Genomic DNA, 230,686 nt, shown 5'->3' on the forward strand with positions numbered 1-230,686 from the left:
GAAATCGAACATTTTTTAGTGACAACAAATATTGAAAATGCAATCCAAACACAAATTATTTTTTCAGACATTTTAACTGATCAAAAAAAGGCGACAACTCCACCGCTTGTTTAATTTATTAAAATAAAATACTTTTAAATAACAAATAATTACCTAACAATAAAAAAATAATATAAAAATTAAAATAATGTTTTTGTAATAAACATTTATAGATAACAATTATTTTTATAATTATTTTTTTCTATACAAAAATTAAATTTAATAAATTAAACAGGAGAAAAAAACATGAAAAAATTAATAACACTATTGGGAGCTCTAGCAGTTACTGCTAGTGCTTCATCAACTGTAATTGCTTGTGGAAACCCAGGTGATACAGGAGGTAACGGAGGAGGAAATGAAAATCTTCCTGATAAAAAATTTGAATTAGAAAAAACAAGTATTGATATTGATACAGTTAATCCAGGATACATTAATATTACAAATTATGATGTATTAAATTCAAATTCAATGCCTTCGGAATTTGAAATCAGTGATCCTGAAGCACTTCAAGTTACTGTTTCATCAATTGATAAAGCATTAATAATTGCTCCATTAACAAATGAAACAATTAATGGTATTAAAGTTACTGTAAAATCTAAAATACATTCAGTTACACTTACAGTAAATGTAAAAAAAGCAGATAAGCAAGATCAAATGAAATTATCTGAAAAAGAAATAATAATGAATACTTCAAAAGAAGCAAGAATTAAAATTACCAATTTTGATTATTTAGTGCCAGAAGCAAAACCAAATAATGAATTTGAATTTAGTGAGTCTAATTACGCAACAGCAGAATATGATGATTCAAACCATGATATTGTAATTAAATCATTATCTAAGGAGATTAGTGATTTAAAACTTACAATTAAAACTAACAATAAAAAAGATGTAACAATCTCAATTAATATCAAAGCTGAGGTAATAGATTTATCTCAAGGAGAATATATTAAAAACATTATTGCTGGAAATATGGATGAATATGGAAATATCGATTCATCAATAGCTGTTGGTGATAAAGGATTTCAAATTACAGAAAAATCAGTTTTAACAAGCTTTAATGTTATGAATGGTGTCAATATTTCTGCAGATGATGTTGTTATTGAATCTGAAGAAGGAAGTGGAGATAATGGAATTGGTGCAACTTATTATATTTCAAGTAATGGTAATTCAGAGAATATTATTGGTGAAATAGAATTAACTTTAAACCAAGGAATTGATCCAAATGAATACTTTAGAAATAAGAATCTAGGAGAAATAAGATTATTTGAAGGTGCATTTAATAAATTAAATGAAGTTTTAAATTCAAAAGATGTAATAAGTTTAGGAGCAATGGTTTTTGAAGTTGTTGGAGATAGAAATAAACAATTAGAATATGTTAAAGCAAATTTTGTTAAAAATATGGGTGCAGCTGGACAAGCAATTATGAAAAATGCAGTTACAACTGCAACAACATTCCAAATTACAAATATGCCAGATTTAGGTGGAATTTTTGTAAAAGATCAAAATATAGAGTTCACATTTAAATTTGTAAAAGAAGATAGAATCACCTTTTATGAAGGATTACCAGAAAATAAAATGATAAATATTGAACCTGGTTCAAGTTATGAGACAGATAGAACTCCAGAGGGTCAAATTGCTTTAAAAACATATGTATATAATAGTTTAAATTCTAATTTCAAAGAAAAAATTACTTTAGATCATTTCTTAAGATTTAGTAAGGTTTTGTATGATCAACAATGAGTAAAATCAATAGATTGATTGGGATTTCCAACTTTCTATGAAGGAACATATACTAAAATAGATATTTTACCTGGTTCACCATTACTTTATGGTCATGATGGAGCAGCATATATTGGATATATCAATAATCCTGGAGGTCTTGCAGGAGCTTCTGGTGGAGGAAATCTAGAGAAATATGAAGAATCAGGTTCTTTAGATATAAAATATACAGCAGGAATGGGAGCATTTACAACAACAGGTTCAATGTCTGGTAATTTTTACCAAGGACATCCTGTAATAAATGTTTATGATTATGAAACTTCAGTAGGAACAATTAATCCAATTGATGATATTGAAATGTATGTTGGAGATTCTAAAACAATAGATATTTCAGGAACAAACTTAGAGTATAAAGATATTGAAGTTATTTCAAATACTAATTTTGTAACAGCTCAAATTGAAGACAAAAAATTAAAACTTACTTCTAATGAAGTGGGAAATGGTAATGTAACGCTAGCTGTAAAAGATAAAAGTAATAATAAAATAGATTTAAAAATAAACGTAATAGCAAAACCAATAATAAATACAGAATTAAATAATTTTACATTGACCAAAACAGAAGCAACAAAAACAATTTCATTCGAAATTGAGAATTTAAGAGATAGTGATAAAATAACTGTTGAATCTTCTAATACAAAAAGTAGTACAGTTAGTGAAATAACAAAAAATGATATTATGCAATATCAATTTGATGTAGTTTATGTCAATGCACCATTTTTAAATTCTAACTCAACTATTTCAATTAAAGTCAATGGAACAGAAATAAAATCATTTGTAGTAACAAGTTCAAATAAATAAAATAAATGAATAATCAAAAGCCTTTTTTCAAAAATTCTTTTAAGAATTTAATTAAAAACAAAATTCAGTTAATTACAATCATTATTTTGGTTTTTTTAACGTCTTTTGTTTTTACTCTTTCGTACTCTTCAATGAGTCGAATTGAAAATTCTTATAATGACTTTATTTCAGAACAATATAGTAACCAACATGACTTTGTAATTGATCTATCAAATACTTCATATAAAAACAATTATAATGAAGATAAATTTAAAACAATAACAGATGTTGATGTAAGAGATAACTTAGTGATGAGTTATCTTCAAGATAAATTAAAAGATAGCGAATATGAATTTAATATTGATAGAGTTGAGTCAAGATTATCAACTTTATCAAGTGAAAAAACATTAAAAGTTTTTGCATTGAACCCTGATCAAAAAGTTGATAAATTTGCTGTGAGTAAGGGAATGCAAATTGATTTGTGAAAGAAATATACACAAGCTACAAATAACTACACAGTTAGATGAGCCTATGTAAATGAACAGTTTGCTAAACAAAACAATATTCAAATTAATGATATTATTAGAATTCAAGATGATGAATATGGTTCAACTGTTTTAGTAAAAGATAGTGAAAAAAAATCAGTTGATATGTCAATTTATGATGGAATTGATATCAACTTATGAATAGATAGAACAGAATATAGTAATCAAAATTGATTTCAAGTTGTTGGTTATGGTTCAACTGCAGATTTTTCAACTCCAATTGTGGATGCAACAAAACCTTTACCAGATACTAAAAATGAAGGTTTAGTTTATGTAAATCCAATTTCATTTGGTTTACAAAATGTGTATTATAATTCTATTTATCCAGATAATGAATTTGACTTTAACAATACTGATTCAAGAAGAATTTGATATACAGATAGTGAATTAAAAACTAATGAAGTTTTAAAAGTCACTTCTGCCTCTGATAAAGAAATTAACTTTGTTGGAAAATTTATAAATAATACTAATATTAATGAAAAAATTGAAGTTTTAAATAAATATTTAACTAGTTTAGATAATCAAGGACACGGTATAAATTTATATACTAGTTACGAAAATAAAGTAAATAAAAATTTACCAATTGTAACTGGCCTTGGAGATAGTAACTATAATTATGCAAATAGAACAACAATGCTTCATTTAACAATTGTAATGTACAAAACATTTAGTTTTGCTGTAATGGGAGTTACTTTATCAATTGCAATTGTAATGTTGATTACAATGTTGAATAACCAAATTAAAAAAACTTTTGGACAATCAGGAGTATTAATGTCTCTTGGTTATAAAAAATCTTCATTAATTTGGTCAAATAGTTTATATCCATTATTCATATCAGTTACTGGAGGACTAATTGGATACATTGTTGGAATGTCTAGTCAAGATTTAATAATTAATATTTTTAACAATTACTTTGCAATTAATATGCAACCATTTAGTCTTTCGTGACAATCACTTTTAGTGACACTGTTGGGAATATTTACTCTTTTAGAAACGATTACATTAATTACATATTTTTACACATTTTCAAAATTTACACCTTTAGAAATGATAAATTTTGAAAGTAGAAGTGCAACAAATAAATTTAAATTAGGACTAAAAAAAATCTTAACTACAAGAAAAAAATTTGATTCAAGATTTAAGGGTGCAATTTTATCAAACTCAATTGCTAAATTAATGGCTGTATTTTCAGTTATGTTTGTCTCTTCTACATTAATTTCAATTGGAACAATCATGCCCCAAGTTTTAAGTGATAATAAAGTTAAAACTTATGAACAAAATAGTTTTGATAATATTATTGAATATCAATCACCAATATATAATAGTCCAACTAGTTTTTATAAAACTTATAATCCAAGTACTAGCTTGAAAGATTTTGATATTGATAATAGTGAAAACATTTTAGATATGTATATTCAAAACAATATCAATCAAAAAGTATATAATCCTTCAACTGATGTTGGAGCATTAAACGATATGACTTATAAAACAATTGATCTAGATTATTTAAAAAATCTTGATTTAACTATTGAATTACCAAGTGGTACTTCTTTAGAACAAAAAAATACTTTTTATAAAACAGTTATATTAAATTTATGAAGTGATTTAAAAAATTTCTCAATTGACAAATATTGAAATAAAGAAGATTTAAAAGAAATATTATTTAGTGATACTAAATCAAAAGAACACATTAATGATTTAGAAAAACTTAGACAATTTTATATTAAATATCGCTATACTTTAGGATTAGAAAAAGATCAACGAAGAGATGGTTATTTTACAAGAACTAAAACAAGTATTGTTCAAACTGAGGGCCCTGAAGAAGATGGAGGTCCATTAATATCAAATGAAGAATTTAAAGAAGGTACAGGTCTTAGACTAACAAAAGTAGATTTAAAAGAAGACGGTAGCATCTTAAATGATCAAACTTTTGATAGAAGTTTGTATGAATTTGTAAATACAGATGAATGAACAACAAGAAGACTTGATACTATAACACCAATTTATAATTGAATTATTGCTTTTTTCTATAACAATATTCAACAAGCTTTTTTACAAGGAATTTATAGTGAATTGCCTTCAATGATTAGAGATATTGTAAAAGAAGAATATGGAAAAGAAAATGGTAACTACAATATTACATTTGGAGTTGTTCCATATGATAATTCTCAAGAAGATATTGGTATTTATTTAAATGGATATGTAGGAAACGAAAGTATTAAAATTTATGGAATTAAAGAAGATAACAAAACTTTTAACTTATTTGATGAAAAACATCAGGTTTTAGAAGAAAAATTATTTAAGACAAAAAACTCAATTATTATTAATCAATCTTTTGCTAAAAGATTAAATTTAAAAGTTGGAGATAAGATTTCTATTAATCATATTATTGAGGCTTTAAATTATCAACAAGAAGAAGTTTCTTTAGATTCATGAGATACATCAAAAATTGATGCAACAAATACTCAGGGAAATACTAATTCATCAAATATTTATTCACACACAATGTTTGATTCAACACAAAGTGGATGAACAAATAGTTTAATTGGTGATCAAGATAGTGGTTTAGTTTATAAATCAAATGTTGATTTAACTTCAGAAAGTATGGTTGGTCCAACAAGTATGGTTGAAAATGTGGCTACTGGTAATGTTGCAATTGCAAATTACAGTTCATTATTTGAATACCAAGTTGTAGGAATAGCAGATCAATATGGAAATAATCAAGCATGAATTAATAATGATTTAGCAAAAACCATTTCAAAATATGAACAAACTGAAACAAAATTATTTGAAGTGTTTATGAAAGAATGATCAAATCCAGCCAATGCTGGTGAAAATGTGACAAAATTGAAACAATTTATTAATAGCGTTGATTCAAATAACGCATTTGAAGAATTCAAAAAGTTTACTCAAATCGAGGGCAATGAAATTTATTGAACTTTATTTGAAAATGAATATCCTTTATTTAACTATAAAACTTCTTTAGATAATTCACTAACAGATGTAACAAAGGGTTCTGCAACAACTCAAAGTTATGGTGATTATTCAATGTTTGGATTAAATGGAGGAAAAGCTGGAAATAATACATATACTGGAAACTCAGTCGCTTCAATTAGTAATTTAGTAAAAATTGATGAAGCTATTAAAGTAATGAATAGAATTAATGAAACAATTGATGCATTGATTTACTTTGTAATTGCTGTTGCCATTGTTTTAAGTATTATCATTATTTTATTAACAATTAATTTAGTAATATTTGAAAATTCAAAAATAATTGCAGTTATGAAAATTCTTGGTTACAAACCAAGCTACATTTCTAAACTATTTATTGGAATTTATGTTCCAGTTGCAATCTTTAGTTCATTTGTAGGATTTGGCTTCTCGTGATTAATTGTTTTATTAACAATAAAATCAATGACAGCAACAATTGTATTGCCTTTAATTTTCCAAGTTTGATATATTATCCCAGGAATATTGGGAACATGATTAATCTATGCAATTAGTACAGCAATTAGCTGAGGTTCATTAAAACGTGTAAGTATGTTGTTGGCTGTTCAAGGAGGATAGAAATATGAATAATTTAATGAAAAAATATTTAACAATATTTTCAACAATTGCTATAACATCTACAAGTGCATCAGCTGTTGTTTCTTGTACAAATAATGATACTGAAGATATTTATAGACCAGCTCCAATTATGCCAATTGCTAAAACTGGTTTTGAAAATGTTAATATTGAAGTCATTGATATGGAAAAAATAAATTATACTAATGAACTATTAACCGAGATTAATCAGCAATTAGAACTTGCAGGATATGATTTAAATAATATTGATTATCAAGTTTATAAAAATGAATCACAAATTAGTATTAAAGATGATTTATATAGAAATGGAAATTATCAATTTATAATTACTAATAAAAATAATGAAAATGATTCAATTACAGCAAGTATTTCAATTACAAATTCATTGCATTTAATGGATAATTTTAAAATTACTTCAATTGGTTCAATTTATGATCAACGTCCAAAATCTATTATGATGGCTTTAATGTTTTATAATTTAGATATGGTAAATGAATTGACAAATGTTGCTGTGCAATTGACAAATTCTTCAAATTATCAATATACAAACACAGGGGCCACATTATCAATAAATAATGAAGTACCAACAAGTAGGCCTACTCAATTTTATGGACAACTTGAATTAAAATACAATGTTGTTCCATTTGATAAGGACTCTGTTAATACTGAATGGCCTGTTACAATTGCTCAAATGGTTAAACTAGCTGTTAATAAAGATACTTTAGTAACAAATTTTGGAAGAGTTAATGGTAAAGACCCATATACTATTTTGATGTTATTTATTATGGAAAATTTAGCAAATCCTATGTATTGGGGATTATTCATTAATGATTTAGACTTAGATAATTTTACTGCTCAATTAATTGATGAACAAACTAGTACATATGAAATGAAATTTTATTCAAAATCTTATAATGATCAAGAATTACCTGAAAACCCAGATGATCAAAATGGAGAATATGATAAATTTGCTCATTATTTGAATGATGAACAAGGTATAATTTTAACATTTAGATATTTTGAATAAAGCGATTATCAAAGTGATGATTTTAATAAAAATATTAAAATTTCAAATATAATATTTTAGATAATAGTTATTAATTATTAACCTAATAATTCTTTAATATTTTGAAATATTTGCAAAAAAATCGTTGCAAAACAATATTTATTAGAATATAATAAATATTGTTTTCGGAGTATAGCTCAGTTGGTTAGAGCGCACCCCTGATAAGGGTGAGGTCGGTGGTTCAAGTCCACTTATTCCGACCATTAAAGAATTTACAGGCACTTTCATTTATGGAAGTGTCTTTTCTATATTTTAAGTAAAAAATGGAGGTGTAAACATGGATATAACAGAAAAATTTGTGGATCATGAATTTGATACTAATAATGTAACAAAAAATGGTAAAACTAAACGTCGTTTTTTTGCAACCGGACAATGATATAAAATTGCTTTAACATTGATTTTGTGATCTGTTTTACAAGAAATTGTTATGGCTTCAACAGATTTAATTGATAATATCTTTGTAAACTCTTTAAGAGATGTACATATTGGTGGTTATCAAGATTTTATAAATTACATTGATAATAGTGGTTGATCTAAAATTAGTAATGATTTACTTATTGAAATGGGATTGGCAAATTTCATTGGAGAAGGAATTTATTATTCTGCTGGACAAATAGCTGTTAATGGTGTTTCTGCAAGTAACCAATTATTTATCATAATGTTTGCAATGGTAACTGGTTTTTGTTATGGTGCTGGAATATTTGGGGCTCAATACTTTGGAGCAAATGAATTTCAAAAATTAAAACAAATAAATGCTTTAAAGATGTACTTAGTATTTGGAATTACTATGGTTTTTGCTTTATTTGCACTTCCTGGAATAACTCATCACTTAATTGGTTTTACGACACATCCCAACTATGATATGGTAGTTGATCCTTTAACAGAAACAACTGCTACAGATAAAGATAAAGTTTGAGAAATGTATAAATCAATTCAAAATGAAATGGCCAAATTAGCAACTCAAGAAGGAACAAATTATTATCGTATAGTTTCATTGAGTTATCCATTATTGACAATTAACCAAGTGGCTATTACAGCTTTAAGAGAAACAAGAAGACCATTTTACTCATTTTTTATGTCTGCAATTAGTTTAGTTGCTAATTTAACTTGTAATATCTTCTTAACTGCACCAACTTTCTTGGGTGATTTTCAAGGATTTGGAATTGAAGGAGCTGCTTTTGGGACAGTTGCTTCAAGAATTTTGCAGACTTTCTTTGTAATTGGTTTATTATCAATTAAAAGATTTGAATTTATTCCAAGTATTAGACACTTTAAAATTCAAAATGATATTTTAAGAAGATCACTTTCAAAAAGTTTACCAATTTTAATGAGTGAAACATTATTTGCCTTTGGAATGGTAATGCAAGTTAAATTAAGAGCACAATATTCAGTTGATTCTCTCTCTGCAAATGCAATGTATGAAACAATGCTAATGGCATTTTTCTCACCCATGTATCATGGACTTAATGCAGGAATTTCAACGTTAGTAGGAAATGAATTAGGGGCTGAAAAATTTGATCGAGCAAAATACAATGCTAAACATTTAATGAGATTAAGCTTTATAATTGGAATTGTATTTATGACAATTTTTTCTGGATTATCATTTGTTATTCCAAAATTAATTTTTCCACATACAACAGCTGAAGGATTACACATTGGAGAATGAATGATTTTCATGTATACAATGGTTTATCCAATTATTATGATTAATAACTGTGTTTATTCAATTTTAAGAGCTGGAGGTAATGTCTTTAGTGCATTTTCAATGGACTCTGGATATAACTGAGTTGTTCAAATTCCAATTTTAGCTTTATTAGTGTTGGCAAATTCTAATCAAGGTGGATTTATTAACATTAGTATTATTCATATCCATTTAATTTATTGTGCATTTGAAGTTTTAAAAATAATTCCTGCAATTATTTACTATAAACGTGAAAAATGAGTTACAAGTATAATTAGTGAAAAAATTGAGACTAAAAAAGTGAAACAAAAAAGAGAAAATACTTCAAAATAAAAGTATTTTCTCTTTTTTTCTAAACTTTTAAGTTGATTTAAGGTTATAATATGAAAGATTAAGAAAGAGGTGATAATCTATGAGTATTCCTTCCGTCATCGGTTGAAAATTAAATAAAGTTGAAATAATTAACGAGAGTGCCATGGTTATTGCCATTTCTATTTGTTAATTTAATCATGATCGCTCTCATAGAAGGAGAGACATGAAAAGAACTAAAACTAATTTTAAAGATAATAAATCAAATCAAATTAAAAATAATGTTTCACAGTTTTCTACTTATTCACAAAAAGATGTATTAAAGAAATTTAGTATTAACTCTTTTGGTTTAAATCAAAAACAAGTTGGTGAATTTAGAGAAAAATATGGATCAAATAAATTAAATGTTAAAAAATTTAATTTTCCTTTAGCATTTTTAAAATCATTTTTTAGTCCTTTCAATCTAATCTTAATAATTATTGATTCTTTTAGCTTTTATACTTACTTTAGTGCAGAAGACCAAACTGTTTTTGATTTGGTAGGAGCATTAATAGTTTTAACAATGATTCTTTTAAGTGGATTTATTACTTTTTTTCAAGAAATAAAATCACATATTGTAATTAAAAGAATGGCTTTTGATAATAAAAAAACTTGTAAAGTAATAAGAGATACAGAATTTTTAATCGATAATATTGATAATGCAAATTCTGTAAAACTTATTAAAATTGCACAAACACTTGATACAGAAGAAATTGTACCTGGAGATTTAATTTACTTATCAAATGGAGATTTAATTCCAGCAGATTTAAAAGTTCTGTGATCAAATAATTTATATGTAAATCAATCTGCTTTAACAGGAGAAGCTTTTCCTGTGCAAAAACAAGCAAATAATGGAAATAAAGAATATTTAGAATTTGAAAATATTTGTTACACTGGGACTAATGTCGTATCTGGTTCTGCTGTTGCTGTTGTTGTGGCAACTGCAAAACATACATACTTTTCAACAATTAATGATAAAGTTACAACAAAAAGACCAAAATCATCATTTGATCAAGGTATTAAAAAAATTACATTATTATTAATTTCATTTATGTTAGCAGTTACACCACTTGTATTTTTAGTATTTGGAATTCGCCCAGTGGGTGAAGATAAATGAGCAACAGCTGCAATGTTTTCAATTTCTATTGCAGTTGGTTTAACTCCAGAAATGTTGCCAATTATTGTGACAGCAAATTTATCAAGAGGTTATACAAAAATTAAGCAAAATGATGTTTTAATTAAAAACCTTGGTGCTGTGCAAAATATGGGAGCGATTGATATTTTATGTACTGACAAAACAGGAACAATCACAAGTGGAGAAATTAAACTTGATGATGTTTTTGATTTAACAAATTCTAAAAATCAATTTTTAAAAGAAATATTATATCTAAATAGTTATTTTCAAACTGGATTTACCAATCCAATTGATAATGCAGTTTTATTATCAAATAAAATTCAAAAGCCCCAAGTTGATACATATATTAAAGAATGAGAAGTTCCTTTTGATTTTAATCGCAAGATTTTATCTGTAATTTTGTCAAAAGCAGATCAAAAAGAGATTTTTACTAAGGGAGCAGTTGATGAAGTCTTAAATATATGTAATCGAGTTTATATTAATGGTGAAATTAAACCTTTAGATGAACAATTTATACAAAAAATAAAACTAAAAGCTGAAGAAATGAATAAAGATGGACATAGAGTAATTGCAATTGCGCACAATACTCTTGAAGATGAAGATATTGAAGAGGACTTAATTTTTTATGGGTTTGCAACATTCTTTGATGAACCCAAATCTACATCAAAACAAATTATAAAAACTCTATTAAATAGAGGTATTTCAACTAAAATTTTAACTGGAGATAGTGAAGTGATCACAAGAGCAATTTGTAAAAAAGTTGATTTTAAAATCACAAAACTATACACTGGAAAAGAAATAGAAGCAATGAATGAAACACAATTAACAAGAGCTGTTGAAAATGCAAATGTTTTTGTGAAGTTAAGTCCATTGCATAAATCTTTAATTATTAAAAAACTAAAAGAATTGGGTCATGTTGTTGGCTTTATGGGAGATGGAATTAATGATGCTCCTGTTCTAAGAGAATCAGATGTAGCAATCTCATTTAGTGATGCTTCAAACATTGCCCAAGATGCAGCAGATATTATTTTAATGAATGATTCATTAATGGTCTTAGAAACAGCAGTTCATGAAGGAAGAGTTAGTTTGGCCAATATCTTAAAATATATTAAAGTTACAATTGCATCTAACTTTGGTAACGTTTTAAGCGTATTAGTGGCATTATTTATTACTCTTGTAGAACCAATGCAACCAATTCATCTATTGTTACAAAATTTACTATATGATATTGTGATGTTTGCCTTTATCTTTGATAAAGTTGATGCTAAATTTACACAATCACCAAGACCTTTAAAAACAAAAAATATTATTTGGTTTACTATTATTAATGGACCTATAAGTTCTATTTTTGATATTGCAACCTTCTTAGTATTGTTATTTGCATTTAGAAGTCAAGTGGGTGTACCCCCAGGAATTACAGTTGATCCTGAATTAATTCCAGAACATGCCAAAGAAATGTTTAATGCTTCATGATTTGTTGTGGGATTAATGACTCAAACTGCTGTTATGCAAATGTATCGTACTGAAAAAATACCATTTATTCAGTCAAATGCTTCATGACAAGTAATTTGTTCAACAATTTTTGTTTGTGCAATGGCTATCGTTATTCCTTATTCACCAATTAATCATTATGTGGGTATGGAAACTCCACCATTAGCATTTTTACCAATTGCTTTAAGCTTTGTAATTGCATACATTGCTTTAGCACAACTTGTTAAAATGGGCTACATTCGCAGATTTAAAGAATGATTATAAAATTAATGGTTAAAATGATGATTAGTTTCACTAATCATCATTTTTTTATGTATAAAAAAATCGCATTTATTAATGCGATCAAAATATTAAAATTTACATTTATTTAATATTATCTTTTTGTTGAATAATTTTAGATTTCATTTTTTTAGCCAATAATTCTTCAACTCTAAGTTTTAATTTTTCAATTTCTTTACCATTTTCTTCAGAAATTTTTAATTGCTCATAACAAAGTTTTGCACAATTACTTGTAGATCGTGACATAATTCTCCTTTACTAATATTGTAAATTTTTGTAAGAAGTATTATTTTGATATAAGTTCAAAATTTATTTTACTTCTAAGGGCATTATAACAATTGAATGAAAAATATCTATTAATTATTCTCTAATTCTTTAATTTTTAATTTCAAAATATTAATTTCTTGAGTTTGAGCTTCATTAATTTGTATTTGTTTTGCATAATATTTTTCACATTTTCTGGTAAGTTTTGGTATAAATTTTTCCTTATTTATAATAATAAAATTATTATAAGCAGATACAAATTTATTAAATTCTTGAATCTCAGTTAGATTCATTTTCATTAATTGTTCACTTTTAATAAGTCATTTTTTATTTATTTCATCATAAACTACTTTAAACTTTTTCTCCATAAATTTTATAAATAATTGTGAATCATGATTAACATTATAATTTTCTTTAACTAATCATTCTAAAATATATTTATTTGCAATACTTTCAAAAGTTACAAAAATAATTTTACTTTCAAGAATTTCTAAGTGATTATTATTTTTAAACATTATTTCAACTCCTTTTTAGTTTAAAAAATAGAGATATTATTTATCTCTATTATCTTTATCGTCAAAAAAAATAGATTTTTGCCATTTTTTTAAATTTTTATATAATCCTAATCTTAATTGGTTTTTTGATTTTCAAATATTTAATGTAAAATTATCTAAGTATAAGAGGTGTAACAAAATGGAATTTTCACATAAAAAAATAGAAAAGAAATGACAAAAATTTTGAGAAGAAAATCATACTTTTAAAACAACAGACATTCATGATAAAAAAGCCTATATTTTAGATATGTTTCCTTATCCAAGTGGTGCTGGATTACATGTTGGCCATCCCAAAGGATATACTGCAACTGATGTTTTTGCAAGAATGAGAAGAATGCAACAATATGATGTCTTACACCCAATTGGTTGAGATGCTTTTGGGCTTCCTGCAGAACAATATGCTTTAAAAACAGGAAATGATCCAAGAGAATTTACTGCTAAAAATATTGTCACATTTAGAAATCAGTTAAAAACATTGGGATTTAGTTATGATTACAACAAGGAAGTTAATACAAGTGATCCAAATTACTACAAAATTACACAATGAATTTTTCAACAACTTTACAAAAAGGGATTGGCAGAAATAAGAGAAGCCAATGTTAATTGATGTGAAGGTTTAGGAACAGTACTTGCAAATGAAGAAGTAATTTCTGAAAATGGTAAAATGGTTTCTGAAGTTGGTGGTTTTGAAGTTATCAAAAAACCAATGAAACAATGAGTATTAAAAATTACTAAGTATGCTGATCGTTTACTTGAAGGATTAGAAACACTTGATTGACCTCATTCAGTGAAAGAATTACAAAAAAACTGAATTGGAAAATCAACAGGTCTAACAATTGATTTTAAAGTAGAAGATTCAAATGAAAATATTTCAGTTTTTACAACAAGAGCAGATACTATTTTTGGAGTATCTTATATTGTACTTGCACCTGAAAATGACTTAGTATTAAAAATTGCTAATAAAAATAATTTAGTTGAAGTGCAAAATTATGTTACACTTGCAAAAACTAAAACTGATGTTGAAAGACAAGATGATTCCAAAGAAAAAACGGGAGTCTTTACAGGAACTTATGCAATCAATCCATTTACAAATGAAAGTGTCCCAGTTTGAGTGGCAGATTATGTTTTAAATGATTATGCAACTGGAGCTGTAATGGCAGTACCAGCTCATGATGAAAGAGATTGAAAATTTGCAACTAAATATGATTTACCAATTAAATTTGTAATTGAAACGAAGGATGAATCAAAAGCATTTATTGGAGAAGGAAAACATATTAACTCTGATTTTTTAGATGGTTTAGATCGTATTGAAGCCTTAGAACTAATGACCAAAAAAGCTCAAGAAATGAATGTGGGACAAGTTAAAGTTAACTATAAATTAAGAGATTGATTATTTTCAAGACAAAGATTTTATGGTGAACCTTTCCCAGTATTATTTTTAGAAGATGGAGAAATTGCTTTAATTGATGAAAAGGATTTACCATTATTGCTTCCTCAAACAGATTATATTAAACCTTCAGGAACTGGAGAATCACCTCTAGCAAACTTAACAGATTGAGTAAATATTGAATATAATGGCCAAAAAGCAAAAAGAGAAACAAATACAATGCCTCAATGAGCTGGATCATGTTGATATTACTTGGCCTATATTTTAACAACTAGTCCAAATAATTTAATTGATATTAATTCTAAAGAAGCTATGCAATTATTTAAAAAATGATTGCCAGTTGATTTATATATTGGTGGTCAAGAACATGCGGTTTTACATTTAATGTATGCTAGATTTTGACATCAAGTGTTATTTGATTTAAATGTTGTGCCAACTGCAGAACCATTTCAAAAATTAATTAATCAAGGAATGATTTTGGCAGATAATGGTGAAAAAATGTCTAAATCAAAAGGTAATGTTATTAATCCTGATGAAATCATTGAATCACATGGAGCAGATACTTTAAGATTATATGAAGTATTTATGGGACCCCTTGAAGCATCATTACCTTGAAGTTACAAAGGATTGGATGGCGCACGAAAATGACTTGATCGTGTCTATCGTATGATTGAAAACATTGAATTAACTGAAAATAATAATAAAAATCTTGATTTTGTTTTCAATGATGTTGTTAAAAAAGTGACAAATATGATTGAAGATTGCAAATTTAATACAGCAGTTTCACAATTAATGGTATTTGTAAATGCAGTTTATAAAGAAGAGGGACCAATATATAGACCTTATATTGAAAATTTCTTAAAAATGCTTTCAGTTTATGCACCACATTTAGCAGAAGAATTATGAGAAAAAATTGGAAACCAAGCAAGTGTATGTCTTGAAGAGTGACCAAATTATGATGAAACAAAATTAGTTCTAGACACAGTAACAATTGCAGTCCAAATTAATGGTAAATTAAGAGCTACTTTTGAAGCAAGTAAAGGAATGTCTAAAGAAGAAATGCTTATAAAAGCAAAAGAAATTAGCAATGTTCAAGAATTTTTAGCAGGAAAAGAAATTATTAAGGAAATTGCAGTTCCAGATAAAATTGTTAACTTTGCAGTTAAATAGCACATAAGTGTTATTTTTTTTTATACACTTTAATTATGGGTAAATATATGAGTAATTATCCGGGTGTATTGTTTATAAAAACTTTAATTAAGAAAGGAAAAAAAGATGAAAAAATTATTAAGTTTATTAGGAGTTGTATTAATTTCAGCAACTGGTATTTCAAATATTGTAGGAAATGAGTAACTTAATATTAAAATCTAAATTAGTAAAAAAATCAAAAACTAATAATAGTTTGAATATTCAGACTAACAATTTAACTGAAAAAACTAGTCAAAAATTAAATAGTGAGAATTCAATGTTAATTAATGAAATATTAAATGAAAAATGAAGGAGATTTATCTCCACAAGAATCAAAGAAATACTCTGAAGTATTTTCTCTAGATATTTTAGAAAAATATAATAAAGTAAATTTTGATATTTTTAAGGATGCATATGCATCTTTAGAATTGAGCTATGATTATAAATTAAATGCAGATTCTAAAGAAACTTCAACAGATTCTGATAATGCAATTGGTAAAAACGTTGGTCTAACATTTAGTTTTAATACTATAGCAAGTCAATGAACTACAATAGCTGATATTGCAGAACTTAATACAAAACATATAACTAATTGAACTAAACTCGTTGTAAAATTAGAGGCCAAAAAAATTATGAAGCTAGAACAATAAGGTTTAGATTAACATTTAATGGAAATATAAATATCAAAAGATTTTTTGCATATCATTCATAATAAGGAGATATAAAAATGGTAAAAATTGAAAATTTATCAAAAAAATATGGAGTAGGTGCAGGTAATTTAAAAATAAATCTTTCAATTAAAGAGGGAGAAGTATATGGACTTGTTGGTCCAAATGGCGCTGGTAAAACTACTTTAATTAGACAAATAATGGGTTTTGTAAAACCTGATGAAGGAGCTATTACAATTAATGATTTAGTTCCTTGAACACAAAGGGATACTATTATGGCATTTACTGGATATGTTGCTGGCGAAATTGCACTGGCAGAACACATGAAGGGAATAACTTTTTTAAAACTTTGTGCAAGTCTAAAGGATAATGTTGATTGAGATTTTGTTGAACGCTTAATTATCTTTTTTGAACTTGAAGTTGATAAAAAAATTAAAAAAATGTCAAAAGGAATGAAGCAAAAGTTAGCAATTATTGCAGCAACAATGAATAAACCAAAATTTTTAGTACTCGATGAACCTACATCAGGTCTAGATCCAATCATGCAAGAAAAATTTAATTCTTTAATAGAAGAATTGTTAAAGAAAAATACAACAATTTTAATCTGTTCACATATTTTTTCTGAAATTGCACTTTTAGCAAATAGAGTTGGAATTATAAATCATGGAAAACTTATTGATGAATTTGATATGAAAGATAATGATTTAAATTATTTAAATGAAAGATTTAAAACTTTATTTAAAGAGGTGATTAAAATATAATGAAATACTTGTTTATTAAAAATACAATGGTAAAAAGCCAGATGCGTTCAAATCTTTGATTAATTGTATTTTTTGCTACTATATGGCTTATTTATACTTCTATTATTTTAATAGTACTTAATTCTGCAAACGGAGGAGAAAAAGTTGCTTTTCGAAATTATTGAATTGGGGAAGTAGCTAATTTAGGAGTTTATGATATTGATAGTGGTGGAATTGCTAATATACTTGGATATACAATAGTTGGAGCACCAACTATTGTATATGGCTCAATTGTATCTATTTTTTTTATTGCCAATGGAATTAACAAAGAAATAAAAACAGGGCAAATTTATGTATGAATGACAGCTCAAAGAACAAGAACAAATATTTTTTATTCAAAATTATTTTCAATATGGGCTTCAATAGTCATTATATTGCTTCCTTCAATTTTGGCAACTTTAATTTTTGGAGCAACAGCTAAAGATGCAAATAAATACTTTATATTATTAATAGTTGATTGCTTAGGAATTATTATTTTTACTTTTATGATGTCAACAGTATTTTCAATAATTGCGATTGCATTTATTAATGCAAATTATTGAGGTAATTTAATAAATTCTTTAATAATTTCTTATATGATAGTTACAGAAATAGTAGTAACAATTTTTCACAATGGTTTATTATCAGAAAATTGACAATGAGTTGAGTATATAACTATTCAATCTTTATTTGTAAAGTCCTTAATATTTAGTTCAGTTGAAATACCAAGTGACATATCGGATTGAGAGTTAGGAGTTTATGAATTTTATGGTAAATTCAATATTTTTGGACAATCTTGGGGGTGACAATATATATCTCCAATTGTAAATATTGGATTAATTTGTATTATAAGTTATGGAAATAATGAAATTTTCAAACAAAAAGATCTTCATATTTAAAATTTTTAATTAATAAAGAGCAACTTTAATAAAGTTGCTCTTTATTTTTCCAATTTTATGATAATAAAATAAAAATATTTTCCATTTATTGTATACAATATGTACATTATTGTATACAATAAAGTTGTTTCTTATAAAAGAAATGCTAGGAGAGAAAAGATGAAACTTGTTTTAACTGAGGATGAAATTAACAGGTTTGACCTTAGAAAGGCTAGGGGGCAAACTAAAGTTGATAAGACAAAAGAAAAACTGAGAAAATATGAAGAACGTCAAATGCTTTTATTAGAAAAGCAGATCGGTAAAGCTAAAATTTCTCATGAAAAATCAATGATTAAATTGAATGAAAAAAGAAGTCAACAAATCATTAAATTAAATAATAAAAATGCCAGTGAGCAAATGATTGCAGGTATTAATGCCTATTTTGATAATCGTATTAAGGATAAAGAAGAAGATTTTGATATTCTAAATCAAAACTTTTCATTAGCCAAAGAAGATTTGATTAATGGGGTTGCGGATACAAACTCAAATAATATTAGAATTTATGTTGAATCTGTTGAGACTAAAATTGAAAAAATTACATTTAAACGTAATTGGAAACAAATTAAAGCAGAATTGGAAGAATCAATTCAAGACAAAAAAATATTAAAAGAAGAAAAAAGAATTAGATTTGAACAATTAAGTCATGAAACTAAACTTTATACACCACTTAGTATTAAATGAAAAAATTACTGAGAAAGTGTTGGGGTAAAATGATCTTTATGAAAAATGAATACTAAATTATCTTTAATAAAATGTAAGAATTATTCATTTAAAGAATGAATTACTATTAAAATTTGAACAATTCCTATGTGAATGTACTTAACATTTGCAGGTATTCTAACTGCCTCTATTCTAACAGATACAGTAGAAGCAAATATGATTTATGGTCCTGCAATTTTGTTAATTATTGCAATTATATCAGGAGCCATATTTAGCAAAATTCCAATTTGAAAAAAATACTTTGGGGGAGCAGTTATGGGATCAATGTTTGTTGGTGCTTTTCTAGTATACTTTGGAGTATTTTATAAAGGAGATAATGGAGTATATGACTCTGTTGCAATGTGATTTAAAAATCAAGATTTCTTAAGTCTATATATTTCTGTATTACTAGTTGGTGCAGTTTTATTAATTCCAAGAAAAATGATTATTAAAGCAACTGGAGGATTCTTTATTTTAATTATTGCAGGTACTGCATTGGGATTATTATTTGGACTTTTAGGATCATTAATTACTGGAATGGATATGAAAGAATTAATTTTATACTATGCATTACCAATTTTAGCTGATGGTAATGGGGGAGGTATTCAACCAATTGGTGCAATTGCTGGAAAATTTGGTTATTCAGAAGAATTATGAATTTCAAGAGCACTAGCTATTTCAACATTAGCTTCAATTATGTCAGTAGTTGCTGCAGCTATTGTTAATGGAATTGGAAAATCAAAACCTTCTCTATCTGGAGATGGAAAATTAATGTTAAGAGATATTCACACAGTGGATAGAACTTCAAAAGCAAATGACAGAAACATTGCAGCGTCATTGTTAATGATATTTATGATTTATATTCTTTCTGATTTATTTGAAAAAGCAATTTTTACAGAAGATAGAATTGGACTTTTAATTCCTAACTTTGCTTGAATGATCGTTATTTGTTTAGTATTAAACTTATGTAATATTGTTCCTAGAGAAATGAAATTAGGAGCAGAAAAAATTAATAAATTTATTTCAAAACAAACAACTTGATTATTAATGGTTGGTGTTGGTATTATTTACATCAACTTAGAAGAATTTATTAAAGCATTAAATGGTGAAGCTATATTTATTACAATGCTATTTGTTATTGGAGCAACTATTGGGCCAATGTTATTGGCAAAACCATTGAAATTTAATGCAGTTGAATCTGCTGTATCTGCTGGATTATGTATGACAGCACAAGGTGGAAGTGGAGCTATTGCTGTTCTTGGAACATCAGAAAGAATGGAACTAATGCCATTTGGTCAAATTACTTGTAGAATTGCAGGTAGTGTTGTGCTAATTTTTGCAGCCATTGCATTTGCGCAATATCCACCAGTAGACTCAGAAATGCCACAATTCCTTGTATATTAGAAAAAGGTGAAAGAATGAACAAAATTATTGTAGGAAGTATTGAGTCAGGAGATCTAATGATAACTCTGAGTCAAAATAGTGATATTAAAAAGAATGAGATAAAACTAACATCAAGATTTCTTCAACAATATGGTGAAGAAATTAAAGAAATTATAAATAATATATGTTTAGAAAAAGGAATTGAAGGATTATTAATTGAAGTAAATGATCAAGGTGCAATTCCAGCTGTAATTAGAGCTAGAACAAAAACTGCTCTTGAAAGATTTAAAGAACAAAATGGCTAATTTTGTGCAAAAAAATCAAAGAAAACATATGTTGTTTATTCCAGCTGACAAACCAGCAATGTATCGTGATGCTATTTTATATAAAGCTGATACATTAATGTTTGATTTAGAAGATGCTGTTGCATATCAAGAAAAAGATGCTGCAAGACAGTTATTAATTGAAGTATTAAATGATATTGATTACAATGCACATGGGATTGAAACTTGTGTAAGAATTAATGGAGTTGATACAGAATTTTATGAAAAAGATATTGAAGCTTGTGTTAAAGCAAAAGTAAATATGATTCGTATTCCAAAAGCAGAAACAATTGAAGAAATTGAAGAAATTGAAAATGTACTTAAAAAATATGAACAAAAGTATGAATTAAATTATGAAATTAAATTCTTTATTGCAATCGAAAGTGCAAAAGGAGTTTTAAATGCATATGAAATTGGATCAAGTTCTAAAAGAATTGTGGGTATTGCACTTGGAGGAGTAGATTATTTATTAGATATGAAAGCCAATAAATTACCAAATAGAGAAGAATTATTATATGCGCGTCAGCATTTAGTACATGTTGCAAGAGCTTTAAAAATTGATGCTTTTGATGTAATTTATCCAAATACTGCAGATGCTGAAGGCTTTATCAAAGAATTTAAATTTATCAAATCATTAGGATTCAATGGTAAATCTGTTATTCATCCAAATCAAATTACTTTAATTAATGAAATATATAAACCAAGTCAAGCCGAACTTGAATTTGCATTAGAAATGAAAGAAGCATTTGATGAAAATATTAAGCAAGGGAAAGGAGTATTTCTTTTCAAAGGTCAAATGGTTGATAAACCTGTTGTTGATAAACAACTAGAAATTATTGCATTGGCTAAAGAATTTGAAATGTTAAGTGATAAGTAATATGAATAAACCACAAATTACAAAAGAATATTTGGATAATATTAAAAAGGATATTAACTATGATTTAATTCCTTATGATAAAAATAAAGCAAAAACTTCAAATTTTAGTACTAATAAAACACAATTACCAAATAATGGAGTTAATAGAACTAAATTAGCTACAATTAAAGATGCAATTCTTGGTTCGGGTTTAAAAAGTGGAATGACTATATCATTTCACCACCACTTTAGAAATGGGGATAAAACTGTAAAGTTAGTTTTAGAAGTAATAAAAGAACTTGGGATTAAAGATTTGACTATTGCAAGTAGTAGTTTTACAGATGCACATAACTTTTTAGTTGATTATATTAATGAAGGATATGTGAAAGCTTTACAATCATCTGGTTGTAGAGATACTCTTGGAAAATTTATTTCAGGGGGTGGTTGTGATACACCGTTATTAATTAGAAGTCATGGTGGGCGTGCAAGAGCAATTGAATCAGGTGATCTAAAAATTGATGTAGCATTTATTGCTGCAAGTGCAGCTGATGAGATGGGAAATGCAAATGGGATGATGGGAAAATCTAAATGTGGTAGTTTGGGATATGCTATTGTAGATGCACAATATGCAAATAAAACCATAATTATTACAGATAACATTGTGCCATATCCAAATGAAATTATTTCAATTCCTCAAACCAATGTTGATTATGTTGTTGAGGTTGAAGAAATTGGAGATCCAAAAGGAATTATGAGTGGAGCTATCAGATTAACTACTAATCCAAAAGAAGAATTGATAGCACATAATGTTACTAAAATAATTACAAACAGCCAATTATTTAAAAATGGATTTTCAATTCAAATGGGAACTGGGGGAGCTTCTTTATCAGTTGTCAAATATCTGAAAAAACATATGATTGAAAGAGAAATTAAAGCTAGTTTTTGTCTTGGGGGAATAACTTCACACCAAGTTGATTTATACAAAGAAGGATTAGTAGATGTTTTATTAGATACTCAATGTTTTGATTTGCCTTCTGTTGAATCAATATATGAAAATAAAAACCACATTGAAATCTCTGCATCAATGTATGCAAATCCTCATAATAAATCACCATATGTTAATAAATTAGATTTTGTAATTTTGAGTGCTTTAGAAGCAGATGTAAATTTCAATGTTAATGTTATGACTGGAAGTGATGGAATTATTAGAGGAGCTTCAGGAGGACATTCAGATACTGCTGAAGGTGCCAAAGTTTCTATAGTGTGTATGCCCACAATTAGAGGAAGATTGAGTTGTATTGTAGATAAAGTTAATACTATTATCACTCCAGGTAATACTGTTGATATAATAGTTACAGATTATGGTATAGCTGTTAATCCATTAAGAAAAGACTTACTTGATGAATTAACTCAAGCTGGAATTAAACTTGTAACTTTAGAAAAAATAAAACAATTTGCAGAAGGTATTGTTGGAAAAGCAAAAGAAATAGAATGAGATTATAGTAAACCAGTTGCTATTATTGAAGCTAGAGACGGATCAATTTTAGATATAATTTATAAAGTAAAGGATTAAATGTATGTTAAATGATATTTTAGAGGCTCGTGAGAAGAGAACATTATTTTTGAAAAGTAAACTTGAAAATCATGAATTTGTAATAACTTTTTCTTTAAATATTCCTGGAGATAATAAAAATGGAAGAAACAAGAAGAATTTTATTATTAAATATTTTCATGAATATATAAGTCAATTAAATAAAAAATATAATGCAATTGATTATGAATTTTTAAGTGATGCAGCAGGTTATGCTTACTATTTAATGGTTGCTGATGGTGACCCTTATGAAATTAAAAAAATGTCTTTACAATTTGAAGAGTCTCTAGGAGAAATAGGATACTTAATTGATATAGATATATACGAAAGCAATTTCAAAAAAATTTCACGACAAGATTTAGCGGAATTTCCACGAAAATGCTTTTTGTGTGAAAAACCAGCAAAGGTATGTGCGTTTAAACAAACTCATACATATGAACAATTGAATAATTTTATTGATAAAAAATTATTAGAAAAAACAATGTTTGTACTTTCTAATAAATATATTTATGAAGATATTGTTAATAAAGTTACTAAAGGAAAAATTAAAGCTGGAGATAGATTAAAAGAAAATAATTTAGCACAAGAATATGGAGTATCTAGAACTAAGATCAGAGAAGTTTTAAAAGAACTTGAAGATGTTGGTTTAGTTGTCCAAAAGAAAGATGTAGGAGCTGAAATTAAAACTTTTAGTCAAATGGAAATTATAGAAATTACAGATATTAGTATCAGTATTTATAAAATATTATTTGAAGATGTATTTTTGAATTTAACAGATTATGATTATCATATTATTAAAGGTATATCTGATAATTTAATTAAAATTGATATTTTAAATTACGATTTAATTTTAAGATGAGCAAAAAAATTTAAGAATCTATTATTTTCATTATCAAATAAACAGTTTACAAAAAAGCAATATGTTAAAATGGAATGTATCTTGAGTCCAATTTATTACAAAGTATATGTTCAAATCTCAAAAGGTAAAACTAATTTAAAAGAAGAGCAATTAGACATATGTAATGCCTTAATGCAAAAAGATTATCATAAATATATTGAAAAAGTTAATGAGTATTGTAATAAACTAAAGAAAATATTTTTGGAGATGTAATTGTGAATGAAATAAGTTTTGATTTTATAAATTTAAAAAATGAAAAAACTAAATTAGAAGTTGAAGATTTCTTAAATCATTTTGATCTTAAATATACAAAAGTAGATTGTACTATTGTTGCAAGAGTTAAAAATAAAATTATTGGTGTTTGTAGCAAATTAAATAATTTAATTAAAAATGTTGCAGTAGCAGATGAATATAAAGGAATGAATTTATTAAATTCTTTATTAACATTAATAATTAAAAAAATTAATGAACAAAATTTTAAAAATGTTTTTGTAATTACAAAATTTATAAATAAAAAAATATTTTTAGAGATGAATTTTAAATTAATTTATGAAAATGAAAATATTTCTTTTTTAACAACAGATGATAGTGAATTTAAAAAATATAAATTGTACATTGAAAGTTTTAACTTAAAAGGAACAATTGGTGTAATAATTATGAATGCAAATCCTATGACAAAAGGCCATTTAAGCTTAATTGAAACTGCAAGTTTACAAAATGATCATGTAATTATTATTCCAGTTAAAGAAGAAGGATCTTTATTTACATATAAAGAAAGAGTTAATATCATTCAAAAAAATATTGTACAGTTTAATAATGTTATTTTAATTGAAGGAACAGAATTTTTAGTTTCAAAAAACTTCTTTCCAAGTTATTTTATAAAATCAGATGAACAAACAATTATTGAACAATGTAAACTTGATGTAAATATATTTTGTAGTTTATTTTCAAAATTTCTAAATCAAGTTACAAGATATGTAGGAGAAGAACCATATTCACAAACAACAAAAAATTATAATGAAGTTATAAAAGAAATTTTAAATCAAAAGGATATTGGAATTAAAATAATTAAACGAAGTGAATTTAATGGTCAAGCTATTAGTGCATCGAAGGTAAGAGAATTAATTTATAAACAAGATTTTGAATCTCTAAAAAATTATGTAACTAAATTAACATATGAATTTATTACAAGTAAAGAAATTATAATTCGTGCAAAAGAAAATCCGGACATGGTTTTTAAAAAACATTAATAATTAATATTTTTTAAAAATAAGACAAGGACAAGTAAATCAGCTGCACCTCCAGGAGAAATATTTTGCAAAATATAATTTTGATTAATTTTAAGTATTTCTTTTTTTGATAATTTCTTTTCTAAAATATTATTTAATAAATAATTAAAATCTTCTTTAACCAAAAGATATTTTTCATAACCTATCTTTTGAATTAAAGTTGTATCATCAATTTTTTTTGAAATGTATAAAAGTAAAGCCAGTAACTTATAATTATTATTTAAATTTTTAAAAAAAGAATATGATTCAAAAACAACTTGATAACCATCAATTGCATTATCAATTGCATGTTTTAAATTATATCTTTTAGTTAATTTATATGAATTTGAATTTAATTGTAACTTTTTCAGTGGTTGACAAAAATCTATTATTGTTGTTTTTAAATCTACTTGATTAATTTTGTGAATTAAAAAACAATAATAAAATATTCCTATACAAAAAATTAAACCTTTATGAGTATTGACATTATTTGTTTTAATAAACATTTGATTTTCAAAATTATAACCAATTGTTTTTAAATCATTAAAGCTATTAATTTTGTCAATTGAAGATTCTATTTCAATTAAATATGGTTTAAAAATTGTAAAACTCTTTTTAAAGGTTTTATAATTCATATCATTATGAGAACCTGAATTAACTTTTGAAACTAAACCTAATGAAGGAAAAAAAGAATATTCTTTCTTAATTGCCTTTAAAAGTTGAGAACGATATTTTTTGAACATAATAAACCCATCCATTAATCATATTAATAATTATATTATATAAGGAGAGAACATTTATGAATAATATAGAAAAACACATTCAAACATTAGAACAACACAAATTATCAACAATTGTTAGAACAAATGATTTTGATCATGCTTATAAAATTATAAAAGCAAGTCATGATGCTGGAATTAAATTTATTGAAATTACTTTAACAACACCAAACGCTTTAGAATTAATAAAAAAATGTAGAGAAGATTTTCCTGATTTATTAATTGGAGCTGGAACAGTATTAACTATTGAAGATGCAAAGAAAAGTTTAGAGTATGGTGCACAATATTTTGTATCACCAATTGCTGCAGTTGAATTAGTTAAATTTTCAAATGAACAAAATATTTTATGCATTGCAGGTGCAATTACACCAACAGAAATGTATAGTTTGTGATCTGCAGGTGCTCAAATTATTAAATTTTTCCCTGCCAATTCAATGCCAAAAGATTATATTAAATTAGTTCATAATCCTCATCCAGAGTTTAAGTTTATTGCAACCGGGGGAATTGATAGTACAAATATCTTAGATTATCTTGAAGCTGGTTGTGTTGCAGCTGGAGTAACTGCTGACCTTGGTGGAGCAGATATTTCTAAAAGCTATGAAGAAATACTTGAAATTGCAAAAAAATATATAAAAATTGTTGCTAATGCAAAATAAATTATTATTACAATTAAAAGATGTTGAACATGTAAACAAACATGGACTGCAATTACAAAAAATAAATTTAAAAATTCATGAACGAGATGTTATTTCATTGGTAGGTTCTAATAATCAAGGAAAAGATATTTTAGCAAAAATAATTATTCATGATTTATTTCCAACTGCTGGTTTTGTTAAATATGGATTTGATGACAAAGAAATATATAAATATCTTGGTTATCAATTTAGACATAATACATGACCAAATGGTTTTAAAACAAAAGATGTTCTTGATTTGTATAAGATTATGAATAATATTACAGATGATGAATGGTTAAATCAGTTAATTGAATTACTTCAAATTAATACATTTATGAATAGAGAATTATCTAGTTGTAGTTATGTTAAGTTAGAGTCATTTTCTTTATTTTTAGCTTTAATAAAAAAACCAAAAATTTTATTAATTGATACTTTATCATCTGCACATGACATTGTTGAAAAAACAAATATAATTAATTTTTTAAGAAATTATTCTATTGAAAACAATGCTTCAATTATATTTATTAATTCTGATGAACAACTTGTAAGTGAGATATGTAATCGTATTATTACAATTGATCATAGTACAATTATTGATGATTTTAAAATTAAGCCTGATTTTAATTTTCACGAATATCATTTTAAAATTTATAGGCAATTAAATGATCCAAAATATTTAAATAAGAGAGAAGATATTAATAATGATATCTTGAATGAGTTTAATAATTTTGAGGATTCTTTTAAAGAATCAGAGTTACATTTTCTTAATTTATTAATTAAGAATAAAAATACTGAAATACAAATCAATTTTAAAAATTTAATATTTCACAAAGAACAATTAAAATTACTTATTAAAAATCTGATAACTAGTCAAATTAATAATAAGGAAATAAAAAGAATTAAAGAAGAAGTCAAAAGAATTAATCATTATGACAAAAATGTTTGAAAATTAGTTAAACATAATTCAAACTTATTATTACCATATAATGAATTACATGTTAATTATTTAGAATTTTTAAGAAACACTTTTAAGAAACATTTAAAAAGAAATACATTGATCATCAATGGCAATAAAATAAAAATTCTAAATAAAGATAAAAGCAAAGAATTTAAACAAATGAAAAAAAGAATCATAAAAGAAGAACTATTAAAATTTAAAAACTATTAGGTTAAAAGATGAAATTTTTTAACCAATTAATTTATATGCAATGAAAAAAATATTGAAAACAAACTTTCAATATTTTTTCAGGAACATTATTATCAATTATAATAGTTTTTCTATGGATGGTTGTTAGAATTCAAACACTATCCCTTTATGATCCATATATATTTGCTTCCTCAATTGCTGTAATTTCAATTAGAAATGGAACTCAAACTTTTGTAACAATGGTTGATGAAATTGATAGATTTATTAATATTAAAACTTCATATTTAACTTTAAAAAATAGATTTATATCATTATTTAGTATTATTATATTTAATCAGATAATAAATTTAATAAATATATTAATATTGCTAATTATTTTTTTACCTTTTAAAGAAATTAGATCTTCTTTTAATAATATTAACTGGTCAATGACTATTGGGGGATATGTTTTACTAATTATGACAGCAAACGTAATTTCTTATTTATTAATAATGATTATTAAAAAGAATGAATTTGTAAGAATAATAATTGAAATAAATTACTTCTTGGGAGTATATTTGGTAGGGTTAGTTGTTCCATATGAATTGGTTTATAATCATAAAACATTAGTTGTCATGAGTTATTTTGTATGATATCGTTATGCTACAAATATCTTTTGTTCAGGTTATATTAATGCAACAAATTTTGATTTTGAAGGTAATAATATTCATGTAGATTTTGGATATAATAATGACAACAAAATTGCTTGAGTAGTTGCTGCATTAATTTTAGTTTTGATCATTATTATGATTGTTATTATTAAAATAATTAAACATAATAAAATAAAAAGTGTAAATAAAAGAAACTATAAATATATGAAAAAACAATTGTTTGATTTTTACAATTCTTTTAATACAAAAAAGGAACTAGAAGCGTTCTTAAAAAAACAGGCTGGTGATAAAAATGAATAAAAGAAGTTTTAAGAAGTTACTTTTACTTGAATTAAAAATGTTTCTTTATAATCCTTTGTATGTTTTCATGTCTTTAATTTTGTCGCCCTTACTAGCAATTATTTGATTTATTTTAAAGGATGCAGATCCATTTGTGGTGCCTTCTACAATTGCAGGCCTTATTACAACAAATGCAACTCTAGTTTTTTTCAATTCACTTGTAAATAAAAAGAAATATCAATTTGAACGTAGATTAATTAATAAAGTTTCATTAAATTATATTTATTTTTTTGCTTCATTAACATTTAATTTATTTTTAAATATTGTAGGAATTATTATTATTTTTGTAATTGCATGTTGCAATACTAATCAAATTCTCCATATTATAAATATTAATTGAATAATATTTATTTATAGTTTATTAATATTTTGATTAACAACTATTTTAATTACATATATTGTTTATTGTTTAATTGAAAGTGAACAATTAGCTATGGCTATAATCACAATGTTTTATGTAGTTACTTATAATTTAATGGGGTGTACTTTTCCATTTTATGCAATTGTTGATATAAATTGAATTAATGCTATTTTATATATATTTTTAAACAGATATTCTTTAAATCTTATTCAAGTAGGTTATGTAAATGCTCTAGATTTAAATTATATTGACCAACTAAATAAGGGTAAATATAATTTAAATTGACAAATTGGCTCATCATTATGAATAATGATAGCAATTACAGCCATTATAGTTTCATGTTTATTAATAATAGTTATTATTCATAAAGCAATTAAACGTTCGTATATAAGAAATATTAATAAAATTACATATATCAAAAGTCTAAAAAAGGCAAAAAATATTGAAGAATTAACAGAAATTAGACAAAATTCTAAAAATTTTATTTATAAAGAGCAAAAATAAGTAATATTTTTATATTGTTTTTTTGCTTTTGAGTACTAAAATAAATTCAATTAGAAAACATAATTTGTTACAATGAAAGGAAAAAACTATGAAAAAGATATTAACAATAATTGGTGGTTTTTCATTAATTGCAATTCCAACTGCTTTTACAATAAGTTGTTTTTCCGGCGATATGGGTTTTAAGTCAACTATGAGCGATCATTTGTCAGAAATTTTTATGGAAGGTACACCTGAGACTATAACAAAAGATGAAATATTGACCGAAATCTATAAAAAATATGCTCTTAATACAGATGAAACTAGAAAAGGAATAATTTTAGGAGAAATTATAAAGGTTGATAATACTACAGCAAAAGTAGATATAACAATTACTATTGAAAGTCCTATCTTTTATGCAGAACAATTTACTATGACAATTAAGTTTTTAGATGAATAATATTTTTAAAATACAGATCCTTTAAAGATCTGTATTTTTTATCTAAAAACAAATAATAATCAAGAAACATAATAAATGGACTATATTTTTATCAATGTTATAATAAAATGGACTTAAGCATAGGGGGATATAATAATGGGTAAAATCATAGAAAATGATGGAACAAAAGAATTATTCTTTGATTTTTCTTATATTCAAAATGTTATGTTTAAAGATAATTTAAATCAACTTGATTTAATTATTGAGAAATTAGGCATTGAAGGTATTAATTCCTATCAAGAATTTCAAAATTTTTTAAGAAATTCAAGAATCAAACAAGCGTTTATTTGTTTAGTAGATGATAAAACAAGAAACATTGGAAAAAAAGATAATAATTCAATATATGATGCAATTATTAGACTTGAATTAAATTCAACTAGTCAATTTAAACTTCCAAAAGAGACATATTTGGGCTTTTTTGTAAATATTAATCCAAGAACTCCTTATTTAACAATTACTTCTATTTTTGAAACTCGCTTAAAACCAATTGTTCAAGAATTTGAAAGTACAATTAAAGAATCTGGAATTCAAATAATTAAGTATCAAGGTCAAATTCAACCAGATGAAATTTTAAGAAGAAATGTTTTAAATTCATCAAATATTGGCGATATTGGTAAATTGGTATCAACCTTTGAAGAAGAAAAAAATAAATGACTAAGCTATTTGGATTTTTCAACTGAACTTTTAAATATTCAAAGAAAAAACTCGCTTCCATATTTAGGATGTGAAATTGTAGAAGCAATTAAAGTAGATAAAAAAGTTCTAGATAAAAGTCTATTGGAAAAATCATATGAAAATTTTAAAACAAAAACATATGTTTATTTTCCAATTAATTTAGAAGCCCAATTAAAAAGTAAAAACATTGATTATGATTTAGTAAATGTAGTTGGTTTAGATATTTTAGTTGATGATATTCAAAAACTTGAAAGAATCAAAAAAATTAGTGAACTAGCATTAGTCCCTTTTAGAATGAATAAAGCTTTACCCCCAATTTATAGTCTTCAAAAAGATATTGAAGAAATTTTTAATTTTGAATTTGAAAAAGTTCAAGATACAAGTTCAATTGTTAATTTAAATTTAATGTTAGGTGTTCAAAACAATTCAACTAGTTTACTAAATTATTGACAAGAAAAAAGAGAAATTATTTTTGGTGGACAAAAAGATTTTGAAAGTATTCAAAAAGATTTTTCAAAAGAATTAAATGAATGAAGTATAGTTCGTCTAAATTATGAGATTGAACAAACAATTGAACTAGACTTATTTAAAGTTAAAAACAATATTGATTATTTATCTTCAGGTTATCTTGCTTTTGTTGGAATTGGAGAAGATGTTTTAATTGATAGAAGTCGTCAAGTTTTAAAAAGAATTGCAGAGGGAAATACTAAAAATCCATATCTTGTAAATTATTTATTTAATACTAAACTAGTGCAGTTAAGTGAAACAACAAACGAAAATCAAATTAGTGATGAAGATTTTAATTTCTCACTTAATTTAGAACAAAAAGAAGCAGTTAAAAAAGCATTGAATTCTAAAGATATGTTTATTTTACAAGGACCTCCTGGAACAGGAAAAACTCAAGTTATTTGTGAAATTATTTATCAGCTTGCAAAATTAAATCGCAAAGTTTTAATTTCAAGTCAAAACCATGAAGCAATTAAAAATGTAGTTGATCGTTTACCTTTTGAACCAAATATTAATCGAATTAGATTAACAAATCAATTAAATACAAAATCAAGAAGTGCAAATAATTTTTCACCTGAAAGAACAACATATAATTATTACAAATCAATTGCAAAATCAATGTTTGATGATATGGCAGTTGGTGAACAAACTATTAATGAATTTAAAATTATTGAATCAAAGTTAGAAGGTTTAATTAATAGCAGTAAAGGTTTTCATCAAAGCAATACTCAAATGAGAGATGTGCAAACTCAAATTGATGATTTAAATAATAAAATAAGTGAATTAAAAAATAATGAAATAAATACAATTCAAATTAAAAATGATTTAAAAGATGAATTACTTTATATTGATAATTTAATTGAAGTTTTAAATACATTTGATTTTAATGTTTCAATTAATATTTCAAAAAGAATTAAAGCAGCTTATGAAACAGAAATCAAATTTGATTTTGATCAGTTTATTTTAAATAACATTGATCAAAATATTGATGAAGACAATATTTTTGAAAAACTAAAAAAAGCTTGTCAATTAATAATTTTAAATGATGAAATTTTTATTGATATTCAAAAATCAAAAAAACAAGCACTTGAATTTAGAAGACAAGCTGAATTTGAATTAGCAGATAGTGAAGAACAAAAAGCAATTGGTTTTGAAAAAATTTTATATCGTAATCCTGTTGTAGTTAATTTAATTGAAATTTTAAATCGTTTTAAAAAAGTATTAGAAAATTTAAAAGTTGATATTGATTATGAATTAAATAAATTAAAAACTAATGAAAATGATGAATTACAAATTAGTGCACTGGAAATTCAAAAAAATGAATTACAAGTTACAAGACAAAAACTTGCAGCAATGGCTGGAGATAGTAATAAAGAGTTAAGAGAATTAATTAAATTTGTTAATAATAAATTTAAAATGAATTTGGGAATTACTGATGTTGATCTTGAACAACAAGTAAAAATTGAACTCGATAAATATAAAAGCAAATTAGAAATAAGTAAGCAAAAAAATACTGAGTTTAAAAGTTTTTATGAAAATGTTTCATCATATTTAAAAACAAGTTATGGAATTACAAATAATTGAGAACAAGAAATTGCAACAAAAGATTTCTCAAATCAAATGATTCAAGAAACTAAAAAATATACAAATTCAATCATTAATAATTTAGTAAATGTTTATGCAATGACTTTAACCTCAACAAATTTATTTAGATTTAATAAAGATGAATATGCCAAAAAAATGGGACTTGAAGAAATTAATTTACGTTCAATGGATGTTGATGTTGTAATTATTGATGAAGCTTCAAAAGCAACATTATTAGAAATTTTAATGCCGTTAGTTTATGGGAAAACATTAATTTTGGTTGGAGATTATCGTCAGTTACCTCCAATCTTAAAATTACAACCAAGTGATGTTGAATTAGTAAATGAAATGACAGGACAAGACTATAACTTCCAAGAATTATATGAGCTATTAGACAAGTCTGCATTTAAAAATTTAATATCTGCTAAAAATAAATCAATCACTACAATGTTAAAAACTCAATATCGAAGTCACAGACAAATCATGGATGTTGTCAATAAATTCTATGATAATGAATTGCGCGTTGAACCTCAAGTTAGTGATCAAAAAGAACACGGAATTATTGTTAAATCAAATGATGGCAATGAAATAATTAATGCTAAAAGTTCAGTTTATTGAATTGATTCAACATTTAATCTTAATGGTGATATTCATTTTGAACAAAGTGAAGAGTATTCAACAAGTTTATTTAATGATTTAGAAATTAATTTAACCATAGAGACATTAAGAAAATTGGATCAATCAATTGGTGAACAGGAATTTAAAGTAAAACCAAGTGTTGCAGTTATAAGTTTTTATGGATTACATGTTGCAAAGCTGCAAAGAGAAATTAAAAAAATAAAATTACATAATATGGATTTAATTGTCAATACAGTTGATGACTTTCAAGGTAAAGAAGCAGATTATGTAATTGTTAACTTAGTTAGAAATCCAGAAAGGCTTTCTTCAACTGGGGGAAGAGAATTTTTGAAAAAATATGAACGTATTAATGTTGCATTCAGTCGTGCAAGAGAATTATTAGTTATAATTGGAGCACAGCGTGCTGTTCAAGATATAACTGTACAAATTCCAACAGTTAATGATCCAAGTATTTCAAATACTTATGAAGTTTATGCAGACATCATTGCCAAAATTAATTTTGATGGTGGGCTATTAACTGTAAAAGATATTTTATAGGAGGTGTTAAATATGATATTTGATAAAGTAGAGATTCAATATGACAAAGTTTGTTTACCTATCAAAATAAAATATTCTGAAACTAGAAAACCAACGTTTATGGAATTTTTAATTTTGTCAATTATTTTAGAACACCCTAATACTAAAAGTAGTTTAAAAACAATTTTAAATAATGAATTTAAAATTGTAAATACAGATTTATTTGAAAGAGCATTAAAAGATTTAATAGCTTTTAAAGTTATTGAGTTAAATAAAACTACAGCTGGATGAAGTACACTGGGAATTAATTTAGAAATTGAAAAAATGCAAATTAATCCATTACTAAAAGAACAATTTAATAGAAAAGAATATGTCATATCTCAATCAGATAAGAACTTAGATGTTAAATGATTTTATGATCCGATTATGAATGGTTTTGAAATGTTACGTGAACCAGACTGAGATAAAAGAATTAATGGTGTGAAGTTATCACATAAATTAGAATTAAATTCAACTGGTGAAAACTTTTATACAGAAAATAATATTTTAACGTATGCACAAAAATTTATTCAACAGAAGCCAGAATATTTTGGAGATAATGCAGTGCTTTCAAGAATTGAATTGAATAATGAAATTGGTTTAGAAGATTTAATGTTGGCAAAACAATTAACTACAAAAGTTGCTTGTGCAAATGAAGTATGAATTGAAATTTTTGATAATGATACATTTAAAGTAAGAACACAAAATTCATTTTTAGAAAATCATTTTAGAAATAATATTAATGCTTCTTCAGAAATTGTTAAAGATGTTTTAAATAAATATTCAGAAAAAATTAAAGATCGTTTTGTTCCAAAAAGAGTGTTTGATGTTTCAAATAGTTTTATTAAGGAACCAGATATTATTTCAAATATAAATGTTAGAACAAATTGAAATTTACTTTTAATTAATGGTCAAGATATTTCATCAACAAATAAAATTTTAAAAAGTAAGGATTTAATTTCTAATGTAAATATAATTGTCTTTTATAATTCAAAATCAAATAATAAAACAATTGAAGTAATTGATGGTAAAATTGTAGCTTATGTTGAAAGTTCAAATGATGAAGTTTTAAAAAATAATTCTTTGATTTATTTAGATTCAGAAAACAATTTAACAGCATTTGCAATTGTTGATAAGTTTATTTCAACAGTTAATGAAAATATTCCAGTAATATATGCATATAAAAATAGAAGTCAATTAAATTTAGAAAAAGTATTTGAAGACAATTTAGAACGTCTATTAGAAAATTATGAAACAGAATTGTATAAAGAAAATTTAGAAGCATCAACAATCATGTTTACCTTCTTAAAACGAATTGGACTTGAAAAGAAATTAACAAGTATTTTAAAAGAATATTTATACAAAGATTTAGATACTGCAAAATTATTTTATAAATTAAATAATTTCTTATATAATTCAAATAATCATCAAGCAAGCTTATTTTTAGAAAAATGTTTAGCACAAGTAATTGTAGAAGTTTCTAAAGAAAGAAATTCAGAACAAGTTATTGAATTAATCAATAAATATAACTTTAAAAATACTTCAATATTATTAAAAATGATTAATTATTTAGAAATTGATGATAATATTGAAACTATTTTTAAATTGAATTCTATTTTAGATGAAAGAGACATTGATGGATGAAAAGCAAACATTAGAAATTGTTTGATTCAATTATTAAATTATTCAAAAGAAAATATGAGATCTGAACTTTTAGATACTCATAAATATAAATCAAAAACTTGAAATGAACATGCAAATGTAATTAATAAAATAGGAACTATTACAAAGAATTTATATAGTGAAAACTTTGAGTTTGTGGAAAACAAATATGGAGAAATGCTTTCTGCAGTTGTAGATTTAATTAAATCTCACAACTCATTAAAAGAATATAAGCAATATCTATGAAATCTTTCAGGTTGTTTAACAGACTTTTATTCTCATTATTATGAATATAAAAGAAATATGATGGAAAATTCAGATTCTAATTTAGTAGAATACAAAATTCAATTAATTGCTGGAAACTTTATGGTTAAAATTGAAGATGCTTTAGATAACTTAATTGATCTTAAAGCACAAAAATTACCAATTGAAATTAAAGTAGAATGAGCAAAACATGTTGAAGATAAAAGAGATGAAGTTAATACAATTCTAAAAAAAGATGACACAATTTTAAATGAAGCATTGAATTTAATTTTTGGTAAAAGAGATAATTTTACACAAGAAACACTATTAAAATATCAAAAAAGATTTGGAGGGTACTAATTTATGAGTATGTCAGCAGAAGAAATTCTTTTAAATTGTAAAAAACAATTTGAATTTATTAAAACAGATATCAATACATTACTTGCCTATATTCAAGAATTACTTGAAGAATGTCACCAAATTGATAATTCTAATTTTTATACTGAAAAATTAGAATCATTAATCAAAAAAGTAAAGGATGAAATTTTAGATTTACAAAAAGCAGATGATTATGCAAAAGAAGTTGAGGGACAAACTCATGTTGCAACAGAAAGATATCACGAAATTCAAAGATATGCAGAGCGAAAACGTGAATTAATTGCTGAATTTAAAGCTGAAGTATTTGCCTTAAAAAAAGATATTACAGTTAAAGAACAAGATGCAATGGTTAAAAATTTAAATGACTCTTTATATAATTCATTTGATGATTTAAAAAGAGAAATTATTAATTTTTATGAAACTGTTGATGATAGAACAATCATTCAAAATTATTTTAATGAGTTTGAAACAGTTTTAAGGAATAAAGATAAGTCACAATTATTAGAAATTGTTGCCAATCATTTAAATGAGCAAAAACAATCAACAAAATTTATTACAAAACAAATGATTAACAGTTCAATTCAACTTTATGATAATGATAAAGATGTTGTTAATGCAATCAAAGATGATGCAAAAGTATTTTTAACAGAGTCAAATGATAGCAATTTATTTGACCAAGCAAAGCAATTTTTTATCAAAGCATCAAAGAGTGCAGAAAATGAAGCAATTAGAAAAGATAATGTTATTAAAATTGTAAATGCTATTCGTGCTGTTGGCTATATTGTGGATGAAAACAATATTCGAAAACTAGAAGAAAAAAATCTGATATTAATTCATGGAGAAAAAGTTACAGGCGAAACAGCTGACTTTGCTGTAAGATTAGATGGAAGTTTTGTTTATAATTATGAAGGATTTGAGGGTCACGAACATGATGTTGATGCTGATGCCTTTTTACAAAAATTACGTGAACAAGGAATCCAATCAAGTGAAGAATTTAATAAACAATATCGTGAACCTAAATATATTGCAAAAAACAAAGCTATAATAAATAATAAGAAAACAAACTCAAGTAAGTAGGTGTAAAAATGAGTGTAAAAAGAGAAATGAATCAACTTAAGAATTTGATCGGTATTAAAAAAGCCATTATAATCGAAGGAAATGTTGATGACATATATGAATTTGAAGGTAAGTATATTAATATTCATGAATATTTAATGAATATCTTTGAGCAAAAAAAATATAGTGATCGCTTTATATATGATCGCAATACTGGAATTAGAGGACAAAAAATAAGTAATTTAATTCTTACAAGTGCTGAGCAAAAAAATGAAGGCCAAAGTGCAGCAGATGATTTTGAAGAATTATTTGGCAATAATGCAGGCTCAAGTAGTGGAGAAGAACAAACATCAATTAAAAAACCAATTGAATTTTTTAGTGTTTTAAATAAAAATTTAAATCGTGAAGATGATCGCAAAATTGGATTTTTAGCAGATTATACTGATTTTGTTTTTAGTGATCAATCTTTAGATATAGATGATCGTAGTGTTTTAACAGAATTTTCAAAATCATTGAAGGAATCAAAATTTGTAATTTCAAAAATTGATAATTTAACAAATTGTGTTGTCTTTTTAACTAAAAAAATTAATCAATTACCTCCAAGTTTATACTTAGATAATCCTGAAATTTTAATTTTTACTTTGCCAAAGCCAAGTCGAGATGAAAGACATGAATTTTTAGCAACAGTAAAATCAAGAATTCAAGTAACAGATATTGCAACTGAGTTTGAAAATATAGTTGATGCAACTGAAGGCTGAACTATTAAAGAATTATCTCATTTTGTAAGATTTTCATGTAATTTTAATCAACCAATTGCCTTTAATAAGATGTTTAATATTTACAATTATGGAGAAAAATCTTCTCCGTGAGAAGATTTAAATTATGAAAAAATGATCAATATTAAAGAAGAATTAAAAAGAAGAGTTATTGGTCAAGATGATGCAATTGAAAAAGTGTCAAAAGTAATCTATAAAGCATATACTGGATTAACAGGAATAACTTATTCTTCAAAAAGAACAAAACCAAAAGGAACATTATTTTTTGTTGGTCCAACTGGAACAGGAAAGACTGAACTTGCAAAAGCAATTACGTCATTTTTATTCAATGATGAAGCAAATCTAATTCGTTTTGATATGTCAGAATATGGACAAGATAATGCAGATCAAAAATTAATAGGAGCGCCTCCTGGTTATGTTGGTTTTGAAGGTGGGGGACAATTGACAAATGCTGTTAAAGAAAAACCATTTTCAGTTATTTTATTTGATGAAATTGAAAAAGCTAGTCCAAAAATCTTTGATAAGTTTTTACAAATTTTAGAAGATGGAAGATTGACAGACAATACTGGTCAAACTGTAAGTTTTAGTGAATCATTTATTATTTTTACATCAAATATTGGTGCAGCTGAAGTTTCACCAAATCAACATAAAGATGATGTTTACAAAGAATTTATTCAAAAAGTTCAACATCACTTTACTCATGAACTAAATCGTCCAGAATTATTGGGAAGATTTGGAAATAATATTGTACCATTTAACTTTATTAAAGATAAATCATTAAAAGCTGGAATTGTAAAACAAAAAGTAAAACCAATTCAAATAGCTATTTATGAAAAATATAAGGCTGAATTGCATATTGATTTAAGCAGTGATGAAATATTAAATGTAGTTTTAAAAGATGCAGATGAAAGACGTGGTGGAAGAGATGTTTTAAATTCTCTTGAAACTAACTTAGTCGATCCACTTTCAGAATTTATCTTTGAAAATTTACAAGCCCTTAAACCTGGATCAAAAATACAGACTTCTGTTCAAGAAGATAAATTAATATTTAAATTAAATGTCTAATATAAATATTGGTAAATTTTTAATGAATAGTGAAATTGAAGGTCCTGGAACTAGATTTGTAATTTGGTTTCAAGGATGTACCATTGGATGTAATGGATGTTCTAATCAAGAATTACTTGCTTTAGAGCCAAAATTCTTTATTCCAACAAACTTAATTTTTGAAAAAATATTAGAAGCAAAAGAATTGTTTAATATTGAAGGATTAACTTTATTAGGGGGAGAACCTTTTTTACAACCAGAAGCTTTAAAAGAAATTGTTGACTTTTGTGTAAAAGAAAATTTAACAGTTATATGTTTTACTGGTTATTTATATGAAAAATTACTAGAAGAATATGGAGATGTGCTTTCAAAGATTGATATTTTAATTGATGGTCCATTTATAATGAGACAATTAGACATAAAGAGAAGATTAATTGGAAGTAAAAATCAAAGAGTTTGGAAACTAACTAATCGCTATAAAGATTGTGATTATTTCGAACAACCTCATTCTGAAGTTGAAATTCAACTTTATAATGAACGAATGTCTATGAATGGCGATGGAGTTGTTTTTGATAATGAAAAAGGTGAATTTATTTTTAAAGTAAAATAATTTTCACCTTTTTTTAGTTATAATTAATCTTGTAATAAACGAATTATTACATCAAACAAATACATAGAAGATTGGGTTGAAATGCCCGTATAATTTTGTTAAAAAAATTATTTAAGTTTAAAAATATCAAATAATAAGAATTTTTAAACTATTTTATCAACATTAGTTGAAAGTACATATATATTCAAAATCTCTTCTAATTAGCAAATTATGGAGGTTATTTTTATGACAAAAAGTTTAGAATTATTAAACAGCAGAAGATCTGCTAAAAGATTTGTTAGTGATTTTACATTAACAGACGAACAAATTAACGAATTATTAGAATCAATTAGATTAGCACCATCATCATTTGGTATGGAACCATTTAGAGCATTATTTATCTCAAATAAAGAAATTAGAGAAGAATTATTGGCACCATGATGAGATCAACCTGGAGTTACAACTTCAAGTGGGATGTTAATTTGAATTACACCATCATTAGAATTAATTGAAAATGAATTAATTGAATCTCAAAACAAAAGAAATATTCCTGATGGATTTGAAAACATTAGAGAATTTATGGTTGCTGGATTAAAAAATGTTTGAACACAACACGAAATGAATTCAAATGAATGATCATCAAGACAAGCATATATTTCACTTGGTACTGTATTAAATACAGCAGAAGAAATGGGAATTGATTTATGTCCTTCAGAAGGATTTGATCCTAAAGCTGTTGCTGCAGTTCTTGAAAAACATGGATTAATGGATTCTAAAAAAGAAAAAGTTGTTGTTGGATCATTTGTTGGAAAAGTTGATGAAAATCAAGAATTCCACCATTTCTTTAGTAAAACAAGAAAACCAGCATCAGAATCATACAAAATCGTTAAATAATAATTTATAAATTTTAAGACAACTGTAATTTCACAGTTGTTTTTATTTTAAAAAGTTTCAAAATTATGTACAAAACAATATTTTTTTGACGATAAAGATAATAGAGAGTAATTAATTGAAGTTACTTTCTATTTTTTTGTTTTTGATAGATAGGAAGTGAAAATATGGACAAAAAAATCGAAAAAAATATTGTAGAAAATAGACTTTATTATAAAAGGGTCAAGGTTATTTTCGAAGGTGTTGCAGATAAAAGTGTTTTAGAGTGGTTGCAAAAAGAATGATTTAATATTAACGATGATGCACAATTATTTATTAATTTCATGGAGCAAAAATATCATGTCACTTATGATACAGTACACAATAAACGAATTGTGACAAAAAGTGTTATAATGGCAATGAAAGCAAGCAAAATTCAAGAATTTAATGGATATGTTTCTTCCTATAATAAGTTAATAGATGAAGGTGAAAAAATGCCAAGGTTAACAAGAAATTGTGAAAGATTATATGAAGAACAAAGTGCAATTAATAAAGAACAAAGTCTAAAATTGGCAGATCAAGAGAAGAGATTGATCAAATTAGAAAAAGAAAATGCTAAACTTCAAAAAATATTAAAGAAAAAGGGAATTATTGCATAAATTTAATTTCTTTATTGAATTACTATAGTCGCACTTAAAAGTGCGATTTTTAAATATAAATTCCATTAATTCATACGTTTTAAGGTGAAAACTTCCAATTTGAGATATAATTAAAAAAGTGAAAGAAGGGGGGAAAGAGATGAAGTATTTAATGAAGAGTCGCAATAACTTTTTCTCCCATAGCCTTAATTTAAAAACTTAAATTAAGGAGGTCAAAATGGTTGAAACTAATTATCAGCATCAAAAAATTGCTGACATTACTGTTTCGTCATTATTTTGTGCGTTAATAATAACAGTAAATTTATTTTTAAAAAATACTATTGGATTTGATATTTCAATTTATTTAATAATGATTACTACAATCTACTTTAAAAAGAAAATATCTTTCAATATTATGATAGCTTCAACAATATTGTCATTATTTTTTAATGGTGATGTTATTTATTTTGGAGCAACATTTTTATCAAATGTTTTTATTTGACTAATAACAATAGGTTCACGAATTTTATTTTATAATTTTAGAATCTTTCAATATTTATCAATTATTATATTTAGTATTTTCAAATATTTATTAATTTATGTATTTTGATCAGTATATGCAGATAATCAAACTGCTATTGCAATGTACATAGTTTATTCTTTGGAGATGCACGTTCAATTTATTGCATATTTTATTTTTCCAATATTATTAGCATCAAAAATTGATGATATTTTTAAAGGAATATGTAATATGAATGCAAGTTATTTTAATACTAAAATAACAAATAAGTTTCAAGAGGAGGATAGTCAAATGACTTTTTCTAATGAGAAAAGACATTTTAATACACAATTAGCAGTCTTGATGTTTTCAATAATGTTTATGTGTGCATATCTTGCTTTTACTCCTTATATGTTGGCAATAACATTTGGAGATCCAAGATATAGTTTATTAGTTTTAGTTGTACCAATTGGAATTACTTTTTTTGCTCCAGTTTGAATAAGACTAAAAAAGAAGATTGGAAACAAAAAAGCAATTACAAATAACTGAATTGGCTTAACATTAGCTGCATGTTTTACATTTATTCCTTATGCAATTAATTCAGATAATCTACATATTAAAGTAATGATGATTATTGGTTTAGTCATGTTTTCAATATTTATTGCAGCAATTATGCCTATGAATATGGAAATGATTCGCAGTTATTTAAGAAGAAATGATATTAAATTGAACTTTAAAATGATAATGTCATTAAGTTCAATTCCATTATTAGCAGCTGTTTTTTTAGCAGATTTCTACTTAGAACAAAAATACATTCCAGCGATTTTATTTATATCAATTGGATTAGTTACTACATTAATGCTAGTTTTTAATAAAAATATTTTAGATAAGCCCAATGTTTTAGATATTAATCGTGAAGGATTTAAAACCTTAAAGAAAAACAAGTTGTTTTTTGCAAATATAATTTGTACAAATTACTTCTTTGGAATTGCTAAATTTTTTGAATTTACATTAGTATTTTTAATGTTTATAGATATTGAAAATTGAAAATTGAGTTTAGATATCAGTAATATTGGTTTATATATTGCTTGTGCATTTATAATTAAATATTTTGCACAATTCTTAGCAAGACTATTTAAAATTACAGAAGCAAATAATGTAAAGTTAGTTTACATTGGAACAGCATTGGTTGCTGTTGCAGTATTATTTGTTTTAAGTTTTTTTATAGCACTTAATTTCTCAACTTCAATTTCACAAATCCATTATATTATTTCAATTCTTGCAACAAGTTTTGTTGTCAGTTTTGGAGCAACTTTAATTGACAAAACCAGGGGAGAATATATTAGACATACAGTAAAAGAAAATGAATATGGAGCTGCTATGATTTTAGATCATGTTGGGGGACATGCCTTGTTTTCAACAATTATTAGTCTCTTATTTGCAGTTACAATGCTATTTATTACTTTAAACATTACTAGTATGATAGTATTTTGATCAATATGTTTTGCAATTATAATAATTTTATTTATGATTAATGCATTAGTAATAATGAAAAAACAGTTAAAATATTCACAAAATGATGATAAAAAAAATATTGAACAATTATAGTTCAATATTTTTTTTATATAAGTTTCATACATTTTCTAGTAAACAAGCAATAGTCATTGGTCCAACTCCTCCAGGAACTGGAGTAATTAGTTTGACAACTGGTTCAACTTCTTGAAAGTTAACATCTCCACAATATTTGCCCTCAACAAAATTTGCACCAACATCAATTACAACACTATTTGGATTTACAAAATCTTTTGTAATTAGATTAGCAAATCCAGCTGCAGATACAAGAATATCGGCATTACTTGCAATTTGAGCTAAATTTTTAGTTTTAGTATTGCAAATTGTAACAGTTGCTGATTTATTTATTAACATATTTGCAAGGGGTTTTCCTACAATATTGCTACGCCCAATTATTACAACGTTAGCTCCAATTAAATTAATGTTTTTTCATTCTAATAATTTAACAATTCCCAAAGGAGTTGCTGGAAAAATTGTAGAATTATTTAACATAACATTTCCTAAAGTTTTAGGACTAAAGCCATCAGCATCTTTATTTTGTGCAATTGTTTCATTGACAATTTGTGTATCAATATGATTTGGTAAAGGCAATTGTACAATTATTCCATCAACCAATTGGTTCTTATTCAATTCATCAATAACTTTTAATAAATCTGATTGACTAATTCTGTCATCCAATTTTAAATGTTCATTTAACATTCCAATCTTTTCACATGACTTTAATTTATGCTTAATATATTTATTACTTGCTTGATTATCACCAACTTGAATAATAACAATTTTTGGAAGCCTTTTTTGTTGAATTTGTTCTATACTATGTTTGAGATTTGTAAGTAAATTATTAGACAATTCTTTGCCATCAATTAGTTTATTTAGATTCATGATTGTAAATAGTCCTCCTTATAGTTTATAATTATAAAACGATTTAAGATATTTATTAATAGAAAGTATCTCTTAAAGGTGATTATAATGGAAAAAATAATAGAACAATTAGAAAAATTAAATATCAAAAAAGAAGATTATGAGTTTTATGGTAAAAATATTGCCAAAATTAATTATAAAAATTATATGAACAAAACTCGTAGTGGAAAATTAATTTTAATGACTTCAATTAATCCAACACCAGCAGGAGAAGGAAAAACTACTACTGCAATTGGATTAGCTGATGGGCTAAACTATATTGGTAAAAAAGCAATTTTAGCTTTACGTGAACCAAGTTTAGGACCAGTATTTGGTCGAAAAGGAACAGCAACTGGAGGGGGAGAAAGCGAAGTCACTCCTGTTGATAAAATTAATTTACATTTTACAGGCGACATTCATGCAATTAGTACAGCCAATAATTTAATTGCAGCTTCAATTGATAATGTTATTTATTGAAAAAATGAATTAAATATTGATCCAAATAAAATTGTTTGAAAACGTTGTATGGATTTAAATGATCGCAGTTTAAGACAAATTGAAATAAAAATTACAAAAGATATTTCACGTAAAGAAGAATTTACAATTACTGCTGCAAGTAATATGATGACTATTTTAAGTCTTGCTAAAGATGAAGAAGATTTAAGATTAAGATTAGAAAATAGTTTAATTGCATATGATAAACAAGGCAAAGAAATATATTTAAAATCATTAAATATTACTGGAGCTGTTATGGCATTATTGGTTGAAGCAATTAAACCAAATTTTGTGCTTACAAAATATAATTCCCCAACATTAGTACATTGTGGTCCATTTGCCAATATTGCAACAGGAACAAATTCAATTATTTCAACACAATTAGCGCTTCGTTTAGGAGACTATACAATTGTTGAATCTGGTTTTGGTAGTGATTTGGGATTTGAAAAATATATAAATGTTATAAATCAACAAAATGATTTAATTCCCGATTGTGTAGTCATGGTTGTTACTTTAAGAGCCTTAAATTTACACAATGATTTTGACTTAAACTTTGATCATTTAGAAAAACATTTGAAGCATGTTAGCCAATATCAATTAAATATGGTTGTTGCTATTAATTATATTGATGGAGATAGTGAAAAACAATTGCAACAATTGCAACAATGATTGACACAAAATGGCTATCAATGAGAAATGAATGAAGCTTATATTAAAGGAGCAAGTGGTGCTCAAAAATTGGCTCAAAAAGTTGTTGAGGTTTGTCAAAATAGTTTTGAGTTTAAACCTTTAATTGAAGTAAATGATTCAATTAAAGATAAAATTACAAAAATAACTAAAAACTTTTATTATTTAGATCAAGTTAATTATTCTAAAGAAGCTCAAATACAAATTGAACAAATTTCAAAATCACAATATAAAGATTTACCATTATGTATGGTTAAATCTCACAGTGCCTTAGATGGAAATGAAAAGAACTTAGAAAATTATATAATGAACATAGAAGAGGTCAGAATAAATAGTGGTGCTAGATTTATTCTAGTATTTACAAATAATGTTATGAGTATGCCTGGATTGGCAAAATATTCAAATGCAAATGATATTGATTTTATTGAAGGAAAAATTACTGGTTTAAAGTAGTTTTTTAAATTCATATATTTATATCTGGCTAAATTATGTTTAAATAAATAAGAACTATAGATTTTAGGTGAACATACATGAGTTATTTAAATTTAAAAATTAAAGAAGTATTTGAACAAATTAAAGCCGACAAAAACTTACAAGGTGAAATAATTATTGAAAAACCAAGAGATGAAAAAAATGGGAATTTTTCAACGAACTTTGGATTAATTAATGCCAAAAAAAATAATAAAGTTCCTATGGATTTTGCCAATGAATTAAAAGAAGAATTGACAAAATACAGTGATATTTTTTCACAAATTAGTGTTGCAAAACCTGGTTTTATTAATATGAACATTAGTAATGAAAATATTAAATCAATTATAAGTGAAATATTGACTAAAAAAGCTCAATATGGAATGTGACCCAAAAATAATTTTAAATATAATTTAGAATTAGTGTCTGCAAATCCAACTGGTTATTTACATGTTGGTCATGCAAGAAATGGTGCTATTGGAGATTCAACTGCAAGAATTTTGAGAGCTGCTGGATATGAAGTTGAAACTGAATATTATACAAATGATGCAGGGAATCAAATTAATGTCGCTGCTTCAACTTTGTTTTATCATTATAAAGGATTGCAAAATGATTATCAATTAGAAACTCCAACTGAAATGTATGGGGGAGATATGTATGCAGAAGTTGCCAAAAATTTAGTTGATGAATTTGGTGATAAATATATGAATTTAGAAATTATTGATAATAAAATTTCAGATCCACAAGTTCACGAAATCTTTAAACAAAAATCAATTTCATTATTTATGAAAGAAATCAAACAACAATTAAAGGACTTTGGTGTAGATATCCAATTATTTACTTCAGAAGCTTCAGTTTATGCAAATCATGACATTGAAAAAATGTTAGAGCTTTATAAATCTCATGATAAAGTTTATGAACTTGAAGATGCTTTATGATTAAAAACAACAGAATTTGGTGATGATAAAGATAGAGTTTTAGTAAAAGCAAATGGAGATTATACTTACATTACTCCAGATATTGCTTGTCATAACGTTAGATTTAATAGAAGTAAAGCCAATAAATATGTAAATTTTTGAGGTGGCGATCACCATGGTTACATTAAAAGAATTAATGCAGGTCTTGCACTTTTAGGACATGAAGAAGGTTTATTAGATATTGATATGATTCAAATGGTACGTCTAATTAAAGATGGCGCTGAAATGAAAATGTCTAAAAGAAGAGGAACAGCTGTTTGATTAATTGATTTACTTGAAATGGTTGGAAAAGATTCATTAAGATACTTTTTATTATCAAAAGCACCTTCAAGTCATATGGACTTTGATATTGATGTTGCTTTACAAAAAAACAGTACTAATCCAATTTATTACATTAACTATGCAACTGCTAGATGTAATAATGTTTTGAAAAAAGCAAAAGATAATAATATTAAAATTGATTCAACCATTGCTTCAGATTTACTTGTAAATGAAAAAGAATTAAACTTAGCTGTTATTTTAGATTCATTTGACTTAACAATTAAAGCCGCTGCAGAACATAGATTGCCAAATATTATTTGTGATTTTACATATAATTTGGCTAAAAAATTCCATTCATACTATGCAGAAGTTAAAATCATTGATGAAGATAATTTAGAGTTATCAAAACAAAGAATTGCTTTTGTAGAAGCAATTTATATTGTTTTATCAAATGCACTTGAATTATTAGGAATTGATGTTGTAAATAACATGTAAAAAACTGTCATTGGCAGTTTTTTATTTTGAAATTTATTTTCTAAAATTTAGAGAAAATTAATTTCAATTCCACTCAATTAAAATTAAATTGTGATTTTAAAAGTGAGGTTATATGAAAAAGTATAAATATAATATAGCAATCCTATTTCTAATAATATTATTATTTCCGTGAATATATTTTAGATCTAAAAAGGCTTTTAAAACCTTTTCATCATTTTGTTATAGTTATCCAAGAGAAGGTCTTGTTGATGGTGTTGAGTTTAATAGTATTGATACATTTTACAATGACATAAAAAACAAGAATATGAAACCTTCAAAAATCACAATAACAGACTTAACAGAACAAGTTATTTACGACAAACAAAATCGTCAAATAAGTTGTTTAAAATTGGTGAACAAAACATCAAATAAGTGGGTAATTGGTCTTCATGGATGAACGGAAAATAAATATTTAGCTTTAAGGTTAGTAGAACATTACTGATTAAATGGCTATAATGTTTTGACCTTTGACTCATTTGCACATGGAAAAACTTATGGTCAAAAAACAGACATAGGTTTATCTACTATAAAAATAATCGATACATTGATTGAACATTTGTTTGATCAATATGAAGTTAAGAGTATTGGATTAATTGGCAATAGTATGGGAGCTTCAACCTCTGTTTTATATGGTCAAAAAGGATTATATAAAAATCAAATAAAATGGATAATTGCAGATTGTGGTTTTGATAATATTATTTATCAATATCGCCATTATGTAAGTCAAAATATTGTGAAGCAAAAATGATGAACTTGTACATTATTTTTTGGACTTAAATTTAATCGTCAAACAAAAACTAAACAAACCAGATATGATGTTGTCAAAGATATAAAAAAATCAAAAATGGCACACTATTTTATTCATGGTTTAAACGATACTTTTATTCCTTATTCAATGAGCGAAAGAATGTATAGACAAAAAATTAAAGGCGAACAAGAAATTTATTCAAAATTGTGATTAACACCAGGTTCAGAACACGTCAATAGTATTGTCGATCATACAAATGAATATATCAAAAATACTCTTTTATTTAGTAATGAAAGTGAGAACATTTAATATGTCTTTAAATAAAAAGTTTGGCTTTTGATCAACATTGATGATGATGTTGTCAGCAACTCTTGGAGTTAGCCTTTTAGTATCGTTTAATTTAGTATTTAATATGGCTCAAATGAATCCTATCTTGATGATTCTAGCTTGAGTAATTGGGGGAATTATAATTCTTCCTGAAACTTTTTTAATGGTTGAACCTTCAATTTCATTTAATGAAAGTGGAACTTCATATGCATGAATTAGAAGAGCACAATGAAAATCTATTGGATTTTCATTTGGATGAATTTTAAATACATTAGTTTCTGCAACAGCTGTTGCAAGTAGTTGTGCTTCAGTATCAAATTTAATTGTTGGATTTATTGGTTTTGGTGACCAAGTTAGTGCAACAGTTATTATGATAATTCAAAAATCAATTGCATTAGGATTATTATTTGCAATTGGTGCAATGCTAATGTTTGTAAAAAATGCAACGACAGTTTCACAATTTGTTGCAACATTTTTTTCAACATTACCAATTTTGGTAGTTTTAATTACAGCAATAGTTTTAGGTTCTATTAAAGATGGAGTATTGGGAGATTCTTCAATTAATGAAAATCTTGGACAAGTATATCTTTCTTCAATTGTAATGATTCCTGCAATTGCAATGACAACATTTGCATATTCAGGAGTTGAAGCACCAACTTATATTGTTGAAGAAATTAAAAATCCTGAAAAAAATTTACCTAAAGCAATTATTATTGGAACAATTATAGTAATTGTAGTTTATGTAATCTATGCATTTGCTTTATTAACACTAACAACGACTCAAGATGAAATGGCAGGGGGATCTGCTATGAGCATGATGTCAAAAGTCCCTGACTGAGTAAAAATGATGTTCAATATTTTTGCAATTGTATTATTTATTGCATCAATCAATACATTTTTAGTTTATCAATCAAGATTAATATATAAAATGGCTGAAAGTGGAGATTGTTTTAGTGTATTTACAAAAACCACTAAATCTACTCAACAACCTTATTTAGCAATGCTTTTATTAATGGCATTTGCTTCATTTTATGTATTATTTCACCAAATAATTGATATGCTTCAATATTTTTCATTAGCAGTTAGCTTTTTAAAAATGTTAATGGTATCTGCAATTATTAAATTGCGTTTAAAAGATAAAGACTATAAAAAAGTTTATAAAGACTGAGTATTTTGATGCTTAGTTGTGACTGCATATGCAACTTGTCTATTGACTCTAATGGGGGCAATGTATGGAGCATACTTGCAAATTCAAGCTTATGGAATTGTTGAAATTTGAAAACCGCTTGTAACATTTACAATTATCTTTGGATTTATTATTGGAGGTTTTGTAAAAACAAAACTTGAAAAGAAAAGAATTCAAAATAAAAAAATTCAAAATAAAAAAATAGTAGAATAATCTACTATTTTTTTATATTTAATTATTTTTTGAAGTAGTTTAATCCAAGAACTTCTAAACCAGCTAATGTAATAAAGTTATATGGTTTATTAAAGTGAGGCAAGAAGAAGATATCAACTAATGGTAATTCATCAATTGTTAAACCTTTTTGTACTGCTAATGCAAACATATACATTACTTCAGTATGGTTATTTTGTGATGCAACTTGTGCTCCAACAATTCTTCTTGATTCTTTTTCTCAAACAATTTTGATGTATACATCTTTGTAAGTTGACATAAATTCAGGTCTATCTGAATCTTTAAACATTTTTTCTTCAACTTCGATTCCAAAAGCATCTGCTGCATTTTTTGATAATCCTACAGCGGCCATTTTTCATCCAAATACTTCAATTCCGTTTGCTCCAGTAAATCCTGGACCTTCTAATGCATTTCCTTTAACAATATTTACTGCAGCCATGATTCCAGTTCTTACAGCAGTAGTTGCTAAAGCAATTTGCATATCTTTTTTCATTGAAGCATTGTAAACTTGTGAACAATCTCCAACAGCATAAATATCTGCATTTGATGTTTGAGCAAATTCGTTAGTTTTAATTGCTCCTCTTTCATCTAAATCTACAATTCCTTTTAATTGTTCAGTTTGAGGTTTAACTCCAACTGAAAATACTACGTAATCAACTTCGATTTCACCTTTATCTGTAATAACTTTAGTTACTTTTCCATTTTCACCTTCGAATTTAACAACTTTTTGATTTAAAGCAACGTTTACTCCGTTTGCTTTCATTTCATTTTCCACTAATGAAGTAAATTCGTGATCATAATATACAGGCATAATTCTGTCGGCAATATCCACTAAAGTAACTTCTTTTCCAGCTTCTTTAAATGCATCAACTAATTCAACACCGATGTATCCAGCACCAATTACTGCAATTTTTTTAATATCTTTATTATTGTTTGCAGCTTTAATAGCTTGAGCATGGTGATAGTTTTTACAGATTTGAACGCCTTCTAAATCAATACCTTCAATTGGAGGCACGATTGGTCATGTTCCTGTAGCAATAACTAATTTATCATAGTTATCATCAAATTCTTTTCCAGTTTTTAAGTCTCTAACCTTAACAGTTTTATTGTTAGCATCAATTGAAACTCATTCATGTTCCATTTTTACATTTATGCCTTCTTCTTTTAAAATTTCAGGGTTAGCATAGAATAATCCATTTGGATCTTTTACTTCGCCTTTCACTCATAAGGCAATTCCACAACCTAAGAAAGAAATGTTATCATTTCTATCATAAGTTACGACTTCCATGTCTGGGTTTAGTCTTTTTAAAGTTCTAACAGTTGTAGTTCCAGCATGGTTTGTACCTATAACAATAGTTTTCATTTTTATATCTCTCCTCTAATTTATTTATTTTACTATATTATAATAATATATTATTAGTGGAAAAATATTGTTAATTTAATTTAATGTTTAAAAATTATTCCACTAATTAGTCTTTTTTAAAAGAATATTTATGATTTATTTTTAATTCTATTAAAGAATAGACAAGGAATAATTATATTAATAGACATTGTTACAAGACTTAAAATTAATCAGAAATTATAGTCATTTACAATAAAACTATGTTTTCAAATTACAGCTTGAAACAAACTTGGAATAAAACCAAATAAATATTCAAGAATTAGAATGAATAAGGACTCAACTAGTAATGTTAAACAAATTTTTCATTTCTCTAATCCGATTCTGTATAAATTATTATTACTTGAAATTTGATCTTCAAAGTATAAATATAGATTGTTAAAGATTAAAATTATGCTATATAAAGAAATAAATACTGCAAGTACTACTGAAGCATCAAGTAATGAATAATAATAAATTTCATTTAACGGATCTGCGTTATAAATAGTGTCATTGGCAGTTGGAACTAATGAATTTACACCAAAATTTAAAAATGAATAAGTAATTATTATTAATAAAAATATTTCAAAATTTTTATTGGTATTTTCTTTTAGACGATTAAAAATTAGTTTTAAGAATAATACTTTAGAAAATATTTTAGACATTACTCATCAAATGCTAAATAAGATATATTTTCCTAAACATTGCATTGCGATGAAAAAGAAGATACCTCCAAAAAGATATAAAACAACTTCATCAAAGAAAATAATCAAAGTAATGTATGAAGCTAAAAAAATTAAACCAATTATAATAGTAAAAATGTGTTTCTTTTTAAACTTTTCTAATGTTAGATTTAAGTTTGACATTGAAATATTTTTAAGGTTACTAGTTGCAGAATCAAATACTTTCATTAAAAATAAACTAGCAACTATGGTAAAAGGAATCAGTAGAGCAAAATAGTTGACAATTTTATATTCTGGTCCTATTACATTATGACTTGTAAATAATTTAATAATTCAATTTGTTGCTATAATGTTGAAACCAAAACCAATAATGATGGCAATAGCCATTAATGATAAGAATTCCAATAGAAGTGCTTTATAAATTTGATTATGACTTATACCTATAATTCTTAAATTAATAAGTGTTTTTTCGCGTACTTTAAAGTTCATTTTAATGATTCTGATAGTTAGTATTATTGCCATTAAAGCGGTTACTGATGGAATAATAATAAATACTAAAGTTGCATGGTTAGTTTCAATTTCATTTAAAAAAATAGACAAAAATAAATTTAACGATGACATTAACACTATTACAGTAATAATAAAAGTAAATAAAATAATGATATTAGATTTAAAATAAAGCTTAAAAAAATTAATTGCTAATTTCATTATGCAGACTTTCTAATTTATTTAAAATTTGCTTTTCAGTTAAATCTTGAGTATTTACAATATCATTAATATTTTTATTATTTAAAAAAATTATTTTATTCGTTTGTAGTGCCACATAGGGGTCATGGGTTACGATGATTAATGTTTTTGAAAATTCTTGTGCATTTTTTACTAATTCATTGATTATTTCATTTCTTGTTAAAGGATCAAGAGCACCTGTGGGTTCATCTGCAAAAATTAATTTATTGTTTCCTATGATACTCCTAGCAATGGCCACACGTTGTTTTTGCCCTCCACTAAGTTGGGTTATTTTATTTTTTAAAATTTTGTCTATTCTTAATTTTTTTATAAGTAAATCAACTTTCGCTTTATCAATACTAATTTTGTTAATATCTTCAATAAAAGTTATGTTGTCTCTTACTGATAAAAAATCAACTAATTTATAATCTTGAAAGATATATCCTATGTTTTGAGATCTAAATTTTGTTAATTGTGAACCTTTTAAAGTATTGATTAAAACTTCATTAATATTGACAGTTCCTGAATTTATTTCTTCTAAACCAGACATAATATTTAGTAAAGTTGTTTTTCCAACACCACTATTTCCCATAATGGCTATAATTTCATTTTCTTGGATTTCTAAATTAATATTTTCTAATATTTTATTTTTTGTTACATCTTTTAATTCAATTATTTTTTTCATTTTTTACCTCTATCTAAATTTTTATAAATTTTATATTTTTGTAATTAAAAAATTTTTAGATTTTATTCTAAAATTTATAAAACTTAGATAGTTGTATTACCCAATAAGTATTTCTTATTTTGATATAAGATATTTATTTTTGCAGTTTGTAAATATGAAAGTAACGTGTACTTCTTATTATTAATAATTATTGTTGATTCTACTTGAATATCATTTTCTTGCTTATTTTTATTTAATATAAAAATAATTAGACTAGTTTGTCATATAAAAAAATTGAAAGTTATTAGTTTAATCAAAACCAAAATTTTAATTAAACTAATAATATTGCTATTAGTTTTTAATAGAAAATTAAGGCTTAATATAAAGAATAGATAACCAAATGTTAATATAAGACTTATTATAGATAAGACTAAAAAGGTTTTAGTTAGTGTTTTCAATCTATTTTTAGTAAATAAAATTTTTATAAGAGTTTTAATTACTATGAAAAATAAATAACCAATCAAAAATAACCCAATTAAATTAGTTACATATAAAAAAAGTAAAATGATTTGCCAAGTTAATCAGTTATTTTTTAATTTTGATTGTAGCATACTATTACTCCTTTTAATTTCATAAAATATATAATAACATATATTATTTAGTTTTTTCTTGTAAAATATTTAATAAAGAGGTAGTTAATATGTTTTTGAGAAGCACAACTGATTTAAATTATTATTTAAAACGTTCAAACTTTATTAAATATTTGGATGAAGATAATATAAGTTATAAAACTAAATGATATATAAGAAAACTTGAAAAGAAAATTGCTGATCGCAGTGTTTTTAATAGTTTTAAATACTGAGTTTTATGAAGATGAATCAATAAAAATTTCGAGTTTAGTGAGAGGTTTAGTGTAAAATTAAAAAGAAATATTAAGAAACTACATTTAAATTTAAATTATCGTGAAGAAAACTTTATCAATGAACTTGATGAATTATTATTTAATTCATGACGTCCATTAAAAGAGTTTCCTGTTAAATTTGAGTTAGAAAAAAAAGAGAAAATAAATTTACTACAGTCAAATGTTAATGTCCATAAAATTTTAAAAGATGATAAGTTAGAAATGCAAGGCAAATATGATTTGTATTTTTCAAATAAAAAGATTTATTTAACAAATGAAAAACAAAAAATAAGTCGTCAATTCTTGTACAGTGATATTAAAGCTGTCGATGTTAAACGTTATGGTACAATTATCAACGTAAGTGAAGAAGTTTATTTATTTAGGGGAAAAAACAGAATACTAACATATGTTCTTTTGCAAAGAATGATACCAAGTATGAAGTTAAATATTGAACAAATAGTTAATTTATATGATTATTTTGATTATTGAAATACACTATTAAATAAATTTAATTAGAAAAAGGGGTACACACATTATGAATATTATTATTGTAGACAACAATCAAGAAGTAGGCTCAACTACTGGAGAAATGATTTTAGAAAAAGTAAGACAAAATCCAAATACAATTTTGGGATTGGCAACAGGAAGTTCACCAATTTCAACATATGAATATGTTGTGAACAAAACTGAACAAGAAAATATTGATTGATCAAATGTTATTACATTTAATTTAGATGAATACAAAGGATTAGCTCCAGAACATGACCAATCATACAGATACTTTATGAATGAAAAGTTATTTGACAAAATTAATATTAAAAAAGAAAATACATTTGTTCCAAGTGGATTAATTGATACAGACGAAGAAGCAAATAAATATGATGATTTAATTGCTTCAAAAGGTGGAATTGATCTTCAATTATTGGGAATTGGAACAAATGGTCACATTGGATTTAATGAGCCAGGAACAAGTTTTGATTCAATTACTTCAATTGTTGACTTAACAAAATCAACAATTGAAGCTAATGCAAGATTCTTTGCAAGTGAAGCAGATGTACCTACTCAAGCAATTTCAATGGGATTAAACTCAATTATGCAAGCAAAAGAAATTGTTTTAATTGCAATTGGAGCAAATAAAGCTGAAGCAATTTATGAATTAGCAAGAGGAAAATTCTCACCAGAATGACCATGTACTATTTTACAAAACCATCCAAACGTAACTTTAGTTTTAGACCAAGAAGCTGCAAGTAAATTACAATAATTTATAGAAAACACTCTTTTAAAAAGAGTGTTTTTATATTTTTTGCTATTTCATAATTTCATTTTCTCTAAGTTTTGTAAGAGCATAATGTTAAAATTTTAAAGTATAGTAAATAGGAGTGGAAAAAAATGAGAAAACAAATTATTGTTGGAAACTGAAAAATGTTTAAAACAAATTCACAAGCAGTGGAATTTGTAAAAAATATTGATTCACAAGTTGAATCAAATTCAAACTTAATAGCGGGGATTGCAGCACCAGCTGTAATGTTAAGTGATTTAACAAAAGTTGCAAAAAACATTAAAATTGCAGCACAAAACTGTTACTTTGAAGCTGAAGGGGCTTATACTGGAGAAATTTCAATTCCAATGTTAAAAGATATTAACGTTGAGTACGTTGTAATTGGACATTCTGAAAGAAGAGATATTTTTGGAGAAACAGATCAAATGATTAATTCAAAAGTATTAGCATTATTAAATAATCAAATGACTCCAATCTTATGTTGTGGAGAAAGCTTAGAAATTTATGAAGCTGGAACAACAATGGAACATGTTAAAGCTCAATTAAATGCAAATTTAAATGGAGTTAGTGCACAAGATATGACAAAAGTAGTTATTGCATATGAACCAATCTGAGCAATAGGAACTGGAAAAGTTGCTACACCTGAAATTGCACAAGAAGTATGTAAAAACATTAGAGAACATATTGCAAGTATGTACAATCAAGAAGTAGCAAATGAAGTTCTAATTCAATATGGTGGAAGTGTTAAACCAGAAAACATTAAAGATATTTTAGATCAAGCAGATATCGATGGTGCATTAGTTGGTGGAGCTTCATTAGTTGAAGAATCATACTTAGGATTAATTAAATAATTTATAAGATGAGCAATATTAAATTAATAGCATTAGATATGGATGGAACTGCATATGCTACTTTAGGAAATTATGTTAAAGAAAACATTGAACCAATTAATCAAGCAATTAAAATTGGTAAAAAAGTTGTTTTTGTAACAGGAAGACCAGTTCATGCTGAAGTAAATAAATTTGAAGTTTACGAATTTGATAAAGATGAAGCAATTATTGCTGGTTTTAATGGAGCATTAATTTTTGATATTAAAAATGACAGAATTATTGATCAAAAACCAATTCCAAAAGAATTAGTTACAAAAGTATTTGAAGTTACAAGAGATCCCAAATTTGCACAAGTAGAAGTTTGAGGGTACTCAACTAATTTTGATGTAGCATTTGTCAATATGGATGTTGAAAATACATTTGGTTTAAAACATGAAACTGCCTTCTTTCACGGAAGACTTGAAATTGTGGACCAAAATTCTAAATTAACTGATTGTTTTAAATTTATTGTAAGTAATGTTGATCAAGAATACATTGATTTATTAAAAGAACTTGGTTTAGAAGTGGCTTGACATCCTGGAAGTATGCACGCAGAAGTGAATATTAAAGGAATTAACAAAAAATATGCTTTGGAATTTTTAAAAGATTATTATTCATTGGAAATTGAAAATATTTTAGCAATGGGTGATGGTGCAAATGATATTCCTATGTTGGATTATGCAGGGCTTTCAATTGCCCCTGCAAATGCGAATGATACAGTAAAAGCACATGCAAAAATTGTTATGAGAGAAACAAATATTGAGGGTGCTGTTGCCAGAGCATTATATAAATATGTTTTAGGAGAATAAAAAATGAAAGCAAAAAAACCAGTAGTTTTAGCTATATTAGATGGTTGAGGACTTGCAGAACCTGGAAAAGGAAATGCAGTAATCGAAGCTAATATGGAATTTATTGAAGGCTTAAAAAAAGAATATCCATGAGTTGAAGCACATGCGAGTGGAGAATGAGTGGGACTTCCTGAAGGACAAATGGGAAATTCAGAAGTTGGTCATATTCATTTAGGAGCTGGAAGAATTAAATATGAATCATTATCTTTAATTAATAAAGCAATTAAAGATGGAGATTTTGAGAAAAATAATGTAATCAATAATGCAATCGAAAATTGTAAAAAAAATAATAGTGCATTCCATATTATGGGATTATTCTCTGATGGGGGAGTTCACTCACACATGAACCATATGTTTGCAACATTTAAAGCTGCTGCAAAAGCTGGTTTAACAGAAATTTATGTTCATTTATTTACAGATGGTCGTGATACTAAACCAACTGTAGCATTAAATTATTTAAAAGAATTGAATGCTTTATTTGAAGAATATAAAGTTGGTCAAGTTGGTTCAATTTCTGGACGTTTCTATTCAATGGATAGAGATAAAAGAATGGAAAGAACTGCTGAAGGATACAAATCTCTAGTAGATAGAACTTGTGAAAATTCATTTACAGATCCAGCAGCATATATTCAATCACAATATGATAATGGTAAAGATGACGAAGGAATCTTGCCAGCATTTAATATAAGTGCACCAAATGGTTATGTTAAAGCAAATGATTCAGTTGTATTTGCAAACTTTAGACCTGATAGAGCTATTCAAATGGCAAGTGCATTTACAAATAATCAATATACTGCATGACAAGATCCAACATTTTCAGGCTTAACATTCTTAGGAGATAAAATCTTTTTTGTAGCAATGATGGAATATTCTGAATCTGTTAAAACAAGCAACGTTGCATTTAAAGCAATTGAAGTTGTTAATGGGTTGGGAGAATGATTGAGCAAAAAAGGATATAAACAATTAAGAATTGCAGAAACAGAAAAAATTGCTCACGTTACTTTCTTCTTTGATGGGGGAAAAGACTACTTTAAAAATGGTCTAGCAACTCCTGATGAAATTAAACTTGAGGGAGCTTCAATTGATTTAATAGCTTCACCAAAAGTTGCAACTTATGACTTAAAACCAGAAATGTCAGCTGTTGAAATAACAGATCAATTAGTAAAACAAATTAAATCTAATGAATATGATGTTATTGTTTTAAACTATGCAAACTGTGATATGGTTGGACATACTGGGGTTTTAGAGGCAGCTATTAAAGGTGTTAAAACTTTAGATGATCAATTAAAAAGAGTTTATGAAGCAACTCAAGAAACTGGAGCAGTTATGATTATTACTGCTGATCATGGTAATGCAGAAATTATGATTGACCAAGAAGGTGGACCAAATAAAAAACATACAAGTCAACCAGTACCAATCATTATTACTGATAAAAACTTAACTTTAAGAGAAAAAGATGCAGCGATTGCTGATGTTGCACCAACAATTTTAGAAATTATTGGTGAAGAAATTCCTGCAGAGATGACTCAACCAAGTTTAATTAAAAAATAATTGATAATATATCAATTATTTTTTTATTTTATGAAAAAAATTTTTATCTCTTTAAAAAGATATGCCCTAAAATATGATTCAAATTAAAAGAGACTTATTTTTTTATAAAAAAAATTTTCATTTTAAACTTAGTAAATGTTTTTTTTCAAAAAGTTAAATATAATATCAATGTAAATTAATTTGGCCAACTTGTATAAGTCAACATAAAGGGTTGATGTATCTACAGTGAAACCTATTTCGCTACTATAAGTTTGCAAGTTTAAGCCCGATCGGTTTACATCTATATAATCGAAGATGAAATAAAACCTGCATGAATTTTAGTGATAATTTAATAATAGGATCATTAATTTAAGTAGACATGAATTAATGATCAAGTAAACAATAAATAATATAATAACAACCTTTAATATGCTGACTCCCCGTTCCTTTGTCAGCCTTTCTACAATTTTTATAATGTGACTCCTTTGTGTTCTTATAAAATTATTCTTGTTTCTTTGTAATTTAAAGGTTTTATTTCAAAAAAAATCAGTTCTTAGTGAACTGATTTTTTATTATCAACCATTATTTAAAATTTTTCTTGCATGGACTGCTTTTTCAATGTTAATAATTGCATGCATTGCTTCATAGAATCCTGAAATTAGGTTTCTAATTTTTGTTTCATATCAACAACAATCTCCTGCAGCATAAATACCTTTAACAGATGATTCCATGTGATAATTTACAATAATTTTATTTAGCTTATTTGTATCAAATTCTAATAAACCTAATAATTCTTTTTTAATTGTTTGTCCAAATTGAACAATAATATGATCAAATTCAATTTCAACACTTTTACTTTCATCTTCTGGGTGAACTAATTTAAGTTTTTTAGCAATTTCACCATCTTCTTCTGTAATTGAATCAAATAAGTAAGGAGTTAAGAATTTAACACCATTTTTTTCTGCAAAAGTAATGTTTCCAGGTTTTGCTCTAAATTCATCTCTTCTATGAACAATTGTAATTGATTTTGCAATTGGAGCCAAATCATTTGCTCAATCAATTGCGCTATCTCCACCACCAAAAATTACTACATCTTTATCTTTATATTGATTTGTATCTTTAACTGAGTAACAAACATTTTGATAGTTTTTATCACATAAACGTATTGGAGTATAAATCCCAATTCCATCAGTAAAAACAATTCTTTTGTATAAATGTTCAGTTTCATCTGAAAAACTTACTCTAAATCAATTTTCAAATAATTCAACATCTTCATCTGGTTGTATGGCAACAATTTTTGTAATTCTAGTATTAAATTTAGTTTCAATCATATCTTCATCTTTTTTGATTGTTTCATACATTTGATCCATTCCTTCTTTTCCAAGGATTTTTGGAATAGCAGGAAAATTATAAATAAATTTTTCTGGATAATTTGAAACAACTTGGCCACCATAACTTTGGTTAGCTTCAACAACTGTACCAGTTAAGTTTAAATCAGCTGCCATTTTTCAAGCATATAATCCTGTGGGCCCACACCCAATTATAAGTACATCTTTTATCATTTTATTGTCACCTCTATAAAAAAAATTATATCATATATATGTCTATGAGGGAGGACTTAGTATGTTAATTTCATCAATAAATGAACTTGATAAAATTGTTGACCTAGTTGTCAATGAGTGTAAAGCAAATGTTTGTCTATTATTAGATGGTGATTTAGGAGCTGGCAAAACTACTTTTAGTAAAGTTTTATTAAAACGTCTTGGAGTTCAAGAAAATGTGAGTTCTCCTACATTTGTAATTATGAATCAATATCAAGGAGAAAATAATTTGAATATTAATCATATGGATGCTTACCGATTAACTTATGAAGAAGAGGTTGACATGTATTTAGATTATTTTTTTGAAGCATTCAATATTGTTGAATGAAGTCAAAATATTGATATTGATTATGAAAAGTACTTTAAAGTAATTAAAATTAAAATAACAATTATTGATGAAAATAGTAGAAATTTTGAAATTAAAGGAGTTTAGGTTATGAATTTATTTATCGATACATCAAATAATAAATTAATTATTATTTTAGAGCAAAATAATCAAATTATCGATCACTTATTCTTAGATAATCAAACAAGAATAAGTGATATTGCTTTAGAAAAATTACATGATTTTTTAAAACAAAATAACTTAACAATCAAAGATATTAAAGATTTTTATTTAACAGTTGGTCCAGGGAGTTATACAGGAGTAAGGGTTGCAGTTACTATTATCAAAACTTTAAAGACAATTGATAATTCAATTAATGTTTATACAATTAGTTCATTAGCTTTTCAAGCAGGAGCAAAAAGTGCAATCAGTTTATTAGATGCACGTGGTAATAAATTTTATATGGGAATTTATAAGAATAAAGAATGTATTATTGTAGATCAATTAATTCCTACTGATTATTTAGAAAATTTTACTGACGAGTTTCAAGGATTTGATGTTTTAAAAGATTATAATGGTATTGATTTTAATGAAAATTTCTTAAATTTAAAAGCTAATTTTAAATTAGTTAATGATATTGAAGAAATTGAGCCACAATATATTAAACACTTTATTTAATAAAATTTAAATTAATCAAAATATGTATAAATTAATAATATAAATTTATGCAACGTGCAAAAAATTTTATAAAATATTAATAAGGAGAAGAAATGGATGATAGAAATTAAGGAGTTAACAAAAGATTTTCGTAATAAAAAAGGTATATTTAACATTTCCATAAATATTGAGACTAATGAAATTGTTGGTATAGTTGGAGATAATGGAGCTGGAAAGTCCACTTTAATTAAGACAATTTTTGAAGAGTATAGTAAAGATAGTGGTCATATAATTTATAATGGAGATAGTTTAAATAGAGAAATAATAAAAAAGTTTGAATTTTTTCCAGATCAAAGTATCTATCCTAAAAATATTAAAATATATGACTTTGCATACTATTCAGCTTTGTTGTCTGGCTTGAGAGAAAACGAAATTAAAATAAATTTAGAACAATTATTTGAAGCATTAGATTTAGTTGATTATAAACAAAAGACTTTTAATGACTTATCTGCAGGAATGCAAAAAAGAGCCCTGTTGATAATTTGTTTAGTTTCAAATCCAAAAATAATTTTTATGGATGAACCCACAGCAAATTTAGATGTGAATTCAAGGATGGAATTCATGGAACTAATTAAATTTTTAAAGAAATGAAATAAAACAGTAATAATTACAAGCCACATAATTGATGAATTGCAAACAGTCATTGATAAATTAGTAATAATTGAAGAAGGTTTCTTGAAATATTGCAGTAAATTTGATAATAAAGTTGAAAAAATTAAAGACATTTATTCTAAACATTCAACTAAAAAAGCAAAATTAAAAATTGATAAGGTGGATTTTTTAAATGAAAGATAAGATAAGATACAGTGATTTTTTTATCATCTATTGATTTAATTTCAAAAAAATACTTTCAAGAACAAAAGTTTTAATTTATTCTTTTTTTATTTTTTTTAATATTATTTTTTCTATTTTACTTATTTATTTATCAAAAGATAGAACACATTCAACTGTCAATTCTATTTTTATATTTAATATTATTAATATCTTATATTTATCAGTATTTAATATTTTTTCTATTACAAATTTTATTAATATAGAAAAAGAAACAGGCATCTATAATTTAGAAAGAAGAAAAAAAATTAAAAAAACAACACAATTCTTTTCTAAATTATTTGTAAATAGAACAATAACAATGTGTTTTATTAGTATACAAATTATATTGTTAAGTATTATTTTTATACCTTTTGTTGATTCTTATCAAAACTATAATTTAATTTATAATAAATTGTTATTAGGTTATTGTGCCTCGTATTTATTTGATCTAGGTTTTATGGCTTTTTTAATACTTATTACATCTATTTTTAAATTAAGAACCTCAATAATTATTTCTTCTTTTATAGCATCTACTTTTCTTCTAAATCCAATTTTAGGGGGAATGATGCCACAAATAATTAATGGTGAAAATATATCATATTTAACAAATTCATATCAATATAATAGAATTTATTTTAAATCTGAATTGATTAAATTAATTGATAAATATCCGAATGGATTTACTAAAAAATTAATGGATTCAAGAAAAGAAATTGAAAATGATTATGAATATATTTCAAATTCAAATAAAGAAACAAAAATTGATGAAATTTTTAAAAAGATTATAATTGATTTAAGTTATTTTAGCGGTAGAACATTTGATTTGAAAATTATTATAAAAGAATTTATAGAAGAATTAAAGGAAACATTAGAAGATAATTCAGAATATATTAGTTTATTAGATTCAATAGATTACAAATTAAATGTTCAAAATCTTGGAAAAGATTTATTATTTGAAATTTTTTATGAACTAAATAATTCAAAAGAAATAATTGAAACCAAAGAAGAATTAAATAAAACTATTTTGAATAAATTTGCAAAAATTTATTCAAAATCAGAAATTAAAGAATTAAATAATTTAGTTTATCAATGATATTTTAGAACAGATATTTCACTTCAAACCCAAAAAATTAATAATTTATTTTCTGATTTATATAGTAACCTAAAAATTGACGATTCAACAAGCAAAGCACAACTTAATAATTGAATGACTAATAGATTAATTAATCAAAAAGATGAAAATTGATTAACTCAAGAATATACATTTTATCTTTTAGGTTTATTAAATAATGTTTTTGATTTCAATACAAATTATTTTACAAATATCCAAGAAAATGCAGATTGAATAAATTCTTCATCATTTGGTGTACTCTCAGTAGTTTCACCATGAACTACTTTTAATATGTTCCAATTTTATAATGTAACTAATAGAACAGATTATTTAACAATTGATATGCAAAGTAAATCAAATATAGACTTATATATTCCAGTTTATTTTGATCTTACAATTAATGGAGAATTAAAATTTCCTTTATTAGGTTCCTACATGATAAATGAAGAATATAGTAATAAAAATTATGATTTATATAAAAAGGAAAAAGTTATATATTTATATATTAATTATTTAGTTTTATTTTCACTGATTTTATTAGCATTATTTTATGGTTATTCAAGATATTAAAATATCACTGGGTTGGATTGTGGAGGGAAAGAAAGGATATTAGTTAAGTGAAAAAACTATTATCAATATTTAGTTCATTATGTTTACTTGGAATGAGCTCAAATATTCAAGCATACTCTTTTCAAGAAAAAAATTCAATTTATGATATTGAATATTCTTTAGATTATTCTGTTTCAAAAGATTTAGAAACTTATGCTTATAGAAAAAATAATCAGAAATGACAATCTGTAGAATCAGGAGCTTTTTTCTTATTTAATGTTAATGAGTTAAATAGACATGTAACTTGAGATATTTTATATAATAATACCGTAAAAATGGTTTTTCAAGGTTACTTAAAGGTAAGAATTGGTGGTACTGGTGCTATTGAAAATATTAAATATTCAGGTGATCTAGCTGTTAAAAAAAGTAAGGATGAAATTCAGGGTAAAATTAATCTTTATGAATACAGTAAAGAAGGTTTGGCAATGCAAGAAGTAGGCGCTGGAATAGAATATTCAATTGATAAAAATTTAGATTTATATGTATCAACTTATGCTTATGCTGGCTCATATTGAGCGACTTCTTCGTGTGAGGCAAATGCCTTTATAACAGATATTAGAATAACAACAATTTTATATTAGTATAAAATAAAATAACTTTGGTAAATTACAATATCAAATTAAAAATTGTAGTATGCCAATGTTATTTTTTATTAATAATGTTTTGAAGCAGTTAATTACTCAAAAATTCAATAAAAATAAGATTTTTATAAAAAAATTGTTATAATTTTTTTGTATGGATTGATACTCAAGTTGGTGAAGAGGGCACCCTGCTAAGGTGCTAGGTCGGGCAACCGGCGCGAGAGTTCGAGTCTCTCTCAATCCGCCATTTTAAGACACTTAACCAAGCACTAAATTTAGTGCTTGGTTTTTTATTTGACTAAATTAATGTATTATATAACATATAAGAACAAGCAAAAGGAGATTTTATTATGGCAAAAGAAATTGAAAAAGACATAGATTTAAAAAAGGAATCCCCGAAAAAAGGATTGTTTCAAAAGTTATTTGCAGCAAAAGCTGAGCAAAAAAAAGTATTTCAAATAATTAAAACTAAAAAAAATGAAAACTTATATTTTTATACAGATGTAAACAATATTTTATTAATTCTTGAAAATGGAATTAGGCTAGTAAAGGAACAAAAATTAAGAAGTGATCAAGAATATATTGTTTGAACATACTTAGAAAATAATAATTCAATTGGATTAGAATTTGATTCATCAACAAGAGCTCATTTTTGAAAATGAGCTAGTGAAGCTAAAGTTGATGTTGAAAAAATTTCAGTTGTGGGAATTGATCCACATAAATTAGCTAAATTGACAAAAAAAGATTGAGCTTTAGATAATGTTGGCAATATTGTTTATGTTTATGAAACAATACCAGTTGAAGCTATTGATTTTATTATGATTAAAGATAAATCGAATTTAAAACGTATTCAAACTTATGTTGAAGCCAATGATATTAACATTGATGTTTTCTTTGGTGAAACAGGAAACATTGAAAAGAAAAATAAGGGAGATAAAAAATAATGTCAAAAAAAATGGAAAAAATCACATCTAGAGATGTTGATTTTGCACAATGATACACTGATGTTGTCAAAAATTCAGGTTTGATTGATTATGGACCAGTTAAGGGGACTATGATTTTTAAACCATATGGTTATGCAATTTGAGAAAATATTCAAAGAATTATGGATGCACAATTTAAAAAACTTGGAGTTACTAATGTTTATTTTCCTTTATTAATTCCTGCAAGTTTATTTAATAAAGAAAAAGACCATATTGAAGGTTTTGCTCCAGAAGTGGCGACTGTTACAAAGGTGGGCGATAAAGTATTGGCAGAAGAATTATATATTAGACCAACTAGTGAAACTTTAATAGTTGATCATTTTGCCAAAGAAGTTAAATCATATAGAGATTTACCACTTTTATATAATCAATGAACAAGTGTTATGAGATGAGAAAAAACTACTCGTCCATTTTTAAGAAGTAGTGAATTTTTATGACAAGAAGGTCACACAATTCACTCATCAAAAGAAGAAGCAAGAAACTTTACTTTAAATATTTTAGATTTATATGCAACTTTTGCTCGTGAAACTCTAAGTCTTCCAGTAATTAGTGGAAGAAAAACTGAAAAAGAAAAATTTGCAGGAGCAAAAGAAACATATACAATTGAAGCCTTAATGTATGATGGACAATCTTTACAATCTGGAACAAGTCATTATTTTGAAGATAATTTTGCAAAAGCATTTAATATTAAGTTTCAAAATAAAGAACAAAAAGAGGAATTTGGTTATACAACAAGTTGAGGGATGTCTACAAGAATAATTGGAGCAATTATTATGACTCATGCTGATGATTTTGGATTAGTGTTACCTTCAAAAGTAGCACCAATTCAAGTTCAAATTATTAACATTAATGAATCTGATGAAGTTGTAAATACTTCAAAACAATTATTTGATCAATTAGTAGATGATTATCGTGTCAATATTGATAAAACTGATAAATCATTTGGGTTTAAAATTTCAGAAGCAGAAATCAAGGGAATACCTTTAAGAATTGAAGTGGGACCACGTGATTTAGCAAATGGTGTTGTTACAATTTCAAGAAGAGATATTAGATCAAAAGAACAAATAAAACTTGAAGATGTAAAAACATACATTGATACTCAAATTCAAGAATATGATAAAAATATTTATAATATAGCTTTGCAAAATAGAGAGCAAAGAACTTTTAAAGCATCAACAATTGAAGAATATATGAAATTATTAGATGAAAAACAAGGATTTGTTTTAGTTCCATTTTGTGGAGAAATATCATGTGAAAATGATATTAAAGAAAAAACACAAACAAACTCAAGATGTATTCCTGATGGAGTTGAACAAACTAAATCAAAATGTTTTAACTGCCAAAAAGAATCAAATAATATGGTATATTTTGCAAGAGCATATTAAAAAAACTTCACTTAATGTGAAGTTTTTTTAATATTTAGAATTGTAAACTTAATAAATTTATTTTAGATATTTTTTTATTTCACAAACATTTTTAACAACATATTTAGCGGCATTTTGGACTTCTTTTGAACCTGCGCTCATTGCAAATGAATTATTTGTCATTTTTAACATTTTAATATCATTTCCCCCATCACCACTAGTGTATATATCATTAATATCAATATTGTGAATTTTCATAACTTCTTCAATAGCACTTGCTTTTGAAACATTTTTGTCAATAATTTCTACAGTATGAGAATCTGTTTTTACAATATAAAAATCAGTTAGTTTTTCTTGTAGTTCTAAGTAAAGATGAGCAATACTTTCTTTTGTTCCCATTAAAGTTATTAAACAGATATTTTTATTTGCGCTAATATCTTCAAGCGCAAGACTAAAATCTTGATACTCGGGAACATAAGTTAAAATTTCGGGATATTTTGTAAAGAAATCTTCTAGTTCTTGAATATTAGGACGAGAAAATAGTTTTCTTTTATTTAAATCAACGTAACATATCAGAAAACTATCCTTCAACTTATTTAAAATATCTAATAAGAAAGTTCTTTGCTCTAACTTAATTGGTCTTAAAAAAACTAAATTGCTATCATAGTCAAAAATAGCTGCACCATTATTTGAAACTAAATATTTATATGTTAAACCATTTTGTTTTAACAAATGTTTCATTTCACTTTCCATATTTCCTGTGGCTATATTGAAAATATTGCCGTTATTTATCCATTCATAAATAAAGTTCTTATCAATCTCTAAAACTTTGTGATCATGATTGATGTTAATTGTGCCATCATAATCAGTAAATCATCATTTCATATTTTTTCTTTCTCCTATTTTTCATTCATCACTTTTATTTTATCAATCTTTTCCCACAATTATGTCAACAACAGCTTTAAATTCATAGTGTTTACTATGAGGTACTTTTCTAATATGATAATCTTTAACAACTTCATCAAAAATCATTACAAACTCAGGATCTTGAATATCTTCAAATTCTGGTTTTATGATGAAATAAACTCTTGAAAATGTAAAAATTGGAAAACGTGCAATATATTCAAAGATTTTCTTTTTTAATTCACGATAACGTGGATGAGGTTCTTTCATAATTGCTGCTTTAACTTTAAAAACCATGTCAGTTGCAGCATTAAAAGTTTTAATGTTTGATTCTAATTGATAAATTAATAAATCTAAAAAGAAACCAATTCATTTTTGATAATCAGCACTTTTATCTAACTTTGCAAGTTCTTGATAATATAAAAATTGATCATGTAAAATAGCTTTTGAAATGTAAAAATAAGGTTTACTTGTTAATTGATATTTATTTAAAACAAGATTAAATAAGATTCTCCCAGTTCTTCCATTCCCGTCTGTAAAAGGGTGGATTTTTTCAAAGTATGCATGTGTAATGGCTCCACGAACTAATGCTTCTAAAATAGCACTACATCCTTTAAAAGGTTCACTATCATTTAATCAATCAATAAATTCTTTCATATACTCAGGAACTGCATATGGAGGTGGTGGAAAGTGGTTTGCAATTTGAACTTGCTTAACTCTTCACATTCCTGGACTAGCATTAACAGCATCAACTGACATCATATTTTCAAATAAATCTCGATGAATATCTAAAATTAATTCTTCTGAAAAGACAGGATTTGCTCGGATTCTTTCGTCTGCTTTTTTTAATGAATTGACATAGTTTGATATTTTTTTACTAGTTGGTGTATCTTGAGCTAAAAGTTCGACATCATTTGTATCTATTCCTTCAATCATATTGGAATGACGTGCTTCATATTTTAAAAGTTGCATTGATAAAAATTGTGTGTCAAAAGGTGAGTGATTTAAGTAGTTATTATATTGCATAAATAATTGAATTATTTTTGCAGCTTTTTCTTCAAAAGAAAAAGGATTAAAAGTTATATCTCTAATTGAATACAATTTATCACTCATAATTTACCTCTAAAAAATTTTATTTAAATAATTATACCATAAAAAACCCCTTATTTATTGGTTATATTACTAGAAGTCAGAGTTTATGAGGGTTTTATTATTTTATAAATGTTATATAATAATTTTGTATACGGTTTACCGAAAAATAATTTTAGTTTTGAAAAAAATTATAGATGATATCAATTTTAACCAGAATAAGAATAGAAAGAAGGTGTTGTAATGGACAATCTACAACCCGGCGATCAAGTTCTTATTCATGCATATAAACACAACGGAAATTTATATAGGTCATGAGAAAACGCAACTGTTTTTGAATCAACCGAAGACTATTTAATTTTAATTAATGAAGAAGTGTTAATTACAGAACTTAATGGGAGAAAGTGAAAAACAAATGAACCCGCAATATGATTCTTTTTTAAGAAACACTGATATAACATAATATGTATGTTTAAAGAACGTGGTATAAATTATTATTGTAATTTAGCTTCACCGTATATTATAGAAGCAAATACAGTTAAATATATTGATTACGATTTGGATGTAAAAGTTTTTAATGATGGAAGTTATAAGATTTTAGATTTAAAAGAATTTAATCGCAATCGCATTAGTTATAAATATTCACGCTCAATTATTGAAACTCTTTGAGAGAATGTTGATGAATTAAAACGACTAATTAAGGCTAAAGAAGAACACTTTGACCATGATTATGTTAAACAAAAATGAAAAGAGTATGAAAATATAGATAAATAAAAGCAACTTTATTAAAGTTGCTTTTATTTTTAATTATTACTTTCAAATTTTTGTAGTTTAATTTTAATTTCTTTTCCAGATCGAAATTTAACTTCACCATTTTTACTAATAATTCTGTGACAAGGGATTAGTAGTAAAATAGGATTTTGGGCAACAGCTGTTGCAACAGCACGAATTGCAGTTGGTTGATTAATTCTTTGTGCTAATTGTTGATAAGTTATATATTCTCCATAATCTAATTTCAACATTTCATTTCAGACTTGTTGTCTAAATTTTGTTCCAAAATGATTAAAATCATTTATTTCTAGATTTAATTTCTTTTTATTGAAATAATTTTCAATCAAATCTAGATGTTTTTTATCAATTTTTGTTTCATCTTCAATTAATTCAAATTTATTTTGATCGAATCATGAATAAATTTCATCATTATTTAATCCTAAATAGCAAATTTTGTCTTCATTAACTCCAACTATTAGATTAAAATCATTTATTTTTAATTTTTGATAATATATTGTTTTCATTTATTTGCTTCTTTCATTTTTAAGTTTAAGCATTAAAATTTAATAATTATTGGTTTACACAACCCAGTAATGTAGCATCCAATAAGTCTTTTGCAAACTCAAATTGAGTTTTATATTTAATATCATCTGTAACTTCTCATATTCTTGGTCACATTTTTTCAAAGAATTCTTTATTGTTTTCAACAACACTACCTCCAAGAACAATAATTTTTGGATTTAAAAAGTAAATTGCAGTAGAAATAAATTGTACAAAGCGATTTGCATATTCTTTAAAAAAATCATTAACAATTTGATTACTATTAGAATTTAAAATTTCAAAAGCTTCGCGTGCATCTTTTACATCTAGTCCCAATTTTTGTAATTGCTTTGGAATATTAATTCCACTAGCAAAATATTCAATTCCAGTACGTTCTTTATCATTATTGGAAGTTAATTGTGGATTTGCATTTGCAACTTCACAAGCAGTATTTGAAAAACCTGTAAATATCTTATTGTTAATAACAAAACCACTTCCAATACCAGTTGATACTGTAAAATATAATAAATTATCTGTTTTTCTAATAACTGTTTGTCCCAAAGCAGCTACATTGGCATCATTTTCTAACATTACTTTTACTTTAAATTCTTGTTCAAATAGTTCCTTTATCTTGATATCTTTTCAACCTTTTAAATTTGGTGTTTCAAGAACGATTCCGTTTTTAACATCAAGAGGGCCAGGCATACATATTCCAATTAACTCAATTGTGTCATTAACTTTATTGATGTATTTTTTTAAAGTAACAAAAGTATCATTAAAATCTTTAGCATTAGTTGCAAAAACCTCAAGATCACTTATTTTATTGTCAATAACTTTGGCAATTCTTGTAGAAGTACCTCCAATATCAATTGCTATTTTCATTATTCTTATCTCCTCATATTCTTAATTTTAAATTAATTTTTAAATAGTTTATATTGATAATTATTTTATTTTTTGTACAATTTCACATTTTTGATGACGATAACTATAATAGGGAAATAAAGTTAATTTCCCTTTTAATTGTCGTTTAAGGGAGGAAATATATGAAAAATGACCAAAATAATAAAAATTTTATTCTTAAGAAAGGAATTCAGGTGCACTTTGTTAATGTTGAAGATAATTTCGTGAAACAATGATTATTTCAAGATATTTTTGATGTTGATAAAGACTATATTTTATTTACAACATTTATGGAACAAAAGTTTGATGTAGTTTTTGATCATGTTAACTTGACAGGACTAAATTCAAAAAGCAATGATATAATGCTTATGGAAGCAAAAGAAATTATTGAATTTAATAATTATATTGCTTCTTATAATAAACTAATCACAATAGGTAAAGGTGAACAAATGCCAAAATTAACAAAACAATGTGAAAGACTTTATGCAGAGCAAAAAGTTGAATTGGCTAATCAAAAAGTTGAATTAGCTAATCAAAAACTTATAAATATCAAATATGAAACCGAAATTGAAAATTTAAAATTAGTGCTTAAAAAACACGGAATTGATCCAAATGGTAAATAAAATTATTAAATTAATATATTACAAAAGAATGAGTAGATCATTCTTTTTAATTTCATAAATTATTTTGAAATATATTTAAATAACTTTATTTTCAAGTAAAATTAACTATGAATGTTTTACAAAAAGGGGGCAAATTATGGATAAATCAAAAATTAGAAATTTTAGTATAATTGCCCATATTGATCATGGTAAATCTACTTTAGCAGATCGTCTTTTAGAACTAACAGGTAGTGTTGAAAAAAGAGAAATGCAAGCACAACTATTAGATTCTATGGATATTGAAAGAGAACGTGGAATTACTATTAAACTAAACTCTGTTCAATTAAAATATAAGGCAAAAGATGGAAATGAATATGTTTTTCATTTAATTGATACTCCTGGACACGTTGATTTTACTTATGAAGTTTCAAGAAGTTTAGCGGCTTGTGAAGGAGCTTTACTTGTAGTTGATGCAAGTCAAGGGATTGAAGCACAAACTTTAGCAAACGTATATTTAGCTTTAGATAATGATTTAGAAATTATCCCAATTATTAATAAAGTAGATTTGCCAGCAGCAGAACCAGAAAGAGTTAAAGAAGAAATTGAATCAGTTATAGGGATTGATTGCTCAAATGCTCCAATGATTAGTGCTAAAACTGGTTTAAATGTTGAAGATGTTTTAGAAGCAATTGTCAATTATATTCCTTTTCCATTGGATGCAGATGATTCAAAACCATTAAAGGCTTTAATTTTTGATTCATATTATGATAAATATCGTGGAGTAATGGTTTCAATTCGAATTGTTGAAGGAACTGTTAAAGTTGGCCAACAAATTAAAATGATGCAATCGGGTGCAGTTTATGAAGTAACAGAATTAGGAGTCAAAACTCCTTTTGAAGTTAGAAAAGATTCTTTAGAAGCGGGAGAAGTTGGATGATTAGCTGCTTCAATTAAAACAGTTCGTGATGTTCATGTTGGAGATACAATTACTACAAAAGAAAATCCAGCAACAGAAGCATTACATGGATATAAACAATTAAATCCAATGGTTTATTGTGGAATTTATCCAGTTGATACTGCTAAATATAAGGATTTAAAAGAGGCATTAGAAAAAATTAGTTTAAGTGATGCAAGTTTAGTTTATGAAGCTGAAAGTTCACAATCATTGGGATTTGGCTTTAGATGTGGTTTTTTAGGATTATTACATATGGATGTTATTCAAGAACGTCTTGAAAGAGAATATGACCTAACTTTAATTGCTACAGCGCCTTCAGTAATTTATAAAGTCAATTTAACAGATGGAACAACAATTGAAATAGATAATCCTGCTTTTTTACCTGAACCTCAAAAAATTAATACAATTGAAGAACCGTATGTAAGAGTTTCAATTATGACTCCAGATCAATATCTTGGAGATTTAATGGGATTGTGTCAAGATAAACGTGGAAATTATTTAAACATTGATTATATTGATGACACAAGAAGAACATTAATATATGAAATGCCTTTAAATGAAATTGTTTTTGATTTCTTTAATAAGTTAAAATCAATTTCAAAAGGTTATGCTTCATTTGACTATGAATTAATTGGTTATAAAGTTTCAAAATTAGTAAAAATGGATATCTTATTAAATGGAGATATTGTTGATGCGCTTTCAACAATTGTACACAAAGATTTTGCCTATCATCGTGGTAAAGTGCTAACAGAAAAGTTAAAAGAAATTATTCCTAGACAAAATTTTGAAGTTCCAATTCAAGCTGCAATTGGAAGTAAAATTATTGCAAGAGAAACAATTAAAGCAATGCGAAAAAATGTACTTGCAAAATGTTATGGGGGAGATATTTCTCGTAAGAAAAAATTATTAGAAAAACAAAAAGAAGGTAAAAAACGTATGAAAGCAATTGGATCTGTTGAAGTTCCCCAAGAAGCGTTTATTGCAGTCTTAAAATTAGATGATTAAAAGAAGGAAGTAATATATTTATGAATTTAAATTTTCTCGTTGATTATGGGATTGAAAATGAAATTTTTCAATCTGCATTAGAAATTAGAACTAAAGTATTTGTTGAAGAACAAGAAGTTGATTTAGAGTTAGAGCAAGATTCATATGACAATACAAGTTTTCATGTATTAGGTTTAAATGAAAATAATGAACCAGTTTGTTGTGCAAGAATTTTAAAGCAAGATGATGGATGACATTGAGGAAGAATTGCTGTTAAAAAAGAATTTAGAAATCTTAAATTAGGAAATCAATTATTAAAATTCTTAGAAGAATATTCAAAAGATGTTTTAGATCTTTCAAAAATTGTTTTAAATGCTCAAGTTTATGCGATTAAATTTTATGAAAAGAATGGTTTTACTGTTGAAGGAGAACAATTTCTTGAAGATGGAATTGATCATATTAAAATGACTAAAACTATTAAATAAAAAAGTGAATTCCACAATAAGAATTCACTTTTTTATTTTTGATAATATTCATCTAATAAAGCAATTGGATACATTTCTGAAAATTTATTTTTATAGATATTTATAGATTTTAAGTAATTTAAATCTTGTTCATTTAATTTAACAATTGGATCATTAAAGTTACTTGTAATATGATCACTATTGCTTGAACTAATGATTGGAGAAATTTGCATTTCTAAGGCAAAACTTTTACAAATTCCAACAATACTTGTATTTTGTTTTTTGGCTATGTCTATCACATTGTGATCATTAAAAACTTGAGCAACAATAGTATATCCTTGTACTTCAATATCATTTTCAGTAGCAAAAGTAATGCGATCATATCTTTGATTAATCGGTGAAAACTCTATTTGGTTAATTTCGGGTTTCACACCAGTTGATTTTCAAAGATAAATGATTTGATCTTTTTCGTAGTTAGAAACTCCAATTTGTTTAACTATTCCTTTTTCTTTTAACTTTATTAGTTCTTTTCAAGCTTGTAAATCATTTTCCAAATTTAATGAAGGTCTATGTAATAATATTGAATCTAAATAATCAATATTTACCTCTTCTAAAATTTTATTAACAGCATTAACTGTATCATTTTTATCGATGTCCTTAGTTCAAACTTTTGATTGAATAAAGATTTCTTCACGTTTATTGGTTTTAAATCATTGATTAAAAGCCTCACCAATTAATTTTTGATTTCCATAAATTTGTGCTAAATCAAAATTTCTATATCCAACTTCAAGTGCTTTTAAAATGGCAGAAGTTGTTTTTTCATGTTTCATCATTGTTCCAAAAATTAATTTATTTTTCATTATTATCATCCTTTCTTAATAATTTTAGTCTTATTAATATATGAATAGTAGTTTAATTATAATTTTATTTTGGAAAATGACTGCAAACTATAACATCTATAACTTGCTTTTTTTTTTTTTTTTATCTAAACTCAACAATAATGAGGGGATAAAAATGAGCAAAAAATCACTTTTAATAATTTTTATAGGTTGAATTTTAATTTCAATACCTGATTATTTTGCTTCAAGCAGCAAAATATTTTTAATATTTTCAATTATTAAATTATCTCTTTGATTATTATGTTCAATAAGTATAATAGTTTACTTGTCTCTCAAATTTATTAATGCTACAGATCATTATATTTTTTCAAATAGAAACATTACTCTTGTTATTAAAAATGCTCTTTTTGAAGAAATAATTTCAGTTATTAGAGTCTTAGTTTATGGAATACCTTTTATATTAATAGGTTTTTTTACATTAATTTCATTAGACCAAAAAACTGCAATTATTTCTTCATTTCAAATTAAAATCATTAGAATGCCTTTATCGTTATTACTTTTTTCTTTTATGAGTGCATGAATTACTATTTCAATTTTTAGTGTAATTTTATATTTACTATATTTTATAGCTATAAAAAGTATTATAAATGAAATCAAAAAAAGAAATAAAAAATTAGATAAAGAAATGAATAAACAAAATAATTATTTTTCTTGAGTTGATATACATATAAGTTTTATGATAGCTTTAGTGAAAATACAAGAATATATTTTTACTCTATTTAAATTTAATAAAAATAATATTGATATTATTTACAAAGTCAAAAATTCTGTTTATCTAATAGAAAGTAAAAAGAGATTTAATCCTCCATTAATTTTTTAATCTTTTAAATGTGTTTTTTTATGTTAATAAAAATAAACTTAAAAAATTAAAAGGAGAATTAAAAATGAAAAAATTATTAAATGCACTTGCTGTGATGTCAATTGTGACTCCTAGTATCAGTGCAACTGTAGCGTGTGGAAACGGAAATGGGTCAGGTGATAATCCAGATCCAAGTGATATGACTCAACTTCAAAAAGATATGATTGATGGTGCAGACTTTATGACACGATTAATCCTTGCGGGAAGACATGAAAATTTAAATTATAATGTAAATGAAATTTTATCAATCTTTTTAACACCTTTATCAACAGCATTATACTTACCTATTAATTACAATAATTCTGAAGGAAAACCAGTTAATTTATCAACTGATGTTTTAAAATATGGTCAATTATTGGCTCCACAATTGAGAAACTTTGATAATAATGGTTATGCTGGAATATTTGCAAGTTATATTATGGGAATGTATGATAATAACTTTTATCAATCATTTTTAAAGTCTGGTAATAAGGATGGAGGTTATTATTTTAACGATACTATAAATCCAAATAACCAAGAATCATATTTATATAAAACAGATCAAAATAGTCTTGGTGAATATGCTGGAGCATCAAATGATTTAAAACTATCATCTGATGAAAGTAGAAGACAATTGGCTTGAGGAATTCAAGATACAGGAGCTTTGACAAATACTTTATTAAATGAAGGTTATACAGGAAGTGGCCCAGGTGCAACTCATGGATATACTGGTTTATTTAACACAGCTGCTGCAAGAAATAAATATGGGACTAATTCAAATGGTTATCTTTACTATAATTCAATTATGAATAGTGGTAAAAGCGGTAAAATTGCTTCAGAAACTAATGCATTTGACAAATCAAATATAAAAAAACTGTTAGAAGAGAATGAAAGCACTTATTCTTATCAAGCAGGTAGTTCATCAAATTATGGTTCTATTTTAAAAAATGGAACAAATGAATATGAATTTAATAATACAGGAGCTTTTATAACAAGAAAAGCTTCTGAATTAAATGTTAGTGGTCACATTAATGGTTTTTCAGCATTATTAGACAACATTAATGATCAAGAATCTGGTGTTGGTGTAATGTTAGAATTTATGGATTCAATGTTGCCAATTATGTCTAATGAATCTTCAGATCAAGGAAGCGCATTTTCATTAGTTATTGATATGTGAGGAATTGTCAAGAAATCTGTAGAAGATAGTACAAATAAAAATATTTTGATAAATGAATTAAAATTGGACTCAAATATTTTAGATAATATTACTCTTGATGAAAAACCAATAATAAAAGAAGGTATATTAGGTGGAAATGCCTCAACAAAAGATGCAAGTATGAAAGTAATGCTTAATTCTGGAGATTTAAAAGAAAAAAACGCTGAAAATATTGTGGAGTTTTTTACTGAGTTAAATCGCGCATCACAAAATTGAAATGAAGAACAAGAACAAAAGTTCTTTGAAATGTATGCATATGATGAGCAAAACAAAGCAGGTCTTCTTATCAAAACAGGAATATTTAGTACAATGATTAATAATATTGGTAAGGATGCTTTTCTTGAAACAGTTAATAATTCTGGAAAAGGAGTTGTTAATTTTATGTCATGATTTGGATCAATGTATAAAATGGTTTTGGATAATAAGGAAGTAATTTTAGAATTAACTACAAAATATAATGAAGGTGAAGGCAAAACAACATATAAAAAACTATCTGCAGTTCAAAGAAATGAAATTAAATCTAAATTAGGATTTAAAGCAGGAAAATTAGAAGAAGGAAAATTTTTAGAGTCATTTTATAAAATGACTAAGGATAAAAAAACTCAAGGACAAAAAGAGCTTGAAAAATTCTTTGGTGGATTTGCTGGAGCAATCAGCAATAATATGAAAGAATTAGATTCAAATGTTTTACAGTACCTTTATGATGATAAATACTGACAGATTTCTAATACTCATGTTTCATCAAATGATAATACTCAATCAGGAGCAAAAATGTCATTTTCACTAAATTATACTGGAAAAGGTGACATAACAAGTAATGCAACTGAATACACATCAAAAGTTAATGTTGATTCAGACTTTAATCCATATCAACAAGATAATGAAAAGACAGACTTTTCAAGAGAAACAAAAGCAAGAATTCTTGGTTTAGAACAAGGCAAAATCAAAGAAGATGATTTAATTGCTTATGATGGACTAGGAAATTATGAAAATTATGATATTGTTAATCACACTTATAACATAGAATGAACCAATGTATCAAATGATCCATTAAACCCATACTGAGTAATTACTAAAATTGAAAGTTTTAACAAAGAAGGTGAACAATTCTACAATATCTTTTAATTAAAATAGAAGGACAAAAAATATGCTTATCTTTAAAAATGGTTTTAAACATTTAATAAAAGACTACTTACAATTTTCGATGTATATATTATTGATTCTTGTTTCAGTTTTATTTACATCAACATTTGGAATAACAGCATCAAATTTAATCTCATCAAATAATAAAATTAATCCAAATCCTTATAATTATGATTATTCATATCGTTATACAAGTAGTGGATATAGTTCAAATAGTACTCCAACATTATCTCCATTTTTTGCCTTTAATACAAAAACTATTAAACCAAATAATGGTGAACATGCATATTCAAACTTAACATTTGGTCAAAGTGATTCAATTCTAAAAGCAATTGAATTTAATTATGATGAAAATATTTTTTACTATGCTGATAGTTCATCAATTAAATATCGAAGAGTTACTTTTAACTTTGGTGACACAGATTCATTATGTTCCTCAAATCAAGAAGCTAATTCATATTCTTATTGTAATAATGAAAAATATTTGTTTGAATACAGTCCAGAAGAAAAATATGAAGTAGTTAAAACTAAAAGTTTTGGGACATTATTTAATTTTAATGAAGAAAGTATTTACTTTCAAAATTCATTAATTGGGCAGCTTTATCATAATTTTATTGATAATGATGATATTAATATAGAACAAAAAAGATTAGTAGCAACATATATATTTGACTATATGTTACAGTTAAATAATTCAAGTATAGTTGCAGGCTTAAAAGAATATATTCTTGTTAAAGTCAACGAATTAGAACCCAATAAGACAATGGAAGAAGACATTAAGACTGAACTTAATAAAAACATAAATGAATATATAAATTTTCAATATAAAGATGAAACTCTATTAGAAGATGATATTTCAACTGAGGGTTTAAATGGACAATTTGGGTGAATTATTAATAATGGAACACAAGAAAAGTTTTTTGCAGGTAAAGAAGACTATTTTACAATTACTAAAAATAAATATATTTTTGGTAATCCAGAAAATTCTGTAACTAATTCCTTTACTTATAAAATGAAAAATTTTGAATCTACAGGTATTTTTATCACCAAAACAAACGAAGAAAATGAATATAACATTAATGGTAATAGATTTACAAATGGAACATTTGTTCAAACATATTACAATTTACTTTCAAGTTTAACTAATTTTAATATTAAGCTACGTAATCAAGTAGTAATGTGAAATGATATTGGTGAAAAATTTAGAATTATTTCAAGTTATGTGGAAGGACCAACTGGAGATCCTATTTGAAATGATGATAATTACTATCAATTTAAAGTTAGAGATGAAAGCACTACAGGAAAAAACTTTACTAGAAATTCATTTATGATTTCTAGTGGTTATGCTAAAAATAAAAATCTAACAATTGGAAAGGAATATGAAATTATTCCTAATCTTAAACATAAATTTAGGATGGATGCGACAGGAGGAGATTCTTTAAATATTTATCCCACAATTTATGATGAAGATTTACTAGCTGATTCAACTAATCAAGCTTTAATTTATTTAAATTCTCGAGATTATCAAGATATTTTTTCTTCAGAAGATGAACCAATTTCAGGTGTTGGTTTATCAAAAATTTCGGAAAATAAATATCAAGATGTATCACGAGCATATATGGAATATAAAATTAATCCAAAAGATAAAAAAAATTACAAAATAGAAGATGACTTATATTTATTCAAATTATTTATTGCAGATAATTTATTAAATATAGATAAAATTGCAGATATTCTAAATACACCATCAGAATTAAATCCTGATTTAATTTTAAGTGCAACATCATTTGAAAAATATGATGAGACAACAGTTTTAAATCTAAGAACAAATTTATTTTCGTCTGCTATTTCAATGTTTTTAGCTATATCAATTATCTTTTCAATTATTTTTATCTCAGTGATTTTATTTATAGTTTATAATATCGTTAAAAAATTCTTAAATTCACAACGTGGACAGATTGGAAATTTAAAATCTTTAGGATATTCTACTAATAGATTAACTTTACAATTTACTCTCTATATTGTCTTGCCACTTCTACTATTAGTGCCACTGGGGTGAATTGCTTCAGTATTTTTACAAGAGTCAATTTTAGGAATCTTTAATCAATATTTTAATATTCCTGGAGAAAAGTTTTTAGACTGAAAATTCTTTTTAGCTGAATATTTTGGTTATGTAACTTTAATATTTATTATAGTTTATATTACAGGCTGAATGACAATTAGACAAAGCCCATTAATATTACTTTCACCTTCAAAAAGTGAAAAACCAAATTTATTTTTAGTTAATATATTTAAAAAAATGAAGTTTCATAACTTTATTACAAAAATGAGAACAGTTTTAATTTCTGTTTCGCTACGAGATATGTTTATTTTCTTTTCAACTTTTTTTGTAGCTTCAACAATATTATTGGTCTCGATTCTTGTACCAACAACGTTACAATCTATGTCACAAGAGTATTACAAAAATATAAAATACAATAATGATTACAATTATTCTTATATTTATGCAAACGTGCCTTTCTCAAGATATAGTTTTTATGAAAATGATGATAAAGCACAAGCAATATTAGATAATTCACCGTTATCAGGATTAATTGAATATGAAGGACAATATAAAAGTTTTTTTGAGTTTGATTTATCAGATCAAAATCAATATGAGTTTTTAAAAAATAATTTAACACGCTATTTTGAAAAAATGCTTGTTGCAAATTTATTTACCTTTAAGGGAAATTTAGTTTCAGTTGGATTAATGGACCAATTAGTTGAATTGTCACGACAAGGTTTAGATGAAAATAAAATAATTGAAAATGAATTTAATTTATTATCATGTAATGTTTTGCCAAATTTATTTGGTCAAACTTCAATCTTAGATAGTGATATTCCTTCGACTGCTAGTTCAAAGTATTCATATTGTGTAGAGCAAATTTCAAGTAATATTATTTCTTCAAATATAAAGCAAATGTGAGATGACAATGAGCAATTTTATAAAAACTTTTCATTTTCATTTGGAACAATTCCTGTAAATACAAATGAAGATCAATTGTATACTAGACTATCAATTCAAGATATTAAAGATAGTAAAAATAATGATTTAGAAATTTATGGAATTGATTTAGATAGTCAAGTAAATAATTTGGATATTAGTCAAAAAAATAAATTAAAATCAGAAAATGAAAATGTTATAAATGCTTTAAGTAATGAAAAACTAAAGCTACTTGGTTATAATGTTGGAGACCAAATTGAATTTGAATATAAAAATAATTTACTTGGTGTAAATAATTCAAATAATTTATTTACACCAGTTAATAATGATTGATGATTTTATGATCAAAATAATAATAATCAAAAAGATTCTAATGAATTGTCTATTTATGAAATGGACAATTCCAAATTTACATATTATAAAAAAACTGAAGATGATATTGTGAATATGTGAAAATTTAATGATCATTTAGGAAATGGAATAGAATCAATTCATGATTATTACAATTTAAATGATGTTAAACTTAAAATTCCAAAGAATTTAGTAAATAAAGAATTATTTGAAGCAGTTGATAAACAATATTTTGACATTTCGCGAATTTCTGAAGATATGAAGTATGTTAAAACTTATGATGAACAAGGAGATTATTATATTGTTCGTCCATATGATATACGTACATATGAATTAAATAACGGCAGTTATGAACCAGTTGAAATATCAATTGAATCATTGTTAAATTCAACAACAAATAATTGATATAACATTGCTTTAGAAAATAAATTATTTGAACCAATGTTGGAACCAATAACTTCTAAATATAAAATAAAAATTGTTGGTATTGAAAAGACATATGATAAAAATAGATTAATTGTTGATCAAGTTAATGCCAATAAAATTCTTGGTTATTTAAATCCAGATACTCGTATTACATTTAAAAATCAAAATTCAGTAAACATTTGATCAAATGCTAAAATGAGTAGCAATCAATTAATTTCCGATCAATTAGAAAGATTAATATTCCAACCTAAATTTGGAAATACTAGTGCTACTGGATTTGGCAAATATATGGAATCTGCAATTGGACCAACAGATTATGTTGATATGCAAAAAAATGTAATTAATAATTTAATTTTTGCAACATTGTCACTATCTATTGTCTTTATTTCAATTTCAATTTTTACAGGTTTAATGGTGATATATTTAATAACTGATTTATTTGTTGGAAAATATAAAAAATTTATGAGTTATATGATAGTTCAAGGATATTCAATGAAAGAGATAAATTCCATTATCTTATGAATTTTCTTACCATTAGCTTTATTTGCAATGTTATTTTCATCATTAATTATCTTTTTGCTTTTTAAATTGGCTATTCCTCAAGTTTTACTTGCTGTTAGTATTTCTGTACCACTTATTTTGGAATGGTGAGTTATTCCAACAATTTTATTAATTGGAATAATTATTTTTACAACAGCTTATTCACTTGTTTTGGGATCAATTAAAAAAGTAAATTTAGCAAGATTATTGGGATAGAAATAGTTTTTATAGCTTTTAAAGTTATAAAAACTATTTTTTTAGGGTCATACATATAGTTTATTTTTTAGATATAATATATTTGTTTATTTATTATAAAAATATATAATAATAGTTAATAAAGGGTGAGAGTATGAGAAAAGTTCGAATTTGAAGATTTTTAATTATGTTTTTAGTTGCAACATTTTGTCTATTTTTTGTTCCATTTTTTGCATTTTCACTTAATGAAGAAGGACAACTTATCTACATTTTTGGAGTTGAAAACTTTAATATATTAACTTATTACTTAATAGCATTAACAATTGTTTATTTAGCAACAGGTTTTTTAGCAAATGGTCTAAAAAATAAACCAGGTAAAGTATTTGGAGTGTTTAATACAATTAGTGCATTTAGTTTAATTGTTTTATTATCAATTTATGCATTTTATAATATTGGAATAGCTGGAGAATCAAAATTATTGACAATTATTCCTACAATTACTTTTATTGCAATTGATACAGTTCTTGCAATTGTACATATTTCAATTAATCTTAATCAAGCAACAGTTGTTCAACAAGTAGTTGCTCAACCTCAAGCTGTTGTTAATGTCGATAATGGAGCAATTAATCTAAATACAGTTGAATTAAGAGATGCAACTGAATTAAAATTAAAAATTCAAAATATGCAATCTGGTTTAAATAAGAGTTATGATGAAGCAATTGAAGAAATTGAAAAAACTGGAGCATTAAATGGGCTTGAAATTGGTCAAATTATTGCTGATTATGATGAACCTCCAAAAATTGTACCTTATATAGTTGAACCAAATTATAATACACAACCTTCTAATCAACCAGTTGAACCTCAACAAACTCAAACAATTAATCAAGAACCTGAATACTATCGTCCAAGAAGAGAAGACCCACTGGCACAAATTGAAAATAATGATGATTATCAAAGTATTCACTCTAATTCAGTTGCACCAAATGATGCAAAAGCTGGTGGTTATAAATATCTTTCAAGAAGAATTAATGATGAAAGAGAATCACACTAAAATTTAGCAGAATGCTAAATTTTTTTTATTAAATGGTAAAATAACATAAGTTAGGTGAATAAAAATGGCAGATACAAATACTACTTTACAAGTGGAGCAAAAAACTAAGAAGAAGAAAAAAGCTAAAAAAGAAAAAGATCCAAATAAACTTGGTTTTTTTAAGAGTATCGGTTTAAATAACTTTAAAAAAACTAATGGTGTTTTAATGTTTTTAGTTCTAATTTTTAGGTTAATAATGGTAGTCTATTGAATAGCAGCCCCAGTTTTACTTGCATTTGCCTTTTATTACGACCAAGGTGTACGTAATTTATTCTTTTATTTAATTTTTATATTTTTTGATGAAACACACATTGATGAAACAGGCGCAGTTGTTCCTACATATGATGAAACATTTGCAAATACAATTGCATTATCAGTTGCACCAATTATTTGGTTTCTTTCAGTATTAATAATTGGACTTGGAATTTTAAGACCGTTTATTAAAAAAGGTGAATGAAGACAAAGAGCATATTTATCTTTTAATTTCTTCTTTTGACCAATTTTAATGCTGTCATTATTATTTGGATTAAAATATCTTATTCCATATTTACCATCTGGACCTGAATCAATTTCACAAGGAGTTTATTATCCTCGATATACATATTGGTTAAATGCCAAAAATACTTTTTCACCCTTTAGTGGTTGATCAATTGTTTTTCAAGTCATAAATTATATTTTAATTGCTTTTGCAATCTTTATTGCCTTTGAAGCTCATCTAATTAAAAAACTTAAATTAGATTACAGTGACTTTTATAAACGAGAATTTAAAGAAAAATCTCTTGTAAATCAAGTAATTGAGGGAAGACTTGAATTTGGTGAACATGATGGAAAAGACTTAAAAGCAGAAATCAAGAAATTAAGAACAGATCTTGATATGGAAGAAAAAGAGCGTAAAATGGCTGCTTATTTAGCAGCTCAAGATGAGAAAAAAACATTAAAAGAGGCAAAGAAAAATGCTAAAAATAAAAAAAACACTAAGTCACAAGGGTAATAAAATTGAATACAGTGTTACTTATCGAGAACAAAAATATATTCGTTTAAAGATTATTGATCAAGATATTCAAGTTTCAAGTCCTTTGCAAGCACAAGACTGAGAAATTGAACAATTAATTTATCGCAATATTTCAAAAATTAATAAGATTATTGAATTTCGTGAAAAAACAAAAAAAGTTATTATCGCCAATCCAGGAAGCATCAAAATATTTGATATTAAAAATGAAGCATATTTTAGTGATCCAATTAAAGAAGATTTTAAATTAGCATTTAAAACTTATGAAAATGATGATTTAACAGTAAAACATATGTATAAAAAATTATCAAATTTATATTTTAGTGAATTTGAAAAAGTAATACATAAATGACTTAATATTATGCAATTAGAACTGAAAAATTTGTCTGTCAAAGAAATGAAAGGCAAATGAGGAGTTTGTTATCCTGAAAAATCAAAAGTTGTTTTAAATATTAAATTACTGCATTATCCAAAAGAAGCACTTGAATATGTGACTGTGCATGAATTAAGTCACTTAGTACATAAGAATCATTCACGTGATTTTTGATACCATGTTGAAAAGTTTTTACCAAAGTACAAAGAATACAGCGGACTTTTAAAACTATCAATTTAGAAAAGTATAAAGTATAATATTTTTAAACAAGGGGGATTGTCAAAAATGGGATGAAAAAAGGATTTTAAAAAGTTCAAAAAAGAGCAATTTAAAAAATCATCAATTTTTGACTATTCTCACGGAGAATCAAGCATTATTGAATGACAACGTTCATTTGAAAGTGTTGATTTTTATAATGTTGATAATTTACTAACTATAATTCAAGAGTTTAATAAAGAAATTAAAGAACAAGAAAGTCTTCAACAATATCCAGAAGTATTAGAAAATGGATATGATTGATTATTAAATGAAATAAATACTAAGGAACACTTTGAAAGTTATCCTTGTCACAGTTATTTTAAAAATGTTTATGAACAAATTGCGATGCAAAATGGCCATTTTGCTGCATGTCTATTAACAACAGCTTTAACTAAATTTACATATTATACAACTTTAAAATTTTGAAAAGTATTTAACTTTACATTTGCAAATAAAAACATTAATGATCCAAATTTAGGAAGATTATTTGAAGTAATGCAAAGAACTGGACTTGATGCAGTTGAAGGAATTATTAATAAAGCGCTTTTATTAATGGATGATAAGGAAATAATTCCTTATAAGCAACATTTATTAGTTGAAGAAATTATTGATTTAGGTGATGAATTTACTTATCACTGAAGTCGTATGTTAGATCAAGCAATTGATTTAACAATTGAAGCATTTAACTTTGAAGCTGAATATGGGAGCACAAATACTTATAGTTACACAAATACAAGTAACTTTAATAGTAATCAAGAAGATTTTGAAGATTTCTTTGAAAAAACTAAAACTATGGTATTCAATGATGAAGTCAATGAGGCATTTAATTATTTTGGTATTAGTAAATTAGAAAAACCAGAAATATTTAAAAAAGTTTATCGCAAACTGGCAAAACAATATCACCCAGATGTTAATCCAGATCCAGGTGCTGCAAACGAAATGAAAAAAATTAATGTATTTAAAACTATTGTTGAACAATATTATGAGAAATATGACTTAATTTAGGGGGAAAATTAATGATGCAAAAAGAAAGTTGATTTAAATTAATTGATTCATCAAATAAATTAATTAAAAATTTTGATAAATCAAATATTATTAAAAGTGTCAAAGAATTTAGTGAAAACTTAGTTTTATTTAGTGAAATATATTCATCAGACCGTGACCAATTTTATAAATTTATTGGACAAGAATATAAACAATTCTTTGTCCAAGCAACAAATATTGTCTCAAGTGCAGATTCAGTTGCAGTTATTATGCAATTAAATGAAGGAATCAATGATTATTTAATCTTAATTAACTTATTTAGACAATTAATTGTAATGTTAGATTCTTTATCAAGTGATTATTGATTAAAATTAGATTCAAATAATAATGGAGATTTTGCAAAGTTAATAATTGAACAGGCAAATAAAGCGGTTTTTGAAAAAAACCAAGAAGTTATTGAATTAGTTGAACAAAAAAGTAAAGAATTTAGTTTTGCTAAAGATGAGTTTTTTACAAATAATTTAAATCACCAATTGTGAACAGAAATTAAATCATTAGAACAAATTGTTTTATCAAAACCAGATGGAGACTTTGAATATTTCAAAGAGATATTAAGTCAAAAAGAACATTTAGCAGATGATATGGTAATTAACCTTTGAGCAATTTTGGCAATTAATATTAGTTACTTAGATTATTTAAATAACTTAGTAAATGCTTAAAAAAATTTATTGTTAAATTTAAATTTTAAATATGTTAAAGTTTAACAAAATAGAAGTATTAATATAAATAAATAATTTTAGAAATAAGGTTTAAGAAAATGAAAAGATTTAAAGGTTGAGAATATTATGAACATATTGAAAATGAAATAATTTCGAATGAAATCTATATTTTATTATCCTTATTTGGTTCTGAAAATCGCTATTTGATTGCTCTTGAAAAATTTTGATTTGAAAAAAGAGATTTAGCGGAATTTAGAACATATATTGAAGATGCTTTCGAAAAGATTGAAGTTGAAAAAAAAGAAGAAGTAGATCGCGATAGTTTAAGCTGTTTATTAAGATTAATGGCAATTTGTGATACATTTACAGATTATAGTTGTATTTATGATTTAACTCGTGAATTGTATGAAGATACAGGCGAAACTCCAGTTAGTCCATTAACAGTTTATGATTATTCATTTAAACAATTTATTGAAAGTGTTTTACAAGGGTTTTATACAGAACTTTCTGAAATTACACCACCTTTAAAATACAAAACACTAGTAGAAAAAATTATAAACGAAGCCAATATTTTATATGAAACAAAAGAATTTAATAAATTAATAACTAAATCTTATGAAATTAATGATTTGATTAGTGATTTATTAGATTTACTTGAAGATGATAGTGATGGAGAAAGACAATTTCAAGAACAAGCAGAAGTTGTTTTATATAATTTTGCCATTTATTATTCTACAAAATTCTACTTTGGTCTTTTACTAAGAGAAAGAATCATTTATGAAGAAGAAAAATTAAAAGGGATTACAATTGAAAATTATAAACCTTTAATGGATGAAGATGATTTGCGATTATCTGAAATGAAATCAATGAATGAAGATTCAAAAGAAATTTTTTATAAAACCTTAAAAAACTAATAAACTTAAGGAGGTCAAAAAAATGGCACAATCACATGTAAAATATCCATTTTGTTGTAAAGAAGATTCACTTTTCTTTTCAACGTTATTAGAAAACTACATTAATTTACGTAGAAAATATGATGGTTTGAAAATTTTAAATAGTGATTATCAAATATATCAAAAATTAGCACAATCTGATATTGAACTTTTAATAAAAAGATTAACAGAGAAGATTGATAAATTAAATCCCGATATTATTGAACAAGCTGAGAGTAAATATTGATCTGTTGCAAGTTTATTATTTATTTATTATGTTAAATTAGTATTTGAAACAATTTCAAGTACTTTTAGACATCAAGAATTTCTAATATTTATTAAAAAAGAGAGTTTAGACTTAAATAATTCTTTTGGAACAGAGCAAATTGAACAAGCACTTTATTTTATTAAAATGATATTTGAAGATATTGAAGTGTATAAACAAACTAGTACTTTCTAGGTACTTTTTTATTTACTTTTGCTATATTATTATGGTTCAAAATTTGATATTATTTTTTTGTTATACATTTTTAGGAGACATTATTTATGAATAAAAAAATTATTAATATAGCCGTTATTGCTCACGTTGATGCTGGTAAATCTACTTTGGTTGATGCTTTTTTAGGTCAATCTGGTGTATTTAGAGCAAATGAAGAAGTAAAAGAACAAGTAATGGATAGCAATGACCAAGAAAGAGAACGTGGAATTACAATTTATTCAAAAAATTGTGCCATCGAATACAATGATTACAAAATCAATATCGTAGATACTCCTGGCCATGCTGACTTTTCGAGTGAAGTTGAACGTATTATGAAAACTGTTGATACTGTTATTTTATTAGTGGATTCAGCAGAAGGACCAATGCCCCAAACTCGTTTTGTGCTTTCAAAAGCATTAGAATTAGGATTAAAACCAATTTTATTAATTAATAAAATTGATAAAAAAGATCAAAGAGCACTTGAAGTTGTTGATGAAGTTTTAGAATTATTTATGGAATTAGATGCCAATGATGAGCAAATTGAATTCCCAACATTATTTGGTGTTGCAAGAGAAGGAATTGTTCAATATACAATGGATGAAAAAAGTGACAACTTAGTACCATTATTTGAAACAATTATTAAACAAGTTGGAAATTATCCAATTGAATTGAGTCAAGAAACAATTCAATTACAAATTTCTTCATTAGCATATGATTCATTTATTGGAAGACTTGGAATTGGACGTTTATTTAAAGGTGTTTTAAATGAAGGTCAACAAGTTGCAATTTCAAAAAATGATGGAACAATTGCAAAAGGAAAAATTTCAGGACTATTTATTTATCAAGGATTAAAAAGAGTTGCTGTTAAAGAAGCACAAGCTGGAGAAATTGTTGTTATTTCTGGAATTAGTGATTTAACAATTGGAGATACAGTTTGTGATCCAAATAACATTGATGCTTTACCTCCAATTATTATTGAAGAACCAACAATGAGTATGAACTTCTTAGTAAATACTTCACCATTTGCTGGAAAAGTTGGTAAATTTGTAACAACAAGAAATATTAAAGAAAGATTAGACAAAGAATTAGAAGTAAATGTTGGATTAAGAGTTGAAGCATTAAGTGATTCTTCAGCTGATGGATTTAAAGTTCTTGGTCGTGGAGAATTGCATTTATCTGTTTTAATTGAAACAATGAGAAGAGAAGGATTTGAATTAGGAATTTCTAGACCTGAAGTTGTTTTTAGAGCTGATGAAAAAGGTAATAAACTTGAACCAATGGAAAAAGTTATTATTGATGTACCAACTGAATATTCAGGAACTGTTATTAATAAACTAAATATTAGAAAAGGTCTTATGACAGACATGGACAGTGATGGAATTAGAGATAAAGTAACTTATATTGTTCCAACACGTGGTCTAATTGGATTTAAATCAGAATTTGTAAATGATACTCGTGGAGAAGGAGTTCTTGTTAAATCATTTATGGGATATGAAGACTATAAAGGATCAATTGAAGGAAGAATTAATGGAACACTTGTATCAATGGCAAATGGAGTAACTTTACCATATGCTTTAAATAACTTAGAAGAAAGAGGAATCTTATTTGTTGGTCCTCAAGTTGAAGTTTATGATGGAATGATTGTTGGATTACATTCAAGAAACAATGATTTAGAAGTAAACCCAACAACTGGTAAAAAATTAACAAATACTAGAGCTAGTGGTAGTGATGATTCAGTTAAATTAACACCACCAAGAAAATTTACTCTAGAAGAAGCATTAGAATTTATCGAATGAGATGAGCTTGTAGAAGTAACTCCAGAAGATATTCGCTTAAGAAAAAAATGATTAACATCAAATGAACGTAGACAACATAGAAATGATCCTCACTAGGATAATTTCTATTTTTTTTATTTTTTTTGAAAAAAATTCTATTGTATCTTGCAAAAAAATTTCAAAGATATAAAAAATTAGGTTTATTATTAAATAGTAAGGAGAGAAACATATGTCAAAAATAGTTAATATAGTAGCACGTGAAGTATTAGATTCACGTGGATTTCCAACAGTTCAAGTTGATGTTACAACTGAATTTGGTGGATTTGGATCAGCAAAAGTTCCTTCAGGAGCATCAACTGGTTCAAGAGAAGCATTAGAATTAAGAGATGGAGATAAAGCACGTTACAACGGAAAAGGTGTTTTAAAAGCAGTTTCAAATGTAAATGATAAAATTGCTGATGAAATTATTGGTATGGAAGTAACTGATCAAGTTGCAATTGATACAAAAATGTGTGAATTAGATGGTGATGATTTCAAAAAAAACTTAGGAGCTAATGCAATCTTAGGTGTATCTTTAGCTGTAGCAAAAGCAGCAGCTGATGAATTAGAATTACCTCTATACAGATACATTGGGGGAACAAACGCAAGAAGATTGCCAGTTCCAATGTTAAACGTAATCAATGGGGGAGAACATGCAGATAGTGCAATTGACTTCCAAGAATTTATGATTATGCCTGTTGGAGCACCAACATTCTCTGAAGCTTTAAGATGAGCATCAGAAACTTTCCAAGCTTTAAAATCTTTATTACACGATAAAAAAGATATTACAGCAGTTGGAGATGAAGGGGGATTTGCTCCAAACTTTGCATGAGCATACCCAGAAGAAACAATTGAAGCTTTCAAAGCTAAAACTCCAGTTGAAATTGCTTTAGACTTATTAGTTGAAGCTATTGCAAAAGCTGGATACAAAACTGGAAGAGATGGAATTATGATTGCAATGGATTGTGCAAACTCAGAATTATACATCGATGGAAAATACCACTTCAAAAAAATTGAAAAATTAACAGGAAGTGATTTCTCAATGACAACTGATGAAATGGTTGCATACTTAGATAAATTGGTAGATAGCTACCCAATTATTTCAATCGAAGATGGATTAGCTGAATCAGATTGAGATGGATTCCAAAAACAAGTTAAAACTATGGGACATAAAATCCAAATCGTTGGAGATGACTTATTTGTAACAAACCCAAAAATTACAGCAGAAGGAATTGAGAAAAAAGCTGCAAACTCAGTTTTAATTAAATTAAACCAAATTGGTACTTTAACTGAAACTATTGAAACAATTCAAATGGCTCAAAAAGCTAACTGAACTGCAGTTACTTCACACCGTAGTGGTGAAACTGAAGATGCAACAATTGCTGACTTAGCAGTTGCATTAAACACAGGACAAATCAAAACTGGTTCAATGTCAAGATCTGATAGAATTGCAAAATACAATAGATTATTAGAAATTGAAGCTGAATTAGGAAATGCTGCAATTTATGATGGAATTAAATCATTCTACAACTTAGCAAAATAATTTATTAATTTATAAACAACCTTTTTTAAAGGTTGTTTTTTTAATATAATAATTAAGTTAGGTGGAATTAAAACATGTTTCTAAAAAAAGATCGCAAAATTAGTAATAATATAACAATTATTCTTTTGGTAAGTTTTTTTGTTTTATTTATGACTATTTTTGCAATTTATGATTTACAAATTTCAACCAATATTTTTAATCAAGGTTATGAAGCGTTAGATTGATTAAAACATGGTTTTGATATTTATGGAAAAACAATGATGGCGATTCCAATATATGCAACATTATTTATCATGCTAAATTATTGACTTGTAAATATGAATTTTAATAAAACATGAATGTGATTAATTAATGTTAGTTTTAATTTAGTTATTATTCTAACTTTATTATTAGTAGCCTTTGATTTTAATTTATTTATTGAATTAAATTGACAAGATAAAGAAAAAAAATTAGAAGCAATTTTTTATATTATTTGATATATCTTTATAATTGGTTTTATCGCTTTTTGTAATATGGTTTTTTTTATTAAAAAAATATATAAAAATCAATTATTAATGAATCATTTATTTAAAGCTTCAATTTATTGTCTAGTTTTCATTGCATTTTCATTAATAACAGTTGAGTTATTTAAAAATTTATTTGGTAGACCAAGACCAAGAAATGTTTTAAATGATGGAGAAGATTTTAAATATGTTTTTGAAATTAATTTTTCAAGTAAAAGAGGTAAAAGTTTTCCCTCAGGACATACTGAATCTGCTGGTTTAATGTTGGGATTATTATTTTATTGTAAAAAAGAAACCAAAAAACAAAAAAGTATTTTTTGAATAATTTTTGGATTAGGTTTAAGCAGTTTATTATTAACTGCAGCTTCAAGAGTCTTTATTTTAGCGCACTTTACAACCGATGTCACTTTTTCAATTTTTATGATCTTTACATATTTAATAACTTCGCAATTATTAGTAGACAAAATTATTTCAAAAAGGAGTATAAAAACAAATGGCTAAATATATTGGATTAGATTTAGGAAGTAAAACAATTGGAGTTGCAATTAGTGAAGGTTATTTTGCAAATGTTCATTCAACAATTCGTTTTGAAGAAGACAATTTTTCACAAGCAGTAGATTTATTAAAAAAACTATTAGAAAAAGAAGGATATGAAAAAATAATTGTAGGTTATCCAAAAAATATGGATGGTTCAATTGGCCATCGTGTTGAAATGATTGAAGATTTTTTAACAGTTTTATATCAGCATAGTAATGTAAAAGAAGAAGAAATTATCAAAATTGATGAAAGATTAACTACACGAATGGCAAAGTCACTTATGATTGAAGCTAATTTAAGTCGCAAAAAGCAAAAAATTAATAAAGACCAAATTGCTGCTAAATTAATACTTGAAACTTATTTACAACAAATTAAGTTATAATAAGTTTTATATGGAGGAAAATGGCATTATGCATCCATTGGTAAAAGAAATTTTATTTACAAAAGAACAAATTGATACTCGTACAGCTGAATTAGGTAAGGAAATCAGTGAATTTTATCAGACACAAGATGTAAAGGATAATACTGTTATCTTAATAGGTTTATTAAAAGGGTGTGTACCTTTTATGGCAAACTTTTTAAATCATTTCACGTATGAATGTCAAACAGAATTTATGGTCGTATCTTCATATCTTGGAGGTTTAAAAACTTCGGGAGAGCCAAAAATTAATTTAGATTTAAACTTATCAATTAAAGGAAAAACAATTTTAATTGTTGAAGATATTGTTGACTCAGGTTTGACATTAACATATGTAAAACAATATCTAGAGTTTAAAGGTGCAAAAGATGTAAGAATTGTCAGTCTTTTAGATAAACCTGAAGGACGAAAAACTAGTTTAAATCCAAATTGATATGGTTTTACAGTTCAAAAACAATTCTTGATAGGTTATGGTTTAGATTATGAAGAAAGATTGAGAAATCTTCCTTATGTAGCAATTTGTGATACAAGTAAATTAGATGATTGAAAATGATAAATGCATCTTGTGATGCATTTTTTTAAAAGATAATATAGAATGTACAAAAAGTGGGGAACTATATGACAAAAGTAGAACAAAATAAATTAAAATCAGTTACTAAAAAATTAAAAAAGCATTTTGTTATTAATAAACGATTGTTGATAGGTTTTTCAATTAACTTATCATTTCTTTTTATTGTAGCAATCTTATTTATAGTAGATATTGTAACCATAAAAAATGACATGTTAAACTACATTTTAATAGCTATGTCTGGTTACTTTATCTTATTTTTTACAATTGTTGGGTGATTTTCAACTGAATATTATTATAAAAATATTAGAGTATATGATGTTAATTTAAAGGTTGGCGAGCATGTATTTGATTATAAAAGAGAGATTGATAATACTGCAATTGGCTATATTGTAACAATTATTTTTGCCAGTTTTTTGGCAACTATAATATTTGTTTATGAATTAATTGTGAGCTTTGAACATAGTGATAGTGTTTTTATTGAAATTGGAATTATTTCAGTTCATTTACTTTTAATTCCATCATTTGTGAGAATGTTTGAAACAATTTTAGAAGTGTTACAAAAATTTAAAAAAGTTTTAAATCACTATTTAACAACTCAATTTGATAGTTTAGATGTTTTATTCGATGATGTACAATTTGCACCTAATTCAACACATTTAATTTTTACAGATTTTAACTTAACAAGTAAAAATAATATTTTTTTGATTACTTCTAAGAAATTCTCACAAGAAGATCAAGAAAAAATAAATGAATTTAATTTAAAAATTTTAGAGCAATATAAAGAAATGTGAGCAGATTATAGTATTGTTTATTCAATGTATCGCAATAGCTGTTCAGAAAAAAACTATAGAAATATTAGACAAATGAAAATGATTTTAATTACATTTTTAAAAATTTGAGATGATTTCTTTAAATTTTAAAATATATAAATAAACTCATACCTTAAAAAGGGAATGTTATATAATCATAGAGTACGGAGGCAAAATATGATTAAGAAAATAGGAGTTTTAACTTCTGGGGGTGACGCTCCAGGGATGAATGCAGCTATTGCTGCAGTTATTAAGGCTGCAATTTCAAAAGGAATTGAACCTTATGTTGTAAAAGAAGGATATAAAGGCTTAGTAAATAATTGAATTGAAAAAGTAGACATGGATTTTGCTGCAAACATCATGTCACGTGGAGGAACTGTTATAGGTTCAGCACGTTTTGTGGAATTTAAACAAGAATCAGTTAGACAAGTTGCTGTTGACAACTTAAAAGCTTTAGGAATTGAAGCTTTAGTAGTTGTTGGGGGTGATGGAAGTTATCAGGGAGCTGAAAAACTTACTAATATGGGAATCAATTGTATAGGATTACCTGGAACAATTGACAATGATATTGTTTCTTCAGATTATACAATTGGATTTGATACTGCATTAAATACAGTTGTAAGATCAATTGACTCAATTCGTGATACTATGAACTCTCACAGTAGATGTTGTGTTGTTGAAATAATGGGAAATGAATGTGGGGATTTAACATTATATGCAGCAACAGCAACTGGAGCTGAAGTCTTTTCAACAAAAGAAAGTTTTTTAACAGAAGATGAAATTGCTTTAGAAGTTAAAAAATTAGCAGAACAAGGGAAAAGAAGTGTAATTGTGGCTGTTGCTGAAAAAATTTATTCAGATGTTCACAAATTAGCTGAAAAAATTGAAAAAGAATCTGGTTATGTTACTAGAGCAACTGTTTTGGGACATATTCAAAGAGGAGGAATTCCTTCAGCAATGGATCGTTATTTAGCTGTAACTGCTGGAATGTTTGCAGTTGATCAATTAATTGAAGGAAAAGGTGGATTATATATTGGAATGAGTGAAAATAAACTTGTTGCAAGAGATATTAATTCTACATTAAATATGCCTAGACCAGATAAAAGCAATGAATATAATGAATTAAGAAAAATTAACAAAGCAATATAATTGTTTTAAAAGGAGATATCTTTATGATAGAAAAAAATTTAGAATTTTATGAACCAAGTGTTTTAGCTAAAAAGGTAAAACGTACAAAGATTGTAACTACAATTGGACCAAGTACAAATACTAAGAATGATATTCGTAAATTATTTGAATCAGGGATGAATGTTGTAAGATTAAACTTTTCTCATGGGAGTCAAGATGAACATGTAGCAAAAATTACTTCTACAAAAGAGTTAAGAGATGAATTAGAAAAACCAATTTCAATTCTTTTAGATACAAAAGGACCAGAAATTCGTGTTGGAAAAATGATTGATGGAGCACAAGAAGTAAAAGCTGGAAGCGACATTAGAATTTATACTCGTGAAAGTGATTACAAAACAAAAGAATGTAAAGCAACTGAAATGACAGTATCTTATGATATGAGTGTTGATTTAAAAGCTGGAGATACTATTTTAGTTGATGATGGAAAATTGACATTAAACGTTTTAAATGTTGAACCAGGATTAATTAATTGTCGTGCATTTAATAGTCATGTTTTAAAAACAAACAAAAGAATTAATTTACCAGGAGTTGATTTTTCATTACCTTTCTTAAGTGACAAAGATATTGAAGATATTAGATTTGGTGCAAAACAAGATATTGATTATATTGCTGCAAGTTTTGTAAATACTGCACAAAACGTAAATGATATTAGAGCAATTTTAAAAGAAGAAAATGCACAAAATATTCAAATTATTTCAAAAATTGAATCAAAAATTGGAATCTTTAATTTAGATGAAATTATTGAAGCAAGTGATGGAATTATGGTTGCTCGTGGGGATTTAGGATTAGAAATTCCTTTCTATGAAGTTCCTTACTGAGAAAAACAAATGATCAGAAAATGTCGTAAAGCTGGAAAAATCTGTATTGTGGCAACTCAAATGTTAGAATCAATGACAGATAATCCTCAACCAACAAGAGCTGAAGTAACTGATGTGTATTATGCAACTGAATTGGGAACTGATGCAACAATGTTGAGTGGAGAATCTGCTGCAGGAATTTATCCATTTATTACAACAGAAACAATGGCAACAATTAATAAACGTGCAGAATTAAGTTTTTATGGAAAAATCTATTATGATAGAGCGCTTGAAAATGCAAGACAATCAAGTTCAGGAAAAAGAGCAGAAATTGCTGATGAACTTGCCAACATTACTAGAAATGGTAAATATGAATATGCAATTGTTTTATCTAGAACTGGTGAGTTATTAAAAACAATTTCTAAATTTAGACCAAACGTTACTATTTTAGGAGTTTGTGATGATCCAAAATTATGAAATGCATTTGGAGCATGACATTCAATCTTTATGAATAAAGTTGATAGCATTGATGAAGTTGCTGAAAATCCAGTATTATTGGGAGAAATTGCAAGATCTTGAGGTGCTAAAAAAGGTGAAGAAATATTAATTGTTAAATCAGAAGATATCAAAATTCATACATTATAAAATAGGTTCAAAACCTATTTTTTTATTATTAACCTTTTTTAAAGTGATATAATCTCTTTGTTATACAGAAGGAGAACTAATATGAAAATTTATAACTTACAAGACAAAGTTAAAAGAACTAAAGTAATTACAACAATTGGACCTTCAGTTCACTCAAAAGAAGCTTTAAAAGAGTTATTCGAAAAAGGAATGACAACAATTCGTTTAAACTTCTCACATGCTGACTTTAGCGAACACGGGGAAAGATTTGTTTGAGCTAAAGAATTGAGAAAAGAATTAAACAAACCAATTTCAATTCTTTTAGATACAAAAGGACCAGAAATTCGTGTTGGAAAAATGAAAGATGGAAAACAAGAAATTAAAGCTGGAACTGATGTAAAAGTTTACACAAACCCAGAAGAATTCACAACAAGAGAATGTGGAAATGACGAATTACAAATGTCATATGATATGTCTCAAGATGTAAAAGTGGGAGACAAAGTTTTAGTTGATGATGGAAAATTAACAATGACAGTTACTGATGTTAAACCAGGACTAGTTATGTGTAAAGCATTTAACACTCACGTTGTTAAATCAAACAAACGTGTTAACTTACCAGGAGTTGACTTTACATTACCATTCTTAGCAGAAAAAGATTACAACGATATTAAATTCGGTGTAGAAAATGGTATTGATTATGTTGCTGCATCATTTGTTAATAATGCAGATAACGTAAATGAAATTAGAGCATTATTGAAAGAAAATGGTGCAGAACATGTACAAATTATTTCAAAAATCGAATCAGAAATAGGAATCGATAATATTGATTCAATTATTGATGCAAGTGATGGAATTATGATTGCTCGTGGAGATTTAGGATTAGAAATTCCTTACTATGAAGTTCCTTACTGAGAAAAACAAATGATCAGAAAATGTAGAGAAAAAGGAAAATTAGTTATTGTGGCAACTCAAATGTTAGAATCAATGACAGACAATCCTCAACCAACAAGAGCTGAAGTAACTGACGTTTATTGAGCAACTGAATTAGGTTCAGATGCAACAATGTTAAGTGGTGAATCTGCAAACGGAGATTTCCCATTTATTACAACAGAAACAATGGCAACAATTAACAAACGTGCAGAAATTGAATTCTACACAAAACTTTACTACCAAAAACAATTAGATAACGCTGTAAAATCTACAAGTGGAAAAAGAGCAGAAATTGCAAACCAATTAGCAAATACTACAATTGATGGAAAATACGAATATGCAGTAGTTGCATCAAGAACTGGTGAATTGTTAAAAACAATTTCTAAATTTAGACCAAACGTTACTATTTTAGGAGTAAGTGGTGATGAAAAATTATGAACTGCATTTGGAGCATGACATTCAATCTTTATGAACCAAGTTGCAGACTTTGATGCTTTCTTAACTGATGAAGCTCAAGTATCAGAAATTGCAAAATCATGAGGAGCAAAATCTGGAGAAAAAATCTTATTTGTAAGAAATGAAGATATCAAAGAGATAACAGTTAAATAATTTAAAAAATACCTTATTTAAGGTATTTTTTATTTTTACATTTCAAGATTAATTATTTTTGAAGTATTTGTTTTTTCTAGTGTTTCAATAATTTTTAAACTAATCTCTTTTGTCACAATTGGACTTTCATATTTTTGGTCTTTTAATAATTCATAAACATGATCTAATTCTAAGCAAAGTCCTTCACCTTCAGTTTCAAAATAAAAATCATATTCTTTAATCAAATTATTATTAAAATCAAAATGACTAACAGTATATGCCATATGGGCAATATCTTTTTTATAATTTTGATTATATTTTTGTGTATTGCCCCCAATTTTTAAATAGCCTTTACTTCCACACACTAAATTGGACAATTCATCTGTAAAATTGGAACTACCAATTATGTTAGAAATAATACCACTTTGATGTTTTACAGTATAAAACTGACTTGCAATTGCTTTATTGTTTTTATAACTTTGATTCATTGAAGTTAATGCTGAAGGCATTCCCCCAAGAGCATATGCTAAATATAGACCATAAACTCCTCCTCCAAAATGAAAACCATTAGTTTTTTCTTCTGCTTTTGGATTTGCAATAACTCCACTAGTTGAAATTTTGCCAAAACCAGCTTTAAGATAATATACATTGCCAATTGCACCTTCATTAATTAATTGTTTTGCTTTTTGAAAAGCAGGAGATAAGCCAGATTTAATACCATCAAAAAATAAGCATTTTTTAGTTTGTGCAATTTGATATAAAGTTTTGGCTTCATTTAGAGATAAAGCAATTGGTTTTTCACAAAAAACATTAAAGTTATTTTCTAAAAAGAATTTTGCATATTGAAAGTGTGTTTCATCAGGTGTTCCTATATAAATTAAATCAATCTTTGCTTTGTCTTTTACAATATCTTGATAATTTTGATAAACAGTTTTAATATTTCAAGTGGTTGCAAAATCTTGGGCATGGGCAAAATTGCGATTGTAAACTCCAATGACATTAATATCATTTTGATATTTGCTATGTTTGATATCTTTTAAGAATCAAGTGCAGATTCTTCCTGTTCCTATAAAAATTACATTCATATTTTTTCCTCTACTTTCACAAATATTATAGTCTTATATAAGTGATTAACGTTATTTTTAAACAATGGCCATTTTAATAAAGCAATAAATAATATGATATTATAAAAATGAAGAGGGTGAGTAAAATGGAAGCATTTTTAATGACTTTAGCATTAATTTTTTTAGTAGCTCCATTTTTTATATGAAGTTTTTTAGCTTTTTATACAAGAACTAAAAAGAAAGTAATTAACAAATTTGGATGAAAAGTATTGGGGATGATTGTTGCTGGACTTGCACTTTCAGTTATATGCTTAGTAATTCTTGTTGTTGTTTATATGTAGAAAGTGATGTTTAAGTAAATGAAATATGATGTTAAGGAAAAAATTATAATTTCAGATCCAGAATTAATCAAAGAAAAAGATCTTGAATTTGAAAAATTAAAAGAAAAATTTGATGAAAAAAAACATGGCTCAATGACAGAAGAAATGAAAAGAAATATTCGTACTGTTAAAAGAGCAAAAATTTTGTATCCTTTAGAGCAAGTATTTAAGTTATTTATAAATTTATCAGCAAAAGATATCAATGGTAATTTAGAAGGTTTTGATTTAGCAGAGGGTAATTACTATTATTCGTCTAAAAAAACAGGAGAAAACTTAATTAAGGTTGACAGTTTAGAGAAGGAAAGTGAATTTGGTGTTAAATTATATACTGGTGATCACCAAATTCACAGAGTAGTTCATTTCAAAGGAAATGATAAAATTGCCAAGATAAAATTAGTTGATGATTGTAAGGGAATGGAAACTGTTTTTGGACTATTAAACAACTATAAAAAAGTAAGTTATCAAAAATCAGTTAAAATATCATTTGAAATTCAAATTTTGCAATTATATATTGAACTAACAGATGATGAAAAATATAAAACAATCTTACAAGAAAAGATTAAAAGATTACAAAAGAAGTCAAAAAAATATATTTATTAGTAAATTCCATTCTTGGAATTTTTTTTTTTTTTTTTGTAATGAAAATAAAGCAACTAAAATAGGTATTTGGGAAAATATTCCAAATTATTATAACTTTTTTAGAAATATTATTTACTAATTTTAAGAAAAATTGTATATTTATAGTAGAAAGGAGAAAATGATGTTAAAAATTTTATTATGTTGTTCGGCTGGTATGTCTACAAGTTTATTAGTATCTAAAATGCAATCAGAAGCACGTAAAATGAATTTTGAATGTGAAATTGAAGCAATGAGTGTTACTGAAGGAAAACAATTAATCAATAACTGAGATGTTGTTATGGTGGGTCCCCAAGTGACTTATGCATTAGATGAATTTAAAAAGATTACTGCTAAACCTGTTGAAGCAATACCTCCGCAAATTTATGCTACCGCAAAAGGTAAGGAGGCTCTTGAAATGGCTAAACGTATGGCCGAGGGAGCCAATATTAAGTATTAATTAATAACAAATTTAATATAATCTAAAATCTTGAGTAATGAAAGAAAGGTTATTTATCTATGGAAATGGGAAAGAAAGAAAGTAAGGTCAAACGTTGGTTTAGTACCAAATTTGTCCCAGCCATTACCAAGTTAGGTTCACAACGACATCTTGCATCATTAAGAGATGCGTTTGGGACTTTAATTCCCTTAACAATTGCTGGATCATTAGGATTGATTATGAATGGAATTGTTTTTGGGGGAGCTGGTAGTGGTTATGTTTCACTTTTAGGGTTAATCGTTAAAATGGTTCACCCTGATATGGCGTGAGAAGAAATATCAGCATATTTGTGAGAAGATAATGGTTTTAACAAGGCTATGTTAGTTGGAACTAATTTATTTGCACAATTAAATACAATAACAATTGGAATGACTTCATTGTGATTTGCATTCACATTTGGTTACTTCTTATCATTAACTAGAAATTGTAAAAATCCAGTTATTGCTGGTTTCGCATCATTAATTGGTTTCTTAGCAACTACAATGGGAAACATTGGTTTCTTCCAAGGAGCTGAGGGATTAATTTCAGCACTAATCTTTGGTATCATCAGCACAGAAATGTTTTTGTGATTATCAAATGTTAGAGCTCTATACATCAAACTTCCTGACGGAGTTCCACCAAGTGTAAGTAAATCATTTGCAGTATTCTTACCGTTTATGATTACAGTTGGAACTATCGCTTTATCAAATATAGTGTTTGTTTTACCAAACGTTTTAGGAGCAGACTTAGCTGTTACTAAATCTGCATTTACAAGTTTTTCAGGGTCAGAAACTGATTGACAAATATACTTTAGTCAAAATGTTATTGAAAGATTAGGTCCAATTTATGGAGTAGATAATGAACTAGTTTTACAATTACAAGACATTTGATCTGGAGATGGTAGTGCAGAATCAAAATTAAATGCAATTAAAACTTTATATGAAAATTCTTCAACAGAAGATCAAGGAATAATTGGAGCTATGATTTCATTAATGAATGGAACAATTAGTGACAAGGGAGAATGAGCCTTTGCAGTTGATAAAGCTACAATTAATAACTTATATGGAGATGCATCATTACAATTTATTGATGCAAATGGTACTTTAGTACTGTTGTCAAAATATATTCAAACTTCAATTTCAGGAGCAGCATTTGGTTGATCTGCTGCTATATATCAATTTTTTGTAAGCTCATTACTTGTTTTTGCAACAGGTAGTGGAGGATTGGGATTAGCATTAGCATATGCATTCTTTATCTCATTCCTATGATTCTTTGGAGTTCACGGTTCAAACGTTGTAAACGGAGCCTTTTCTCCAATTTGATCAATGATTGGAACAATTAACTTAACACTAATTACAAGTTTAGGTTACCAAGCTGCAGCTGCCTCAGGAGAAATGGGAGTATTCTCAGGACAATTCTTTGATACTTTCATGAACTTAGGAGGAAGTGGAGCTACATTAAGTTTAATTATTGGAACATTTGTATTCTCAAAACGTCAAGATATGAGAAAAATTGCAACTTATGCTGCACCAAGTGGAATCTTCCAAATTAACGAACCAGTTTTATTTGGATATCCAATTGTTTTAAATGCAGTGTATGCAACACCATTTATCTTAGCACCAATGGTAAACGTTTTTGTGGGATGATTATTCTCACCAGATGTAATGAATATTGTAGGTTATGCACAAATTGGTGTGCCATGAACTACACCATACTTACTAGCTAGTGTGATAGTTTACTTATCACCAAAAGCATTAATTCCAGCATTACTTGTTACAGGAGTTTCATTTGCGATCTATATGCCTTTCATTTGACTGGACAACATGAGTTACTTCAGAAAATTGAAAGCAAATTTCCCAGAGCAATATGCTCTTGAAATGAAATACTATTCAGATCCAAGATTTAAATTCCAAACAATTACTGGAAATAAACATGAAAGATTAGTTGATAAAGCAGAAGTTATTATCAACAATGCACACAGTCAAAATAGATTCTGAGAACAAAAAATGACTGATAAAGCAAAATTAGAAGCAAGAAAAGCCAAAAATGTGGCACTTGCAGAAATTAGAAATGAATATGCAGTATTAGAAGCTGATTTATTCAAAGAAATTCGTGTAGAAACTGAAAAAGTTTATGACAGAAAATGAGATTATGTAAACAGTATTACAGCAATCAAAGATAAAGCAAAATTAGACATTAAAGCTGCAAAAGACAGTGGAAGAATGGATGAAGTTGTTCAAATTAAGCAAACTGCAAAAGAAAATATCATGGCCAAAAAAGCTGATTGAAAAGCAAGTGCAGATACAAACAGAGCGTATGTTCAAGATATGAAAAAACAAGTTGCACAAGTAAAATTAGAAGCAAAACAACAATTAGCTCAAGCTAAAGTTTCTACAAAAGAAAAATTAAATGCTGCAAAAGCAAAATAGTTTAAACAATTATTGCTCACACACTCAGGTGTGTGAGCAATTTTTATTAAAAAGGGGACACAAAATATATGGGAAAAAAAATAGATATCGTTCAAGGTGGATATGGGGGATGAGCTGCAAGAGTAGGAGGAACTGTTGCTTCAATGGTACCTAACTTAGAAACTGCAAAAGCTCGTGCCATTAACTTAGCTATTTCTGAAAATGAAACTAGTGTTGAAGTGTTTGATAAAAATGGAAATTTAATTGAAACTTTAGAAGTCAAAAAAGAAGGTTAGCTAAATGAAAGATAATAAATTTTTATTTAGTGCTTCAACTTGTGCATTTCAGATTGAAGGTGCAAGAAATCTTGGGGGAAGAACTGATTCAATTTGAGATGAATTTACTAAAAGGAATTTTACAATTCCCCCAGTTGGAGTTGCTAAACGTGAAATCAATAGTATTGAAGTAGCAGCAGACTTTTATCATAAATATAAAACTGATGTTAGAATCATGAAAAAATTAGGATTAAATGCTTTTGTTTATAATATGGATTGAACAAGAATTTTCCCTTGAGACAGTACAACAATTAATCCTGAAGGAATTAAATTTTATATTGATTTATTTGAACAATTAACTAATGCTGGAATTAAACCAATTCCAATTCTTTATCATTGAGATACTCCAATGTGAGCACAACTACAAGGTGGTTTTGAAAATAGAGATATTGTTGAGTGATTTAGAACTTATGCAAAAACTTGTTTTAAGTATTTGGGAAAATATACAGATACATGATTTGTAAATGATGAAAATTCAACATTTACTCAATCAGCTTATTTATCAGATTATTTACCCCCAGCAAGAAATGATAAAACTGCATTTGTAAAAGCTTTACATAATTTAAATTTAACAGCAGCTGTTGCTAAAGAAGAATTTGAACTTGCAAAAGTTGCACAGTATTTAAATAAAGATGCAATTTTGGGAATTGATCATGATTGAAATCCAGCAATTGACTATGAAGGCGATCAAAACAGTGTTGCTGTTAAACAATATAATGAATGATGAATGAAACTCTTTTTAGATCCAAATTTAAAAGGGCAATATCCACAATGTTTTTATGATTATATTGCAGAACATAAAATTAAGTTTGAAATTCCAGTGCAAGATCTTGAATATTTGAAAAAACATAAACTTGATTTTATTGGGTGAAATTATTATCGCCCAATTTATGTATCAAAAAATGAACATCAAGATAACAAACAAAAATTTATTGCTCCACCAAGTGAATCTCATCTAAAAGAATTAACATTTGTTTATCCAAAAGATTGTGATTATACAAAATGAAATTGATTAATTGATGAATCACGTTTAGTAAGCGGTGCTATTGAATTGAGTCAACGTTATGGAAAAGATATTCCCATTATGATTATTGAAAATGGAATGGGTGATTTTGATGATAAGAGTCAATCTATGATAAAAGATTATGACAGAATTGATTATTTAAAGAGACATATTCGTGAAGTTTTAAAAGCTCGTGAATTTGTTAATATGATTGGATATTCATTATGAACTTATTGTGATATATATTCACCAAGTGGAGGTTATCGAAAAGACTATGGTTTAGTAAGTGTTAATTTTAATTCACCATTAAGAACACGAAAACCAAAATTAAGTTATGTTTGATATCAAAATGTAATTAAAAATGAAGGAAAGGAATTAGAATTTGATAAAAAATATCTAGAAAATGAATATCAAAAGATATTAGATGAATGAGATATTTTTTATCAATAAAGTAAATTATGAAAAGAAATATAGGTATATCAATTTATCCAGAACAATCAAGTTTTGAAAAAGATAAAGCATATTTAGATTTAGCCAAAAATTTTGGTTTTAAAATTTTATTTACCAGTATATTACATTTTGGCAATGATCCAGAGTTTCATCATAAATGTGAAAAGGTGTTTAAAACTATTGGTTATGCCAAAGCATTAGGTTTTTATGTTGTTTTAGATGTTGAAGAAAATTCAATGAAAAAAGCTGGAATAGAAAATGATTTATTAAAATGTAAAGAAATTGGAGTTGATTGTATTCGTCTTGATACACCACTTCGTGCATCAGAAATTGCAATGTTTACTTTTAATAAAGCAGAAATCGATATTCAATTAAATATGTCTAATAATGATCATTTAATTACAAATATTATGGATTACAAACCAATTGCTGCACGTTTAAATGGATGTCACAATTTTTATCCATTAAAAAATACAGCCTTGCCTTTACAGTTTTTTAGAGAATGTAATCAAAAATATTTAGCACATCGTTTAGAAACTTCAGCCTTTGTTGGCAGTCATATTGGTGAAATGACAACAGCAATTGGGTGAAAAGAATTGCCAACAATTGAAATTCAAAGAGATTTATCAATTAAAGCACAAGCCAAAATTCTCTTTTACAGTCAAGAAATTGATAATGTTTTAATTGGAAATGCATATGCTAGTGAAGCTGAAATGATGGAACTTGCAAAAGTTAATCGCTATGTTTTAACTTTTAATATAAAAAAAGAAAATTTTGTTACAGATGATGAGAGTGACATTATTTTAAGTACAAGTCATTATCGTCGTGGAGATATTACTGAAATGTTTATTAGATCAACAATGCCAAGAATTTATTTTAAAGATCGCGATATACAACCAAATAATAAGAAAAATAAATTTAATATTGGTGATATTGTTATTATCAATAACAATGATGAAAAATACAAAGGGGAATTACATATTATTTTACAAGATGATTTTGAAAATATAGATAATAAATATAATTATGTGGCTTCAATTAAAGCTGAAGAAAAAATCCTGTTAGATTATTTACAAGCAAATTCCCAATTTAGATTCGAGTTTGATTAATATGAGTAAAATAGAAAAACAATTTTTAATAGGGGCTTCTTTATCGGGTCCTCAAACTGAGGGTTCAATTGCTAAAAAAATTGATAGTGTAATGGATTATTGGTATAAAAATTATCAAGATGATTTTTATAATCATATTGGTCCTGAAATTACATCAAATTTTTATGTTAATTATAAAGAAGCTTTAAAAAATTTAGATAAATTAGGTTTAGAAATGTATCGTACATCAATTCAATGATCACGTATTTTTAGTGATGATAATTTAAGCCAAATTAATAATGAAGGAATTGAATTTTATAAAGCATATTTTAAAGAAATTAAAAAATACAATGTGAGATTAGTTGTTAATTTATTTCATTTTGATATGCCTATGTCACTGCAAAAAAAAGATGGTTTTTTTGATAAATTAACAATTAATAAATATGTTGAATATGCCAAAATCTGTTTTGAAAATTTCAACGATTTAGTTGATGATTGAGCGACTTTTAATGAACCAATGGCAAATGTTGAATGTCAATATTTATACGGTTTTCATTATCCAAAAGAAAAAAACTTTAAAAAATCAATTCAGATTTTTTACAATATTTTAGTTGCCCATGCAAAAGTTGTCAATTTATTTAATAGAGATTATCGCAAAGATAATCAAAAAATCACAACAATTCTAGCTTTAAATCCTGCAATTCCAAGAGATAAAAATAATCTTGAGGATGTAAAAGCTGCTCATTATTGTGATTTATTGCGCAATTATGCACAATTGGACCCAATAATTAATGGTAATTTTGATCCAGAATTAATTGTTTTCTTAAAAGAAAATAATTTTAAAATTGATTTTAACAAATCAGAGTTGGATGAAATTGCTTGTGCAAAAATTGATTATATTTCATTGAATTATTATCAACCTTCAAGAGTTAAAGCAAAAGAACAAAAAGTAGAAGTGATAAATGATATGCATGATTTATTTGATTTCTGAGATTGACCTGAAAAGCGCATTAATCCTTATCGAGGATGAGAGATTTTTCCTGAAGGTATTTACAAAATCGCCAATGTTATAAAAGAACGATATAACAATTTTGCTTGAGTAATTTCTGAAAATGGAATGGGTGTTGAAGATGAAGAACGCTTTAGAAATAAAGAAGGTTTTATTGACGATGATTATCGAATTGAATTTATTCAAGAACATTTAGAGTGAATTTATAAAGCAATTGAGGAAGGTTCAAATTGTTTTGGATATAATTTGTGAACTTTTATAGATAATTGAAGTTGATCAAATGCTTATAAAAATCGCTATGGATTTGTTGAATATAATTTAGAAACCCAAAAATATATTCTTAAAAAATCTGGTTATTGAATTAAAGAAGTAATTAAAAAGAAAAGGGGAAAATAATGAAAATAGCAATTGATATTGGTGGTATGTCAACTAAACTTTGCATTGTCAATAATTTAGAAATTGTAAAAAAAGAGATCATTGCATATGATCAATTAATTTCTGCTCCAGAGTTATATCAACTTATTGAAAAACAAATTGAAAAATTCATAAATCAATTTGATATTTCATTAATTGGTTTAGCAATTCCTGGGATTATTAATCCTCAAACTGGTGAAGTTGGGGGAATAAGTGCTATTAAGGATCGCCAAAAAGTAAATTTCAAAGTAATGTTAAAACAAAAATTTAATTTACCAGTTTATGTTGAAAATGATGCCAATTGTGCTGGAATTGCAGAAATGGTAAGTGGAGCTGGTAAGGGCAGTCAAAATGCTCTATTTATGATTGTTGGAACTGGAATTGGGGGAACAACTTTTATAAATAACAAGATTTATCATGGAAATAATTTTATGGCTGGAGAGCTTGGATGTATGTTAAACCTAATTAATCAAGAGGGTTTATATCAAAATATGAGTGAAGTTTCGGGAATGTATAGTTTAACAAATAATTTCTTTCTAAAACATAATCAAAAATTAACTGGAAGAGAAATTTATGACAATTATGATAAAGATATTAATTGTAAAGAAGCTGTTAATATTCAAATTCACAATTTGGCAAAAATTATTATTAATAGCTCATTTGTTATTGATCCTGATGTTGTTATTATTGGAGGAGCTGTAAGTAGTAATCCATTGTTTATGAAACTCCTTCAAGATGAAGTTACAAGATTATATAAATTATCAAATATGGTCTTAAATTTTACAGTTAAAGCATGTCACTTTAATAATGATGCCAATATTATTGGGGCCTCAGTTTTAAATGAAATGAATTAAAAAAAAGCAGCATTTGCTGCTTTTTTTAGCCATGTATTTTTTTATACATTTCAATCATTTCTTGTGCTAAAACCATTAATGTTTGAGTTGTTAGCATTTGATCTTCTGCATGCATAAATAATACTTTAAAATCGTGTTGAATTCCTTGAGCTTCTTGAACAACAACATCCATATGTGCATTATGTGCATTTATCATTTCTTTTTCTGCATCAGCCATTAATTGTTCTGCTTTTGCAAAGTCTTTTTCTTTTGCAGCTCTAATTGCTAGTACTGCATTTGATTTAGCCATTCCAGAATGGGTAATAATACCCATTGAAACTTCCTCTCAATTAATTTTGTTACTCATAAATAACCCTCCTCATAAATTAATTATAAGATATTTATCTTCAATATTTTAAAAATAACCAAAATTGGTATTTAAATAATTAGAGTAATATTTTTTTATTATGATTTTTATAAAGTATTGTTATATAATTTTTATGGTAAATAACCACTTTTAATCTCACTAAATTATTGCTTATTTATAGCGAACGATCAGCAATTACTTAAGTTTAGTGACATAACAAAATAAATATCAAACAAAATTTTTTATAAGAAAGGGCTTAAGAATGAAAGTTACATTGCTAGATGGACAAATTAAAAACTATGACCAACCAATGAAGGTTATAGATATAGCTGGTGATATTGCAATCAGTTTAAGAAAAAAATGTGTTGGTGCTGTTGTTAATGGTAAAGAAGTAGTACCAATAAATGCAATAATTAATCGTGATTGTAAATTGGAGTTAGTAACAGAAAGACATGAATTGTATAGAGGAGTAATTAACTACACTGCGAAAATAGTTATTTCCTTGGCAATTAAAACATTATTTCCTTTAGGAAGCGTTGCACCTCAAGTTGATGATATTCTTGGGGATGATTTTTCAGTTTACTTTGACTATCCAACTGGATTAAAACAAGAAGATTTACAAAAAATTGAAAACAGAGCAAATGAAATTATTGCTCAAGGTAGTGAATTTGTTTTTGGAGAAAAAACAGTTGATGATTACATTGAAATGTTAAAAAGAATGAATGTTAAGCAAGAATACATTGATTCAACAATTGAACAAAGTAATTCAAAATACATTAAATATGCAGTTGCTCAATTAAATGGAATACCATTTTTATCAAGATATGCTCATTTATTGAAAACTTCAGACTTATTTAGAATTGAATTAACAGGATTAAATGGTGCATACTGAGAAGGTGACGCATCAAATCCAATGATTTATCGAATTCAAGGAATTACAGATGTTAGTGAAGAACGTTTTAATAAATTAAAAGATAAATTAGAAGAAATTAAACAAAGCGATCATAAATACATCGCCAAAAAATTAGAAATTTATCATTTAGATCCATTAATTGGTCAAGGATTACCAATTTGACTGCCTAATGGAACAATTGTAAAACAAGAAATTAAAAAATATTTAATGGAAAAAGAATTTGAATATGACTTTATTCAAATTGAAACTCCAGTAATTGGAACAAGTGAACTGTACAAAACTTCAGGACACTGAGATCATTATCGTGAAGATATGTTTGCTCCAATGCAGTTACCAAAAGAAGAAATGGTCTTAAAGCCAATGAGTTGTCCACACCATATTAGTGTTTACAACTACAAACAAAGAAGCTATAAAGACTTGCCATTAAGATTTGCAGAACATGCTTTACAACATAGATATGAATCATCTGGAAGTTTAACAGGTTTGGAAAGAGTTAGAGCTATGGAACTAACAGATTCTCACATTTTTGTGAGACCAGATCAAGTTAAAGAAGAATTTATAAGATGTTTTAATCTAATTCAAGAAGTGCTTGCAACTTTTGATATTAAAGTTGATTATTTATCTTTATCTTTAAGAGATCCAAAAGATAAAGAAAAATACTTTGATGATGATAAAATGTGAAATCATGCAGAACAAGAACTTGAATCTGTACTAGAAGATTTAAAATTAGATTATAAAAAAATGGTTGGTGAAGCTGCATTTTATGGTCCAAAATTAGATATTCAAGCTAAAACAGCTTTAGGACATGAAATTACTGTTTCAACAATTCAATTAGATTTCTTGTTACCACAAAAATTTGATTTAGGATATATTGGAAAAAATGGTGAAACTTTAAGACCAATTATGATTCACAGAGGATTAGTTGGAACTTATGAAAGATTTATTTCGGTTTTACTAGAACAAACAAAAGGAGTACTGCCTTTATGATGTTCACCAAAACAAGTTGAAATTATCCCTGTAAACATTGAAACTAATTTAGAATATGCAAATGAAATTAAAGATATGTTAAAAGCATCTTTAATTAGAACTGGAATCGATTTAAAAGATGAAAGATTAAGTTACAAAATTAGAGAAGCACAAGTTTCAAAAATTCCTTATCTATTAGTTCTTGGTGAAAAAGAACAAGCTGATAGAACTGTAACTTACAGAACATATGGTAGTGAAAAACAAATTACTGTAAAAATTGAAGAATTTATTGAATTACTAAATAAAAAAATAAAACAAAAAAGTTATAACTAATTAAAGTTATAACTTTTAATATATATGGAGATATTATTATGAATGAAAAGCAATTAAAAATTCAAAATGAAATTGATAAATTAAAACAAGTTGATTTTTCATCGCTTGAACAATCACATGGATTTATGGCTGATGGGATTGTTGGGGGATTTAAATCTGCAATTCACAAAATGCATTATACATTTGTAAAACAAATCTTATTAGGAATTCTTAGTGGAATTATAATTGGATTTGGATATGTTGCATGTCTTATTGCAATGTTAGGATTACCAGAACATTGAGCTGGATTTGGAAATGTCATGTTGGGAATCTTTTTTCCAGGATGTATTATTTTAATTACCTTTTTAGGAGGAGGATTATATACTTCACATGTTGTTGCAACAATTCCTATGTTTAAAAAGACAGTCTATGTTTCAGATTACTTAAAAGGAATTTTTGGAGTAATGCTTGGAAACTTTGCTGGAACATTAATCTTTGTAATGATCTTTGCTATGGCTGGGGGATTAGATATGAAAATTAATGATATTGGTATCTTTGAAAAAGCATATGATATGGGTTTACACAAACTTTATAGATTTGAAAGTTCTAAAACATTTTCAGCAGTTGTTTTAAGTGTATTAGCAGCACTTACTTCTGGAATTTTATGTAACATTATGGTTTCTGCAACTTTACCATTAACAAGCTCAAGTAAACATCCAGTTGGGGCTTTATTTGTAATTATTTTTCCAATTACATTCTTTGCAATGAGTGGTTACCAACATGGTCCTGCAAATACATTTTTCTTTTGAAGTATGATAGTATCAAATATTTTCCCTCCAGAAATGGGTGAAAATAGTATTTTACATAATGAACCTCAAATTCTTGATGTAGTTTATTTCTTCTTTATTAATTTAATTCCAACATTTATTGGAAACTGAATTGGGGGAGCAATTTTCTTACCAGGATTATTACATTTAATTAATAAAGAATATACTGATGTATTCTTTAAAAAAGCAAGACTTGAATTTTTAGAAGAAAAAATGACAAGAATTACTACTAAATTAAATAATAAAGCTAACAAATCAACTAAAACAAGTAAATAGATTTTAAAGATTCTAAAACTGTAGTTTTAGAATCTTTTTCTATTTTCTAAACAATTAATAATTAGTATTAGAAAATTTATTAACAATTGAGTGTTTATTTTCTTTTAAATATTGATATCATATAAGTGATTGGTACATTTTTATTTAAATTTTTAAATGTATTCAAAGTTATCAAACACCAATCGGTGTTTTTTTTATAAAGGACAAATCAATATGCAAAAAACAAAGAAATTTCAATCAGAAAAAGCGTTTAGCAAAAAGAAATTTTTAGCTTCAATGAAAATGATTGGATTGGGAATTAAAAAACACCCAATCCATTTTGTGATGCTTTTTATTATCAATACAATTGATTCAGTTCTTTTTTCTTCAACAGTCATAATAGTAAATGGTCTTACAAAAGCAATTAATAATACAGTTGATCACACAAGTAGTTTTTTTGGTTTTTTCTTAACATGAGAACAATGAATTTATGTTGCATTAGTAATTTACTTGCTTTTTATTTGTTCAGAATATGCAACTAACTTTTTGTCACAATTATTTTCCAAAAAGGTTGAAATTCTTTTAAGACAAAAAGCATTGCAACATTTAGTCGAAATTGATATTAGTTATTATTCAAAAACTCAAATTGGATTAATTATGTCAAGAGTTATTAATGATACTCAGGGAGTTGGAGATGCTTTTAACGAATTTTTCTTAAATATTGTTTATATGATTTCAAGTTTAATTACAACTTTAATTATTGTCTATCAAATAGATGTACCAATGGCTGCTATTGTCACTGGATGAATGGTGTTTATGATAATTATTATTTGAGTTATTTTTATTTATTATCGTCGAGCTTTAATTACTGCAGTTGATGAAAGACAAGCAATTGATGCAGATATTACAGATCGTCTAATAAATGTACGTTTAATTAAATCTACTGGATCAGAAAATAGAGAATCACAAAGAAATATTGAACTACATAAAAAATATGATGTAAAACAAAAAAAGGTTGTTAATTTACAAGCAATTCTTGTTGTTTTTAATAATACAATGGCATGAATGTTGCCTTCAATTATGATTATTATCAGTATTTTTATGTATGAAGGGAAAATGTCATCTGGAGATTTAGCCGCATTAATTACTTCATTTACTTCAGCATGTTTTAATTTATTAACAAACTTAATGGTTTTAACAATTACTATGAGAGGGCTTACAAAAATGGCCAACTGTGTAATGAGGTTAAACTATATTTATGAAGTTGAATCAATTATTGATTTTGATAGTGATCCAAAAACAATTAAATCAATTGATAGTGTTGAATTTAAAAATGTTAGTTTTACTTATCCTGAGTCTCCAAAAAATCAAATTCTTCCCGAAATTAATATTGTGTTTGAAAAGGGAAAAAGTTATGCCTTTGTTGGCGAAACTGGTGTTGGAAAATCTACAATTGCAAAAATGCTATTAAGATTTTATGATGTCACAACAGGACAATTATTGATAAATAATATTGATATTAAAAAACTTGATTTACCAAATTATTTGTCACATGTAGGTTATGTTGAGCAAGAACCCCAAATTTTATATGGAACTGTTTTAGAAAACATTAAATATAGTCTAAGTAATGTCACTGATGAGCAAGTGATTGATGCATGTAAGAAGGCTAAATTACATAATTATATTATGGGTTTACCTGATAAATATGAAACAATTCTTGGTGAACGTGGTTTTATGTTTTCTGGAGGACAAAAACAAAGATTGGTAATTGCTCGATTATTTTTAAAAGACCCACAATTATTAATTTTAGATGAAGCCACAAGTGCTTTAGATAATATTGTTGAAAAAGAAATTCAAAAAGAATTAGATGAACTAATGAAAAATAGAACAACAATTGTTATTGCTCATCGTTTATCAACTATTAAAAACGTTGATCAAATTGTAGTATTAGAGCGCAATATTGGAATTGGTCAAATGGGTACTTTCAAGGAATTAAAAGATAAACCAGGAAGATTTCAAAAACTATATACTTATGGGCTATTAAATTAATTTTTTTTATTTTCCAAAAAGTATTTAATGGATAAAAAAATTTTCCAAAAAAACCTTAAAAATTGCCTAAAAATTATGTAAGATTAATATGTACTTAAAAAAAGGGAGGGTACAAAACATGGCTAAAGCACTAGCAATAGATTTAGGGGCAACTTCTGCTAAATGTGCATTCTTTGATAATGATCAAGTTGTAGTCAAATTTATTTTTGATACAACTAATAGAGAAAATTTATTAGAAAGAATTGCAGATGAAGCATTTATTGTTGCTAAAAAACACGATATTAAAATGGACGAATTAGATTTTGTTGGTATTGCTGTTTGTGGTATTGTTGATAATTCAACTGGAAATGTTATTTTTTCAAATAACTTAGGTTGAAGAGATTATCCTACAAAAGATGAATTAAAAAGATTATTTAAAACACAAAAAGTTATTGTTTTAAATGATGCAAAAGCAGCTACTTTTGGTGAATGAAGTAAAGGACTTAAAAAAGTTCCTTCATCAATGGCTCTATTTACAATTGGAACTGGAGTTGGAGGAGGAGCTATTTTCAACGGAGAATTAGTTTTTGGAGATAATACAGGACTTCCAAGTGAACCAGGACATGGTGGGGGATTCCAAGATAAAGTTCAATGTGGATGTGGATTAAAAGGATGTATTGAACCAATTGCATCAGCAACTGGTATCGAGAGAGCATTAATTGAAAAGGCTAAAGTTTCAAAAGGTCCACTTGCAGATAAATACGCTGAATTGGGAGAAAATTTGCATATTAAAGATGTTGCAGATTTATTTCAAGATAAAGATCCCGATGTTTTAGAAGTATTTAGTACTTCAATGGAACCATTGGCAAAAGTTATTTCAGTTTTAATTCATTTCTTTGATATTTCAATGATAGTAATTGGTGGGGGTCCTTCAAATTTAGGAAAACCATTATTAGATTTAATTAAAAACCAATTATCAAACTATGTATTACCAGACTTTTATCATAGATTAAACTTAGTTCAAGCATCACTAAGCGATTTAGTTGGAGCTTGAGGAGTTTATGAATATGGAAAAGCAAATATATAAAATTAAAGTTTTAAAACCAAACTATTAGTTTGGTTTTTTTCTTTATTTTACTAAAAAAATAATATATTATTGTATTAGTGAGGTTTTTTATGAAAAAGTTGTTAAGTATTTTATCTAGTTTTTCACTTGTTACAAGTACATCTGTTTTAACAGCAAATGTAATTGCTTGTGAGGGAAAATATTCAAAAGAAATTTACAATATTATTACATATGATGCAGCTAATTATTTTGGTGTTCCTTTATATAGCTATAATTCTTTTAAACCTGATGCAAATCGCTCTCCAGTTGATATAGGAATTGATGGATGTACATTTGGAACAATAGATGAAGATACACCTACTTGTGCATTAAATCTAGATATTATGCCAAATAATGTAGAACAAAATTTTAAATATGAAACTTGAGTTCAAATTTTAATTAAATATTTTGAAGAAGCAAGTGTTTGATTTGAAAATATTTTAAAGAACCATGAATATGAATGAAAAATTCTTATAATAAAAGATTTACAATTAATAAGTGAAACTGAAAAAAACCTACCATATGAATTGGAACTTGAAATGTTAAATATTTTATTAGATGAAATTGTAACAACTGATTTCCAATTAAATATTGCAAAACTTGCTGTATTAAAAAGAAATATTAAACTTGTTGAAGTATACAAAAATTATTTAGATTATATGGCTTCAAAACAAGAAGAATCTAATAAAGAAAGAGCAATTAATATTGCAAAACTTGATTTAATGATTGATTGAGTTAATGATGGAATGTTTAATCCATTATTTAAATTTGTATATTTAGGTCAAGCTGTTTCAAGAGGACCAAGTCAAACAAAAATCAAATTTGATGAAAGATTAATTGGATATATTGATACAGGAAGACATGGTGTTGATAGTCTTGCAGAGCGATATTTTCAAATTACTAATGAACAATGAATAGAATTATTAGACCAATTTTCATTTCCAGTTGGGGAAAATGAATATCATAAAAAATTAGAACATTATGCTATTAGCTATAATATGAGAGAAACACTTGATTTATATGCTTATGATCAAAAATTAATTGAAAAAATTCGAGAAGAAATTGGTGGTGAATAAAATGGATAAATATTTTAAATACCCTGAGGTAAATTCTATTCATTTGCAATTACTTCAAGAAAAGAAACAATATAAGGCAAATAGAGTTGAAATTAAAGAAACTTCAGCAATTTTACATACTAAAAAACATAAAGTTCGCTCAATTAAACCACAATTTCAAAAGATTTTAAAAGAAAAACAAAAAGCTTTAAAAGATGCTTTTGAAATTGAAGTAACTGGAGCAAAGTATGCTAAAAATGACATTAATCAATTGTATGCAAATTATAAGTTAAATAAAGAACAATTAAATGAAGAATATCGTCTTAAGATCATAAATAGAATAAATAAAGCAAAAGATGAAATCGAATCAGTTTCAGCTGCTAAAAAACAAATTAAAGAGAAAAATAGAGCTTTAAAAATTAAGATTAAAGAAAATAATCAATTATTAAAAACAAAATGAGAACATTATAGTACTCAAATGATTGAACAAGATAAAATTTTAAAAGAGCAATTAGTTACTTTAAAAGAAAGTGTTCATGCTTCAATCTCTAAATTTAAAAAAGAATTAAAAGATAATACTAAAACTATTGTTAGAGAATTTATTGAACAAAATCAAGATATTAAAAACGTAAAATTTTCTCTATGAAAACAATCAAATTTTAAACTTAAACCTTTTAAAAATGAGGGTCAAGCAAAAATATATGAATTAACTTTACAAATTAATCAATTAAAAATTCAGCATAGAAGTAAAGTGACAATTCAAAAGAATCGAATCAAAGATCAAAAACTTGAAATTAGATATAACAAAACAAAAGTTAATGAAGTAACATTTAAAACATTTGTTGATGGTGCAACTAAAGTATCGGGAAAAATATCTAACTGAAAATTTATGGTAGCTTTAAGAAATGGATTCTTTTCATTAATGCCAATTATCATGGTTGGTGCCGTATTTATTTTGATTAACAACATTGTTCTATCTGCTGCAAGTGGAGGACTTTTCAATTGAATTATTATGGATTTAGATTCATTAGAAATCTTAAATACTTTCAAAACAATTGGAGCAAACATTTGAAATGGTACATATGCATTTTATGCATTACTATTGGGTGGAGCTGTTGCTTATCATTTAGCTCCGTTTTATAAAGTAAATCCTTGATCTGCAGCTGTGCTTGCATTAGCATCAATTATTTGTATGAATCCAACCTTTTACACAGATATTAGTGTATTTGGAAATGCTGGTATGTTTACAGGGATTATTATTTCAATTATATCAACAGCAATTTATGGGAAAGCTGCTCAAAATGAAAATTTAAAAATCAAAATGCCTGAATCTGTTCCAGAAGGTGTTGCTAAATCATTTAATGTTCTAATTCCTTATGCAATTACATTAACAGTATTTGGATTAATGTCATTTGGAATTTATGAAATAGGTCAATTTGTAGGTGAAATCCAAATTGGAAATGAAACAAAAACATTTGCTAGTTTAAATGAATTTATTGTAGTTTTAATTCAAAAACCATTAGTTGGTGTTGTTTCTGGATTTGGTGGAATGGTTGTTATTGTTATAATTTGACAATTATTATGATCAATGGGGATTCACGCTTCAGGAGTTTTATCTGGAATTGTTGAACCAATTCAATTAAGTGGATTAATTGAAAACCAAGAAGCATTAGCACAAGGTTTAGATCCAAAATTTGTTTTCACAAACCCATTTATGAATAACTTTATTCATATTGGAGGAACTGGGGGAACAATTATGTTAATTTTTGCAATCATGGTATTTTCAAAACGTAGTGATTGAAGAGCAATGGCAAAAATGACTATAATTCCAGCATTATTCTGTGTTAACGAACCATTATTATTTGGGTTACCACTTGTATTAAATCCAGTATTATTTATTCCATTTATTTTAGGGCCATTATTAGCTGGGATGTTTGCATATTTTGCAACTATTTCAGGAATAATGAATTATTCATCTGTTATTGTTCCATGAACAACACCTCCAGTGTTGGGTGGAATTCTAACTACTAAAGACTTTTGGGCTGGATTTGTTGTGTTAATTAACTGTGGTATTTTATTTGCAGTTTATTCACCATTTGTAGTACTTGCAAATTCAATTGAGAAAAAAGAATTACTTGCAAAATACAATGTTAACACAACTCAAAACATCACAATTCAAAATAAAATAAATCAAAATTAGGAGGGTTTAAAAATATGAAAAAAGTTTTATTAGCATGTGCTGGAGGAATGAGCACATCAATCTTAGTTGGAAAAATGAGAGATATAGCATTTGAAGATGAAATCGATGTAACAATTGATGCAACTTCAGTTGCTAATGCAAAAACAATGGCTAACGACTGAGATATTGTTTTATTAGGACCACAAGTTTCATTTGAACTTGATGGAGTTAAAGAGGTTACTTCAACACCAGTATTTGTAATTAATGCAGATGATTATGGAAAAGCAAATGGACAAAAAGTTTTAGATTTTGCTTTAAGTAACTGTAAATAGTTTAAAAAATATAGAGTGTAATTAACATTTTCTTATCTACTTATTTTAAAAAAGTAAATAAGAAAATGTTAGTTGTACTCTTTTTTATTGATAAAATATACTTAGAAATGAGGCAAATATGAAAAGACAATTAGGAATATCTGTTTATCCAGAACAATCAACTTTTGAACAAGATAAAGCATATCTAGATCTTGCAAAGTCACTTGGTTATACTGTTGTATTTACAAGTGCTTTACACTTTGTTGGTAGTGAAAATGATAAACAAAAAGCTCAACAAGTATTAGAAGTTATTAAATATGCAAAATCAATTGGATTTTATACAATTTTAGATGTTGAATATGCTTCAATGAAATTAATTGGAATTAGTGTTGATGATTTATCAAAATGTGGCGAATATGGCATTGATTGCTTAAGATTGGATTCACCAAGCTTGCCTGCAGAAATAGCAACAATTACTCATAATAAAGCAAAAGTTGATATTCAATTGAATATGTCAAATAATGATAGTTTAATTGATAATGTATTTGATTTTCAACCAATTAGAGAGAGACTAAGCGGATGTCATAACTTTTATCCTTTAGAGTATACGGCTTTACCATTTGATTACTTTATTCAAGCAAATCAAAGATACTTAAAACACAGAATTCCTACAGCAGCATTTGTTGGTAGTCACATTGGAGAAATGACTACAGCAATTGGGTGAAAAGAATTGCCAACACTTGAAGAACAAAGAAACTTAGGAATTAGTCAACAAGCAAAAATTTTGTTTTATACTAATGAAATTGATACAGTGCTAATTGGAAATGCATATGCTTCAAAAGAAGAATTAATTGAATTGAGTCAAGTTGATCGCTATGAAATTACTTTTGATTTAGAATGTTATCAAGATATTAAAGATATTGAAAAGGATATCTTAAATTATGAGCATTTTAGACGTGGAGATATCACAGAATACTTTATTAGATCAACATTTAGTCGTGTTAAATTTAAAAATGACTCAGTCGAACCGAATAATATTAAAGATACTTATAATTATGGTGATGTTGTTATTGTTAATAATAATGATCCAAAATATAAAGGTGAAGTTCACATAATTTTAAAAGAAGAATTTAAAGATAAAAATAATAAATATAATTATATAGGATCAGTAAAAAGCGAAGAAAAACGTTTAATTGACTTTATCAAACCTTGAAGTCATTTCAGATTTAATCTAGTATAGGAGAAATAAATATGTTATTTGCAGCAGAACAAGAAATTAGTAAAAGTGCATACTTTTGAATGCTTGGAATAGCAATTGCTTTATTAGTATTGGCAGTTGCAGCTACTTTTTTCTTTATAAATTTTAAAAATGCTAAAAAAATGGAAAAAGATACTTTTAAAACAGTTACAGGTAAATTCAAAATCTTTAGATTTTGACAATATTATGCAATTATTATTCTGATGTTAGTAGGATATGTAGGAACATTAATATTATTGCCAATTTCAATTGAAGGTTTAATTAAAGCAGCTTAGTTGCTTTTTTTTTTTTTTTTTAATATAAGAGTGTAATAGCAAAAGTTTAGAAAATTTTGCAAAAAAATGTAAAATTTTCTAAAAGTTATAGACTAAAAGCAATAATTTTTGCTATTATTATATAGATTGATTAGAAATTTTTCTAATCAAATAGAAGGAGAACTTATAATGGCTGAAGCACAAATTCATGCAAGTAAAGAAGAAAAAAAACTTGCAAAAAAAGCTAACAGTTCATCAGGGCCAGGTGCTTGAAGTAAATTCTTGACAATGTTACAAGAATTAGGAAAAGCACTTCAATTCCCAATCGCAGTATTGCCATTTGCAGCTATCTTAAACAGATTTGGTGCATTAGGATTACAATATGCTGAAGAAGGAAGCATTGGATATTGAATATCTTTGGTTATTCAAAGACCTGGTGATGTGCCATTTGCTAACTTACCATTGTTATTTGCAATTGGTACAGCATTTGGATTAGCAAAAGATCATCGTGGAGAAGTTGCATTAGTAGGATTAATATTCTACATGGCTCTAGCTGCTTTAACTGCAGAGGGTACTTTACCACAAGCAATTTATGGTGACATATTAGGAACAGAACAAACACACTACATTTGATTAAACAAAGAAGGTGTTGAAGAGATACTAGAACTAGCATCACCTAAAGTATGATCACAATTATTTTATGTTCCACTTATGGGACAAGTTGATGGAAAAGAAGTTGTAATTGGAGCAACATATGTTTTAAATATCGGGGTACTTGGAGGTATTGTATCTGGATGTTTATCAGCATTTTTCTACAACCGTTTAAAAGAAATTAAATTACCAACAGCATTATCATTCTTCGGGGGAAGAAGATTTGTACCAATGGTTGCATTAGCAGTAGCTATTCCAACAGCAATCTTGTTTGCAATTGTATGACCTTGAATTCAATTTGGATTAATTAAATTTGGAAATGCAGTAGCAGATCCAACTAATCCAGCAATTGCAATTCCAGGAACTGCAACATATGCAATCTTAAACAGATTGTTATTACCATTTGGATTACACCAAATCTTAAACACATTCTTCTGATTCCAATTACCAATCATGGGGGATGTAATTAGTCCAATTACTGGAGAAGTTATAGAAACTGGAAAAATTGTAAACGGAGATATTAACGCATTTACGCAAGGTATCTCAAACTCAGGATTATTCCAAGGAGGATTCTTCCCAATTATGATGGGTGGATTACCAATGGCAGCTGTAGCAATGATTATGACTGCTCACAAAGAAAATAGAAAAGAAATTGCTGGATTCTTAGGAGGAGTTGCTGGAGTTTCATTCCTATCAGGAATTACAGAACCTCTAGAATTCTCATTCGTATTTATTGCACCAGTTCTTTTAGGAGTACATGCTCTATTAACTGGAATATTTATGGCAATTTCAACTGCAATGCAAATTCAAATCGGATTTGGATTTAGTGCAGGATTTATTGATTATGCAATTTCATTTGCACAATCATGAGGATTAGCAGCGCATCATGATAATCTTGCTTTAAGCAATCCATTATGAACATTAGTCTTATCTGTAGCAGCAGGAGCAACATACTACTTTGTATTCTACTTTACAATTAAAGGTATGAATCTTGCAACTCCAGGAAGAGAAGCAACTGATGGAGCTGTTATTTCATCAAATAACTCAGCACCAAAAGCCGCAAAAGCAGCTAAAGGTTCAAAATCAGAAAAATATGATAACATGGCATCAACAATTATTGAAGCTGTTGGAAAAGACAACTTTGTAAGTGTTGATAACTGTGCTACAAGACTACGTTTAGTTGTTAAAGACAATGCAATTGTAGATGACAAAAAAGTCAAAGCATCTGGAGCATTTGGTACAAAACGTTTAGGAACTGAAGGACTTCAAATTGTAATTGGACCTGATGTTGAACACGTTGCAAATGCAGTTAAAAAACAATTAAATATGTAGTAAACTAAAATAAAATGGTAAATAACCATTTTATTTTTTATTTAAGGAGAAAAAAATATGGCTTTTAATTTTGATCAAGATACAAATTGAATTTTTACATTCTGTAAAAAATGCTGAGACTTTAAAAAATTTACTTTTAAAAAACCAATTAATTTTGAAAGTGAAGATAGTTCACAGGGTATTTGTACTAGTTGTAAAAAAAGACAAAATATTAGTCTAGTTGAAGCAAGGGGGTATTATGATCATTTAAATGATCATAATGTATAGACTATGGGATGATTTGGAAAAAATCTGGAATGATGAATCATTTTGATTATTATAGTAATTTGCGTTGTAATTTATTTTGTTATTCCTTGAGAAAAAATTTACAAAAGAAAAAAAGCAAAAGAAGATATTACAAATAAACCTGGAAGTCAGCTTGAAAATAAAGAAAATCACAATTCAACTTCATCAGTACCAATGATGGGAATTTACAATTGATTTGGTAAATCACAAGCAATTAGAAACCGTTCATTAATATATGTGCAACCACAATTAGATAGTTGCGAATTATGTCGTCCATTTGAAAATGAAGTACTTTCACTAGAAGAATATGATACAAAATATATTACAATGAATGAAGCAATTTCAAAGGGATACCACCATATTGGTTGTAAACATATTGATTTAGACTATTTTCCAGGTGATACAAAAATACCAACAAAACAATTTAGTGAGCAAGAACAAATTGAAATGCACAATAAAGTATTGGGAATGTATAAATTGGAGAATGATATACGTAATTTAAATTATCGTTTAGATAATGCAAATGATAGTGAAAATCTTGAACATGAAATTGAAGTTTTAACTCAACAATTAGAAAAATATTGCCAAGAAAATAATCTTAAATTTACTTCAAAAAGATTAAAAGCTTCTATTTTAGATATTGATAAGTTTTGTTAATTTTTTTGAAAAAAACTGACATTTATAGAAAAAATAAATATATAATAATTATGGTTTAGAAGAAGAAGCGCACAAGCTCACCGCCACGTAGAGAAAGCGGTAAATGAAACTTATTTATTATCGATTTTAGATAAAGTTAAATAATTTTGAGTGTGCTCCTAATCTTTTAAGGCACACTTTTATTTTGGAGGAAGAATGGCAGACAATAGAAATGCAAAAACAGAATTTGTTAATCGTGAAATTAGAGCAAAACAAATTCTAATCATTAAAGAAGATGGTTCAAAAGAAGGACCACTAAATAAATTCGAAGCTTTAAAAATGGCAGAAGAGTTAGGTTTAGATTTACTACAAGTTGGAATGCAAGACAATACAACAGCAATTGCAAAAATATTGGATTTTGGTAAATTTAAATATGAACAAAAAAGAAAACAACGTGAAAACAAAAAACATCAAGTTAAAGTTGAAAACAAAGAAATCAGATTAACTGTTGGTATTGGTGATCACGATATGGATACAAAAGCTAGAAAAGCAAGAGAATTTTTAGAAGCCGGAGATAGAGTAAAAATTTCTTTAAAATTTAAAGGAAGAGAAATTGCTTACCAACAATTTGGTTTAGAAACTTTAAATAAATTTTATACAAAGATAGAAGATATTGCTAAAGTTGAAAAAGAAGCAAAATTAAATACTCGTTTCTTAGATATGTATGTAGTGCCTAAAAAAGGTTAATTATTTAAAGGGAGGAAAAGTTATGCCAAAAATGAAAACAAAAAGCTCTTTAGCAAAAAGAGTTAAAAAAACAGGATCTGGTAAACTAAAAAGAGGTCACGCTTATAGATCTCACTTAGCACAAAACAAAACCACAAAACAAAAAAGACATCTTAAAAAATCTTCATTTGTATCAGCTGGAGACATGAAACGTCTAAAAGGATTATTACAAAACTAAAAGGTAGGTAGGAAATTATGGCAAGAGTTAAATTTGGAAAAGTAACAAGAGCAAGAAGAAAACGTTGAATCAAAAGAGCAAAAGGATACTACGGAACAAAGAAAGCAAATTACAAAAAAGCTCATGAACAAGTTGTACGTTCAATGCATTATGCATTTGTTGGACGTAAATTAAGAAAACGTGACTTTAGAAAATTATGAATTGTACGTATTAATGCTGCTGTTAGACCTTTAGGATTAAGCTATTCAAAATTTATGAATGGTGTAAAATTAGCTGGTATCGATATCAACAGAAAAATGCTATCAGAATTAGCAATTCATGAACCAAAACAATTTGAATTAATTGTTGAGGCTTCAAAAAAAGCTTTAAGCGCTAAAAAATAAGATGTTTAAATAATAAGACAAAGATAATTCTTTGTCTTTTTTATAATTTAAAGCTCTAAAAAATATCAATTTTTGTTTACAATAATATGTATGAGAGGAAGAACAAATGGCAAAACTAAGGAACGGGATTGTTGAGTTTGAAAAAAATGATGTAGAAGCAGGTTGAAATAATGCACCAAGTTTGGTTAATAAACCAGAAAATGAATATCGCATGTGTTATATTTGTAAATTTCACATGATTAAAGATGAATTTGATAATGAATTAATGGGTCAATTTGGATGGGTTGTTGACATTATTAATTTAAAAACAATGGATTTTATTGCAAATAATTTTATAGCAGTACATCCTCAATGTATTGATTTTCGACCAAAAGCAGATTGCACAAAAATTATTAAAAAAGTTAAATCAATGCAATGAAAATTTGATGAGGATGCATTTAAATAAGTTTAATCAATTTTAAAAATTAAAGTATAATTAAAATATTGAAAGGACTGATCAGAAAAAATGATAAATGTAGGTCAATCTAATCGAAAAATAACAAAAATAGTTGCGGGTAGTTTAATGCTATTAACAATTTTTTTAATTTTTATTAGATTATTTTTTAGTGGGCTTGGTACTTATGGTAGATGGAATCAATGAGATTATGCTCGTGATCCAAATACTGGAAGTGTCATTGAAGATGGGGGATATCAATCTGCAGGGTTTGATATGCTCTATGTAATACTGTTATTTTTTAGTTATTTTGGAGTTGTCATCACAACAATAACAGCTCTATGATTTTTTGTTTTGGCATTTTTTGATAAAACAAATGTTCATACAAATAAATTCACAAAATATACAAGTGGATTAGCAATTACAGTATGAAATTTAACAAGTATGGTAGTATTTTTATTTATATTACTACCAACAAGTGTAAAAGATGGTTCATTTGATGGAACAAATATGGATCCTTCATGATGAATTTCAAATTTGATTCTATATGTGGTAATTCCATTATTTACATTTGTGTTCTTTGCTTTCTATTATGAGGGTAGAACAAACATGAAATTGGTTGATGTTTTTAAAATAAAACAAATTATGAGCATCTTATTATTGCCAATTATTTATTTTGCATTAATTAGTGCAAAATCATACTTACTATATTCAACATATGTAAGCGAATATGCAGATAAATATGCAAATATTATTAGTTTATGAGTATATCCATTCTTAAACTTTAATCAAACAACAATGGGATTAAATTCTGGAATTATATTTGCAATAGTTATAATCATAGCATTAGTTTCACTTATGGGTTTAAGTACAGGATTACTTGCTTTAACTTTAAAAGTTGATGGTAAAAAATTTAACAATGAAGCATATAAAGTTGAAGAAACTGAATTTAATAATTCAAAAAGTTTAATGACTTTAAAAGATTTTAAAACTACAAAACATTACTTCAAATTAGTAGTTGCTCTTGCTTCTGCTGCAATGTTAGTTTTAGCTCTATATTCTTCATATGCATCTGCAAATGGAGATGAAGGTAATAGATACAATAAATTTGTATTGTTCAATGAAGGAGATGAAAATCCAATAAGAATTGGAGGAGATTTAATTACTTCATGAAACTTTGCATTAGGAATGTTTACATTCCAATCAAACTTATTAGTATCTGCATGATTTATTGTAGCTTTTATTAAAGGAGGCAATGAACATAAAGGTAAATTTACAAATTATCAATGAAGTTTAGCAATTTCAGGATACATTACTGTAACTTTTATTATTTTTAATTGTTTAATGTTGCCAACAATTCATACAGCTGGAACAGTTGATGGAAATCAAGCAACTTTATCTTGATGAATTGTAAATATCTTATTGCATACAGTATTTCCTTTATGCATGATTTTCTACTTTGTATTTTGATATAAAAAAGAAAATTTTGGAACAACAAAAGAATTATTTTCAAAAAGAAGAGTTATTGCAATTATTTCTTATCCAATATTCTATGCTTTATTTATTCTTGTTAGAGGAGAAATTTTATTTGCATCTTGAGGACAAAATTATTGATACTCAAAAGGAGCATGATTGTGACCTTATCCATTCTTAAACGTAAGAAATAGTGGATGACTTGGTTTACCAGGATGAGGGGCATTAATCTTTGCAGTGGGATTAATTAGTTCAATTTTAATTGGAACAAGTAGTTTATATAATTGATCTGTAAATAAATTAGAATTAAAAGCAAATAATAAAGTTGAAAAACAACCAAAAAAAGTAATAAAAAAAGATACTAAAAAAGCAGCAAATAAATAATAAAAAGATATTCATTCTTTTTACATATAGTAAAAATGGGCTTCTCCTAGAACCCATTTTTTGCATTTAATTGTATTTTATAGTCATATTGATATAATTAGTTTAAATCTTAAAGGGGGAAATTAATATGCCAAAAGATTTAAACAATTTAGTAGAAATTAGAGAAATTAATGGGGGAGACTTTTCACCAATCGTTTCTGCATTAGATTCAGGTAAAACATTACTTTGAGCAGTTAAAAGAGGGGATTTAGTTAACCAAGCTTTAGCTGAAGGAAGAGTTGAATTATTGAATGCAAACTGTGAATTAAAAGAAGAAGCAGCAAATTGTGGAACTTGTGGATGTGGTGAACCCGCTGATGCATTAGTTTACCTATGAAGAGACTAAAATAATAAAAATCCTTTTAAAAGGATTTTTTTATTTTCTTTTATAGTTTAGTCCAGTTAAGTTTTGAACTTTGGTTAATTTTTTATGAGCAATTTTTCTTGCTTTATTTGCTCCAAGTTCTAATCATTCATCAACTTGTTGAGAATTAAATAATTCATTATATCTTGTTTGAATTTTTGAAAGCAATTCTACTACAACATCTGCAACTTCATCTTTTAAAATACCATAATCTTTACCTTCAAAATGAGTTTCAACTTCCTCCATTGTTTTGCTTGTTAAAGAAGAGTAAATAGTTAATAAATTACTTACTCCAGGTTTGTTTTCTGGATCATATTTAATTAAATTCTCTGAATCGGTTATTGCTGATTTAATTTTTTTTCTAACTACATCTAAATCATCTAGTAAAGCAATGTAACTTTTTGGGTTACTTGCAGATTTCGACATTTTTTTACTTGGATCTTGTAAATCCATGATTTTTGAACCTAATTTAGGAGTGTATTCTTGAGGAATACTAAACATTTCTCCAAATTTATTGTTCATTCTTTCAGCAATATTACGCGTTAATTCAATATGTTGTTTTTGATCTTTTCCTACAGGAACAAAAGCTGGATCATATAAAAGAATGTCTGCAGCCATTAGTGAAGGATAAATTAATAAACCTGTAGGAATAAATTCAGTTCCATTTTCTGATTTAATTTTAGTTGATTTATCTTTAAATTGAGTCATTCTTTGCAATTCACCAATTGTTGTATTGCAAGTTAAAATTCACCCCAATTGAGCATGTTCTAAAACGTCACTTTGTACAAAAACTGTCGATTTATTGGGATCTAGTCCACATGCAAAATATAAAGTCACTAAGCTTTTGATATTTTTTCTCAAAATGTCTTTTTCAATTGGAACAGTAATACCATGCAAATTGGCTACAAAGATATACATTTCAAATTCTTCTTGTAAAGCAACAAAGTTTTTTAATGCTCCGATATAATTCCCTAAAGTAATTTGCCCAGTTGTAGTTATTGCTGATAACATTCTTTTTTTATCCATAAAATATTCTCCTTTTTAAAAACATTTAAACAATGTAATTATACATTTTAATATATTTTTGTAAAATATATTAGTAAAATAATAAAAGTTAAAGGGAGAAAAAAATATGTTTAAATTTAGTTTAATAAAAAATGATTATCAATCTAGTAATGGGTTTAGCAGTGAATTGATTGAAAATCTAATTGCAAGGGGCAATATTCTTGATGAAAAAGATCCAGATTATGTTTTTGTAGTTGGGGGAGATGGAACTTTTTTAAAGGCTGTTCAAATTTATCAAAATATATTAGACAAAGTTAATTTTATCCCTTTTAAATCAGGGGGTATTGGTTTTTTTACTAATAAGAATCGTATTGATGAGCTTGAAACTATTTTAGAAATGATTGATACTCAAAGTTATTTTGAAAATAGTTATGAATTACTTGAAATTAAAAATGGTGATAATAAGTTTTACATTACAAATGAAGCCAAAATTTTAAATGAAAAATCTGCAGTTTATATTAAGGTTTACATTAATGATGAATATTTAGAAACTTTCCATGGAACAGGTCTTGTAGTTTCTACTTCATCGGGAAGTACAGGATATATGAAATCAGCGGGGGGATCAATAATTTTACCCAAAGATGCTGGTATCTATCAAATTCAGGAATTATTTCCAATAAGTACTAATAAATATCGCACTTTAAATGCTCCAATGATTTTAAATAGTAATTATAAATTAACTTTAATTTTAGAAGATACAAATGAATTATTAATTTGTGATACTCAAGAAAGAAAAATTGTTGATAAAACAATTGAAATTAGTTTAAGTAAAACAAAAATTAATGTTGTAAGTCATATTGCCCCAAGAGATGTATTTGAAATTGGAGTTTTACGTGACATTTTTATCAGAGATAAAGAGCAGGTTAACTAATGGAATTAATTGCTTTAATAGCAGTAGCTATTACCTTTACTGTTTGTATCTTATCAATCATTGTTTATTTAAAGATTTCAAAAAGAATGGTTATAAAATATTCAAAAAATAAATTATTAAATGATACTAGTGCATTTACATATAAAAATATTGTAAATGCGCTTGGAACAATTGAAAATATTGTCAAAGTTGAAGAAAACAAGATTTTTTTAGTATCAATTAGTTTAGTTGATAAAAAACAACTTAAAAAGTTAACAGTTAAATATCAGATTGAACAAGACTACATAATTTTATCTGTTAAAGGATTTGATATTAATAATTTTTATAAAAAATTAACTTTAAATATAGAAAAAAGCAACTAATGTTGCTTTTTTCTAACGATATTTACGTTTGTAAGCATAACTGCCACCAATTAGAGTACGAGCATTATAACCTTGCTCTCTTAAAAAGCGTGCAGCTTCTCCACTTCTATTTCCAGCATTGCAAACTGTGACAATTAAACGATTTTTATCATCTCCTAAATAATTTTTATAATTCATTTGTAAATCATTTAGTTCAATGTTATTTGCATTTGGAACTCTAAATAAAGTTTCAAATTCATTGCGTGTTCTTACATCGATCACAAGAGCTTCATTTTCAATTTCTTTAAATTCTTCAACAGAAATATCTATCATTTTTTATTCACCTCAAGGTAATTATAACTATCTAAATAGAAAAAACTTTAATAATTAAGTTGTTTATTTCTTTTTATGATTAAAAAGATAAATAAACCAATTCCAGAAATTGAAATAATTAAATTTAGATATTTAACTCAATTATCAAAGCCAATAGTATTTGCTAAAGAAAATAAAGGCAAATATTGGAAAATCATTAAAAGTAAATTATTATTTAACTCATCATTAAAAGCAGCAATACTTAAAAAAGTTATTCAAAATAAATAATAAAGAGCAAAAAATAAGAAATATTTAAATACTTTATATTTATTTTGTAAAAAAGTTCCTAGATAAGTTATTAATAAACTAACAAAAAGGATATTTAATTGAATATTAAATAACATAAAATAGAGCTCTCAAATATCTTCTTTTTTAAAATAAGCAATAAATATGGTTATAAAGAAACAATTTAATAATAATTTTATTATTGTAAATATGGCAATGAAAGTTAAATTGAATTTAACTAAATATTGGCGATTTGAACCACAATATAAGATAAAACGATAGTTTTTATCAGAGACATTATCAATTAATGTTTTATATGAAATTAATAAAATTTCTGTTAATCCAGTAAACATTAATGTGACAAACATAAAAGTATAAATTCCATCTCCAACTTTATCATCTACATTTAAAATAAAATTAATTAAAGGTCCAATTGCAACCATAATTCAAAGAATTGTTGTTACAAGAATAATATAAATATTAGTTCTTATAATATAACCAGCTATTGTTTTTATTTTTATAAAATTATTCATGATTTAGATCTCCTATGTCAAAACTTTGGTTATATTGATTAATAAACTTATCTTTATCATTAATTGTTATTACATCACTTATTTGTTTTTGATTTAAAATAATTGCTTTTGAACAAACTTCAACAATTTCTTCTAAAATATGTGAACAATATATGACTGTTTTTGTAATTAGTTCAGTATTAATATAGTTAATTAATTTGGTTTTACTAACTGGATCTAAACCTGAAGTTATTTCATCAAAAATATATAAATCTTGTTCAAAACACAAAGAAGTACAAATTTTTAATTTTTGTCGCATTCCTGTTGAAAGATCTCTAATTAAAGTTGATGAATAAATATCAAAATTAAATAGTTCACTTAATTCTGTTAATTTATTTTCACGACCTAGTGTTAATTTTAAAATATAGTCAACATAAGTGACAACTCGCATATTTTCAGGTAAATCATTTTCATTTGAAATGTAGCAAATATTTTTAAGGTTAAATTTATTGTCTTTTATATTTAGATTATTAATTTCAATTTTGCCTTTCTTAGTTGTCAATAAGTCCAAAATTAGTTTTATTAGTGTAGTTTTTCCTGATCCATTATATCCAATTAAAGCTATATGATCTTGTTTTTCAATTTTTAGATTAATATTTTTTAATACTTCTTTCTTTCCAAAATTTTTATTTAAATCTTTTATAGTTATCATTTCATTCAATCCTTTTTCAAAAAAATTATAATTATTAATTTAAAAAATAGTAATATTAATTTTTTAATTTTACAGTTAAGTATTGTTGTTTATAAAAACATTAATAAAATAGTCATTTCTATAGAATTGTAGTATCTATAAATTCTAGTATTGCACTTATTTGCCACCAAGACTTAAAGGTAAAATTAAAGATTTTTTCACTAATTTATTGTTTATTAATATTTGTTTCACTTAAAAGTGTTATACAATTGAGATAGGCCATACAATGATAAATATATCTTTGGATTTATCATTAACAATGCACAGCCAAATATAATAAATTCTAAAGCAATTAAATATTCTACTATTATATAAGTGAAAGGCTAATTTATTTTAAAATTTAAAAATTCAATTATTAAATCTTTATGCCAAATTGTAATTTGAATTCTAATTAGTTTTTATTAAAAGGGGGAAATAATATTTATGTTAAAAGAAAAGATATTATCATATTTAATGATACAAGCAAAAGCATTAAAAATAATAAAACCTATTAATAAATTGTATGAACTTAAAGATTTTTCAAATAATATATTCTATTTAATTGTTGGTGAAACTGGGGGCTATATAATTTTTGATCCAGAATCAGGTCACGTCTATGAAAAATCTCAATCATTTAAAATTCCTTATAGTTTTAGTAACGAGATTGAAAATTTTTATCTTGGACCATTATGATATATTGAAAAAAATAATAACAGCATTAGACTTTTAGGACCAGAAGAGTTTGTTTTAAACAAAGAAGAAATGGAACTTTTACAAGAAAGTTTTAATGAAGTATTATTTAAAGCTCGTAATAATAAGAATGTCAAATCACTTGAATATATAAATTCTGATAATCAAATTTTTAAAATGCCAAGAGCTAAAATTGTGCGCATAAAAAACTATGAGTATATCATGACAAATAAACACCCACGTAATCATGAGGGTAGTTGTGGTTTTGTAGCAGCTTCATTAATTTTATATTTTTGATACAAAACCAAAAACAAGCAATTAATATCCAAATCATATCTTACTCCAAATGATGAACTAAATGATACTAGAGAGTTAGTTTCTATTGAAAATAACCTTAAAGATAAACTTGTTCATATAAATGATGGTGATCCAGAATCATGAGCTGCAACCGTTGCAAGTTGTTTAAGAGTATATTGTTTAGAAAAGAATATAAAGTGTTGAGCTGATTGAAAATTTTTCAAGGAAGGTTTAACTAACTCGATCAAACGCAACCAACCTGCGATATTTTTTGGTCTATTAAAAAAACCTTCTAATGATTTAAGTTCAGTTGGTTCAAAATTGAATCATGCTGTAGCTGTTTATGGTTATGAATATGGTTTTTGATCAAATAATTTTATTGTTAATTTCGGATGACAAGATCCTGGTGAAGTAATTTTATCTGAGTATACATCAGGATCAACAGCATTTTTTAAGCTTTTATAAAATTGACAGGAGTCTTTTATTATGAAAAACAAATTAAGTTACATATTAATTTTCACATTTTTAATTTCAATGATATCGAATGTAGTTTCTTGCTTCCCAAAGCAATTTGCAGATTATATCTATATTAAGTTGCCGTTTGAATTAAATCAGTTCATAAATTATGAAATAAATTATCAAGACAATTATACTAATATAGATCCTTGTTGCGATGATTATTTATATAAAAATACTATAAGTAGCTCAATTAAACCATTTTTAGAGTATGTTTATTGGGGTGAAATGGCTTATAAGTATAACCCCAAAGCTGAAGTAGATTTTATTTTAGATGAAAATGAAACCTATGCAATTGTAAAAAATAAAATGACCTATATTGAAGATGGAGTAGAAAAAATCTTAGAATATAATTTTTATGCTTATTGAGTTAAATTGGGTTATTTTACAATAGTGGGTTCAGACCAATACCATCACGCTTTTGGAAATTATAGTAGAAGGTTCTTTGATTACCTGGAATTCATCGAAGAATTAAAGCGAGATAAAATAAATTTATAATTAAGTCTTGGTAATTATACAAATTTTCCCTAAAAAGATGCATTTTATTTGTTGAGGTGTCATTATGGGCAGAGTTAAACAAATAGTAACATTTGTGAAAGATTTAGATCAAGAGCAATTTTTAACATGCATTGGTACAACTTGCAGACAAATTAAAGAAGGTTTGAAAATACATTAAATCAGATTGCACTGATTATAATACTTGCATAGGAATTGCAATTGATGAGCACAATGAAATATTTGTTGATAATACAATTACTAGAAAACTACAAGTAAAATATGTAGAAAAAGCCTTAACAAATGAACTTATTGAACAAGGTTCAACACTACAGATATGTAATCACTCTATCAAAGAGCTGCTACACAAACAAGACCACAAAATCTAGCCTTTAAAGGATCTGCTAATCTAGAAAATATATATAAGCATCTAGAAAAAGTTAGTAAACTATAATCAAATTTTAAAGAATTTATATATAAATTTCATGAATTAGGATTTAACAATATTAAAAAATACTTAAGATTATGAAAATGACAATATACAGAATGAAGAAAAACAAAAAAAGTCAGTTTAAAAACCTTTACTTTTTCCAATACCAAATTAATAAGTAAAATATAAATAGTTACAAATAATATTAGAAAATATCATATGATATTTACCTTTTATATGCAAAAATCCATCAATCTGATGGATTTTGAGGTTTTGCCAAGATTTAAAGGTAAAATTAAATCTTATTTTTAAATTAGTTGGTAAAAGAGACTAAAAATAAATTATAATTATTATGATTTTATTCTGTATATGTCACGGCCTTTTAAAAGAGTGACATATAAAAAGTTTTTAAAATAACACATAATTGAAATTGAATATATAAAGGAGAATTTTTAACTATGGCAGAAATTAAATTTATGGCCCTTGGTGGTCAAGATGAAAGAGGAAAAAACACATTTATCGTTAGTGTTGATGATGAATTATTTGTGTTTGATGTAGGAATTAAGTTTCCAGAAAGAAGTATTTTAGGGATTGATGTTGTAATTCCAAGTTTTGAATACTTAAAATCAAATGCAAAGAAAATCAAAGGAATATTTTTATCAAATCCAAGTAGTAATAATGCTGGAGCAATCAGTTACATTTTACGCGAAATTGATGTGCCTGTTTATTGCAATGAATTGACAACAACAATTTTAAAATACCGAAACTTAAAATATCGAATTAAAAATAGAGAAAATAACTTCAAAATTGTAAATGATAAAGAAATCATAAATTTTGGAAAAAATAAAATTGAAATCTTTAGAACTACTGCAAGTTTTCCAGAAACTTTTGGATTTGCACTTCATACAGAAAATGGAACAATTGTTTATGCTGGAGATTATATAATTGATGGAAATGAACAATCATGATTCTCAACAGATATGAATCATTTATCTGAAATTTCTAAAAAAGGAGTATTAGCATTAATTTCTGACTCAGAACATGCTTCAAGAATTGGTTATACTGTTCCAAATCACAGAATTGATAAATTCATTTCTGCACCAATGAAAGATATGAAAAGAAAGCTTGTTTTGGGAATGTTTGAAGAAGATGTATTCAAATTATTTGAAATTATTAAACAAGCAAAAGAACAAGGAAGAAAAATGGCAATTTATGGAAAAACATTGTCAAAAGTTGTTGAATCAAAAATTATTCAAGATTCATTAGCTGTTTCTAAAAGTGATATTATCTCTCTTGAAGAATATATGAAATCTGAAAATGGTATTTTAATTGTAACTGGAGCTGGAGATTTATTATATTCACGTCTTGCAAAAATTGCATCAGGAAATGATGAAAGTATTGAGTTTTCAGAAAATGATACTATTGTATTGGCAACTCCTCCAGCAGCTGGAGTTGAAAAAAGACATGCAGAAATTTTAGATGAACTTGCAAGAACTAATGCCAAAATTATTTCATTAAGTGAAAGAAATATTTGATCAATGAGAGCAAGTTATGAAGATATTAAATTAATGACAAGAATTATGAAACCAAAATGTTTCATTCCAATTAAAGGATTATACAAAGATTTCTTAAGCGCAGAAAAGGCTGCTAAAGAAGCTGGAGTTTCACCAGAAAATATCCAATTAATTAACAATGGACAAGTTTTAAAAATTACAAAAGAGGGTAAACTTGTAATCTCGGCTGAAAATATTAAAACAAGTGATGTTTATGTTGATGGTATTGGAGTTGGTGATATTGGTGCTGTTGTTTTAAATGAAAGAAAACAATTGGCAACTGATGGTGCTGTTATAATTGGGGCAAACATTGATGAAAAAACAAAAGAGTTAGCTTCTTTAATTGATATTCAAATGAGAGGTGTAATTTACATCCAAGAAGATAATCCAATTTTTAAATTGATGCAAAAGCAAATTATTGATATTTTGGAACGTCACAAAAATGATTCAAAAACTAATGGTACAGATTATGATTTAAATGTAATTAAGAAAGAAATTATTTCAAGAATTAGAAGTACTGTTAAACAAGAAACTGGTAAACAACCAATCGTTCTTGTAATTGTCAATGAAATTAATATTTCATCATTCTATGAACCAAAAAAACGTTAATATTTTAAAAACCAACCTATAGGTTGGTTTTTTCTATAAAATATATTAGAAATAAAACTAAAATGTATTAAAATCATATGGTAAGGGCAAAACTAAGGGTGACTTTTTTTATGAACAATTTCAATGAATTTGGAAATGGGTCAACTGACAATGATTCTGATAGAACAAGGGCAATGACTTTCCAAAAGAAACAAAGAAAACCTGATTCAATATCATGAATTGTTACAGCATTAGTATTATTTTTCTTGACAGTAATGTCATTGGGAAGAATTACAATTGTTGGACAATTATTAGATGATATTATTTTTACTTTGCCATTTGGATGATTTAAATATTTCTTATACTTATTATTTTTCATAGTTGATTTTGCTATATATTTTGGAATTAAATTTAAACCTAAAAAAAGATTTATTGCTATGGTTTTTGTAACTTGAATCATGATGTGTTGAATCATGACTTCAATTCTATTTATAGTAGCTCACTTAACTCAAGCACAAGATTTAAAAATTGAAAATTTTTGAAGTGAAGATATTTTAAAAGTATCTGTTTCTTCTTATTTTGAGCACTGAAAAAATCACTCTTATTTTGGAACTGAAGATCCACATTGATTAATTTCTAGTCGCGATAGTTACTTTACTAGTTGAGCTGGTGGGGGAATGTTTGGTGCTGTTTTAAATGGAATTGGTTCATATACAACAATTTATGGATCATTAGTATTGGCATTGTTCTTCTTTTTTATCAATATGATGTGAATCTTTACAGGAGATCCATTATACTTGTTTAAACCAAAAGCAAAAAGAAAAGGAAAACGATTAAGAATTTTATCACTGGGCTCAAAACAAAATAATAATTTACAGCCAAAAAAAGCTGGGAAGAAAAGAAATATTTTTAATATTATTCGTTTTGACTCAACAAAAACTTTAGATGATATTGATTTTGTTCATTCAATTCGTGAATCAGATATTACAATTGAATTACCAAGTTTTTCACGTGTAAATGAAAATCAAGTATATCAACCAGTTGATCAAAACTTTTATAATGATGATTATTTTGTTGATTATCAAGAACCAAGCCCAATGTTTAATGATCTTGATTTTGCCTATGATAAATCAAAAAACTATGCAATTGGAAATCGTGGATATAGCAAAGTTGATCAAAATATAAACTTACTTGAAGAAGACAATTTTGATCAGCCATTAGAACAAGAATTTAATCCTCAATTTATTCCTAGACCTCTTAAACAAGAAGTTTTTGAAGAAGAAATTAGAAAAGGAAGTGTTTCTTCTTCTGAAAGTGCAAGAAGAGAATTTGAACGTCAAACTAAAGTGACTCCTCATGGAATTGGGGGTCAAACAGAAGAATTCTTAAAAGACTTTAAAAAAGCTCCAACTGAAGCAGATCAAATTACTTTAGAAGACTTTATGAATAGTGCAATTTCTGAACAAGAATCACGTGAAAAACAATGACAAAAAACTCAAACTTATGTATCTCCAATGGAAGAAATTCGCAATAAGAGATTTGGTAATTCAAATGGTAACTTGCCAATTCGCAATCAAGTTACAAAAACAATTGAATTAAATACTCAAAATTCTTCACAAAAAGTTGTTTTTGTAAATAAAAGTTATGTTTTACCAACAATTGATATTTTAAAAAGTGATAGTAATAGTCAACAAGAATATGAAAAACAAAAACAAAAATCTAAACTAAAAGCAGAAGCAATTAATCAAACTTTTGCACAATTTAATGTAAATGCTAAGGTTGTTAATATGAATATTGGTCCAAGTGTGACAAAATTTGAAGTTCAACCAGGTCCTGGAACTAAGGTAAATAACATTACTAGTTTGGAAAATGATTTAAAATTAGCATTAGCAAATCAAAATGTTAGAATTGAAGCACCAATTCAAGGAAAAGCAGCTGTTGGGATTGAAGTGCCCAATGATGAAGCATTAATTGTTCCCTTAAGAAGTGTAATTAATAATATTCCATTACAAAAAATGAGTTCTAAATTATTGTTTGCAATTGGAAAAACAGTAATGGGAGAAATGTTATTTGGTGAATTAGATAAGGCACCTCACTTGTTGGTTGCAGGTTCAACTGGTAGTGGTAAATCTGTGATGATTAATGGAATTATTACTTCAATTTTAATGAGAGCAAAGCCTCATGAAGTAAAATTCTTAATGATTGATCCAAAACAAGTAGAACTTTCAATTTATTCATCAATTCCTCATTTACTAGCACCAGTTATTAGCGACATGAATTTGGCAAATAATGCTTTGAAAAAAGTTATTAATGAAATGGAAAGACGTTATATTTTATTTACAAATAATGGTGTTAAAAATATTGAAGGATATAATTCAAAAATTAAAGATGAAACTAAACGTTTACCATTTTATGTGATTGTCATTGATGAACTTGCAGACTTAATGATGACTGCCAATAAAAAAGAAGTTGAAGATTCAATTATGAGATTAACTCAAATGGCAAGGGCTGCGGGAATTCATCTAATTGTTGCTACTCAAAGACCATCAACTGATGTTTTAACTGGAGTAATAAAATCAAATATTCCTACAAGAATTGGATTTTCTGTGGCTTCAGGAATTGATTCAAGAACAATTCTTGATTCAATTGGAGCAGAAAAATTAATTGGAAGAGGAGATTTATTGTATCTTCCTCCAGGTAGTTCAAATCTTTTAAGAGCTCAAGGTGCTTATGTGAGTGATGATGAAATTGAAAGAATTGTGCAACATTGTTCAAGTCAACAACAACAAATGTTTGAAGAAGAATTTATGCGTATTGAAGAAGACCACTCTCATAAAACTGGTTCTGGTTTTGGAAGAGATGAAAGATATGAAGAAATTAGAACTTATGTTATTGAACATCAAAAAGCATCAACAAGTTTATTACAAAGAGTATTTTCAATTGGTTACAACAGAGCTGCTAAAATTATTGATGATTTAGAAGACGAAGGTGTTATTGGTCCTCAAAGTGGGTCAAAACCAAGAGAAGTTTATTGAAAAAAAGAAGAAATATATTAAAAACACCAAACAATAATTGGTGTTTTTTATTTATAATATTTTCAAAAGAAGGTGACCAGAATGAATGTTGAAAAAATTTTAAAAAATTTACCTGAAAAATCTGGTTGCTATATGTATTTTAACGATAAAGAGCAAGTAATTTATGTTGGAAAGGCTAAAAATTTAAAAAAACGTGTAAGCTCATATTTTAATAAAGTTCATGATTTTAAAACTACTCAATTAGTGAGAGAAATAAATAATTTAGAAACAATCATTACAAATAATGAAAAAGAATCGTTGCTACTAGAACAAAACTTAATTAAAAAATATAAACCAAGATACAATATTGTGTTAAATGATGATAAAAAATATCCCTATATTGCTGTTACAAATGAAAAAGATCCAAGATACATTTATATTCGTAATTTTGATTCAAAAAATAAAATATCATTTGGACCACTTCCTGAGGGTTCAAGTGCAAGAAGTATTTTAAATACTCTAGAAAGAATTTATCCGTTAAGAAGATGCACAGGATACATTGGCAAACCATGTTTGTATTATCATATTAATCAGTGTAGTGGTGCTTGCTTTAAAGAAGTTGAACCTAATTATTATCAAAATATGATTTTAAAAGTCAAAGATTTTTTTGATGGCAATTCTAGTGAAGTTAAAGAATTATTAGAAGAAAAAATGTTAATTGCATCAGACAATCTTCAATTTGAAGAAGCACAACGAATTAAAGAAATTATTCAGCATTTATCATTTACTCTTACAAAACAAAACGTTGACTTAAATGATAATTTAAATAGAGATATTTTTAATTATTATGAAGACTTTGATTATTTTTGTTTTACAGTTTTATTTTATAGAAAAGGCCAATTGGTTTTAAAAAACCAAGAACTTATTAAAAATAATGGACAAAATATTGAGGAATTATTTTTAAGTTTTATTAACCAAATTTATGCTAAAAATTTAATTCCTGATTATATTGTTATTCCAAAAACTATGCAAATGGAAGAATTAAATTTAGTTTTTAATAATAAAATTTTGACCGAAGATGATCAAATATCACATAATTTACTAAAATTAGCATTAGATAATTCAAAAGAATATCTTGTTGAAAAAATTTATTATAAAGATAATCAAAGTATTACTAAAGAAGAAGTTTTAAAAGATTTACAAGCAACTTTAAAATTACAAACATTTCCATATCATATTGAAATGTTTGATATTGCAAATATTTTAGATGAATTAGTAACAGGGGCTATGGTTGTCTATAAAAATGGATTACCAAGTAAAAATGATTTTCGAAAATATAATATTGATATTGAAGAAAGTGGAGATTATCACAGAATTAAAGAAGCAGTTTATCGTCGATATCGAGAAGCTAAAAATTTACCAGATTTATTAATAATGGATGGAGCAATTAGTCAAGTGCATGCTGCAAAAGAGGCATTAAAGAAATTGAATTTAACTATTCCTATAATTGGTTTGGTTAAAAATGATCATCATAAAACAGATCATATTCTTGATTTAGAAGAAAAACCTTTGTTTATTAACAAAGATACACAGGTATTTAAATTTTTAGAAAACATTCAGTTAAGAGTGCATAATTATGCAATTGCTGGATTTAGAAAACGATTTGTTCAAAATAATATTAATGATGTTATTGTTAATAACATTAAAGGAATTGGCCAAGTTAAAATTAAAAAACTTTATGAAAAATTTAATACAATAGAAAATATAAAAAATGCAAATTATGAACAATTATTTGATATTATTAAAAACAAAGTAATAACAAATCAATTAATAGAATTTTTAAAGGAATATAAAACCAATGGATAAAAACGTGAAAGCAAAAAAGAGAAAAAAATACATTCCAGAACCTTTTGCAAAAATTAAAACACCATTTTGAAAAATTGATGACTTAAAAGATATTACTGCAATGGCAATTCCAATCTTTATTCAATTATTATTTAATATTTTTATTGCCCAAATAAATTTAGTGGCAATTAATCATTATAAAGATGGTGCATATGCTGAAGGGGTAGCAAAGGCAATTTTGAGTTATAATACATTACAATTTATTCCCAGTTTAATTTCAACTGGAACAATTGTTGTTGCTGGTAACTTAATTGGACAAGGAAGAAAAGAAGAAGTAAGTAAAGTAATTGTTACGGGGTTATTAATTAACTTTGCAATTACTTCAGTAATATTTATAGCAACAGAGAGTTTATCAGATTATATCGTTCAAATGATGGGAGCAAGTGATGGAGCTTCAATTCATGATACAGCTGGTAATGTTTTAGAAGCAAATGAATTAGCATTTGTTTCAAAATATTATCGTTTAATCAATATCAATTTATTAATATTATCAATTTCTCAAGTACTAGTAGCTGGGTTGCAATCTATGAAAAAAAGTACTTATGTAACAATTAGTGCAATTGGGGCAAATGTAATTGATGTTACAATTGTGTCAATTTTATTATATGCAACTAATATAAATCCAATTTACTCTGCACTTGTAATTCCAATTGCAGGAATATTTCAAATTATTTATTTAATATTTATGAATTTTAAATTTATTGATTTTAAAATCAATAAACATAAACAGTTAAATAAAGTTTATGCAATTGAAACATTAAAAACAGGATTGCCAATTACAATTGAAATGGGAGTGTGAAACCTATGTAATTTTGCAACGGGAACTGCAATTGCAAAATTATCTCCTGAAATTGGAGATGAAAATCCATGAATTGTTTTACATAGAAATGCACAAAGTATTGGTCAATACTCAACTGCATTTATTCAAGCAATGGGAACAGTTACTTCAGTATTTGTTGCTAGAAAAATTGGTCAAAATGACAAACAAGCAGCTTATGAAACTGCAATCAATTGTTGAAAAGCAGCAATTTATGCCACAATTATTGCCAATATTTTAATGATGGCTGCAAGTTATCCAATGTTAGAAATGCTAGGTTCAAAAGGAAAGTAATGACCTTGAGGAGTTGGCCTATTAGCAATATTTACCATAAAAATTATCTTTGATACAGTTAATATGACTTTATTAAGAGCATTGTGAAGTGTTGGAGATTTATGATATCCAATTTTTGTATCATTTATTACAATGGGAATTGCAATGGTTGCATTACCTTATGTTGTAATTTATGGATTTAATTTAACTGGGGGATGAGGATTGTTAGCAATTTATGCAGTTTTAATTACAGATCCTTTAAGTAGATCTATAATTTACTTAATTAGATGATTAAATGGAAAATGACAAAAATATGTACATATAATCAATTAAAAAGTGTATAATATCATAGTTAAATAAAAGGGGACTAGACATCATGGATAAAGAAATTATTTTAACCAATGAAGGACTTAATGAACTAAATCAAGAACTTTTACACTTAATTAATGTTGTAAGACCACAAGTAATTGAAGAACTTGTTGAAGCACGTGCACAAGGAGATTTATCTGAAAATGCAGATTATGATGCTGCAAGAAATCGTCAAGCTGAAGTAGAAGCTAGAATCAAAGAAATTGAAGGTATGCTTGCTAAAGTAACAATTATTGATGATAAAGGTAAAAAAACTAGTGAAGTTAAAATTGGAAATACAGTTACTTTTACAAATCAAAAAACTAAAAAAGAAATGACAGTTAAAATTGTTGGAGCTATTGAAGCAGATCCATTTGAAAATAAAATCTCAAATGAGTCACCATTAGCAAAAGCAATGATCGGGCGTTTAGCTGGAGATGTTATGGAAGTTAAAGAATTAAAAGAACCTTACAAAATTACAATTAAAGAGATAAAATAAACCTAATTAGATTAGGTTTTTTTAATGGAGGAAATATGATAAAGTTACAAGTTAAAAATAGTTTTAAAGATAATTATCCAAAGTTATATGTAATTGGAACTCCAATTGGTAATTTAAATGATATTTCTCCAAGAGTGATTGAGTCATTTAATGATGTTGCAAAAATTTATTGTGAAGATACACGCGATAGTAAAAAACTAGTAGATCATCTCAAAATTATAAAACCTTTATATGCTTTGCATAAATTTAATGAAGTAGAGTCAAGTCAACAATTAATTTTAGACTTACAAAATGGTTTAAATATTGCCTTAATTAGTGATGCTGGTGTTCCATGTATTTCAGATCCAGGTAGCAAAGTTATTGAACAAATTTATCAACATACAAATCAATTTAACATTGTTCCAGTAAATTGTGGTCCAGCCTATATTCATGCAATTGTGGCATCTGGATTTGTAAGTAATTCAAATTTGTTTTTAGGTTTTTTAGATAAAAAACCAGAACAAATTAAAAATCAATTATCAAAATTTGCAAATACTGATTGTATTGTTTCATTTCATGAATCAGTTCACAGAGTTAAAAATACAATTAATCTTTTAAATAATTTCTTAGATAAAAATACTTTAGTATCACTTTCTAGAGAAATAACTAAAGTTAATGAGCAACATATTAGGGGAGCAATTTTTGAAATTTTTGAATATATCAATTCAAAAGATTTTATTGAAAAAGGAGAATTTGTAATTTGTATTGAATCAAATTACAAATTAAAAGATAGTAGTATCGACAAAGAAATTGATTATATTGCTTTAATCAATCAATTAATAGAGCAAGGTATTTCAAAAAAAGAAGCAATTAAACAAATTTCAAAAAAATATGGTTTAAATAAAGCAGAACTTTACAATAATTTTCATAAAAAATAATATTTAAAAAATGCAAAAAAATGTTAAATTTGCATTTTTTTTAACGATTACTATATTGGGAGGTGTTTTTATAAAAGAATTAACTAAATCACAAAAAATTAGTGTAAAAGCAGGTGCTGGAAGTTTATCTACTATTATTAAAGAAACAACAAATCTTGTTAAATCAGGGTTTGAATTCATTGAAAATATATTTACTTATACAGTAGGAACTGTATTTTTGTTTCAACATGCCAATGATTATGACAAATTAGAAATAAAAATGGGCAATACTTCAATTAAATATGACAATAGTGCTTCAAATAAAGCAGAAATTGAAAATCAAAGTCAAATTCCTGAGCCAGTTTTATTGATCTAATAGAGATTTTGAAAAAAAATTATTTATTTGCTAAATATGTTGTAAAATTATTTAGGTTGCTAGTTTCAACCGCTCTTTTGTGTGTTCTTAAGAAATTTTTATTTAATAAAAATTCACATACAAGGCGAGTCTAGACTGGAGGAATAAAGATGTTCGCAATTATTAAAACAGGTGGAAAACAAATTAAAGTACAACCTGGTGACGAAATTTTTATCGAAAAAGTTTTAGTAGAAGAAGGTAAAAAAATTACTTTTGATGAAGTTTTAGCTACTGATTCAGCAATTGGTACACCATTAGTTAAAGGGGTAACAGTTACAGGGACAGTTGTAAAACAAGGGAAAGAAAAAAAATTACGTGTTGTTAGATACCATCCAAAGAAAAACGTAAACAAAGTTTATGGTCACAGACAACCTTATACTAAAGTAAAAATCGATGCAATTTCAGCAGGAGGATCAGCAGCACCAAAAGCAGCTGAACCAAAAGCTACACCAGCTACTTCAGGAGAACCAAAAGCAGCTCCTAAAGCTACTACTGCAGCAAAATCAACAACTGCAGCACCAAAAGCTACTACTGCAAAATCAACTACTGCAGCAAAATCAACTACTGCAGCAAAATCAACAACAGCTAAACCAACTACAAAAACTGAGGAATAATTAGTGGTAGTTGCTAAATTAAAAAAAGATAACAATTTCATTCAAGAAATTAGTTTATCAGGTCATGCAAATGCTGCAAATTATGGTAATGACTTAGTTTGTGCTGGAATTACAGCAATTGTAAATGGAGCATTAAATGGCTTAGACCAAATGTTTAGTGAATTTGTTGAATTGATTGTTTTAAAAAATGATATTAAGATCATTGTTAAAGTTGAAAATAAACAAGTTCAAGATATTCTTGAATTTGTCAAAATTCAATTAGAAACAATCGCTATTCAATATCCAAAAAATTTTAGAATAGAGGAGGTGCTTTAAGATGCGTTTCTTATTAGGATTACAATATTTCGCTTCTAAAAAAGGAGTTGGGTCTACTAAAAATGGTAGAGACTCAGAATCAAAACGTTTAGGAGCAAAAAAAGCTGATGGAGAATTTGCAAATGCAGGTTCAATTATCTTTAGACAAAGAGGTACAAAAATTCATCCAGGTTCAAATGTTGGACGTGGAGGAGACGATACTTTATTTGCTTTAGTTTCTGGAATTGTTAAATACCAAAAATTTGGTAAAAAAAGAACTAGAGCAGTTGTTATACCACAAGAAGCAAAATAATTTAAAAAGCTCATTTATGAGCTTTTTTTGTTGGTAATATATAAACGGATAAGGATTGGGAATAAATGAGTATATTAAATATAATTATTATTAGTGGATCAATTTTGGGAGTCTTATTTTTAATTTTATTAATTGTTTTAAATGTAAGACATGTTAAAAAAAATAGAGTTAATAAAATTAATATAAGTATTAAGCATTTTAAAAAACGTTTTAGTAGTCATATGGACAAACACTTAATGATTCCAAAATACAATTACATAGAAGTATTTGATATTTTTCCTTTTAAAAGTAATTTTTCAAAAACATATGAAAAGTTTCAATCAAAAGGATTAACTTCATATTTAAAACAAGTTCAATTTTTATTTGAAAAAGAATGAATGAAAAATGGAATGCGTTTTTTTGATTTTTATGTAAAATTTACAAGAGAACTTGGAATTTATAATTCTATTGTTTTAAAGTCATATACTAAATTAACTTCAAGAACATTTGAATTGTATAGAAGAGTTTTTGTTAATGAAGTAATGCCAAGTATTATTGCCAAGTATCATAAACAAGATTATGGTCTAACAAGTTATGAAAGAATTGATTTTTTCATTGAAGAGCAATTTAATGAATTTGAAAAAAGCCTAGTAATATTAACAGATCATGCAATTAATATGATTGCAACTCAAATTGTTGAAGAAACTGAATTTGATTATCGCTATTATACAAAAATTGATTACAATGAAAACTTACAGTCAACTAAATCAAGCTTATTGAATGCATATGAAGTATTACAATTTAAACCAAATGGGACTGATAGTGAACTTAAAAAAGCATATGTACGTTTGATTAAAAAATATCATCCAGATAATGTTAAACTTGGTGATGAACAAAAAATTATTGAAATTAATAATGCTTATGAATTAATTCAAAAATATCGAAATGCCTAAAAAAAGGAGAATTTAAAGATGGAAGTAAACAAAACACAATTGTTGGGAACATATTTTGAGCAAGCTTTAGAAGAGACTCAAAAAATTATTCAAATCCCTTCATATAGAAGAGATTTAACATTTGGAGCTCCAGTTCATGAAGATATTGTCAAAGTTTTAGATCATTGTCTTGATTTATGTAAACAATTTGGTTTTAAAACATTTAAAGCCGTAGATAATCGTTATGGTTATGCAGATTATGGAACTGGTGAAAAATTATTTGGAATTATCTGCCATTTAGATGTTGTTCCAGCAGGAAATTTAAGTGAGTGAAATAATCCCCCATTTGAACCGATTATTAAAGATAATAAATTATTTGGAAGAGGTTCTTTTGATGATAAAGGACCAACAATGATGAACTTATTTGCTTTCAAATATTTAATTGATAATGGTTTTAAACCAGATTATACAATTAGATTTATTTTTGGTACCAGTGAAGAAACAAACTGAGAATGTATGGAAGCATATGTTGAAAATGAAAGACTATGTGATTTGGGATATGTCCCTGATGGTCATTTTCCAGTTGTTTATGCAGAAAAATGAATTAGTGACATTGATTTAACTGGTCAATTTGATTGTGATTTTACAATTAATGGAGGTCAAGTTTATAATGCTGTTAATGATTTGGTAACTTATCAAGGAAAAGATATTGAAAAAATTCAACAATACTTAACAGCAAATAAAATTGAAAGTTATGTAGAAGAAAATACATTATTTGTAAAAGGAGTATCTGCTCATGGAAGTTTGCCTTTTAAAGGAGTATGTGCTTCTTCTTGACTACTAAGTGCATTGGATTCAATTGGTGTGATTCACCCATTAGTTCAATTTGTGGCAAAATATGGTCATAATAATACTGAAATGAGAGAAATTTTTGGAGATCTAACTGATGAAACAGGAAATTTAACTGCTTGTAATGGTATTATTAAGGTGGATAGTAAAGAATTTAAATATACATTTAACTTTAGAATTCCATGTACAAGAGATCCCCATGTTGATGTAAATGATAAATTAACTCAATTTGTTAAACCAATGGGAATTAGTACAAAAGTTGTATCAATCGAAGAAAAAGTCTATTTTTCAAAAGAAAGTGATGTTGTCAAAAACATTATGCAAGTCTATCGAGAAGTCACTGGTGACTTTGATGCTCAACCAATAGCAATTGGGGGAGGAACATTTGCAAAATCAATGCCTAACATGATAGCATTTGGTGCAGAATTTGATATGAATGATTCAACAATGCATGCGTATAATGAATATGTTAAAATTGATGATTTGAAAAAGATGATGGAGATTTATGCAAAATCAATGACAAAACTTATGAAGTTTTAGAAGGAAGGCGTTAATATGCATAAAAATGATTTAAAAAATTTAAATGACTATATTTTAGAACATGCAAAAATGCAATTTGTTTGTTTTAATTTAAGTAAAAATTGTGATGATTTAGGTTATCCTGGATTTACACATTTTTTCCAAGTACAAGCCCAAGATGAATTCTTACATCAAAGAAGAATTATGAACTATATTTTAGATAATGGTCTTGATTATAAAATTGAAGGTGCCAATGTTGAAATTAAAAAATTTGACAATATTGTTGACATTTTAAAAGAATATATTCATCACAGAACACATTTTGCAAAAATTACAAATCAATATACTGAAGAGGCAAAAAATAATATGGATTATACAACTGTAAAATTCTATGAATGATTTGCAATAGATTTTTATGAAGAAATCTCAGAAACTAATGATTTAATTGATTGAATAAATATGAGTAATCAAAATCATTATGATATTGATAAAAAAGTATTGATGAGAGAAAATCCTGATACTTTAGCTGTTGTAGATCCCTTTGCACCACATCAAGATTAAATTAGAAAAAGCCGTTTTATAAAACGGCTTTTTTTGATCTTATTGACAAAAAAAAAAAAAAAGTATTATTAAATTAGTAAGTGTTCAGGGATATACATAATGATAGTGGGGAAAAAATGAAACGATATGAATTTTTAAAAGATAATAAAAAACTGATGAATTTTGTAATATATCCTTTAATAGCAATATTTATTGTTAATTTTATTTTCTTTATTATTGGATCAGTTTATGATTTTGAAATAATGGAAATATTTGCTCATGGAATTAAATTTGATTTACTAAAATATATATCAATTTTTAATCTTGAATCAGGCTATACTGAACTTTATATTGCTTTTATATTGGCGGGATTTATAATTCTAGAATATACAATTTACTATAAGCGTAAAAATAAAGGTATAAATGAAAAAAATTCACCAGTAGCAATTATTTTTGGTCTAGTTTTAATTTGAATCTTATTAATGACATTAAAAACTTATAGAAAATGAGAATTTGATTTTTGAGTTGAAACAAAAGAAGGACTTAGTATTCAATTTAGTTTGACAAAGATGTTAACAGCAACTGAATATAGATCGATATTAGTATGCGTAATAATTTATCAATTTATTCTTCTATTAGCAGTTTTATTATACGCAAAGTTAGTCTTTTTCAAAAAACCTGATTTTTATGAAAAACAATATTGAAAAATAAGTATCAAAGTTATAGTTTATTTCTTTATTGCCTATGGACTTGTTGGAACAATGAAAATTGTTATGGGTAGAGACTATTATAGTGGTATGGAGAAAGTTGTAAATGATAGAATTGAACTTTATGAATCAATGACAGGTGTCAAACTTGAATTGACAGATGATTTAATTACTTCACCTGAAGGTTATCAACCATGATGAACTTTTAATGGATTAATTGGCAATCCTGATAAAATCACATGAACTTTTGATAAATTATTCAATAATAATGCCTTTCCATCAGGACATATGGCACAAGTTGGAGTGGTTGGTTCATGTATCTTCTTTATAATTGAACCTAGAAATTCAAATACTCTAAATAAATGAAAAATTACAATTATTTATTTATTTTTCTTACAACAATTAATGACAGTTCTTTCATTCTTAATTAATGGTTCTCATTGAATTACAGATACAACATTTACATGAATGTGATCAATTTATGTAATTTATTTATCAAATCTCTCAGTTGATAAATATTTTGAGAGAAGAATCATTAAAAAAGAAGAAGCAAAAAGTGTGAAACTAAAATAAAAATCCTTAAAGAGGATTTTTTTATTTAAAAACCATGATTGATATGATTGAATTTCACTCTAAAACAATTTATACTTTATATGTTGTGTATTAACTTTTATTAGGGTATGCAATCACATTTAGGAATTCACAAACCTAGTGCTTATCGTTTTAATTAGATAAGTGGTTATGTGTTCGAACTATATGGAAGACTAACAAATTTACTAAATTTATAAAGAGGAGAAAAAAAGATGGCAAAAGATCTTACAAGAGACCAGTTATGAGATGCTGGTGCACAATTTGGACATCAAACAAAAAGATGAAATCCAAAGATGAAACCATATATTTATGGAGCAAAAAATAAAAATCACATTATTGACTTACAACAAACAATTTGAAGACTAGAAGATGTTAAAAGAATTGTTACAAATATTGGTCAAAAGAAAGAAAAAATTATTTTTGTAGGAACAAAACGTTCTGCAAAAAATGCTGTTAAAGAAGCTGCATTAAGAAGTGGAAACTTCTTTGTTAACTCAAGATGATTGGGTGGAACTTTAACAAACATGAAAACAATTTCATTAAGAATTAAAACTTTATGAGATATTGAAAATGAAGAAAAAACAGGAAAAATTAATTTAAGACCTAAAAAAGAACAAATTCTAATTAAAAAAGAAAAAGCTAAATTAGAAAAAACTTTAGGTGGAATTAAACAAATGCATAAATTACCAGCAGCAATGTTTGTTGTTGATCCAAAAACAGATGAAATTGCTGTTAAAGAAGCAAGAAAGTTAAGAATTCCAGTTATTGCAATTTGTGATACAAACGTTGATCCAGATATGGTTGACTATGTAATTCCTGCAAATGATGATATTCAAGAATCTGTAAATATTATTACAAACTATATTGTTGATGTTTATGCAGATGCAGCAGGAATCAAAATGCAACCAAGTAACTTGAAAGTTGTTGCTCAGAAAAAAGAAGAAAGAGTATATACTCCAAGAGCTCCGAGAGAAAACTATGAATCAAGAGCTCCGAGAGAAAACTCAGAAGCTCCAAGAGCTGCAGTTACAACAGAAAAACCAACTGTTAAAAAAGTTGAAGTAAAAGAAGAAAAATAATTAAAGGAGAACTAGAAAAATGGCAGTTACACCACAATTAATTAAAGAATTAAGAGAAATGACATCAGCTGGGATGATGGACTGTAAAAAAGCTTTAGAAGCAACTAACGGTAACATTGATGATGCTGTTGTTTGATTAAGAGAAAATGGACTTGCAAAAGCTGCTAAAAAAGCAGATCGTGTTGCAGCTGAGGGAGTTTCATTTGCAAAAACAAATGGAAATAGAGGAATTGTTTTTGAAGTTAACTCAGAAACTGACTTTGTTTCAAAAAATGATAAATTTATGGCTTTAATCCAAGAAATTGGAACAGCTTTATTAGATTCAAATGTTTCTACTTTAGAAGAAGCATTAGAAGTAAAATTGACAAGTGGAGATTCAATTAAAGATGCATGTATTAATGCAACTGCAACAATTGGTGAAAAAATTGAATTAAGAAGAATTTCAGCTGTTGAAGGTGGAGTAATTTCAGTTTATAACCATGCAAACAGTAGAATTTCAGTATTGTTACAATTTGAAGGAAACATTTCACAGGAAGATGCTTACAATATTTGTATGCATGTTGCTGCAATGAGTCCAAAATACTTATCAAAAGATGAAGTTCCTCAAGACTTTAAAGATGCAGAAATGCATATTATTAAAGAAACAACTGATTTAACTGGTAAACCAGAAAATATTGCTGAAGGAATTTTAAATGGTAAGTTAAATAAAAAATTAGCTGAAGTAACATTATTAGAACAAGGGTTTGTAATGGACGAAAAACAAACAGTTGGAAACTTTATTAAATCTAAAGGTGCAACTTTAAAATCAATGAATAGATTTGAAGTTGGAGAAGGTATTGAAAAAGTTACAACTGACTTTGCAGCTGAAGTTGCAGCACAATTGAAAGGTTAGTTGAAATTAAATGACAAAAATAGCATTATTATCATGATCAAATGATGGAATGTTAGCAGAAGCAAGTAATTTATTAATTATGTTAATTACTGGACTTGCAGCTGTAGTTATTCCTTCGATTTATACATATGTACTTTTATTTAGATACAAAAAAAGTACAGATAAAAAATTAGCAAACAAATGATTTATCACTCTTATTTTAGGATTACAATTTGCAAGTTTAATATCTGTTGTTCTTGGATGAATGTTCTTATTTGGTGAATTTATATTACCAGGTAATGATGGAGCAGATTTAGCACAAATTTTATGTATTACTTTTATAGTATTGACATATTCATTTACAGCAACTTGATATTTACTAATGTTTTTAGTTCCCCAATATTGCTTTATTATTTTTGAAGAAGATAAAATTGGTATTTTAGGAGCTTTCATTAAAAATGAAAAAATTATCAAAATTATTGATGATGAAAAAACAAAAAGAGTTTATATAAATTATCTTGAAGGAAGAACTACATTAAAAAAATTATCAATTTCAAAAAGCTTAGTTTTAGGGCAATTCTTTGTTGAAACTGCACCAGAATTTGGTTTAAAAATTGAACAAACAAATCAATTAGATTTCTTTAAAGAAAAATTAAAAGAAATTAAATTAGGTTCAACTAATCAGCCAAAAGCAGAAGTTAAAGAAACAAAAAATAAAGAAGATTCTCAGTCAAAAGAAGCATAATTATTAAAAACAGAGATATTTATATCTCTGTTTTATTTTGCAAAAATTATTAAATTAGATTAAACTAAAAAAGAACAAAATATTAGTAAAGGAGAATTAACAATGAAAAAAATACTAATAGTTCTTACAAACACAAAAACATATGGTCAAAATTCAGAAGCTACAGGGTTGTGACTTGGAGAAGCCACAGAATTTATTGATGAAATTTCAAAATATGAAATTGAATACGATTTTGTTAGTCCAAAAGGGGGAATGGTTCCTATTGATCCTAGAAGTTTAAAATATGCAAAAAAAAGTGATTTAGTAATGTACGAAACACAAGATTTTAAACAAAAAGCACTATTAAAGTCATTAAAACCAAGTGAAGTAAATGCTAAAGATTATTGAGCTATTTATTTTACAGGTGGACATGGGGTAATGTGAGATTTTCCTCATAACAAAGAATTACAAAAAATTAGTTTAGATATTTATAATAATCAAGGCTACATTGCAACAGTTTGTCATGGAATTGCTGGTTTATTATATTTACAAGATAGTGAAGGTAATTATTTAATTGCAAATAAAAAAATTACTGGTTTTACTACAACAGAAGAAAAATTAAGTGGTAAAAAACGTTTAGTACCATTTTTAAATCAAGAAGTTGCAAAAGAACATGGTGCAAAATTTGTGAAAAAACGTTTCTTTAGTGCTCATGCAGTTCAAGATGGACAATTAATAACAGGACAAAATCCTCAATCTGTAAGAGTTACTGCTAAAAAATTATTAAAAAATTTATAAAGTAAAAAAAGAGAAGCATTCTCTTTTTTGTTTTGTGAAATTTTATTGCAAGTTAGAATTTGATTAAAATTTAGTTCATGTTTATTATAAGATTTTATTGAAAAAAGGCAGAGGTAGCGCAAGCTTGAGAAATACTCTTAGAACCTGATCTAGTTAATACTAGCGTAGGAAGTCCTTAATAAAGACAATATCTGCTTTTTTTCGTGGAGGTATTTCATGGAAAAAAATAAAAAGATGTGAGTTTATACAACGATTATTCTTACATCAATTAGATTAATTGCATTTATCAGTGTATTAATCTATTTTATGATTAAAGTTTATAATGCCAAAACAATTGATTGAGAAGAAAATATTGATATTCCATTAAGTATATCGGAAAAAATATTTACTATTTTTGCATTTAGTTTTTCAATTATTGCTATAACTTTAATTTCAGTCTCATACGTGTTTATGTTTATTTTTGAACAAAAACAGGGGTGAAAATTTTTGGTAAGTTCAATATTAATTTTAAGTATTGAAGGAATTGCTTATTCATTTAAAAATACTCAAGATTTTAAAACATCTATTAAATGAAAAAAATGAGCAACAAAAGATATCACAGCAGTAGGATTACTATTGGGTTTATACCTATTAGTAGACTTTGTTAGTGGTTTTATTCCTGCTTTGCCATTTTGAATAACAATTTCATTTAAATATATATTTTTATATTTTGGTGCTTTTGTTTTGCCATTAACTGCTTCAATTACACTGTGTTTATTGGCCTCAATTATGACAGTATTAATGCCAGGTACTGCTGTATTTACTTTTTGACAATTTATGTTTGATTATTTATTGCCTACGACTTTATTTTTTACAGCAGGTTATTTTAAACCCAATATTGAAAATACAAATAAATACTACAAATTTTATAGTTGAATAATATTTGTATCAGTGCCAATCATATTTTTATATTGTTGTCGTGTTATTGCTGGAGTAGTTTATTGATTAAATCCAGGAGCATTAGGAGAAGATCCTTTCTATGCATTTCAATGACAAAGCACAATTGGTTATTCAATGATATTTAATTCTTTTAATACAATTACAGATTATATTACTTTATTAATTTTGACCCCATTAGTATGTAATGGTCTAAAGGTAATTAAACAAAATTATTTTGTAGATTAAGCAATTGATATAAATAAAAAATAGTATTTTAAAGATTCTGATTTTTTAGGTCTTTAAAATGCTATTTTTTTAGATTAAAATAGACTAATTTTGCTATAATCTTTTTAGTGAGGTAGATATGGCATTACAGTTTAAAAGAGTATTATTAAAGATTTCAGGAGAAGCCTTAAAAGGAAGCGATGAAATTTATGACAAAGAAAAACTTGGAGACGTTGCTCAACAAGTAATAGACTTAACAAACCAAGGATTACAAGTTGGAATTGTAATTGGCGGGGGAAATATTTGAAGAGGAAAACTTGCAGGTACTTTAGAATTGCACAGAATTGAAGCAGATTATATGGGGATGTTAGCAACAATCATGAATGCACTTGCATTTGAAGCAACTTTAAAGAAAATGGGATTTAGCAAAGTTAAAGTTTATTCTTCTTTAGAAATTAAAACAGTTACAAGTGCATACAACTATAGAAATGCACGTGAAAAGTTAGATGAGGGATATGTAGTAATTTTTGCTGGAGGTACTGGATTTAGTTACTTTACAACAGATACTGGTGCATGTATTCGTGGAATTGAAATCCAAGCAGATGCATTATTAATGGCCAAAAATGGTACAAAAGGTGTTTACGATTGTGATCCAAACACTCATCCAGATGCAAAATTTTTCTCAGAATTGAGTTATGATGACTTACTTGTAAAAAAATTACAAGTAATGGATTCAACAGCTGCTACTCTTTCAAGAGATGGACAATTAGAAATCGTTGTTTTTGATATGAATGGAAAAAACAATATTGTTAAAATTGCCCATGGTGAACTTGAAGCCACATATATTAAATAAATTCAAAATTAGTGAAAGGAAATAATAATTATGTTAAATCAAATTTTACAAACAATTGAATTAGATATGATTTCAACAATTGATTCATATAATGATTTTTTAGCAAAAGTTAGAACTGGAAGAGCTAATGCAAACATGTTAAAAGGAGTAATGGTTGATTTTTATGGAACACCAACTCCAATTGAACAAACTTCACAAATTTCTTCACCCGAACCACAACAACTTGTTGTGAAACCTTATGACAGAAGTCAAGTGGGAGCAATAATTGCTGGTATTAACAAAGCGGATTTAGGTTTAAATCCAATGAGTGAAGCAGATTTAGTAAGAATCAACATTCCTTCTTTAACAGAAGAAGTTAGAAAAGACTTAGTAAAAAAAGTACAAAAAGAATTAGAACAATTTAAAGTTAGAGTAAGAAATGCTCGCCGTGATGGAAATGATGCTGTTAAAAAATCTAGTTTAACAGAAGATGAAAAAAAATCAGGTGAAAATGATATTCAAAAATTAACAGACAAATATATTGCCAAATTAGATGAATTGGCAAAAGCAAAAGAAAAAGATTTAATGACTATTTAATATGAATTGTCTTGAATGTAATCAAACAATAACAAATAAACAATTGTATGTTAAAGAAGAAAATGATAGTGGGATCTTTTCTTACCATACAAATTGTCATTTAAAAAAATTTGGCGATATTATGCAACAAGAAACTGAACTTGCACAAACAAGTTCTCGTAATATTAATGTTGATGTTTCAAAAATGTCAAATGTATTATTTTTAGTATTATTAGCAATAGCAATTATTTGTGGATTAGTTTTCATTATTACTTTAATATAATGGAAGCTTGTTATTATTGTAAAAAAATAATACTAGAAAATGATGCATTTACACGTGATACTTTAGATCAAAAGTATAAACAAACATATCACCAAGAATGTTTTAAACAGCGCGCATTAAATTTAAAAGTAATCGCAACAAAAAATAGTGGTAATAATAAAAGAAAAAACAGGATATATGATTGATTATTAATTTGCTTTGGAATAATCTTATTAATTGAAATTATTGCAATAGTTATTTTAATAGTTATTTAATGGAGAGAAAAAAATGGATGTAAATATAGATAAGTATTGGAAGACAGTTGGTGTAGAGATGTTATTATCTTATGCACAATTATTGAATATTAATACCTCTGAAGAGGAAATGTATGATATGGTCTTTGAAGAAGAATATAACACAGAAGAAGCTTATGATTATTTCGAACCAAAATTAATAGCTTGTGCAAAAGCTTGAGATATTATTAGAAATACTATTTTAAAGTATTGAGAAAATCCAACAATTGCACAAGAACCAGAATTTGTAACTAATGCAATGAAGCAATTTCATGATGTTTTAAATGTAACTGGAGAATATTGTAAATATTTTGATTCAAAATCTGAAGTTGGAAAAACTTTTTTAAAGGATTTTATGTTAATGCGTACAGATATGCTTAAAGCAACTTCAATTAACTCATTTTGTGAGTATTTATTAATTTTTGTTTTGAAATGTCTTCAAACTATTGAAAGTAATATAACAATTTATGAATATATTGCATATTGAGCACAAGGAGCAATTTTATTTAAAGGTTTTAAACCAATTATTTTTAAAGAAAGACATGAATTATTAGAATTTATAAATAAAATGAATATTGTTGCAAAACGTTTAAAAGCACAAAAAGTTGCCCCAAAAGATTGAATGTCTCAAAATGCTGTTCAAGAAATTGTTGGTGAACTTGTTCTTACTTCAGAAGAGTGAACATACTAAAAAATAAATAGATAATAATTAATGCTTTTATAAAGCATTTTTTATTTTTATTTTATTGCAATATAACTTGGATAATATATACTTAAAAATAGAGGTGCAATATGGGTTTTAAATTAGGGGCATTAGTATCATATAACAATGAAAACTGAGTTATTGTTGATATGATTACTAAACAAATTACAGAAGGAAATTTATATTTTTTAAAAATAAAAAATATTTTAACACAAGAAATAATAAGTGTTGATTCAAGAATGGTTCAAGAAGTTAGTGTAAAGAAAAAAGAACCAATTAAAGAACAAAGTATCGATGATACAGCATATATTCAATCATTATTTGATGAAGTTGGTAACATGGATACTGATGAATTTTTTGATTTAGATTCACAAGAAACATTTGATCTAAGTGAATTAAATATTACAGATGACAATGATATTCAATCTGATAACCCACAATTAACTAGACTTGTTGAAAATTTCCAAATTCCTGAAACTAAAGTTCATTTAACACCAAGAAGAGCTGTCACTCCAAGTTCATTTGAAAGTGTTCCACCAGTTGATGAAACATTAAGTAATATGAACCCAATTGGAGAATTAAATACGCGTGAGTTTATACCATCACGTTTAACTAGACCAATGGTTGAAGAAACAAAAACAATTGTAAAAGAAGCAAGAGAAATGGTTAATGAAATTAACATTCAACCTTCAAGATTAAAACAAGAAAATCCAGTTTATCAACAACAAGAAGCTGAGCCAATTCAAGAAAAAAGAATGGCAAGTACTGAATTATTTCACAATATTCAACCAGTTGAAGAACCTAAATTTGAAGAAAATTTAAATAGTTTTGTTTCATTAGAAACAGAAAAAAGAGTTGTTGAAGGTTTAAGCGATAAAGCAGATAAATTTAAAGAGCAACATTTTGATGCATTAACAACTGGACCATTAAATACTAAGAAATTATTTGATAGTTTTAATAAACAACAAAAAATTCAACAAAATCTTGATGATAATTTTAAAAAGAATAGTGATACAAAAACAGATGTTACATTATTTGGAGTTCAATCAAACTTTGATAAAAATGCTTTAAAAGAATCAAAAATCTATCATAAGTTTAAAGTTATGAGTGGTTGGCTAATTGCAATGTTTATTATTTTGTTAATTATTCCCTTTGCATATGGATTTATGAAGTTGTCATATAGTTGATTACAAACTGGGGGAACAATTGACTTTAAACAATTAATTATTATAAATTTAACGCTTGAAAGTGGAATGGTCTATTTTATTGCAGATCTATTACTTGTAGTTGCATTTCCAATTTGATTAGCAATTTTTACAATGTATTTAGTAATTTATTTAATTAATGTTAATGATAAACAATACAAAAAAATAGCTTTCTATAATTTCCAATTAGAAAACAAAATTTCTGTAATTGATTCAATTCAAGAATATAATAATGAATCAAGTTTATATTTAATTAAAGTTCACAATGATATGAAAAAACTAAAAAAAGATGTAAAAAGTTTAAAAAACAATGCAAATATCAATGATTCATTAAATGAAGAACAAAGAATAAATATCCCACATTAATTGTGGGTTTTTATTTTAATTTGTAATAAAATAATATGGAACTTAAAAGGTGGATATATGACTAGCTGAGAATTGAGCATTTTATTTCCAATAATACTTGTAGGCACACTTGGTGTCTTATTTTTTGTCGTTTTTAAAGAAAAAATTAAAAAAAATAGCTGACTTTTTTTACTAGAAACATTTGCTTTTTGAATAGCAACAAGCTTTGTAGGTTATCAAGTAGCAAACCAATTTAGTGAAATACAATCTAGTGTGTCAAAAACACAATTAATTATTATTATTTTATTTTCATCAAGTCTATTTACAATCTTTTTAAAACCATTAGCAACATTTTTTACAGGACTGATTAGATCGCGAAAAACATGATTGTGAATATCATATACAATTTTATTTATTCAAAATATTTTACTAATTTTTATGACTCCTTCAGTTGTAACTTCAATTATAAATGCATTAATGTATGCAATATTATTATCAACTTCAACAATACACTTTTTATATTTTAATGAACAATTTTATTATCGAATTAATACATTACCTGTAACTTGAATAATATTTACTTTAATTGGTTCAGGTTCAATCTTTGGATTATTTATTTTTGATATCCAAACAATTGTCTTTAATGTCGATAATTTATTTGTAACAAATATTATTCTTGCACTAGTTGCAATTGGGTGTATTGTTTTGAATATTTTTAAAAAAGAAATTAAAAATTTAGCTGGTGTTTTTGATTCAAATATTATTGAGCAATTGCCAAAAAAGAATAATATCAATTTTTTAGTAATTTATTTTTTAACTTTTTTATTGGTTTTAAGTTATTCAATGTTAGATTCAAATTTAGTAAAACAATTTTTACAAATAAAATTGATTTCTAAAGGATATAATCAAGATTTTATTAATAGTTTTTTAAATTTGAATCAAATTTTAAGTCTTTCAATTGGAACAATGAGTGGATATTTGATTTATAAATATGTTTTAAAATATTTTGGACAAAAATACTTATTTATAATTAATTTATTTATTCTATTTACTCTATATGCCACTCTTTCATTTGTAACAAATCCATTTATTGTTATTGTTATCAATATTTTAGTCGTAATAGCATACAATCAACTCTTATATACTTTATTTTCATTCTGTATGTTTTGAAATTATCGTAGTCCAAAAAATCCTGTCACTGGTTTTTTTGGTAGTGCTTTATTTGGTGCACAATATTTATCAAGTAGTGCTGATAATTTATTTAATAACAGTCAAAATTCTTTTGTACAAAATATTCACTCAATTATTGCAGGAGAAATTACAGATTTAACGATAATTCAAGAACACAGTGATCAATTTAGAGATATTATTACAATTATCTTTGCAATAGCATCATTACTTGTACTGGTTGCTTTATTGGTATATTATTTTACAAGTAATAAAATTATTGCTGACTTTGTAAATTATCGTTTAGCAATGCAAAATTTAAAAACAATATTGAAAAAAAGAATGATTGAAAAAACAAAAACTCAAATTGATGTTGAAAATTTAGACGCAAATGAGTAAAAGAAGGGGTTCAATAAATATGTATAAAATTGAAAATAAAAAACTTAAAGTAGAGTTTACAATTGATGAAATTGGTTTTGAAATTAAGTCTATTAAATATAATAATCAAGAAGTAGTTTATCAAGAAGAAGGTAGCTGAAAAAAACGTTGACCAACTTTATTTCCAGTTTGTGGATCAATAATTGATGGAATTGTTCATGAGGGCAAAAAATATGATGTTCCAAGACATGGTTTTTTCAAAGAAATTAAAGAATGAATTGTAGAAGTTAAAGGTGAGCTTGCAACTTTAACATTTAATTCAAATCAAATGTTTAAAGATATCTTTCCATTTGAATTTAAATTACAGCTTGATTTAATTTTAGAAGAAGATACATTTAACTTTAAAACATCAGTTACCAATTTATCAGATGAAGTAATGTATTATTCATTTGGACATCACCCAGCATTTTTAACTGATTCAAATACAAAAATTGTCTTTGAAAATGAAGAAAATTATTCAATGAAAATGGGTCCGCATGGAACTTACTTAAAAACTGATGAATTATACAAAGCAAAAGAAATAACTGTAGCAGAAGTTGATTTTTCAGATTCTAAATCATTATTCTTTGATGAAATTAAATCAAATTGAATTAAATATAACTATAAAAATGTCGAAATTACATTTGATATTGAACAATATCCATATTTTATTTTATGATCTACAAATAATACTTCAAATTATATCTGCATTGAACCATGACAAGGACTACCAGATGAATACGAAAGACAAGATTTAGAGTTCAAAAATAAAAAAGGAAATGTCTCATTAAGACCAAATCAAACTAATGTTTTTGATTTAAAAATGAACTTTAAAAATATTTAACAAAAAATCAACACTATTTACTGTGTTGATTTTTTCATTCTTCATAATATTCTAAAATTAATGTTTTTAATTCAGGAACAAGTAAATCTTGTGCAACTGTTTTAAAGATTTTTCCTTTTTTAAAAATGATTCCACCTTTATTGCCCCCAGCAATTCCGATGTCTGCTTGAGAAGCTTCACCAGGTCCATTTACAACACAACCAAGTACTGCAACTTTTAAAGGGAAATGCAATTCTTCAACAAATTCTTCAATTTCTGTAACAACGTCTTTTAATGCAAATTCAAGTCGCCCACAAGTTGGACAAGCAATTACTTCGACCATATCTTCAAATAAACCCATTGAATTTAATAATCTTTTGGCAACTTTTATTTCCATAACAGGATCTTCACTTAAACTAATTCTAATAGTACTTCCAATTCCGTTAAATAAAAGATAGCCAATTCCAAAACTAGATTTGATAGCTCCATTTAATAAACTACCAGCTTCAGTAATTCCAATATGTGCTGGGTATTTTCATGTTTTACTTGCTAAAGTATAGGCTTCAATTGCCATTAAAGGATCTGTTGCTTTTAATGAATAAATAATATCGTGAAAATCTAAGCGTTCTAATATTTCTATGTGTTCTCTTAAAGCTTCAACCATACATTTAGGAGTTCATCCATATTGAGCTACCAATTTTTTGGGTAAACTACCAGAATTGACCCCAATTCTAATCGGAATCTTTTTTTCACGACATTTTTCAACAACTGCTATTGTATTTTCTTCAATTCCAATATTTCCAGGATTAATTCTGATTTTGGCACATCCTGCATCTGCTGCAATTAAAGCAAATTTATAATTGAAGTGAATGTCTGCCACAATTGGAACAGGACTTCTTTTAACAATTTGAGCTAAGGCATTGGCATCATCAATTCCCAAGACAGCAACTCTTACAATTTGACATCCTTCTTTATAAAGACTGTTAATTTGAGCTAAAGTTGCTTCTACATCTCGTGTTTTTGTTGTAGTCATTGATTGAATAACAACGTTATTATTGCCCCCAATTTGAATGTCACCAACCATCACAGGTCTTGTATCTTTTCTATTTATCATGTTAAAAGACTCCATTTCTTAAAAGTTAATCATTAAAATAATACAATAATTTTAGAAATAAAAGACTTAATTTGACTAAATTTATAAAACATAATTTTGTATAATTAAATTTATAGGAGAAAAAATAAGTGTCTGAAAAAATTACTCTAAAAGATATTGTTGAAATTAATAAAGTTTTGACAAAACAAGAATATACTTCACATAAAGAATTTGAAGCTTATTTGGACGTTATTGGTGAATATATTGATGACACTTTCTTCAAACAAGATGTTATAATTGAAAGGCTTTTACATTATAGTGAACAAAGCTATAGATTTTTAGATATTAATATTAATAAGAATTGAGAAGTGGAGTTATCAACAAAACACGTTCATGATTATTTATCAAATTGTCGCAGAGCAATTGAAAAATCATTATTTGGACCAGAACAAATATTTGATTTATCAATCTTTGTAGAAATTAAAAGTATTGTGGGCTATTTCTTAGAGAAAGTTCAAGATTTTGATTCTTTAAGAGATTATGAAACTTTATACAGTATAAATACGGTTGAATTTCATCAACAAAATGAAACCTTTAAATATTTATATACTGCTTTTGATAAATTCACATATATTGCAAGACACTTAAATGATAAATACTTTAAAAAAGTAAAATCAGATTTAAGTGAAGAAAATCTAAAATTCTTTACTGATTTTGCTCGAGATATTTCATTTTTAACAGTTGATGCCAAAGCTTATACATTATTAAATGATACAATTGAAACAATAACTTATTCAAAAGCATGACATTATATTAGACGATTGCGCAATAATTTAGAACATGACTTTGCCGATCCTTTATGTAAATACAATATTACATTTTCAATTGAATTATTATTTATAATAATTGGTAGAATTATGTTAGTTTTAAATAAGACATTAAAAAATGAAATTGATATTCGCAAAACTTTAGAAGAACTAAAAAATAGTTAGGAAATATAATTAAAATGGAACGATGAGAATCAGTACAATTAAGTAATTTTGAAGGTCCTTTGGATTTACTATTACACATGATTAAAGAAAAAGAAGTTAACATTTTTGATGTTAATTTACTAGAACTTTCAAATCAATATTTAGAATATATTAAACGTATGTTAACTTTAGATATTGAAATGGCAAGTGAATATTTAGTAATGGCAAGTTATTTAGTGGAATTAAAGTCAAAATTATTAATTCCAAAAGAAGTGGTTGATATTAATTCAAATTATGAAGAAGAACAAAGAGAAGAATTATTAATGCGTCTTTTTGAATATCACAAAATTAAAGAGGTCACTGACTTTTTTAAAACTCAACAGGTTGAGGGATTAAAAACTTATAGTAAGCCAAAATCAATTATCAAAATTACAAAGATTGATGATGATAAATTACCATTAGCACCAAATAATGTTGATATTGATAAATTTTCTCAAATATTTTTAAAAGCAATTGAAAAATCAAAACTTAAAACTATGGAAACAAATACTTTAAATACAAATGAAGTTTCACCAGAAGAAATTGCTGTTGAAATTAAAAAGTATTTGGCACAGCATCAAATTGATGAGATTAAATTAGAAGATTTAATTGAAGAAAAAGAGTTTTCTTTAAGAATGCTTGTTGCAACATTTTTAGCAGTTTTAGATTTAGCTTCTAAAAATATCATTACAATTTTTCAAAAAGTTAATGATGTAATTATTAAATATAACAAAGGAGATGATTAATTATGGATATCAAAAAAATGCAAGCTATCACTGAAGGACTTTTATTTGTTAACGGTGATGAAGGAGTTGAAACTGAAGAATTAAAATTTATTCTTTCTGTTGAAGATGACGTCATTATTGAGCAAATCATTTTAGCTCTAATTGAAAAATATCAAAATGATCAATCATCTGGATTAGATATTCAAAAGTTTGCAAAAACTAAATTTAGAATGATTACAAAAAAAGAAAATGCTGATTATTATGCTAAATTATCAAATGTTAAAACAGAAGCTAAATTATCAACAGCAAGTATTGAAACTTTATCAATAATTGCTTATAAAGGACCAATTAGTCGTCATGGAGTTGAAGATATTCGTGGTGTTAATTGTGAGAATATATTTTATAAATTAAAATTAAGAAATTTAATTACTGAAGCTGGAAAATCTGATGAAATTGGAAAACCAATGTTATACAAAGTAACAGATGACTTTTTAAAATATTTTAATTTAAACAGTTTAGAAGATCTGCCTAAACTAAAAGAAGCAGATATCGAAGAAAGAGATATTTTCAGTAGGGATTAAATATGGAAAGATTACAAAAAATAATTGCCTCAAGGGGTTATTGCTCAAGAAGGCAAGCAGAAGTTTTAATGACTCAAGGAAGAGTTAAAGTAAATGGACAAGTTGTTACAGAACTTGGTTCTTCATTTGATGATAATGTTGAAATTTCAATTAATAACAAACCATTATTAAAAGTAGCACAGAAAGTTTACTATTTATTTAATAAACCAAGATTAGTTTTAACAACAATGCATGATCCCAAAGATCGTCCAACTGTTGCAGATTACTTTAGAGATAGCAAAATTCGAGTATTTCCAGTTGGACGTTTAGATTATGACGTTAGTGGAGCTTTAATTATGACAAATGATGGAGAATTTGCAAACTTTGTGATGCATCCAAAATATGAGTTTCGCAAAACTTATCAAGCATTATGTAAAGGTTCAGTTTCAAAAGCACAAATAAAACAATTAGTAAATGGTGTTGTGATTGATGATGATTATAAAACTAAGGCAATTTATGCTAACTTAATTAAATATGATGCAAAATATGATGAATCAATTATGGAATTAACAATTGCAGAGGGAAGAAAACACCATGTTAAAAAAATGTTAATTGCAGCAGATATTTATTTAAAAAAATTAAAAAGAACACAAATTGAATTCTTAGAAATTAATGATATTGAAGTTGGTAAATTTAGAGAATTAAAAACTCATGAAGTAAAACAATTCTATGGAATTTATAATTCACTTTCAAAGAGAGGCAAAAGGTAAACTATTTATGAGAATAGCATTATTTGGTACAGTTGGTGCTGGAAAATCTACAGTATCTGAAGAAATTTCAAAACGTTTAGGATATGAAATATTTCCAGAACCAATCGATAATAATCCATACTTTGATGATTATTACAAAGATATGAAAGCAAATGTTTTTAAAATGCAAATTTATATGTTAACTGCTAGAAGTAAACAATTGCTTGATGCAAAAGTTCTTCAAAATGTTATTTTTGACAGAACAATTTTAGAAGATCCTATCTTTGTTGCAGTTAACCATCATTTAAAAACTATGAATGATATTGATTATAAAACTTATACTGATTTTTATGAACATGTTGTTATTCCAAATCTTGGACATAGATCTGAATTTGATTTAGTAATTTACTTAAAAGTTTCAACTGATAAAGCAATTGAAAGAATCAAAGAACGTGGTAGAGTTCAAGAATTAGATACTCCAAGAGAATATTGAGAAATTTTAAATCAAAAATATGATGATTTCTTTGAAAGAAGAAAACATATGTTTAACTTTTTAGTAGTTGATGCTGAGGGAGATAATCTTGAAGCAAAAATGGATGGAATCATGGAAAAAATTTATCAAATGGAGCCAACATTAAAAAAATAAAGTTATAAAGAAAAAGAATATGAATTTAAAATTCGTATTCTTTTTATTTTGTTTTGTACTTTAAAACATAATGTTGTAAAATTTTAAAGTACAAAATAGTAAAAGAGGAAATTTTATGGGAAGAGCACACGAAGTTAGAAAACAAAGTATGGCCAAAACTGCTGCAATGAAATCTGCAATTTATGGTAGAGCTTCAAAAGAAATTTATATGGCAGCTAAAAATGGAAGTAAAGATCCAGAAGCAAATCTTGCCTTAAGAAGTGCAATTGATAAAGCAAAATCTAAACAAGTACCAACTGATGTTATTCAAAGAGCAATTAAAAAAGCTGAGGGAAATGATGGAGAGAGTTTTACTTCAAATCGATATGAAGGATATGGTCCTGGAAACTCAATGATTATTGTTGATTCTTTAACAAATAATGTTAATAGAGCAATTGCAGAAATTAGAGATGCTTTTAATAAAAATGGGGGAAAAATTGCAAACTCAGGAGCAGTTTCACATTCATTTCAAGCAACTAGCTTATTTGCTTTTTCTGGATTAAGTGTTGAAGAAACTTTAGAATTATTAATGGAAACTGATGCAGAAGTAAACGATGTTGTTGAAGAAGATGAATCAACTGTAGTTTATGCTTCATTTCAATCATTTAATACAGTTAAAACTGCACTTGATAATGCGGGAGTTAAAGAATATCAAATGGCTGAAACAACAATGTTAGCAGATGAAGAAATGACAATTGCAGTAGAAGAAGATAGAATTAAATTTGAAAAACTAATTGATAAGTTAAATGAACTTGAAGATGTTCAAAATGTTTATCATAATATTAATGAAGAAACTATGTAAATTTACATAGTTTTTATTTTATGTTATATTTACATTGGAGGATGAATGTGGATGAAAAAATTATTAATGCTATTATCAATAGCACCACTGTCTGCAATAGGTGCAACTGTTGTAGCATGTGACCCAGTGCCTTTTGTAATTAATATAGATTTAGAAAAAGACATTGAGCAAACTGAATTAGGAGAAATTATTTTTACTAAGGATGAAATTGAAAATATAGAAAAAAGATCAACAAAATTATTTAATAAGATTGTTGAAAAAAACTCAAAAATTAAAAAAGACTATGCAAAATATTTCTTAATTGAAATTGCAGAAGATAAAGCTATTTTAAGAGCTAATCCAGAATATGAAGAGAACGTAAGTGGGACTTCAACTTTTACATATGAAGCAATTCAAGAAAAACAAAATCTTAAAGATTTAATTAAAGTGACTGCTTTAGGTGAATTTAGTGAAGAACCAAATGAGCAAGAAATTTTTGATAAAGTTGAAGAATTGAATTCGACTACAATTGGAGATTTAACATTTGATGACGTTACAATTGCAATTATAAATAAAAAAGCAACAATTACTGCCAAAGAAGAAAACAAAGACTTTACAGGTTCAGTTTCAGTTAATTGAACACTTGAAGGAGAAAATGTTGAGCCAACTGATATTGCAGATTTGATTAAAGTGACTGCTTTAGGTCAATTTGATGAAACACCAAGTGAGCAAGTAATTTTTGATAAAGTTGAAGAATTGAATTCGACTACAATTGGAGATTTATCATTTGGAGACGTTACAATTGTGATTACAGGTGAAAAAGCAAAAATTTCAGCTGCTAGTGATTCATTTACTGGAACTGTTGAAGTTACTTGAACAGTGGCTGTTCCAGCAATTGATATTGCAGATTTGATTAAAGTAACTGCTTTAGGTCAATTTGGTGAAACACCAAGTGAGCAAGAAATTTTTGATAAAGTTGAAGAATTGAATTCGACTACAATTGGAGATTTAACATTTGGAGATGTTACAATTGCGATTGCAGGTGAAAAAGCAGAAATTTCAGCTGCTAGTGAATCATTTACTGGAACTGTTGAAGTTACTTGAACAGTGGCTGTTCCAGCAATTGATATTGCAGATTTGATTAAAGCAACTGCTTTAGGTGAATTTGGTGAAACACCAAGTGAGCAAGAAATTTGAGATAAAGTTGAAGAATTGAATTCGACTACAATTGGAGATTTAACATTTGGAGACGTTACAATTGTGATTACAGGTGAAAAAGCAAAAATTTCAGCTGCTAGTGATTCATTTACTGGAACTGTTGAAGTTACTTGAACAGTGGCTGTTCCAGCAATTGATATTGCAGATTTGATTAAAGTAACTGCTTTAGGTCAATTTGGTGAAACACCAAGTGAGCAAGAAATTTTTGATAAAGTTGAAGAATTGAATTCGACTACAATTGGAGATTTATCATTTGGAGATGTTACAATTGCGATTGCAGGTGAAAAAGCAGAAATTTCAGCTGCTAGTGAATCATTTACTGGAACTGTTGAAGTTACTTGAACAGTGGCTGTTCCAGCAATTGATATTGCAGATTTGATTAAAGCAACTGCTTTAGGTGAATTTGGTGAAACACCAAGTGAGCAAGAAATTTGAGATAAAGTTGAAGAATTGAATTCGACTACAATTGGAGATTTAACATTTGGAGACGTTACAATTGTGATTACAGGTGAAAAAGCAAAAATTTCAGCTGCTAGTGATTCATTTACTGGAACTGTTGAAGTTACTTGAACAGTGGCTGTTCCAGCAATTGATATTGCAGATTTGATTAAAGTAACTGCTTTAGGTCAATTTGGTGAAACACCAAGTGAGCAAGAAATTTTTGATAAAGTTGAAGAATTGAATTCGACTACAATTGGAGATTTAACATTTGGAGATGTTACAATTGCGATTGCAGGTGAAAAAGCAGAAATTTCAGCTGCTAGTGAATCATTTACTGGAACTGTTGAAGTTACTTGAACAGTGGCTGTTCCAGCAACTGATATTAATGAATTAATTGATGAAAAAGAATTAGGTGAATTTCCAGCTGATATAGATGAAGAAACTATATTTAATAAGTTTATTGAATTAAATGAAAATCTAAAAGATAAAATATCTTTTGAGGATGTAGATGTAGAAATTACTGAAGATGGAAAAGCAACAATTACTGTTAAAAGTGAAAATGAACAATATACTGGAAGTGTTGATGTTACTTGAACAATAACAGATGATAGTGAAGAACAACCTGAATAATAAAACTCAAAACAACAACTAAAAGTTGTTGTTTTTATTTATAATAAATATGTGATTGGAGAAATTAAAATCAATGAATAAAGATATTATTTTACTAAGAGCAGTTGAAGTTGCTGCAATAGCAACTTACAAATATATTGGAAAAAAAGATAAAAATTTAGTAGATCAAGCAGCAGTTGAAGCACTTGAAGTAATGTTAAGAAATGAAAGAGGTTTTAAACTAAAAGTAATTAATGGAGAAGGAGAACTTGATGAAGCACCAATGTTATATGTTGGACAAATGCTAGGTGATGTTGATAATCCAGATGCACCTTGTTTTGATGTGTCTGTAGATCCTGTTGAAGGAACACATCCAGCTGCAAATAATTTTGCAGGAAGTATTGCAGTAATTGCAATTTCAAAAGAAAATACAATGCTTCAACTTCCAGAAATGTACATGGAAAAATTATTTGTAAGTGATGAATTTGTTGATGCAATTGATTTCAGTAAATCAATTGTTGAAGTTGCAAATGATATGCAAATTCATGCAAGAAGAAAAGACTTAAAATGTATTATTTTGGATAAACCGCGTCATCAAAAAACTATTGAAGCTTTAAGCGCAATGGGAATTGTTGTACGTTTAATTCAAGATGGAGATGTATTGGCAGCAATTGATGTAGTTAATGGTGAAGCAGATTTTGTTTATGGAATTGGGGGAGCACCAGAAGGAAGCTTAATGGCTTCACTTTCAATTGCTTCAGGATGTAAAATGTATGCTAAATTAGTTTCATACAAAGATATTTGACCTAATGAAGTTGAAACAGAACAAAGAGTTATTAAAGAAAATGCTTGATTAGAAAAACACAATATTGATTTTGATTTAGTTTTTGAAGATACTAATTTAGTAAATGATCAAAGAACAAGATTCTTTGCAACAGGAATTACAGCTGGGGGAACTTTAAAACCAATTAATTATCGAAATGGTAAATTCTATGTTAATGCTTTTATTGCAAGTCATGGAATTGTAAGAAATATAAAAACTATTTATGATATTAAAAAAGTTAATGGTTTAAAACCAGACATTAAATATTTATTTGAAAAATACAAAAGATAGGTAAAGCCTATCTTTTGTATTATAATTAACCTAGGTGATTTATATGTCTAGTTTATCTTTAATAATTTATTTAGCAGTTGTGCTATCATTTATGACAATTATATTTTTAAAGACATATAATACAATTTTGTATTCTAAAATTGAAGTTAAGCATATTAACTCAGCAGATATAAATATTTCAACTTCAAAAATTAATGAAATAATGAATTCTTTTTTAAAATTTTTAAATGTTAATGATTTAAAAATTAATTATGGTGAACATGAACAATATTTACGTGTGCACCAAATGTTAAATAAAAGTAATAAAACCATTGATATTCCTCGATGAGTAATGCCAAGTGTGGGTTATGAATTAGATTATTTACTTGCAAGTATCTGATACAATTGCAAAATTTATAATAAGGATAAAGAAGTAAAGAAATATAATTTCTTAGTAAATATATTACCTGCAGTATTTATTTTTATTTATTTTATTTTATTTGCAGTGTGAGTTGTTTTTATTATTACAATTAGCTTCTTTTTAAGAGAAGAAGATATTATAAGATCATTTTTAAGTGTTTTTCAAACTTATTATTTATTAGAAATTCCGACAATTATATGTTTTATAGTTTATATTAGTATGATATTTTTATCTCCAAAACTAAAGTATTATTTAGAAACAAAATATGAAAGAGAAATCATTGATTTTGTAAATAGTGAATTTTCAGGTTATAAAGCAGATATAGCAGCGGCCAGAGTTTATGCCTTAGAAATTGGAAAAGTCCATTTTGGTTTTTTTAAATTAAGTGGCAAAACAATAAACATTAAATTTTTAGGTCCTTTTACAAATCTATAAAAAAACTTAACTGTTTCATCAGTTAAGTTTTTATTTGCCCCATAAATGTATATGATATATTATATCACAGATCTTGTCATCTTTGCACTTGAGACAACTTACAATTATAATAATAGTAATAACAATTAAGTAAGTCACAGGGGGTGTTTTTATGAAAAAGTTATTATCACTATTAGGGGCAGCTTCATTAACTGCAACAGGTGCTTCATCAGTTGTTGCATGTGGAGGTCCTTTAACTAAAACTCAAACACAAATATTGAATTCTATTATTAACTTTATAGAAAATAAAGAGAATTTTAAATCAGATAACATATCTGCTCAAGAAATTATTAACGAAACTAAGCAAAAATTTGAAAATGAAAATGAAAATTTATATATTAATCAAAAAGATGCCATTCCAGAAATGTCATCATTATTAGTATTAATTGATTTAGAGGAAAATATTGATTCAAAATTAACGTTTAATTTGGAATTAATTACTCCAGATTTAATATCAATTTTTAATAATGAACCAAAATGAAATGAAATGGGAACTAAAGAAAAAGCAACTTTAGATTTAAATACAGTTGTGGATCCAGAGGTACCAAATCCAGATCCACAACCTGAACCAGAAAACCCAGGAACAGAAAATGAAAAGGATTTAGAAGCAAATATTCCAAATACAGATTTAGGGCATTTTTCAAAATATCCTTCTAGATCAGATATTATTATTAGAACTGCACAATTAAATCCAAAAGCACCTTTAAATAACGGTGGTTTCGATGTAGATTATCGAGGATGAGATGATGGTAGTGGAAAAGACACTGCAACTATTTATCCAACTCAAAATTCACATGTGGGTCTAACAGGAAAAGTAACATTGCATTTTACATATACAGTTACAGTTTAAAAAAAGAGAATTTTATATAAAATTCTCTTTTTTTATGCTTGTCCTAAACCTTTTTCTTTTCATTCAGCGATAATTTCTTCTTTACCACCTGGTTTTAGATATCTATCTTTATATTCTACAAAACGGTCTTTACATTCTTGAATTTCGTGAATTGCTTCGTTTAAATCTCCTCAACCATCAATTCTAACTTCTTTTTTTTGTAAAGCTTTATATTGTAAGAAGAAGTTTTCAATTTCATCTTTTAAATGTTGAGGTACATCTTCTAATTTTTGATAAGTATTAAATCTTGGATCATCATTAAATACACCAAATAATTTAGTATCAATTTCTCCAGCATCAATCATACGAATTGTTCCCAAAATTCTAATATTTACTCTAACACCAGGAAGAGTTGGATATGTAACTAAACTAATAACATCTAATGGATCTCCATCTCAGTCTAAAGTTTCATCAATAAATCCATATTCACCTGGATAAAAGTTTGCTCCGTACAATACTCTATCTAAACTAATAGTTTTTGAGTTAATATCGTATTCATATTTGTTTGAACTTCCTTTAGGAATTTCAACGATCATTTCAATGACATTGTTTTTCATAATTTATTTACTCTCCTTATACAAAATGATTTTATAGTAAAATCATAAAGTATTATAAAAAAATTGAAGGGAGTAAATTTAAATGGAAAAAAACAATGATATTGATTTTTACTATCAATTTGAAAGTAAAAGTAAATATTTTAAATTATCTAGTTACAAAATTGTTTTACTAGCAATGATTATTGCTTTAAACTTAATTCTTTCAATTATTAGTGTCTGAGTATTTCAATGAATTGCTATTATTGGATTTTTAAGAATTGAAATCAGTTTTATAACTTACTTAATTTGTTGAAAAACAATAAATGGTTTTTATGCCATGTTAATAATTACACCTTGTACATGAATGCGCTATATGGGCTTTGACCCTAATGTTGAACCAGTGGGGTTATTATCTATGAATTTAAGTGATTTATTTATAATGGGATGTTTTATCTTATTTGCTTGAGTTTTTACAATTCATAAATCATTTAAAAATGTATATGTAAAAATTTTTATAATTTCATTAATTATTTGTTTAATAGGCAGTTTATTTAATATTTTATTAAATTTCACTTTCCTATTAGACTTATATAGTTTTTATTTCGGAGTTTCTTTTGATTATTTAAAATCTTGATGATATGCAGGAATATTAACAGGCTATGTTTATTTAAAATATATGATTAATTTAATAATGTTTATTTCAATTTATAAGGTTTTAAATATTATTAGTAAAAATGATCATCATAATAATAAGTAACTACAATTGTAGTTATTTTATTTATAAAAATTATAAACTTTAATTATAATTTTTATAAATTAGTATATAATATAAATATAAGAAATTATCAAGGAGAAAGTTTTATGGAAAAAGATAATCACAATGTTCCAGAACACACTGGAACTAAAACAAAAGATCATTATCATGATGAACACCATTTTGATGCTCTTGGAAACCATGATGATGTTAATGAAAATGATTTTAATTTTAAAAATAGTATTTATACAAGTAGAAAAAATTTAATTTATCGTATATCTGCTTCAGGAGTATTTTTAGCTCTTGCAATTGTTGCTACAGGTATTGATTCTTTACTTGAAAAATTCTTTACTCTACCATTAGAAGGAGTATTTCTACCAGTAAGATATTTTGATATTGTAGTTGTATTTTTATCAATTGGAATAATTGGACCAATTTTTGCAAGCATTTTAGGATTATTAATTCCTTGAATACATTTAGGATTTGATCCAGTTCATGGGCCTTTGCCTTCATTAATAGACTCAATGGGGTATTTTGTTATTATTTGAGTATTTTGAGCTGTTTATTATGTAATTTTTAGAAATTCATATATTCACAAAGATCCAAATCGCAAAAAAGATTTAACAAAAAGATGAGTGCCAATTGCTATTTTTGTACCAATTGCATTATTAATTTATGTACCTTTAACTGTATGAATAATTTATGTAACAAATCCAGATCATGAAACTGCATCTGCAGGAATTAGTCTATTTCATGATGATCACGATCATGGTCATTGAAGCGCATTTAAAGAAAAATATCTAATTTATACAGCAATTGTGACTGGTTTTGAATCAGTTAGATTTATTGCATGTTATATCTTATTTGCAGTATTAGAACCACAAATGAAAAAAACAAATCACAGATTTAGATAAAAATAATACCCTTTATTCAAAGGGTATTTTATTTGAAAAAAAGCAAATAAGGTCTTGATAATTTGTTAAAATAAGAATGTAGTTAAATTCTTTATTAATTACGTTGAAATGGGGGATACATATGGCAAAAAAACCAGTGTTTGTTTCAATGGATTTAGGAACAGCTTATACATTAGTATATATTTCTGGACAGGGAATCGTGTATAACGAACCTTCAATCGTTGCTTACAAAATCAAAGAAAATAGAATTGTTGCAGTTGGTGCAGAAGCTTACAAAATGATCGGGAAAGGTAACAAAACTTTAAGAATTGTTAGACCGATGGTTGATGGAGTTATTACAGACATCAAAGCAACTCAAGCTCAATTAAACTATATCTTTGCTCGTCTAAGATTAGATAAAACTTTAAAAGGAAGTGTCATGTTATTGGCTTGTCCTTCAATTATTACTGAATTAGAAAAAAATGCATTGAGAAAAATTGCTCTTAACTTAGGAGCAGCTCACGTGTATATTGAAGAAGAAGTAAAAATGGCTGCCCTTGGTGGTGGTGTAAATATTGAAGCGCCAACAGGACAATTAATTGTAGATATGGGTGGAGGAACAACTGACGTTGCAGTTATTGCATCTGGAGATATCGTTCACTCAAAATCAATTAAGATTGCTGGAAATACTTTAAATGAAGAAATCCTAAAATTTGTGCGTGCACAATATGGGATGGATATCGGTATTAAAACTGCTGAAACAATTAAAGTACAAATGGGATCATTAGCTAAATTTCCTGATGAAAAATCTATGAAAGTTTATGGACGTGATGTTGTTTCGGGATTACCAAGAGAAATTGAAATAACACCTGCAGAAATTAGAGAAGTGTTAAAAATTCCTTTATCAAAAATTATTGATTTAACAGTTAGAGTATTAGAAGAAACACCACCAGAATTAGCTGGAGATATCTTTAGAAATGGATTAACTCTTTGTGGAGGAACTGCATTAATTAAAGGTATTGATAAATATTTTGGAGATACTTTACAATTGCCAACAAAAGTGGGACAACAACCATTACTAGCGGTAATTAACGGAACTGCTAAATTTGAAGATTCAATTTTTGAAGAATTAAGAAGAAGCATGAACTCAAAAGAGCTTTCATTATAATTAAACAAAAAGAACTTATTAAGTTCTTTTTTTTTTTTTTTTTCAATAAAAAAGAAGAGTTTTTACTCTTCTCCAATTCGAACAGCACCTGTAGGACATACCATTTGTGCTTCTAATAATTCAAGATCATTTTCTTTAGCTTCTGCTAAGCCATCATCATCTAAAAATAAGGTTTCTGTTTCATCAATTTCGATGCAAGCCATGCATCCAATGCAGATGGATTTATCTATTCAAGTTTTTTTCACAAGAATCAACTCCTATCACTAATATAATAACAAAATTTCAATTTTCTTAATAAATAATTTATAATATATAAGTTAATAAATAGGGGGCAAAGATTTTTATGCCAAGAATAACAAGGACTGAACGCAATAAAGAACTTCATATTAAAGTTAATCAAGAAATTGCGTATAGAAAGAAAAACCATGATGAAAAATCACTGGTAAATTCGACTTTTGAAAAATTAAAGGCAATTGATCAAGCCTATTTTTGAGAAAAAATTCAAGCATTTGATAAGAAACATCAAATTGAAAAACCCTATTTAGATAAAGATAGATCTTCTTCAATACTTTCAGATGAGTTAAAGTATGAAATTAAAAGCCAAATTAATGAATTAAAAAAAATTAAACAAAAATCTGTTAGCGTTCAAGAACTTAAAATTGATGAAAAATCACTTGAAGAAGAGGAATATATTTATAATAGTGAAAAATTTAAACGTTATAATGAAAATTTATTAAGAAATGAAAAATTATTTTCAAAAAATATTGAAAAATTAAAATCAAAACAAGTAGGAAAAATTGATGTTGCTCAAGACATTGAAATGACAACAGTTCAATCAATTAGAAGTCAAGATAATCGTGCACCATTTATAATGGTTAAAGAAGTAAATGATAAAGTTATGAAAACAAGTAACGTTGTGCAATCTTCTTGAAAAAGTTTTATTAAAAAGCGTAGGTTTAAATGAGCACTTTCTATTTTGATAATGCTTATTTTGATAATGCTAGTAGCAATTTTATTACCAATTTTTATTTAGAGGAGAACAAATATTATGGATAAGAAAATCAATATTGCAGTTGATGGGACTGCAAGTAGTGGTAAAAGCTCAGTTATGAGTGCAGTTGCCAAACAATTAGGTTTTGATTTCATTGATACAGGTTTAATGTATCGTGCTTATACAAAATTATGTTTAATGAACAATATTGATTTTTCAAAAGAAGAGCAAATTGTTTCACTCTTAGATCAATTTGATTGTCAATATAAAGAAAATGATCGAATTTTTGTTGGTCAAGAAGAATTAACATCATTTTTATCAGATTATGAAGTTGCTGAAAATATTAAATATGTTGCAGCAACTGTTAAAGTAAGAGAAAAAATGGTTGAATTGCAAAAGAAACTTGCAGAACCAAAAAATAAAATCTTGGTAGGTAGAGACATTACAACAGTTGTGTTACCTGATGCAGAATTAAAAATCTATTTTGATAGTTCTGCAGAAGCACGTGCTCAAAGAAGATTTTTACAAAATCAAAGAAACAATGTTGAACCTAATGTTTATGAAGATATTTTAAGACAAATTCAACAAAGAGATGAATGAGATAAAAATCGAGCAGTAGGAGCATTAACTATTGCTCCAGATGCGTGATTGTTTGATACAAGTAATATTAATATTGATCAAGCAATTGAAATTGTAATTGAAAAAATCAAAAATCTATAGAGAAATTGGAGGTGTGGATTTATGGCTCGTAAGGGTATTGTTGCAATTGTGGGAAGACCAAATGTTGGTAAATCCACATTATTTAATAGGATTATTCGTGAAAAAAAAGCAATTGTTGAAGATAAACCTGGTGTTACAAGAGATCGAATGTATGGTAAAAGTGAATGATTAACTCGTAACTTTATTGTTGTTGATACAGGGGGAATTACTTTACAAGATAGTGCTTTTGCAAAAGAGATAAAAATGCAAGCAGAAATTGCAATGGAAGAAGCTGATGTCATTGTATTTGTAATTAACTTTAGAGAAGGAATTACTTTAGAAGACGAAGCTGTTGCAAAAATCTTGTATAAAACTAAAAAACCAGTCTTGCTGGCTGTTAATAAATATGATAAAAAAGAACAATTTGATGAATCATTTTCATTCATGACTTTAGGATTTGGTGAACCATTCTTAATTTCTTCAACTCATGGAATTGGAACTGGAGATTTACTTGATAAAATTGTTGAACAATTGCCAAAATTTAATAATGAATCACTTGATAGTGAAACACGTCTTGCAATTGTAGGAAAACCAAATGTAGGAAAATCATCTTTAGTTAATGCTTTAGTTGGTGAAGAAAGAATGATCGTTTCTGAAATTGCTGGAACAACAATTGATAGTGTTGATAGTAAAATTAAAGTTGATGGCAATGAATATACTATTATAGATACTGCTGGAATGCGAAAAAGAGGACGTATCTATGAAAATTTAGAAAAATATAGTTATTTACGTTCATTAACTTCTATTAATAAAGCAGATATTGTCTTATTAATGTTAGATATTAGCCAAGCAATTAGCGATCACGATACTAATATTGGGGGGTTTGCATTTGAAGAAAATAAACCTATAATAATAGTTGGAAACAAGTGGGATCTAGTTAACAATAAAGAATCTAATACTATGAAAAAGAAAGAACAAGAGATAAAAGCATATTTTAAATATTTAAATTATGCAAGTGTCTTATTTGTTTCGGCAAAAGAAAACCAAAGAGTGCATAAAATATTTGATGCAGTTGAATTAGTAAAAAATAATATCAAAAAGCGTATTAGAACTAGCTTGTTAAATGAGATATTCAATAAAGCTCAATTAATAAATCCAGCCCCCAATCATAATGGGGGCAGACTGAAAATCTATTATGCTTCTCAAGTTGAAGCGTATTTACCAACATTTGTATTATTTGTAAATAACCCTGAATTTGTACACTTTTCATATAAAAGATTTTTAGAAAATCAAATTAGATCACAATTTGATTTTAGTGGTGTACCAATTACAATTATCTTTAGAGAGAGGAAATAAAAATAAGATGAAAAAAGCAAAAGTAGCTATCATTGGAACAGGAGCATATGGAACAGTTTTGGCCAATGTATTAGCAGATAATGGACATGATGTAATCATGTATGGAATTGAGCAAACTCAAATAAATGATATTAATAATAACCACTTAAACTCTAAGTTTTTTCAAGATTTACTAATTAATGAAAATATTAGTGCAACAAATGACTTTGCAGTTGCTATGGAAAAATCAGAAATTGTTATTCTATCAACTCCAACATTTGCACTAGATGCTTCAATTGATAATATTATTAAATATGGAAAAAGAGAAATGCATATTATTAATGTTGCAAAAGGACTTGATGGAGAAGCACTTGATGTATTAAGCAAAAGAATTAAAAATAAACTTGCAGATACTGGAGTTATGAAATCATATGGAGCAATTTATGGTCCATCTGTTGCAATTGAAGTTATTATGAGAAAACCAACTTGTGTAATGAGTTGTAATGAAGATATTAAAATTGCTGAATACATTGCAGAATTATTTTCAAATGAATATTTTGTTGTTAAAGCAACAGATGATATTGTTGGATGTGAAATTGCAGCTGCATTAAAAAATACAGTTGCGATTGCTAGTGGAATGCTGCATGGATTTGCTGGAGCTGATAATGCAAAAGCATCATTAATTACTATTGGAAATGCAGAAATTTATAATATTGCAAAACATTTTGGAGCAAGATTAGAGACATTTATGAACTTTGCTACATTAGGAGACTTAATTTTAACTGCATCATCTATTAAATCTCGTAACTTTTCTCTAGGGGTTCAAATTGCAGAAAGAGATAGCGCAGAACCTGTTTTAAAATCACATAAAAACACTGTTGAAGGCGTAGCATCTTGTGATTTAGCCTATAAAATTGTAAAAAAACTTAAAATTTCTTCACCATTATTTGAAATAATGTACAAAATACTATACAATAAGGGTAAGCCTAGTGTGTTAATCAATGATTTTTTCAAACACGCTAAGGTAGTATAGATATAAGGGGTGTACAACCATGACAAAAAAAGAATTATCTGATAAAGTAGCTGCACAATTTGATACATCAAAATCAAAAGCAGAAGAAATGGTTAACTTCGTATTTGACACTATTACAAGTAGTTTAGTAAGCAAAGAAGAAGTTGCAATCGCAGGGTTTGGTAAATTCGTAACAGCTGCAAGAGCTGCTCGTGAAGGAGTTAATCCTTCAACTGGAGCAAAAATTCAAATCGCTGCTACAACTGTAGCTAAATTCAAAGTTGCAAAACAATTAAAAGAAGCAGTTGCTAAATAATTTTGGCATATGCAAATAAAAGTTGCTTAGCAACTTTTATTTTTTTGAAAAAAAGAGGTAATGTTTATGTTCGACCTTTTAAAAACTGGAATTATCAATAAAAGAACCCTTTTAATTCTAAACTACGCTAAACTAGACATAAATGAAAATCAATTAGCAATAATATTAATAATCATGGAATTATCAAATGAAGAACAAAAGAATTTTACAGCTTCGCATATTGCTCAATATATGTCAATTGACAAAGAAGCTGTTGAACAAGAAATTAGTAAATTACTTGTAAGTCACTTAATAAAATTAGAACAAAATGGTAAAAAAACAGTTCTTGATTTAATGCCTTTGTTTGCTAGACTTACAGTTATTTTAGAAGAAGAAAATTCTAAATTAATAACTGATAATAATTATGAATTTATTGAACAAATGTTAAAAGTCAAAATGACAACAGACATGATTGAAGAAATTGATTCATATATGAAGAAAGGTTTATCTAAGCCAAAAATAATGTCATTAATGATTGAAAATGATGTTAAAGCTTATGATCAATTAATTAAGCATTTAAAATCATATATTAAAAATAATGAAATTAAAATTACAAGATACAATTGATTAAATGATTAACAACAGGAATTAGATTTAAATAAATTTTATCTAAATGCACTTCAATACCATTTTGAATAAATCATTCAAATGGTATTTTTTTAACTTTAATTTGATCAAATAATGCAATATCAACTGCAAAATAGCGTTCATATTTGTGAAAATAAATTAAAACAAAACTAATTGCTTTCATTTTACGAACTAATTTTAATTTTTCAATTTGTTTTAGTTTAATATTGTTGGGATTAAAATAATCTTTTTCAGTTTCTTTAGCATCAAATTCAACATATATTCCTTTATACAAACCAACATAATCACAAAAATCATTTTGTAATAAAATTGAATTCATAATGTTATTTTCAATACTAATTGTGCGACTAGGCAAACTTATTTTGTTAAGTAATAATCCAAATTCTTGTAAATAAACTAAACTTAAATTAATAATTGTTTCTAAAAACATTCCCTTATTTTTTAATATCATAAAATCATCTCCTATTATAGTTATCGTCATTTTTTATTCTTTTTTTACATTTTTTTACAAAAAAATATAAAATAAAACAATAGGGGGCAAAAAAGATGGCAAAATTTATTCAATTATCAGCTGATGAAGTTTCAGAAAGAGATTTTCCAGTTGAATATAAAGGTTATAAAGTAGAAGAAGTGGATCGTTTTTTAGATACAATTGTTGCCGATTATGAATTATTTGCAAAAACAAATAAGGAAAATGAAGATAAAATTCAACAATTATTATCTAAAATTAATGCTTTAGAAAATGAATTGGCAACAACAATTGCAAATTTAAAATTAACAAAACAACAACAAGAAGAATTGGCACGACAAGGTGTAAACAGTTCTGATTTTATTAAACGTCTTTCTGCTTTAGAAAAAAACAATTATAGTAAAGATTAGTATAAAATAATATGTGAGATTAATTTTGAATCAATCGCTATATTTGCAAAATAATATAGAGGAAACTCCACGCTTGCACATCCTGTGATGGATGTAGTGTTTGTGCTAAAGGAAAAAATAACTTTAGGCACCAATTGGTGACGACTAGAGGTAAACCTAAGTGAATTTATTCATATGGTTGAAACTGTAAAGTGCCACAGGGACGATTAGCTAGAAATAGTGAAATGGAACGGGTAAACTCCACAAGCAAGAAACTCAAATTTTGGTAGAGGAGCTAGAGAATAGAGAATCGAATCTATTCTTTGGATCACTCTTTATGGGTGATAGATAGATGATTGATGCGCGTAAGCGTTACAAAACGTGGGTTATGATAGATTAGTCTCACCATTTTTTTTAAGGATTTGTGATTAATGTGAAATATTTAATTAATTTTTTAAAAACAAACAAACTAACAATTGCAACTTGTGAATCATTTACTGGTGGTATGTTTGGTGATTTATTGTCAAACACACCAGGAGTAAGTGAATTTTACAAAGGTAGTTTTATTTGTTATTCAAATGAATTTAAAGAAAATATTTTACAAATTGATGCACAAGTAATTAAAAAAGATGGGGTTGTATCAAGGAATGTTTTGAGAGAAATGTTAAAACAAACTCAAAAAATATTAAAAACAGAAATTGTTTTTGGTTTTACTGGTTATGCACCTCCAATTGACAAAAACAATAAATTATCAGGGTTAAGTTATCTTGGTTTTTTAATTAAAGACCAAGAATATATTTTTGAGTTTAAAATAACTAAAAATATTTCAAGAAAAACTTATAAAAAAAGAGCAATTAACTTTATTTTAAAAAAATTTAAAGAAATTTAAAAAAAGTGGGCAATTTCATATTTTTTTGACGATTACTATATTGGGAGGAAAAAATATGATAAAAAACGATAGTATCAATCAAAATGAAAATGGAAGTGTGATTTTAAAAATGGAAAATAATATTTATGATGATCCAAATTTTAAAGCTATGATTAAAGACATAGAAAAAACCTTTGGAAAAGGTTCAATTATGAGATTGGGTGATAAAGCTGAAATGTTAATTGAAGCAACACCAACTGGTAGTTTTCTATTAGATCGAGCAATTGGAATTGGAGGTTATCCAAAAGGAAGAATTGTAGAAATTTTTGGTCCAGAATCAAGTGGGAAAACTACATTATCTTTACATGCAATTGCAGAAGCTCAAAAAAAACAAGGCCGTGCTGCTTTTATTGATGCAGAACATGCACTTGATCCCAGATATGCACAAAATCTAGGAGTTGATATTAAAAACTTAATTGTAGCTCAACCAGATTCAGGAGAGCAAGCATTAGATATTTTAGAAATGCTTGTTAAATCAAATACAATTGAAATTGTAGTTGTAGATTCAGTTGCTGCATTAGTGCCCAAAGTTGAGTTAGATGGAGAAATGTCAGATCAACAAATTGGTTTACAAGCAAGACTAATGTCAAAAGCTTTAAGAAAATTAAATGGAATTATTTCAAAAACAAATACTACAGTAATTTTTATTAATCAATTACGTGAAAAAGTAGGAGTTATTTTTGGAAATCCTGAAACTACACCTGGGGGAAGAGCATTGCGTTTCTATTCTTCATTACGTTTAGAAGTAAGAAAAGGTGAAACTATCACTGTAAATGGAGAAGCTGCTGCAAATAAAGTAAAAATTAAAGTTGTTAAGAATAAGGTTTCACCTCCATTCAAAACTTGTCAAATTACAATTGGTTACAATCAAGGAATTGATCGTGAACTTGAAATTATTGAAATGGCAACTTTGTACAATGTTTTAACTAAGGCTGGTGTGTGATACTCTTATCAAAATCAAAAAATTGGTCAAGGTAAAGAAAGTGTTAGAACTTGATTAAAAGAGAACCCAGAAATCTCACTTGAAATTCAAAATAAAATTATTGATTTAACAAAATAATAGTTATATTTAAACCACTTTTTAAAAAAGAAGTGGTTTTTATTAACATTAGTGTTATATTAGAAGTAATAAATTATGAGAGACCAAGAAATTAAAAAAATATTTTTTGAGGTTATACGATATCAAAATGAGATTATAGTAAGTGTTTCTAAACAAAGTTCAACTTCACAAGAGGTAAAAGAGTTTGTTATGCAAAGTCATATTGATGAGGATATAAAAAAGTATAATAAAGGTTTAACCAATTGTATAAAGGAGTATAAAATCACTATGAACAAATGCGAAGCAGAAATCAAATTAGCAACAGCTGAATTAAGAAAAATCATTGATCAACAAGCACAAATTATTGCAGAGCAAGCAAAAATAATTGAAGAGCAAGCCAAAACTATTGAAAGGCAAGCAAAAATAATTGAAGAACAGGCAAAAACTATTGCTCAACAGGCCAAACAATTAGAAGAGCAAGCCAAAAGAATTAGTAAACTTGAAAGAATTTTAAAATTAAATAACATTAATGTTGATGATTATGATTAATAAAAATAGAAAACTTTAAAAAGGTTTTCTATTTTTATTTGTAGGATGTTTTGGAGAAACAAAATTAAATAAAAAATAAGGTATAATAAATAAGTCAAAATAATTGACACCATAGCCTACACTTTGAGGTAGGAAAAAATGAAAACAATTGGAAATGAACCACTACTAATTGGGTTATCAATTTTAGCAGTTATTGTAGTTATATTAAGTGCAATATTGTTATATTTATTGGTTGCTCGTCACCCAAAGTATGTGTTAAAAAAAGCAAAAGACGAAGCTAAAAAAATAAAGATGCAAGCAGTTGCAGAAGCTAAAGTAACATCAAGTGAATTAAAAAACGAAATGTTAACTGAAATGAATATTAAAAAGCAAGAATTTGAAAAAGAACTTGAAATTTTTGCTTTTAAAAGAAAGAAATTCAAAGAAGATCTTGAAATATTAAATAATAAAGAAATAAAAAACTTTGAATTAGAAGCAAAAAATAAAAGAATAAAAGATAAATTATCTATAAAAATGAATGAACTATTAGGTTTACTTGAAAATGTTTCAAATATGAGCATTGATCAAGCAAAGGAAAAATTAATAGAATATAGTGAAAAAACTTATTTAGATGAATTAAATAAAGAATTAAAACAAAAAGAAGAAAAAATTAAATCTGAAGCACAAGAAGTTGTTAATCAAATCTTGGTAAACGCAATGGAAAAATCACATGTTCAAATTACAAATGAAAAGAATACAAGTATTTTCATAATTGAAGATGAGTCTTTAAAAGGAAAAATTATTGGAAGAGAAGGGCGAAATGTAAAAGCATTTCAACAATATGGAGGAGTTGATATCATTATTGATGATATTCCTAACCGTATTTTAATTTCTTCATTCAATCCAATTAGAAGAGAAATTGCTTATAATACTTTAAAAGTATTATTGGATTCAGGAAGAATTCAACCAGCAGCAATTGAAGAAACTTTAATTTTAGAAGAAGAAAAGATTCAAGAAACTTTTAAAAGAACTGGATTAGAAACTGTTAAAAATTTAGATTTGTATGATCTTCCAGATGAGATTGTTGAAAACTTAGGAAAATTAAAATGTCGCTATAGTTATGGACAAAATGTTTTACAACATTCAATTGAAGTTGCAAAAATTAGTGCTTCAATTGCAAGAGAATTGAATATGGATGAAAAAATAGCTCTTAAAGCAGGGCTATTACATGATATTGGTAAGGCTATGGATTTTGAACAAGATGGTAGCCATATTCAATTAGGGGTTTTATTATTGCGAAAATATAAAATTGATGAAATCATCGTTAATGCTGTTGAAGCACATCACAATGATGTTGCAAAAAAAACAATTTATGCAGAAATTGTTGCAATAGCTGATGCTTCAAGTGCTGCAAGACCAGGAGCTAGAAATAATAATTCTGAAGAATTTTATTTAAGAATGAAAGAGATAGAAAATGATTGTAATGCTATTAAAGGTGTTGAAAAAACATATGTCTTACAATCTGGAAGAAACATTCGTGTAATTGTCAATCCTTTAGAAATCAATGAATATGATCTAAAAGATGTTTTATATAAAATAAAATCAACAATTGCAGAAAAAAATTGTACCCCTGGGGAAATTAAAATTACAGTGATTTATGAAAAACGTGAATCAACAACAATATAAAAAAAGCATGTTTATAAACTAAACATGCTTTTTTATTTTGAATAAGGAATAAAAGCAAATGTTTCTCTTCCTGTATGACAAACAATAACATTGGGCATTTCTTTTAATAAGCCAAGTGTAATTCCTTTTTGTTCAACTAATTGTAAAACTTCATCTAAAACACTTTGTTCAACTTGTGAATAAGATATATCTAAAATAAAGTCTTTTTCATCTTTAATAATTTTATCTAAAACAATTTCAACTGCTTTCTTAAAAGTTCTTGTTTTATCTTCTTTATCAATTTCACCATTATATTTTAGGATTGGTGTAATTTTTAAAATCTTTGCCAAACCAGCCGCAGCTTTTGTGATTCTTCCTCCTCGAACCAACTGTGTTAGTGATCGAGGAATAATATAACCTTTAAAGTCTTTATATTTATTTTCAATTGCTTCAACTATTTGTTCAATTGGTGTATTGTTTTTTAATAATTCATAACATATTTCCAATTGACGATTTAAAACAACACTTACTCCATTAGTATCAACAACAAAGACTTTATCTTTGTATTCATCTTCTTGGGAAAACATTTTAAATGTATTGTATTGTCCACTTAATCCTTTTGATAATAATAAACAAATTATTTGATCATAGTCTTTTAATAATTCATCTCATTTTGCAAGCATATCTCCTGGTAGAGATTGAGAAGTTTTTAATACTTGACTATCATTTAATTTATAAAATTGTTCACGATTTAAAGTAATATCATCTTTAATTGTTGACTCATCTTCAAGATTTATTAGTAAAGGTACTAAATATAAATCTTGATAATTTGATAAGTCTTTTAAACCAACTGAAGAATCAATAATAATAGCTGTTTTCATTTTTTCACCTCAATAATAATAAAATTTTATATTTAATTACTATTAAAGTTTTTCCAAAATATAAAACAACTTTTATGAGGATATGAATATAAAATTATGTTTTTTAGCATAATAAATTTATTAATTATTAGAATTTTTTTCTGAAATAAAACATTAATTTGGAAAAAAATATTATTTCTAGTAAAATTATTATGAAGCATATCTAAGGAGGAAAAGAATGAAAGTATTATTAGTTTTATTAAGTACTGTGAGTTTAGGAGTTGGTGCAACAGCTCCATTAGTGAGTAATATTAATGCTAATGTCTATGTTAATCCCATTGTTATTAGTCATAGAAAAAATATGGAAATAGCAATAAATGATAAAACATTAACATTTGCAGATGGATTTTTTCTTTATGAGCAAGTAGATGACATGATTTACAAAATTGTTGATGAAGAATATTTATATAGTTATATGAATACTGTGTATTCATTACATAGTAAATTATTATCCCTTATTAATAGTGAATATGAACAAAATAAATTAGAAGAACAGAGAATTTTGATTGAACAAACAATGTTAAATTGAAGTAATGATGAAAGTATAAGTGAACTATTGTCAATATATAAAAAGCAGTCAAGCGAAGAAAAAGAAGTTGCTGCAAAAATTTTCTATGCATATAATCAAAGTAGTTCAAAACTGATGATTGAAGATTTAGAAATTTTTCAAGAATATAAAATTCTAAATATCCAAGCTTCAACTGCAATTGCAAGTTTAGAAAATCAATTAGAATTACATAAAACAAGTTTAAAAGTATGAGAAGATACTTTAAAATGACAAGAAGAATTAGTAAGAATTTATGATAATTTAATTAACAAAGCAAAAGAATTAGAGAGCCAATTTATGGATGTGTTTAATTCAGTACTTGCAACACCAGAAGCATTTTTTAAACATATGTTAGAGAAAAAGAATGAGATTTTGGAACCACTTGTAGATAAATTTTTAGATGGAAGTGTAGCAAAATTAGAAGAATTGATGGAAGATGTGACAAACAGAGAACAAAACCCTGATAAAAAAATTGAAGATTGAGTATTGGTTGGAGAAAATTCAGATCCTTGAGATCCTAATGAAGGAAGCCCAACTGAAATTTCAACTGAACAACTAGCGCAAGCATCTGATAATCAAGTTGAATTAAGAATTAAAAATGAGTTAACAGGTGAAGAGACTGCTGAAGAGAAACAACAAAAAGTTTTTAATATTGTAAAAGATGTTGTAGGAGAAATTTATAGAATTGAAGATATTCTATTTTCATCTTTACATCAGAGTTCACAAAAATTCTTTGAATTCGTAAATAACCAGATTCCAAGATTGTCAAATGATGTAAAAGACGCTTTTAAAAAAAATGGAATTCCAATTGAAACAAAGTTTGATGAAGCAATTCAAACAGCATTAGATATTACAAATGCTCTTGCAGATCAAGTTTTAAGCATTTTATCTCCAAAGAATGAAATCTTTGGACAAATTAAAGAATTAGCATTTGCTACATTTGATACAATTGAAGACTGGTATAAAACAATTTCTGTTGCAAAAAAATCAAGTGAAGCAATTGAAGAAATAATAAAGATTAGAGATGAATATTCAACAATACCAGAAGATGTAGAAATTGATGTTGATGAAGTGTATGCAAGAATTGAAGAAACAGAAGAAGAATTAGAGAGACAAGAACAAATTTTAGAAGAAACAAATGAAATTTTAGAAAATAGTAAATATGATATTTTAGATAAAAATTTATTAGAATGAAATGAATTTTTTGGAGATTATACAAACTATCTAGATATAATTGAGCTAAAAGAGAATAGAACAAATACTAATTTAAACCCAATAAAATATTTTAAAAAAGAACTTGAAATTTATAAAAAAAATGTAATAGAAAGACAATTTACTTTTGCAAATCTTATTAATCATGAAAATATAGGTAGTTTAAATCCAAAAGTTATTGAAATGCTAATTGAAGAAAATACAAAATTAGAAACAATTAATCAGTTTATTTTAAAACATGAAGGAGACTTTAATTAATGAAAAAATTACTTATTCCATTAATGTGTTTAACAGTTAGTGTACCAACTATTGGTATATTTGTGCAACAAATTAATTCAAATTCAAAATTTGACCCAATTGATAAATTTAATACTCCATATGAAATGATTGAAATTTCAAATTTGATGGACAAAGTTATATCAAATCCGCATGAATATGATGATATTCAACAAATTCAAAATTTAATGGTTCAATCAACAATTATGTTAGACGAAATTTATTCAGAATCCTTCTTTTATCAAGTTTCTACAAAAATTTCTCAAATTTTAAATTTATTTAAAGAGGAACTTGAAAGTATTGAAACTGTTGAAGGTTCAAATTTTTATCAAGATATAATGAAAAGTTCTCAATCTTTAAGTATTAATTTTAATGCTAAAATTGAAGATTTAGAAATTAAAAATCTATTTATAGATTATGAAAAGTTAAAAAGAGAAGAAGCAATTAAATTTTTTGATATTTATGATAGAAAAATTACGAAATTAAATTTTGATTTACAATTAAAACAAAAGTCTATAAATGATTTAAATATTCGTAATGCAGAAATTGATGAAAAGTTAAAAGGTCTTTCCAAAGAAAACGAAATAATAAATGATATTTTTAAAATATTAGATTTCAATTTGAAATTAGTAGGTAAAGTTAATGAACTATATTCAAATGGAAGATCAAATATTGATGTTTACTATAATTCTGCAGAATGGCATTCAGAAAATTGAGGTCTAGCGTTTATTCCATTTTATGGAACAGGATTTAGTGTAAATTTTAAAAATAACATGAACTATGCTGTAAGAGGTATTGATACTTATATAACAACATTTCTTGATCCAAAAAGTAATAATTATAAAGAATTTTTAGAAATGCAAGAGGGTCTTCAAAATATGAGAGATCAAATTATGGCAATTGATCCAAACGAAAGTAATTGAGTTGGAGATTTATTAGGAGAAGCAGGATTAGATGAAAGTGTTTCGAATGCATTAAATAATGGTGTTCAAAAATTAATTAATGCTTCTTCTTCTATGGGATATGTTGGTTTGGCTATAAAAACCATTAATAGTTTCTTAACAGTTGGTTTTCAAGCTAAAAGAATGGCTGAGACTTTTAAAAAGGAATTAAAGCCAGAATATACAAAAGTTGAGTTATTATTAAATGAAAATGATAAAACAATCTCAGAGGCTTATAAAATAGTTTTAGCTACTCAAAAAGAATTATCTGAAAAATTTGATGTAAATAATAAAGAAATGCAAAAACTTAGAGATGAATTATCAACAAATCTACAAAAAGTTGAAGATGAAAATGAAAAATTAGAGAGTTTAAAAGATGAAATGAATTTAATTAATAAAAGTTTTATTTCTAATATGAATAATGGTATATACGCAGATAATTATTATTGATGACAAACAAATATTATTTCAGATATTGAAATAAAAAGTAAAGTAAATTCTTCATATGAAAATATACAAACAATTAATTTTGAAAAAAATATTGTATATAATAAGCTTTTAGATAAATTAATAAAATCAAAAATGAATCAAAATGTTATTAATAATTTAAAGACAAAACATGAATTGTCAAATCAAAATTATAACTATATAATTAATATATAAAATCAATGAAAGGATAAAAGAAATATGAAAAAATTATTAGCGTTATTTGGAGCATTAACTTTAACTTCTGTTAGTGCTTCAACAGTGGTTGCTTGTGGAGATCCAGATGATAATGGGGGGGGAACAACAAATCCACCTTCAACAGAAAAACATAATTTAGATGATTTGTTTACTACAAATGAAATTAATACACTAAAAATTAATATGGGTAATAATAAAGAAGAGGAAGGCAGAGCATTTACTAATGCTGAAAAATTATTTATAGGTACAACTATTGAAGTATTAGATTTAAATTATGTTGATAATTCTTCACCTAAAGGGCAAAAATTTAAAGATATTGGGGTTTCAGAAACAAATTGATCTAATAGTTTAGAAGCAATGCCAAAAACTCTACTTGAAAATAATGAACAAAGTTTTATGCAACTGATTGATATTATAAATTTATATGATGAAAATGAAGTAGTTATTGATCCAACAACTGGGGGTTCAGTGCAAACATTTTCAAATTATGAAGTAAAATTAAACTTTAATTACTCTTATTTAAAAGAAGCAAATAAAGATAAAAGTTGATATGAAAATACAGAAAAACTTATTGAAAAAGTAAATGAAGGTGAAATTTCTGTAATAATATCTGAACTAGTTGTTACATGATATGACTTTAGCTAATTTTTTAAACAAGAGAACATAATTCTCTTGTTTTATTTATAAAATAAAGATAATCAAAAAACTTAATAGATTATATAATTACTATATAGAATGAGTGAAAGGATAAAAGTAAAATGAAAAAATTATTAACGTTATTTGGAGCATTAAGTTTAACTTCTGTAAGTGCTTCAACAGTGGTCGCTTGTGGAGATCCAGATGATAATGGGGGGGGAACAACAAATCCACCTTCAACAGAAAAGTATAATTTAGATGATTTGTTTGACAATAACATTATTCCAAGTCTAGAGGTAAACTGAGAAAATACTGAAGGAAGAAAGTATATGAATGCACAAACATTATTTTTACAATCTGTAACTAAAATTTTAGAGCAAAATTATGAAAAAAATGGCTCAGAGAAAGCAAAAATGTTTAGCGACATTGGAGTTGGAGAAGATGCATGAGGAAATAGTTTAAGAAATTTGACTTATTTTTATAAAGATAATCCTCAAGAGGATTTTACTAAAATAATTAATGATTCTTTAGAAATGTATAATCCAGATAATAGTGGTACAGAACCAAATATTGAAACTCAAATAGTTCAAAATTATGAATTTAAAATGGACTTCAATTATGTTTCTTTATTAGAGGCAAATAAAGTATCAAATTCTGAAAATGCAACTAAACTTATAAGTAAAGTTAATGAAGGAAAAATTTCAATAACAATTGAAACATTGAATATTACATGATATGACTTTAGCTAAATTTTTAAACAAGAGAACATAGTTCTCTTGTTTTAGTTTGAATTTAATAAAACATTCTAAAATAATACTCATAAAACCCCAATAAATAATGTTATGTTATAATTATCAAGATGATTGGAGTGAACTATTTATGGGATTTGGAGATTTTTTAGCCAATAGAATGAAAAAATCTATTGAAAAAAATTTAAAAAAAACCACTTTAACAGAAGACAACATTAAAGAAGTCTTACGAGAAATTCGTCTAGCTTTATTAGAAGCTGACGTTAATATTGAAGTTGTTAAAAAATTTATAAAACAAGTTGAACAAAAAGCAGTTGGAGAATATATTCAACAAGGTGTAAGAGCTGACCAACAAATGATTAAACTAGTTCATGAAGAATTAGTAAACATTTTAGGTAAAGTAAATTCACCTTTAGAAATTAATAAAAAACCATCAATTATTATGATGGCTGGATTACAAGGAGCTGGAAAAACTACAACTGTAGGAAAACTAGCACACTTAATTACAAAAAAACATAAGAAAAAAGTATTAATGGTTGGATTAGATATTTACAGACCTGGAGCCATTGATCAATTAGTAGAATTAGGTCAAAAAAATGGTTTAGATACTTTTGAAAAAGGTAAGCAAGATCCAGTAAAAACTGCAAAACAAGCAGTTGATTATGCTCAAGAAAATGGCTATGAAGTAATTATTTTAGATACTGCTGGGCGTTTACAAATTGATAAAGATTTAATGAAAGAATTAAATGAAATTAGAAAAGCAGTCTCTCCTCAAGAAATCATCTTAACAGTTGATGGAATGACTGGACAAGATATTATCAATGTTAGTCAAGAGTTTGACAAGATTCTAAAATTAAGTGGAGTTATTGTTACAAAACTTGATGGTGATGCAAGAGGGGGAGCAACTCTTTCAATTAGAGATATCACAAACTTACCAATTAAATTTATTGGTGAAGGTGAAGGAATTACAGCCTTAGCAGAATTTCACCCAAAACGTATGGCTGATCGTATTTTGGGAATGGGAGATGTTGAAACTTTATTTGAAAAAGCAGCGGATGTTGTTGATCAAAGAACCATGGAAAAAACCATGAAACGTATGTTTGCTGGACAATTTGACTTAGAAGATTTAAGAAATCAATTAGAGCAAGTTGCAAAAATGGGAAATCTTGGAGGAATCATGAAAATGATTCCTGGAATGAATGGGCGAATTTCTGAAGAACAAGTAAATCAAGCACAACATCGTTTAGTAGTTGCTTCAATTTTAATGGACTCAATGACTTTAAAAGAAAGAAGAGATCCAAGAATTTTAAAAGCAATTAATCGTAAAAAAAGAATTATTCAAGGTTCAGGAAGAAGCGAAAAAGAATTTAATGATCTTTTAAACCAATTTGATAAAGGTAAAAAACAAGTTCTTGAAATGACAAAACAATTAAAATCTGGAAGAATGCCAAATCTTGGTGGAATGAAATTTAGATAATGAAAAAACTAATTGCAATAACTGGTGCTTCATCAGGGATTGGAAAAGAACTGGCAATTAAATTTAACCAATTGGGACATCCATTATTATTAATGGCAAGAAGAGTTGAACTACTTGAACAATTAAACTTAGACAATTGCATATGTGCATCAGTTGATGTACGCAATTTTGAACAATTTAAAGAAGCAATTAAATCAGCAGAAATTAAATATGGCCCAGTGGATTGTTTAATTAATAATGCAGGAATAATGCCCTTAGATAAAATTTATAATTTAAGTTTAGAAACTCAACATGAAATGGTAGATATTAATGTTAAAGGTGTATTAAATGGGATTAATATTGTTGTCAATGATATGAAAGATAGAAAAACTGGAACAATTATTAATATAAGCAGTGTTGCTGGAAGATATACAAGTGAAAATCGTGTTGTTTATAATGGAACAAAATTTGCAGTTCATGCGATCAGTGAATCTGCAAGAAAAGAATTAGCTGCTTTTAATATTAGAGTATTGACAATTGCACCAGCTTTAGTTGATACAAATTTGATTGATTCAACAGTTAATCAAGAAGTAATTAAAAATTATGATCAATGAAAAAAGGATTTAGATGGGGGATTAACTTCACAAGAAGTTGCAGAAGTTATTACTTATGCTTATAATTTACCCCAGCATATTTCCTTAAAAGAAATTGTATTATCTGCAACAAAACAAGCAATATAAAAATAAAAAAATTAGGTTTGAACCTAATTTTTTTATTTTTTCTTAGTTGGTATTTTTTTAACTTTAACTTCTTCTTCTTTAATAGCTTGAAGTCTTCTGTTTGCTTCTTCAATTGTTTTTTGAGTAGCTTCTAATTCAACTCTACGTTTTTCTTTTTCTTTAATTTTATTTCATAATCCAGCTTTCATTGAATCACTCATTAATAGAACCATTACCATAGCTATATTAAATAAATCATCAATTACTTTTGCTACATGTTTTTTTTCTTTATCAGTTAATGAATCTGATTTATATTTTTCAATTGCTTCAACATCTTTAAAGTATTGTTGCGCAAATTCTTCCCCAAATTTTTGAAATAAGATTGCTTGTCCTTCATGTAAGAATAAAGCAATATTTTTAAATAGATTCAATTTATGTTCCACATCTTGAGGTGTGGCTGCTCTATATTGAAGAATAATATTGTTAATTCTATCATCGTGATATTGATCAACGATTTCTTCAACAACAACTCTTGTTCCTTGACTAACTAATTTTAAAACTCGTTTTTTATCTGCAATTTCTGCTTCAATAAACTTGTAATTCATTGCATTAATGTATTTTTGAATACGTAAAGGTAAGATATACATGTCATATGCAATATATTCTGAATATCTTCATTTTCTAGCAACGATTTGAGTTACGATATTGTAAACCATTTCTAAAATTGTTAAGTTTAAAGTTCTTTCATTAATTTTAAATTCTAATTTGTTTAATCTTAGCAATTGATAGTATTCGTATCCATAATATTCCATACTAATCATATTAAAGTATGTTTGAATAGTTGAGTTATTCATGATTGCAGAATATGAAAATTGAATATCTGGTACCAATGCATCAATGATGTTTTCAAACTGTGGTCTATAATCTAAAACAGATTGAAATTGTTTTTTTTCAGCCATAATAATTCCTCCAAAATCTTTAGATATACATATTTTACCATAGTTTTATTCTTTTTTATTGCGAATTGGTATATCATAAAGAGGTAGGGGTGGGTTTATTTATGAAAATAAAGGTAATGTGTTTCAACAAAATTTCGAGTGAATTTAGTGATGCTTACAGTTTTTTTGTTGAAAAAATTAATAAAGTTGCAGATCTTGAAGTTATTGAAATTCCTGAAGTAAATTTAGGAGATATTAAATCAAATAGAGTAAAAAATGAAGAAACTCTTCTAAAAAAGATGGATGAGTTAAAAGATTTTGAAATATTTTTATTAGATATCAATGCAAGACAATATACTTCAAACGATTTTGCAAAAGCAATTGAAAAAAATAAAGATTTTAAAGGGGCCAAAATGGCTTTTATAATTGGCCCAAGTGATGGGTTTAGCGTTGAGTTTAGAATTAAATTTACCAATAAAATTAGTTTTGGACCAATGACTTTCCCATACAGTTTAATTAGAACAATGCTTGTTGAACAAATATATCGTTCATTCAAAATAATTCGCAATGAACCATATCATAAATAGTTAAATAAGCCAATAAAAAAGCAACTTTATTTGGTTGCTTTTTTTGACTTATTTTAATTTAAAGATAAAATAGATTGTATGTTAGAGGTGATTAAATATATGGATAAATCTACTTTCAATTGATTTCCAGGACACATGAATAAAAGTATTAAGGAAATTGAATCAAAAATCGCTATTGTTGATTTAGTGATTGAAATTGTGGATGCAAGAGCACCATTTTCAACACAAAATCCTTTATTTAGAAAAATTTTAAGTAAAAGACCAAGGCTAATTGTAATGTCAAAAGGAGATTTGGCTGATAATCAAGTTACTAAAGATTGAATTGATTATTTTACAGAAACTGGAAATAGTACTTATTTAATCAAAGGAAAAGAACAAAACATTTATTCTGATATTTTGAAATTGATTAATTTAATGACAAAAGAAAAACAACTTAAAGATAAAGCTCGTGGGATTGAAAAACCTCAATTAAATGTTTTAGTTGTAGGAATTCCAAATGTGGGAAAATCAACAGTCATTTCAAAACTATCAAAAGGAAAACATTTAAAAATTGGCAATAAACCAGGAGTTACTAGGGGATTGCAAAGAATTGTAATGACAGAAAATATCACTTTAATTGATACTCCAGGAATTTTGCCAGCACGTTTTGAAAATGAAACAATTGCATGTAATTGTGCTGCAACTAACTCAATTAGATTAGATGTTGTGCCCAAAGAAAGATTTGCAACAAAATTAATGAGATATATTTACAATTCATATCCTTCATTAATTGAAAATACTTATAAAATCAATAAAAATATTTTAAGACCAATTAACTATGATGATACTTTTAAAATATTTGAAGAAATTGCAAAACGTAGTAAATTTATGATTTTAGATGAAATACCAGATGTTGAAAGAACAATTGAATTATTTGTTCATGATTTAATCAATAATAATTTTGGAAAAATTTCATATGAAAAACCAATTGAAGTAGATCACACAAGTTTATTATCAGTTGAAGCAGAGGATTTAGATGCAACAATAGAGAGTGACTTAACAGTAGAATGATAGATAATCATCGTTATCAATTTGATGTTGACTTGAAAAAACAACATCAAATTGAATATATTTCGGGAAGTGATGAGGTTGGAAGAGGAGCAATGGCAGGACCAATTGTTGTTGCAAGTGTAATTTTAAAATCAGATTACTTCAATCCGTTAATTAAAGATTCTAAAAAATTAACGCAAAAACAACGTGAAGGTTTATACCAAGAAATTATTGACAATTGTATAGCATATTCTATTAAAGAATATAGTGCTCAAATTGTAGATCAGTTAAATCCTAAAGCCACTAGTGTTTTGGGAATGAAAGAATCAATTAAAGACTTACAAATTAAACCTCAACTTTGTTTGATTGATGGAGAAAATGTTATGCTTGAAGATTATCAAACTTTAAAAATAATTAAAGGTGATAATATCAGTCAATCAATTGCTGCTGCAAGTATTATTGCCAAAGTTTTTAGAGATAATATTATGAAAAAGTATGATATAACATATCAGGGATACAATTTCAAAAAGCACAAAGGATATTGTACTCGAGAGCATATTGAACAAGTAATTAAATTAGGTGTTTTAGAAATTCACAGAAAGAGTTATAAGCCTATAGCTCAAATAGAGGAGAACTAAAAAATGTTTGATAAGACAAATAAAGAATATCTAAATTGAAGTGAAGCTTCTAATTTAGATGAAGAATTAAAAACTTTATTAGAAAATGCTAGTGATGAAGAACTAGAAGCTGCATTTGGATTACAATTGGAATTTGGTACAGCTGGAATCAGAGGGGTATTAGGAGCGGGACCTGGAAGATTCAATGTTTATACAATTAAAAAAGTTACAATGAGTTATGCTAAATTATTAATTTCAAAATACCCAGATCAATTAGAAAGAGGAGTTGTGATTGGCCATGATAACCGTCACAATTCGGCAAAATTCTCACAATTAGCTGCAGAAATCTTGACAAGTTTTGGGATTAAAGCTTATTTATTTGAAAATAATGCTATGAAACCAACACCAGTTGTTTCATTTGCAACTAAAGATTTAAATGCCATTGGGGGAATTGTTATTACTGCAAGTCATAACCCTGCAATTTACAATGGATATAAAATTTATGATGAATTTGGATGTCAATTAATTGATGAAGATACAAAAGTTATTGGTGAATATATGGAACAAGTTGAAGATATCTTAGATTGAGAATTTAAAACTGATGATTCATTAATGACAATCGTTGATTCAAAAGTATTAGATAACTATAAAACAATGATTGAAAATCTACAATTCTATAAAAATGAACCAAGAGATGGTTTTAAAATGATTTATTCAGCTGTTAATGGAACAGGAACTGAATTTACACCTCCATTATTAAGAAGTTTTGGATATGATGTAATTGAAGTTGAAGAACATGCTTTTGAAGATGAAACATTTAAAAATGTAGGAAATCCAAATCCAGAATTTGAACCAGCATGAAAAATTCCTATGGAATATGGAAAAAAACATAATGATGCTTCAATTATGATTATTCAAGATCCAGATGCAGATCGAATTGGATGTGCAGTTAACCATAACGGAGAATGAATTAGAATTGATGGAAATCAAACTGGACCATTATTAATTGAATGAAAATTAAGTCAAATGAAAACTCATGAATTAACACCAAGTAATCCAGCGCTTTATTCAAGTTTTGTTACAAGTGATTTAGGAGATCGAATTGCAAACGAAACTTATGGTGTAAAAATTATCAAAACATTAACTGGATTTAAATGAATGGGTTCAGAAATTTTAAAAGAACCTGAAAGAGATTTAAACTTTGTCTTTGCATATGAAGAAAGTTATGGATACGTTCTTGATTCTTCAACAAGAGATAAAGATGGAATTCAAGCAACAACTATGTTAGTTGAAGCTGCTTGATATTACAAAAAACAAGGTAAAACTCTAATTGATGTTTTAAATAATCTATTTGATAAATATGGATATTACTATACATACACTGAAAATTTAAACTTCAAGCCAGAAGAAATTAAATCTAAAGTTGAACCAATTATGAAAAAATTACGTGAAGATAGTTTTTCATCATTTGGAGATTTAGAATTAAAATTTGCAGAAGATTACATTGATGGTTTATATAATATGCCAGGGCAAAACCTAATTAAATTTTATTTCACAGATGGTAGCTGATTTGCTGTTAGACCAAGTGGAACTGAACCAAAAATTAAAATCTATTTTGTAACTGTTGGAGAAAATGAACAAGAGGCAAAAACAAAATGTGATACATTATTTAGCGGTTTAAAAGAATTTTTAGAAATATAATTTAAAAAACCAAGTTATTAAACAATAATTTGGTTTTTTTTTTTTTTTTTGCATTTTTTATTTAAAAAAGTAAAATATAAGTGTAGCAAATAAAAGAATGGGGGTTGTTTGTTAGTAATAACATAAGAATTAAATGAATGAGTGAAAGAAAATAAAGAAAGAATGGATAAATAAATTATTTTAGGAAGGAAAAACCATGAAAAACATTCAAGAGAGAATTGAATGTTCTCAAGTTAGATGAAATAATAAATCTTGTCAAGAGAAATTTGGCATACATGATAAAGATTGTTTATGTCTTTGAATTGCAGATTCAGATTTACCATTAAGTGATGAAATAAATAAATATTTAGTAGAAAGAACTAAACATCCATATTATGGATACAATACATTGGACCAAAACTTTATTGATAGTTTTTTAAAATATCACAAAGAAGTTAGAGGACAAGATATTGATTTAAAGGATGTATTCTTTACACCAGGAACGGTTTTTTCATTTTCAAATGTATTGCAAGCAATTTCACAAGAAAATGATGGTGTACTAATGAATACACCGATTTATGCACCACTTTACAATGTATCAAGTTTATTAAAAAGAGAAATCAACATTGTTAGATTACAAAATATTGATGAAAGATTTTATTTTGATTTCCAACAAATTGAAAAGGCTTTTAAAGAAAAAAATATTAAAGTATTTGTAATGGTGAGTCCGCTTAATCCAAGTGGAAGAATTTGAGAACATGATGAACTAAAACAAATCGTTGAATTGTGTAAAAAATATAATGTCTACATTATTTCAGATGAGATCCATTGTGATGTAATTTTTGGGGATAAAAAATTTGTCTCAATGCTTGATTTTTTTACAGATTACAAAAATATAATTGTTTTAACTTCAGTTAATAAAACTTTTAACATTGCAGGAGTGCAAGTTGGATGAGGAATTATTAAAGATAAAGAAATTTATAATAAAGTGAAAGAAACTTTAGCATTAACTCACACTATGGAAGTGCCAAATATTTTTGCACAAGCTCTAATGGAGGGATGTTTTAAAGAAGGAAACGATTTCTTTGTTAAATCAATGGATTTGTACAAGAAAAATTATTTATGAATGAAAGAATATTTAATAAATAATATTGAAGGTATTAAAGTGATGGAATTAGAATCAACATTTTTACCTTACATTTGTTTTAAACAAACAAAAATTTCTAATGAAGATATGAAAGATTTATTATGGCATAAAGCAAAAGTTTTAGTTCAATTTAACGAAGATTTTGTAGATGATGATAAATATTCATATTTTAGAATTAATGTTGCAACAACTTTTGAAATTATTCAAGAAGCTTGTTATCGCATTGCAACAGTAATCAATAATTTTAAAAAGGAGAAACTAACTAATGAAAAATAAAGTTATTAGTGCAAAAAAAGCACCAATTGCAATTGGGCCTTATTCTCATGCAGTCCAAGCAAATAATGGTATGTTATTTATTTCTGGTCAATTGCCAATTGATCCTACAACTGGAGAATTTGTAAGTAAAGATATTAAAGAACAGACACTACAATGTCTAAAAAATGCACAAGCAATTTTGCAAGAAGCTGGTATGGATATTGAAAATGTATGTAAAACTACAGTCTTTTTATCTGATATTGCTTATTTTGGAGAAATGAATGATGTTTATGCTCATTTCTTTGGTGATATTAAACCAGCAAGAAGTGCATTTGAAGTTGCTTGCTTGCCAAAAAATGCTAAAGTTGAAATTGAAATGATAGCAGCATAATTTTATAAAAAATATAAAATCGGTTGAATTAGTAATATAATAAATTTTGGTTAGTTTGACCGTTTTACCAAGGAGTAAAAAATGAAGACAATAATTATTGGAGGAAGTGCCACAGGTATGGGTGTTGCTTCAAGGTTAAAAAGAAATAACCCTGAAGCGCAAATAGTTGTATATCAAGAAAAAGATTATGTTTCACTAGGAGCATGTGGATTGCCATATTTTGTATCAAATAATTTTGATGATAAAAATATGCTAATTGCAAGAACAATTGAAGCATTTGAAAAAACTGGGATTACAATTCATAACAATACTGTTGTTGAAAGAATTGATTTTGAAAACAAAACAATTTATTTTAATCAAGGACAAGATAGTTATGATGAATTAGTTATTGCAACTGGAGCCAAACCCTTTATTCCACAAATTGAAGGAATACTACTTGAAAATATTCACACAATTACAACATTAGAAGATGGTGTAATTTTAAAAGATAAATTTAACAATGATCAAAATATTAATAAAATAGCAATCGTTGGAGCTGGATTTATTGGATTAGAAATGACTGAGGCCTTAAAAGAATTAAATAAAGAAGTTTATTTAATTGAAATGGAAGAAAGAGTATCACCAAAAGTTTTTGACAAAGAAATAAGTGATTTAATTGAAGATAAATTAAAGGAACACGATGTTCATTTAATGTTAAATTCAAAAGTGACAAAAATTATTGGAGATTCAAAAGTTGAAAAAATTTGTATTGATGATAATCAAGAAATTGCAGTTGATGCTGTTATTTTTGCAGCAGGGTTTAAACCAAACACCGATTTTATTGGCGATCAAATTTTAAAACTAAGAAATGGTGCTATTTTAGTAGACCAAAAAGGAAAAACAAACATTGATCATGTTTGGTCTGCTGGAGATTGTGCATCATCAAAAGACTTTATTACAGGTGAAGATATTTATTCACCTTTAGCAACAGTTGCTGCAAAATTTGCAAGAGTTATTGCAGACAATATTTCCAATAAAGAAGCAATTTTTAGTGGATCAATTAGATCTGCAATTGTACGTGTTTTTGACTTAGAAATTGCAAGAACTGGAATTTCAGAAGTTGAAGCAAAACAAAAAGCAATTGATATTAAAACAGTCTTTATTAAAGATAAAGATCATACACATTATTTAAAAGGACAAAGTGATCTTTATTTAAAACTAATTGTTGATGTGAAAAATAACGTAATAATTGGAGGCCAAATGGTTGGGAAAAATAAATCAGTTTTAAGAATTGATGCAATAGCCACAATGATTTGAACTAAAGCACCACTTAATAGTGTTTTAGAACAAGTTGATTTAGTTTATGCACCCCCATTTGCAAAAACAACAGATATTATTCACATTGCAATAAGTACATTATTAAAATAAAAAAACGTATGGAAAGTAAAAGGAGGAAAAAAATATGAATTTTTTAGCCGAAGAAAATCGCGGTATTCTTGAAACATTTATTGCGATTAGTACATGACAAAGTTTGTTAGGAATTTTAATATTCATTGGTATTCAAGTTGGATTTTGAATTTTTTTAAAGAAGCAAAAGCTACAATTTATGTATAGAATACTAATTGGAATGGCAATTGGATTATTATTTGGAATTGTAATTCAATCAATTATTGGGTTTCCAGAATCATTGGGAGACTACGATGAACCAGGAAACGAATACTATTGAATTTATGAATTAAGTATTTGAGCAAACTTCTTTAAAAACGTATTTATTAATGGAGTTATGCTATTAACAATTCCAATTGTATTTGTGGCAATGTTTAGAGTAACTTCTAAACCAACTTCAAGAGGAGTTGGAAGAATTACATTAAAGGGGGGGTTATTCTTCTTATTTAATGTCTTTATTTCATTTACATTTACTTTTTTTGTGGGAGTGGCTGCAAAAGTTGGAAAAGGATTTGAATTAATTCCAGATGATGGATATGTAGGAAAAGATAATGTTCCTTTACCTCAATTAATTTGACAGTATATTCCAAATAACTTATTTGGATCATTGGCATCAAATGTTATTGTACCAGTAATGGTTGTTGGAGCATTAGCTGGAATTTCTGTAAGAATTTTATCTAAAAGAAAAACTGTTGAAATGGAAGCAATTCGCAAATCTATGGATACAGGTTGAGATATTATTATGTCAATGTTAATGACATTTATGAAAATTATGCCATTAGCTGTTATGTCAATGTTGGCAACAGCTATCTTTACAAGACCAATTGGGTCATTAGCAACAATTGGAAAAGTAATTGGAATTGGATACTTGGGAATTGCTTTCTCAATTGGATATTTAACACTTTTAGTTTTTGTATTTGGTTTAAATGTCAAAGGATGATGAAAACAAGCTTGAAAACCATTAGTTCAAGGGTTTGCAACACAATCATCAAATGCTACTTTACCAATTACAATGTCAACTTTAAAAGAAGATATGAAAATTAATGAATCTGCAACTGGGACATTAGCTCCATTGTCAACAACTGTAGGATTAATTGCCTGTGCAGGGGTTCAAGCTGGATTAGCTACAAGTATTTTATGAACTGGTGATGGAAATGCAGTTGAAATAGGTTTATTACAATTTTATTTCTTAGGATTATTAATTACTTTAATTGCATCTTTAGGAATTGCTGGGGTTCCAGGAACAGCTACTGTTGTAACTGTTGGAGTTCTTGGTGGTTTAGGATATGGAGCATTCATCAATAGTGTTTTAGAAATTATTGCCCCACTTGATGGTTTATTTGATATGGGAAGAACCGGTGCAAACGTTTTGGCAGCTGTTGCTGTAACACCAATTGTGGCCAAATCTGAAGGTATGATTGAAAAAGACTCTCCGTTATTGAACGAAAAAGGCTTGTTTAAACAAGACCAAATTTTAAAAATGAGAGAGATAAAAGAGAATTCCTTAGAACAAATTAATAATTTAACAAAAACACTTGATAAACAATTAAGAAATAAAGAACTTGATAGTGCTAAAAAAGCTGAACTTAAAAAAGAGACAAGTGAACAAATTCATCAAATTAGAGCAAATAAAAAAGCTTCACTTCAAGAGATTAAAACTCAAAAATTACAATAATTTATTAATATAAAAAAATCTCACATAGTGAGATTTTTTTATATTTTTGAAAATAATTGTACAATTGACATTTTTTTTGACGATTACTATAATGGGGTTAAATTTTAAGTAGCTGTTAATTTATAAAAGACAAATAAAAACCCCAAGTATTTTTTATATTTTTGAATCGATTTAATTCTAAAAATATAACAATTGTTGTTAACTATCATAATTACAAATTCTTATTTGACATTATTTTGATTTTATTAAAACAACAATTCTTACTAATTGGATTTTTTCAATTAGTTTTTAATTTAATTGCAAAAAAAATGCAATTAAATCTTTGAAAGGAAGTATATATGAACAACGTAACTATTATCGGTCAAATTGAGGGAGTTCCTCAAATGATATATAATTCAAAAGCGGGAGATAAAAAATTATATAAATTTGTTTTAAGAGTTCCAAGAAATTTTAAAACAAAAGAAGGCACAGTTAGTGAAGACTTCATTAATGTTAAAGTTTGAAACAATGTATTAGGAGATGAATATGATTATTTTGAACAATCTTATATTGGGATTGAAGGAAGGTTAGTTTCATTTGGCAATACAGATAACACAACTTATGGAAATGAACTTGTGGCAAATAAAATTATTCATCTAAATTAATGGATAAAGTATTATTATATTTTTCATTAAAATATCATGGTGATTGAGACAAAATTTATCAAGCATTAGACAAAAAAGAAAAAATCTTGCACGATCATCTTTCTTGAGTTGAACAAGAAATAAATTGCCAATACATTACAATTATTAGTCCCTTATATCCTAACTATTTAAAAAATACTTATAAACCTCCATTTGTTCTTTTCTATAAAGGAAATTTAGAATTATTGAGTAAATATCATCGAGCAATTGGAGTAGTTGGAGGAAGAGAATATGATGTTGATGGTCTAAAAACTTCAAAAAAAATTATTGATGAATTAAGTTATGAGAAAAGAATAATTGTAACTTATGAAAAATACGGTTTGAATAATGAAATCTTTAATTATTGCAAGGAAGAAAATAAACAGCACATTTATTTATTAAAAAGTGGTATAAAAAACTATCTTCTTCAAAATGCAGAAGCTAAAATTAAAGATGAACAATTAATTTTAAGTGAAGTCTATCAACTTGAAAATGATAATGTTGAATTGGAAAATCAATATGCATATCGTCTATTGTGTGGTTTAAGTAAAGGCGTTTTATTTAGCCAATTTAGTGATGATGATCATTATAATGAACTTATAAATACAGTTATTAATGAAGGAAAAGAATTGTTTGCTATTCCATTTACAAATACTGAATTCAATGGAACCAATAAATTAATTAAAATTGGTGCAAAATTGACAGAAAATGCAAAAGATGTGTTAAATGAAATTTAAAGTGCTATAATAAAAATGTGATAGAGATATCACACTTGTAAAGGTTAATACCTAATAATTTTTTAAACTAATCATTTTATTCCCGACACATGAATGATGAGTATAGGAGCACTTCGAGTGCTCTTTTTTATATTTATTTTTAATCATTGATTTTTAAAGTTATAATTATTTTGTAATTGATTTTGCTTATATAAGCCAACATATTGGGTTGGTGTCTCTACGATAGACCTATCTATCTCTATAAGTTTTATTATATGACTTTCAATTAAGCTCTATTAATTACATTAGTGATGCTAGAAATAGAGCTTAATTTTTTTATTTTCAAATTAAGATATTTTTTATGCTTTTTATTTCTAGTAAATAAGGGAGAAAAAAATGGAAGAGAAAAAGACAAAGTTTTCTGCTGAAAAAAGCAAAAATAGTGATCAAGTATCAAATTCAAGAATAGCCAGATTTTTTGGTTTTAGTAATCTTAAAACTACTTTTAAAAAAGAAATCATTGGAGGAATTAGTACCTTTTTATCAATGGTCTATATTCTTTCTGTTGAACCTTCAATTTTGGGAAACGCAAATAGTGTAACTGGTGAAGGGACTATGAATGCTGGGGGTGTCTTTGTAGCAACGGCTCTTGCTTCATTTATTGCCACATTTGTAATGGGATTAAGTGCAAATGTACCAATTGCATTAGCTCCAAGTATGGGAATGAATGCCATGTTTTCATATAATGTTGCCAATCAAGGAATTGGTTTTGAAGGAGCATTAATTGCTGTAATGATTTCTTCAATTATCTTTTGTATTATGTCAATTACTAAGTTAAGAGCAACATTAATTAAAAGTTTACCAAAATCTTTACATTTAGCAATTGGAGTTGGAATCGGATTCTTTATTGCATATGTAGGAATATCAAATATTGGTTGAGTTGAAACAAGTAATGGATTACCTGTAGCTGACTTTTCTGATTTTAAATTAAATTATCCGGGAATAATTTTAGGAACAATTGTATTATTTGGATCAATTATTTTATTTTATAAAAAATTCTTTGCCCCAGTTATTGTTATGATGCTGGGAGGATTTATTGTGGCAGTAATTTTAGCAAATACTGTTGATAATGAAGCAATTCAAAATTCATTTGGAAGTGCTAAATGAGTTAAAGGTCAATGAGACTATTCAGAATTTAAAGGATTCTTTACAAATATATCAGATACTTATAAACAATTTATTAATCCAGAATTATGAAATAAACCTACAATGTATATCTCAATTTTTATTTTTATTATCTTAAATTTCTTTGATGCAACAGGAACTTTAACAAGTATTAATATCGAATTAAATCGTGAAGCTCAAATGGATAGAAAAATTCCAAATCGTGCTTTAATAATTGATGCAGGATCAACTGTTATGGGTTCTGCTTTAGGAGTATCTCATTTAGCATGTTATTCAGAAAGTTGTGTGGGAATTAGCCAAGGAGCAAGAAGTGGATTTTCAAATATCATTGTTTCTTTAGGGTTCTTGTTGAGTTTAGCATTATTTCCAATCTTTAAAATGATGCCCAGTGCTGTAACTGGAGCTGCAACTGCCTTTATTGGAACAGTGATGATGAAATCAATTATAGATATTGAATGGGCCAAACCAGAAGTTGGTTTAAGTGCATTCTTTATGATTTTATTTATGATTATTACTTACTCAATTGCCAATGGAATTGTAATTGGAATTATTGCCTATACAGTTGGTGCAATTGCTGTGGGAAAAACAAAAGAAGTTCACCCAATGATTTGAGTTTTGGACTTTGTATTTATAATTTATTTAGTAGCATATGCTTTTATATAATTATCAAAATATTCTTGTTATCAAGAATATTTTTTATAATCATTTTTAAATACACTAACTTTTAAATCATATATTTGTTATTATTAACAGGACATATTTAAGAGAAAAACAATTGATTTTTAAATAGCTAAAAATTAATACATTTAATTAAATATTGTTAAAAAATAATGAAGGGAGGTTCTAACTATGGAACTTAATTTTTTGTGTCCAAAATGTAATCAAGTTATTACAGAAAAGGACTTTAATCAAAATGAAAAGAGTTTAGCTCAACTAAAAGATTTCTTTCAATCTAAAGCAAACGCTTTTAAAACAAAAATTCGTCAAGAATTAGTTGTAGAATTTGAAAATCAAAAAGAAACTGAAATTCAATTAAAATTATCACAACAAAAATCTGCAATGGACAAAATCATTAATGATTTAGAAGGACAAATTAAAAATTTTGAAAGTATTAAAGAATTAGAAATTCAAAAGAGAGCAAATCAAATGGCTAATGAATTTCAAGCTCAATTAAATCATCTTCAAGAACATAAGAATAGTTTAGAAAAACAAATCTTGAATTTTGAAAACCAAATTAAAACTTTTGAATTAACAAAAGATCAATTAATTTTAAAAAGTCGTGAGGAATTAAGACAAGAATATGAACAAAAATTTGAAATAGCAAATAAACAAATTTTAGAACTAGAAAAATCTAATTCACAGTTTAAAGTAATTCAAAATAAAACTAAAGGGGAAAATTTTGAACATGATGTTGAAGGTGAATTGCGCAAAGTATTTACAGAAGATATTATTACAAAAATTACTTCACAAACTAAAAAAGCTGATTACCTTCAAGAAGTAAGAATTGACAATGAAGTAATTGGCAAAATTGTTTATGAAGTAAAAAATGCTGTTTGATCTTCAACATGAGAGAAAAAACTTGTTGATGATATGGCCAGAGTTGAATCAAAATATGGAATATTAGTAGCAACAAGCTTTAATGATCAATATCGAGGAATTCCATTTAAAGTTTCAGATTACAGTCCAAATATCTTTTTAACAGATCCCGATAGTTTTACATTTGTGGGAAATATTATTAGAAGTTTAATTAAAGCAGAAAAACGATTACAAGAAAAATATGAAAATAATCAATCTTCTGAAAAAATTAAAGAATTTAATAATTGAAAAGAAACAACTTTTAATAGTGTAAGTAAGTTATTTGAAGAACAATTTAAACGTATTGAAGAAAATGAAAATTCAATTAAAAATAAAATTGATGACATAAGAATAGCAAGAGAAAAATTATATTCAAATTGAACTAAAGTAGTAAAGAACTTTATTGAAGGAATAAACATATAAAATTCCTTTTATGTTAATTTATGTTATGATAATACAAATTTAATTTAAAAAAGAAATAGGAGTGAAATATAATGGCAGAAACAATGAAAGAAGCCAAAACAAACACTTCTGAACCAATTAATCAAGAGCAAGAAATTGATATCAAAATTAAGGGGAGAGGAAGTACGTTCTTTGGGATTATATTCCATTATTTAAGACGTCATTTATGAATCGGTTTTGCAATCGTATTCATTACTGGATTATCAGCAGCAACAACTGTTGTTGGACCAAAAATAATTCAAAACATCATGGGTAACTTAATGGCCCCAGCTGTTGCAGCAGGTGTATTAGTTACTTTTCTTGAGACTCCAGAAATTCCAAAAACTATTGAATCATTTAATAGTTTATTAGAAAAAGGTGGGTCTCAAGCAAAAATTTCTCAAGGTTTATTTGATAAACTTATGGCAGCTGAAAATCAAGAAGCTGCAGTTGATATTATTAAAGATTCAACAGGTTATTATACAACTTTGGGATCTCTAGAATTAAACTGAAATCATTGAATTTATATTCAATTAGGTTTATTTGCAGCACTTGCAATTTTTACATATTTTTCAAACTGATTAGCAGGACTAATGGGAAAAAATATTGAAATTGAATTAAGAAATAAAGCACTTGAAAGATTAGTAAAACAAGATATGAGTTACTATTCTGATAAAAAAATAGGAGAAATCCTTACAAAAATTGTTTCAGATACACAAATTATTGGAGAACAAGCACAACAAATTCCAGTAACTATGTTATCTGCAGTATTTACATTCTTTGGTTCACTTGGAATGTTATGTACAATTGATTTAAAACTAACAGGAGTTTTAGTTGCATTAATGGCAACAATTCTAATCATAATGTTTTCAACATTTGGAATTGTTAAAAAATTAGTATTTAAAGTAAGAGATTCAATTACTTCAATTAATGGAGATGTAACTGATAGAATTGCTACAGTTAGATTAATTAAAGCTTCAGGAACAGAATTATATGAAACTGAAAGATTTAAAGAAATTCACAAAGATTACTATAAAAAATCAAGTAAATTAATTACAATGCAATCAACTGTAATTACTGTAATGGTTGCTGGAATTTCTTCAATTCAAATGGTAATTGTTATTGCAGCGGCATTTTTCTATAATGATCAACCTCAAATCTTAGCAGTTACATTATCTTCATTTATTTCTGGAGTTGGAACAATGGTTGGACCAATTATGCAATTGGCTAGAGTAACTGCTGGTCTTGTACAAGCATCAACAGCATCTGCAAGAATTGATCAAATTATTAGATCAAAATCAAGAATTGATTCACACTATAACCCAGAAGAAGGAATTCACATTGATAAAATTGATGGAGATATTACTTTAAAAGGTGTTGAATTTAGATATCCAGAAAAACCAGAAAAAGTTATTTTACCAAAATTTGATTTTACATTTAAACATGGTAAAAGTTATGCCTTTGTTGGAGAAACTGGGGCTGGAAAATCTACAATTGCAAAAATGCTATTAAGATTTTATGACCCAAGTGAAGGACAAGTTTTAATTAATGGAAACATTGATTTAAAAGATATTCAATTATCAAGTTACTTAGAAAAAGTAGGGTATGTTGAACAAGAACCTCAAATTTTATTTGGAACAGTTCTTGACAATATTAAATATGGTAGATTTGATGCAACTGATGAAGAAGCAATTGAAGCTGCTAAAAAAGCTGAGTTAGATAGTTTAGTGAGAACATGACCAGAAGGATATGATACAGTTCTTGGTGAACGTGGATTTATGTTATCTGGGGGACAAAAACAACGTTTAGTAATTGCCAGAATGATTTTAAAAGATCCTGAAGTGTTAATTTTAGACGAAGCTACAAGTGCACTTGATAATATTGTTGAAAAAGAAATTCAAGCAGAATTAGATAAATTGATGAAAGGTAGAACAACAGTTTCTATTGCTCATAGATTATCAACAATTAAAAATTGTGACCAAATTATTGTACTTGCAAGAGACAAAGGTGTGGCACAAGTTGGTACATTCGAAGAATTAAAAAATAAAGATGGACACTTCAAAAAATTATATGAAGCTGGACTAATGGAATAAAAATAAATCAACCATTTTAAGTGGTTGATTTTTTATTTGTTATAATTAAACAATGGAAAAAGTTGTACATATTATTGGCGCAGGTCTAGCAGGTTGTGAAGCTGCATGACAATTGGCCAATCGCGATATTAAGGTTAAATTATACGAAAAGAAAACAATAGAAAGAAATCCTGTTCAAGAATTAGATACTTTTGCAGAATTGGTCTGCTCAAACACATTGCGATCAACTGATTTAGCAAATGCTGTAGGAACTTTGAAAGAAGAAATGAAAATGTTTGATTCTTTAATAATTGAATGTGCTTATCAAGCCCAAATTCCCGCTGGGGGAAGCTTGGCAGTTGATCGAAGTATTTTTTCACAGGCAATTACAGATAAATTAAAAAATCACCCCAATGTTGAAATCATTGAACAAGAAGTGAATCAAATTGATCCAGAACAATTGACAATTATAGCTTCAGGACCTTTAACAAGTGAAAGTCTGCAAAATTCAATTGCTCAATTAGTTGGAAAAGATTATTTTTACTTTTATGATGCAGTTGCTCCAATTATTGAAAAAGATTCAATTAATATGGAAGTTGCTTTTAGAAAAAATCGATATGAAAAAGGTGAAACTCAAGATTATATCAATTGTCCAATGACAAAAGAGCAATATACATTATTTTACAATGAATTGGTTAATGCAAAATTAAGTGAATCTCATTTGGATGCAGAAAAAGAATTAAAAGTATTTGAAGGGTGTATGCCTGTTGAAGTAATGGCTAAACGTGGTTTTGATACTTTAACATTTGGACCACTTAAACCTGCAGGTTTAAGAAATTTAGATGGAACAGACAATTTTGCAGTGGTGCAATTACGCCAAGATAATGCAGCTGACAATCTTTATAATATGGTAGGTTTTCAAACTAATTTAACTTGAAGTGAACAAAAACGTGTTTTTAGTTTAATTCCAGGATTAGAAAATGCTCAATTTGTTAGATATGGAGTTATGCATTTAAATAATTTTATTAATTCTCCAAGTTTATTGAATCAATTTAATCAATTAAAGACTAATCCCAATGTCTTTTTTGCAGGTCAAATTACAGGAGTTGAAGGTTATGTTGAATCATGTAGTAGTGGAATTATTAGTGCTTTAAATATGTATAAATATATATTAGATCAGCCCTTAAAACCATTTCCAAAAGAAACTGTTATGGGAGGATTACAAAATTATATTATTTCAACAAGTTCCGTTGATTTTCAACCAATGAAAGCAAATTGAAGTATTGTTTCTCCTTTAGAAATGACAAAAAAAGTTAAAAAAGCTATAAGAAAAGAAATGTATTCTTCAAGAGCTTTAACAGCTATGAAAGAATTTATAAAAATATATAAATAAGATATCTTATTTCTTTTTTAAGAATACAATAAAAGTAGGTTAGTTACCTTGAGGAGGTCATAACTATGAGCTGTGAAAAAACTTGTAAAGACTGTCAAAATTGTAAATGCCAATTAGATGACAAATGTAGTACATGTAAATGTGAATGTAAATAATAATTCATAAAAAAACCCTTTGTTTAAAGGGTTTTTTATTTGTAACTTAATTGTAAATTTTGAATAAAAAGACTACAATTTTATAGTTATGAGGTGTCCATGAAAAGTTTTGAAAAAGAGAGTATATTTTGATATGGTTTACATACACTTGTCAAAGATAATGCTCAATTAAAATACTATATTACAACTGAAAAAGAATTAATAAATTCTTTATATGCTCTAACTTATTTAGGTGTTTTTCAATATACTTTGTATCGTGGCATTAAACTTGAAGAAATCCCGTTAGAAGATACCAATGAATATGTTAATTATATTATTGAAAATTTAGAAGAATTATATAAAGTTAGATATCGCTTTGTTAAAGAAAAACCAAAAAAAATTACTTTAAAAGATGAAGAAACGCTTCAATTAGCAGAAGATATTATTGCAGGTTTGTTAATACCCTATATTAATGCATATTGTTTTAAAAAAACTAGTCAAGTTTATAGTTTAAATGGAGCATATTTGAGAGAATCAATTATCAACTTTGAATATGATATTAACCATCATGCAGATGATGGAAAACTAAAAACAAGTATGCTGTATCCTTTTTTATTTACTTTAAATTTAATCAAGGTATTTGATGATCAAGGTTTATATCAAAGAGTTTTAAAATATTATCAAAAAGATAACTTAACACGAAAATATCATTCGGGAAGAGAATGAAAACCAAAAGAAATTGAATATTTACAAGAAACATTTGAATTGATTGAAAATGATGAAGAATGAGGTATGTTTTTAAGTAACTTTTCAATTTCTAAATGAACTAATTTTGATATTAAAGAACGTTTTAAAGCATTATTTCAATTAACAAAAGTTTCAACTATTTTAATGAAAGATGAAATTAGTGCTGTTACAATGCTTGGAGATGGTGAAGAAGTTTACGATATGCTTGAAAACTATTTACCAATTTATATTTATAATGACAAGTTAGTTGATAGTGAAGGTAATTTAACACACAAAATTAAAAACTTTGACAAAGTAATAATGTCACCATTTAGCTTACAACAAATTAACTTTGATATTTTAAAACCTTATATTGAATCAAAAAATGAAAGACATATTAGTGTTGATTTTGATAAGTTAATTGCTATGTGCAAAATTGTTTTAAAAGTATTTTCAGAAATTAGAATGTTGCTTTTAACTCATGAATATTTACCAAAAGTTGTTGATTCACAAATTGCAACTAAAAAGAAATTATTTGTTGAAATTTTAGATATTTTTGAAGAAGTTAAAGATTGTAAGTATAAAAGAAAGATTGATTCAGAAAACTTTTCAGATGACTGATTCTATATAAGTGAAGATGAAATTAATGAAGTAATTGAAGCTAAATATAATTCAATTGAAGATTATTTAAATAAACCAGCATTAGATAAACTGGGTCGAATTATGACTTTTTCTTTATCAATTGAAACGTATACTGCAAGAACATTTGACTATTCTTTACAAGAATTATTAACTTACAATTTAGTTATTTTTGGACCTCATCCTTTAGATCACACAGTCCAAACTCAAGAAACAGTTCAAAAAATGTATGATATTTTTAAACAATATTGCTTAGAATATGAAAACATTAAATCATTAACAACAAAACAAGAATTGGCAGATAATTTAAAGATTCACTTAGAACTACCACTAAAACTACTAAATTGAAAAAAAGATTAAAATATATAGCAAAATAAATAGAATTTTGCTATTATTATTTTGTCTTATTTTGCCCACGTAGCTCAGTAGGATAGAGCATGCGCCTTCTAAGCGTAGGGTCAGAAGTTCGAATCTTCTCGTGGGCGCCATTTAAAAGAAAATAAAGGAACATTTGTTCCTTTTTTATTTGAAACTATTTGTTATATTAAAAAAATACTTTGTTAAGTAAAAATACTTGACAAAGTATTTTTTTAATATAATATTATTAATGTTCTTAAAATAGATTAAATAGGAGGAAAAATATGGTAAAACTAAGATTAAAAAGAGCTGGTAAAAAAAGAGCTGCTTTTTACAGAATTGTTGCTTCAGATGCACGTGTTAAACGTGATGGAGAGTACATCGAATTAGTAGGAACTTACAACCCAATTAATGGAGAAGTTCAACTTAAAAAAGATATTGCTTTAAAATGATTGCAACAAGGAGCACAACCAACAGATACTGTTAGAAATCTTTTATCAAAAGAAGGTGTTTTAACTGATTTACACAATGTTAAATTAGAAAACAAAAAAAATGCACCTAAAAAAGATAAACCTGCAAAAAAAGCTGCTCCTAAAAAAGCAGTAGCTCCAAAGAAAGCTGCTCCAAAAAAAGAAGCAGAAGTTAAAGAAGAAGCTGCAGCTGAATAATTATGGATCAAGTATATGTATTAATTTCTAATTTACTTGAAACAATGTTACAAGACACTTATTATGTTTTTAAAAAATCAATTGAAACTGATAATAGTTATCAATTTGTCTTGGTTTTAGAAAAACAAGCATATGATAAGTATGTGAATAAAAAAATTAATGTTGTCACAACTATTGTTGATGCCTTTAATGTAAAAGAATCAATTAGCGCAAAGAAAGTAAAAATTCTTGTGGAGGTATTTGATGAGTTTGGATAAAAAACTACTTGAGGTTGGAAAATTAATTTCAACTCATGGAATTAAAGGTGAATTTAAGTTTTGACTAAATAATGAATTTTATTTAGTTGATGATTTAAATAACAAACAAATCTTTTTAAAAGATAATCAAAATAACTTTGATGTTTATACAATTGAAAGATTTTATCAACAAAAACAAAAGATGATTTTAAAATTATCTGGAATTGATGATATTAATACTGCTCAAAAATTTAAAAATCACATTGTGCTATTTAAAATTGAAGATAATTTAGTAGAACAAGAAGTTAATTTAGTAAATTATCAAGTGAGCAATAACAATCACATTGTTGGAATAGTAAAAGAAGTAATGTTCAATGGTGCTCAAGATCTACTTAAAGTACAAGAAAACCAAACAACACAATATTGAATTCCTTATGTTGATGAATTTATCATAAACTGTGATGATGACACTAAAATTATTTATGTCAAAAACATTGAGAGGTTAAAATAAATGAAATTTTCAATTATTACATTATTTCCTCAATTGATAAATGCTTACATTAGTGAATCAATTATTAAAAGAGCTATTGAAAAAAATAAAATAGTAATTGAAATAATTGATTTGCGAAACTTTGGAATTAATAGTCACAATCAAGTTGATGATTATCAATTTGGTGGGGGCAAAGGTATGGTTTTAATGGTTGAACCAGTTGTCAAGGCAATCAATAGTGTTAAAACAGCAGATTCACTTGTAATTTTGACAAGTCCTCAAGGTAAAACTTGAAATCAAAAATTGGCAAATCAATATCGTGTTCAAGAAAAACATTTAATTATAGTTTGTGGACATTATGAGGGATTTGACGAAAGAATTTTAGATTATGTTGACTTAGAAATTTCAATTGGAGATTATGTTTTAACTGGGGGAGAAATTGCAAGTTTAATTCTAATTGACTCAATTGCAAGATTGGTTGATGGAGTAATTGCACAAGAATCACATCAAAACGATAGTTTTGAAAATGATTTACTAGATCACCCAGTTTATACAAAACCAGTTGAATTTGAAAACAAAGTGGTTCCCCAAGTATTATTAAGTGGCCATCATGCAAACATTGAAAAGTTTCGTCAACAAGGCAGAATTAAAAATACATATAATAAAAGACCAGATTTATTAAAAGAAGAAAACTTATCAATCGAAGATCTTAAATATCTTCAAGAATTAAAAAATACGAAAGGAGAATAGAATTTATGAATATGTTAACTAAAAACACAAAATCTTTAATTGATGAACAATTAAATACAAATCTTCCAGAATTTACATCAGGAGATACTATTAAAGTTAATGTAAAAATTAAAGAGGGAGAAAAATTCCGTATTCAAGCATTTGAAGGAGTTGTAATTAAAACTCAAGGAAGTGGAATCTCATATTCTGTTTGTGTAAGAAAAAATTCAAATGGTGTTTTTGTTGAAAGAACTTTCCCAATTCACTCACCAATTATCGAATCAATCGAAATTGTTAAACGTGGACGTGTAAGAAGAGCTAGAATTTACTACATTAGAAAATTATCTGGTAAAGCTGCTCGTATTAAAGAAGTTGTGAATACTAAAGCAAAAGAATTAAAAAAAGCAAAATAATTTAATAAATAATCAAAACCACATTTAATGTGGTTTTTTTATTTGATAGTCATTTTTTAGTATTCAAAATTTGCTAAAATATAAATGCACATAAAGGAAGAGAAAAATGGAAAATAACTATTATCAAGAAATAATTGAAAAAATAAATAATCTTATTCAAGAAGGCGAATACGAGCAAGCAATGAACTTGGTCAGAGATGAATTAAATGTGCCATATGTTCCATTCGATTTTGAAAATCAATTAGAAGAAATTTCGTGAAAAATAAATGGACTTTTATCCCAAAATGTTGATAATAGTTATTTGAATTGAAACCTTGATAAAGTTAGTGAAATTATGACTCAATCATTAGATCAACAATTGCATTTGGTAGCTTTTGATGCACTAAGAGGTTTAAATGCGCGTAAACTTTTAGACCAAATTAAAGCTTATTTTCTAAATGTGGATATTAAAAATGAATATAAAACATTTTTATTAATGGTTTTAATAGAACAAAAAATGGATGAAATTTTTGAAATTAAAAAAGGAGACTTAACGATTCGCATTAATCCAGCAACTTTTGATTTAAAAGAATCTCAAAAATTCTTAAAGGAATTAGAACATATTTTAGAAAATGCGATTTATGATATTAATCCAAGTTTACATACAGTTTGTATTCAAGTTGCCAATACTTATTATTACAATATTTTCCCAGATTTTAGAATGCCAGATTATTCAATTAATGAAATTGCTGGGGCAATTGCAATTTATTCTCAAAAAGCTCTTGGTTTAGAAATTGATGATGAAATAAATCAAAAAATTAATTTTAATAATGATAAAGCAATGTTATTATTAGAAAAGTTTGAAAATTTAATTTAGGAGAAGTTTATAAATGAAAAAGACAGTATTTAGTCCAGAGGACTTTAAAAAATTTGAAGATAATAAAAATATAATGATGCAAATTTTTGGAATAACTTGTTCAGTTTGTGGAATTGATGAAATTGGATATGTTGCTCAAAACGCTCCAAAAACAATTGGACAAATTGCACAAGAAGCAATGGAAGAAAATCCCGATATTACAGATGAGCAATTAGATGAATTAATGGAAGGACCAATTGGTGCATGACAAGAAGTTGATGATTATAACGCTTCAATTGGAATGCCAACATTTGCATGTGATAATTGTTATCAACAATTAATTGATGGAGAAATTAGTATTTCTGATGCTTCAGATCAAGAAGAAGAATAAAAGGTGATTAAATGAAATTCGTAGATTTAGCATATTTTAATATTAAATCTGGAAAAGGTGGCGATGGGGCCGTCTCTTTTCGTCATGAATTATATGTTGCTAATGGAGGTCCAAATGGTGGTGATGGTGGAAAAGGTGGCGATGTTATTTTCGTTGCTGATGAAGGAAAATCTTCACTTTTAGACTTAAAATTGCAAAAATTTTATACAGCACAAGATGGTTTTAAAGGTGACATTAAAAACATGCACGGAAAAAATGGAAAAGATACTTACATTAAAGTACCTGTTGGAACTGTATTATTTAATGCCGATACTGATGAACTATTGGCAGATTTTACAGATAATGATCAAGAAAAAATTTTAGCTTTAGGTGGAAAAGGTGGAAGAGGAAATGCAAGATTTGCAAACTCACGAAATAAAGCCCCAACTATTTTTGAAGCAGGAGACCCTGGACAAGAAATAAATATTAAAGCAGAGTTAAAAGTTTTAGCAGATGTTGGATTTGTAGGATTGCCAAATGCAGGTAAATCAACTTTGTTGAGAGCTATTTCAAATTCTAAACCCCAAGTGGCAGATTATCCATTTACAACAATTAATCCCCAATTGGGAGTTTCAAGAGATAAGCAAGGAAGAACATTTACAGTTGCAGATTTACCTGGTTTGATTGAAGGCGCTAGTCTTGGAAAAGGCCTTGGTCACGAATTTTTACGCCATATTGAAAGATGTAAAATTATTTGTCACGTAATTGATATGTCTGGAAACTATGCAACTGAAGATGTTGTTGCAAATTACAATTTAATTCGCAAAGAATTATTAGACTACAATTTTAATCTTGATAAAAGAGTTGAAATTATTGTTGCAAATAAAATTGATATTGAAGAAGCACAAATTAATCTTTTATACTTTAAAGAACAATTTAAAGATAAAAAAATAATTGAAGTTTCTGGATTAACAAAAAACAATATTGATGCTCTATTATTAGAAATTGGAAGTCAATTAGAAAATGTCAAAGATGAACCACTGTGATTAATTGAAGACCAAGAAATTAGTGATTATAAAGTATATACTTTTGAATCAGATCTTAAAGATGTTCAAGTTAGAAATCTTGGAAATGGTAGATGAAGTATTGAAGGAAATGATGTTTTAAAAGTTTATCAAAAAACACCAATTTCAACTCATGATAACTTATTACTATTTAATGAGAAATTAAAAACTCTTGGAGCATATGATATGTTAAGAGAAAAGGGAGCTCAACGTGGAGACGTTGTGAAAATCTTTGATATTGAATTAGAATGGATGGACTAATATGGAATTGAAAGAATATTTAGATTATTTAGTTGAATGATTACGTGAAGAAGTTAAAAAAGCTAATCAAAAAGGAGTAATTGTTGGAATAAGTGGAGGAATTGATTCTGCACTTGTAGCTGCTCTTGCAAAAAAAGCATTTCCAAATGATTATTTAACTGTATGAATGCCTTGTCAATCAAGTCAATTAGACGAAGAATGCAAAGAAGATTTAATTGAGGCATTTGATTTAAAAAATGTAACAGTTGATTTAAAAGAACCATTTGAAGTTTTAAAACAAAGCTTGAATAATTCTCAAATTCAACAATCAGATCTTGCTCTTGCAAATAGTAAAGCAAGATTGAGAATGACCACACTTTATTCAATGGCACAAACTCATAATTATTTAGTTTTAGGAACAGACAATGCTGATGAATGACATATTGGTTACTTTACTAAATTTGGGGATGGAGGAGTTGATTTACTTCCAATTGTACATTTACTAAAACGTGAAGTAAGAGAAGGCGCTAAATTTTTAGGAGTTCCCGATTCAATTATAAATCGTGCTCCAACTGCAAGTTTATGAGAAAACCAAACTGATGAAGCAGAAATTGGATTTGGATATGACTTAATTGATGATTATTTAGCTGGAAAACCAGTTGAAAATAATGTTAAAGAACGAGTTGATTATTTACACAAAATCTCACAACACAAAAGAAATGGCGCACCAATGCCTAATAAAAAGTAAGCAGTTTTTTAAACTGCTTTTTAATTTAAAAATTTATTGACTATATCTTATGTATAATTATGATAGTGGAACGTGGTGATATTGTGGATACTAAAATTAAATTAAAATGAAAATTTAATGGTCATTTTTTCAAAACTTTATTAACTATTTTTGGTTTTGGAATATTCTTTTCACTAGTGTATTCATCACTTTATTCAAATTTAATTAGAAACAGTCTTGCAAGTTCAATTATTTTATTTTGAGCTTATTGACGTATTTTATTTATTACATTTAGTTTACATTTAATAGGGTGAGTTTTTAAATTTGGAGTTAAAAATAAGAATAAACGTTTTGAAATTATAAGGAAGAATTTATTCTTCTTTGCATGTGTTTTTATTTTGTTTTTAAGTGCATATAATCCAAATGTTCAAAATTATAAACAATTTAATTTCTTATCAATTATTTTATTTTCAATTGCAATTAGCAGTTATTTTTTAAATCGCTGAATTTATAAAAGATTTAATCAAATTAAGTGCATATATTGAAAAACTTTATTTATTAAAACTTTAAAAAGAATTACAAAACAATATTTTTGAGCTGTTGCAAATAAAATTAATAATTTCTTAGTTAAAGTAAAGATTTTAACTAGAAAATCAATTAATTTCTTTGTTACCAATTATAAAAAGACAATTTTAATTAAACTTTCTCATGAAATTAAGGGTGATCTTGTTGATTATCAAAATAATTTCATTAACAATAGCGATTTAGCAATTAGATCTTAATAAAATCAAAACTAGTGAACGTTTAAATATTACTGTTTGTAGATAGTTAAAATTAAGAATAATTAAAATGTACATCCTTTTAAAATTTAAGACTTACTTTTGCAGTTATTTTTTAGAGCAATTCAAATAACTGATTCTTGCTATATAAAATTTAAACTTTGAATTGTAATAAAATTTATCATTAAATTTTTACTTCAATAATAATTATTAAACTTACTAATTGCTAAATAAAACAAATATACTTTATTAAAAATTCCTTTTAGATAGATTACAAATCTTTGATTTTAAATAAATTAAGTTTTTAAACATACTCCCAATAAATGTTTGAAAATATATTTAAAATTCATATAATTTTTAACTCACATAATATTCTTTCTGCCAAAAGAATATTGACATTTATAATATAAAAAAATTAATAATATTTGAAACACAAACCTAGATTCTAAGTTTGTGTTTTTTTAATTTAAATCAAAATAACGATTAAATTCTTTGACTAATTGTTGTTTTTATTAGATAATAAGAAAAATAAGGAGAAAACAACTATGACAGAACAACAAGCAAATGGAATAAGCGAATTTATTGATCAGTTAAATGATGACATTGCTGATAAGATGTTTGAAGAATTAATTGCTGGGATGAGTTTATACTTTGCAGTAGTTATTTTTGGAGAAGATATTGATACTGTTTTTGAAAATCCAGAAAACAAAGAAAAATCTACTCAAGAAAAGGCTAATTTAGTAAAGCAAGCAAACATTGGTAAAGAAGAAATTTATGCAGCTTTAATGGGTGCATTAAAAGAAGAAAATGATGCAGAAGATTTTGCAGAAGATTGTGTACAATCAATTGCATTTAACCCAGAATATCCTCAAGAAATCTTGAGTAAATTAGCTGAATTAGAAATTGAAGAATCTGATTTCTCTGCAAATTTAATTGTAACTTTCAAAGATCAATTTATTGATTTCTTTGTAAACGACTTAGATGTAGAAGAATGAAAAGAAGACATAATTGAAGCACTTGTTGCTAGTTGAGAATAATTTCTTTTAAGAGATTATTTTTTTATTTTTTTTAACTTTTAATCAACTTATGATAATATAGTAGTGATTGTAGATAGGGTAAATTTACAATTATGGGCTTAAATATAAAAAAGGTGATTATATGATGCTAACAGGATTTAAAGTTTTAGACATTACAATTGAACTTTGAGTAATACTTTTAGTTTTTGGACTAATAGCGCTTGTATCATTGACACTATATTTTTTAATTGTTTTAAAAAAAAATCAAAAGTTCGTGTTTGAAAAAGAAGAAGTAAATGCTTCTGATTTTAAAAGACTAGAAAAATTTGATCGTTTAAGAAATGATTTTGAAATTGAAATTGCTTCAATCAAAAAACTACAAAAACAAGGGCATAAAAAATAGTTTTTATATTTAACTCATAAAAAAAGGGGCATTTTTATGAGTTTATTAAATGCGGTAAAACCGATTTTAAACAATAATGAACAAACAAATCAGCAAAACAATATGGCTGATAATTTTGGCGTTCCTGGACAAGTAAATTTCCAAAATTCAAATATGAATCAAATGCAAAATGGTCAACAAATAAATGGACATTTTGATAATCCAACAGCAATGTATCAACAACAAATGATTGATGCAAAAAATAATCACATGAATCAACCTTATAATAATGAGATGAATATGAATGTTCAAAATATGAATATGAATCAACCAGTATATCGTCCAAACTTGAATAAGCATAATTTTAGAAATAGTAATCCAATGCCTGCAAATTATCAACAAGAAATAATTGATTTTGATAGTCCAAGACCAATTGACTATGGAAATTATGGATACCAAGCACCTCAACAACAAGCATATAACCAAAATTATAATCCAAACTATAATAATGATATGATTGCAAACCAATATGGACAACCTTCAGTTTATGAAGCAGCTCCTTTATATCAAATATATAATCCATCAAATCAAATTGTTGAAAATGGATATAATAATTTTTCAAATCAAAATCAATTTTATGATGAACGTTATATGCAACAACAAGCTTATGGTTCACAACAACAAGCTTATGGTCAAGGTTACAATAACCAATATAATAATTATCCAATGGCTCCAGCAAACAATTACAATGATTATGATAATTCAAATTATTCAAAACGTTTTGCAAGAGCAAATCAGCTTCCAAAAGAAATTGCCAAAGAAGTTAGAAGTGAAAAACTACGTACAGCTTTAATGTTTTTCGTGGGTGCAATTGGAATAATTGTAACTTCAATTATGTTAGCAGTTTACTATAAAGCAGGTGAAGGAGAGAAATATTTAGGTCTATCAGTTGATCAAGTAATGTATCCTTTCTTTTCAATTCTATTTTTAATCATTACTACAGGTATTTTTGGGCTAGCATTAACAGATTATTCATTGCTATATTCAAATGTTAAAAAATATCAACGTGATTTATTATATGGACGCGAAAATGTACCATACTTTATCACAAGAAATTATCGTGCTTTAATTTCAAGAGGAATTTATATTAACTGAATTTGTTTTTCAACTTATATTATTGGTGCAATTTGTTTGGGAATCTTATATGGCTTTCAAGCAATTTATGATAGTTATATTGAAAAAGGTGAAGAACCAGTTATTACATTCTTCTTTTGAAAAATAGGAACTTTAAAATCATTTGAATCAGATATTACCGTTAATATCATTGTTTTATTTGTAACTTTAGGAGTTCATATTTTAAATATTGTTTCTTCAAGAAATCGAAAAAATAATTTAATCGCCTATTATGGTTTTGAAGTAATTTCTACTGATGAAATTAACAAAATTAAGAAAAAAGCAAACACAAGATGTTTAATTATTTTCTTTATTACTCTTGCAATTATTTTATTTGCAATTGTTATTCCTTGATTAATCATTAGAAAGAAAAAAGGACAGTCACTTAAACCATGAAAAGCAGAATAAATAATGATCGCAAAATTAATAGTTTATATGTTCACATTCCTTTTTGTGAACATATTTGCTTTTATTGTGATTTTGTCAAAGTAATTAAACCAAATAAAGAAGAATTAATTGATGAATATTTAGATAATTTAAAAGTTGAATTAGATCAATATGGAGATCAACTAAAAGCTATTAAATCAATTTATATTGGTGGGGGAACTCCTTCTTGTTTGAATGAAACTCAAACAAGAAAAATGTGTGAAATTTTAAAACCTTATGTAAAGGAACACGATTTTGAATATTCAATTGAATTAAATCCTGAATCAATTACAGAAGAAAAATTAAAAATTTATCAAGAATATCATTTAAATCGATTAAGTATTGGTGTTCAAACTTTTAATAATAAATTATTAAAAAAAATTGGGCGAATTCATGACAATTCATTAGCAATTGAAAAATATCAATTGGCAAGAAAAGTTGGTTTCGACAATATTAGTATTGATTTAATGTATAACTTATTTGATCAAACTGGAAAAGATATTTATGTTGATTTAGAATATATTTCAAAATTAAAACCCGATCATATCTCTTGATATTCATTAATCATGAAAGAAGATTCAATTTGAGGTAAAAAGAACTTAAAAACACCTGGAAATGATGAATTATTTGATGATATTGTTAATGAAGGATTAGAAAAATTGGGCTATCAACGTTATGAAATCTCAAATTATTGTTTAGATAATAAATATTCACGTCACAATATGACTTATTGAGATAATTCATTATTTGCAGGAGTTGGAGTTGGAGCTGCTGGATTTGAATTTAAAGATGGATTTTATTTCACAACTTTAAATAAAGGTAATGTTGAAAAATATCAAAAACAATACACTCAGCTTTCACAAGAAGATTATTATTTTCAAATAATTATGATGAGTCTAAGGACAATTCAAGGTTTAGATTTAAGTAATCCATATAATCAAGAAATCTATGAATTTTATCGTGAAAAAATTGATGCAGAAATAAAAAGAGAACTACTAGAAGTGAAAGAAAATCACTTAAAAGCAACACCGAGAGGATTAAACATTCTTAATGAGATCTTGGTTAACTTATTGTAGTTTTTTTTTTTTTTTTGTACAAAATCATATTTTTTGTGACGATAACAATATTAGGAGGAAAATATGGTTTTAAAAGAAAGAAAAATATCAAAGAATCAATCATCAATTTGAATTATTGATCAAATCAAAAAAATTGATTTTGGTTTAGACCAGATCTTTAATTTAGATATTAATGTTCAAACTGTGATTGCAAAACAATATTTAAAGTTAATAACTTCAAGTATTGTTAATATGTGTTTTAAAAAATTAATTAAATCAATTTATCTTCAATTTAATGATAATTTTGTTTTACTTCAATTAATTTATAAAATTAAGCAATTAACTCAACTTTTATATGAAAAACGCCAAAAACATATTTTTGGTTACAGTGAATTAATGCAAATAAAAGTATTAATACATGTTTTTTTGAATCAAATTAGATATGATGCCAATATTTGACTAAATTTAAATAAAAAAGATACAAAAAAATTATATAAAAAACCAATATTACATTGAAATGTAGCCATTTTATTAATTGATTTTGATATTTTAATAGATAGTGGTTTACAGTTTAATGTTGAACAAAAACAAATTCTTAAATCTATTTTTACAATTAAAAAAGAGGATACCTTTGATGAAATTAAACTCAAATTACAACTAGTCAAAAATAATTATTTACCTTTAAGAATGTTTGCTTTAGAAAAAGAAGTTTTAAAAACTGTTAAAAATCCAAGAGTTAAAAAATACCGTTTTGATCAAATTTTGCATTCAACATTATTTCAAATGATAGCTATTTTTATGCGTCAAAACTTAAGAAAAAGACTAGCAAATTAACCCTTTTTGGGTTATTTTTTTTGTAAAAAAATTAAAAAAATTAGCACTTATGTATTGACATTGCTAATTTAAGTTGTAAGATATTAATGTTTAGCAATTGAATAGATAGAGTGCTAATCAGGAGGTATAATTATGGACTTTACACAAAAACCAGACCCATTAAATGACCCAGAAATCCTTAATAAATACACAAGGGATTTAACACAAGATGCCAAAGATGGAAAAATTGATCCAATTATTGGTAGAGATGATGAGATCATGAGGGTAATTAGAATTTTAAGTAGAAAAACAAAAAATAATCCAGTATTAATTGGAGAACCAGGAGTTGGGAAAACAGCAATTGCAGAGGGACTAGCTCAAAGAATTATTAAAGGAGACGTTCCTAGCGTTTTAAAAAATAAACGAATTTTAGAACTTGATATGGGAAGTGTTATGGCAGGTGCAAGTTTTTTAGGAGACTATGAAGCTAGAATTAAAGGAATTGTAAACGCAATTCAAAAGGAAAATGGAGAAATCATCTTATTTATTGATGAATTACATTTAATTGTTGGTGCAGGAAAAACTGGAAATGGGGGAGGAATGGATGTTTCTAACCTATTAAAACCTGCTTTAGCTAGAGGTGGATTAAAAGCGATTGGTGCAACAACTTTAAAAGAATATCGTGAATATATTGAAAAAGATGCAGCTCTTGAAAGAAGATTTCAAAAGGTTTATGTATCTGAACCCACAGTTGAAGAAACAATTTCAATTTTAAGAGGATTAAAAGAGAAATTTGAAACTTATCATGGAGTTAGAATTCACGATAATGCATTAGTTGCAGCTGCTCAATTGAGTGACCGCTATATTGCAGATCGTTTTTTACCAGATAAAGCGATTGATTTAGTTGATGAAGCCAGTGCTACTATTAAAACTGAATTGGCATCAGTGCCAACAGAACTAGACCAAATTAATAGAAAAGTTATGCAATTGGAAATTGAAAAAGCAGCTCTTTCTAAAGAAACTGATGAAAAATCAAAAGAAAGATTAAAAGCTAATGAACAAGAATTGCAAAAAATGAAAATTAAACAAAATGAATTAAATAGTGTTTGAGAACAAGAGAAAAAAGCACATGATAAAATTAATCAATTACGTTCAACAATGGATCAATTAAAAACAGAATTAGATCAAGCACAATTGGATGGAAAATATGAAAGAGCTGGAGAAATCCAATACTCATTATTACCAGTAATTGAAAAACAATTATCATCAGAAGCAAATAAAAATGATGAACAATTAATGTCAGAAGAAGTAAATGAACATGAAGTTGCTTCAATTATTGGTAAATGAACTGGTATTCCTGTTGAAAACTTAATGGAATCTGAAAAAGAAAGATTATTAGGAATTGAAACTAGTTTAAGAAAAATGGTTAAAGGTCAAAATGAAGCTATTGAAGTTGTAAGCGATGCTATTTTGAGAAGTCGAAGTGGAATTAAAGATCCCTCAAAACCAATTGGAAGTTTCTTATTTTTAGGACCAACTGGGGTAGGAAAAACTGAAGTTGCTAGAAGTTTAGCAAAACAATTATTTAATAGTGAAAAGAAAATGATTCGTTTAGACATGAGTGAATTTATGGAAAAACAATCAGTTTCTAAATTAATTGGATCTCCTCCAGGATATGTTGGATATGAAGAAGGTGGAAGATTAACAGAAGCTGTTAGACGTTCACCATATTCAATTGTCTTATTTGATGAAGTTGAAAAAGCTCACCCTGATGTATTTAATGTTCTATTGCAAGTTTTAGATGATGGAAGAATTACAGATTCATTGGGAAAAACAATTGACTTTAAAAATACTATTATAATTATGACTTCAAATATTGCAGCTGATTACTTAATGACTACACCATCAGAATTAATTGATGAAAAAGTTATTGAGCAACAACTAAAATCTCACTTTAGACCAGAGTTTTTAAATAGGATTGATAACATTGTGAGATTTAATCCATTATCAAAAGAAAATATTCGTGAAATTATTTTAAAAACTCTTGAGGAATTAAAACAAAGAGTTTTAGAGAACAATGAATATATTATCAATTTTACAGATGCTGCAATTGAAAAAATTATGGATGAAGGCTATGATCGTGAATATGGAGCAAGACCAATTAAACGCTATATTGAAAAAAATATTGAGACAGTTATTGCTCGAGCAATTGTGGGAAATGAAATTGAACCAAAAAGAAACTATGTATTAGATGTTCAAGAAAATCGTTTTGTGTTAACAACCTCTAAAAAATTAAATTAGCACTTGCATAATATGAGTGCTATTGATAAACTTAAATTGGATTGATTAGGGAGGTCAAAATGCTAAGTGAAAGACAACAAAGTATTCTTCAAGTAATCATTGAAGAATACATTAAAACAGCATCTCCAGTAGGTTCAAAACGAATTCAAGAAATGCTTGCAATTGAAGTATCATCTGCAACTATTAGAAATGAATCAGCATTTCTTGAAGAACAAGGTTTTTTAGAAAAAGCTCACACTTCTTCAGGAAGAGTTCCTTCAACTAAAGGTTATCGCTATTATGTTGATAATCTAATGAAGTCAAATGACATTGAAGATGTCAAAACTCAGATTGAAGAGATTTTCAAAAAAAGAGGTTCAACCATCGATCAAATATTAGAACAAACTTCACATATCTTAAGTGAAATGACAAAATTGGCAACAATTGTTTCAAAAAATGAAACCAATGATGAAATTCTATTATCAAAAGTTGAATTAATATCTTTATCAAGTTCAAATGCTATTGTAATCTTTGTATTATCAAATGGTACAGTTGAAAATAAAGTCATGAATTTAGATAATGTGACTTTAGAAGAATTAAAAATTTCAATTGATTTATTTAATGAAAGACTTATTAATTCAAAAATTTCAGAAATAGAATTTAAATCACAAGCAATTGTACCAGTCTTAAAACAACAAGTTAAAAAATATGAGTTTGTATTACAAACATTTGTAAATGCACTACTTCATACAGGTTCTTCTCAATCAAAAACAAGTGGAATGAAGTATTTACTTGAAAATCCTGAATTCAATGATCCCAATAAAATTAGAAATATTGTTGAATTCATTGAAAATGCTTCACCATTTGCTTGATTCAAATCACAATCAAACAAATCATCAAAAGCAGCTGTTGCTATTGGATTAGAAACAGGAATTGGCAATGATGATATTGCAGTTGTAGGTACAAACTTCCCCACAGAAGGTGGGGGAAAGGGAACTTTGGCACTTGTAGGACCAAAAAGAATCCAATATGACAGAGTTTCTGATTTACTAGAATGAATCAGTCAAAAAATAGAAGAAAAATTTAACAAGGGGGAAGAATAATGGCTAATAAAGAAGAACAAAACAATATTTTAAATCTTTTTGAAATCATTAAAAAAGAATTAAATGTTGAACCAACAAAAGAAGGCGAAGAAAAACAAGAGTTGAGCAATATTGAAAAACTTGAATTAGAATTTGCAAATTTAATCGATCAAAACTCAAAACTAGAAGAGGCTCGTTTAATTGCAGTGGCAGATACTCAAAATACAGTAAAGCGTTTCCAAAATGAAGCAGTATTGGTACGTAAGTATGGTGGAGAACGTCTTGCAACTGAATTAATTCCAGCAATTGATATGTTTAGAAGTGTTTTAAAATCAACACCAGATAATCCAGAAATCAAAAACTATTTAATGGGATTTGAAATGATTATCAATCAAATTGATCAAGCATTAAATAATGCAGGAGTATCAATGATAACAACAAATTTAGGAGATGATTTAAATCCAGAAATTCACAATGCAATTGAACAAGTTGAGTCAAACGATTTTACAACTGGAAAAATTGTTGCAGTAATTTCAAATGGATATAAATTACATGATAGAGTAATTAAACATGCAGCTGTAAAAGTTGCAAAATAATAAAATATAGAATATAAGAAGGTAGGTATAAAAATATGGCAAAAGAAAAAATTATAGGAATCGATTTAGGAACAACTAACTCAGTTGTAGCAATTATGGAGGGTGGTCAACCAATTGTTTTGGAAAACCCTGAAGGACAAAGAACAACAGCTAGTGTTGTTGCATTTAAAAACGGAGACATTATTGTTGGGGGAGCTGCAAAAAGACAATCTGTAACAAACCCAAATACTGCAATTTCAATTAAACGTGAAATGGGAAATTCATACAAAGTAAACTTAGAAGGAAAAGATTACACACCAGAACAAGTTTCTGCAGAAATTTTGAGATACTTGAAAAAATATGCAGAAGATAAATTAGGAACAAAAGTTACAAAAGCAGTTATTACTGTTCCTGCATATTTTAATGATGCTCAAAGAAAAGCAACAAAAGATGCTGGAAAAATTGCTGGCTTAGAAGTTGAACGTATTATTAACGAACCAACAGCTGCAGCATTAGCTTATGGAATTGACAAACAAGATAAAGAAATGAAAGTTTTAGTTTATGACTTGGGTGGGGGAACATTTGACGTTTCAGTATTAGAATTGGCAGATGGAACTTATGATGTATTATCAACAAGTGGAGATAACTCACTTGGAGGAGATGATTTTGACCAAAAAATCATGACTTGAATTGGAGATCAAATTAAAAAAGAATTTAATATTGATTTATCAAAAGAAAAAATGGCTTTACAAAGATTTAAAGATGAAGCTGAAAAAGCAAAAATTAACTTATCAAGTCAATTAGAAACTGAAATTAACTTACCATTTATTGCAATGAATGATAATGGACCAGTTAACTTTAGTGCAAAATTGGCAAGAAGTGAATTTGAAAAAATGACAAAAGATTTAGTTGAAAGAACAAGAAAACCAGTTGAAGATGCTTTAAAAGAAGCAAAATTAAAAGCAATTGATATTGACCAAGTATTATTGGTTGGGGGATCAACTAGAATTCCTGCAGTGCAAGAATTAGTAAAATCACTTTTAGGAAAAGAACCAAACAGAACAATTAATCCAGATGAAGTTGTTGCAATGGGTGCTGCAATTCAAGGAGGAGTATTGGCTGGAGATGTAACTGATGTTTTATTACTTGATGTTACTCCTTTAACTTTAGGAATTGAAACAATGGGAGGAGTTATGACTCCATTGATTCAAAGAAATACAACAATTCCAACAGAAAAATCACAAGTATTTTCAACTGCAGCAGATAATCAACCAGCAGTTGATATCAATGTATTACAAGGTGAAAGACCAATGGCTGGAGATAATAAATCATTGGGTCAATTCCAATTAACAGGAATTAAACCAGCTCCAAAAGGTGTACCTCAAATTGAAGTTACATTTAAAATTGATGTTAACGGAATTGTTTCTGTTACTGCAAAAGATAAAGATACCAATGAAGAAAAAACTATTACAATTTCAAATTCAGGAAGTTTAAGTGATGCAGAAATTGACAGAATGGTTAAAGAAGCAGAAGAAAATGCTGAATCAGATAACAAAAAACGTAAAAATATTGAATTAAAAAATAAAGCAGAAACTTACTTAAATGTGATTGAAGAATCATTAAAAGAAAGTAATGCCCAAATTAGTGATGATCAAAAAAAACAATCAGAAGAA

At 26.5% G+C, this 230,686-nt stretch carries 217 protein-coding genes, 3 tRNA genes, 1 other RNA gene, 1 pseudogene, 2 riboswitches and 1 other annotated feature (2 of these 225 running past the window's edge); of the genes and pseudogenes, 197 read left to right on the forward strand and 25 right to left on the reverse strand.

Going from position 1 to position 230,686, the window contains the following annotated elements:
• The 7 genes from SCULI_RS00840 to mgtA all read left to right on the forward strand — a co-directional run.
• Nucleotides 1–114 carry the final stretch of a hypothetical protein gene (locus SCULI_RS00840; protein ID WP_025362739.1) on the forward strand. Its footprint begins 588 nt before the window's first position, so the window shows 114 of its 702 coding nt (coding positions 589–702); the start codon falls outside the window, past its left edge; the stop codon is at nt 112–114.
• A 171-nt stretch (nt 115–285) separates the two neighbouring features.
• The gene (locus SCULI_RS00845; protein ID WP_025362740.1) at nt 286–2,616 is read left to right on the forward strand and encodes a lipoprotein; all 2,331 of its coding nucleotides are present in this window, start codon (nt 286–288) and stop codon (nt 2,614–2,616) included.
• Nucleotides 2,617–2,747: 131 nt separating this feature from the next.
• Nucleotides 2,748–6,707, forward strand: a complete 3,960-nt coding sequence (locus SCULI_RS00850) for an ABC transporter permease (protein ID WP_158499953.1) — start codon at nt 2,748–2,750, stop codon at nt 6,705–6,707.
• Between the two features lie 4 nt (nt 6,708–6,711).
• Nucleotides 6,712–7,752, forward strand: a complete 1,041-nt coding sequence (locus SCULI_RS00855; RefSeq protein WP_025362742.1) for a lipoprotein — start codon at nt 6,712–6,714, stop codon at nt 7,750–7,752.
• Nucleotides 7,753–7,917: 165 nt separating this feature from the next.
• Nucleotides 7,918–7,994, forward strand: a tRNA-Ile gene (locus tag SCULI_RS00860).
• Between the two features lie 74 nt (nt 7,995–8,068).
• Nucleotides 8,069–9,805 (forward strand): MATE family efflux transporter, encoded by a 1,737-nt coding sequence (locus SCULI_RS00865; RefSeq protein WP_025362743.1) that lies wholly within the window; start codon nt 8,069–8,071, stop codon nt 9,803–9,805.
• Between the two features lie 202 nt (nt 9,806–10,007).
• Nucleotides 10,008–12,710, forward strand: coding sequence for a magnesium-translocating P-type ATPase (gene mgtA / locus SCULI_RS00870; protein ID WP_025362744.1), 2,703 nt, complete (start codon nt 10,008–10,010; stop codon nt 12,708–12,710).
• 99 nt (nt 12,711–12,809) lie between these two features.
• Here mgtA and SCULI_RS05670 read toward each other — a convergent pair whose 3' ends face one another.
• Both SCULI_RS05670 and SCULI_RS00875 read right to left on the reverse strand, forming a co-directional pair.
• The gene (locus SCULI_RS05670; protein WP_158499954.1) at nt 12,810–12,971 is read right to left on the reverse strand and encodes a hypothetical protein; all 162 of its coding nucleotides are present in this window, start codon (nt 12,969–12,971) and stop codon (nt 12,810–12,812) included.
• A gap of 110 nt (nt 12,972–13,081) precedes the next feature.
• A complete protein-coding gene (locus SCULI_RS00875; protein ID WP_025362745.1) occupies nt 13,082–13,504 on the reverse strand; it encodes a hypothetical protein in 423 nt (140 codons plus the stop codon).
• Between the two features lie 178 nt (nt 13,505–13,682).
• Here SCULI_RS00875 and leuS point away from each other — a divergent pair, with 178 nt between their 5' ends.
• From leuS to SCULI_RS00925, 11 genes are all read left to right on the forward strand, one after another.
• Nucleotides 13,683–16,100, forward strand: a complete 2,418-nt coding sequence (gene leuS / locus SCULI_RS00880; RefSeq protein ID WP_025362746.1) for a leucine--tRNA ligase — start codon at nt 13,683–13,685, stop codon at nt 16,098–16,100.
• Nucleotides 16,101–16,205: 105 nt separating this feature from the next.
• On the forward strand, nt 16,206–16,283 hold the full coding sequence (locus tag SCULI_RS05820) for a lipoprotein (RefSeq protein WP_158499963.1): 78 nt from the start codon (nt 16,206–16,208) through the stop codon (nt 16,281–16,283).
• 134 nt (nt 16,284–16,417) lie between these two features.
• On the forward strand, nt 16,418–16,768 hold the full coding sequence (locus SCULI_RS00885) for a hypothetical protein (protein WP_025362747.1): 351 nt from the start codon (nt 16,418–16,420) through the stop codon (nt 16,766–16,768).
• Nucleotides 16,769–16,845: 77 nt separating this feature from the next.
• The gene (locus tag SCULI_RS00890; RefSeq protein WP_038647986.1) at nt 16,846–17,547 is read left to right on the forward strand and encodes an ABC transporter ATP-binding protein; all 702 of its coding nucleotides are present in this window, start codon (nt 16,846–16,848) and stop codon (nt 17,545–17,547) included.
• The gene (locus tag SCULI_RS00895) at nt 17,547–18,464 is read left to right on the forward strand and encodes an ABC transporter permease (protein WP_025362749.1); all 918 of its coding nucleotides are present in this window, start codon (nt 17,547–17,549) and stop codon (nt 18,462–18,464) included. The genes SCULI_RS00890 and SCULI_RS00895 overlap by 1 nt, the downstream gene beginning before the upstream one ends.
• A gap of 159 nt (nt 18,465–18,623) precedes the next feature.
• Nucleotides 18,624–20,606, forward strand: a complete 1,983-nt coding sequence (locus tag SCULI_RS00900) for a 2-hydroxycarboxylate transporter family protein (RefSeq protein ID WP_025362750.1) — start codon at nt 18,624–18,626, stop codon at nt 20,604–20,606.
• 14 nt (nt 20,607–20,620) lie between these two features.
• Nucleotides 20,621–20,890: a citrate lyase acyl carrier protein gene (locus SCULI_RS00905; protein WP_025362751.1), complete on the forward strand. Its 270-nt coding sequence runs from the start codon at nt 20,621–20,623 to the stop codon at nt 20,888–20,890.
• On the forward strand, nt 20,883–21,785 hold the full coding sequence (locus SCULI_RS00910) for an aldolase/citrate lyase family protein (RefSeq protein WP_025362752.1): 903 nt from the start codon (nt 20,883–20,885) through the stop codon (nt 21,783–21,785). The genes SCULI_RS00905 and SCULI_RS00910 overlap by 8 nt, the downstream gene beginning before the upstream one ends.
• 1 nt (nt 21,786) lies before the next feature.
• Nucleotides 21,787–23,337, forward strand: coding sequence for a citrate lyase subunit alpha (gene citF, locus SCULI_RS00915; protein ID WP_025362753.1), 1,551 nt, complete (start codon nt 21,787–21,789; stop codon nt 23,335–23,337).
• Nucleotides 23,338–23,341: 4 nt separating this feature from the next.
• On the forward strand, nt 23,342–24,466 hold the full coding sequence (gene citX / locus SCULI_RS00920) for a citrate lyase holo-[acyl-carrier protein] synthase (protein ID WP_025362754.1): 1,125 nt from the start codon (nt 23,342–23,344) through the stop codon (nt 24,464–24,466).
• Between the two features lie 2 nt (nt 24,467–24,468).
• A complete protein-coding gene (locus SCULI_RS00925) occupies nt 24,469–25,503 on the forward strand; it encodes an adenylyltransferase/cytidyltransferase family protein (RefSeq protein WP_025362755.1) in 1,035 nt (344 codons plus the stop codon).
• Here the strand turns inward: SCULI_RS00925 and SCULI_RS00930 are convergent.
• Nucleotides 25,500–26,264 (reverse strand): triphosphoribosyl-dephospho-CoA synthase, encoded by a 765-nt coding sequence (locus SCULI_RS00930; protein WP_025362756.1) that lies wholly within the window; start codon nt 26,262–26,264, stop codon nt 25,500–25,502. The two genes, SCULI_RS00925 and SCULI_RS00930, sit on opposite strands and share 4 nt — an antisense overlap.
• A gap of 56 nt (nt 26,265–26,320) precedes the next feature.
• Here SCULI_RS00930 and SCULI_RS00935 point away from each other — a divergent pair, with 56 nt between their 5' ends.
• The 13 genes from SCULI_RS00935 to SCULI_RS00995 all read left to right on the forward strand — a co-directional run bounded on the left by SCULI_RS00935 (nt 26,321) and on the right by SCULI_RS00995 (nt 43,776).
• A complete protein-coding gene (locus SCULI_RS00935; protein WP_025362757.1) occupies nt 26,321–26,956 on the forward strand; it encodes a bifunctional 4-hydroxy-2-oxoglutarate aldolase/2-dehydro-3-deoxy-phosphogluconate aldolase in 636 nt (211 codons plus the stop codon).
• Entirely contained in the window at nt 26,946–28,145 is a 1,200-nt protein-coding gene (locus tag SCULI_RS00940) for an ATP-binding cassette domain-containing protein (RefSeq protein ID WP_025362758.1), read from the forward strand. Before SCULI_RS00935 ends, SCULI_RS00940 begins: the two co-directional genes overlap by 11 nt.
• 8 nt (nt 28,146–28,153) lie before the next feature.
• Nucleotides 28,154–29,074, forward strand: coding sequence for a hypothetical protein (locus SCULI_RS00945; protein WP_025362759.1), 921 nt, complete (start codon nt 28,154–28,156; stop codon nt 29,072–29,074).
• Entirely contained in the window at nt 29,067–29,978 is a 912-nt protein-coding gene (locus tag SCULI_RS00950) for a hypothetical protein (protein ID WP_025362760.1), read from the forward strand. The genes SCULI_RS00945 and SCULI_RS00950 overlap by 8 nt, the downstream gene beginning before the upstream one ends.
• 88 nt (nt 29,979–30,066) lie before the next feature.
• Nucleotides 30,067–30,414 (forward strand): lipoprotein, encoded by a 348-nt coding sequence (locus tag SCULI_RS00955; RefSeq protein ID WP_025362761.1) that lies wholly within the window; start codon nt 30,067–30,069, stop codon nt 30,412–30,414.
• Nucleotides 30,415–30,549: 135 nt separating this feature from the next.
• Nucleotides 30,550–34,395: an AAA domain-containing protein gene (locus SCULI_RS00960; RefSeq protein WP_025362762.1), complete on the forward strand. Its 3,846-nt coding sequence runs from the start codon at nt 30,550–30,552 to the stop codon at nt 34,393–34,395.
• A 12-nt stretch (nt 34,396–34,407) separates the two neighbouring features.
• On the forward strand, nt 34,408–36,678 hold the full coding sequence (locus SCULI_RS00965) for a hypothetical protein (RefSeq protein ID WP_025362763.1): 2,271 nt from the start codon (nt 34,408–34,410) through the stop codon (nt 36,676–36,678).
• 3 nt (nt 36,679–36,681) lie between these two features.
• A complete protein-coding gene (locus SCULI_RS00970; protein ID WP_025362764.1) occupies nt 36,682–37,773 on the forward strand; it encodes a hypothetical protein in 1,092 nt (363 codons plus the stop codon).
• A gap of 8 nt (nt 37,774–37,781) precedes the next feature.
• A complete protein-coding gene (locus tag SCULI_RS00975) occupies nt 37,782–39,593 on the forward strand; it encodes an AAA family ATPase (protein WP_025362765.1) in 1,812 nt (603 codons plus the stop codon).
• A 22-nt stretch (nt 39,594–39,615) separates the two neighbouring features.
• Nucleotides 39,616–40,182 (forward strand): 4Fe-4S single cluster domain-containing protein, encoded by a 567-nt coding sequence (locus tag SCULI_RS00980; RefSeq protein WP_158499955.1) that lies wholly within the window; start codon nt 39,616–39,618, stop codon nt 40,180–40,182.
• A 225-nt stretch (nt 40,183–40,407) separates the two neighbouring features.
• Nucleotides 40,408–41,055 carry a nitroreductase family protein gene (locus SCULI_RS00985; RefSeq protein WP_025362767.1) on the forward strand — a complete coding sequence of 216 codons (648 nt, stop codon included), beginning with the start codon at nt 40,408–40,410 and terminating at the stop codon, nt 41,053–41,055.
• Between the two features lie 164 nt (nt 41,056–41,219).
• Complete coding sequence (locus tag SCULI_RS00990; RefSeq protein ID WP_025362768.1) at nt 41,220–41,690, forward strand: hypothetical protein; 471 nt, start codon at nt 41,220–41,222, stop codon at nt 41,688–41,690.
• A 217-nt stretch (nt 41,691–41,907) separates the two neighbouring features.
• Nucleotides 41,908–43,776: an MFS transporter gene (locus SCULI_RS00995; RefSeq protein WP_025362769.1), complete on the forward strand. Its 1,869-nt coding sequence runs from the start codon at nt 41,908–41,910 to the stop codon at nt 43,774–43,776.
• On the opposite strand, the gene SCULI_RS01000 is transcribed toward SCULI_RS00995, so the two are convergent.
• On the reverse strand, nt 43,771–44,622 hold the full coding sequence (locus tag SCULI_RS01000; protein WP_025362770.1) for a bifunctional 5,10-methylenetetrahydrofolate dehydrogenase/5,10-methenyltetrahydrofolate cyclohydrolase: 852 nt from the start codon (nt 44,620–44,622) through the stop codon (nt 43,771–43,773). The two genes, SCULI_RS00995 and SCULI_RS01000, sit on opposite strands and share 6 nt — an antisense overlap.
• An 87-nt stretch (nt 44,623–44,709) precedes the next feature.
• On the opposite strand from SCULI_RS01000, the gene SCULI_RS01005 reads away from it, so the two are divergent.
• The 4 genes from SCULI_RS01005 to SCULI_RS01020 all read left to right on the forward strand — a co-directional run bounded on the left by SCULI_RS01005 (nt 44,710) and on the right by SCULI_RS01020 (nt 50,536).
• Nucleotides 44,710–46,275 carry a formate--tetrahydrofolate ligase gene (locus SCULI_RS01005; protein ID WP_038647991.1) on the forward strand — a complete coding sequence of 522 codons (1,566 nt, stop codon included), beginning with the start codon at nt 44,710–44,712 and terminating at the stop codon, nt 46,273–46,275.
• Nucleotides 46,276–46,352: 77 nt separating this feature from the next.
• On the forward strand, nt 46,353–48,023 hold the full coding sequence (argS, locus tag SCULI_RS01010; protein ID WP_038647994.1) for an arginine--tRNA ligase: 1,671 nt from the start codon (nt 46,353–46,355) through the stop codon (nt 48,021–48,023).
• A 112-nt stretch (nt 48,024–48,135) separates the two neighbouring features.
• On the forward strand, nt 48,136–49,119 hold the full coding sequence (locus SCULI_RS01015; RefSeq protein ID WP_025362773.1) for an alpha/beta hydrolase: 984 nt from the start codon (nt 48,136–48,138) through the stop codon (nt 49,117–49,119).
• A 1-nt stretch (nt 49,120) separates the two neighbouring features.
• Nucleotides 49,121–50,536, forward strand: coding sequence for an amino acid permease (locus tag SCULI_RS01020; protein ID WP_025362774.1), 1,416 nt, complete (start codon nt 49,121–49,123; stop codon nt 50,534–50,536).
• Nucleotides 50,537–50,558: 22 nt separating this feature from the next.
• Here the strand turns inward: SCULI_RS01020 and SCULI_RS01025 are convergent, their stop codons facing one another.
• The 3 genes from SCULI_RS01025 to SCULI_RS01035 all read right to left on the reverse strand — a co-directional run bounded on the left by SCULI_RS01025 (nt 50,559) and on the right by SCULI_RS01035 (nt 54,026).
• Nucleotides 50,559–51,917 carry an FAD-dependent oxidoreductase gene (locus tag SCULI_RS01025; RefSeq protein WP_025362775.1) on the reverse strand — a complete coding sequence of 453 codons (1,359 nt, stop codon included), beginning with the start codon at nt 51,915–51,917 and terminating at the stop codon, nt 50,559–50,561.
• Nucleotides 51,918–52,045: 128 nt separating this feature from the next.
• Nucleotides 52,046–53,323 carry an FtsX-like permease family protein gene (locus SCULI_RS01030; protein WP_025362776.1) on the reverse strand — a complete coding sequence of 426 codons (1,278 nt, stop codon included), beginning with the start codon at nt 53,321–53,323 and terminating at the stop codon, nt 52,046–52,048.
• Nucleotides 53,307–54,026, reverse strand: a complete 720-nt coding sequence (locus SCULI_RS01035) for an ABC transporter ATP-binding protein (protein WP_025362777.1) — start codon at nt 54,024–54,026, stop codon at nt 53,307–53,309. Before SCULI_RS01035 ends, SCULI_RS01030 begins: the two co-directional genes overlap by 17 nt.
• 679 nt (nt 54,027–54,705) lie before the next feature.
• Here SCULI_RS01035 and SCULI_RS01045 point away from each other — a divergent pair.
• The 5 genes from SCULI_RS01045 (at nt 54,706) to gpmI (ending at nt 59,453) form a co-directional block, all read left to right on the forward strand.
• Complete coding sequence (locus tag SCULI_RS01045; protein ID WP_025362779.1) at nt 54,706–55,422, forward strand: hypothetical protein; 717 nt, start codon at nt 54,706–54,708, stop codon at nt 55,420–55,422.
• Nucleotides 55,423–55,441: 19 nt separating this feature from the next.
• Complete coding sequence (gene nagB / locus SCULI_RS01050) at nt 55,442–56,167, forward strand: glucosamine-6-phosphate deaminase (protein ID WP_025362780.1); 726 nt, start codon at nt 55,442–55,444, stop codon at nt 56,165–56,167.
• 128 nt (nt 56,168–56,295) lie between these two features.
• Entirely contained in the window at nt 56,296–57,036 is a 741-nt protein-coding gene (gene tpiA, locus SCULI_RS01055; protein ID WP_025362781.1) for a triose-phosphate isomerase, read from the forward strand.
• A gap of 8 nt (nt 57,037–57,044) precedes the next feature.
• Complete coding sequence (locus SCULI_RS05475) at nt 57,045–57,863, forward strand: HAD-IIB family hydrolase (RefSeq protein ID WP_025362782.1); 819 nt, start codon at nt 57,045–57,047, stop codon at nt 57,861–57,863.
• 3 nt (nt 57,864–57,866) lie between these two features.
• Nucleotides 57,867–59,453, forward strand: a complete 1,587-nt coding sequence (gpmI, locus tag SCULI_RS01065; protein WP_025362783.1) for a 2,3-bisphosphoglycerate-independent phosphoglycerate mutase — start codon at nt 57,867–57,869, stop codon at nt 59,451–59,453.
• Nucleotides 59,454–59,640: 187 nt separating this feature from the next.
• Nucleotides 59,641–59,704: riboswitch (nucleoside riboswitch) on the forward strand.
• Nucleotides 59,705–60,004: 300 nt separating this feature from the next.
• On the opposite strand, the gene SCULI_RS01070 is transcribed toward gpmI, so the two are convergent.
• A complete protein-coding gene (locus tag SCULI_RS01070; RefSeq protein ID WP_025362784.1) occupies nt 60,005–60,994 on the reverse strand; it encodes an NAD(P)/FAD-dependent oxidoreductase in 990 nt (329 codons plus the stop codon).
• A gap of 61 nt (nt 60,995–61,055) precedes the next feature.
• Here SCULI_RS01070 and tsaE point away from each other — a divergent pair, with 61 nt between their 5' ends.
• From tsaE to proS, 8 genes are all read left to right on the forward strand, one after another.
• A complete protein-coding gene (gene tsaE / locus SCULI_RS01075; protein ID WP_025362785.1) occupies nt 61,056–61,466 on the forward strand; it encodes a tRNA (adenosine(37)-N6)-threonylcarbamoyltransferase complex ATPase subunit type 1 TsaE in 411 nt (136 codons plus the stop codon).
• Nucleotides 61,467–61,469: 3 nt separating this feature from the next.
• Nucleotides 61,470–62,036, forward strand: a complete 567-nt coding sequence (gene tsaB / locus SCULI_RS01080) for a tRNA (adenosine(37)-N6)-threonylcarbamoyltransferase complex dimerization subunit type 1 TsaB (RefSeq protein ID WP_025362786.1) — start codon at nt 61,470–61,472, stop codon at nt 62,034–62,036.
• A gap of 96 nt (nt 62,037–62,132) precedes the next feature.
• Nucleotides 62,133–62,870 (forward strand): ABC transporter ATP-binding protein, encoded by a 738-nt coding sequence (locus tag SCULI_RS01085; RefSeq protein WP_025362787.1) that lies wholly within the window; start codon nt 62,133–62,135, stop codon nt 62,868–62,870.
• Entirely contained in the window at nt 62,860–64,569 is a 1,710-nt protein-coding gene (locus tag SCULI_RS01090; protein WP_025362788.1) for a hypothetical protein, read from the forward strand. The genes SCULI_RS01085 and SCULI_RS01090 overlap by 11 nt, the downstream gene beginning before the upstream one ends.
• A gap of 47 nt (nt 64,570–64,616) precedes the next feature.
• Nucleotides 64,617–65,189, forward strand: coding sequence for a hypothetical protein (locus SCULI_RS01095; RefSeq protein WP_025362789.1), 573 nt, complete (start codon nt 64,617–64,619; stop codon nt 65,187–65,189).
• Between the two features lie 156 nt (nt 65,190–65,345).
• Nucleotides 65,346–65,436 (forward strand) — tRNA-Ser (locus tag SCULI_RS01100).
• A 103-nt stretch (nt 65,437–65,539) separates the two neighbouring features.
• A complete protein-coding gene (locus SCULI_RS01105; RefSeq protein WP_025362790.1) occupies nt 65,540–66,133 on the forward strand; it encodes a hypothetical protein in 594 nt (197 codons plus the stop codon).
• Nucleotides 66,133–67,557: a proline--tRNA ligase gene (gene proS / locus SCULI_RS01110; RefSeq protein WP_025362791.1), complete on the forward strand. Its 1,425-nt coding sequence runs from the start codon at nt 66,133–66,135 to the stop codon at nt 67,555–67,557. Before SCULI_RS01105 ends, proS begins: the two co-directional genes overlap by 1 nt.
• Nucleotides 67,558–67,614: 57 nt before the next feature.
• On the opposite strand, the gene SCULI_RS01115 is transcribed toward proS, so the two are convergent.
• Complete coding sequence (locus SCULI_RS01115; RefSeq protein WP_025362792.1) at nt 67,615–68,421, reverse strand: Cof-type HAD-IIB family hydrolase; 807 nt, start codon at nt 68,419–68,421, stop codon at nt 67,615–67,617.
• A 39-nt stretch (nt 68,422–68,460) separates the two neighbouring features.
• A complete protein-coding gene (locus SCULI_RS01120; RefSeq protein ID WP_025362793.1) occupies nt 68,461–69,552 on the reverse strand; it encodes a Fic family protein in 1,092 nt (363 codons plus the stop codon).
• Between the two features lie 219 nt (nt 69,553–69,771).
• Here SCULI_RS01120 and SCULI_RS01125 point away from each other — a divergent pair, with 219 nt between their 5' ends.
• Nucleotides 69,772–70,302, forward strand: a complete 531-nt coding sequence (locus tag SCULI_RS01125) for a DUF402 domain-containing protein (RefSeq protein ID WP_025362794.1) — start codon at nt 69,772–69,774, stop codon at nt 70,300–70,302.
• A 29-nt stretch (nt 70,303–70,331) separates the two neighbouring features.
• On the opposite strand, the gene SCULI_RS01130 is transcribed toward SCULI_RS01125, so the two are convergent.
• Together SCULI_RS01130 and SCULI_RS01135 are read right to left on the reverse strand one after the other, a co-directional pair.
• Nucleotides 70,332–70,823 carry a methylated-DNA--[protein]-cysteine S-methyltransferase gene (locus tag SCULI_RS01130; protein ID WP_025362795.1) on the reverse strand — a complete coding sequence of 164 codons (492 nt, stop codon included), beginning with the start codon at nt 70,821–70,823 and terminating at the stop codon, nt 70,332–70,334.
• A 46-nt stretch (nt 70,824–70,869) separates the two neighbouring features.
• Nucleotides 70,870–71,721, reverse strand: a complete 852-nt coding sequence (locus tag SCULI_RS01135) for an ROK family protein (RefSeq protein ID WP_025362796.1) — start codon at nt 71,719–71,721, stop codon at nt 70,870–70,872.
• A gap of 161 nt (nt 71,722–71,882) precedes the next feature.
• Here SCULI_RS01135 and SCULI_RS01140 point away from each other — a divergent pair, with 161 nt between their 5' ends.
• The 3 genes from SCULI_RS01140 to SCULI_RS01150 all read left to right on the forward strand — a co-directional run bounded on the left by SCULI_RS01140 (nt 71,883) and on the right by SCULI_RS01150 (nt 74,765).
• Entirely contained in the window at nt 71,883–72,362 is a 480-nt protein-coding gene (locus tag SCULI_RS01140; protein ID WP_025362797.1) for a hypothetical protein, read from the forward strand.
• Between the two features lie 136 nt (nt 72,363–72,498).
• Nucleotides 72,499–74,301 (forward strand): translation elongation factor 4, encoded by a 1,803-nt coding sequence (lepA, locus tag SCULI_RS01145; RefSeq protein WP_025362798.1) that lies wholly within the window; start codon nt 72,499–72,501, stop codon nt 74,299–74,301.
• Between the two features lie 20 nt (nt 74,302–74,321).
• Entirely contained in the window at nt 74,322–74,765 is a 444-nt protein-coding gene (locus SCULI_RS01150) for a GNAT family N-acetyltransferase (protein ID WP_025362799.1), read from the forward strand.
• A gap of 32 nt (nt 74,766–74,797) precedes the next feature.
• Here SCULI_RS01150 and SCULI_RS01155 read toward each other — a convergent pair whose 3' ends face one another.
• On the reverse strand, nt 74,798–75,604 hold the full coding sequence (locus SCULI_RS01155) for an aldo/keto reductase family protein (protein ID WP_025362800.1): 807 nt from the start codon (nt 75,602–75,604) through the stop codon (nt 74,798–74,800).
• Between the two features lie 154 nt (nt 75,605–75,758).
• On the opposite strand from SCULI_RS01155, the gene SCULI_RS01160 reads away from it, so the two are divergent.
• The 19 genes from SCULI_RS01160 to pyk (SCULI_RS01250) all read left to right on the forward strand — a co-directional run bounded on the left by SCULI_RS01160 (nt 75,759) and on the right by pyk (SCULI_RS01250) (nt 99,521).
• Nucleotides 75,759–76,463, forward strand: coding sequence for a hypothetical protein (locus SCULI_RS01160; protein WP_025362801.1), 705 nt, complete (start codon nt 75,759–75,761; stop codon nt 76,461–76,463).
• Between the two features lie 64 nt (nt 76,464–76,527).
• On the forward strand, nt 76,528–78,822 hold the full coding sequence (locus SCULI_RS01165; RefSeq protein WP_025362802.1) for a hypothetical protein: 2,295 nt from the start codon (nt 76,528–76,530) through the stop codon (nt 78,820–78,822).
• A 22-nt stretch (nt 78,823–78,844) separates the two neighbouring features.
• Complete coding sequence (locus tag SCULI_RS01170) at nt 78,845–83,356, forward strand: Yip1 family protein (protein WP_025362803.1); 4,512 nt, start codon at nt 78,845–78,847, stop codon at nt 83,354–83,356.
• A 133-nt stretch (nt 83,357–83,489) separates the two neighbouring features.
• A complete protein-coding gene (locus tag SCULI_RS01175; RefSeq protein ID WP_025362804.1) occupies nt 83,490–84,386 on the forward strand; it encodes a hypothetical protein in 897 nt (298 codons plus the stop codon).
• A 64-nt stretch (nt 84,387–84,450) separates the two neighbouring features.
• The gene (locus tag SCULI_RS01180; protein ID WP_025362805.1) at nt 84,451–85,416 is read left to right on the forward strand and encodes a hypothetical protein; all 966 of its coding nucleotides are present in this window, start codon (nt 84,451–84,453) and stop codon (nt 85,414–85,416) included.
• The gene (locus SCULI_RS01185) at nt 85,379–86,047 is read left to right on the forward strand and encodes a YgjP-like metallopeptidase domain-containing protein (protein WP_025362806.1); all 669 of its coding nucleotides are present in this window, start codon (nt 85,379–85,381) and stop codon (nt 86,045–86,047) included. Before SCULI_RS01180 ends, SCULI_RS01185 begins: the two co-directional genes overlap by 38 nt.
• Before the next feature lie 45 nt (nt 86,048–86,092).
• Nucleotides 86,093–87,070, forward strand: a complete 978-nt coding sequence (locus SCULI_RS05720; protein ID WP_025362807.1) for a DnaJ domain-containing protein — start codon at nt 86,093–86,095, stop codon at nt 87,068–87,070.
• Between the two features lie 11 nt (nt 87,071–87,081).
• The gene (locus tag SCULI_RS01195; protein WP_025362808.1) at nt 87,082–87,768 is read left to right on the forward strand and encodes a hypothetical protein; all 687 of its coding nucleotides are present in this window, start codon (nt 87,082–87,084) and stop codon (nt 87,766–87,768) included.
• 98 nt (nt 87,769–87,866) lie between these two features.
• Entirely contained in the window at nt 87,867–88,682 is an 816-nt protein-coding gene (locus tag SCULI_RS01200; protein ID WP_025362809.1) for a hypothetical protein, read from the forward strand.
• A 22-nt stretch (nt 88,683–88,704) separates the two neighbouring features.
• Nucleotides 88,705–89,160, forward strand: coding sequence for a hypothetical protein (locus tag SCULI_RS01205; protein ID WP_025362810.1), 456 nt, complete (start codon nt 88,705–88,707; stop codon nt 89,158–89,160).
• Between the two features lie 86 nt (nt 89,161–89,246).
• Entirely contained in the window at nt 89,247–91,070 is a 1,824-nt protein-coding gene (gene typA / locus SCULI_RS01210; protein WP_038648000.1) for a translational GTPase TypA, read from the forward strand.
• A gap of 112 nt (nt 91,071–91,182) precedes the next feature.
• Nucleotides 91,183–92,535 (forward strand): phosphopyruvate hydratase, encoded by a 1,353-nt coding sequence (gene eno / locus SCULI_RS01215; RefSeq protein WP_025362812.1) that lies wholly within the window; start codon nt 91,183–91,185, stop codon nt 92,533–92,535.
• Between the two features lie 74 nt (nt 92,536–92,609).
• Entirely contained in the window at nt 92,610–93,539 is a 930-nt protein-coding gene (locus SCULI_RS01220) for a phosphatase PAP2 family protein (protein ID WP_025362813.1), read from the forward strand.
• Nucleotides 93,532–93,957, forward strand: a complete 426-nt coding sequence (gene ruvX / locus SCULI_RS01225; RefSeq protein WP_025362814.1) for a Holliday junction resolvase RuvX — start codon at nt 93,532–93,534, stop codon at nt 93,955–93,957. The genes SCULI_RS01220 and ruvX overlap by 8 nt, the downstream gene beginning before the upstream one ends.
• 28 nt (nt 93,958–93,985) lie before the next feature.
• Nucleotides 93,986–94,549, forward strand: coding sequence for a hypoxanthine phosphoribosyltransferase (gene hpt / locus SCULI_RS01230; RefSeq protein WP_201767138.1), 564 nt, complete (start codon nt 93,986–93,988; stop codon nt 94,547–94,549).
• A gap of 62 nt (nt 94,550–94,611) precedes the next feature.
• Nucleotides 94,612–95,484 carry a hypothetical protein gene (locus SCULI_RS01235; protein WP_025362816.1) on the forward strand — a complete coding sequence of 291 codons (873 nt, stop codon included), beginning with the start codon at nt 94,612–94,614 and terminating at the stop codon, nt 95,482–95,484.
• Nucleotides 95,485–95,550: 66 nt separating this feature from the next.
• Nucleotides 95,551–96,522: a 6-phosphofructokinase gene (pfkA, locus tag SCULI_RS01240; RefSeq protein WP_025362817.1), complete on the forward strand. Its 972-nt coding sequence runs from the start codon at nt 95,551–95,553 to the stop codon at nt 96,520–96,522.
• 23 nt (nt 96,523–96,545) lie between these two features.
• Complete coding sequence (gene pyk, locus SCULI_RS01245) at nt 96,546–98,003, forward strand: pyruvate kinase (protein WP_053230317.1); 1,458 nt, start codon at nt 96,546–96,548, stop codon at nt 98,001–98,003.
• 81 nt (nt 98,004–98,084) lie between these two features.
• Complete coding sequence (gene pyk / locus SCULI_RS01250) at nt 98,085–99,521, forward strand: pyruvate kinase (protein ID WP_025362819.1); 1,437 nt, start codon at nt 98,085–98,087, stop codon at nt 99,519–99,521.
• Nucleotides 99,522–99,556: 35 nt separating this feature from the next.
• Here pyk (SCULI_RS01250) and SCULI_RS01255 read toward each other — a convergent pair whose 3' ends face one another.
• Entirely contained in the window at nt 99,557–100,585 is a 1,029-nt protein-coding gene (locus tag SCULI_RS01255) for a Gfo/Idh/MocA family protein (RefSeq protein ID WP_025362820.1), read from the reverse strand.
• A 125-nt stretch (nt 100,586–100,710) separates the two neighbouring features.
• Here SCULI_RS01255 and SCULI_RS01260 point away from each other — a divergent pair, with 125 nt between their 5' ends.
• The 9 genes from SCULI_RS01260 to SCULI_RS01300 all read left to right on the forward strand — a co-directional run bounded on the left by SCULI_RS01260 (nt 100,711) and on the right by SCULI_RS01300 (nt 109,598).
• The gene (locus tag SCULI_RS01260) at nt 100,711–100,905 is read left to right on the forward strand and encodes a hypothetical protein (RefSeq protein WP_025362821.1); all 195 of its coding nucleotides are present in this window, start codon (nt 100,711–100,713) and stop codon (nt 100,903–100,905) included.
• Between the two features lie 18 nt (nt 100,906–100,923).
• Nucleotides 100,924–101,544 (forward strand): hypothetical protein, encoded by a 621-nt coding sequence (locus SCULI_RS01265; RefSeq protein WP_025362822.1) that lies wholly within the window; start codon nt 100,924–100,926, stop codon nt 101,542–101,544.
• Nucleotides 101,545–101,704: 160 nt separating this feature from the next.
• Complete coding sequence (locus SCULI_RS01270) at nt 101,705–102,019, forward strand: PTS sugar transporter subunit IIB (RefSeq protein WP_025362823.1); 315 nt, start codon at nt 101,705–101,707, stop codon at nt 102,017–102,019.
• Nucleotides 102,020–102,078: 59 nt separating this feature from the next.
• Nucleotides 102,079–104,466, forward strand: coding sequence for a PTS sugar transporter subunit IIC (locus SCULI_RS01275; RefSeq protein WP_025362824.1), 2,388 nt, complete (start codon nt 102,079–102,081; stop codon nt 104,464–104,466).
• A gap of 68 nt (nt 104,467–104,534) precedes the next feature.
• A complete protein-coding gene (locus SCULI_RS01280) occupies nt 104,535–104,741 on the forward strand; it encodes a hypothetical protein (protein WP_025362825.1) in 207 nt (68 codons plus the stop codon).
• A gap of 4 nt (nt 104,742–104,745) precedes the next feature.
• On the forward strand, nt 104,746–106,233 hold the full coding sequence (locus SCULI_RS01285) for a glycoside hydrolase family 1 protein (RefSeq protein WP_025362826.1): 1,488 nt from the start codon (nt 104,746–104,748) through the stop codon (nt 106,231–106,233).
• Nucleotides 106,234–106,241: 8 nt separating this feature from the next.
• The gene (locus SCULI_RS01290) at nt 106,242–107,342 is read left to right on the forward strand and encodes a MupG family TIM beta-alpha barrel fold protein (protein WP_038648004.1); all 1,101 of its coding nucleotides are present in this window, start codon (nt 106,242–106,244) and stop codon (nt 107,340–107,342) included.
• 1 nt (nt 107,343) lies between these two features.
• Complete coding sequence (locus SCULI_RS01295) at nt 107,344–108,726, forward strand: glycoside hydrolase family 1 protein (RefSeq protein ID WP_025362828.1); 1,383 nt, start codon at nt 107,344–107,346, stop codon at nt 108,724–108,726.
• Nucleotides 108,726–109,598: an ROK family protein gene (locus tag SCULI_RS01300; protein WP_025362829.1), complete on the forward strand. Its 873-nt coding sequence runs from the start codon at nt 108,726–108,728 to the stop codon at nt 109,596–109,598. Before SCULI_RS01295 ends, SCULI_RS01300 begins: the two co-directional genes overlap by 1 nt.
• A gap of 25 nt (nt 109,599–109,623) precedes the next feature.
• Here SCULI_RS01300 and SCULI_RS01305 read toward each other — a convergent pair whose 3' ends face one another.
• A complete protein-coding gene (locus SCULI_RS01305) occupies nt 109,624–109,944 on the reverse strand; it encodes a PTS lactose/cellobiose transporter subunit IIA (RefSeq protein WP_025362830.1) in 321 nt (106 codons plus the stop codon).
• 262 nt (nt 109,945–110,206) lie between these two features.
• Here SCULI_RS01305 and thrS point away from each other — a divergent pair, with 262 nt between their 5' ends.
• The 18 genes from thrS to SCULI_RS01395 all read left to right on the forward strand — a co-directional run bounded on the left by thrS (nt 110,207) and on the right by SCULI_RS01395 (nt 128,333).
• Nucleotides 110,207–112,156 carry a threonine--tRNA ligase gene (gene thrS / locus SCULI_RS01310; protein ID WP_025362831.1) on the forward strand — a complete coding sequence of 650 codons (1,950 nt, stop codon included), beginning with the start codon at nt 110,207–110,209 and terminating at the stop codon, nt 112,154–112,156.
• Between the two features lie 38 nt (nt 112,157–112,194).
• Nucleotides 112,195–113,238, forward strand: a complete 1,044-nt coding sequence (locus SCULI_RS01315) for a formate/nitrite transporter family protein (protein ID WP_025362832.1) — start codon at nt 112,195–112,197, stop codon at nt 113,236–113,238.
• A 213-nt stretch (nt 113,239–113,451) separates the two neighbouring features.
• Nucleotides 113,452–115,266 carry an ABC transporter ATP-binding protein gene (locus SCULI_RS01320; RefSeq protein ID WP_025362833.1) on the forward strand — a complete coding sequence of 605 codons (1,815 nt, stop codon included), beginning with the start codon at nt 113,452–113,454 and terminating at the stop codon, nt 115,264–115,266.
• A gap of 118 nt (nt 115,267–115,384) precedes the next feature.
• Nucleotides 115,385–116,332, forward strand: a complete 948-nt coding sequence (locus tag SCULI_RS05480; protein WP_025362834.1) for an ROK family protein — start codon at nt 115,385–115,387, stop codon at nt 116,330–116,332.
• Between the two features lie 89 nt (nt 116,333–116,421).
• Nucleotides 116,422–117,426, forward strand: a complete 1,005-nt coding sequence (locus SCULI_RS01330) for a lipoprotein (RefSeq protein ID WP_025362835.1) — start codon at nt 116,422–116,424, stop codon at nt 117,424–117,426.
• 1 nt (nt 117,427) lies between these two features.
• Nucleotides 117,428–119,605, forward strand: coding sequence for a PTS transporter subunit EIIC (locus tag SCULI_RS01335; RefSeq protein ID WP_025362836.1), 2,178 nt, complete (start codon nt 117,428–117,430; stop codon nt 119,603–119,605).
• Nucleotides 119,606–119,619: 14 nt separating this feature from the next.
• The gene (locus SCULI_RS01340) at nt 119,620–119,916 is read left to right on the forward strand and encodes a PTS sugar transporter subunit IIB (protein ID WP_025362837.1); all 297 of its coding nucleotides are present in this window, start codon (nt 119,620–119,622) and stop codon (nt 119,914–119,916) included.
• Between the two features lie 118 nt (nt 119,917–120,034).
• On the forward strand, nt 120,035–121,135 hold the full coding sequence (locus tag SCULI_RS01345; protein ID WP_025362838.1) for a DUF871 domain-containing protein: 1,101 nt from the start codon (nt 120,035–120,037) through the stop codon (nt 121,133–121,135).
• A gap of 11 nt (nt 121,136–121,146) precedes the next feature.
• Entirely contained in the window at nt 121,147–121,428 is a 282-nt protein-coding gene (locus SCULI_RS01350) for a hypothetical protein (protein ID WP_025362839.1), read from the forward strand.
• Between the two features lie 168 nt (nt 121,429–121,596).
• The gene (locus SCULI_RS01355; protein ID WP_025362840.1) at nt 121,597–123,390 is read left to right on the forward strand and encodes a PTS transporter subunit EIIC; all 1,794 of its coding nucleotides are present in this window, start codon (nt 121,597–121,599) and stop codon (nt 123,388–123,390) included.
• A 57-nt stretch (nt 123,391–123,447) separates the two neighbouring features.
• Nucleotides 123,448–123,657, forward strand: coding sequence for a hypothetical protein (locus SCULI_RS01360; protein WP_025362841.1), 210 nt, complete (start codon nt 123,448–123,450; stop codon nt 123,655–123,657).
• 3 nt (nt 123,658–123,660) lie between these two features.
• Entirely contained in the window at nt 123,661–124,332 is a 672-nt protein-coding gene (locus tag SCULI_RS01365) for a hypothetical protein (RefSeq protein ID WP_025362842.1), read from the forward strand.
• A gap of 195 nt (nt 124,333–124,527) precedes the next feature.
• A complete protein-coding gene (gene infC, locus SCULI_RS01370; protein ID WP_025362843.1) occupies nt 124,528–125,058 on the forward strand; it encodes a translation initiation factor IF-3 in 531 nt (176 codons plus the stop codon).
• A 22-nt stretch (nt 125,059–125,080) separates the two neighbouring features.
• Nucleotides 125,081–125,275, forward strand: a complete 195-nt coding sequence (rpmI, locus tag SCULI_RS01375) for a 50S ribosomal protein L35 (RefSeq protein WP_025362844.1) — start codon at nt 125,081–125,083, stop codon at nt 125,273–125,275.
• A 17-nt stretch (nt 125,276–125,292) separates the two neighbouring features.
• Nucleotides 125,293–125,658: a 50S ribosomal protein L20 gene (gene rplT / locus SCULI_RS01380; RefSeq protein WP_025362845.1), complete on the forward strand. Its 366-nt coding sequence runs from the start codon at nt 125,293–125,295 to the stop codon at nt 125,656–125,658.
• Between the two features lie 106 nt (nt 125,659–125,764).
• Nucleotides 125,765–126,103, forward strand: a complete 339-nt coding sequence (locus tag SCULI_RS01385; protein WP_025362846.1) for a hypothetical protein — start codon at nt 125,765–125,767, stop codon at nt 126,101–126,103.
• 60 nt (nt 126,104–126,163) lie between these two features.
• Nucleotides 126,164–127,948: a Pr6Pr family membrane protein gene (locus SCULI_RS01390; protein WP_025362847.1), complete on the forward strand. Its 1,785-nt coding sequence runs from the start codon at nt 126,164–126,166 to the stop codon at nt 127,946–127,948.
• A gap of 127 nt (nt 127,949–128,075) precedes the next feature.
• On the forward strand, nt 128,076–128,333 hold the full coding sequence (locus SCULI_RS01395) for a hypothetical protein (protein ID WP_025362848.1): 258 nt from the start codon (nt 128,076–128,078) through the stop codon (nt 128,331–128,333).
• A gap of 30 nt (nt 128,334–128,363) precedes the next feature.
• Here SCULI_RS01395 and trpS read toward each other — a convergent pair whose 3' ends face one another.
• The gene (gene trpS, locus SCULI_RS01400) at nt 128,364–129,377 is read right to left on the reverse strand and encodes a tryptophan--tRNA ligase (RefSeq protein ID WP_025362849.1); all 1,014 of its coding nucleotides are present in this window, start codon (nt 129,375–129,377) and stop codon (nt 128,364–128,366) included.
• Between the two features lie 106 nt (nt 129,378–129,483).
• Here trpS and SCULI_RS01405 point away from each other — a divergent pair, with 106 nt between their 5' ends.
• The gene (locus tag SCULI_RS01405) at nt 129,484–130,287 is read left to right on the forward strand and encodes a diacylglycerol kinase catalytic domain-containing protein (RefSeq protein WP_025362850.1); all 804 of its coding nucleotides are present in this window, start codon (nt 129,484–129,486) and stop codon (nt 130,285–130,287) included.
• Nucleotides 130,287–130,649 carry a hypothetical protein gene (locus SCULI_RS01410; RefSeq protein ID WP_025362851.1) on the forward strand — a complete coding sequence of 121 codons (363 nt, stop codon included), beginning with the start codon at nt 130,287–130,289 and terminating at the stop codon, nt 130,647–130,649. The genes SCULI_RS01405 and SCULI_RS01410 overlap by 1 nt, the downstream gene beginning before the upstream one ends.
• 12 nt (nt 130,650–130,661) lie before the next feature.
• Here the strand turns inward: SCULI_RS01410 and SCULI_RS01415 are convergent, their stop codons facing one another.
• The 3 genes from SCULI_RS01415 to SCULI_RS01425 are packed head-to-tail and all read right to left on the reverse strand — an operon-like array spanning nt 130,662 to nt 132,449.
• The gene (locus tag SCULI_RS01415) at nt 130,662–130,961 is read right to left on the reverse strand and encodes a rhodanese-like domain-containing protein (protein WP_025362852.1); all 300 of its coding nucleotides are present in this window, start codon (nt 130,959–130,961) and stop codon (nt 130,662–130,664) included.
• A 47-nt stretch (nt 130,962–131,008) separates the two neighbouring features.
• Nucleotides 131,009–131,758 (reverse strand): hypothetical protein, encoded by a 750-nt coding sequence (locus SCULI_RS01420; protein ID WP_025362853.1) that lies wholly within the window; start codon nt 131,756–131,758, stop codon nt 131,009–131,011.
• On the reverse strand, nt 131,751–132,449 hold the full coding sequence (locus SCULI_RS01425) for an ATP-binding cassette domain-containing protein (RefSeq protein ID WP_025362854.1): 699 nt from the start codon (nt 132,447–132,449) through the stop codon (nt 131,751–131,753). Before SCULI_RS01425 ends, SCULI_RS01420 begins: the two co-directional genes overlap by 8 nt.
• Nucleotides 132,450–132,911: 462 nt before the next feature.
• Here SCULI_RS01425 and SCULI_RS01430 point away from each other — a divergent pair, with 462 nt between their 5' ends.
• The 31 genes and pseudogenes from SCULI_RS01430 (at nt 132,912) to SCULI_RS01575 (ending at nt 161,800) form a co-directional block, all read left to right on the forward strand.
• Entirely contained in the window at nt 132,912–133,919 is a 1,008-nt protein-coding gene (locus SCULI_RS01430; RefSeq protein ID WP_025362855.1) for a hypothetical protein, read from the forward strand.
• Nucleotides 133,920–133,940: 21 nt separating this feature from the next.
• The gene (locus tag SCULI_RS01435) at nt 133,941–134,468 is read left to right on the forward strand and encodes a hypothetical protein (RefSeq protein ID WP_025362856.1); all 528 of its coding nucleotides are present in this window, start codon (nt 133,941–133,943) and stop codon (nt 134,466–134,468) included.
• Nucleotides 134,469–134,599: 131 nt separating this feature from the next.
• Nucleotides 134,600–134,854: a hypothetical protein gene (locus SCULI_RS05645; RefSeq protein WP_148294456.1), complete on the forward strand. Its 255-nt coding sequence runs from the start codon at nt 134,600–134,602 to the stop codon at nt 134,852–134,854.
• A gap of 499 nt (nt 134,855–135,353) precedes the next feature.
• Nucleotides 135,354–137,057, forward strand: coding sequence for a ribonuclease J (locus SCULI_RS01440; protein ID WP_025362857.1), 1,704 nt, complete (start codon nt 135,354–135,356; stop codon nt 137,055–137,057).
• A 110-nt stretch (nt 137,058–137,167) separates the two neighbouring features.
• Nucleotides 137,168–140,092 (forward strand): DNA translocase FtsK, encoded by a 2,925-nt coding sequence (locus SCULI_RS01445; protein ID WP_038648009.1) that lies wholly within the window; start codon nt 137,168–137,170, stop codon nt 140,090–140,092.
• A 60-nt stretch (nt 140,093–140,152) separates the two neighbouring features.
• The gene (gene uvrC / locus SCULI_RS01450; protein WP_025362858.1) at nt 140,153–141,916 is read left to right on the forward strand and encodes an excinuclease ABC subunit UvrC; all 1,764 of its coding nucleotides are present in this window, start codon (nt 140,153–140,155) and stop codon (nt 141,914–141,916) included.
• On the forward strand, nt 141,909–143,066 hold the full coding sequence (locus tag SCULI_RS01455) for an MATE family efflux transporter (RefSeq protein ID WP_025362859.1): 1,158 nt from the start codon (nt 141,909–141,911) through the stop codon (nt 143,064–143,066). Before uvrC ends, SCULI_RS01455 begins: the two co-directional genes overlap by 8 nt.
• A gap of 63 nt (nt 143,067–143,129) precedes the next feature.
• Nucleotides 143,130–143,378 (forward strand): hypothetical protein, encoded by a 249-nt coding sequence (locus tag SCULI_RS01460; protein WP_025362860.1) that lies wholly within the window; start codon nt 143,130–143,132, stop codon nt 143,376–143,378.
• Nucleotides 143,379–143,421: 43 nt separating this feature from the next.
• Nucleotides 143,422–143,892, forward strand: a complete 471-nt coding sequence (gene greA, locus SCULI_RS01465; protein ID WP_025362861.1) for a transcription elongation factor GreA — start codon at nt 143,422–143,424, stop codon at nt 143,890–143,892.
• A 35-nt stretch (nt 143,893–143,927) separates the two neighbouring features.
• Nucleotides 143,928–144,809 (forward strand): 16S rRNA (cytidine(1402)-2'-O)-methyltransferase, encoded by an 882-nt coding sequence (gene rsmI / locus SCULI_RS01470; protein WP_084656538.1) that lies wholly within the window; start codon nt 143,928–143,930, stop codon nt 144,807–144,809.
• A gap of 10 nt (nt 144,810–144,819) precedes the next feature.
• Entirely contained in the window at nt 144,820–145,164 is a 345-nt protein-coding gene (locus tag SCULI_RS01475) for a hypothetical protein (protein WP_025362863.1), read from the forward strand.
• A 57-nt stretch (nt 145,165–145,221) separates the two neighbouring features.
• Nucleotides 145,222–145,306, forward strand: a sequence feature (ribosomal protein L21 leader region).
• Nucleotides 145,307–145,313: 7 nt separating this feature from the next.
• Nucleotides 145,314–145,610 (forward strand): annotated as a pseudogene (gene rplU / locus SCULI_RS05735) (50S ribosomal protein L21); the annotation flags it as partial.
• A gap of 210 nt (nt 145,611–145,820) precedes the next feature.
• Nucleotides 145,821–146,132, forward strand: a complete 312-nt coding sequence (locus tag SCULI_RS01485; protein ID WP_025362865.1) for a ribosomal-processing cysteine protease Prp — start codon at nt 145,821–145,823, stop codon at nt 146,130–146,132.
• A gap of 1 nt (nt 146,133) precedes the next feature.
• Nucleotides 146,134–146,424: a 50S ribosomal protein L27 gene (rpmA, locus tag SCULI_RS01490; RefSeq protein WP_025362866.1), complete on the forward strand. Its 291-nt coding sequence runs from the start codon at nt 146,134–146,136 to the stop codon at nt 146,422–146,424.
• A 65-nt stretch (nt 146,425–146,489) separates the two neighbouring features.
• A complete protein-coding gene (locus SCULI_RS01495; RefSeq protein ID WP_025362867.1) occupies nt 146,490–147,356 on the forward strand; it encodes a J domain-containing protein in 867 nt (288 codons plus the stop codon).
• Between the two features lie 18 nt (nt 147,357–147,374).
• Nucleotides 147,375–148,724 (forward strand): Sapep family Mn(2+)-dependent dipeptidase, encoded by a 1,350-nt coding sequence (locus SCULI_RS01500; protein WP_025362868.1) that lies wholly within the window; start codon nt 147,375–147,377, stop codon nt 148,722–148,724.
• Nucleotides 148,725–148,739: 15 nt separating this feature from the next.
• Nucleotides 148,740–149,264, forward strand: coding sequence for a ferritin-like domain-containing protein (locus SCULI_RS01505; protein WP_025362869.1), 525 nt, complete (start codon nt 148,740–148,742; stop codon nt 149,262–149,264).
• 116 nt (nt 149,265–149,380) lie between these two features.
• Nucleotides 149,381–150,523: a phosphatase PAP2 family protein gene (locus SCULI_RS01510; protein WP_025362870.1), complete on the forward strand. Its 1,143-nt coding sequence runs from the start codon at nt 149,381–149,383 to the stop codon at nt 150,521–150,523.
• 230 nt (nt 150,524–150,753) lie between these two features.
• Nucleotides 150,754–151,620 carry a 30S ribosomal protein S2 gene (rpsB, locus tag SCULI_RS01515; protein ID WP_025362871.1) on the forward strand — a complete coding sequence of 289 codons (867 nt, stop codon included), beginning with the start codon at nt 150,754–150,756 and terminating at the stop codon, nt 151,618–151,620.
• A 19-nt stretch (nt 151,621–151,639) separates the two neighbouring features.
• On the forward strand, nt 151,640–152,512 hold the full coding sequence (tsf, locus tag SCULI_RS01520; RefSeq protein ID WP_025362872.1) for a translation elongation factor Ts: 873 nt from the start codon (nt 151,640–151,642) through the stop codon (nt 152,510–152,512).
• 10 nt (nt 152,513–152,522) lie between these two features.
• A complete protein-coding gene (locus tag SCULI_RS01525; protein ID WP_025362873.1) occupies nt 152,523–153,236 on the forward strand; it encodes a hypothetical protein in 714 nt (237 codons plus the stop codon).
• A gap of 102 nt (nt 153,237–153,338) precedes the next feature.
• On the forward strand, nt 153,339–154,013 hold the full coding sequence (locus tag SCULI_RS01530) for a type 1 glutamine amidotransferase domain-containing protein (protein ID WP_025362874.1): 675 nt from the start codon (nt 153,339–153,341) through the stop codon (nt 154,011–154,013).
• A gap of 99 nt (nt 154,014–154,112) precedes the next feature.
• Nucleotides 154,113–154,201, forward strand: a riboswitch (TPP riboswitch).
• 28 nt (nt 154,202–154,229) lie between these two features.
• Nucleotides 154,230–155,177 (forward strand): energy-coupled thiamine transporter ThiT, encoded by a 948-nt coding sequence (locus SCULI_RS01535; RefSeq protein ID WP_025362875.1) that lies wholly within the window; start codon nt 154,230–154,232, stop codon nt 155,175–155,177.
• A gap of 118 nt (nt 155,178–155,295) precedes the next feature.
• The gene (gene pyrH, locus SCULI_RS01540; protein WP_025362876.1) at nt 155,296–156,009 is read left to right on the forward strand and encodes a UMP kinase; all 714 of its coding nucleotides are present in this window, start codon (nt 155,296–155,298) and stop codon (nt 156,007–156,009) included.
• 30 nt (nt 156,010–156,039) lie between these two features.
• Nucleotides 156,040–156,585 carry a ribosome recycling factor gene (gene frr, locus SCULI_RS01545; RefSeq protein WP_025362877.1) on the forward strand — a complete coding sequence of 182 codons (546 nt, stop codon included), beginning with the start codon at nt 156,040–156,042 and terminating at the stop codon, nt 156,583–156,585.
• Between the two features lies 1 nt (nt 156,586).
• Nucleotides 156,587–156,847 (forward strand): hypothetical protein, encoded by a 261-nt coding sequence (locus SCULI_RS01550; protein WP_025362878.1) that lies wholly within the window; start codon nt 156,587–156,589, stop codon nt 156,845–156,847.
• Complete coding sequence (locus tag SCULI_RS01555; RefSeq protein ID WP_025362879.1) at nt 156,847–157,101, forward strand: hypothetical protein; 255 nt, start codon at nt 156,847–156,849, stop codon at nt 157,099–157,101. Before SCULI_RS01550 ends, SCULI_RS01555 begins: the two co-directional genes overlap by 1 nt.
• A gap of 13 nt (nt 157,102–157,114) precedes the next feature.
• Nucleotides 157,115–157,810 carry a hypothetical protein gene (locus tag SCULI_RS01560; protein ID WP_025362880.1) on the forward strand — a complete coding sequence of 232 codons (696 nt, stop codon included), beginning with the start codon at nt 157,115–157,117 and terminating at the stop codon, nt 157,808–157,810.
• A 101-nt stretch (nt 157,811–157,911) separates the two neighbouring features.
• Nucleotides 157,912–159,393: a hypothetical protein gene (locus SCULI_RS01565; protein ID WP_025362881.1), complete on the forward strand. Its 1,482-nt coding sequence runs from the start codon at nt 157,912–157,914 to the stop codon at nt 159,391–159,393.
• A gap of 57 nt (nt 159,394–159,450) precedes the next feature.
• Complete coding sequence (locus SCULI_RS01570) at nt 159,451–160,938, forward strand: hypothetical protein (protein WP_025362882.1); 1,488 nt, start codon at nt 159,451–159,453, stop codon at nt 160,936–160,938.
• A gap of 19 nt (nt 160,939–160,957) precedes the next feature.
• Nucleotides 160,958–161,800, forward strand: a complete 843-nt coding sequence (locus SCULI_RS01575; protein WP_025362883.1) for an aldose epimerase family protein — start codon at nt 160,958–160,960, stop codon at nt 161,798–161,800.
• Between the two features lie 13 nt (nt 161,801–161,813).
• On the opposite strand, the gene ispG is transcribed toward SCULI_RS01575, so the two are convergent.
• The gene (ispG, locus tag SCULI_RS01580) at nt 161,814–162,893 is read right to left on the reverse strand and encodes a flavodoxin-dependent (E)-4-hydroxy-3-methylbut-2-enyl-diphosphate synthase (protein WP_025362884.1); all 1,080 of its coding nucleotides are present in this window, start codon (nt 162,891–162,893) and stop codon (nt 161,814–161,816) included.
• Nucleotides 162,894–163,021: 128 nt separating this feature from the next.
• Here ispG and SCULI_RS01585 point away from each other — a divergent pair, with 128 nt between their 5' ends.
• The 10 genes from SCULI_RS01585 to SCULI_RS05740 all read left to right on the forward strand — a co-directional run bounded on the left by SCULI_RS01585 (nt 163,022) and on the right by SCULI_RS05740 (nt 172,488).
• Nucleotides 163,022–163,864, forward strand: coding sequence for a hypothetical protein (locus SCULI_RS01585; protein WP_025362885.1), 843 nt, complete (start codon nt 163,022–163,024; stop codon nt 163,862–163,864).
• A gap of 14 nt (nt 163,865–163,878) precedes the next feature.
• A complete protein-coding gene (locus SCULI_RS01590) occupies nt 163,879–164,628 on the forward strand; it encodes a segregation and condensation protein A (RefSeq protein ID WP_025362886.1) in 750 nt (249 codons plus the stop codon).
• Nucleotides 164,629–164,630: 2 nt separating this feature from the next.
• The gene (gene scpB, locus SCULI_RS01595; RefSeq protein ID WP_025362887.1) at nt 164,631–165,188 is read left to right on the forward strand and encodes an SMC-Scp complex subunit ScpB; all 558 of its coding nucleotides are present in this window, start codon (nt 164,631–164,633) and stop codon (nt 165,186–165,188) included.
• On the forward strand, nt 165,185–165,937 hold the full coding sequence (locus SCULI_RS01600) for a pseudouridine synthase (protein ID WP_025362888.1): 753 nt from the start codon (nt 165,185–165,187) through the stop codon (nt 165,935–165,937). Before scpB ends, SCULI_RS01600 begins: the two co-directional genes overlap by 4 nt.
• 7 nt (nt 165,938–165,944) lie before the next feature.
• A complete protein-coding gene (locus SCULI_RS01605) occupies nt 165,945–166,562 on the forward strand; it encodes a deoxynucleoside kinase (RefSeq protein ID WP_025362889.1) in 618 nt (205 codons plus the stop codon).
• Nucleotides 166,563–166,677: 115 nt separating this feature from the next.
• Nucleotides 166,678–167,403: a YebC/PmpR family DNA-binding transcriptional regulator gene (locus SCULI_RS01610; protein ID WP_025362890.1), complete on the forward strand. Its 726-nt coding sequence runs from the start codon at nt 166,678–166,680 to the stop codon at nt 167,401–167,403.
• Nucleotides 167,404–167,454: 51 nt separating this feature from the next.
• The gene (locus SCULI_RS01615) at nt 167,455–169,671 is read left to right on the forward strand and encodes a hypothetical protein (protein ID WP_025362891.1); all 2,217 of its coding nucleotides are present in this window, start codon (nt 167,455–167,457) and stop codon (nt 169,669–169,671) included.
• A gap of 73 nt (nt 169,672–169,744) precedes the next feature.
• Complete coding sequence (locus SCULI_RS01620) at nt 169,745–170,764, forward strand: fructose-bisphosphatase class II family protein (RefSeq protein ID WP_025362892.1); 1,020 nt, start codon at nt 169,745–169,747, stop codon at nt 170,762–170,764.
• Nucleotides 170,765–170,807: 43 nt separating this feature from the next.
• Complete coding sequence (locus SCULI_RS01625) at nt 170,808–171,599, forward strand: hypothetical protein (RefSeq protein WP_025362893.1); 792 nt, start codon at nt 170,808–170,810, stop codon at nt 171,597–171,599.
• A gap of 151 nt (nt 171,600–171,750) precedes the next feature.
• Nucleotides 171,751–172,488 (forward strand): lipoprotein, encoded by a 738-nt coding sequence (locus SCULI_RS05740; protein WP_025362894.1) that lies wholly within the window; start codon nt 171,751–171,753, stop codon nt 172,486–172,488.
• 32 nt (nt 172,489–172,520) lie between these two features.
• On the opposite strand, the gene SCULI_RS01635 is transcribed toward SCULI_RS05740, so the two are convergent.
• On the reverse strand, nt 172,521–173,084 hold the full coding sequence (locus tag SCULI_RS01635) for an inorganic diphosphatase (protein WP_025362895.1): 564 nt from the start codon (nt 173,082–173,084) through the stop codon (nt 172,521–172,523).
• A gap of 82 nt (nt 173,085–173,166) precedes the next feature.
• Here SCULI_RS01635 and SCULI_RS01640 point away from each other — a divergent pair, with 82 nt between their 5' ends.
• The 3 genes from SCULI_RS01640 (at nt 173,167) to mreB (ending at nt 175,878) form a co-directional block, all read left to right on the forward strand.
• Nucleotides 173,167–173,820: a hypothetical protein gene (locus SCULI_RS01640; RefSeq protein ID WP_025362896.1), complete on the forward strand. Its 654-nt coding sequence runs from the start codon at nt 173,167–173,169 to the stop codon at nt 173,818–173,820.
• A gap of 104 nt (nt 173,821–173,924) precedes the next feature.
• On the forward strand, nt 173,925–174,731 hold the full coding sequence (locus tag SCULI_RS01645) for an ECF transporter S component (protein WP_025362897.1): 807 nt from the start codon (nt 173,925–173,927) through the stop codon (nt 174,729–174,731).
• A gap of 121 nt (nt 174,732–174,852) precedes the next feature.
• Nucleotides 174,853–175,878 (forward strand): rod shape-determining protein, encoded by a 1,026-nt coding sequence (gene mreB, locus SCULI_RS01650; RefSeq protein ID WP_025362898.1) that lies wholly within the window; start codon nt 174,853–174,855, stop codon nt 175,876–175,878.
• A 62-nt stretch (nt 175,879–175,940) separates the two neighbouring features.
• Here mreB and SCULI_RS01655 read toward each other — a convergent pair whose 3' ends face one another.
• On the reverse strand, nt 175,941–176,081 hold the full coding sequence (locus SCULI_RS01655; protein ID WP_236621714.1) for a hypothetical protein: 141 nt from the start codon (nt 176,079–176,081) through the stop codon (nt 175,941–175,943).
• 140 nt (nt 176,082–176,221) lie between these two features.
• On the opposite strand from SCULI_RS01655, the gene SCULI_RS01660 reads away from it, so the two are divergent.
• From SCULI_RS01660 to SCULI_RS01685, 6 genes are all read left to right on the forward strand, one after another.
• On the forward strand, nt 176,222–176,911 hold the full coding sequence (locus SCULI_RS01660) for a hypothetical protein (protein WP_025362900.1): 690 nt from the start codon (nt 176,222–176,224) through the stop codon (nt 176,909–176,911).
• Nucleotides 176,912–176,926: 15 nt separating this feature from the next.
• Nucleotides 176,927–177,589 carry a (d)CMP kinase gene (cmk, locus tag SCULI_RS01665; RefSeq protein ID WP_025362901.1) on the forward strand — a complete coding sequence of 221 codons (663 nt, stop codon included), beginning with the start codon at nt 176,927–176,929 and terminating at the stop codon, nt 177,587–177,589.
• Nucleotides 177,590–177,610: 21 nt separating this feature from the next.
• Entirely contained in the window at nt 177,611–178,924 is a 1,314-nt protein-coding gene (gene der, locus SCULI_RS01670; protein ID WP_025362902.1) for a ribosome biogenesis GTPase Der, read from the forward strand.
• A gap of 7 nt (nt 178,925–178,931) precedes the next feature.
• A complete protein-coding gene (locus SCULI_RS01675; protein WP_025362903.1) occupies nt 178,932–179,936 on the forward strand; it encodes an NAD(P)H-dependent glycerol-3-phosphate dehydrogenase in 1,005 nt (334 codons plus the stop codon).
• 19 nt (nt 179,937–179,955) lie between these two features.
• Complete coding sequence (locus tag SCULI_RS01680; RefSeq protein WP_025362904.1) at nt 179,956–180,231, forward strand: HU family DNA-binding protein; 276 nt, start codon at nt 179,956–179,958, stop codon at nt 180,229–180,231.
• A gap of 66 nt (nt 180,232–180,297) precedes the next feature.
• Complete coding sequence (locus tag SCULI_RS01685; protein WP_025362905.1) at nt 180,298–180,849, forward strand: DnaD family protein; 552 nt, start codon at nt 180,298–180,300, stop codon at nt 180,847–180,849.
• On the opposite strand, the gene SCULI_RS01690 is transcribed toward SCULI_RS01685, so the two are convergent.
• On the reverse strand, nt 180,821–181,309 hold the full coding sequence (locus SCULI_RS01690) for a Holliday junction resolvase RecU (protein WP_025362906.1): 489 nt from the start codon (nt 181,307–181,309) through the stop codon (nt 180,821–180,823). The genes SCULI_RS01685 and SCULI_RS01690 overlap by 29 nt on opposite strands.
• Before the next feature lie 95 nt (nt 181,310–181,404).
• Between SCULI_RS01690 and SCULI_RS01695 the strand changes: the two genes are divergently transcribed.
• The 6 genes from SCULI_RS01695 to SCULI_RS01715 all read left to right on the forward strand — a co-directional run bounded on the left by SCULI_RS01695 (nt 181,405) and on the right by SCULI_RS01715 (nt 185,897).
• Nucleotides 181,405–181,737, forward strand: a complete 333-nt coding sequence (locus tag SCULI_RS01695) for a DivIVA domain-containing protein (RefSeq protein ID WP_025362907.1) — start codon at nt 181,405–181,407, stop codon at nt 181,735–181,737.
• 22 nt (nt 181,738–181,759) lie between these two features.
• Nucleotides 181,760–182,110: RNase P RNA component class B (gene rnpB, locus SCULI_RS05600), an RNA gene on the forward strand.
• Between the two features lie 39 nt (nt 182,111–182,149).
• On the forward strand, nt 182,150–182,605 hold the full coding sequence (locus SCULI_RS01700; RefSeq protein ID WP_053230319.1) for a CinA family protein: 456 nt from the start codon (nt 182,150–182,152) through the stop codon (nt 182,603–182,605).
• A gap of 109 nt (nt 182,606–182,714) precedes the next feature.
• Nucleotides 182,715–183,704 (forward strand): recombinase RecA, encoded by a 990-nt coding sequence (recA, locus tag SCULI_RS01705; protein WP_053230347.1) that lies wholly within the window; start codon nt 182,715–182,717, stop codon nt 183,702–183,704.
• Between the two features lie 267 nt (nt 183,705–183,971).
• A complete protein-coding gene (locus tag SCULI_RS05650) occupies nt 183,972–184,232 on the forward strand; it encodes a hypothetical protein (protein WP_148294458.1) in 261 nt (86 codons plus the stop codon).
• A gap of 138 nt (nt 184,233–184,370) precedes the next feature.
• Nucleotides 184,371–185,897: an HDIG domain-containing metalloprotein gene (locus tag SCULI_RS01715; protein ID WP_025362911.1), complete on the forward strand. Its 1,527-nt coding sequence runs from the start codon at nt 184,371–184,373 to the stop codon at nt 185,895–185,897.
• Nucleotides 185,898–185,929: 32 nt separating this feature from the next.
• On the opposite strand, the gene SCULI_RS01720 is transcribed toward SCULI_RS01715, so the two are convergent.
• Entirely contained in the window at nt 185,930–186,757 is an 828-nt protein-coding gene (locus SCULI_RS01720) for a DegV family protein (protein WP_025362912.1), read from the reverse strand.
• Nucleotides 186,758–186,974: 217 nt separating this feature from the next.
• On the opposite strand from SCULI_RS01720, the gene SCULI_RS01725 reads away from it, so the two are divergent.
• The 6 genes from SCULI_RS01725 (at nt 186,975) to SCULI_RS01750 (ending at nt 194,037) form a co-directional block, all read left to right on the forward strand.
• Complete coding sequence (locus tag SCULI_RS01725) at nt 186,975–188,813, forward strand: hypothetical protein (protein WP_025362913.1); 1,839 nt, start codon at nt 186,975–186,977, stop codon at nt 188,811–188,813.
• Nucleotides 188,813–190,435: a BAR domain-containing protein gene (locus tag SCULI_RS01730; protein WP_025362914.1), complete on the forward strand. Its 1,623-nt coding sequence runs from the start codon at nt 188,813–188,815 to the stop codon at nt 190,433–190,435. Before SCULI_RS01725 ends, SCULI_RS01730 begins: the two co-directional genes overlap by 1 nt.
• Nucleotides 190,436–190,459: 24 nt before the next feature.
• The gene (locus tag SCULI_RS01735; RefSeq protein WP_025362915.1) at nt 190,460–191,101 is read left to right on the forward strand and encodes a lipoprotein; all 642 of its coding nucleotides are present in this window, start codon (nt 190,460–190,462) and stop codon (nt 191,099–191,101) included.
• Nucleotides 191,102–191,214: 113 nt separating this feature from the next.
• Nucleotides 191,215–191,841, forward strand: a complete 627-nt coding sequence (locus tag SCULI_RS01740) for a lipoprotein (RefSeq protein WP_025362916.1) — start codon at nt 191,215–191,217, stop codon at nt 191,839–191,841.
• A gap of 130 nt (nt 191,842–191,971) precedes the next feature.
• Nucleotides 191,972–193,318 carry a signal recognition particle protein gene (gene ffh / locus SCULI_RS01745; RefSeq protein ID WP_025362917.1) on the forward strand — a complete coding sequence of 449 codons (1,347 nt, stop codon included), beginning with the start codon at nt 191,972–191,974 and terminating at the stop codon, nt 193,316–193,318.
• Complete coding sequence (locus SCULI_RS01750; protein ID WP_025362918.1) at nt 193,318–194,037, forward strand: SDR family oxidoreductase; 720 nt, start codon at nt 193,318–193,320, stop codon at nt 194,035–194,037. The genes ffh and SCULI_RS01750 overlap by 1 nt, the downstream gene beginning before the upstream one ends.
• A gap of 32 nt (nt 194,038–194,069) precedes the next feature.
• Here SCULI_RS01750 and SCULI_RS01755 read toward each other — a convergent pair whose 3' ends face one another.
• Nucleotides 194,070–194,975 carry a hypothetical protein gene (locus tag SCULI_RS01755; protein ID WP_025362919.1) on the reverse strand — a complete coding sequence of 302 codons (906 nt, stop codon included), beginning with the start codon at nt 194,973–194,975 and terminating at the stop codon, nt 194,070–194,072.
• Between the two features lie 101 nt (nt 194,976–195,076).
• On the opposite strand from SCULI_RS01755, the gene SCULI_RS01760 reads away from it, so the two are divergent.
• From SCULI_RS01760 to dnaK, 35 genes are all read left to right on the forward strand, one after another.
• Nucleotides 195,077–195,541 carry a 23S rRNA (pseudouridine(1915)-N(3))-methyltransferase RlmH gene (locus SCULI_RS01760; RefSeq protein WP_025362920.1) on the forward strand — a complete coding sequence of 155 codons (465 nt, stop codon included), beginning with the start codon at nt 195,077–195,079 and terminating at the stop codon, nt 195,539–195,541.
• 99 nt (nt 195,542–195,640) lie between these two features.
• The gene (gene ylqF / locus SCULI_RS01765; protein ID WP_025362921.1) at nt 195,641–196,594 is read left to right on the forward strand and encodes a ribosome biogenesis GTPase YlqF; all 954 of its coding nucleotides are present in this window, start codon (nt 195,641–195,643) and stop codon (nt 196,592–196,594) included.
• Entirely contained in the window at nt 196,588–197,208 is a 621-nt protein-coding gene (locus SCULI_RS01770; protein ID WP_025362922.1) for a ribonuclease HII, read from the forward strand. The genes ylqF and SCULI_RS01770 overlap by 7 nt, the downstream gene beginning before the upstream one ends.
• A gap of 3 nt (nt 197,209–197,211) precedes the next feature.
• The gene (locus tag SCULI_RS01775; RefSeq protein WP_025362923.1) at nt 197,212–198,888 is read left to right on the forward strand and encodes a phospho-sugar mutase; all 1,677 of its coding nucleotides are present in this window, start codon (nt 197,212–197,214) and stop codon (nt 198,886–198,888) included.
• A 196-nt stretch (nt 198,889–199,084) separates the two neighbouring features.
• Nucleotides 199,085–200,290, forward strand: coding sequence for a MalY/PatB family protein (locus SCULI_RS01780; RefSeq protein ID WP_025362924.1), 1,206 nt, complete (start codon nt 199,085–199,087; stop codon nt 200,288–200,290).
• Nucleotides 200,280–200,660 (forward strand): RidA family protein, encoded by a 381-nt coding sequence (locus SCULI_RS01785; RefSeq protein WP_025362925.1) that lies wholly within the window; start codon nt 200,280–200,282, stop codon nt 200,658–200,660. The genes SCULI_RS01780 and SCULI_RS01785 overlap by 11 nt, the downstream gene beginning before the upstream one ends.
• Before the next feature lie 81 nt (nt 200,661–200,741).
• The gene (locus SCULI_RS01790) at nt 200,742–202,067 is read left to right on the forward strand and encodes a CoA-disulfide reductase (protein WP_025362926.1); all 1,326 of its coding nucleotides are present in this window, start codon (nt 200,742–200,744) and stop codon (nt 202,065–202,067) included.
• 34 nt (nt 202,068–202,101) lie between these two features.
• Nucleotides 202,102–203,760: a dicarboxylate/amino acid:cation symporter gene (locus tag SCULI_RS01795; protein WP_038648026.1), complete on the forward strand. Its 1,659-nt coding sequence runs from the start codon at nt 202,102–202,104 to the stop codon at nt 203,758–203,760.
• 338 nt (nt 203,761–204,098) lie between these two features.
• Nucleotides 204,099–204,404 (forward strand): single-stranded DNA-binding protein, encoded by a 306-nt coding sequence (locus SCULI_RS01800; protein WP_025362928.1) that lies wholly within the window; start codon nt 204,099–204,101, stop codon nt 204,402–204,404.
• Nucleotides 204,404–205,159 (forward strand): DNA-processing protein DprA, encoded by a 756-nt coding sequence (locus SCULI_RS01805; RefSeq protein WP_025362929.1) that lies wholly within the window; start codon nt 204,404–204,406, stop codon nt 205,157–205,159. Before SCULI_RS01800 ends, SCULI_RS01805 begins: the two co-directional genes overlap by 1 nt.
• A gap of 375 nt (nt 205,160–205,534) precedes the next feature.
• Nucleotides 205,535–206,986: an NCS2 family permease gene (locus SCULI_RS01810; RefSeq protein WP_025362930.1), complete on the forward strand. Its 1,452-nt coding sequence runs from the start codon at nt 205,535–205,537 to the stop codon at nt 206,984–206,986.
• Between the two features lie 186 nt (nt 206,987–207,172).
• Entirely contained in the window at nt 207,173–208,321 is a 1,149-nt protein-coding gene (locus tag SCULI_RS01815; RefSeq protein WP_025362931.1) for a DUF2130 domain-containing protein, read from the forward strand.
• A 71-nt stretch (nt 208,322–208,392) separates the two neighbouring features.
• The gene (locus tag SCULI_RS01820) at nt 208,393–210,432 is read left to right on the forward strand and encodes an ABC transporter ATP-binding protein (protein ID WP_025362932.1); all 2,040 of its coding nucleotides are present in this window, start codon (nt 208,393–208,395) and stop codon (nt 210,430–210,432) included.
• Between the two features lie 52 nt (nt 210,433–210,484).
• Nucleotides 210,485–211,804 carry a methylenetetrahydrofolate--tRNA-(uracil(54)-C(5))-methyltransferase (FADH(2)-oxidizing) TrmFO gene (gene trmFO / locus SCULI_RS01825; protein WP_025362933.1) on the forward strand — a complete coding sequence of 440 codons (1,320 nt, stop codon included), beginning with the start codon at nt 210,485–210,487 and terminating at the stop codon, nt 211,802–211,804.
• Nucleotides 211,805–212,058: 254 nt separating this feature from the next.
• Nucleotides 212,059–213,663: a hypothetical protein gene (locus SCULI_RS01830; RefSeq protein ID WP_025362934.1), complete on the forward strand. Its 1,605-nt coding sequence runs from the start codon at nt 212,059–212,061 to the stop codon at nt 213,661–213,663.
• A gap of 51 nt (nt 213,664–213,714) precedes the next feature.
• Nucleotides 213,715–213,791, forward strand: a tRNA-Arg gene (locus tag SCULI_RS01835).
• A 153-nt stretch (nt 213,792–213,944) separates the two neighbouring features.
• Nucleotides 213,945–214,328 (forward strand): 30S ribosomal protein S16, encoded by a 384-nt coding sequence (rpsP, locus tag SCULI_RS05790; protein ID WP_025362935.1) that lies wholly within the window; start codon nt 213,945–213,947, stop codon nt 214,326–214,328.
• A gap of 2 nt (nt 214,329–214,330) precedes the next feature.
• Complete coding sequence (locus SCULI_RS01845) at nt 214,331–214,585, forward strand: hypothetical protein (RefSeq protein WP_025362936.1); 255 nt, start codon at nt 214,331–214,333, stop codon at nt 214,583–214,585.
• Nucleotides 214,572–215,075: a ribosome maturation factor RimM gene (rimM, locus tag SCULI_RS01850; protein WP_025362937.1), complete on the forward strand. Its 504-nt coding sequence runs from the start codon at nt 214,572–214,574 to the stop codon at nt 215,073–215,075. Before SCULI_RS01845 ends, rimM begins: the two co-directional genes overlap by 14 nt.
• Nucleotides 215,076–215,804 carry a tRNA (guanosine(37)-N1)-methyltransferase TrmD gene (gene trmD, locus SCULI_RS01855; protein WP_025362938.1) on the forward strand — a complete coding sequence of 243 codons (729 nt, stop codon included), beginning with the start codon at nt 215,076–215,078 and terminating at the stop codon, nt 215,802–215,804. It abuts the gene before it with no gap.
• 5 nt (nt 215,805–215,809) lie between these two features.
• Nucleotides 215,810–216,196, forward strand: coding sequence for a 50S ribosomal protein L19 (gene rplS, locus SCULI_RS01860; protein WP_025362939.1), 387 nt, complete (start codon nt 215,810–215,812; stop codon nt 216,194–216,196).
• A 106-nt stretch (nt 216,197–216,302) separates the two neighbouring features.
• Nucleotides 216,303–217,052, forward strand: a complete 750-nt coding sequence (locus tag SCULI_RS01865; protein ID WP_025362940.1) for a DUF3196 family protein — start codon at nt 216,303–216,305, stop codon at nt 217,050–217,052.
• Between the two features lie 13 nt (nt 217,053–217,065).
• Nucleotides 217,066–217,422 (forward strand): hypothetical protein, encoded by a 357-nt coding sequence (locus tag SCULI_RS01870; protein WP_025362941.1) that lies wholly within the window; start codon nt 217,066–217,068, stop codon nt 217,420–217,422.
• Nucleotides 217,423–217,433: 11 nt separating this feature from the next.
• A complete protein-coding gene (gene obgE, locus SCULI_RS01875; protein WP_025362942.1) occupies nt 217,434–218,726 on the forward strand; it encodes a GTPase ObgE in 1,293 nt (430 codons plus the stop codon).
• A gap of 1 nt (nt 218,727) precedes the next feature.
• The gene (gene nadE / locus SCULI_RS01880) at nt 218,728–219,453 is read left to right on the forward strand and encodes an NAD(+) synthase (protein WP_025362943.1); all 726 of its coding nucleotides are present in this window, start codon (nt 218,728–218,730) and stop codon (nt 219,451–219,453) included.
• 83 nt (nt 219,454–219,536) lie between these two features.
• On the forward strand, nt 219,537–220,214 hold the full coding sequence (locus tag SCULI_RS01885) for a hypothetical protein (RefSeq protein WP_025362944.1): 678 nt from the start codon (nt 219,537–219,539) through the stop codon (nt 220,212–220,214).
• Between the two features lie 542 nt (nt 220,215–220,756).
• The gene (locus SCULI_RS01890) at nt 220,757–221,248 is read left to right on the forward strand and encodes a hypothetical protein (RefSeq protein WP_025362945.1); all 492 of its coding nucleotides are present in this window, start codon (nt 220,757–220,759) and stop codon (nt 221,246–221,248) included.
• A gap of 121 nt (nt 221,249–221,369) precedes the next feature.
• Nucleotides 221,370–221,630: a TIGR04561 family membrane protein gene (locus SCULI_RS01895; protein ID WP_084656548.1), complete on the forward strand. Its 261-nt coding sequence runs from the start codon at nt 221,370–221,372 to the stop codon at nt 221,628–221,630.
• A 36-nt stretch (nt 221,631–221,666) separates the two neighbouring features.
• Complete coding sequence (locus SCULI_RS05490; protein ID WP_025362947.1) at nt 221,667–223,190, forward strand: MSC_0882 family membrane protein; 1,524 nt, start codon at nt 221,667–221,669, stop codon at nt 223,188–223,190.
• Nucleotides 223,175–224,284 (forward strand): radical SAM family heme chaperone HemW, encoded by a 1,110-nt coding sequence (gene hemW / locus SCULI_RS01905; protein ID WP_025362948.1) that lies wholly within the window; start codon nt 223,175–223,177, stop codon nt 224,282–224,284. Before SCULI_RS05490 ends, hemW begins: the two co-directional genes overlap by 16 nt.
• 63 nt (nt 224,285–224,347) lie before the next feature.
• Nucleotides 224,348–225,097, forward strand: coding sequence for a hypothetical protein (locus SCULI_RS01910; protein WP_038648031.1), 750 nt, complete (start codon nt 224,348–224,350; stop codon nt 225,095–225,097).
• Between the two features lie 132 nt (nt 225,098–225,229).
• On the forward strand, nt 225,230–227,377 hold the full coding sequence (locus SCULI_RS01915; protein WP_053230320.1) for an ATP-dependent Clp protease ATP-binding subunit: 2,148 nt from the start codon (nt 225,230–225,232) through the stop codon (nt 227,375–227,377).
• Nucleotides 227,378–227,436: 59 nt separating this feature from the next.
• Entirely contained in the window at nt 227,437–228,459 is a 1,023-nt protein-coding gene (hrcA, locus tag SCULI_RS01920) for a heat-inducible transcriptional repressor HrcA (protein ID WP_025362949.1), read from the forward strand.
• The gene (locus SCULI_RS05495; protein ID WP_025362950.1) at nt 228,459–229,034 is read left to right on the forward strand and encodes a nucleotide exchange factor GrpE; all 576 of its coding nucleotides are present in this window, start codon (nt 228,459–228,461) and stop codon (nt 229,032–229,034) included. The genes hrcA and SCULI_RS05495 overlap by 1 nt, the downstream gene beginning before the upstream one ends.
• A 35-nt stretch (nt 229,035–229,069) precedes the next feature.
• A protein-coding gene (gene dnaK, locus SCULI_RS01930) for a molecular chaperone DnaK (RefSeq protein WP_025362951.1) crosses the window boundary here: on the forward strand, nt 229,070–230,686 show its 5' portion. Its footprint extends 186 nt past the window's final position; 1,617 of the gene's 1,803 nt are visible here — the first part of the coding sequence; it begins with the start codon at nt 229,070–229,072; the stop codon falls past the right edge of the window.

The organism is Spiroplasma culicicola AES-1, from assembly GCF_000565175.1.
GTDB lineage: Bacteria > Bacillota_I > Bacilli_A > Mycoplasmatales > Mycoplasmataceae > Spiroplasma_A > Spiroplasma_A culicicola.